Source organism: Paenibacillus sp. SER-28 (assembly GCF_052906305.1).
Genome location: NZ_JBRECM010000007.1, coordinates 57,672 through 237,070, shown reverse-complemented (window position 1 = coordinate 237,070; position 179,399 = coordinate 57,672). Strand labels below are relative to the sequence as shown.

At 46.3% G+C, this 179,399-nt stretch carries 163 protein-coding genes and 1 riboswitch; of the genes, 41 read left to right on the top strand and 122 right to left on the bottom strand.

Features of this window, described 5'->3' with window-relative positions; all coding sequences use genetic code 11:
* Nucleotides 1-485: 485 nt before the first annotated feature.
* The 15 genes from ACUYLD_RS17830 to ACUYLD_RS17760 form a co-directional block, all read right to left on the bottom strand.
* The gene (locus ACUYLD_RS17830) at nt 486-1,364 is read right to left on the bottom strand and encodes a nucleotidyltransferase-like protein (RefSeq protein WP_446675641.1); all 879 of its coding nucleotides are present in this window, start codon (nt 1,362-1,364) and stop codon (nt 486-488) included.
* A gap of 112 nt (nt 1,365-1,476) precedes the next feature.
* Nucleotides 1,477-3,195, bottom strand: a complete 1,719-nt coding sequence (locus tag ACUYLD_RS17825; RefSeq protein WP_446675640.1) for a glycosyl hydrolase family 18 protein — start codon at nt 3,193-3,195, stop codon at nt 1,477-1,479.
* Nucleotides 3,196-3,380: 185 nt separating this feature from the next.
* Nucleotides 3,381-3,812 carry a Fur family transcriptional regulator gene (locus ACUYLD_RS17820; RefSeq protein WP_013311903.1) on the bottom strand — a complete coding sequence of 144 codons (432 nt, stop codon included), beginning with the start codon at nt 3,810-3,812 and terminating at the stop codon, nt 3,381-3,383.
* Between the two features lie 108 nt (nt 3,813-3,920).
* Entirely contained in the window at nt 3,921-5,324 is a 1,404-nt protein-coding gene (locus ACUYLD_RS17815; protein WP_446675639.1) for a DUF4097 family beta strand repeat-containing protein, read from the bottom strand.
* Between the two features lie 7 nt (nt 5,325-5,331).
* Nucleotides 5,332-5,985, bottom strand: a complete 654-nt coding sequence (locus ACUYLD_RS17810) for a hypothetical protein (protein WP_254327112.1) — start codon at nt 5,983-5,985, stop codon at nt 5,332-5,334.
* 83 nt (nt 5,986-6,068) lie between these two features.
* Nucleotides 6,069-6,782: an MgtC/SapB family protein gene (locus ACUYLD_RS17805; RefSeq protein WP_023990255.1), complete on the bottom strand. Its 714-nt coding sequence runs from the start codon at nt 6,780-6,782 to the stop codon at nt 6,069-6,071.
* Between the two features lie 98 nt (nt 6,783-6,880).
* Nucleotides 6,881-7,342 carry a GNAT family N-acetyltransferase gene (locus ACUYLD_RS17800; RefSeq protein ID WP_069290371.1) on the bottom strand — a complete coding sequence of 154 codons (462 nt, stop codon included), beginning with the start codon at nt 7,340-7,342 and terminating at the stop codon, nt 6,881-6,883.
* A 132-nt stretch (nt 7,343-7,474) separates the two neighbouring features.
* Entirely contained in the window at nt 7,475-8,920 is a 1,446-nt protein-coding gene (gatB, locus tag ACUYLD_RS17795; RefSeq protein WP_013311908.1) for an Asp-tRNA(Asn)/Glu-tRNA(Gln) amidotransferase subunit GatB, read from the bottom strand.
* A 26-nt stretch (nt 8,921-8,946) separates the two neighbouring features.
* Entirely contained in the window at nt 8,947-10,404 is a 1,458-nt protein-coding gene (gatA, locus tag ACUYLD_RS17790; protein WP_023990257.1) for an Asp-tRNA(Asn)/Glu-tRNA(Gln) amidotransferase subunit GatA, read from the bottom strand.
* A 27-nt stretch (nt 10,405-10,431) separates the two neighbouring features.
* Nucleotides 10,432-10,719, bottom strand: a complete 288-nt coding sequence (gene gatC / locus ACUYLD_RS17785; RefSeq protein ID WP_010344719.1) for an Asp-tRNA(Asn)/Glu-tRNA(Gln) amidotransferase subunit GatC — start codon at nt 10,717-10,719, stop codon at nt 10,432-10,434.
* Nucleotides 10,720-11,023: 304 nt separating this feature from the next.
* A complete protein-coding gene (locus ACUYLD_RS17780) occupies nt 11,024-11,410 on the bottom strand; it encodes a hypothetical protein (protein WP_061831452.1) in 387 nt (128 codons plus the stop codon).
* A gap of 79 nt (nt 11,411-11,489) precedes the next feature.
* A complete protein-coding gene (locus ACUYLD_RS17775; RefSeq protein ID WP_061831453.1) occupies nt 11,490-11,699 on the bottom strand; it encodes a hypothetical protein in 210 nt (69 codons plus the stop codon).
* A 243-nt stretch (nt 11,700-11,942) separates the two neighbouring features.
* A complete protein-coding gene (locus tag ACUYLD_RS17770; RefSeq protein ID WP_061831454.1) occupies nt 11,943-12,572 on the bottom strand; it encodes an MBL fold metallo-hydrolase in 630 nt (209 codons plus the stop codon).
* Nucleotides 12,573-12,575: 3 nt separating this feature from the next.
* Nucleotides 12,576-13,145 carry a thioredoxin family protein gene (locus ACUYLD_RS17765; RefSeq protein ID WP_061831455.1) on the bottom strand — a complete coding sequence of 190 codons (570 nt, stop codon included), beginning with the start codon at nt 13,143-13,145 and terminating at the stop codon, nt 12,576-12,578.
* A gap of 1 nt (nt 13,146) precedes the next feature.
* Nucleotides 13,147-13,761: a DedA family protein gene (locus ACUYLD_RS17760; protein ID WP_013311915.1), complete on the bottom strand. Its 615-nt coding sequence runs from the start codon at nt 13,759-13,761 to the stop codon at nt 13,147-13,149.
* Nucleotides 13,762-13,903: 142 nt separating this feature from the next.
* Here ACUYLD_RS17760 and ACUYLD_RS17755 point away from each other — a divergent pair, with 142 nt between their 5' ends.
* Nucleotides 13,904-14,227, top strand: coding sequence for a hypothetical protein (locus ACUYLD_RS17755; protein ID WP_013311916.1), 324 nt, complete (start codon nt 13,904-13,906; stop codon nt 14,225-14,227).
* 80 nt (nt 14,228-14,307) lie between these two features.
* On the opposite strand, the gene ACUYLD_RS17750 is transcribed toward ACUYLD_RS17755, so the two are convergent.
* Nucleotides 14,308-15,522: a class I SAM-dependent methyltransferase gene (locus ACUYLD_RS17750; protein WP_025721769.1), complete on the bottom strand. Its 1,215-nt coding sequence runs from the start codon at nt 15,520-15,522 to the stop codon at nt 14,308-14,310.
* On the bottom strand, nt 15,509-16,165 hold the full coding sequence (locus ACUYLD_RS17745) for a DUF6483 family protein (RefSeq protein WP_446675638.1): 657 nt from the start codon (nt 16,163-16,165) through the stop codon (nt 15,509-15,511). The genes ACUYLD_RS17750 and ACUYLD_RS17745 overlap by 14 nt, the downstream gene beginning before the upstream one ends.
* A gap of 394 nt (nt 16,166-16,559) precedes the next feature.
* Here ACUYLD_RS17745 and ACUYLD_RS17740 point away from each other — a divergent pair, with 394 nt between their 5' ends.
* A complete protein-coding gene (locus tag ACUYLD_RS17740; RefSeq protein WP_061831457.1) occupies nt 16,560-17,126 on the top strand; it encodes a pyridoxamine 5'-phosphate oxidase family protein in 567 nt (188 codons plus the stop codon).
* A gap of 93 nt (nt 17,127-17,219) precedes the next feature.
* Here ACUYLD_RS17740 and ACUYLD_RS17735 read toward each other — a convergent pair whose 3' ends face one another.
* On the bottom strand, nt 17,220-18,014 hold the full coding sequence (locus ACUYLD_RS17735; RefSeq protein ID WP_446675637.1) for an alpha/beta fold hydrolase: 795 nt from the start codon (nt 18,012-18,014) through the stop codon (nt 17,220-17,222).
* An 88-nt stretch (nt 18,015-18,102) separates the two neighbouring features.
* Nucleotides 18,103-18,687 carry a spore protease YyaC gene (yyaC, locus tag ACUYLD_RS17730; protein ID WP_446675644.1) on the bottom strand — a complete coding sequence of 195 codons (585 nt, stop codon included), beginning with the start codon at nt 18,685-18,687 and terminating at the stop codon, nt 18,103-18,105.
* A gap of 126 nt (nt 18,688-18,813) precedes the next feature.
* Between yyaC and ACUYLD_RS17725 the strand changes: the two genes are divergently transcribed.
* Nucleotides 18,814-19,041, top strand: coding sequence for a DUF1128 domain-containing protein (locus tag ACUYLD_RS17725; RefSeq protein ID WP_013373034.1), 228 nt, complete (start codon nt 18,814-18,816; stop codon nt 19,039-19,041).
* Nucleotides 19,042-19,237: 196 nt separating this feature from the next.
* Here ACUYLD_RS17725 and ACUYLD_RS17720 read toward each other — a convergent pair whose 3' ends face one another.
* Complete coding sequence (locus ACUYLD_RS17720; RefSeq protein ID WP_254327104.1) at nt 19,238-19,957, bottom strand: pirin family protein; 720 nt, start codon at nt 19,955-19,957, stop codon at nt 19,238-19,240.
* Nucleotides 19,958-20,188: 231 nt separating this feature from the next.
* Here ACUYLD_RS17720 and ACUYLD_RS17715 point away from each other — a divergent pair, with 231 nt between their 5' ends.
* The 4 genes from ACUYLD_RS17715 (at nt 20,189) to ACUYLD_RS17700 (ending at nt 22,312) form a co-directional block, all read left to right on the top strand.
* Entirely contained in the window at nt 20,189-20,893 is a 705-nt protein-coding gene (locus ACUYLD_RS17715) for a phosphatase PAP2 family protein (RefSeq protein WP_446675636.1), read from the top strand.
* Between the two features lie 137 nt (nt 20,894-21,030).
* Complete coding sequence (locus ACUYLD_RS17710) at nt 21,031-21,288, top strand: GlsB/YeaQ/YmgE family stress response membrane protein (RefSeq protein ID WP_069011991.1); 258 nt, start codon at nt 21,031-21,033, stop codon at nt 21,286-21,288.
* 51 nt (nt 21,289-21,339) lie between these two features.
* Nucleotides 21,340-21,741 carry a YtxH domain-containing protein gene (locus ACUYLD_RS17705; RefSeq protein ID WP_446675635.1) on the top strand — a complete coding sequence of 134 codons (402 nt, stop codon included), beginning with the start codon at nt 21,340-21,342 and terminating at the stop codon, nt 21,739-21,741.
* 94 nt (nt 21,742-21,835) lie between these two features.
* The gene (locus tag ACUYLD_RS17700; RefSeq protein ID WP_165179367.1) at nt 21,836-22,312 is read left to right on the top strand and encodes a DUF5665 domain-containing protein; all 477 of its coding nucleotides are present in this window, start codon (nt 21,836-21,838) and stop codon (nt 22,310-22,312) included.
* Between the two features lie 115 nt (nt 22,313-22,427).
* Here the strand turns inward: ACUYLD_RS17700 and ACUYLD_RS17695 are convergent, their stop codons facing one another.
* The 11 genes from ACUYLD_RS17695 to ACUYLD_RS17645 form a co-directional block, all read right to left on the bottom strand.
* Nucleotides 22,428-23,387 (bottom strand): magnesium transporter CorA family protein, encoded by a 960-nt coding sequence (locus ACUYLD_RS17695; protein ID WP_061831462.1) that lies wholly within the window; start codon nt 23,385-23,387, stop codon nt 22,428-22,430.
* A 119-nt stretch (nt 23,388-23,506) separates the two neighbouring features.
* On the bottom strand, nt 23,507-24,280 hold the full coding sequence (locus ACUYLD_RS17690; protein ID WP_013311929.1) for a sigma-70 family RNA polymerase sigma factor: 774 nt from the start codon (nt 24,278-24,280) through the stop codon (nt 23,507-23,509).
* The gene (rsbW, locus tag ACUYLD_RS17685) at nt 24,277-24,729 is read right to left on the bottom strand and encodes an anti-sigma B factor RsbW (RefSeq protein ID WP_061831463.1); all 453 of its coding nucleotides are present in this window, start codon (nt 24,727-24,729) and stop codon (nt 24,277-24,279) included. Before rsbW ends, ACUYLD_RS17690 begins: the two co-directional genes overlap by 4 nt.
* Before the next feature lie 18 nt (nt 24,730-24,747).
* Nucleotides 24,748-25,086: an STAS domain-containing protein gene (locus ACUYLD_RS17680; RefSeq protein ID WP_061831464.1), complete on the bottom strand. Its 339-nt coding sequence runs from the start codon at nt 25,084-25,086 to the stop codon at nt 24,748-24,750.
* A gap of 99 nt (nt 25,087-25,185) precedes the next feature.
* Nucleotides 25,186-26,856 (bottom strand): response regulator, encoded by a 1,671-nt coding sequence (locus tag ACUYLD_RS17675; RefSeq protein ID WP_446675634.1) that lies wholly within the window; start codon nt 26,854-26,856, stop codon nt 25,186-25,188.
* Nucleotides 26,857-26,875: 19 nt separating this feature from the next.
* Complete coding sequence (locus tag ACUYLD_RS17670) at nt 26,876-27,745, bottom strand: CheR family methyltransferase (RefSeq protein WP_023990274.1); 870 nt, start codon at nt 27,743-27,745, stop codon at nt 26,876-26,878.
* A 79-nt stretch (nt 27,746-27,824) separates the two neighbouring features.
* On the bottom strand, nt 27,825-31,544 hold the full coding sequence (locus ACUYLD_RS17665; RefSeq protein ID WP_446675633.1) for a response regulator: 3,720 nt from the start codon (nt 31,542-31,544) through the stop codon (nt 27,825-27,827).
* Nucleotides 31,528-32,709, bottom strand: a complete 1,182-nt coding sequence (locus ACUYLD_RS17660; protein ID WP_028541849.1) for a PP2C family protein-serine/threonine phosphatase — start codon at nt 32,707-32,709, stop codon at nt 31,528-31,530. Before ACUYLD_RS17660 ends, ACUYLD_RS17665 begins: the two co-directional genes overlap by 17 nt.
* A 235-nt stretch (nt 32,710-32,944) precedes the next feature.
* Nucleotides 32,945-33,286 carry a general stress protein gene (locus tag ACUYLD_RS17655; RefSeq protein ID WP_023990277.1) on the bottom strand — a complete coding sequence of 114 codons (342 nt, stop codon included), beginning with the start codon at nt 33,284-33,286 and terminating at the stop codon, nt 32,945-32,947.
* A gap of 96 nt (nt 33,287-33,382) precedes the next feature.
* Nucleotides 33,383-33,901 carry a hypothetical protein gene (locus ACUYLD_RS17650; RefSeq protein WP_446675632.1) on the bottom strand — a complete coding sequence of 173 codons (519 nt, stop codon included), beginning with the start codon at nt 33,899-33,901 and terminating at the stop codon, nt 33,383-33,385.
* A 51-nt stretch (nt 33,902-33,952) separates the two neighbouring features.
* Nucleotides 33,953-34,474 carry a DUF948 domain-containing protein gene (locus ACUYLD_RS17645; protein ID WP_250266674.1) on the bottom strand — a complete coding sequence of 174 codons (522 nt, stop codon included), beginning with the start codon at nt 34,472-34,474 and terminating at the stop codon, nt 33,953-33,955.
* Between the two features lie 260 nt (nt 34,475-34,734).
* On the opposite strand from ACUYLD_RS17645, the gene ACUYLD_RS17640 reads away from it, so the two are divergent.
* Nucleotides 34,735-34,902 carry a DUF1328 domain-containing protein gene (locus tag ACUYLD_RS17640; protein WP_028541846.1) on the top strand — a complete coding sequence of 56 codons (168 nt, stop codon included), beginning with the start codon at nt 34,735-34,737 and terminating at the stop codon, nt 34,900-34,902.
* Between the two features lie 125 nt (nt 34,903-35,027).
* On the opposite strand, the gene ACUYLD_RS17635 is transcribed toward ACUYLD_RS17640, so the two are convergent.
* Together ACUYLD_RS17635 and ACUYLD_RS17630 are read right to left on the bottom strand one after the other, a co-directional pair.
* The gene (locus ACUYLD_RS17635) at nt 35,028-36,194 is read right to left on the bottom strand and encodes a C40 family peptidase (protein ID WP_348620594.1); all 1,167 of its coding nucleotides are present in this window, start codon (nt 36,192-36,194) and stop codon (nt 35,028-35,030) included.
* Nucleotides 36,195-36,385: 191 nt separating this feature from the next.
* Nucleotides 36,386-37,255, bottom strand: a complete 870-nt coding sequence (locus ACUYLD_RS17630) for a cation diffusion facilitator family transporter (RefSeq protein ID WP_061831470.1) — start codon at nt 37,253-37,255, stop codon at nt 36,386-36,388.
* Between the two features lie 410 nt (nt 37,256-37,665).
* Between ACUYLD_RS17630 and ACUYLD_RS17625 the strand changes: the two genes are divergently transcribed.
* A complete protein-coding gene (locus ACUYLD_RS17625) occupies nt 37,666-37,851 on the top strand; it encodes a hypothetical protein (RefSeq protein WP_029517162.1) in 186 nt (61 codons plus the stop codon).
* 156 nt (nt 37,852-38,007) lie between these two features.
* Here the strand turns inward: ACUYLD_RS17625 and ACUYLD_RS17620 are convergent, their stop codons facing one another.
* The 8 genes from ACUYLD_RS17620 to isdC form a co-directional block, all read right to left on the bottom strand.
* Nucleotides 38,008-39,636, bottom strand: coding sequence for an ABC-F family ATP-binding cassette domain-containing protein (locus ACUYLD_RS17620; RefSeq protein ID WP_061831472.1), 1,629 nt, complete (start codon nt 39,634-39,636; stop codon nt 38,008-38,010).
* 283 nt (nt 39,637-39,919) lie between these two features.
* Nucleotides 39,920-40,699 carry an ABC transporter ATP-binding protein gene (locus ACUYLD_RS17615; protein WP_250266677.1) on the bottom strand — a complete coding sequence of 260 codons (780 nt, stop codon included), beginning with the start codon at nt 40,697-40,699 and terminating at the stop codon, nt 39,920-39,922.
* Nucleotides 40,689-41,672, bottom strand: coding sequence for a FecCD family ABC transporter permease (locus ACUYLD_RS17610; protein ID WP_069290386.1), 984 nt, complete (start codon nt 41,670-41,672; stop codon nt 40,689-40,691). Before ACUYLD_RS17610 ends, ACUYLD_RS17615 begins: the two co-directional genes overlap by 11 nt.
* A 14-nt stretch (nt 41,673-41,686) precedes the next feature.
* Complete coding sequence (gene isdE, locus ACUYLD_RS17605) at nt 41,687-42,646, bottom strand: heme ABC transporter substrate-binding protein IsdE (RefSeq protein WP_446675631.1); 960 nt, start codon at nt 42,644-42,646, stop codon at nt 41,687-41,689.
* 158 nt (nt 42,647-42,804) lie between these two features.
* A complete protein-coding gene (locus ACUYLD_RS17600; RefSeq protein ID WP_446675630.1) occupies nt 42,805-46,797 on the bottom strand; it encodes an NEAT domain-containing protein in 3,993 nt (1,330 codons plus the stop codon).
* Between the two features lie 89 nt (nt 46,798-46,886).
* A complete protein-coding gene (locus tag ACUYLD_RS17595) occupies nt 46,887-47,384 on the bottom strand; it encodes an NEAT domain-containing protein (protein WP_446675629.1) in 498 nt (165 codons plus the stop codon).
* Between the two features lie 32 nt (nt 47,385-47,416).
* Complete coding sequence (locus ACUYLD_RS17590; RefSeq protein WP_446675628.1) at nt 47,417-47,884, bottom strand: NEAT domain-containing protein; 468 nt, start codon at nt 47,882-47,884, stop codon at nt 47,417-47,419.
* Between the two features lie 72 nt (nt 47,885-47,956).
* The gene (isdC, locus tag ACUYLD_RS17585; protein ID WP_028541839.1) at nt 47,957-48,472 is read right to left on the bottom strand and encodes a heme uptake protein IsdC; all 516 of its coding nucleotides are present in this window, start codon (nt 48,470-48,472) and stop codon (nt 47,957-47,959) included.
* A gap of 398 nt (nt 48,473-48,870) precedes the next feature.
* Between isdC and ACUYLD_RS17580 the strand changes: the two genes are divergently transcribed.
* The 4 genes from ACUYLD_RS17580 to isdG are packed head-to-tail and all read left to right on the top strand — an operon-like array spanning nt 48,871 to nt 51,999.
* On the top strand, nt 48,871-49,851 hold the full coding sequence (locus ACUYLD_RS17580; protein WP_446675627.1) for an ABC transporter substrate-binding protein: 981 nt from the start codon (nt 48,871-48,873) through the stop codon (nt 49,849-49,851).
* A gap of 9 nt (nt 49,852-49,860) precedes the next feature.
* The gene (locus ACUYLD_RS17575; RefSeq protein ID WP_446675626.1) at nt 49,861-50,859 is read left to right on the top strand and encodes a FecCD family ABC transporter permease; all 999 of its coding nucleotides are present in this window, start codon (nt 49,861-49,863) and stop codon (nt 50,857-50,859) included.
* Complete coding sequence (locus tag ACUYLD_RS17570) at nt 50,856-51,647, top strand: ABC transporter ATP-binding protein (RefSeq protein WP_061831482.1); 792 nt, start codon at nt 50,856-50,858, stop codon at nt 51,645-51,647. Before ACUYLD_RS17575 ends, ACUYLD_RS17570 begins: the two co-directional genes overlap by 4 nt.
* Before the next feature lies 1 nt (nt 51,648).
* Nucleotides 51,649-51,999: a heme oxygenase gene (isdG, locus tag ACUYLD_RS17565; RefSeq protein WP_069290392.1), complete on the top strand. Its 351-nt coding sequence runs from the start codon at nt 51,649-51,651 to the stop codon at nt 51,997-51,999.
* Between the two features lie 219 nt (nt 52,000-52,218).
* Here isdG and ACUYLD_RS17560 read toward each other — a convergent pair whose 3' ends face one another.
* The 4 genes from ACUYLD_RS17560 to ACUYLD_RS17545 all read right to left on the bottom strand — a co-directional run bounded on the left by ACUYLD_RS17560 (nt 52,219) and on the right by ACUYLD_RS17545 (nt 55,932).
* Nucleotides 52,219-53,229: an MBL fold metallo-hydrolase gene (locus tag ACUYLD_RS17560; protein ID WP_025718701.1), complete on the bottom strand. Its 1,011-nt coding sequence runs from the start codon at nt 53,227-53,229 to the stop codon at nt 52,219-52,221.
* Nucleotides 53,230-53,440: 211 nt separating this feature from the next.
* The gene (cydS, locus tag ACUYLD_RS17555; RefSeq protein ID WP_007432143.1) at nt 53,441-53,551 is read right to left on the bottom strand and encodes a cytochrome bd oxidase small subunit CydS; all 111 of its coding nucleotides are present in this window, start codon (nt 53,549-53,551) and stop codon (nt 53,441-53,443) included.
* A gap of 6 nt (nt 53,552-53,557) precedes the next feature.
* On the bottom strand, nt 53,558-54,589 hold the full coding sequence (locus ACUYLD_RS17550) for a cytochrome d ubiquinol oxidase subunit II (RefSeq protein WP_103050321.1): 1,032 nt from the start codon (nt 54,587-54,589) through the stop codon (nt 53,558-53,560).
* Nucleotides 54,586-55,932: a cytochrome ubiquinol oxidase subunit I gene (locus ACUYLD_RS17545; protein WP_446675625.1), complete on the bottom strand. Its 1,347-nt coding sequence runs from the start codon at nt 55,930-55,932 to the stop codon at nt 54,586-54,588. Before ACUYLD_RS17545 ends, ACUYLD_RS17550 begins: the two co-directional genes overlap by 4 nt.
* 416 nt (nt 55,933-56,348) lie before the next feature.
* Here ACUYLD_RS17545 and ACUYLD_RS17540 point away from each other — a divergent pair, with 416 nt between their 5' ends.
* Nucleotides 56,349-57,482: a virulence factor gene (locus ACUYLD_RS17540; RefSeq protein ID WP_250260418.1), complete on the top strand. Its 1,134-nt coding sequence runs from the start codon at nt 56,349-56,351 to the stop codon at nt 57,480-57,482.
* 121 nt (nt 57,483-57,603) lie between these two features.
* Nucleotides 57,604-57,806: riboswitch (Lysine riboswitch) on the top strand.
* Between the two features lie 134 nt (nt 57,807-57,940).
* Entirely contained in the window at nt 57,941-59,407 is a 1,467-nt protein-coding gene (locus ACUYLD_RS17535) for an amino acid permease (RefSeq protein WP_440723593.1), read from the top strand.
* A 118-nt stretch (nt 59,408-59,525) separates the two neighbouring features.
* Here the strand turns inward: ACUYLD_RS17535 and ACUYLD_RS17530 are convergent, their stop codons facing one another.
* Both ACUYLD_RS17530 and ACUYLD_RS17525 read right to left on the bottom strand, forming a co-directional pair.
* Nucleotides 59,526-60,902, bottom strand: a complete 1,377-nt coding sequence (locus ACUYLD_RS17530) for an MFS transporter (RefSeq protein ID WP_250260417.1) — start codon at nt 60,900-60,902, stop codon at nt 59,526-59,528.
* A 47-nt stretch (nt 60,903-60,949) separates the two neighbouring features.
* Complete coding sequence (locus ACUYLD_RS17525) at nt 60,950-62,077, bottom strand: transglutaminase domain-containing protein (RefSeq protein WP_250260416.1); 1,128 nt, start codon at nt 62,075-62,077, stop codon at nt 60,950-60,952.
* A gap of 280 nt (nt 62,078-62,357) precedes the next feature.
* Between ACUYLD_RS17525 and ACUYLD_RS17520 the strand changes: the two genes are divergently transcribed.
* From ACUYLD_RS17520 to ACUYLD_RS17510, 3 genes are read left to right on the top strand one after another with little or no spacing between them, the layout of a single operon-like run.
* Complete coding sequence (locus tag ACUYLD_RS17520; protein WP_016820309.1) at nt 62,358-62,603, top strand: FeoA family protein; 246 nt, start codon at nt 62,358-62,360, stop codon at nt 62,601-62,603.
* A complete protein-coding gene (gene feoB / locus ACUYLD_RS17515; RefSeq protein ID WP_250260415.1) occupies nt 62,594-64,603 on the top strand; it encodes a ferrous iron transport protein B in 2,010 nt (669 codons plus the stop codon). The genes ACUYLD_RS17520 and feoB overlap by 10 nt, the downstream gene beginning before the upstream one ends.
* Nucleotides 64,604-64,639: 36 nt before the next feature.
* Nucleotides 64,640-64,816 (top strand): FeoB-associated Cys-rich membrane protein, encoded by a 177-nt coding sequence (locus ACUYLD_RS17510; protein WP_081112420.1) that lies wholly within the window; start codon nt 64,640-64,642, stop codon nt 64,814-64,816.
* 87 nt (nt 64,817-64,903) lie between these two features.
* On the opposite strand, the gene xylB is transcribed toward ACUYLD_RS17510, so the two are convergent.
* Nucleotides 64,904-66,427 carry a xylulokinase gene (gene xylB, locus ACUYLD_RS17505; RefSeq protein ID WP_446675624.1) on the bottom strand — a complete coding sequence of 508 codons (1,524 nt, stop codon included), beginning with the start codon at nt 66,425-66,427 and terminating at the stop codon, nt 64,904-64,906.
* A gap of 57 nt (nt 66,428-66,484) precedes the next feature.
* Complete coding sequence (xylA, locus tag ACUYLD_RS17500) at nt 66,485-67,801, bottom strand: xylose isomerase (RefSeq protein ID WP_013311966.1); 1,317 nt, start codon at nt 67,799-67,801, stop codon at nt 66,485-66,487.
* Between the two features lie 134 nt (nt 67,802-67,935).
* On the opposite strand from xylA, the gene ACUYLD_RS17495 reads away from it, so the two are divergent.
* On the top strand, nt 67,936-69,108 hold the full coding sequence (locus tag ACUYLD_RS17495) for an ROK family protein (RefSeq protein ID WP_446675623.1): 1,173 nt from the start codon (nt 67,936-67,938) through the stop codon (nt 69,106-69,108).
* 70 nt (nt 69,109-69,178) lie between these two features.
* Here ACUYLD_RS17495 and ACUYLD_RS17490 read toward each other — a convergent pair whose 3' ends face one another.
* From ACUYLD_RS17490 to trxB, 5 genes are all read right to left on the bottom strand, one after another.
* On the bottom strand, nt 69,179-70,636 hold the full coding sequence (locus ACUYLD_RS17490) for a glycoside hydrolase family 1 protein (RefSeq protein WP_446675622.1): 1,458 nt from the start codon (nt 70,634-70,636) through the stop codon (nt 69,179-69,181).
* A gap of 15 nt (nt 70,637-70,651) precedes the next feature.
* Complete coding sequence (gene licT / locus ACUYLD_RS17485) at nt 70,652-71,488, bottom strand: BglG family transcription antiterminator LicT (RefSeq protein WP_446675621.1); 837 nt, start codon at nt 71,486-71,488, stop codon at nt 70,652-70,654.
* A gap of 50 nt (nt 71,489-71,538) precedes the next feature.
* Complete coding sequence (locus ACUYLD_RS17480; protein WP_446675620.1) at nt 71,539-73,422, bottom strand: beta-glucoside-specific PTS transporter subunit IIABC; 1,884 nt, start codon at nt 73,420-73,422, stop codon at nt 71,539-71,541.
* 410 nt (nt 73,423-73,832) lie between these two features.
* Nucleotides 73,833-74,063, bottom strand: a complete 231-nt coding sequence (locus tag ACUYLD_RS17475) for a glutaredoxin family protein (RefSeq protein WP_007432162.1) — start codon at nt 74,061-74,063, stop codon at nt 73,833-73,835.
* Nucleotides 74,064-74,121: 58 nt separating this feature from the next.
* Nucleotides 74,122-75,063 (bottom strand): thioredoxin-disulfide reductase, encoded by a 942-nt coding sequence (gene trxB, locus ACUYLD_RS17470; protein WP_023990316.1) that lies wholly within the window; start codon nt 75,061-75,063, stop codon nt 74,122-74,124.
* A 281-nt stretch (nt 75,064-75,344) separates the two neighbouring features.
* On the opposite strand from trxB, the gene ACUYLD_RS17465 reads away from it, so the two are divergent.
* On the top strand, nt 75,345-76,076 hold the full coding sequence (locus tag ACUYLD_RS17465) for a ZIP family metal transporter (protein ID WP_446675619.1): 732 nt from the start codon (nt 75,345-75,347) through the stop codon (nt 76,074-76,076).
* Between the two features lie 81 nt (nt 76,077-76,157).
* Here ACUYLD_RS17465 and ACUYLD_RS17460 read toward each other — a convergent pair whose 3' ends face one another.
* Nucleotides 76,158-76,619 carry a hypothetical protein gene (locus ACUYLD_RS17460; protein ID WP_446675618.1) on the bottom strand — a complete coding sequence of 154 codons (462 nt, stop codon included), beginning with the start codon at nt 76,617-76,619 and terminating at the stop codon, nt 76,158-76,160.
* A 10-nt stretch (nt 76,620-76,629) separates the two neighbouring features.
* The gene (locus tag ACUYLD_RS17455) at nt 76,630-77,184 is read right to left on the bottom strand and encodes an NAD(P)H-dependent oxidoreductase (protein WP_250260412.1); all 555 of its coding nucleotides are present in this window, start codon (nt 77,182-77,184) and stop codon (nt 76,630-76,632) included.
* Between the two features lie 132 nt (nt 77,185-77,316).
* Here ACUYLD_RS17455 and ACUYLD_RS17450 point away from each other — a divergent pair, with 132 nt between their 5' ends.
* Both ACUYLD_RS17450 and ACUYLD_RS17445 read left to right on the top strand, forming a co-directional pair.
* Nucleotides 77,317-77,952: an HlyD family secretion protein gene (locus ACUYLD_RS17450; protein WP_103050342.1), complete on the top strand. Its 636-nt coding sequence runs from the start codon at nt 77,317-77,319 to the stop codon at nt 77,950-77,952.
* Between the two features lie 9 nt (nt 77,953-77,961).
* Nucleotides 77,962-79,485, top strand: coding sequence for a DHA2 family efflux MFS transporter permease subunit (locus ACUYLD_RS17445; protein ID WP_069290403.1), 1,524 nt, complete (start codon nt 77,962-77,964; stop codon nt 79,483-79,485).
* 99 nt (nt 79,486-79,584) lie between these two features.
* Here the strand turns inward: ACUYLD_RS17445 and ACUYLD_RS17440 are convergent, their stop codons facing one another.
* The 28 genes from ACUYLD_RS17440 to ACUYLD_RS17305 form a co-directional block, all read right to left on the bottom strand.
* The gene (locus ACUYLD_RS17440; RefSeq protein ID WP_446675643.1) at nt 79,585-81,567 is read right to left on the bottom strand and encodes a heavy metal translocating P-type ATPase; all 1,983 of its coding nucleotides are present in this window, start codon (nt 81,565-81,567) and stop codon (nt 79,585-79,587) included.
* 307 nt (nt 81,568-81,874) lie between these two features.
* A complete protein-coding gene (locus tag ACUYLD_RS17435) occupies nt 81,875-83,326 on the bottom strand; it encodes a PEP-utilizing protein (protein ID WP_446675617.1) in 1,452 nt (483 codons plus the stop codon).
* Between the two features lie 308 nt (nt 83,327-83,634).
* Complete coding sequence (locus tag ACUYLD_RS17430; protein ID WP_446675616.1) at nt 83,635-86,076, bottom strand: heavy metal translocating P-type ATPase; 2,442 nt, start codon at nt 86,074-86,076, stop codon at nt 83,635-83,637.
* A gap of 186 nt (nt 86,077-86,262) precedes the next feature.
* Nucleotides 86,263-86,631 (bottom strand): ArsR/SmtB family transcription factor, encoded by a 369-nt coding sequence (locus tag ACUYLD_RS17425; protein ID WP_007432172.1) that lies wholly within the window; start codon nt 86,629-86,631, stop codon nt 86,263-86,265.
* 159 nt (nt 86,632-86,790) lie between these two features.
* The gene (locus ACUYLD_RS17420; RefSeq protein ID WP_446675615.1) at nt 86,791-87,912 is read right to left on the bottom strand and encodes an NADH:flavin oxidoreductase; all 1,122 of its coding nucleotides are present in this window, start codon (nt 87,910-87,912) and stop codon (nt 86,791-86,793) included.
* A gap of 203 nt (nt 87,913-88,115) precedes the next feature.
* Nucleotides 88,116-88,451, bottom strand: a complete 336-nt coding sequence (gene cyoD, locus ACUYLD_RS17415) for a cytochrome o ubiquinol oxidase subunit IV (RefSeq protein WP_013311980.1) — start codon at nt 88,449-88,451, stop codon at nt 88,116-88,118.
* Nucleotides 88,452-89,060: a cytochrome o ubiquinol oxidase subunit III gene (gene cyoC / locus ACUYLD_RS17410; protein WP_023990327.1), complete on the bottom strand. Its 609-nt coding sequence runs from the start codon at nt 89,058-89,060 to the stop codon at nt 88,452-88,454.
* Nucleotides 89,060-91,036 carry a cbb3-type cytochrome c oxidase subunit I gene (locus ACUYLD_RS17405; protein ID WP_235309930.1) on the bottom strand — a complete coding sequence of 659 codons (1,977 nt, stop codon included), beginning with the start codon at nt 91,034-91,036 and terminating at the stop codon, nt 89,060-89,062. The genes cyoC and ACUYLD_RS17405 overlap by 1 nt, the downstream gene beginning before the upstream one ends.
* Before the next feature lie 25 nt (nt 91,037-91,061).
* Nucleotides 91,062-92,045, bottom strand: coding sequence for a ubiquinol oxidase subunit II (gene cyoA, locus ACUYLD_RS17400; RefSeq protein ID WP_446675614.1), 984 nt, complete (start codon nt 92,043-92,045; stop codon nt 91,062-91,064).
* Nucleotides 92,046-92,391: 346 nt separating this feature from the next.
* Entirely contained in the window at nt 92,392-92,640 is a 249-nt protein-coding gene (locus ACUYLD_RS17395; protein WP_061828909.1) for a hypothetical protein, read from the bottom strand.
* A gap of 223 nt (nt 92,641-92,863) precedes the next feature.
* Nucleotides 92,864-94,210, bottom strand: a complete 1,347-nt coding sequence (locus ACUYLD_RS17390) for a GH1 family beta-glucosidase (protein ID WP_446675613.1) — start codon at nt 94,208-94,210, stop codon at nt 92,864-92,866.
* The gene (locus ACUYLD_RS17385; RefSeq protein WP_446675612.1) at nt 94,207-96,684 is read right to left on the bottom strand and encodes a glycoside hydrolase family 95 protein; all 2,478 of its coding nucleotides are present in this window, start codon (nt 96,682-96,684) and stop codon (nt 94,207-94,209) included. The genes ACUYLD_RS17390 and ACUYLD_RS17385 overlap by 4 nt, the downstream gene beginning before the upstream one ends.
* A gap of 106 nt (nt 96,685-96,790) precedes the next feature.
* On the bottom strand, nt 96,791-98,485 hold the full coding sequence (locus tag ACUYLD_RS17380) for an ABC transporter substrate-binding protein (protein ID WP_322161314.1): 1,695 nt from the start codon (nt 98,483-98,485) through the stop codon (nt 96,791-96,793).
* A gap of 74 nt (nt 98,486-98,559) precedes the next feature.
* Entirely contained in the window at nt 98,560-99,462 is a 903-nt protein-coding gene (locus ACUYLD_RS17375) for a carbohydrate ABC transporter permease (RefSeq protein ID WP_446675611.1), read from the bottom strand.
* 15 nt (nt 99,463-99,477) lie between these two features.
* Nucleotides 99,478-100,491, bottom strand: coding sequence for an ABC transporter permease (locus ACUYLD_RS17370; RefSeq protein ID WP_446675610.1), 1,014 nt, complete (start codon nt 100,489-100,491; stop codon nt 99,478-99,480).
* A gap of 444 nt (nt 100,492-100,935) precedes the next feature.
* Entirely contained in the window at nt 100,936-101,352 is a 417-nt protein-coding gene (locus tag ACUYLD_RS17365; RefSeq protein WP_254329516.1) for a cupredoxin domain-containing protein, read from the bottom strand.
* Nucleotides 101,353-101,456: 104 nt separating this feature from the next.
* Entirely contained in the window at nt 101,457-103,223 is a 1,767-nt protein-coding gene (cydC, locus tag ACUYLD_RS17360) for a thiol reductant ABC exporter subunit CydC (RefSeq protein WP_254350673.1), read from the bottom strand.
* Entirely contained in the window at nt 103,204-104,964 is a 1,761-nt protein-coding gene (gene cydD, locus ACUYLD_RS17355; RefSeq protein WP_446675609.1) for a thiol reductant ABC exporter subunit CydD, read from the bottom strand. Before cydD ends, cydC begins: the two co-directional genes overlap by 20 nt.
* Entirely contained in the window at nt 104,964-105,977 is a 1,014-nt protein-coding gene (gene cydB, locus ACUYLD_RS17350) for a cytochrome d ubiquinol oxidase subunit II (protein ID WP_254350671.1), read from the bottom strand. Before cydB ends, cydD begins: the two co-directional genes overlap by 1 nt.
* Nucleotides 105,964-107,370, bottom strand: a complete 1,407-nt coding sequence (locus ACUYLD_RS17345; protein ID WP_061828919.1) for a cytochrome ubiquinol oxidase subunit I — start codon at nt 107,368-107,370, stop codon at nt 105,964-105,966. Before ACUYLD_RS17345 ends, cydB begins: the two co-directional genes overlap by 14 nt.
* Nucleotides 107,371-107,773: 403 nt before the next feature.
* Nucleotides 107,774-109,432, bottom strand: coding sequence for a response regulator (locus ACUYLD_RS17340; RefSeq protein WP_446675608.1), 1,659 nt, complete (start codon nt 109,430-109,432; stop codon nt 107,774-107,776).
* Nucleotides 109,425-111,215 (bottom strand): cache domain-containing sensor histidine kinase, encoded by a 1,791-nt coding sequence (locus ACUYLD_RS17335; RefSeq protein WP_446675607.1) that lies wholly within the window; start codon nt 111,213-111,215, stop codon nt 109,425-109,427. Before ACUYLD_RS17335 ends, ACUYLD_RS17340 begins: the two co-directional genes overlap by 8 nt.
* Before the next feature lie 161 nt (nt 111,216-111,376).
* Nucleotides 111,377-111,958, bottom strand: coding sequence for a peptide deformylase (gene def, locus ACUYLD_RS17330; RefSeq protein ID WP_165179319.1), 582 nt, complete (start codon nt 111,956-111,958; stop codon nt 111,377-111,379).
* 299 nt (nt 111,959-112,257) lie between these two features.
* Nucleotides 112,258-113,232 (bottom strand): polysaccharide pyruvyl transferase family protein, encoded by a 975-nt coding sequence (locus ACUYLD_RS17325; protein WP_023990345.1) that lies wholly within the window; start codon nt 113,230-113,232, stop codon nt 112,258-112,260.
* The gene (locus tag ACUYLD_RS17320) at nt 113,207-114,586 is read right to left on the bottom strand and encodes a lipopolysaccharide biosynthesis protein (protein ID WP_023990346.1); all 1,380 of its coding nucleotides are present in this window, start codon (nt 114,584-114,586) and stop codon (nt 113,207-113,209) included. Before ACUYLD_RS17320 ends, ACUYLD_RS17325 begins: the two co-directional genes overlap by 26 nt.
* A 72-nt stretch (nt 114,587-114,658) precedes the next feature.
* Nucleotides 114,659-115,612 (bottom strand): glycosyltransferase family 2 protein, encoded by a 954-nt coding sequence (locus ACUYLD_RS17315; RefSeq protein WP_069290420.1) that lies wholly within the window; start codon nt 115,610-115,612, stop codon nt 114,659-114,661.
* A 39-nt stretch (nt 115,613-115,651) separates the two neighbouring features.
* Entirely contained in the window at nt 115,652-116,593 is a 942-nt protein-coding gene (locus ACUYLD_RS17310) for a glycosyltransferase family 2 protein (protein ID WP_446675606.1), read from the bottom strand.
* A 204-nt stretch (nt 116,594-116,797) separates the two neighbouring features.
* On the bottom strand, nt 116,798-117,598 hold the full coding sequence (locus ACUYLD_RS17305; protein ID WP_446675605.1) for a DUF1836 domain-containing protein: 801 nt from the start codon (nt 117,596-117,598) through the stop codon (nt 116,798-116,800).
* 224 nt (nt 117,599-117,822) lie between these two features.
* On the opposite strand from ACUYLD_RS17305, the gene ACUYLD_RS17300 reads away from it, so the two are divergent.
* The gene (locus ACUYLD_RS17300; protein ID WP_061828973.1) at nt 117,823-119,193 is read left to right on the top strand and encodes a hemolysin family protein; all 1,371 of its coding nucleotides are present in this window, start codon (nt 117,823-117,825) and stop codon (nt 119,191-119,193) included.
* 127 nt (nt 119,194-119,320) lie between these two features.
* Nucleotides 119,321-120,118, top strand: a complete 798-nt coding sequence (bacA, locus tag ACUYLD_RS17295) for an undecaprenyl-diphosphate phosphatase (RefSeq protein WP_081112421.1) — start codon at nt 119,321-119,323, stop codon at nt 120,116-120,118.
* 134 nt (nt 120,119-120,252) lie between these two features.
* Here the strand turns inward: bacA and ACUYLD_RS17290 are convergent, their stop codons facing one another.
* The 7 genes from ACUYLD_RS17290 to ACUYLD_RS17260 all read right to left on the bottom strand — a co-directional run bounded on the left by ACUYLD_RS17290 (nt 120,253) and on the right by ACUYLD_RS17260 (nt 126,274).
* Nucleotides 120,253-120,579 carry a thioredoxin family protein gene (locus tag ACUYLD_RS17290; RefSeq protein ID WP_446675604.1) on the bottom strand — a complete coding sequence of 109 codons (327 nt, stop codon included), beginning with the start codon at nt 120,577-120,579 and terminating at the stop codon, nt 120,253-120,255.
* Between the two features lie 210 nt (nt 120,580-120,789).
* Complete coding sequence (locus ACUYLD_RS17285) at nt 120,790-121,701, bottom strand: aldo/keto reductase (protein ID WP_446675603.1); 912 nt, start codon at nt 121,699-121,701, stop codon at nt 120,790-120,792.
* A gap of 157 nt (nt 121,702-121,858) precedes the next feature.
* On the bottom strand, nt 121,859-122,602 hold the full coding sequence (locus tag ACUYLD_RS17280) for an alpha/beta hydrolase (protein WP_446675602.1): 744 nt from the start codon (nt 122,600-122,602) through the stop codon (nt 121,859-121,861).
* A gap of 33 nt (nt 122,603-122,635) precedes the next feature.
* Complete coding sequence (locus tag ACUYLD_RS17275) at nt 122,636-123,616, bottom strand: siderophore ABC transporter substrate-binding protein (RefSeq protein WP_446675601.1); 981 nt, start codon at nt 123,614-123,616, stop codon at nt 122,636-122,638.
* Between the two features lie 12 nt (nt 123,617-123,628).
* Nucleotides 123,629-124,387, bottom strand: coding sequence for an iron ABC transporter ATP-binding protein (locus ACUYLD_RS17270; RefSeq protein WP_444954717.1), 759 nt, complete (start codon nt 124,385-124,387; stop codon nt 123,629-123,631).
* The gene (locus tag ACUYLD_RS17265; protein WP_235309910.1) at nt 124,381-125,331 is read right to left on the bottom strand and encodes an iron chelate uptake ABC transporter family permease subunit; all 951 of its coding nucleotides are present in this window, start codon (nt 125,329-125,331) and stop codon (nt 124,381-124,383) included. Before ACUYLD_RS17265 ends, ACUYLD_RS17270 begins: the two co-directional genes overlap by 7 nt.
* Nucleotides 125,321-126,274 (bottom strand): ABC transporter permease, encoded by a 954-nt coding sequence (locus ACUYLD_RS17260; protein WP_235309909.1) that lies wholly within the window; start codon nt 126,272-126,274, stop codon nt 125,321-125,323. The genes ACUYLD_RS17265 and ACUYLD_RS17260 overlap by 11 nt, the downstream gene beginning before the upstream one ends.
* Before the next feature lie 326 nt (nt 126,275-126,600).
* Between ACUYLD_RS17260 and ACUYLD_RS17255 the strand changes: the two genes are divergently transcribed.
* The 4 genes from ACUYLD_RS17255 (at nt 126,601) to ACUYLD_RS17240 (ending at nt 131,521) form a co-directional block, all read left to right on the top strand.
* Nucleotides 126,601-127,278 carry a response regulator transcription factor gene (locus tag ACUYLD_RS17255; RefSeq protein ID WP_446675600.1) on the top strand — a complete coding sequence of 226 codons (678 nt, stop codon included), beginning with the start codon at nt 126,601-126,603 and terminating at the stop codon, nt 127,276-127,278.
* Nucleotides 127,275-128,192: a sensor histidine kinase gene (locus tag ACUYLD_RS17250; RefSeq protein ID WP_069292026.1), complete on the top strand. Its 918-nt coding sequence runs from the start codon at nt 127,275-127,277 to the stop codon at nt 128,190-128,192. The genes ACUYLD_RS17255 and ACUYLD_RS17250 overlap by 4 nt, the downstream gene beginning before the upstream one ends.
* A gap of 108 nt (nt 128,193-128,300) precedes the next feature.
* Nucleotides 128,301-128,978, top strand: coding sequence for an ABC transporter ATP-binding protein (locus tag ACUYLD_RS17245; RefSeq protein ID WP_061828934.1), 678 nt, complete (start codon nt 128,301-128,303; stop codon nt 128,976-128,978).
* Nucleotides 128,975-131,521 carry an ABC transporter permease gene (locus ACUYLD_RS17240; protein ID WP_446675599.1) on the top strand — a complete coding sequence of 849 codons (2,547 nt, stop codon included), beginning with the start codon at nt 128,975-128,977 and terminating at the stop codon, nt 131,519-131,521. Before ACUYLD_RS17245 ends, ACUYLD_RS17240 begins: the two co-directional genes overlap by 4 nt.
* Nucleotides 131,522-131,632: 111 nt before the next feature.
* Here ACUYLD_RS17240 and ACUYLD_RS17235 read toward each other — a convergent pair whose 3' ends face one another.
* On the bottom strand, nt 131,633-132,163 hold the full coding sequence (locus ACUYLD_RS17235; RefSeq protein ID WP_446675598.1) for a GNAT family N-acetyltransferase: 531 nt from the start codon (nt 132,161-132,163) through the stop codon (nt 131,633-131,635).
* Nucleotides 132,164-132,404: 241 nt separating this feature from the next.
* Here ACUYLD_RS17235 and ACUYLD_RS17230 point away from each other — a divergent pair, with 241 nt between their 5' ends.
* Nucleotides 132,405-133,376 (top strand): ring-cleaving dioxygenase, encoded by a 972-nt coding sequence (locus ACUYLD_RS17230; protein WP_348623582.1) that lies wholly within the window; start codon nt 132,405-132,407, stop codon nt 133,374-133,376.
* 88 nt (nt 133,377-133,464) lie between these two features.
* Here the strand turns inward: ACUYLD_RS17230 and ACUYLD_RS17225 are convergent, their stop codons facing one another.
* From ACUYLD_RS17225 to ACUYLD_RS17210, 4 genes are all read right to left on the bottom strand, one after another.
* Nucleotides 133,465-135,162, bottom strand: coding sequence for a M3 family oligoendopeptidase (locus tag ACUYLD_RS17225; RefSeq protein ID WP_446675597.1), 1,698 nt, complete (start codon nt 135,160-135,162; stop codon nt 133,465-133,467).
* 237 nt (nt 135,163-135,399) lie between these two features.
* Entirely contained in the window at nt 135,400-136,209 is an 810-nt protein-coding gene (thiD, locus tag ACUYLD_RS17220) for a bifunctional hydroxymethylpyrimidine kinase/phosphomethylpyrimidine kinase (protein WP_061828938.1), read from the bottom strand.
* Nucleotides 136,210-136,406: 197 nt separating this feature from the next.
* Nucleotides 136,407-137,813, bottom strand: coding sequence for a DNA-binding protein (locus ACUYLD_RS17215; RefSeq protein WP_165179296.1), 1,407 nt, complete (start codon nt 137,811-137,813; stop codon nt 136,407-136,409).
* A gap of 246 nt (nt 137,814-138,059) precedes the next feature.
* On the bottom strand, nt 138,060-139,970 hold the full coding sequence (locus tag ACUYLD_RS17210; protein WP_446675596.1) for a bifunctional 2',3'-cyclic-nucleotide 2'-phosphodiesterase/3'-nucleotidase: 1,911 nt from the start codon (nt 139,968-139,970) through the stop codon (nt 138,060-138,062).
* A gap of 257 nt (nt 139,971-140,227) precedes the next feature.
* Between ACUYLD_RS17210 and ACUYLD_RS17205 the strand changes: the two genes are divergently transcribed.
* The 4 genes from ACUYLD_RS17205 (at nt 140,228) to phnE (ACUYLD_RS17190) (ending at nt 143,745) form a co-directional block, all read left to right on the top strand.
* Complete coding sequence (locus ACUYLD_RS17205) at nt 140,228-141,196, top strand: phosphate/phosphite/phosphonate ABC transporter substrate-binding protein (protein ID WP_446675595.1); 969 nt, start codon at nt 140,228-140,230, stop codon at nt 141,194-141,196.
* 133 nt (nt 141,197-141,329) lie between these two features.
* The gene (gene phnC, locus ACUYLD_RS17200) at nt 141,330-142,100 is read left to right on the top strand and encodes a phosphonate ABC transporter ATP-binding protein (RefSeq protein WP_039273947.1); all 771 of its coding nucleotides are present in this window, start codon (nt 141,330-141,332) and stop codon (nt 142,098-142,100) included.
* On the top strand, nt 142,097-142,951 hold the full coding sequence (gene phnE / locus ACUYLD_RS17195) for a phosphonate ABC transporter, permease protein PhnE (RefSeq protein WP_254350653.1): 855 nt from the start codon (nt 142,097-142,099) through the stop codon (nt 142,949-142,951). Before phnC ends, phnE (ACUYLD_RS17195) begins: the two co-directional genes overlap by 4 nt.
* Nucleotides 142,948-143,745, top strand: coding sequence for a phosphonate ABC transporter, permease protein PhnE (gene phnE / locus ACUYLD_RS17190; RefSeq protein ID WP_446675594.1), 798 nt, complete (start codon nt 142,948-142,950; stop codon nt 143,743-143,745). Before phnE (ACUYLD_RS17195) ends, phnE (ACUYLD_RS17190) begins: the two co-directional genes overlap by 4 nt.
* An 87-nt stretch (nt 143,746-143,832) precedes the next feature.
* Here the strand turns inward: phnE (ACUYLD_RS17190) and ACUYLD_RS17185 are convergent, their stop codons facing one another.
* The 14 genes from ACUYLD_RS17185 to ACUYLD_RS17120 form a co-directional block, all read right to left on the bottom strand.
* Nucleotides 143,833-144,963 (bottom strand): aminotransferase class V-fold PLP-dependent enzyme, encoded by a 1,131-nt coding sequence (locus ACUYLD_RS17185; protein WP_446675593.1) that lies wholly within the window; start codon nt 144,961-144,963, stop codon nt 143,833-143,835.
* A gap of 162 nt (nt 144,964-145,125) precedes the next feature.
* Complete coding sequence (cysW, locus tag ACUYLD_RS17180) at nt 145,126-146,001, bottom strand: sulfate ABC transporter permease subunit CysW (protein WP_069290433.1); 876 nt, start codon at nt 145,999-146,001, stop codon at nt 145,126-145,128.
* Nucleotides 146,002-146,093: 92 nt separating this feature from the next.
* A complete protein-coding gene (gene cysT / locus ACUYLD_RS17175) occupies nt 146,094-146,927 on the bottom strand; it encodes a sulfate ABC transporter permease subunit CysT (protein WP_235306376.1) in 834 nt (277 codons plus the stop codon).
* Nucleotides 146,928-147,005: 78 nt separating this feature from the next.
* Nucleotides 147,006-148,070, bottom strand: coding sequence for a sulfate ABC transporter substrate-binding protein (locus ACUYLD_RS17170; protein ID WP_446675592.1), 1,065 nt, complete (start codon nt 148,068-148,070; stop codon nt 147,006-147,008).
* Nucleotides 148,071-148,432: 362 nt separating this feature from the next.
* Nucleotides 148,433-149,116 (bottom strand): hypothetical protein, encoded by a 684-nt coding sequence (locus ACUYLD_RS17165; RefSeq protein WP_235306378.1) that lies wholly within the window; start codon nt 149,114-149,116, stop codon nt 148,433-148,435.
* Nucleotides 149,117-149,232: 116 nt separating this feature from the next.
* On the bottom strand, nt 149,233-149,727 hold the full coding sequence (locus ACUYLD_RS17160) for a hypothetical protein (protein ID WP_446675591.1): 495 nt from the start codon (nt 149,725-149,727) through the stop codon (nt 149,233-149,235).
* A 28-nt stretch (nt 149,728-149,755) separates the two neighbouring features.
* Entirely contained in the window at nt 149,756-150,619 is an 864-nt protein-coding gene (locus tag ACUYLD_RS17155; RefSeq protein WP_446675590.1) for a leucine-rich repeat domain-containing protein, read from the bottom strand.
* Nucleotides 150,620-150,747: 128 nt separating this feature from the next.
* Nucleotides 150,748-152,049 (bottom strand): pyrimidine-nucleoside phosphorylase, encoded by a 1,302-nt coding sequence (locus ACUYLD_RS17150; RefSeq protein ID WP_039273927.1) that lies wholly within the window; start codon nt 152,047-152,049, stop codon nt 150,748-150,750.
* A gap of 32 nt (nt 152,050-152,081) precedes the next feature.
* Nucleotides 152,082-152,789 carry a purine-nucleoside phosphorylase gene (deoD, locus tag ACUYLD_RS17145; RefSeq protein ID WP_013312036.1) on the bottom strand — a complete coding sequence of 236 codons (708 nt, stop codon included), beginning with the start codon at nt 152,787-152,789 and terminating at the stop codon, nt 152,082-152,084.
* 88 nt (nt 152,790-152,877) lie between these two features.
* On the bottom strand, nt 152,878-154,062 hold the full coding sequence (gene deoB, locus ACUYLD_RS17140) for a phosphopentomutase (protein WP_446675589.1): 1,185 nt from the start codon (nt 154,060-154,062) through the stop codon (nt 152,878-152,880).
* Nucleotides 154,063-154,091: 29 nt separating this feature from the next.
* On the bottom strand, nt 154,092-155,270 hold the full coding sequence (locus ACUYLD_RS17135; RefSeq protein WP_235306383.1) for a NupC/NupG family nucleoside CNT transporter: 1,179 nt from the start codon (nt 155,268-155,270) through the stop codon (nt 154,092-154,094).
* A 75-nt stretch (nt 155,271-155,345) separates the two neighbouring features.
* Nucleotides 155,346-155,741 (bottom strand): cytidine deaminase, encoded by a 396-nt coding sequence (locus ACUYLD_RS17130; RefSeq protein WP_029519322.1) that lies wholly within the window; start codon nt 155,739-155,741, stop codon nt 155,346-155,348.
* 31 nt (nt 155,742-155,772) lie between these two features.
* Complete coding sequence (gene deoC, locus ACUYLD_RS17125; RefSeq protein ID WP_134903747.1) at nt 155,773-156,435, bottom strand: deoxyribose-phosphate aldolase; 663 nt, start codon at nt 156,433-156,435, stop codon at nt 155,773-155,775.
* Nucleotides 156,436-156,644: 209 nt separating this feature from the next.
* On the bottom strand, nt 156,645-157,580 hold the full coding sequence (locus ACUYLD_RS17120) for a sugar-binding transcriptional regulator (protein ID WP_023990386.1): 936 nt from the start codon (nt 157,578-157,580) through the stop codon (nt 156,645-156,647).
* Between the two features lie 275 nt (nt 157,581-157,855).
* Between ACUYLD_RS17120 and ACUYLD_RS17115 the strand changes: the two genes are divergently transcribed.
* Complete coding sequence (locus ACUYLD_RS17115; RefSeq protein ID WP_039273916.1) at nt 157,856-158,269, top strand: chemotaxis protein CheW; 414 nt, start codon at nt 157,856-157,858, stop codon at nt 158,267-158,269.
* 60 nt (nt 158,270-158,329) lie between these two features.
* Here ACUYLD_RS17115 and ACUYLD_RS17110 read toward each other — a convergent pair whose 3' ends face one another.
* The 5 genes from ACUYLD_RS17110 to ACUYLD_RS17090 form a co-directional block, all read right to left on the bottom strand.
* Complete coding sequence (locus ACUYLD_RS17110; protein WP_250240428.1) at nt 158,330-159,448, bottom strand: slipin family protein; 1,119 nt, start codon at nt 159,446-159,448, stop codon at nt 158,330-158,332.
* Between the two features lie 829 nt (nt 159,449-160,277).
* On the bottom strand, nt 160,278-163,196 hold the full coding sequence (locus ACUYLD_RS17105; RefSeq protein WP_446675588.1) for a glycosyl hydrolase: 2,919 nt from the start codon (nt 163,194-163,196) through the stop codon (nt 160,278-160,280).
* Nucleotides 163,197-163,779: 583 nt separating this feature from the next.
* Nucleotides 163,780-164,880 carry a bifunctional diaminohydroxyphosphoribosylaminopyrimidine deaminase/5-amino-6-(5-phosphoribosylamino)uracil reductase RibD gene (ribD, locus tag ACUYLD_RS17100; protein ID WP_446675587.1) on the bottom strand — a complete coding sequence of 367 codons (1,101 nt, stop codon included), beginning with the start codon at nt 164,878-164,880 and terminating at the stop codon, nt 163,780-163,782.
* Nucleotides 164,877-165,641: a GTP cyclohydrolase II gene (locus tag ACUYLD_RS17095; protein WP_446675586.1), complete on the bottom strand. Its 765-nt coding sequence runs from the start codon at nt 165,639-165,641 to the stop codon at nt 164,877-164,879. Before ACUYLD_RS17095 ends, ribD begins: the two co-directional genes overlap by 4 nt.
* Before the next feature lie 83 nt (nt 165,642-165,724).
* Nucleotides 165,725-166,822, bottom strand: a complete 1,098-nt coding sequence (locus ACUYLD_RS17090; protein WP_446675585.1) for an FAD-dependent monooxygenase — start codon at nt 166,820-166,822, stop codon at nt 165,725-165,727.
* 251 nt (nt 166,823-167,073) lie between these two features.
* Here ACUYLD_RS17090 and ACUYLD_RS17085 point away from each other — a divergent pair, with 251 nt between their 5' ends.
* Nucleotides 167,074-167,409, top strand: a complete 336-nt coding sequence (locus tag ACUYLD_RS17085) for a winged helix-turn-helix transcriptional regulator (RefSeq protein ID WP_250266725.1) — start codon at nt 167,074-167,076, stop codon at nt 167,407-167,409.
* A 176-nt stretch (nt 167,410-167,585) separates the two neighbouring features.
* Here the strand turns inward: ACUYLD_RS17085 and ACUYLD_RS17080 are convergent, their stop codons facing one another.
* On the bottom strand, nt 167,586-167,978 hold the full coding sequence (locus tag ACUYLD_RS17080; protein WP_446675584.1) for a winged helix-turn-helix transcriptional regulator: 393 nt from the start codon (nt 167,976-167,978) through the stop codon (nt 167,586-167,588).
* A gap of 149 nt (nt 167,979-168,127) precedes the next feature.
* Here ACUYLD_RS17080 and ACUYLD_RS17075 point away from each other — a divergent pair, with 149 nt between their 5' ends.
* Both ACUYLD_RS17075 and ACUYLD_RS17070 read left to right on the top strand, forming a co-directional pair.
* Nucleotides 168,128-168,646, top strand: a complete 519-nt coding sequence (locus ACUYLD_RS17075; protein WP_165179278.1) for a DJ-1/PfpI family protein — start codon at nt 168,128-168,130, stop codon at nt 168,644-168,646.
* Nucleotides 168,647-168,842: 196 nt separating this feature from the next.
* Nucleotides 168,843-169,544: a YoaK family protein gene (locus ACUYLD_RS17070; RefSeq protein ID WP_446675583.1), complete on the top strand. Its 702-nt coding sequence runs from the start codon at nt 168,843-168,845 to the stop codon at nt 169,542-169,544.
* A 12-nt stretch (nt 169,545-169,556) separates the two neighbouring features.
* On the opposite strand, the gene ACUYLD_RS17065 is transcribed toward ACUYLD_RS17070, so the two are convergent.
* Nucleotides 169,557-170,732 carry an alanyl-tRNA editing protein gene (locus ACUYLD_RS17065; protein ID WP_446675582.1) on the bottom strand — a complete coding sequence of 392 codons (1,176 nt, stop codon included), beginning with the start codon at nt 170,730-170,732 and terminating at the stop codon, nt 169,557-169,559.
* Between the two features lie 238 nt (nt 170,733-170,970).
* Here ACUYLD_RS17065 and ACUYLD_RS17060 point away from each other — a divergent pair, with 238 nt between their 5' ends.
* The 3 genes from ACUYLD_RS17060 (at nt 170,971) to ACUYLD_RS17050 (ending at nt 174,196) form a co-directional block, all read left to right on the top strand.
* A complete protein-coding gene (locus ACUYLD_RS17060) occupies nt 170,971-171,504 on the top strand; it encodes a MarR family winged helix-turn-helix transcriptional regulator (RefSeq protein WP_336078213.1) in 534 nt (177 codons plus the stop codon).
* A 138-nt stretch (nt 171,505-171,642) separates the two neighbouring features.
* Entirely contained in the window at nt 171,643-172,962 is a 1,320-nt protein-coding gene (locus tag ACUYLD_RS17055) for an HlyD family secretion protein (RefSeq protein ID WP_341163059.1), read from the top strand.
* Nucleotides 172,946-174,196, top strand: a complete 1,251-nt coding sequence (locus tag ACUYLD_RS17050; RefSeq protein WP_446675581.1) for an ABC transporter permease — start codon at nt 172,946-172,948, stop codon at nt 174,194-174,196. The genes ACUYLD_RS17055 and ACUYLD_RS17050 overlap by 17 nt, the downstream gene beginning before the upstream one ends.
* Nucleotides 174,197-174,292: 96 nt before the next feature.
* Here ACUYLD_RS17050 and ACUYLD_RS17045 read toward each other — a convergent pair whose 3' ends face one another.
* Entirely contained in the window at nt 174,293-174,853 is a 561-nt protein-coding gene (locus tag ACUYLD_RS17045; protein ID WP_103048320.1) for an NAD(P)H oxidoreductase, read from the bottom strand.
* Between the two features lie 161 nt (nt 174,854-175,014).
* Here ACUYLD_RS17045 and ACUYLD_RS17040 point away from each other — a divergent pair, with 161 nt between their 5' ends.
* Nucleotides 175,015-175,410 (top strand): winged helix-turn-helix transcriptional regulator, encoded by a 396-nt coding sequence (locus tag ACUYLD_RS17040; protein WP_013373192.1) that lies wholly within the window; start codon nt 175,015-175,017, stop codon nt 175,408-175,410.
* Between the two features lie 41 nt (nt 175,411-175,451).
* Here the strand turns inward: ACUYLD_RS17040 and arsC are convergent, their stop codons facing one another.
* The 4 genes from arsC to ACUYLD_RS17020 all read right to left on the bottom strand — a co-directional run bounded on the left by arsC (nt 175,452) and on the right by ACUYLD_RS17020 (nt 179,301).
* Nucleotides 175,452-175,871 (bottom strand): arsenate reductase (thioredoxin), encoded by a 420-nt coding sequence (gene arsC, locus ACUYLD_RS17035; protein WP_061828947.1) that lies wholly within the window; start codon nt 175,869-175,871, stop codon nt 175,452-175,454.
* 25 nt (nt 175,872-175,896) lie between these two features.
* Nucleotides 175,897-177,186 carry an arsenic transporter gene (locus ACUYLD_RS17030; protein WP_302055486.1) on the bottom strand — a complete coding sequence of 430 codons (1,290 nt, stop codon included), beginning with the start codon at nt 177,184-177,186 and terminating at the stop codon, nt 175,897-175,899.
* Nucleotides 177,187-177,275: 89 nt separating this feature from the next.
* The gene (locus ACUYLD_RS17025; protein WP_446675580.1) at nt 177,276-177,629 is read right to left on the bottom strand and encodes an ArsR/SmtB family transcription factor; all 354 of its coding nucleotides are present in this window, start codon (nt 177,627-177,629) and stop codon (nt 177,276-177,278) included.
* A gap of 79 nt (nt 177,630-177,708) precedes the next feature.
* On the bottom strand, nt 177,709-179,301 hold the full coding sequence (locus ACUYLD_RS17020; protein ID WP_446675579.1) for an alkaline phosphatase family protein: 1,593 nt from the start codon (nt 179,299-179,301) through the stop codon (nt 177,709-177,711).
* Nucleotides 179,302-179,399 lie beyond the last annotated feature (98 nt).

Here is a 179,399-nt window from a genome sequence, read left to right as displayed (position 1 = left end):
TCGTCCTGAGCCAGGATCAAACTCTCCATTAAAGACCAACCGAAGTTGGTTTATAGAAAGAGCGATAAGCTCATTTTGAAACTGACGAGATAAAAATATCTCTTGTTTGATTTTGCGAACAAAATCGTTTTACTCACTCGTTGTTCAGTTTTCAAAGATCAAACTTGCATAATGTCTCACTTTGTTTCACCACCGCGTCTCAGCGGCGACTTAAATAATGTAACACATAACCTCATTTTTCGTCAAGCTTTTTTTTGAAAATTTATTTTTTCGCTTGAAGCAACACGTTTATCCTGCTTTAAACAGTTCTAAATTATTCATGCTGCTTAATGGGGCGAGTTATAACTTAGCACATATTTTATATACTCGTCAACCTAAATTAATAATTTATATTTTGTAACTATCTATAAACACTAAATCACGTACAAAAAAAGGAAGAAAAGTCGATTTAACAACCTTTCTTCCTGACAAATCAACCCTGCACATCAAATAAGGGAGTAACGCAGTTCACGATTTTGCCCACGATCCCTAAAATCCCCGGCAGCTGTTTCTCTAATAAGTGAACGATATACCAGTTTACGGAGCACGACGGTAAGATCCAATTGAAGATTCTTTAGGTCTGGATGGTTAATAAGTTCATTTATAGACCAGGGTTCCCGTCTGCTGCCTAATATACGGAATAGCGGAGATGAGCACTCCTCCATTTTTGACATAACTGAAAATTCACAAGCAAGCAATACTAGTTCAACCCGTTGTTCCAAGGTTTCTGTACTTAATGTGAGTTCGTTATACAGTTTGTCAATCGATCGATCTAGAGGCTGTACCTGAACCCATAAGTGAGTCTTTGGATAAATCCCCCGTTCAATGAGTTCAATAGATGCCCAATGATCCAATGCTTTCAGAACACTTTGATAAGCGTCAATGATCCGCCCTTCTCGCACCGCTCTTTTACCATGAACGTAATTGACCAGAAAGCGGGAGAACTCATGAAATCGCTTCTGCTCCCGTAGTGGATCGTTAAAATCAACAATTTCCTGTCTTAAAAGACGGACCCTGTCATCCCGTTCCCAGACAATACGACCTTCTAGCACATAATCTATAATGTTGGCTTGTTCACCAGCGATAATCCATTCCTTCAGACAACTGAGCGTTGCGTACAACACTTGGCATCTTAAGCCATTCATAAATAAGTGTTGAATAGAACGAACCGGCTTGGTGCCTTCTCCAATAATTAGAATGAGTTCATCAAAGTCATACAACATCGAACCGTGAAAATACTCTCCCGGCTTTCTGTACGAAATAATACCTATTGAATCTTCCCGCAACAATTCATCATACATTAGGTTTAATTTGGTTAGCTGCACTTCTCCCTCCATACCTGCAAGGCGGCTATGACCGCAAATTGGATATTTGGATACATGTGATCATTTCTACATAAATAAGAAACTTCCTTCTTCAATTGTATAAATTTTTATCTTATTCACTTATTTTTTTCAGTGTTACCCAAGCGTTTTCATCTGCAAAGGTTCGATTCCACGCCCCAATTCCTCCGAGCTTCAGCGATTTGGCAAGTTCTACTCTTGCCTTCAGAGATATCTGATCCTCTAGCCAAATCTTTTTGACCACGCCGTCTTCTGTATACTCGACATAATTCTGGCCTTCAGCAGCTCTAAACTTGGGCTTCAACTTAAATTCGGCTATGATACCGGCTGCTGACTTCATACCAAGTGATTTGGAGGTGACCTTAATCTTCCCTTCTTTGGAAGTCTCGGACCACACGCGAGTATATAATGGAATACCTAAAATCACTTTTTGAGGCGGCACTTCATCTTCCTGAATAATTCGCTTAATTGACGCTTCCGTCCATGGTAGCGAGGCGACAGAACCAGCCTTTGGACTAGCCGCCCAATGCTCATCATACGCCATTACCATGAGGTAATCTGTGATGGTGCCCAATGATTTTCGATCCAAAAAAGCTGACCACATCTCACTTTGAGATTTAGGCGTAACATCAATGGACAGTATCAAATCATGTTCCCTAGCCATCGGTTTAAGTTCCCGCAAAAATTGGGTGACATTGGGGCCATCCTTCGTATGAACATTTTCAAAATCAATATTAATACCGTCCAGATCATTTTCTAGGGCAAGTGAAATCATCTGATCAACAATCGACTTTCGACGTTCAAAGGTAGACAATGCTTCAGTTGTTAATTCGGGATTAAAGCTGTTGCTCAACAAGCCCCAAACCTCCATCCCCTTGCGATGTGCCCAGCTGACATAGGCAGGATCTGCCTTGCTTTCTACAGTGCCCTCATGATCAACGACACTGAACCACGTAGGACTCACCACATTTACTCCAGGCATAGGATCAAACTTGGAAGGATCGGGCTTACGATTATAGACGGCTTCCCAAGCGAGGTTTACTGGCCTACCCTCCCAATGTTTTTCCGAGATGGACAAATCGTCTTTAGCCGAAGGGATCACAAGCTCTTCTCCTTCAGCGATATGGTCTGACTTAATGTATCCCGCATAGCCATTGTCTAATTGAACAAAATACCAATCTCCTTGTTTGGACCAAATACGTACCTTCGTCCACTGAGATATATCTGTCAAAATGAAAGATAGGCTGGAGGCTTCTTTACGTAAGGCAATTCTAGCATCCTGTGGGCCATCCTTCTTTTCTACACTCCCCAGCCTGACCTTCTCTCCAGCTTTCATTAGGATGACAGCACCAGTTACAGGGTCTTCGTGTATAGAAACGCCGTATACTTCACGTACAGCCTCTATCGGGATATATACCTCTCCACTGATCACCTGAGGGGCTACGCTAAGCGCATATGTCTTACCATTCAGTTCCCCTTGTGCCTTCGAAACCTTCATATAGAGCAGGCTTTGTCTCGTCGCCATAATGACGGTTTGGCTATCATCCTCATAGCGAACCGTAGGATCAATTTGACTTTGCACCAATTTAAGCGGCATCAGCATGTTCTTGCCCGAGCTTTGAGCTTCATACCCAGTCAACTTGCCCTGCATAAAAATAGGACGGACACTGCCCTGCCAATCGGGTTTCTCGTGAAGGGGATTACCAAACCATACGACAGTAATTGCGCATATAATCGCTGCAAATAATAGCAGGCTTGCCGCTCCTTTGAATCGTGAACGTTTACGGCGGCGTCTGGAATGATTTCTGGCCAATATTGAACCTCCATTGTATGAACTTTGAATTATCGTATTTTGTAACCACAACAGATTACTTAAAACAAAAATAAAGTGATTTAAATAAAAAAACGCGGTAAATCCCCGCTTATGGGGAATTCCTCACGTTTCCAATCCATTACAATATATACATACCGCACAAAAAACTTCTATTCCTTGTTTCGTTACGTTTGTTTGTTACTACAAGCTTTGCATACTCCGTGTAACTCCATTCGATGTCCATGCACCTCGAAGCCTGTTTCCAACGCGGCATGGCGTTCCACATCAGCCAAATAGGGATAACTGAAATCTTCAATTTTTCCGCATTTTTCGCAAATGATGTGATAGTGCTCCGAAATATTGGCATCATAACGACTGGCGTTATCTCCATAGGTCAACTCATGTACCATACCCGCTTCTATAAACATCTTTAAGTTATTATAAACCGTAGCCACACTCATACTTGGAAACTTGGACTCAAGCGCTCGATATATTTCATCTGCAGTCGGATGCCCCATGGTTTCCATCAAATAGTTTAATATGGCATGACGCTGGGGTGTTATGCGTACACCTGTCTTCTTCAGAAGTTCCAAAGCATGCTGGACGCGTGCCGCCATATATGTCCACCGCCTTATCCCTTACTTACGATCCTATCAATTACCACGCATCTATTTACAACTTACTTCTAAACCTACTCACATTGTACGGTCTACTCAAGTTTCTTGTCAACGCGCCGTATTGTCGCCGGATGTCCCTATAGAGGTATCTGACTCAGGCGCTCCGGTTTCAGCCGGAGCGCTTTCAGATGTATCGGGCGCAGGCGTACCCCCGGAATCATCCAAGTCGGGTAACGACGGCATCAGTAACTTTTTAATCGTTAAATTGCTGTTACCCTCTACGTTGATCGCATACTTGCCTGTCCCATTCTGGCCTGAAATACTTTTACTATCTATTTTAAATGGAAAATCGGATTGAAGATTACCATAACTGCTTGAACCCTCTAACTGAAAATCTCCATTCGACGGAAGATCCAATACGATATCACCGACAGCACTGTATATTTTCCAATCTCCGCCCACCTGCTCGCTATGCACTTTGATAGAGCCATTAAGCGAATTTGCATTCAGCTTGGCTGTAGAATTCAGCACATTCATGTCACCATTCTGAGTATCTACGGTGATGTCCCCTTCCGAGCGAGCGAGTTGAATATCACCTACCATGGTGTGTAGTGTCACAGCTCCTTCAATATCTCCTGCCTGCATATCGCCACGGTTCGTGCGCACATCTACATCTCCAGAAATCCGATGCAATTTAACCTGACCGTTCAGCGTGCCTCCCTTGACATTGCCGATAGCGTCATTAACCGTGAGATTTCCATTACCGCTCTCGAGCCGAATGCTATCAATAGCATCAACTCCATTCAGGGTAATATTCCCGTTGGAGGTTCTAATCTGCACATTGAACCGCCGGTCCTCCGGCACGGTGATCAGCATGTTCACACGGGGCTGACGTTTGCTTGAAGCTCCGTATGACTGTGCCTCCGGACGAATCTGGATGGTCTTGCCGTCGGTAGAAGTCAGTGAAGAAGCTTGAGCAATCTTGTCCGCTTCGGCAGCAGGCGCTTGATCCACCCATAGAGTCCCACGTACCTCTATATTGGACACAGGCCGTCTGATCAGTGTTACATCACCATTAACCGAATCAACTACTAAATCGGACGTCTGCATAGTTACAGGTATCAGTACACCACCCATATCATACCGATTCTCTTTAGCCTGACTAAAATCCATAGAGGCTGATGTCAGATTGAGACTAACCCGGTTCCACAGATACATATAATGATTTTGCTGGGTCACGATAAAAACCGAGGCTGCCACTACCAAAGCGGACAGAATCCCCTTTAGGTCAGGTCTGAATCGCCTTCCGTTGTCAGACTTGCCTTCTTTCCGATAGTACACAGCAAAAAAAATCAGATATTCCAGTCCCCAAAGCACGAAGATTACGGGCCACCAAACGAGGAGTTGAAGCATATATTCAGTATTTTGAAACACATCTACAATAAGCAAAATGCCTACAGCCATCAACAGAAGCGAAGAGGTGTAACGCCCGACTCTTATTTTGCGGTGCACGCCAGCTTCACCCTCTTTCTTTCAACTTTTTACGCTTAAAGGACAGAAAGGCTTCCCTTAGAAAAAGGGATAAACCAATCATCATTAATAAGATGGCCAGCGTCAGGAATCCATAATCCTCAAAGAAATTGCTCAACCAGCGAGGTTTCATGCGAAACAAAATCATAAGCCCACCGCCTGCCACCATCAGCACAGCAAAAGCAAAGCCTCTCTCCCATGCATAAAAAGGACTACTTTGCTGGCCTTTAGCATCCATCCGTGCATAACGATCTGGCTTACGCCGATAACGAACCATGTAATCTGCTGACTGTAAGACATCATATACATTATAAAAATATAAAACGGGTATGAACAATCCAAGCAAAATAAGTAATGGGATGTTAATCCTCAAGCCATCAGAAGAAACATACAGCATCGCAAAAATATCTAGCAGGAGCAACACAATAAAACTAAGCCCCCTAATAAACAGCCCTAAAAAAAGATGTCCCAGTCCGGGTAACAATGCGGCCATGATAATGGCAATCACTTTGCGAAATTTAGCGTATTTTAGACGCTTCCCCTGTCTGAGTTGTTCCCGCTGTTCCGGCGCTTGTAGCTGCCCAGCCTCTCCAGACGGTAACGGTTGTTCCGAGTTCATGCCATCCTCCCCTTTGAATCCCATGCGTGGCGCCGCTGAAAAATACTTCAATGCTTACATAGTACCCCAATCGGATTTAAGAGTAACTGTTAAAAAAAGGTAGACTATTACTCAACAGAGACTGCAGCTATATCTTCCCATTGTCGTAAATCAGCTGCAATACGTACGGGATTAAAATCATGACGGGACAGCACCTCTAGGGAAACCTCCATACTCTGCCGATCTGGATGTAATTCGTGAAATGGGACATTTTCATGTTCTTTAATCATTATTTTACGTATTTCCACTTTTTCTTGCTCTAAATAAGTCGAAATCTGCTCTAGCAATCCGTGAGACGACAATCCGTACAATGTAATAAGATGACGCTTGCGTCCACGCATATACCGAAGTTCGACTTTGTTAAATACCCATAAATTTAAAAATACGAGCACTGTCGCCGCTATAGACGGGAAATAAAAGCCTGCTCCGACCCCAAGACCAATGGCAGCCACGACCCAAATGGAAGCCGCAGTCGTTAGTCCGGTAATGGATTTACCTGTGAACATAATCGTCCCTGCACCCAAAAAGCCTACGCCAGTGATTACAGCCGTAGCCAAACGAGCGGGATCTATGCGTACATTAGCTTCTTTAATAAAATCGGCAAAGCCGTAAATGGAGAGTAGCATAATCAGCGTCGAACCAAGACTGACCATAATATGAGTCCTCAAACCAGCTGCGTGATTGGAACGTTCGCGTTCAAAGCCAATGAATCCACCGAGAAGCATGGACAGCAAAAGCCGTAAAATGATATGTGAATCGTCTATAATCCACGGATTATTCATTCAAGTTACTCCTCCCGGTTATGTCGTGCTTCCCACTCCGGGTGCGCGGTTTGTGGGCTTATGTGCATTTTTAATGCCAATTTAATGATAACTCAATGCTATTCCAACTTATGCAGATGGTAGGTGGTTAATTCCACGCCTGGGGCGACCTCCGCCGCAGATACGGGGCGAAAGCCATGTTTTCGATACAATGTCACCGCAGGAGTATTTAAAGTTCCTGTAGAGACGATAAACAACGGGATATTTTGATATTCATTCAAAACATGCTTCATTAAAGAGTCTGCAATACCTTTTCGAAAATGATCTGGGTGAACCATCATACGTGTAAGGGTAAGCGAATCGGGCGACTCAGACTGCACAGCCAGTGCCCCTAGCAATTCACCTTCCTCCAGCCACCCATAAAAAGACTCTCCACAGCTTCTCAGCGTATCCAATGTATCCATCAGTGGAGGAATCTCATCAAACCCAATCAGCTCAGCTTCCAGCCTATAGGCAACGTGCTGTAGACGCCATATCTGACTGACGATATCATCATCTTCCAATGAACATAGGGTAACCATGCTGTTTTCCCTCCTAAGGAAACTCATAAAATGCCATCAGGATTTTAAAGTTTGTTCGCGCCAATCGTTCTCAGCGTCTATGCAAAAGGGGCCTGTCCCTAAAAGACAAGCCCCTGTCAAATCTCTATGCCATTAGCGGTTCAGCACTTCCGTCAGCAACTTATTAGCAAGGCCAGGGTTTGCCTTTCCCTTGCTCTCCTTCATCACTTGACCGACTAGGAAGCCGATGGCCTTTTGCTTGCCGGCTTTGTAATCTTCGACCGATTGCGGGTTAGCTGCTACAACTTGTTCGACAATGGTCAGGATTGCACCCTCATCACTGATCTGTACAAGCCCTTTTTCTTCAACAATTTGCTGTGGCAGTTTATCACTTTCCAGCATTTCCTTGAAGACCGTTTTGGCGATTTTGCTATTGATCGTTCCCTTCTCCAGCAGTCCGATCATTTCGCCCAAGCCCCGACCGGTCAATTTAACCTGCGACAGCTCTACACCGGCACTGTTCAAATAACCGAGTAGATCCCCCATAATCCAGTTGGATACTGCTTTGGCATCCTTGGTGAATTGAAGGCTATCCTCGAACAAATCGGCCAATGGCTTGGAGGACGTAATCACCTGCGCATCATACTCAGGTAATCCATATTCCGAAGTGTAGCGTGCTTTACGCTGGTCAGGCAATTCAGGAATCGAAGCACGGATGCGTTCTTTCCATTCCTCATCTATATGCAGTGTAACCAGATCCGGGTCTGGGAAATAACGATAGTCATGGGCCTGTTCCTTACCACGCATGGATAAGGTTTTACCTTGCGCCTCATCCCAACGACGTGTCTCCTGTACTATCGTTCCGCCTTCGTCCAGCGTCTGCTCCTGCCGGAACTGCTCATATTCCAGTCCGCGCTGTACGCCACGGAAGGAGTTCATGTTTTTCAGTTCCGCTTTAGTTCCCAGCTCTTTTTGTCCATGCGGACGAAGACTGATATTCGCATCGCAGCGAAGTGATCCTTCCTCCATCTTCACATCGGATACGTCACAATACTGCATAATGGCACGTATTTTTTCCAGATAGGCCTTGGCTTCTTCCGGCGAAGATATTTCCGGCTCCGAAACGATCTCGACCAATGGTGTGCCGACCCGGTTAAAATCGACCAAAGATGCGTAGCCACCATCAACATGTGTTAATTTTCCTGCGTCCTCTTCCAGATGCAGTCGGGTAATACCGATACGCTTTGTCTCACCATTCACTTCAATATCAATCCAGCCATTTTCGCCAATGGGTTGATCGTATTGTGAGATTTGGTAAGCCTTAGGTGAATCGGGGTAAAAATAGTTCTTACGGTCAAACTTGCTCACATCAGCAATGGTGCAATTCAGCGCCATTGCTGCTTTCATTGCATAATCAACGGCCTGACGGTTCAATACCGGCAACACCCCTGGATGACCGAGACAGACCGGACATGTATGAGAGTTGGGTGGTGCTCCGAAGGATGTCGAGCATCCACAAAATATTTTAGACTTCGTATGCAATTCCACGTGCACTTCAAGTCCGATGACCGTCTCATATTTGGATGTAGTTGTAGACATGAATAGGTTACCTCCTTTTTAGCAAATTACAGCTGCGGACGCTGCTTGTGAAATTCGGTATTTTGTTCAAAAGCATGAGCTACGCGTAGCACGGAAGACTCGTCAAAGGCTTTTCCGATAATTTGTAGTCCGACTGGCATTCCATCTGCAAGACCACAAGGAATGCTGATGGCTGGCACGCCAGCCAAGCTCACCGGAATCGTCAAAATGTCGTTCAAATACATTGTCAATGGATCATCCACTTGTGAGCCGATTTTGAAAGCAGTTGTCGGTGCAGTAGGTCCGATAATCACATCATATTGTTCAAACACACGATCAAAATCCTGTTTAATCAGTGTGCGCACTTTTTGAGCTTTCAAATAATAAGCATCGTAGTACCCGGAGCTGAGTGCATAGGTACCCAGCATAATCCGACGCTTCACCTCGGGACCAAAACCCTGCGTACGGGACTGATGGTAAAGATCAAGCAGGTTGTCCGGATTGTCAGAACGCACACCATAGCGTACGCCGTCAAAGCGGGCCAGATTGGACGACGCTTCGGATGAAGCCAACAGGTAGTAAGTCGCTACCGCATATTCCGTGTGCGGAAGAGATACCTCTTCCCATACCGCGCCCAATCCTTCCAGCGTTTTCAGTGCGTCGAGCACCTTTTCCTTGACCTGTGGATCTACGCCCTCACCAAGATACTCTTTAGGCACAGCGATACGAAGTCCTTTTACATCCCCGGTTAAAGCGTTCAAATAATCAGGAATGTCTACCTTTGCAGAAGTGGAGTCCTTCTGGTCATAACCTGCAATAGCTTGTAGGACATAGGCCGAATCCTGAACATTTTTAGTAATAGGTCCAATTTGGTCTAAAGAGGAGGCAAAAGCCACCAGTCCAAAACGGGATACAAGACCATAGGTTGGTTTCAGGCCAACTACACCGCAGTAAGAAGCGGGCTGGCGAATGGAACCACCTGTATCCGAACCGAGCGTGAAATAAGCCTCACCCGCTGCAACAGCCGCAGCCGAGCCGCCACTGGAACCGCCGGGAACACGTTCTAAATCCCAAGGGTTACGTGCAGGGAAAAAGCTGGAGTTCTCGTTAGAGCCGCCCATGGCGAATTCGTCCATGTTCATTTTACCGAGTGTCACAGTTTGCGCTGCGCGCAACTTGCTAACAACTGTGGCATCGTAAACAGGATCAAAATTTTTCAAAAACTGACTGCCACATGTTGTACGCAGCCCTTCTGTCACAATATTATCCTTAATACCAACCGGCAGACCAAACAACAATCCTCTTTCCTCTCCGGAAATCAGCTGATCATCCAGCTGACGTGCGGATGCACGGGCCTGTTCTTCGTCAACGGTAATATAAGCTCTGATCTTGTCTTCCCGCGCACCAATTGTCTCCAGAGCGTGTCCCACCAGATCACTCACGGAAATTTCCTTTTGATGCAGCTTGTTATGTATCTCGGGCAATGTGTTATTGAACAAGCTCAATTTGCATCCTCCTTTCAAATATGAGATCTATTCCAGAACAGCAGGAACCTTAAACTGTCCGTCTTCTTCTTCAGGTGCATTGCGCATCACTTGCTCTTGTGTCAAACTTTCACGAACTTCGTCGTCTCGCATGACATTGCTGACGTGCAGCACATGAGTGGTCGGTTTTACCTGCTCCGTATCCAGCTCATTCAGCTTCTCCGCATAATGGAGAATGGCGTTTAATTGTCCTGTCATCGTTTCTTCTTCAGCCGCGGTCAGATTCAACCTAGACAGCTTGGCTACGTGACGGACATCTTCCGTGGAAATGTTCATACAAAACCCTCCTCATGTATATGAGGATTTTGCAAAAAGTCCAATAAGCGACTGGAATCGAATTTTGCAAAATCCTGATATTAAAAAATGCTGCACCGAACTTTGAAATAACGTTTTTAATTATAGGATAGAACCCTTTACAATTCAATCTTTGACGCGGTACAGAAGCAAACTGTACATCAATGAGGGAAATGTTGCTAAAAGAATATAAAAAAAGCACCTCTCGGTGCTCTTTCGAGATAACTATAAGAGCTGAGATTGTGCCCATTATATATTTTTAAAAAGAGTCGGCAGTAGCCGACCCCTATATCCAAGCACGCAAATTGACTTGTCTGATAAAATCAGCCTGTGACAACAACTCTGCCGCGGTTTCTTCTTCTTCAGTCTCTACCGAATCAAGACCACCGTTCATTACATGCTTGAACAGTTGCTCATTATGAGTAGCAAGGGCATAATCTATCAGCGCTTCACGCTCAATCCGCTCGGCTTCTAGCTTGAGAATACTCTCCTCCAGCTCGATGTCCCCGGATGGTACAAAAAAATTGCGGTTCACCTTCGGTACGCGAATGACATAGTCAAAAGCATTGTCCGCATTACGGTCGTAAGCAATGATATAACCATGTTCGCCCACAGGAAGATTCTGCTCAAAAGCATCCGCGACGATCATAATTCTAGCTCCTAAATGATGCATCGTTAGCCCCCCGTTTGTCTGAACTTATCTGCTAAGTCTACTAAAAAAAAAGTAGCTTGTCTATATCATCTATGTATCTTCATAATCGACCGTCTCCACGTCCCAACCTGTGTTCATTCAATCTCACATGCCAGTTTTGTGAAGGGATTCCGCCCCGTCGTTTCACCTTTTTCCAAGTTATGATCTTCGGTTCGGAACCTACCACAGAATCTTCAATATCTATTATATTGGGAACACGGAAACTACCTCCAATCTCACGTTGTACCCCATATATATGTTTTCTTTTCATTCTTGCTCCCCCTTGTGATCTGACGGCCTCATGCCTCTTTATCCTCTTAATGGGCAAAAAAAAGAACGCAAACCGGGATTCATCCACAGCTTGCGTGCTTCGCGAGTTTAGTATGTAACTTTAATAAATTTATGTTAACAAAAATAAAAACCTTTGTCTATACATAATTTATAATTTGTTGTCGAAATGAGGCAAAACCTGTCACACCTTTGATTTTGCCCCTACTGAAAACGTTCATCACATTTACCGGATATACGGATTATTAGCTTTCTCATAACCGATGGACGTTTTGGGGCCGTGACCGGAATAGACTGTAACGTCATCTCCGAGCGGAAACAATTTGTTTTGAATAGAATCGTATAGATCCCGTTCCCGGCCACCCGTCAGATCCGTGCGTCCAACGCCCTGACGGAATAGCACATCCCCGGAAAAAAGATCTTTGCCACACAAAAAGCTGACACTTCCGGGTGAATGGCCCGGTGTATGGAACACCTTGAACGTGTGCCCGATCAGGTTCAATTGCTGACCTTCCGCCAAATCATATTCGGCAGGACCGGTTGAGATTGGTGGAGATGCCTCTGGCCACATCAAGGAGCCATTCAGCTTAGGAGATGTGAGCCAGTCTTGCTCCAAGGCGTGCAAATACACCGGGCATCCTTTGGCATTGCGAATCTCCTCCACCCCACCAATATGGTCAAAATGGGCATGGGTCAGCAGGATAGCTTCAATAGTCAGAGACTCAATCGCCCTTAGCAAAGGACCCGGATTCATTCCTGGATCAATAATAATGGCGCGCTGTGGATCATCCCCTTGAAGCAAATAAGCGTTCGTCTGAAGTGGACCGAGATTAAAGCTGCGAATAGATAGCACCATAAGTTAAAATCCCGAGATCAGCTCACGTAATTCCTGAACAATCACAGGATGGACCTCGGTTCCCTCCCCATATTTTTCAGCCATTTCTTTACGAGCAACTGCGATTTTTTCTTGATAATCATCAGCTTCCCGATCTGGATTTTCACGTTTGAATTCGATCATAATTTGTTGGACATGTGCAGGGCGTGGTCCCCAGTGGCCAAGTACGTGACCTCCTGTATCCGCAAAAATCACAATCGGTACAGCACGTCCGCCCATTGTCAGGAAGTCATCCATCAGCGCCTGATGGTTTTCCAAGATTAATACTTCGGTCGGAATCCCGCTATTCTCCAGTGCACGGAACACAACTGGCACATTACGTACCACATCCCCACACCAGTCGGCAGCCAAAATAAGCACGCGCAGATCATCCCGATGGTTCAGGCTTTCAAAATACTCTCGATCCTCTTCGCGATTCCACACAAACTGATCGTACCCAGAGCGGAAGGCTTCTTTGTTCTTTTCCATGCCCTCCATAAACTGTTCAGGGCTTAAGCCCTTTCCGAAGTATTGCGATACATTAGTACGGCTCATGTTATACACTTCCTTTTTTGTTTTTGGACAAAATCCATTTGATAACAAAATAAATGATCAAGAGCGCAAGGGCAACCAGCAAAATCGGTTTGATGTAAGGTGCTGCCACTTCGTCAATTTGCTCCCACTTGTCTCCTAGCAGCATACCTAAATATATAAACAAAACAGACCAAGGTATAATCGCTAGCGTTGTCAAAATAGTAAAACGCCATACGTTCATTCGAGCCAACCCGGCAGGGATTGAGATGGCATGACGCACAACAGGAATAAAGCGAGCTGTGAAAATGACCCCTGTGCCGTATTTGTTAAACCAGGCTTCAGCATGGTCGACATGACTTTTTTTGATAAGTATGTATTTCCCGTACTTATCTAATACCGGTCTGCCGCCATAGCGTCCAATCCAGTAAATGAACAACTGGGCCAGAACCCCGCCAATCGTTCCAAAAACGACTGCGCCAAAAAAATTAATATGACCCGAGGATACTAAAAAGCCACCATAAGCGAGGACAATTTCGCTTGGAATGACCTCAACCATCAAGCCTAGCATAATACCAAAATACCCAAGACTACGAATGATCTCAAACAAATAATTAATGATACTAGATATTTGGTCCAATTCTCTTCCCACTCCCTGCCTGTTTCTCTATTTTCATTAGTGTATCACAGCGGCAGAACAAGTCGCCACTTCGCCCATAGGGAGGTCAGTGACCCCGGCTCCTCTGCCCGCATAAGTTGGGAGAGAGAGGAGGGGGTACAATATGCCTCCCGGCAAATTCCCCAAACATGACAATTCACAATCCCGTTTACCCACGGCTCGTGGTATCCGCCGCGCATGTACCAAAGAGTTGTATCGAACCTGCAAACGTCTGCCTGTTCACATTGCTCCTGATCTGGTCAAGCAGGGCGAGGAGCTATACTGCCGCAAGGTCGTCGGACACCTTATCTGGATTGCGGAAAACCATAGTAATCGCAAACTACTATGCGACTGGTGGGACGAAGATGTCAGCGAGGAGCTCGCGGCATTGTGGAAGGTGGATCGCGATGTCTTGTGCACCGCTTTTAGAAGCGCCTATGGCGGATAGATGTTGGCGTACTGCAACCATGAACTGTAAACTACAAAAAAGTGGAGCCACCCCGCAGTGGCTCCACTTTTACTATATTCCTAGCTATGTGTCTGCTTCTTCCCCGCTCCTTCGGGAAGCAAATCCGCACAAGCGCGTTCCAAATAAGGATCAGCATGAATAAAATCCCGAAATGCTGTGTATTCACGCCACAAAACGGATTGTTCTCCCGCCTGCCCTTTGACGGCACGAATCAGAATATTTTTAGGTGTATGCTCCATGTCGATAAATTCCAATAGCTGTGTCCGATATCCCATCATATCCAGCAGTTTGGCCCGGATTCCATCCGTTGCCAGTGCAGAAAAACGCTCCTTTAAAATACCGTGGGAAAGCAAAGGCTCCAATACTGGATTTTCTAGTTGGCTGAACAGCTCATGCTGGCAACACGGAACCGACAAAATAACGGATGCTCCCCAGCGGACGGCCTTTTCCAGCGCCGCATCTGTTGCTGTATCACAAGCGTGCAAGGTAACAACCATATCCACCTGTTCCAGTTCGTTATAGTCTGCGATATCACCGACCAGAAACTCCAACTGTCGATATTGCAGCTTTTGAGCCAGAACATTACAGGTTTCAATGACATCTGCCTTCAAGTCCAAACCAACGATCTGCAATGGTCGCTTTTGCTGTACAGCCAAATAGTGATACAGCGCAAAGGTCAAATACGATTTGCCACAGCCAAAATCCACAATCGTCAATGGGCGGCCTACCGGAAGGCTGGGCAATACATCCTGCACCATTTCGAGAAACCGGTTAATTTGACGAAACTTATCATACTTGCGGGCCAGTACCTTACCGTCCTCATTCATAATCCCAAGCTCAATCAGGAAAGGAATTCGCTCCCCTTCTTCGAGCACATATTGCTTTTTGCGATTATGAGACAGGTCGGCTTTACTTTTGCTCGGTGACTTTGTCAGAATGGATACTTTATATTTTTTACTGATCAGCACTTGGTAGTCTGCATCCTTGGCGCATAGAAGTCCTTGGCGGAACGTGTCCTCAAACAAGGCAGTCATTCGCTCATTAGCTTCGTCAGGGGTCAGATTTTCATGAATGACTTTGTTGCTGTAATGAAAAGCAAACTGGTAATGCAGCTTGTTTTTCAATTCCACTGGTTTGATTTGTACTTTAGTAAAAGAAGCATCCTCCCGTTTGCGAAGCTGACTCAGCGTCGCTGTTATGAGGGATCCTCCCGTAGTCAATTGGTATATAAGTTCGCGCAGTGAATCCAAAAGGTACATCTCACTTTCTTTCATGTAATTGGGTGATCTCGATCAAACCCTCGGTGACTTCCTGGCGTGAAATTCCACCCAGCTCCAGCTCTGCATTGGTCTTATCCAGTAAGTGACTGTAAAACGCCTCCGCTTCGGATAGAAGCTCTGGCTGCTCCCATGCCAATCCAAACCAGACATCGGCGGCTTCGTCCAGCCTGTTTTCTCGCTCGTAATGAACAGCCAACAGTTTGCTGGTTTCAGAGGGAAGCTCATATTCACGCACCAGTTTTACGATACACGCTATTCGTTCAGGCAGGACCTGCAGATCACGAGTCGCGCCATTCGTATCGCTGTACAAATATAAATGAAGAGATTTCATCAAGATTCGTATGCCCTCGTCTGTTCTGCTGGTTTCCAGGTAAATCACGGCTTCTTCCTCTAAAATGCGAGCCACCTGCTGGAGCTTGTCCGCTTCAATTCCAGGGCCCAATCGGAAAAGCTCAATAATTTGTTCCGGCGGCAATCGTCTGAGCAGATCTGAACGAAGACGAAACTGCTTGTTGAGCAGATCATCTAACTGTTTTAGCGCTTCGACATGTTTATTTTCACGCCTTAGACCGAGCACCGATGCTACTGCGGATGTCAATTCTTCCATCATACTAAGCAAATAATCTTTTCTAAGCAAGCCGTTCCCTTCCTTTCATCCCGATGCCTAGACAACCAGAAACTCTGTCTTCTGATTGTAAGACATCCTTGTCTAAAAGCCAAATGCCCTACCATGCAGAAATACCACTTATAACCTTCACCCTCAGTTAATAACATCAATGATCAGGAAGTCAGAATGCTCACGTATGGCAGTGAATTCCTACGGTACAGCACTTTGTAGCAGATCATTTGATTAGCGAATGACGGTTTTTTTAAAATCAATATTGCTTCTTCGTTAGTGTTGTGATATTTTTGTTTCATACAAAACAAAAAATAATCAGTATATTTAAACATCCTACAAAATAATTCATAATAATTAATTTCTTTAGAAACAAAATTTATATGAATATTTTTGTGAGAAAGGATGATGGAGTTTGGGTAAACAATTTAGCTCGATATTACCGGAACATCAAGAGTTTATACAGCGACAGCACATTTTCTTTGTAGGATCAGCACCGCTATCCAAGACAGGGCACGTTAACCTTTCCCCCAAGGGATATGATTCCTTTCGTATTCTATCGGACCAAAGGGTAGCCTATCTCGACTTGGCGGGAAGCGGCAACGAGACAAGCGCCCACATTATCGAGAACGGACGGGTAACAATCATGTTTTGTGCATTTGAGGGCGCTCCCAGTGTACTAAAGCTCTATGGTACTGGTACCGTCGCGCTGCCCGATACTAAGCAATGGAATGAACTGTACCCTCTCTTCAACCCGCTTCCCGGTGCAAGACAAATCATTGTTGTGGACGTTCACATGGTGCAGAATTCATGTGGTTTTGCGGTTCCCTTTATGACATACACGAGCGAACGGGAAAAGCTGAAGGAAGTCTCGATTCAGATGGGAGAAGAAGCACTTAAAAAATATGCCTATGAGAAAAATCTGGAGAGTATTGACGGTTTGCCGACAGCGTTTGCCTTTAACAAAAGCAATATAAATTAGACACCTTACACACCTAAAAATAATTGACTACCCAAAAACCGGAACCTTCTGTTTATCACATCAGAAGGTTCCGGTTTTTGGGCTTACCTTAGTCTACCTTTTCAAGTTTTGCTCTAAAAATGTCAAGATGGTGTTCGCTAATAACTCCGGTGCCTCGAACAGGCTCATGTGACCTGCTTCCGGTAGGGTAACCTGAGTTACTCCGGCCCGATCTGTTGTAAACGTCCGCGCTGGAGGAACCGCCTGATCCTGCTCACCCGCTACTAAAAGGGCTGGCAATGCAGAAGCCGACAACACATCCCGCCGATCAGTACGCTCGCGCATAGCCAGTGATGCTCCGACGGCTCCTTGTGGTGGTGTTTTGTAGCCAATTTCTTTGACTTTAAGTAATTGGCTGGACATTGACTTCACATGATCAGGAGCAAACAGTCCCGGTACGAGTCCATCTACAAAGGTCGTAATCCCCTCCGTTTGGATGGTGGATACAGCCTTATTCCGCTTTTCTTTACCTTCATCCGTATCTGCATATGCTGTGGAATGAATCAGTCCAAAGGCTGTCAGGCGTTCTGCATGTCTCTGCACTGCCGAAAGGGCAAGATAGCCTCCTAGGGAGTGACCAAACCAGGCAGCCTGAGGAATGTCCAATTGTTCTTGAAGTTTAAGCACATCATCTGCCATTTGATCAATAGTATAGGCTCCTAGTGGAGCATCGCTGCGTCCGTGTCCACGCAAGTCTGGAACAATACAACGATAGCTTTGGGATAGCAAGGGAACAACCTCATCCCAGTAGGAAGAGCTTCCGCAAAATCCGTGCAATAGAATGATCGGATCTCCTTTTCCCTGTTCGGCATAGCAGATCGTCGTTCCTTCGCATAATACCTTTTCCATGTGGAACCCTTCCTTCTCTGTATATAATCTATTGGATCTGAATATATTAGTGAGTAGAACATGCTGATGTATATTATTAAGCAGACCATCAATATCTGAAACGGTAACCCTCTGGAAAATCTTGCGAAGCTGTTTTTAAACCAAATTCATAAGCCGCCGCATTAGCAATATGCGCAGCCATGGTCATGACCAAGTGAAGCGACGTCATTTGGAGTGTCCAATAGGGTTTGGGACTGCGCTCATTCACAATCGCTGCAACACTATAATGACCAACAGACGGCAGAGACAGCCCCACCGATCGCGCAGGAGTTAGCGGTTCACGCGCAATAAGAAACATTCCCGTTGAGCCGTGCTGTCCAAGACAAGCATCTATGGCGATCACATGATGATCTTGGGGAATGCACTCCAAGTATGAAACCAGATGATCTGCATCACAGGGCTCCGTCATTGTGCCAATCACGTACGGAAAGCCTTGCTCCTGGAGCATGGTGCCTACCAGTGGCCCGAGTGAATCACCCGATGAGCGATCTGTACCGATGCAAACAAAAGTCAACTTATCTATAGCATGCTGATGATGAATTTCTCGGAAAAACGGCGCAAGTCCATCTCGATCTGTTTTCTTTACATTATGTTCTAAGGACGAGCGACCGGGTGCGGAAGCTCGATTATACAAAGACAACTTTGTCCATCCTCCTTGATTCGGTTATATATCGGTAATCTGGCTTTCAGTACATTCTACAACAAAAACATGATACAATACAGGCAACTTCCCCTGTTATGAAAGGATGGAAAATTAACGATGGATTTGTCTGTACCGTCTCATGCCAACATTGAGTATATGATTGAGGGTATTAAAACCAAGCTCCGTATGGCGAGTGGTGCTGCTATGCAGGCATCCGCTTTCTCGCTGGAGCAATACGAGGACATCCACGATGTCTATGATATGGTGATAAGCAAGCCTAACCTGAGCATTTCAGAGGTTGAAGCTATTGTTTCTGAACTGGGTAGATTGCGTAAGTCCTCCTGAATTAGCTTATAGGAATACAGCTTAGCTGTATTACAACCTATCATCATGAACAACAGCCTTCATGATAGTGGCCCTGTCAGCGTAAATAAAGCTCGTATTCCCGCTCGTCTCAACAGACGTGCAACGGGATACGAGCTTTATTTTTTCGATTGCATATGCGCATTTTCATACACTTCTTCACTCACTCAAGGATGCTTCAAGGCAAATCCGCTAACACCAATTCAGATATATCCTCATTACCTGTAGCTCGTATCTTTAATGTACAGCTTTTTTGAATTCGCGCGGCATCGCCAGGCCCTAACTGAAAATCCCCATCCTGGCACGTAACTTCCACATGACCGTTAACTACATAGATGTGGGTGCGGCGCTCCTCTTGCTGCGGATATTCAAGCTGCTGTCCTTTTTCCAATCTGCTCAGATACAGATTTATATCCTGCGCGATGGATAACGCTCCCTCCACTTCTGAACCAGACACAACAGGCTGAAGCCGATTTAGACGTTCACTGTGCTTGAATCTTTGCACCTGATAAGAAGGCTGAATGCCAGGACTCTCGGGTAAAAACCACATTTGCAAAAAACGAACCGGTCTTTCATCCCCAGTATTTCGCTCTTCATGTTCAATTCCGGTGCCTGCACTCAGAACCTGGATCGAGCCGCTTTTCAAATCCTGCTCATGTCCTAAGCTGTCGCTATGATGCAATTGGCCTTCAATCACGTAGGTGACGATTTCCAAATCGTGATGCGGATGTCTTTTGAAGCCTTGCTGCGGTTCAAGCTCGTTATCATTATGGGCTAGCATACAGCCAAAATGGGCATTGCTCGGATCTTCATAATCGGCAAACGAAAAGCTAAACTCACTATGAATCCATCCTTTATTTGAGGTATGTCTTTCTGCCGATGTCACTATTTTAATCATCCTTAACACCTCCATGGATTACAGTTCCGTAAAGTAGCCTTGCTTCGTGATGACTATTCCACTTCCGGCCCTGGCATTACAAACGCTGTGATACGATCCCTTTACCCCGGGCTTATATGCCTCAATCAGCCTGTCTTCTCCGTCGGTTTTTGCTCTTAAGTTCATTATTAGTTAAGTTAATAGTACGAAAAATTGAATCTATTACAGCCATAAGGAGGAGATTTATTACATATGCTATCCCATGAACCCCAATCATCCCGGTTCCTACCAAGCTATTTGCGTCGTAGTCTGTATGCATCTATTATCATGATCGCTGTGTTGCTTCTCATCGCCTACTCTGTGAAGTGGATTGGCACAGCTCCTTTTCTATATTGGGATGAACGCATACAGGATGCCGTTTTTCCAGACACAGCAGCTGCTCGTTACCAACTGCTAACCATCGCTATATTCATTACATCTTTAGGTTCACTCCGCATGTCGTTGATCATCGCCCTCGGTGCTGCTACCTTGTGTTGGGTCAGCCTTCGTTCAAAAGCTTATTCCTTTGCGATCCTAAGCAGCTTTACGGCGATGTGGGTGCTAAATACGCTCATTAAGGAAATTTTGCAACGGGAACGTCCGTCACTTCAACATTTGGTTGAAGCCGGGGGTTATAGTTTTCCCAGCGGTCATGCGATGATTTCTATGGGATTTTTCGGAACGATATTTGCCATTTGGGCCATAGAACGAAAGATTCGTGGGCGTTCGCTCTTTCTTCCGTGCGCTCTGGGTGCACTACTGATTCTCTTGATTGGATTAAGCCGCGTATATCTAGGCGTTCACTTTCCTACAGATATCGTGGGTGGCTATATTGCGGGTATAATTTGGCTGGTGTTTACTGTTCCTGTGATCTATTGGCAAGCGCGCATGCAGCTTCCTTCCACCCCCCACCGATAAATGTCCGAGACGGCTTTTTGTTTCACTCCGGGTCACGACGTTTATATACGAAGTAAGCAAGGCACAGCAATATCGAAGCTCAGCATTCATCAAAAACGTTATGGTTTTGTGAACTTAGGATAAGGGAGGCGATCCTTGTGTGGGGAATTGTACTAAGTATTGTAATGGCTATTATTATCGGATTGATTGGCGATGCACTGGCTGGTCATGAAATGCCTGGCGGCATTGCGGGCTCTATGATTGCTGGATTTGTAGGAGCTTGGCTAGGTGTCATGCTATTGGGAGACTGGGGCCCGGTCATCGGAGATTTTGCAGTCATTCCAGCCATACTCGGAACCGCATTGTTCGTGTTCTTGCTCGGACTGGCGTCCAGGCTATTAAGAAGGGCTACCTAAAATTTTATATATATTTTTTATTCTTTAATTCTATAAGAGGAGTGATATAACATGAGTAACATTGACAATCAAAATATGGCAAGTACTTCAGGTTTTGCAAAAGGTTTATTTATTGGAGGTTTGATTGGTGCTGCCGCAGCCCTGCTGTTCGCGCCGAAGCCGGGTCGTGATTTGCGTAGTGATCTGTCTGATAAAATTACAGTTGTCTCTGATAAAACAAAGGACGTGGCATCTGTAGTGAGCAGCAAAGCGACAGATTTGGCCAAAACCGTTTCCACCAAAACAGCAGATGTAGCCAAAACGGTATCCGAGAGTAAAGACAACATCGTATCCAGCGTAACCAAAGCTTCTGCAGATGTCGCTAATGAAGCAGCCAAAGCGGATAAAGAAGTTATGGATGCAACGGCTCAAGCGGCCAAGAATACGCAAAAACAATTGAATGCAAATTCCTAATAGCTACACATTCTGATGGCAAAAAAATAAGCCCTAGACACTGAACAGCCAGCATGCAAGAAGCTGGCTGTTTTTAAATGATAGAAAGGCTGGGATGACAATGAACAAGCCAAATTCCTATGGAGATGATCTTACCGCGAACAACAAAAGAACCTTTCATCCCCTACAGGCTCAAGATCAGCCAGATGAAGTTTCATCCAAGCAGACTTCTTCTACTCATAATCATGTTAAAACACATGATCAGGAGAGAGACTTTGATGTAAATGAGCATCCTTTTGAGCTGCGCCATGAGGTCAAGCGGCTTAACAAACGCTTAGATCAAATAGCAGATACGCTCGAAAGAGCAGAATTCAAAGATATTCTGGAGAACTACTCCAGCACTAAAAGAAGAATTATGAGCAATCTGACCGCAGGCATTGCACGTGGTCTCGGTCTTACGCTGGGTACAGTGGTCATACTCGCCTTGCTCGCTTGGTTGCTCAGTTTCCTGGTGCAATTAAATCTTCCGGTCATCGGAGATTTCATCGCCGAATTATTAGGATATATCAAAATGAGCCAAGGTACTAAGTAATTGTCCCTATCTCATTTAAAAACGATCCATCGTAACCGGTAACGGACTCCTCAAAGAGCCTCCAGTTACGATGGATCGTTTTTTATTTGTACATTGTAACAGCTGTAGTCAGCCGCTACAATTTGTTGCGCTTGTTAGCCTTCAATAAGTCTCCTGTCCACCCCTTCATCATCAGCCAGCCGTACATTCCCGCCATACTTAGCAGTGTGGCAATAATCACGGTGGTAAAACCCCAGCCTGTTTTAATCCAAGGCAGATTTTCAAAGTTCATGCCCCATATAGCGCCCACTACGGTTGCTGGTGTAAATACGGCGGTGACAATGGTGAGCGTCTTCGTAATCTCATTCCCCCTAAATGCGGAAATGGCGTCGTCAATGGAGATCAATGTGTCGATTTCCTTTTCATAATGCAGGAAAAGTCCTTCCATCCGAGTAACACGGTAAAGTAACTGCTTAAAAAAACGATTCTCCTCCAGTTGATCCAGATATGCCTCCCGAGAAGCCGTCACCAGCTCTGAAAAAGGAATGAACATATTGCTCCAATACAATAGCTCGAAACGTGCATTCAATATAGAATCCATCAGCGTACGGGCATTCCTTTTCTCCATCTCCTCTTCCAGTCTTCTCAGGTTGATCTCGAACTTATCCATACCTGTATGAAAATAATGAAGCACGGCCCTCGCCAATACAAACATGCCGTCAGCTGCATCCTCACACTGTTCCAGCATTTTTTGGCGTTCCGCGGTGTGCATGATTTCACGGGTATTTTGATCCAGATTTAACGTCACTAACTTTTGGTTTAGAACCAGAAAATAAAACTTGTTGCAATTACGCTGACTGTCGATCTCCTCCTGAACGGAGTAAATCAACGACCCGTACATTAAGGGTTGATTGCCATCTGGAAAGCGCACAGATATAAAGCTGGATGGAATGTCCTCTACCTTGTCCAGCCATTCTGCGGCTTCTGGGAGCTTCTCCTTCAAGTGCTGTATGACCGAATCTTGCCAATTCCCAGCACTGATGTCCCACCATTCCCATCCTCCGCGAAAGGAAGAAATCTGTTCAAATGCTGTCATGGATTCCAACCTTCCTCCCAACCTCTTTGCTTTATAAAAAGGACACGCTTCCCATATCGGAATAACGTGTCCTTACGATGTGACGCCAAATATGTTAAGCCAAGAATTCCGCGGTCTTCTCATGAAATAGAGGAATTAGACATAATCTGCTTCAGCTTTTCCGTTGCCCGCTTCTGAATACGGGAAACGCTCATCTGCGATACGCCCAACGTCTGTGCAATCGCACGTTGAGATTGACCGTCCTGAAATGCCAGAAGAAGCACCTTTTGTTCCTGCTCCTTCAGTTGGCTTAAAGCCTGCTGCAAATCCATTCGTTTTTCCACAGTGTCATAATCGTTAGCATCCGAGCTAATGAGCTCGCCTAACGTAGCTGCACTCTCTTCCTGGGATAAAGGCGAGTCCAGTGAAACATAGTGATAGCACTCACGGCCAGCAAGCACCTCAATCGTTTCTTCCACGGTAAGATCCAAATAGGTCGCAATCTCGTCTACATTGGGTGAGCGTTCCAATTTAACGGTCAGTTCATCAATAGCATGTTGAACAAGCGCACCCTTTTCCTTAATACGGCGAGGAACCTGAATGTACCAGGATTTGTCGCGCAAATAATTTTTCATATGTCCCAACATACTTTTCATAGCGTACGGTTCAAATGGGATACCCAAGCTGATATCGTATTGCTGAAGCAGACGTATCAAAGCCATCTGACCGGTCTGATATAAATCCTCGTATAAATCCGGACGGTTACGGGAGATCTTCCCGGCAGCCATCTTGACCATCGGCTCATACTTGCGGATCAGCACGGTAGCAATCTCGTTATCTTTTGTTTGCTGGTACTCCCAGATTAGACCAACGGCTTCATCCATCGACTCCGGGGGAGTTACCTTTTCATTCATACTCTTTCCTCACTTCTGGTCAGGCGCTTTACCAGCACCACTTCGGTGCCTTTTCCTGTCTCATTCAAGATATGGACATCGTCCATAAGCGCCTGCATGAGATAAAAGCCTAATCCGCCTATCTGCGCATCATTCAACTCCTTGTCATGCAAGGATGCGATACGGGACGGGTCCTCCACACGTTCAAAGCTCTCCCCTTCATCTTTGACACGAATGGACAACGAAGCTTCATCAAATTCAAATGTTACTTCCACGACTCCCCCCTCATGACCATATGCATAAAGGACAGAGTTATTACAGGCTTCCGATACAGCCACTTTCATGTCTTCAATATCCTCATAAGAGAATCCCATTTTCGCGGCAATACCGTATAAATTTAATCTTACAATATCAACAAAGTCAGCAGTTGCCGGCAAATTAAGAACTACTTTTTGAATTTGAGCATTCATTTCTTTTTCTTTCCTTTCCTATTGGGAATTCTCCTGGGGGGCAAAGAATTTGGCAATACCGGTCATATCAAACAGCTTTTGAATCTGAGGCGGTACCTCTTGAACTGTAAACCGGGACTCCATCCCATGCCTTGCTTTTAAAATAGATAACAAGATACCAATACCCGTGCTGTCAATGTATTTAAGGTCTCTCAAGTTAATAATCAAATCTTGGCTGGACTCCCCCACCAAAGGCTCCATCACCAGACGAAAATCAGGTGCTACCGAAAGATCCAACTCTCCACTCAGATAAACGGTATTTACGCCATCGGTTGTTTCTGTAATTGCATTAAATTTCTCATTTTTATTTGTATTCATAGGCCTACTCTCCCGAAAAAAGATTTCCCTACATACTAACCCATTATACGAGCGTTTGAATCACGGTATAACTTTTTAAACACTACCAAATGCCACCATCTAGGCTTCATTGATTTGATCTTTACCCGGCTGCATTGGAAAATGGTCCGGAGAATGCCGTAGCAACGCCTGTTTTACACTGCTGATTTTAACGGGCTTACTAATATAATCGTTCATCCCAGCTTCAATACATCGAGGCTGAATACCCTCCATGACGTTAGCCGTCATGGCGATAATGGCAGGTTGGGATCTTCCCGCCAATTGTTTACGCATTCTACCCGTACATTCCAGACCGTCCATCACGGGCATCTGCAAGTCCATAAAGATATAGTCATAGTCCTGATTCGCCATGACCATATCAAGCGCCTGTTGCCCATCTGCTGCCACATCTGAAGCTAAACCAAGCTTATCCAGTATATTAACCATTAGCTTCTGGTTGATCGGATGGTCATCCACCACCAGTACAGGTTTACGACTTGGAGACTCCTGATGTGGAATTTCCCAATCGTGGCTGGACTCCCCCTCCAGTTCATTTTCCTCAGCAAAGCCAAGCTTCATTGTAAAATGAAACGTCACGCCTTGTTCTCCACTCGTATCTACACGAATATCTCCGCCCATCATATTCACCAAGGTTTTACAAATGGCAAGTCCTAACCCGGTACCACCATATTTACGCGTCATTGAAGAATCCAGTTGGGAAAAGGGCTGAAATAGCCTTCCGACCTTAGCCGAATCAATGCCAATGCCTGTATCCTTCACAGAAAACTCAACGGTAAGTCCATTGTCACTGTGCTCTTTGACAGATGCGAAGACATATACCCCGCCTCGGTCTGTAAATTTGACGGCATTGGATACCAGGTTAATCAATACTTGTCGCAATCGCCCCATATCTCCATATAACACCGGTGGCATCTGTTCATCGAGAAAATAAACCAGCTCCAAATTCTTTCGGTTGACTTCTACTGTAAACAGGCTGAAAACTTCCTTGATACAGGAAACCAGATCAAAAGGATATTCCTCTACCTCCATTTTGCCTGACTCCAGCTTGGTAAAGTCCAGAATATCATTAATGACCGCTACCAGCGCGTCTGCGCTACGACGGATGATATCAGCATATTCCTGCTGATCGGTCTGCAGCTCTGTCTCCATCAGCAGATCAATCATGCCAATAACACCGTTCATAGGTGTACGGATCTCATGGCTCATCATTGCCAGAAATTCCGTTTTGGCATTGGCAGCAATCTCTGCTGCCTCCTTGGCGGCAATCAGTTCGCTGTTCATCTTCTCAAGCTCCTGCGTCTTGTGGTGAAGCAGCATGGATTGTGTCTTCAAGCGTTTGTTTGTCAGATACATTTGCACGAAGCCTTCAATTTTGGACTTGAGAATTTGAGGGATGAACGGCTTCACCATATAATCAATACCACCGGCCGAATATCCCGCAAACAAATGCTCAGCTTCCTTGCTGTTAGCTGAAATAAAGATGATCGGAATATCCTTTGTTTTCTCTCTGGCCTTGATTAACTTTGCAGTCTCAATTCCATCCATACCCGGCATCTGCACATCAAGGACTACAAGTGCGAATTCATCTTTTAATAGACATCGCAGCGCTTCTTCCCCGGATGTGGCTTTTACCAGATTATATTGTTCACTCTCCAGCACCGCCTCAAGAGCGAGCAGGTTCTCAGGTCTGTCATCTACCAGCAATATATGAATCGGTTCATGAAGCCCCATGGAATCCTCCTAAGCATCTCTATTTAATCTTCCGGTATATTTTTTCTATCCGGTCCAGCGGCTCGTAGGAATCACTATAATCGGTAAAATGTATGGATTCCTTGGCCCCAAGCACCAACACACCAAAATGACTTAAGCTATCATAAAACAACCCATGTACATGGTTGCGAAGTTCGTCGTTAAAATAGATCATGACATTCCGGCAAAAAATCACATTGAACTCGTTAAAGGACCGGTCTGTCGCTAAGTTGTGCTCCGCAAAAATAATATTCTTCCGTAAAAAAGGATGAAACATCACTGAATCATACTTGGCTGTATAATATTCAGAGAACGATTGTGTGCCCCCGGACTCCAAATAATTTTTGGTATACAGCTTCATTCGGTCGATCCCGTATACGCCTTCCTTCGCCTGCTGTAAAGACAGGTTATTCATATCCGTCGCATAAATGCGAGCCTTATCATATAAGCCTTCTTCATGCAGCAAGATCGCCATAGAATATACTTCCTCACCAGTGGAACAACCTGCATGCCAGATTCGAATGTACGGATACGTTCGCAAAATAGGAATGATTTTCTGCCTGAAATTTAGAAACAGCTCCGGGTCACGGAACATCTCGGTCACCGGAATGGAAAGGCTTTGTACCAGTCTATCGAAGGCGCTGCGATCATGCAGCACCTTCTCCTGAAGTCCTGATATCGTGCTTACGTTCTCGGACTGCGCATGATAATAAACACGCCGCTTAATCGAAGGCAGAGCATAGTTACGAAAATCGTAGCCGTACAGCCGATGTATACCTTCCAGCAACAGCTCAATCTCAATCAATTCCCGCTCAGTATCATTCGATTTCACTTCATTAGCAGCATTATCCGCCATATCCTTAGATGTCATAATCTCTCTCCAATTCCTAAATAGGTTTTGCCTATGCCGCTCCAATCATGTGTCGATTTATATTACCCATTTTTTTGGGTTACGAATACAACCAAACCCGCATTAATGATAAAAGCTGTTCGGTTTGAATCGGTTTTTTCACATAATCGGAAGCGCCTGCCTCAATACACTTGGAACGATCATCCTTCATGGCCTTGGCTGTCAGGGCAATAATAGGCATCTTCTCGAATTGTGGCATTAGCCGGATACGTCGCATCGCTTCATATCCATCCATTTCCGGCATCATCATATCCATCAGCACCAGATCAAAATCAGGTGTCTGTTCCAGCAGTTCCAGTGCTTCTCTTCCATTTTCCGCAAAGGTAACCTCCATACGATAGCTTTCCAGCACACTGGACAGAGCAAATACATTGCGAATATCATCGTCTACCAACAATATTTTTTTACCTTCAAACAGTTCTTCCTTGTTGTATAGCTTCTGCAAAATTTTGCGTTTGTCCTCAGGAAGGTTCGCCTCTACACGATGCAAGAACAACGTTGTTTCGTCCAAAAGCCGTTCCGGCGATTTAACATCCTTAATAATAATAGACTCTGCATATTTACGAAGTTGCGTTTCTTCTTTGCTATCCAGATCTTTGCCTGTATAAATAATGATCGGCAGATCAGTTAGCTGCTCATTCTCTCGAATACGATCCAGCAGTTCAAAACCAGTCATATCGCTCAGCATCAGATCCAGTACCATGCAGTCATACCGCTGGGTAGCCAGCTCATTTAGTGCTTCCTGACCTGTCGATACCGCCGTAATGGCAACATCATCATGATCGATCAGCTCAATAATGGATTTACGCTGATTATCATCATCTTCAACCACAAGAAGACGTTTGACCATCTGGTCCGTATACGATTTGATATGTGAAAATGCTTTATCCAGACTTTCCTTCGAAGATGGCTTTTTGAGATAGGCAATCGCGCCCATCATCAAGCCCTGCTTCACATCATCTATGACCGAAATAACATGCACTGGAATATGACGTGTCGATGAATTTCCTTTTAGCTCGCCCAAAATGGACCAGCCATCCATCACAGGTAATTGAATATCTAATATAATAGCGTCCGGCAAATAAGACTGAGCCATGTTGAGCCCATCGTCTCCTTGGAGAGCGATCAGGGCCTTAAAGCCCCGACTACGGGCCATATCGTACAAAATATTAGCAAAATTAATATCATCCTCAATAATCAGCAGCACTTTATCCTGTGAGGTAATCTCGTTTCGGTCGTCCCCCGGATGAATAATGTCCGCTGCTTTGTTTTTCGAAGGCATCTGATATAATGGCAACCGTTTAGCAGGCATAATCATGGGAAGATCCGTTTCTGCCGAGGCTGCGACATTCTCAACATCCGAATTCACAACCCTACCGTTAAATTCCTCTCTCGAATGAGAATCCATATCCTCAGCCGTTGGCGTTTGTTCCGGCAAATACAATGTGAAGCAACTGCCCTGTCCCTGCTCGGATTCCACCGTAATAACGCCGCCCAACAATCTGGAAAGCTCGCGGCTGATCGACAGACCTAGTCCTGTCCCCCCGTATTTCCGACTGGTTGTACCGTCTACCTGCTGGAAGGCTTCGAAGATCAGATCCGTTTTATCGGAAGCAATCCCAATGCCCGTATCGCGCACAGATAGAGCCAAATAGGATCTCCGTGGATTTAGCAGACTAGGAAGCTGCTCTCCGTTTGCCCGAGATACACTGAAACGAATAGAACCTTCTGTGGTGAACTTGAACGCATTGGACAGCAAATTACGTAAAATTTGTTTGAGACGATAACCGTCACTGATAATGGCATCTGGCAAGTTCTCTTCGATTTCGGTATGCAGTTGAAGCTCACGTTGGGCTGCGACCGGAGCAAAATTCTGCTCCACAAACAGTTCCAGTTCCTTCAAGTGGACCGCTTCATGGTTAATATCCATTTTTCCAGCGTCCACTTTGGATAAATCCAGAATTTCATCAATCATTTTCAACAAATCCGCGCCTGACATATAAATGGTTTGTGCATATTCCACCTGCTTTGGCTTGAGATTGCCTTCCTTGTTCTCAGACAAGAGCTGAGATAGAATAAGCAAGCTATTTAGCGGAGTACGCAGCTCATGAGACATATTGGCCAAAAACTCGGATTTGTATTTGCTTGTGATTCCTAGCTGCATGGCCTGTTGCTCCAACTGAGCTCGTGCATGTTCAATCTCGTCGTTCTTTTCTTCCACTTCTCGAACTTGTTCTTCCAGAGCTCTCGTTTTGGCAATCAGTTCAGTATTAAAATGCTCCAATTCTTCTTGTTGACGTTGTAACAATTCCTCTGAACGCTTGAGTTCTTCTGTTTGCTCCTCCAAATTTTCGTTGGAGCGCTTGAGTTCCTCTTGCTGAGTTTGTAGTTCCTCGGATTGGCATTGCAATTCCTCAGTAAGTGCCTGAGATTCGCGCAGCAATTGCTCTACACGCATTCGTCCCTTGATATTGTTCAGAATGATCCCCAAGCTCTCTACTAATTGAGCAAACAGCTTCGTTTCCAGATCACTGAAGCGATCCAGTGACGCTATTTCTACAGCACCGATGCACTCATCCTCAAACAAAATAGGGAAAATCATAATTCCCACCGGCTTACTTTCTCCTAAGGCAGAGCCTATGGACAAATATCCGTCAGGAGCCTCTGTAATCAAGATCGGCTTACGATCCAGAACACATTGTCCGAGTAAGCCTTCGCCCACATGGATAACGTCCCTAATCGAATTTTCGCCAGTCACCTTTGCATAGGAGCCGTATAACTTAAAACGGTTATCTTCTACCTCTTTCCCTTGCAAATAGATGGCTCCATAGCTGCCTCCCAAGATGGGCGTAAACTCACTAATGAACATCTGAGCAACCTGCTCCAGTGAATTCACACCGCGGAACAACTCAGTCACCCGAGCAGTATTGGCATTAAGCCAAGTTTGGTCCTTCTGCGTTTGAAGGACGGAATGTTCAAATTTCCGCTTTTCTTCCAAGTCTCCGGCCATTTGTTGAAATACACGAGCGACTTCCCCGATTTCATCCTTGGAAGAAACACTCATTCGGCTAATGGCCCTGTATTTTCCCTTGCCAAAACCATTAATCATGAGATTCACGACATTTAGACCTTTGGCAATGCTTGGGAGCACCCACAAAATAACCAGTAAGCCCATGATTAGGCCGGCGGCCATCAGAATTGTGGTAATCTGCACAGATTCTTCATACGCCAAATTGGCCTGCTTCATGTCGCTATCAATTTCCCGATCCTGAAAAACGGCAAGGGCATTAATACTATCCATCGCCTCTTCTTGGGCAGGCAAACCAGTACTATTGCGGAAAGCGTTAGCCTCATCAATACGATCTTGCCCCAACAAAGAAACCAGTCTTTGTTCGTAACTTAAAAATTCATTCCACGCGACGGCTACCCGATCAACCTGCTGTTGCTCTTCACTGGTGCCGGAATTCGTTTGCAGACTAGCCAGCACTTTCGTCCCAGTAGCCGAAATATCGTCCAGCTCGCGTTTGGCCTCACTAACGGAGGAACCTGGATTCAAGATCAGATTGGCCATCACTTTGGCCATATCATTCACCTGCCCGCGAATAGCTGTTGTTTTCCGGACCTTCATATATCGATCCTGATAAACCTGGTTTAGCTGTTCATTCAGGCTCCCCATCCGGTCATAGCTGATTAGCGTCAGCACAAGGAGGATCGCCATAAGCGATCCAAAGCCGATCAGCAGTTTATTTCTGATTTTCATGCAAGCTCTCTCCCTCTTTCAATGAAATCCAGATCAGGCACTTATCATCATCGCGATCCTGTGGCGTCTCATTACGAAAAAATGCATCCAGCATCGCTTCTTCGTTCCATTCCTCATACTTACGTAGACACTCAGTCAGATACTCCAACTGCTCCTCATATTCACCTTCCACCGCTTCCAGCAAGCCATCCGTATACAAAGCGATATGTCCAGTTCCTTCATAATGAATCGTGTGCATTTCTGCATCAATCTTATCAAACAAACCAACCGGGCTACATGCACGGTCAAATTTGGTAATGCTGCCATCCTGGTTGAACAGCAAACCGGGAGGATGTCCCGCATTTACATAGTCAATTCGCCGTGAACGGGTATCAATCACCATATAAATCGCCGTAAAATAATACTGTACCAGCTGCTTGCCCAGATCCAGTTGATTAAAACGACGATTCAGCTCTTGTATGACTTTCTCAGGCTCCACATATGTGGTCACCGTATCCTTAAGTACAGACGCAATGAACATGCAGAACAACGAGGAAGAAATGCCATGCCCCATCATATCAAGCAAAATGATGGCATATCGCCCCTCCCCTAACGGATACCATGAATATAAATCCCCTGCCAGTTCAAAGGAAGGCTGATAGAGCGCATTCACTTGCAGCACTGGGTCATGGATGGCAGGACTAAGCACCGCCTGCTGCACCATCGCGGCCAGCTTCAACTCATCCTGAATTCGCTGATCCCGATCCTTATGCCAGTCCTTCTCCTGTTTGAGACGCAAAGCAGACCGGATTCGCGCCATGAGCTCTACCTTGTTGATCGGCTTCGTGACGTAATCGACGGCTCCCACATCTAGAGCTTCGGCCAATTTTTTGGAATCTCCTACCGCCGTTACCATAATAATCGGGATATCTTTTAAATGCTCATATTCCTGCACAATACTGCAAGCTTCAATGCCGTCCATTTCAGGCATCATCATATCCAACAGCACCAGATCAATATCGGAAGGACGGGGCCTGAGACTAATGGTACGGTCGCCGATTCCCAGATGCTCCAACATTTCTGCGGCCGAACTAGCAGAGATCACATCCCGATAATTTTCTTTTTTCAGTATTTCACGAATAATAATGACATTCGTCGGGTTATCGTCAACAATTAGAATTCTCATTGGCCTCTCCTTATCTGTAACTCATGTATTATACTATACCTACTTAAACGGCAACACCCTTGTTGATTAGAAGTAGTGTTTCCGTAAGAAGGCATTCCAAAAACATAGATAAGGAATGAGGCTAAAACCCCATTCCTTATCTATGTTTTTGGAGAACCCGCGAAACACTTGTGCTGCGGTCAACATCCTCTTTTTCGAATCTAATGTCACTCTGCTTTTATGTTGAACAGCAATATCACGCTTTTTTAGCAATGACCAGCACTTTACCCTGATCCAGTTCTTTTTCATAAAAGTCAGCTTCGGTATCTGTAAATCCCAAAGAAGTAATTTTAGCGCGAAGCTCATCGCCACGGGAACGGAACAAGTTGGCTAATGAATCGAAAACGCCCTCTTCCTTAATCCCGATTTCCTTGGCATCCACCGTATCGGCAATACGATCTGTCCGATCCTGATCATGAGCGAGCACGAACACATCCTCATAACGATAGCCCGTGTTACGCAACTCATTTACTGCTTCAACGGCTTGTACACCGTTATCTACCACTTTGGCATAAGATTTATGATTGGTCTGATTCATGTTTCTCACGCTCCTTTAAGGATTGACTTCTCTGACTATTACACTTCACATATCCATTTGAAACTTCCATGTTATGTCACGCCTCGTAAAAATCGATTACCACTCCGTTTCATCAAAAAACTCAACATACTTAGGTTTATCAGACGTCTCATCCATAAACACTTTGATTGCACGTTGTCCGCGTACATAGACCTCTCCGTCTTCCGCCGTGAATTGCGAGCCACCCAGCGCCTGATCCAGCGTTTTCCGTTGCAGCGGCAGCCACTTATCATTTACCTTGATTCGACCAGCAGCAGGATCTACATGCACATAAGAAACGACGTCCTCACGCATACCTACGACAACATCTGGATATTGGTATTCTGTAGAAAGCAGCAGCGTATCCTTTTTGATTCGTTGTGGCTTGCCTAGCTTCTTCAACACATCCGCACGGGTGTCATCCAAAGATATGCCATTTAAGGTATGAAAATCTGCTGGTACAGCATGTGGAGCGGGTATCGTCTGCACAGTCCTAACCATATGCCCCGCTGTTTGCGGGGAAACGGTTTGCTGAACCGTATCCTGTCCGGAAAAGGGAGTGAGCAAACCAGCAGCTAGTAATAACGTCTTCATCATAAATCTCACCCTTTCAATGAATTTCCTGTAGTTTACGGTTCAGCCACTATGCTACTGACGCATTTTCTGCCACACCCCAGCAGCGATGTCTACATAACCCAACCAGTTTTTACCCGGTTTGGCCGCAGGTTCCTCATACGTCGCATTGTAGCTCTGAACCGTCCGCTCCGTTGCGGTCAAAGGTCTATTCGGTGTCGTTGCCTTGATCGCGTGATCCGTTCTGGAGGTATTACTCGTAGCGCTATGCGATTTCTGAAACCGTGTCATTAACGCTGTTGAAGCCTGCTTGGCAGCCAGCGTCACTTCGCTGAGTACCTCTCCCAAGTTTCTAACCGATTCCATCACTGGCTCCACTTGCTTCAATTTATGATCAACGTCTGCGGTGATGTCATTCGCATGTCGAACCGTTTGTTTTACTTCATAACTCAGTTCATCTATTGTTTTTTGTACATCCTGCAAGGTTTGAGTCACCTTATCCAGAGAGCCTTGTGCTGCTTTTAACGTTTTGATGAGGAAAATAACGAGAACTGCAAATGCGATAGCAATAATAAAAATGCTGACCTGTGTTAACATAGCGTAACCTCTCTTTCGTCTTTCACGATGATGTTTATGATTACTGCATAGTTACCCTTTAGATTCAGACACGAAACAACGTCCAGGCTGGCTTCTTCTCCGCTCCAAACGTTATGATTCACGGACTCTCGCACCGTTTAAAACACCATATAACGATGGCACAGCCACGAATAATCTATAGAAGTCATTGTCATCTGCAACCACGCTCTATCGGAGCGTGAGTATGCCACATTATATACAATTAAAGGAGGATACAGAACATGCTAAAATGGTCCGCTTTATTCTTAATTTTTGCTGTGATCGCCGGGATCTTAGGTTTTTTTGGTATCGTCGTGTCCATAGCTGCTACAATCGCTAAAATATTATTTGTTATATTTCTGGTGTTGTTCGTCATTTCACTCTTTACCGGAAGAAAACGGGTTTCATAGTTATCGGATGCTAGCTGCACAAGAGCAATATTCTAAATGTTTATCAAAAAAGGATGTTCCCACCCTGGTTAACAGGGCTGTGGAACATCCTTTTTTGATGCAGCTTTTTAACAGTTAGCAGGGCTTTATTGAATCACGCTGCCCCCAAACAGGAAACGATCCTGCCAAGGCTTGCTGAAATCCGTAACTTTTACACCGCCACCCGCTACAGAAAACGTATGGAGAAGCTTGTTGTCTCCCAAATATACAGCTACGTGTGTAATCGTTTGGGAGGAATTATCCAAGGACGTGTACGCCCCGGAAGATGCATTATAATTTGTAAAGAAGAGCAAATCGCCACGCTTCAGTGTAGTCATGTCCGTATTCGGCTGACTGTTTTGCTTGATCCACTCACCCTGTGAACGAGAATCTGCCGGAAGCTGGATACCTACAGCCTGACGGAAAATTTGACGGGTAAATGCCGAGCAATCAAAAGTAGCCGTACTGTTACGATCTGAACCATATTCATATGGTGTTCCGAGATAAGTCATCCCCGTGTTAATAACCTGCTCTATTGCAGCCGCTGCATCACCGGAAAACATGTTCATAGTTGACGCAGGAGAGGCTGTCACAGGTATTGCGGTAGTATCAGGAGTGGTTGTCACCGGAGCAGACACAGGTTGCTGCACAACAACGCCCTCACCAATACGAATATACTGTGGAGACGAGCTGACGTAGCCCACCGTACCATCAGCATTGGTAACCTTGAACCAATAAGCATTACTTGGGTCGGTAATCGTAACGACATCCCCTGCATTCAAATAGCCCAAAACCTCGGAAGAAGTGGATGCCTCCGCCCGCAAACGAACGGACGTTTGAATCGTGGCTTTCGTTTGACCGGCAGAACTATTCACTGAGGCGACTGCCTCTTTAGCTGAAACATTTTTAACTGACTCTGTGGCTTCCGATTTACGAGTGGTAGACGGGGTGACAGCAGCAGCGACGCTGGTAGCGCCAATTTTTATGTACTTGTCGGAGCTGCTAGTGTATCCGGTTACTCCATCAGAAGTCTTGATCTTATACCAATAGCTGTTCGTTTTCTCCAATACCGTTACGGCCTCTCCCTGCTTCATAAAGCTGACTACATCCCCTGTAGTCGAAGGACCGGATCTAAGCTTTACAGCCGCCTGAATAACCGCCTTCTGTCCTGTGGATGCTGTTGGTGCCGCTGCGTCAACCTGACCCGGCGCCACATGAATTGCTGCCAACAGCGCGGCTGACGTCATGAGCATTCCCATCACGCGTCTTCTCAATGTTGCACCTCCTGGCTGTTTTTACGAATTTGAAGAGCATATCCAATTCCGACGAATATAGCCGGACATGCCTTCATTATAGTAAAAGCAGCAGGAAGAGAGATATAATCCAAACGTCACAAAAGGAAGCGTATACGGCTTTTGCATATAGGTCTAAAGTCACTTTTAATACTAACTATTTAATAATTAATCTATAATTTGGGTTCTACATGAACATGGACATGCATTGTATTATGAACCTCTTGCAGGCGTTCCTCAATCCGGTCGCTGATCCGATGCCCTTCAATCAGGCTGAGTTGCGGATCCACCTCAATGACCACATCCACCAGCGCATGATTGCCGTGTACACGTGCCTTAACGTCCCGAATCCCCTCTACTCCAGGTATACAGGCAATCGTACTCCGTAAGTCAGACAGCTCTTGCTCATCAAATCCATCGGTCAAGCTGTGCGTGGAATCCTTAAAAATATCCCACGCTGTTTTACATATGATGAATCCTACCGCGATCGCAGCTACAGTATCCAGCCAGGGTAGCCCGAACTGTGCGCCGATAATGCCAACTGCTGCCCCAACACTGACAAGTGCATCCGATAGATTATCCTTGGCCGCTGCCAGCAAAGCCTTATTGTTAATTTGCCGTGCCAGTCTGTTATTGTAAAGGTACACTCCCAGCATAATCACTGCACAAATCACAGCTACACCCGCGGAGGTGATATCCGGTATTTGCTTTCCGCCCTTAAAAATGCTCCCGATCCCATCAATAAGCACCTGCAAACCGACGACAGCCATAATAAAGGACGCCAGCAGCGCCGCGATCGTTTCTGCCCGAAAATGTCCATAGGCATGGTCAGAGTCCGGTGGTTTTTGGGAAATTCTCAGCCCCACCAGTACAGCAACCGACACTACAATATCGGTGACATTATTGAAGCCATCCGCCCGCAACGCGCTAGAAGCAAATATATATCCGCTAATCAGCTTAAAGGCGGACAGCAAGAGATAAGCAGCAATGCTCACCCACGCCCCACGCTCACCTTTTCGTATTTCTTCATAGACATTTACCACAACGTAGGACACTCCTTCAAATATATAGTTTCCAGCAGAACGATCTCACCGGGCCCAAAATAAAAATAGCAGCATCGCTGTCCTGAATAATAACAATTTGTCTTGGGTTAACTGTTATTTTCAGGATAGCAGACGAACTTTGTGTGGGTCTAGAGAAACAGTCTTTCCGCTCTGCATCGCTGTAGTAACAACGAAAAAGTATTGCCAGACCCCATTCCTGTAGGTTACACAAAACATTTTTTCCTTCACACAAAAAACAGACGTTTTCTCTTCCACCCCACCTAAGATGTGTGTTATCATTGTTGCCCTTGTCCCTTCTTTTAAAAACGTATAAAATGAGGACACAGCCGCGTTTTTCTTCAATCCAGCATGATTGACATGAATCTGGCGGCAACAGGAGGAATTTATTCATGAGCGATGCCAATGAACCACGTAAAGTTAATCTCGCAGATGCCATTCGGGAAAAGCTGGCACAAAAAAAACAGCAGTCCGGCGCTTCACAGCAGGGCGGCTTTCAAGGCGGTTCCACCAAAACACTGAAAAGCCAAAATACGAAGAAGCCGAACAACCAACGCCGTCGTACAGGCGGATCATAATCCACCTCATAGCCTTAATAGGGTATCAAAGGTCTGGCGTACCTCACTGCCAGAACCAAGTAAGCTATGGGCATGGTACAAAAACGAAAAAGAGGAGTCTCCCTGCCATCTTAATGGCCTGAAGGAGCTCCTCTTTCGTTTATCTAGTTGCTGAAGTTAGCCGATTTCTACCGGATACATACGTTCACGCAACTTTGTGATTTCTTCATTTTCCAAGTACTCATCATAGCTCATCGTACGGTCGATTACGCCGTTTGGTGTAATTTCCACGATGCGGTTCGCGATCGTTTGAATAAACTGGTGGTCATGCGATGTGAACAATATAGTACCATCAAAATCAATCAGACCATTGTTCAGCGCTGTGATGGACTCCAGATCCAAGTGGTTGGTCGGTTCTTCCAGCAGCAACACATTGGCACCGTTCAGCATCATTTTCGCCAGCATACAGCGAACCTTTTCGCCCCCGGACAGCACACTTGCTTTCTTAAGCGCTTCTTCTCCAGAGAAAAGCATACGTCCCAAGAAGCCGCGCAGGAACGTTTCGTCCTGATCCTTGGAATATTGACGGAGCCATTCCACAAGATTCATGTCCACACCTTCAAAATAGGTGGAATTATCTTTCGGGAAATAAGCCTGGCTAGTTGTAATCCCCCAAGAAAATTCTCCGCTGTCTGCTTCAATCTCGTTCATCAACACCTGGAAGAGCGTCGTTTTAGGCAAACCGTTCGGACCCACAAACGCGATTTTATCGCCCTTGTTCACAACCAGACTGAACTCGTTCAACACTTGCTCGCCTTCAACGGTTTTACTGAGACTGTCTACGGTCAGCAGTTGTTTGCCCGCTTCACGCTCAGGCTTGAAGTTAATGAACGGATATTTACGGTTTGAAGGACGGATATCGTCCAGCGTAATTTTATCCAGTTGCTTTTTACGTGAAGTTGCCTGTTTGGACTTGGAAGCATTCGCGGAAAAGCGCTGAATAAAGGCTTGCAGTTCCTTGATCTTTTCTTCCTTCTTCTTGTTCGCATCACGAGTCAATGCAAGCGCAAGCTGGCTGGACTCGTACCAGAAGTCATAGTTGCCGACGTACATCTGGATTTTACCAAAATCGATATCCGCAATATGCGTACATACCTTGTTCAGGAAGTGACGGTCATGGGATACAACGATGACGGTGCCTTCATAGTCCATCAAGAAATTTTCCAGCCATTGAATGGATTCGAGATCCAAATGGTTGGTAGGCTCATCAAGCAGCAGATTGTTCGGACGACCAAACAACGCTTGAGCCAAGAGAACGCGTACCTTGTCGTTCCCGCTCATCTCAGACATATTTTTATCATGTAGGTCACGCGGAATACCAAGACCGATCAGCAATGCAGCTGCATCCGGCTCGGCATCCCAACCGTTCAGCTCTGCAAATTCGCCTTCCAGTTCACCGGCACGCAAACCGTCTGCTTCGGAAAACTCCGTTTTAGCGTACAGCGCATCCTTTTCCTTCATGATTTCATACAGACGCGTGTGACCCATAATAACGGTTTCCAGAACCGGGAATTCATCGTATTCATAATGGTTCTGCTTGAGGACTGCCATCCGTTCGCCCGGTGTCATGTGAACCTCACCAGAATTGGCTTCGATTTCACCGGAAAGAATTTTCAAAAAGGTGGATTTACCCGCGCCATTCGCCCCAATCAGGCCGTAGCAGTTCCCAGGAGTAAATTTGATATTTACGTCTTCAAAAAGTGGGCGTTTACCATAACGAAGCGTTACGCCGCTTGTACTGATCATATAAGCATACCATCCTTATCATTAGTAAAGTGCTAAACACAAAATTACCGACGGCAATAGTATAACACACAAAAGATCGGATTCGAACCGTAGTATAAGCATAACCGCCCCTGAATCTCATCCAATATCTTATAAATAAAATAAAAAATGCTTCTGTCTCCACGATTGTCACCTGACAAACACATGGATCAGAACCATTTTCATGTTTTAAATTCGTTGAGATGCCGTGAGGACAGACGCGTTATTCAGTCGCAGCATTGATTGTTCTGTGCGCTGGTAAACGTCAGGAAACCCCAACACCTATCGGAATGAGGTACATGCCCGCTTCATCATCCTGTTTGATTACGACCTCCACGTCATAGACCGCCTGGATCAGCTCAGATGTAACGACCTCTGTAGGTGGGCCGTTCGCTATAATACGCCCTTCCTTCATGGCAATCATCACATCGCTATACCGAATAGCCTGATTGATATCATGCAGCACCATCACGATGGTCAGTCCATGTTCCTGGTTTAACTGCCGAATGAGCTCTAAAATTTCAAGCTGGTAGTACATATCCAAATAGGTGGTCGGCTCATCCAAAAATAAAATTGGCGTCCGCTGTGCCAAGGCCATTGCAATCCATACACGCTGCCGTTCTCCTCCTGAGAGCTGATCCAACGTGCGAGTTCTACGTTCGTCCAGGTTAGTGCAGGCTATTGCCCACTCGATCGCCTCCTCATCCTCATCACGTCTCGCTGTGAACATGTTCTTATGCGGCAACCTTCCGAAGCTGACGAGCTTTTCTACAGTCAAGTCGGAAGGTGCCTCATTCTGCTGATGGACTACTGCCAGTTGACGGGCCAGCTCCTTGGGCTTGTAGTGGGCTATCTCCTTGCCGTCCAGAATCACCTGGCCCAAGCGGGGAACAGCATTGTTGGACATCACGCTGAGCAGCGTCGATTTGCCGCATCCGTTGGGACCAATTATGGTCGTAATCCGTCCCGACTCAATAACAGCATTAATAGCGTGCAGACGATCCGTTTTCCGATCATATGAGAAGGTTATATCCTTAATGTCCATAGGTGCGATCCGCCTTTCTGATCAGGAATATCAGGAACGGCCCGCCAATGACGGCCATAATAATAGAAGCCGGGATTTCATTGGGAGCAAGCACTGTCCGCCCCAGTGTATCCGCGAGCAGCAACAGCAAGCCGCCGCATAATGCGGAAAATGGAATCAGCCACTTATGATCCGAGCCAACCAGGTAGCGGGCACAATGCGGAACGAGCAGGCCGATAAAGGCAATTACTCCTGCGATGGCTGTAGCCGTTGCTGCAAGCAGCACTGCAATCACAGAAATCAAAAGTCGTGCGCGCGTTACATTGAATCCTAGATTTTTAGCTGTTTTATCTTGAAGGGACAAGAAATTGCACCAAGAGAACACGAGCATGGCTAAAATTAGCCCAATCCCGCCATAGGTCACAATAACCTCGACATCTACCCATTTTTTCATAGACAAGGTTGATGTAGTGACCTGGTTAATGCTGGTGACCGCATAACTGCCTCGATAGTTAAACGACTGACCTAGACCGGAAAAAATAGCGTTCACAGCTACCCCGATCAGAATGAGACGAATCGGATGCAAGCCAGATTTCCACGAAAACCCATAAACCATTAGGCAGGCTAACGCACCGCCAATAAACGAAAAGAACGGCATCCAGAAATAAAGCGCCGGAAAGACCGTCACCGCAATCAGCGAGATCAATGCCGCTCCCGAAGAAATGCCGATAACCCCAGCATCCGCCAGCGGATTTTTCATGACGGCTTGCAGTAAAACACCCGCTACTGCAAGGGCTGCACCTGCCATTACGGACACGAAAATTCTCGGTAGTCTCAGGTCCTTGACCACATTCACCTGATCATCTGTACCTGTCCACAATCCGGTCACCAACTGACTCAAATCCACCTTGAGACTGCCTGTCATCGCTGAATACAGCATGACGCCAACGAGCAAGACAATTACAACAATAAGGCTCCAACCTTTTTTGGACATGTCATCAGCTTCCTTTAATTCGAAGGATACAGCATTTTCATCAGCTCATCCAGCGCCGAGTTTGCCGCTAAGTTCCCTGTTGTGCCAAACAACGGTTCAGGCAGATCATAGACATGCCCATTTTTCACAGCGTTGAAATGCTTCCAGATATCGTTAGTTTTGAACTCTTCATCGAACATTTTCACTACTTCATCCGGCATCCCGTGTGCAGCGCGCAAAATGATATCGGGGTTGGATTGCTGCAAGGCTTCGGTATTGTGGGCAATGAACTCCACCTTCTCGCCCTGAACCACATTGGTTCCGCCTGCAATTTTAACCAGATCCCCAATATAGGAATGCTCGGTAGCCACCAGATAGCTTCCCGGTACCCCCAGCAAAATCAATACTTTAGGGGATTTCTTCCCTTTGATCTTTTGTTGAATCTCGGCTACTTTCGCATCCAAAGCTCCATTAATCTCTTTGGCCTTATCGGCTTTGCCAAACGTGTCTCCCAGCTTTTGAATTTCTTTTTGCATATTCGCGAGACTTTCAAAATTCAAAAATTCGGCATTGATTTTCAAATCTTTAAATTTAGGCTCCAGATCATATTTCAGTGTCGTCACCGACAGTACGTCCGTCGGCTTCAATGACATCACTTTTTCCATATCAGGACTCATCGGATTACCCACATCAGGCACATCCTTGTAACGGTCAGGCAGCACTTTCGTGCTTGTCGGCTTGCCTGCCAAATCCAGGCCCAGTGCATCCGTGATTTCCGCAATGGCTACCGTAGTCGCCACAATACGAGGAGCTTGAGCTTTACCGTCAGACGACTTTCCGGTTGCATTAGATGTTGCCGCTGATTTCGAACCATCGCTCTGATTCTGCCCGGCCTGTGCCCCTCCCGAACATCCAGCCAGCAACAAGATCACGCTGCCGATTAACATATACAAACCAAACGTTCTTCCTTGAGCCAATGCTATATACCGTTTCATGGAAATCCAGTCACCTCAATTCAAAATATAGAAAAACAGTAGGAGCCCCAACTTTTCGGGTATGTAAATGCTGACAAGTCTTGATGCCGGGGCACCAAGACTTGCTCGCATACAAACTTTGCTGTTATTCAGACTTCATTGATTATCACAACCTGAGGCTACTTCGCTTTTAGGCTTTCTTCATCAAATTGGAACTGAACTGTATACCAGTGATCATACGGCACTCCGCCAAGGACCAAACCAGGCACAATGACGTGTGTGTAAGCACCCATTTTCTGAGACAAGTCCCCTACCTCGAATTGAACGACACGTGTATCGCCGGATGTCGAGATTACTTCCACATCTTTCAGGGTACCGTTTTGCTCTACTTGGAGAGCTGGCATCCAGGAGCTATTTTTCAAAGTAATTTGAATATAGCGTTTGTCTCCCTTTTCAATCAGTGTAGCTGGCTTGTCGAGATAACCGTCCATAACGGAAGCTTCACTCGTTTTATCTTTAAATACGTTGTAATTAATCGTGTATTGCTTCTCGGAAGCCGTTTGAACCGGTTGCTCAACTACTGGTTTTGTTTCAGCCACAGATGCAGTTGTTTCTGCTGCCTTGTCCGTAGAAGCTGCTGTTGGTTCGGTTGCGGTTGCAGTTGTAGCTGCATTGACTCCCTCACCTTTAAGCGATGCACGGTCAAATTGAATCTGTCCGCCGAATTTCTCATTTAGAATGTATTTCTCAGGCAGATATACCTGTGTGTACACACTCAACTTTTTATCCAGATCAGGCACTTCAAACGCAATAGTGTGCGTGTCACCTTTTGTGTCGGAAGCCACAATCGTTGGATTAGCATAGCGGCCTTCAAAATCAGTTTGGAATAGCTTCAAAGCCTGATTGTCCGTTACGGTTACATGGGCCTGTACCTTACCATTTTTTACAATCAACTTCGCCAGACTCTGTACAAATGGAGCCACCAAAGAATCCTTATCCGTTCCGTTTGCAAGCACACGGAAGTTCGCAGTGTACTCTCCATCGGCTAAGTTATTTTTCCCCTGTTCTACTTCGTCTGCTTTGGTTTCGTTGTGATAAGATACATTACTGGTATCGAATTTAAATTCAAAATCGTATACCTTCTCTACCCGATCCTCAGCCTTAAAGACCATCGGAGTGGCACTTGCCACTTTAGGGGCTTCGTAGACAACTAGTTGGCCTTTTACATTGTTTTTAAAGTCATTTACGCTAAAACGAACGTGCTTCGTATTGCTTGCTGCATCTTCCTGAGCCACTTCTGCGTCTCGGTAGTCCCCGCTTGAGTTGTCCCAAATGCGCAACGCCTTCACTTCATTACTGTTTTGCAGCTTCAGACCTACAAACCGTTTGTCGCCTTCCACGACCAATTGCGCCGATTCGTCAGTGATGAAGCGTTGAACCGGAGAATCCACTGCTGTTGAGCCATCTGACAATACGATACTGAATTTCAAAGCATATTTGCCATTGACAAGCTTGTCAAAATCCAATTTGACGATAGGATCTGTAGCTCCTGTAGAGGAAGGCTCGACAAAGCTGCGAATAGTAGCAGGCTCGAATTGAAATTGCACATCATATACGTGATCATATGGGATGCCACCCAAATCCAATCCAGGTACGATCACATGTGTATTCACTGTCACTTTATCCGAGAGATTTGGCACTTCAAATTGTACTGTTCGTGTATCTGCGGAGGTCGATTGCTCAACCACCGGAGCTTCTGCACCATTTACTTTAAAGGTTTTGATCCAGCTGCTCTTGTCCATTTTGATCTGAATCACATTTTTACCGGACTGTCTTAGCAGCGTGGCTGGTTTTTGCATATAGCCATCCATCACAGATATTTCATTGCTTCCATTTTTGAGGACGGAGAAATCAATGCTGTATCTGCCGTTTTCAGTCACGGGAGTTGTGCCGCCGTCTGTTCCTTTTACCGCAATGCTGCTGCGGTCAAATTGCAGACGAAGCTTATGATCCATCTCATAAACCCCACCTGGATAGGTCGTGCTCACATGTACTTGTGCATTCAGAATAGCATCCAGATCCGCTACCTTAAATTTCACAACACGTGTATTAGCATTCTTGTCCTCACTTACGATATCTGCATCTGTCAACGTTCCGTTTTGTTCTGTTTTGAACTCCGTCACTGTGGCGCTGTCTTTGATGGTAAAGGAGGCTTCATACTTGCCTTTCAATGCCGTCAGTGTCGCTGGAGATAATAAATATTGCGCCATTCCCGATTTTTGATCCTTTGTTGCGTGCAATGCATCGAAATGGATTGAATACGTTCCATCAGCTAAAACCTTCCCGGGCGTACCTGGCGTCCCAGGATCAACCGGGGATGTTGCCGTTCCTAATTGGAGATCGACATTATATGTTTCCACATAATTTAACTCAGGCCAGTTGATGCTTACCCATGCGTTCAGCTTGGCAGGCACTTCTTTAACCTCAAATTCGATAACACGTGTATTCGCCGTTTGATTTTCGCTTACTACGGCCGTATTGGTCAATACTCCATTTTGTTCTACTTTAAAGCCGTCAATCTGTTTGCTCTTTTTCAAAGTAAACTGTACATATTTCTTGCCCTTACGTTCAACCAGGGTACCCGGTTTTTCTGTATATCCATCCATCATGGACTTTTCACTTGAACCGTCTTTTAACAGCGTAAAGTCTAGATTTGACGTTACTGGAGTTGAACCGTTGTCCGTTCCTGGCTGGTCAAATTTAAGACGGATTTTGTGGTCTGCACTATACGTACCCATGAGAATATGGACTTGTGCGTTCAAAACTGTATCCAGATTCGCTACCTTGAATTTCACCACACGGGTATTGGCTGTTTTGTCCTCACTTACAATATCCGCATCCGTCAACGTTCCATTTTGTTCTGTTTTGAATTCCGTTACTGTGGTGCTATCTTTAATGGTGAAGGAAACTTCTTTTTGCCCCTTCAATACCGTCAAAGTCCCTGGAGACACCAGATATTGCGCCATTCTCGATGCTTGATCTTTTGTTGCATCCAGCACATTAAAGTTAATAGAGTACGTTCCATCCGCCAAGGTCGGTGGTGCACTAGGGTCAGGTGTAATACTTGTGTCAAACTTGATTTGAACATGATACCAATGATCGTATGGTACTCCTCCCAGTTCCAAGCCAGGCACAATCACATGAGTGTAAGCATTCAATTTATTGGATAAGTTGCTTACTTCAAACTCAACCGTACGCTGATTAGCGTCACTAACCTCTGAAATAGTTGCTGCTTCTACAAATTTACCGTTTTGCTCTGTTTGAAATGAAGGAATCCAGCTACTGTTATTAAACGTCAGTTGAATATACCATTTATCTCCTTTTTGAACGAGCTTTGCAGGCTTTGAGGCGTAACCGTCCATTACAGAAACTTCTTCTGATTTATCCTTCAGTATTGTGAAATTAAGGACACCCGGTTTCAAGGGAACTTCCGGCTCAGGTGAAGGGGTAGGGGGAGTTACGGGTCCCTCTTTTACAGCTATAGTTGATGGATCAAATTCAATCCAGTTTTGTCTGAGTCTATTATTTAAATTGTAATTCACATCAATTTTCTGTTCCAAATTATACACATCAAATGTTACTGTTCGTGGTTCATACGTCTTTTCCCCTTTTACTAAATCTGAAATATGGGCAGGAACGGTTTCTCCGTTTTGTCTAAATTCGATATCTGTAAAGGGAGTATTAGGATTGTCGAGAATTAAAGAAATATGATACGTAGCCTGCCCTACAGTAGAACTCTGTTCAACCGTCAACGTAGCTGGCTTTAGGAACATATCATTATAAGGGGAAGTCACTACCCCTGACACCTTGCTTTCACTTTTAACAACGTAGCTAATAGAATATTCATTAGTATCCTTCACAGTGCTGGAACTCTGTGAGTCTGCGGCTGCTACTGTGTACGCACTTGCCACATCTACTGTTGGAACCACTTCTTCTGGACTTGGCTCTATCGGATATACATCTTGCGTCACAGAGGGCTCGGATACACCAGATTCAGTTGATGAGCTTGTCTCATCAGAAGCAGATACGGTCGGAGCAAATGGGAAAACAACTGAGAGCAGCATAACAATAGCTGCAAACGTCATTAAGTATTTTTTTAATTGCCTTTTCAAGTGTATTAATCCCCCTACTTAAAATATACTCATTTGGAGCTCAATAGAATTCCAAATGAGTATAAGATCAATGTATAATTACTCCACTATTAGATGGAATCTTCGTCAAATAAAAATTGAACAGTGTAATCGTGATCATATGGAATGCCGCCAGTGTATTCTTTAGGCACACTTACATGCAACTTAACATTCAATTTTTGGGAAAAACTACTTACAGGGAACTCTACTATTCTTGTATCACCTGAGGTACTTACCACAGTCGCATTCACATACTGGCCGTTTTGTTGCGTTTTGAATTCAGTGACCCAAGCACTTTTAGTAATAGCTACTCTAACTTTGTATTGACCATTATTAGCGATTAATGTAGCGGGTTTGGCGACATAACCGTTTGAGTCCATGTATGAGGTTTCATTGGTACCATCTTTGTACACTGTATAATCAACGTTATACGTTCCATTAGGCAAAGCCGCATTCGCTCTATTGGCAGAAAATGGAGCTAGCACCACAAAAACAAGCGCTGCCATCAGTACAGTAAGCATTACTTTTTTCAAAGACAATTTTTCCATACGATTCATAATCATGTTCATGTTCTTAATCTCCTTTTACGTTTTATTTTGGATTAGATTTCGTCGAATTGCAGTTGTACATCGTACTTGCCTGTGTAGCCGATTACTGGAATTGTGATTTCAGCGTAAGCATTCACTTTTGCATTCAGATCAGCAACTTCGAATTCCACTACACGAGTGTTGTTCGCAGTATCTGTGCTTACCACAGTCGCATCTTGCAGTACGCCATTTTGCTCTACTTTGAACGTTGTAATCAGATTGCTGCTTTTCACAGTCAGACGAACGACATTTTTGCCATTAGCTACCGTAACCTGAGCAGGCTTCGTCAGGTAGCTATCCAATCGAGAAGTTTCATTGGTTTGATCCTTCAGAACGGTATAGTCTACGTTATACGTGCCGTCGGCTGCTGCCGCTTTAGCTGAGAATGGAGCAACGAGTGCAAAAACAAGCGCTGTCATGATCAATGCTACAAATACCTTCTTAAAAGAAAATTGCTCAAAGCGATTCATTACTATATTCATATCTACACACACTCCTCCATTTTTTATGCTTCAATTTGTGTTGATTTTATGAACGATAAAGATGGCTTGAATTTACTTCTTGGAAGATTTAGTTGATTTCGCTGACTGGACGGCTGCTATTTTTTTGACGCTTTTGGAATCAAAAGCGAAGCGGATCGTATAGTCATGATCGTAGTTATACGCAGGGACAGTAACATGGATTTTAGAGATTAACGGGCTGTTCACACTCGTAATTGGAAATTGTACGGTGCGGGTATCAGTTTTGGCATCTTTATGGATGACCTTTGTATCGATGATTTTGCCTTTGTAATCTACTTTAAACCCAGTTGTCCATTCGCTATGATTCAGCTTAATTTGCATGGTCATTTGACCTTTTTTTACATACAACTTAGCTGGTTTTTCAAAATAATCATTAGCCATGGACACCGAATCATTTTCTGCCTTGAGGATATTGTATTTGAGCGTGTATGTACCATCCGCCAATTTTGGAGAAGCCGCAGCGGCTACTACAGATGACGAAGTTGGCCAAAAGCTCAGCACACTCACCAGCAGAAACACAGCAATAATTGCAGAATACCCCTTCTTCATTTTGACAGCAGTCCCTCCCCACGAGAATAAACTAATTGATTATCATTCTCAATTGATAAGTAAAAAAAATAGCTCTTTTTGAGCCGTGTCTTCCCACCTTTCTATTCCAGAATTTCGCAAAATCAAGTAAACCCATCACCAATATATCTTACATTTTTCGAAAATGTCAATATGTATTTGCATGTACATAAACCCTTGATATATGCAATTTTTTAAGAAAAATTTGTAGTTCCTTCTTCTATAATTCGAATATAGCCCTTTTATTTTTAGTTCAAAATTTATTTAAAAATTTGCTTTTTTCAATTGACAATCCTCAGTGATATTCATTATCATTCTCTTATACATAAATGAAAATGATTATCATTATTGTTTAACTTGAAAATTGCAGGAGGAATAACATGAAATCTTATGTGTTGTGGTCATCCGCAGCGCTTTTATTGGCAGTTACCGGATGTAGTAATGGTGCCTTGACCGCAGATCACAAACCAACCAGTGCATCCGTATCTGCCACTTCTGGCACAACAAGCGGTGCGGCGATTCAAGTTACTGATTTTTCAAAACGGACGTTAGCGTTTCAAAAGGTCCCTCAACATATCATTGCGCTTAGCAATGGCGATCTGGATATTATATACGCATTGGGTGGAACTGCCGTGGGCAGGCCCAACTCCAATGGACCAGCCGTCGTAGCTGCTGCTGAGAACGTTCAGCAAGTAGGCTCCACTCACGAAGTTGATCTGGAGAAAATTACGATGCTCAAACCGGATGTCGTGCTAGGCAATTATCCTATGAATGAAAAAGACATTCCAGCCATTGAAGGAGTCGGTTCACAGCTGCTGCTGACGGGAGCCAATTCAGTTCACGATATTCAGTCGCAAATTACGCTGTTCGGACAATTACTGCAAAAGCAGGCTCAGGCCGTGAAGCTGAACCAGCAAATTGACCAACAAGTAGCTAAGCTGCAAAAGGAAACCGCTTCTGCCTCCAAACCGAAGGTGTTGCTGGTCTACGGAGCCCCGTCTACGTATATGGCGGCACTGCCAAATTCACTAAGTGGAAACATTCTGGAAGCTGCGGGTGGCTCGAACATCGCCGCTGATTTTCCGGGCCTGCAAAATTTCCCGCAATATGCGCAGCTGAACACAGAACGCATCATCGAGGCTGACCCTGACTACATCTTCATCATGACCCACGGCAATACGGAAGATGTTAAAGCCGCATTTATAAAAGAAATGCAGGAAAATGCAGCTTGGAACGGAATCCGAGCAGTCAAAAACAATCAGGTCGAGGTTTTACCTTCAGATCTGTTCGGTACGAATCCAGGCACACGTGTCACTAAAGCGCTGGATTTGATGCATCAAAAGCTGTATCCAGCGAAATAGGCGATGGAGATGAACAAACTACAGCGCGCCAGAAGACGCACCATCGCCTGGATTACCCTTCCGATTCTACTGCTGGCCGTCTCTGTGTACGGTCTGGCCTACGGTTCGGTGTCGATTCCACTTCAAGAAATCTATCATGTTTTGCTACATAATGATGAATCTACATATCGCACGATCCTGATGGATCTCCGGCTACCTAGAGTATTAGTAGGTTTACTGGTGGGAGCTTGTCTTGCAGCTTCCGGAGCACTTCTTCAAGGTGTGATGAAAAATCCATTGGCTGACCCTGGCATTATTGGTGTATCGGCTGGAGGTGGACTTGCCGCCGTCATTACGATGGTGATGCTTCCACAGCTCAGCTACCTTCTTCCGATAACCGCCTTTTTGGGAGCCTTTCTGAGCGCAATCGTCATTTATCTGCTGGCTTGGGACCGAGGGGCATCGCCTGTCAAAATTGTGCTCGCTGGCGTTGCGATCAACGCGCTGCTGGGCGCACTCACCAACGGCGTAATGGTCATGTACAGCGACCGCGTACAGGCCGTTCTTCCTTGGCTATCCGGCGGATTAAACGGAAGAAGCTGGCATCATCTAGAGTTCATGGTGCCTTACGCCATCATTGGATTAATCGCCTCTTTCTTTGCAATTAAACCTGCTAATTTACTGCTGCTGGGCGACGATTCAGCACAGCTGCTGGGTCAGCGAGTAGAGCTTCAACGTATGCTCATTATCCTGCTGTCTGCCCTGCTCGCCGGTACAGCGGTCAGTGTAGCCGGGCTAATCGGCTTTGTAGGGCTGGTCGTTCCCCATGTCATACGGCTGCTAATCGGGGAAGATTATCGTTTCCTCCTCCCCCTTTCCATTGTAGGCGGTGGAACGCTGGTTGTCCTCGCAGATACAGTGGCACGATCCTGGTTTGACCCGATTGAACTGCCTGTAGGTATTTTGTTAGCCGTCATCGGGGCACCGTTCTTCTTAATCCTGCTCAAGAAACGGGGGAGTTTCGGATGACAGCCATTCAGAGTGAGCATATCTCCTTACAACGTGGGTATTTCCAGCTGGACGATGTGAATATCACCTTGCCTGCTGGTCAGCTCACCGCGATCGTCGGACCGAACGGTTCAGGCAAGTCCACGCTTTTGCGGATTATGACCCGGTTGCTCAAGCAGGATCAGGGTCAGGTTTCCGTGCTGGGCAAACCCGTGCAGGAGTACAAGCGGCGTGATTTTGCCCAGACGATTACAATGCTGCCGCAAATGAAGGATATGCTGCCGTTATTGACGGTCCGCGAGCTGGTCGCTTACGGGAGATCTCCTCATGCCAAAGGCTTGAGGGTACGCCATACCGGACAGGACCAGCAAATCGTGGACCATGTCATGAAGATCACGGGCATCCAGCCCTATGCAGATCGAATGTTCCATACTCTATCAGGAGGTGAACAACAAAAAGCGCGAATTGCAATGGCTTTGGCCCAACAAACAGGTATTCTTTTGCTCGATGAACCGACCACTTTTCTGGATATCGCCCACCAATTTGAAGTTATGGATATGCTGCGGCGTATCAATCACGAGTCCGGCTTGACGATTGTTATGGTACTGCATGATTTGCAGCAAGCTGCGGCCTATTGTCATCATATGATTGCACTTAAAAAGGGACGAATCGCCGTTGCCGGCGAACCCCGTGAGATTTTGACGTCTGCTTTTCTTCGCGACATTTATGAAATGAACGCTACCATCAAATTTGAGGATGGCTATCCGGTTATTATACCGACCATACCACATCATTCAGGAGGAATTTAATATGGTTATCGTTACAAATACATCTAAAATCACACCGGGCAATGCACATTTACTCATCGAAAGATTTAACAAAGAAGGAAAAGTTGAAAAAATGGAGGGCTTTCTCGGTCTGGAAGTACTGCTGACTGAAAACACGAAAGATTATGAGGAAGTAACCATCAGTACACGCTGGAAAGAAAAAGAGAACTTCCAAGGCTGGACGAAAAGCAAAGCATTCCGCGAATCCCATAGCCATCGTCAAATTCCGGACTATATTATTGAAAATAAAATCACGTTCTATGAAGTTAAAATCGTTCGTCATCCCATCGCCAACAGCGATTCCTCTTTGGCAAGTGATTCCGAAGCAGTTTAATCCTGCATTATAGCTAAAAACCAAAAAAAGCGGCTCGGCAGGCAAAATTAATTGTCCGCCGAGCCGCTTTTTTTATCAGGATTTTGCAAAATTTGATTCCAGTCGCTCCGAAGTACAAGATATAGACGAACTAAAACATTTCGATCTATATCTTATTCATTGGAAGTCGCTTATTGGATTTTTGCAAAATCCTCTTATATAAGGATTATGTCGAATTCCTCAGATTGTAGTTGAGCAGCGACGTCCAATTTTCAGCGTCTCTCCGTGCCCAAGAACATGAATGCGTTCCTTCGCAATACCCATACGCTCACGCTCCGCTTCGAGCCGGTCCAGCGCCTCTCTTGGCGTATCATCCGCCAGCTTGAAGGCTCCGTAGTGCATCGGAATCATCTGATCTGCGCCACAATCTACAAACCCTTGCAATGCCTCCTCCGGTGTCACGTGCTGCGAGGTCATGAACCATTCCGGTTCGTACGCGCCAATCGGCATAAAGGTCAGATCAATGGCAAAGCGCTCGCCAATCTCCTTAAACCCACGAAAATATCCGGTGTCTCCCACAAAATACAACGTTGGTGCATCCTCTGAGTCTGCACTAGAATGAGGATTGGATTCCGTGACGGACGTGGCAGAGCCAATCACCTGCTGTTCACTTTGCAGAACGTATCCACCCCAATGCGAAGTATTGGTATCAAACGGCGTGCGTCGTGTCCAATGCTGGGCTGGAACAAACGTAAATCGTACCCCTCCTACCGTAAAATGCTCCCACCATTGCAGCTCATGACAGTTACGAAAACCTTTGCGGATCATTTTCGCCTTTAACCCCGAGGGGACAAGCATCAACGTATCTGCACGATATAATTTCCGCAACGATTCTAAATGTAAATGATCATAATGGGAATGAGACAGCAGAATGATGTCCAGTGGTGGTACATCCTGAATACGAATGCCGGGCGGAGCCAACCTTTTATCAAAAGCCATACGCTCTGCCCATACCGGATCGGTGACGATATTCAGCCCAAGATACTGGATGAAAAAGGTGGAATGTCCCACCCAGGTGGCTGTCGCCATCTCCCGATTGCTATGCAGAAATTCCAGCTCCGGGGGATGGTTTGGCACAACGAACGTATAATCCTTTATTTTGCTGCGTCGCTCCTGCCGCCATTGTCTGAATTGCTTGATTGTTTTATCGGTATTTACATGATCCATATTGTTAAAACGTACTTTGGGCATGATGCAGCTCCCTCCCTGATGAACCCGTTCTCCAAAAAACACAGCGGTTCAATTTAACTATATATTGTCACTTGAGTGTGAACATGAAATGATGCAACATCCTGATATATGTAAAGTATAATTCAATCACGTCTGTAAAGGAAATTCTGCGATAATACAGCAAAAACAGACCTCCCGTATCAATCAGGAAGGCCTGTTCCACCTGTAGTTGTCAGTCCTGTGGATTTTTAAAGCGTGCCGAATAAATAAACAAAAACACAATCGCCACGACAATAATGATAGGTGACTCGTACATAATCGTAAAATGCTCGAAAGCAGCCACTCTAACTCACCCTTTCTTCCCTTCATGTCCGCGCACATATTTTGCATCGAATAGAAACAATCTTAATATCAGAATCAGCGAAGGGATCAGCACCAGCAGACCCGCAACAAACGCCGTAATCAACGCATACGCCATCGTAGAATTTGTAAAGCTGTCGTAGACATTAATGTAGGGATACAGAACATACGGGAGATGCGAGCGGCCGTAGCCATACCAGGCAAATGCAAATTGCAGCATCACCAATATGAATGAAACCCCCAGATGCCGCCGCTGCCATACCAGATAAACTGCTCCTGCAAAGCATATGAAGGATGCAACAAACATCCAGGCTATGTTCAGCATATTGGTAAAATGATCTGGATTTTGTTTGTTAATCTGAAAGAATGCGAGCAGACTCGCAACAATCGTTGGACCGCTCCAAAGCAGCGCATATCCCCGTACGATTTCAAAAGCGACCTTGTCTCCCGCCCTTTTGGCATAATAGGCCAAAAACATCGCCGAAATATACAGCACGCTCACCAGCGCCAGAATAATAACCGCCCACGTGTAGGGATTACTTAATAGCTGACCCCATTGCAGGTGTACACCTGTACTGTTTTCTACAATAATGCCGCCCTCCGAAATAGCGAGAACTGTGGACAGTGCCGCCGGAATCAGCAACCCTGTCGCACCGTACAACGCCATGTAGACGATATTATTTTTACCGGAATGCCCATACGTATTGTATGCATAATACACTCCCCGGATGGCGAGAAGCACAATCGCAATACTGCCGGGAACGAGTAACGCCGTACCATAGTAATATGCTGCATCCGGGAAGAACCCGTTTAATCCCACCACAAAAAAGATGAGAAATACGTTTGTTACCTCCCACACTGGGGATAGATACCGTTGAATGATATTGTGGATTTTGTTCTGGTGGCCTGTTAACACACTGTAAAAGCTGAAAAAACCTGCACCAAAATCAATGGATGCCACAAGCAAATATCCGAATAGGAACGTCCACAAAATGGCGATACCTACAATTTCATAGCTCACCTGCCTTCAGCCCCTTCCAGGCCCAGCTGCCTTATCTCTTCCACCGCATCCTTATTGCGGAATAGCTTGCTGAGTACCTTAATGGCCGAGAAACACAACACCAGATACAAAATAACAAACAACACCAGCATCCACCCGACACTCGTAGAAGTGGTCGCTGCTTCGGACACCTTCATATATCCGCGTAAAATCCACGGCTGTCTACCGACCTCCGCAAACATCCATCCGAGCTCAATAGCTACCATCGCCATCGGCCCGACCAGAATGAGCGCCAACAGCAGCCATCTGGGGTACGGTTTGCGGCCTGGCAGGCGCTTACGGATCAGATACAGCAGTGGGATGACGAGAATCAGCACTCCTGTGGTGATTTTGAGGTCAAACATATAATGAATAGACAGCGGCGGACGCTCCTCCACCGGATAGTCATTTAATCCCTTAACCTCCGTACTGGGCAAATTACCAGCCAACACACTAAGTGCATAAGGCACTTTCAAGGCATATTTGATTTCACCGTTTTTATCCATGTATCCGCCATATACAAAGGGGGCGTGCGTCATCGTATCAAAATGCCATTCGGCGGCAGCCAGCTTCTCCGGCTGATATTTGGCCAGAAATTTACCGGATGCGTCTCCGATCATCACGGTGCTGATGGCAAACACAATGGTACATGTGGCAGTCAGCTTTAGCGCCTTTTTAAAATAAGGGTGATTACGCCCTCGCAGCATGCTGTAAGCAGCCAGCCCCATCAGCACACCAGCGCTCAATGTATACGAAGAAGCCAATACATGGGACACTTTGGTTGGCGTAGCCGGATTTAGCATAGCCTCGATGGGATGAATATTTGTCATGACTCCATTTTTGAGTGTAAAGCCTTGAGGTTGGTTCATGAACGAGTTCACAGTCGTAATAAAAACCGCTGAGGCAGACGAGGCAATCGCTACCGGGATGAGCAGCATCAGGTGAAAATATTTGCTTTTAAACCGATCCCAGGTATACAAGTAGATGCCCAGGAATATAGCTTCGATGAAAAAAGCAAACGTCTCCAAAAACAGGGGCAGCGCAATCGCTTGTCCAGCCACCCGCATAAAGGTGGGCCAAAGCAAGCTGAGTTGCAGACCAATCGAGGTGCCTGTAACGACACCCACGGCAACGGTAATGACAAACCCTCGCGCCCACCGTCGGGCCAGCAGTGTATAATGCGGATCACCAGTTCGCAGCCCGCGCCATTCTGCTAGTGCAATCATTAAGGGTACGCCGACGCCGATGGATGCAAATACGATATGAACAAACAGGGTAATTCCGGTCAGCATCCGGCTTAGCAATACAGGGTCCAGTGAAGACAAATGGGTTTCACTCCTTCATTTCACATTTTAAACATCGCAGATCACTCTGGATTACCAACTAAGGAGTCAAGCGAGCTATGCTTTTAATTACGGCATATAGCATGATGGCCGCAATTACTATACATACAATAATGAGCGTTCTTTCCTGCTTGCGGAACATAGGAACGCCTCCTTCACTTATCTATTGGCGCATTTTGGTAACCTATTCACAGTTTGGTTCATTCTATCGAGTTTTAACCCTGCTTCTGCATTGAATGTAGCAGTATTTCTTTTTAGTGTTTACCTGAATTAGTGTGAGATATGTCATTGTGTTTTTCCTGTATACGCGAACTTATCTTTGGAGACATTCGCAGAATGAGTTACAATACAGATAAGCTATATATGGAGAACTTTTGAACAGGAGGCTGTACTGAGCTATGAAAATAACATCTATCGAGCCTACTCCCAGTCCGAACACCATGATGCTGCATCTGGATGAGCGACTGGAAGCGGGTATCCGCAGAACATATACACGGGACAATGAGCGTTCCGCTCCCCCATTTATCCGGCGCATGCTGGGCATTGAAGGGGTCAAAAGCGTGTTTCATACGACTGACTTTGTAGCCCTTGACCGCAAAGGGAATGCAGATTGGTCCACCATTCTGGGTCAAGTCCGGGATCGGCTAGGCGAGGAAGGCGCTGACGCCAATTGGGATTTGCCAGAGGAAACCTCTGGAGAAGCATTTGGCGAAGCACAGGTCTTTGTGCAATTTTTTCGTGGTATTCCAATGCAAATCCGAGTCAAGGCGGGGCAGCAGGAGGAGCGAATTTCCTTGTCCGACCGCTTCGTGCAGGCCGTTACCCGTGTAGCGAGTGCAACGCTGATCAAGGAACGCAAGCTGAGTGATTACGGCGTCCGCTACGGTGAACTGCCGGACATTGCACGCGAGGTCGAGCAGGAATTGGAGGCAGCCTTTCCGCAAGAGCGGCTGGAGCAGATTATCCAACAGGCGATTGCCCACGGCGCAAACAACAGCGAATTCGTAGAGGAACGCCGCGAATGGAGCGATGCCGAGCTGGAGAAGGCCCTGCAGCACGAGGATTGGCGCACACGCTACGCTGCGCTGGATCGGCTGGAGCCGACGCCTGAGCATTTGCCGCTTATCCGGCAAGCGCTGCATGATGACAAAATGCAGCTACGGCGGCTGGGCGTCGTCTATCTGGGCGATATTCGCTCACCGGAGGCGATGGATCTGCTAGCCGAGGCGCTGCGCGATCCTTCGGCGGCAGTACGCCGCACCGCAGGCGACACGTTGTCAGACATCGGCGACCCGGTCGCTACCAGCGCAATGATCGGAGCCCTGTCGGATAGCAGCAAGTTGGTGCGCTGGCGAGCGGCACGTTTTTTATACGAGGTTGGAACCGAGGATGCACGTGATGCGCTGGAGAAGGCTGTCGATGATCCCGAATTCGAGGTTAGTCTGCAGGCTAAAATGGCGCTGGAACGCATCGAATCAGGCGAACAAGCCGCGGGCACAGTTTGGCAGCAGATGGCCAAGCGGAACTCTTAATTTAAGATTCTACGAGTGATTTTCAAAAAATTGTCGATTGTCAGAAGATGTACAGGTACGATATACTGTAGTTCGCTATACAATAAAATATCATGTCATACACCTCATCAACCCTGTTTTATGATGAGGTAGAGGTCGCGGATGTAATCAGTACACCGGAGGAGACGATAAGAGCCGTCTGAGATTCCAGTGGAAAGGTACACCCGCCGAAGTATGCGGAGCTAACTCTTTGTAAATACTCCGAATGCTGGGGCTGCTAACCGAAAGGAGCAGAACTGTCACACGCTGTCCTAACACAGACACGTGTGTTGAGCTATCTTGTTATAGAAGAAGGTATGGTGCGGAATGCATAGACAAAACCGCAGGCGTATTCCCTGCGGTTTTTTGATTTATATACTCCCCCTCCTTCTGGCTCTTGCCCTGACATGAAATACAATTTCATGAAGGAGTGTTTGAACGTGCAACACAAAGCAACATCTGATGCAACCTTGCGTAAAAGTCTCAAAGCCCGCCATATGACGATGATCGCCCTCGGCGGCTCTATCGGTACGGGCCTGTTCCTCGCCAGCGGAGGCGCGGTTGCCGAAGCTGGACCCGGCGGTGCGCTGCTGGCTTATGCAGCAGTTGGCCTCATGGTCTACTTCCTTATGACCAGCCTCGGTGAGTTGGCTACATTTATGCCTGAATCCGGCTCTTTTAACACCTATGCAGGTCGCTTCGTCGATCCGGCTTTTGGTTTCGCCATGGGCTGGAACTTCTGGTACAACTGGGCGGTGACGATTGCTGCCGAATTAGCAGCAGCGACCGTGCTCATCAAATATTGGTTCCCGGAAAGCCACTCTGCCTGGTGGAGTCTGTTATTCCTAGCCGTAATCTTCGCGTTGAACGCATTGACAGTCAAAGGCTACGGTGAGTCTGAATACTGGTTCGCCATGATTAAAATTGTGACCGTGGTCATCTTTTTGACCGTAGGTGTGCTGATGATCTTCGGCATTATGGGTGGTCCTGCGGTCGGCTTTGCCAACTTCACGGTAGGAGATGCCCCGTTCCATGGCGGATTCTTTGCTGTACTGGGTGTATTCATGGCAGCGGGCTTTTCCTTTCAGGGAACGGAGCTGATTGGGGTAGCCGCTGGAGAGAGCGAAAATCCGCGTGAAAATGTGCCGCGCGCCATCCGTCAAATCTTTTGGCGCATCCTGTTCTTTTATATTCTCGCGATTCTCGTGATTGGATTGATCATTCCATACACCAATCCAAATTTGCTGCGGGGAGATATCAGTGACATCGGGGTCAGCCCGTTCACGCTCGTATTTGAAAAAGCAGGGCTTGCGATTGCTGCTTCTGTTATGAACGCCGTTATTTTGACTTCCGTATTGTCGGCAGGTAACTCGGGTATGTACGCGGCAACTCGGGTACTATACGCTTTGGCACGGGAAGGTAAAGCCCCGCGTTTCCTCGGACGTATCAATAGACGCGGCATTCCTATGAACGCGCTGCTGATCACGACCGCTGTCGGTATGCTAGCCTTTCTCGCCTCCCTGTATGGAGACGGTGTAGTCTATAACTGGCTGCTGAATGCCTCTGGAATGTGCGGATTTATTACGTGGGTCGGGATTGCAGTCAGCCATTATCGTTTCCGCCGTGCCTTTACTGCACAGGGTCACAGTCTGAGTGAGCTTCCATACAAAGCCCGCTGGTTCCCATTTGGGCCGTTGTTCGCCTTCGCTCTGTGTATCATTGTCATTATCGGGCAAGGGGCGGATGCCTTCACCGGACAGGAGATTGACTGGAAAACAATGATCGCTACGTATATGAGTGTGCCGCTGTTCCTTCTGCTGTGGCTCGGCTACAAATGGATCAAACGTACTAAAATCGTTCCGTTAAAAGAATGTGATTTGAGTCCAGATGCTTCTTCGGATAAATAATAGAAAACAGTAAAAAAAGCCCGTCTCCACATATCAGGGAAAACACGCTGGTAAGCCTGGTCCAAGACCATTTATCCGCATTTTCACCTGTATATGCCCGGAGACGGGCTTTTTCTGTTTATTTGGAGGAAGGTTCCAATGAAGCTGACAAAGACATGGATAAGGCACGACGACTAAAAACACCATATATAACAGCAATCAGCGTCAGCACTGCAGAAAACAAGTACAAATTAACGATGCCTAGATGATCTGCAATCCAGCCCATTAACAGGAGCGAAATACAAAAGGTCAAACTTGTCAGTGTGGCCTGGGCAGACAGCACCTTGGGCAAATCATGTACAGACACACTCATCTGCATCATCGTGCGGCGGGATACGACAGACATTTCCGCAGGTAGTCCCATCAACAACACGATAAGCAGCGTCAGCGGCGGTAATGTGTTCAGTGCGTACCATGCTGTCAGCAGCCCATAACCTGCCATCCCCGCCAACATGGCGGGCAGCAGCCTGCGCTGCAAATGCTTGACGCAGGCGAGGACAACGATGCCGCCGCCAATCGCTCCTGCAAAATACGCTGCATTGATGTATCCCCACCATGCTTCGCTCTTGTGCAAAACCTGCTGGGCGAAAGCAAGCGTGAACGCGCCTACCCAAACCGAACCCCCTAGAAGGTCAATCATATCCATAAAAATAAGAGCTTTCAGTCTGCGACTGGCTCCGATAAGGCTCCAGCCCTCACGAAGTATTTCCTTTTTACGTTTGGGAGGTAGTGCGGGGCTCTCTGATTCCGGGCCATACAGTGTATCTTCCAACTGTGAAGGGGGCAAGTCATGATGCCCTTGCCCGGGCTCAGTACCAGTTTCGGAAACCGAAACATCTCCACCTCGTACCCTTGTTCCAGGTTGCAGCAAATAATGGGCTTTGCCCTCTAGTGGATCTCGAATCAAGCTGGTGAAGATCATTGCTACCATATAGAGTCCGCCAGCCACTAGCAGTGTTTTTTCCGAGCCTAGCATGGCTACGAGCACACCACTAAGCCCCCACCCCGCTAATTGCACCGTCTGATCGCTGACCGACACCAGACTGTTTGCCCGCATGAGTCCTTCCCCGGACGCAAGGCGGGGAATCAGCGCATTACGTGCAGGCGTGGTCCAGCCGTCCAGAAAGGACATGGCTGCCACCAACGTAAACACAATCACCCATATCGGCTCCGTACCCGCTGACCACAAGTGGCCCAGCAGAATAGCGAAGAAAACCAGCTGTCCGAACTGAGAAACGAATAAAATAAAAGGAAGCTGGAATCGGGCCAAAATGAGCGGTGCTAAAAAGCCGCTGATCATCTGTGCTCCCATTCGCAGCAATGGAACGAGCACCGAAGAGAAGATGGAGTCCGTTTCATGAAAAACCAGAGACACAAGTGCCATAATGTAAAGAATGTCGGCCGCATTAGACATGGTCTGCGTGCCAAGCAAATAGGTAAAGGAACGCTTGTGCATATAAATAAAATACTCCTTTGTTAATGTAGCTTTTTACAGCAAGATGATTAGGTCCATTTCAGGGTTACACGAAGATTGCCGGTACTTCCTAGATCCGTAATCTGATAGGAAATGGATTTCAAACCGAGTTGATATAAGGATTGTAAATCCTCCTTGAGACTTCGCTCCGTTCCCTGATAGGCAAAGGTAAGTGTCGTCCCTCCCTTATTTACAATCTTACGTACCTGTTCCTTAATGTCGGCAGATGATTTAACCAGACCCTTGCCGTCTTGCAGCGGATATTCGAGGGTATTGTACAGTTTTTGATACACAACAGCCTTTGATCCTCCGGCAGTTACCAGTGCTGACAAGGTTTCCCGATACGATGTATTCGCTTGAGGATACGGCTTAACCCATGAGTGATCCCGCCGCATTTCGGTATCCGTTAGCAGATAATATGAAGTGCTTACCTCGTTCGCGCGATCCGGGGTTGGATCATCCCATGTCGTATCCATGTGATACCATCGACCATCTAATAAAACCAGATTCCATGCATGCAGCTGGCCCCCTGCTCTTCCTTCCACAATCCGGTTCGTAATGCCTGCACGTTCCAGCATTTTATAGGCCAGCAGTGAATAACCCTGACAGACCGTGCTTCCCGTTTTCAGGCCATCATAGGCTGTGTACTTTTGCTGTGCTTCATCATACTTCAGGCGAACGACGATCCAATCATGAATGGCCTTTACCTTCTCATGATCCGTCATTCCCTTCGTAATAATATCCCCCAGCACCGCTTTAACTGTGCTATCCACATATGCTGTCTGTTCCTTCGTCTCCCGGTAGCTTAGACGAATCGTAACCTGAGCGGAGGTCGTTGTGCCTGTATAGCTGAATGCGTAACTTTTGATCGTATAATTTACATACGGATCGCTCTCCATGGCCTGTTGGATGGCCGTCTGTAATTGCTGCTTGAGACCGTTCACTCGCCCTTGATATGTAAAGGTCAGCGTTTCACTCCGCGTAGCCATTGCCTGTAAAAGCTTGTTCTGAAGCTGCTGCGATGATACGGATGGAGCCGGCTTAACCGACGTCGCATACACATTGCTGCCCCACTCCACAGCCTGCGGCAGCAACACAGCCAGCGCTGCACCCGCAACCAGACATTTTACAAGCCTAACCCCGATTTTTCTGTTCATACAGAGCGTTCCTGCCCTTCTTAGCATAGTTGTAAACAGCTATATCTTACCATAAAAACAGTTGCCCCAAACGCTCTAGTTTTGTCGGTTGCAGACGAGTAAGGGTGCAGTTCAAGACAGGTTGTGACATCATACTCGGCTATATAACAGATCGGATAATGAGCAAACATGTCGTTCGTAGAGAGTTTTATCACAGCAATCTAGATTTCCTCATGATATGGTACTGGCATCGGAAGTAAATGATATTGATTCTCATTCTAGATCAGAAAGGCTGAGCACCATGCCAGAATGTATCTCACTCCTTCGTACGCCACTGGGTCAGACTGTGCGTTTGCAATCTCTTGCCCCTCTTCATCCCTCATTGCGCCGCCGTTTAACAGACATGGGCATTAACGAAGGTTCCATCATACGGTTAAAAAAAATCAGTTTATTGGGCGGTCCTATTGTCATTGAATGCAACGGCCAGCTGGTCGGCCTTCGCCAAAATCAGGTGAAACAACTGGAGGTTGTTCCAACATGGACATGATCGCTCTATTCGGTAATCCCAACACAGGAAAAACCTCATTATTTAACAAGCTGACTCGTACGTATGCAGAAGTAGGAAACTGGTCCGGCGTCACAGTGGAAAAGAAAACAGGAATCCTGCGTGACAAGTCTGCCGTATTGGTGGATTTGCCGGGCGCCTACTCTTTACTCCCTCTTTCGCTGGATGAAGGTGTCGCAACTCGATATTTGCTGGAAGAACCTCCTACGGCCCTGATCAACATTGTGGATGCCTCCCAGCTCCAGCGTAATCTCTATCTGACCGTACAACTACTGGAGTATGGCCGTCCGCTTGTACTTGGCTTAAACATGACTGACGTAGCCGATGCCACGGGTCTTCGTGTAAACAAGGAATTGTTAGCCGATCAATTGAACGTTCCCATCATTCCTATGGTGGCGCGTACAGGCAGTGGAAGTAAGCAAATGCTCGCTTCTCTTCGGGAGGTAAGACGTACATCCAATGCTTTTCAATTGGACTACGGCCCTGCCGTTGAAGCTGCTATTACCGATATTTGCGACTTGCTGCCAAATGCACCTGTGCCGCAACTGCGGTGGGCCGCACTGCAATGTCTGGAAGGCAATCCTGTCGTCATGGAATGGATGACGAATGAGGTACAGCGTGAACAAGTAACTGCACGCATCCACCGTTGTGAGGAAGAACTTCTCGGTGAAGGCCATGCCATCACCCCTGCTCAGCGTATTCGTTCTGTACGAACAGCATGGATTGCTGATTTGTGCACCAAGGCACTCGACACCTCCAAACTCAGACCGCACAGCCTGACGGATAGACTGGATGCACTATTAACTCACCGGTATCTGGGGATTCCGATCTTTTTGCTGCTGATGTACGCTACCTTCAAGTTCACCTTCGATTGGGCGGGTACGATCCTTTCAGATATGCTGGATGGATTTTTTTCAGGGACACTCAGCACTTGGATTTCTGAGTTACTCGTTCACTTGAACGCGTCTGCTTTTACGCAAAGTCTAGTCGTGGACGGCATCGTGGCTGGAGTCGGGGGTGTGCTTGTTTTTCTGCCTCAAATTGCTATTTTATTTCTGATAATTTCAGTGATCGAAGACTCTGGTTATATGGCACGGGTCACGATACTCATGGATCGCCTGATGCAAGCCGTTGGCTTGAACGGGAAAAGCTTCATTCCCTTCATCATCGGATTTGGCTGCAATGTCCCTGCGATCATGGCGGCACGCACCATTGAACAGCCCAGAGAACGTCTCATTACCACGTTGCTGGTGCCCTTTATGTCGTGTTCAGCCCGCCTGCCGGTATATGCGTTGTTTGCGGGTGTGTTTTTCCCAACACATGCGGCAAGCATTATCATGCTGATGTATGTGTTAGGAATCATCGTTTCACTTATACTTGCCAAAATTTTTTCCAAAGTATCCATTTTGTCGGGTGAGCCCTCCCTCTTTATCGTGGAACTTCCTCCCTATCGAGTGCCGCAGGCTCTTACACTATTCCGCAGCACATGGGAGAAGGTCAAAGGCTTCGTCCGTAAAGCCGGAACCATTATTCTTGCAGGTTCCGTTGGCATCTGGCTCTTGTCCAATTTCGGTCCGCAGGGCTTCGGGGCAGAAATGAATGACAGCCTGCTTGCCACCGTTGGAGGTTGGTTCGCTCCATTACTGGCCCCTCTCGGTTTTGGCACCTGGCAAGCAGGAGCTTCCCTGCTCACAGGCTTTATGGCCAAGGAAGTTGTCGTATCAACGATGAATATTATTTACCACGTTCCCGATATGCAGGGACTTGAACTACAAGTCAGACAGGCCTTTACACCGCTTGCCTCTTTTAGCTTTATGGTGTTCATTCTGCTGTATGTTCCGTGTCTGGCTACGGTAGCGGTCATTCGTAAAGAAACCCTTTCGTGGCGTTGGACCGCATTTTCTGTGATCTATCCTTTGACCGTCGCATATATCATCGCCGTTTTGATCTATCAATGTGGCAGATTATTAGGCTGGGGTTAAGTCAGGCCCTATAGTAAATAAAAGGAAGTGAATTCCATGATCAATATCATCATTTTATTGGCGATCCTCGGTTATAGTGCATGGGTGCTGGTACGATTTTTGCGAAAAAGCCGTCAAGGCGCCTGTGCGGGGTGTTCGTCGAGCAAGTCATGTCCTGGCTGTGCCGTAAGTTCTATGAATGAAGATCATGCGAAAATCAAGAAAAGTATTTAATTCATGCTCATCATCACATGAAAAAGCGGCTCCGGGGGTTTCTTACACCCGGAGCCGCTTCTTATTTACGCTTAAAGCTCACCGTATTCACCGATATACTGCCAAATGCTCACTTAGCTCTCGCGTGTGCAAGTAAACTTCACGGTACAGCTCGTATAGGCCTTCATACTGTGCCACACGTTCCGGGTTAGGGGAATATCTCGCTGCTTCGCGCAGAAAAGCTTCAGCGCACGCTTGCAGAGATTCAAACCAGCCGCTACCATAAGCAGCCAGCATGGCCGCCCCCAAGGCAGGCCCCTGCTCGCTTTCCAGCTTGATGATATCCGCGTTAAAAATATCTGCCTGCATTTGCAGCCACGCCTCATTACGCGCACCGCCGCCGATGGAAATCACTTCATTCACCGTTTTGCCCGTTCCTCTGAGAATATCAATGGATTCCTTGAGCGAAAACGTTATTCCTTCCAGCACCGCCCGTGTAAAATGCGCAAGCTTATGCCCCGCATCCATCCCGATAAAGCTACCTCGAATGGTTGCATCTGGATGAGGTGTACGCTCGCCGACGATATAAGGCGTGAACAGCAGCCCTCGGCTGCCTGGTTCAATAGAGTTCACATCTGCCAACAGTGCATCAAAAGAATGCTCTGGTGCAAAGGTATCCTTAAACCAGGTCAAGCTGTATCCGGCCGCGAGCGTAACCCCCATAATATAATAAGCATCCTGCTCACTATGATTAAAAAAATGTGCCCGTCCCTGCACATCAATATCCTTGCGTTCCTCATAGGAAAGTACAACCCCTGAGGTGCCGATGCTGCACAGGGTGCGGCCTTCGCTCAAAATGCCAGCGCCAATCGCGCCACATGCGTTGTCGGCACCACCTGCAAAGACCTTCGTTTCAGGCGAAAGCCCGCTCTGCTCCGCAATCTCCGGCAACAGTGTACCCGTCTGATCAAAGGATTCCACCAACGGCGGGAACAGCGACAACGGTAGGTCAAACGCGGCAGCGATCTCTTCGCTCCACTGCTTGTTCGCAATATCCAGCAGCAGCGTGCCCGCCGCATCCGAATACTCCGTCGCCAGCTCTCCTGTCAGATAGTAGCGCACATAATCCTTGGGCAGCATAAAATGTGCCGCACGGGCCAGCACATCTGGCTCATGCTCCTGCACCCACAGCAGCTTGGGTAGCGTGAAGCCTTCCAGCGCGCGATTACGTGCGATGCTCAGCAGCTCCGACCCGAGCTTTTCTTCAATACGACGGCATTGTGCTGTTGTACGCGTGTCATTCCACAGAATAGCCGGACGAAGCACTTGGCCTTCCTTGTCAGTCAGCACAAGCCCATGCATCTGTCCCGAAAAGCTAATACCGTCCACAGCATCTGTGCCGCCGATTCCAGCCTTCTCCACAAGCTGTTTCAGTGATGCTAACGTGCCACTGACCCAGTCCTCAGGGTGCTGTTCGCTATATCCTGCCTTCGGCTGATGGAGCGGATAAGACTGGGAGGTTTCATAGGCCACCTGCCCTTTGCGGTTAACCAGCACCGTTTTGACCGCGCTGGTACCCAAATCTACGCCAATGACATAGCGTTCCTGCTCCTGATTTAGCTTCTCCTGCATTGGAGTTCCTCCTTCCTTGTCATCGTGCAGCCGTTGTTTCATATATAAGTCCTGGTATTAGTCAGCCAAAATGTATTGATTTAATGTTGCTTTCAGATATTCCTGACGCCCGGATACGTTTTTACGTGGTGTTTCGTTCGCCAAAGCATATTCAGCTAGAGAAGCAAGCGTTGCTTTTCCAGATACGATGTCTGCTCCAATACCTTCTTTAAAGCTGCTGTAGCGCTTCTCAATAAAGTCCTCAAATACACGATCCTCGATCAGTTTGGCAGCTACCTTCAACCCCTTCGCATACGTATCCATACCTGCGATGTGCGCGAGGAACAAGTCTTCCGGCTCAAATGATGCTCTGCGCACCTTGGCATCAAAGTTGATACCGCCACGGCCCAAGCCTTCATTTTGCAGCACTTCATACATGGTTAGTGTGGCATCATACAGATCCACCGGGAATTCGTCCGTATCCCAGCCCAGCAGCAAATCTCCCTGATTTGCATCCAGTGATCCCAGCATGCCGTTAATCCGTGCTACACGTACTTCATGATCAAAAGTATGACCCGCCAAAGTTGCATGATTAGCTTCCAGATTAAGCTTGAAATGCTGATCCAGATCATATTTTTGCAGGAAGGCAATCGTCGTCGCCGCATCAAAATCATACTGATGCTTCGTTGGCTCCTTCGGTTTTGGCTCAATCAGAAACTGAGCATCAAAGCCGATTTCACGCGCATAGTCTACGGCCATATGGAACATACGTCCCAAATTGTCCTGCTCCAGCTTCAAATCCGTGTTCAGCAGTGTTTCGTAGCCTTCACGGCCTCCCCAGAAAACATAGTTATCTGCGCCCAGACGTTTGCCCACTTCCAGTCCTTTTTTAATCTGAGCAGCTGCGTGTGCGTATACATCTGCATTGCAAGTCGACGCAGCCCCATGCAAATAACGTGGATGGCTAAACATGTTTGCCGTGTTCCACAGCAGTTTTTTCCCTGTAGCTTTCATATGTTCCTCAATCAAGTCCACGATGGTATCCAGATTGCTGTAAAATTCCTTCAATGACGCGCCTTCTGGTGCAATATCCACATCATGAAAAGCAAAATAAGGTAAATTCAGCTTATCCAGCAGCTCAAAGGCAGCCTCCACACGTGCCTTTGCCAAATCCAGCCCGGTAAACTTGGACCATGGACGTTCCGCTGTTTCTACACCAAAAGGATCGGAGCCGCCTGCAACCAGTGTATGCCAATAGGCCATGCTAAAACGCAAATGCTCCTCCATCGTTTTTCCCGCTACAATTTCCTGTGGATTATAAAATTTGAACGCAAAAGGATTGTCGGATTGCTTGCCCTCAAAGTTAATTTTAGATACCTGTTCGAAATAAGCCATTATAAGTTCCTCCTTTGTAGTAAACGTTTACAAAAACGATTCTAGCACAGCCGAAAGACTTTGTCTATTGCTTAAACTAAGTTTGTTTTTATGATATAATATTAGGAATTACACCAACAGGAAGTGAATTAACCATGAATGTCACTGGCGATCAGGCGCTTGTCAAAAAGCTAAATAAATCCATTGTGCTGGAGCGTATTCGCCTTCATGCTCCGCTATCCCGGGCACAGTTATCCAGTCAAACTGGATTAAACAAGGCTACCGTTTCCAATCTGGTGGCAGAGCTCATCACCGATGGACTTGTATATGAGACGGGATTAGGGGAATCCAGCGGCGGGCGTAAGCCTTTAATGCTGCTATTCAACAGCCGTGCAGGCTTTGTACTCGGTATTGAGGTGAGCGTACAGTACATCAAGGGCGCTCTGACTGATCTGGCAGGTACCATTGAAATTGAGCTTACCCTTTCCCTTACTCAGCATGATCCCGCCTTTGTTATGGAACAGATTCGAAAGCTCGTTCAGGAGCTCATGCAGGCCACTCCTCCCTCCCCTCACGGTATTGTCGGCATTGGGCTGGGGGTGCCGGGTATGGTGGATGAAACCGGAACCGTTTTGTTCGCACCCAATCTGGGCTGGGAAGAGGTTCCGCTGCGGCAGCAACTTGAGACCGAGCTAGGTCTGCCCGTCGTAGTGGATAACGAAGCTAACGTCGGCGCACAGGGCGAGTTGTACTATGGTATGGACGGCGATCACAGACAGCTGGTGCGGGATCTGGTCTACATCAGTGCAGGGTCCGGTATCGGGGCCGGGATTATCATTGATGGCAAACCGTATCAAGGAGCTTGGGGGTACGCCGGAGAGACGGGTCATATGACCATTGATTGGAACGGACGACTCTGCTCCTGCGGTAGTCGCGGCTGCTGGGAACTCTATGCTTCAGAGAAGGCGTATGTAGCATCCACATTGAAACTACCTGCACATAATACAGCGGAATTACTGCCGTTTGCTCAGCAAGGTGAAGCAAGTACATTAAGCGTCCTTGATGATATTGGGCGATATTTGGGTGTGGGTATTACCAACATTGTGAACAGCCTCAACCCCGGAATGCTTATCATCGGCGGTCCACTGGCGGAAGCCAGACCTTGGTTGGAGCAAAGTATGCGTGATGTGATTGACGAGCGTGCCCTGCCCTATCACCGTCGGCAACTACAGATTCGTTTCTCCACGCTTGGCAGTCGTTCGACGATGCTAGGTGCCGCCTATGCGGCAACCGCTCCTTTTCTCGGGCGTGTACGCGTGTCTTTATAAGAAAGAAGCGTACGGGAACATTCAGGTTCCTGTACGCCCACTTTTCTTGGGATTTTGCAAAATCCTCTTCTTACAACCCGTTATTGGAAATAACATCTTTGTACCAGTAGAAGCTCTTTTTTCGTCTTCTTTCAAGCGTTCCATTTCCGTCATTATCTTTGTCCACATATATAAATCCGTATCTTTTTTCCATTTCAGATGAGGAATAACTAACCAAGTCGATCGCTCCCCAGCTGGTGTAACCCATCAGTTCAACCCCGTCCAGAATGGCTTCATGCATTTGTTCAAAATGAGTACGGAAGTAATCAATACGGTAATCATCCTGTATACTACCGTCTTCCTCCACCTTGTCATAAGCTCCTAAACCATTTTCTACAATGAACAATGGCACTTCATAGCGGCTGTACAGCTCATTCAGAGAAAGTCTCAAGCCAACCGGGTCCACCTGCCATCCCCAATCGCTCGTTTCCAGATATGGATTTTTAACGCCGCCAATCGTATTCCCACTGACTTTTTCCATGCCTTCACTATCCGCACTAGCAACCAATGACATATAGTAACTAAAGGAAATGAAATCCACCGGATGAGTTTTCAAAATTTCATCGTCACCCTCCAGCTTCTCAATCACAATTTCCTTTTCATGGAAGAAGCGTTTCATATAATGGGGATACGCTCCGCGAACCTGTACATCCGTGAAAAAATAGTTAAACTGGTTATCTTTAAACGCTGCCAGAATATCCTGCGGATTACAGGTATGCGGATATGTTGTTAGTCGGGTTAACATACAGCCGATTTTTGAGTTTGGAATGATTTCGTGACAGTATTTCACGGCCAGAGCACTAGCTATAAATTGATGATGCAAAGCCTGATAAACCGCCTGCTCTACATTTTCAAAGCGTTCCGGTAAAATACCGCCGCTCGTAAACGGATGGCGTACGATACTATCTATTTCATTAAATGTGATCCAGTATTTCACTTTATTTTGGTATCTATTAAATACAGTCTTACAAAAATGGATAAAGAAATCTACCACCTTCCGTTGGCTCCAACCCCCGTAATGATTCACAAGGTACATCGGCATTTCGTAGTGGGACAGGGTGACAAGCGGCTCTATCCCATTTTTATGCATCTCATCAAACAACCGATCATAAAATTGTAATCCAGCCTCGTTGGGCTTGTCCTCATCTCCGTTTGGAAAAATACGCGTCCATGCAATGGAAACTCGCAGCGTTTTAAATCCCATTTCACCAAACAATGCTAAATCTTCGGGGTAACGGTGATAGAAATCAATTCCCTGACGTTTGGGATAATCATGATCCGACGTGTCCTTCATCGCCTTTTGGATATGTTCTTCGGTCATTGAATTGTGTTTTTTATAATCACTTTTGCTCACATTCTTTTTGTAAATAGCCATATCTGCTGTAGATATCCCTTTGCCATCGACATTCCAGGCGCCCTCCACCTGATTTGCGGCTACTGCTCCTCCCCATAAAAACCCTTTCGGAAATGTTCTTTTCATCTCTCTCATCTCTAGCTCCTCCTCTTAGTTTCTACTTATGACCCGTTTTAAGTGAATGATCAGATACATGAGTTCTTCATCCGGAATCGAAAGGTCGAATTTGGCTTCAATATATTGTTGAATGGATAGCGCACATTTTTCTTCTTCCGAATACTTGTTCACAATTTGGCTCATAAGTTCTGGATCTTGAGAATCCAACATTTTATGTTCGAGTAATCTCTGAACAAAAAATTGAAGGTGCGTTAAAAATCGTGAATAGTTGATGCTGTGCGTATCCAGTTCGATTTGATAATGCAATTTAATGATGTTCAATATGTCCTTGACTGTATTGGTCATCAATAAAACCTGGTTCATATTGTTATCGGTCTGTTGAGCATTAACCAGATGAAAGGCGATATTAGCCGCTTCCTCTTCAGGCAGATTTAGACCGATGCGCTTCTCAATCAAAGTGAGCGCATACAGGCCGATACCGAACTCTATCGGATAAAACTTTTTGACCTCCCACAGCATGCGATTCTGAATCGTCATGTTATCTTTAAACCGTTTCGTTGCCATATACAAGTGGTCCGTCAGGGATACATATAGGTGCTCATTCAAGTGACTGGAAAGTTTGTTTTTGGCATAAGATATGATTTCATCTGCCAGAATCAAATACTCTTTGGGCGTTTCCTTCATTAAAGTTGTCAGATCAGAAGACATGCTTTCATTTTCAAGAACATATATCTTTTCAATCTCGTTCTCATCGACGAAATCGCCAGGTTTACTTTTAAAGCCAATACCTTTCCCCATCACGATAACTTCTTTGTGGTCCTCACGTTTGGCAAGAACAATACTCGTATTGAGAACTTTAATTACTTCCATATCCAACGACCTCTCACTTTCCAGGCTTGATTCCCCCAACAAACACACTGTTAAAGTACAGTAATCAGAGGCTTCTCTGGCCCTGTCTTTTCTGAACTTTCATGACCCATGATTTCCAGATAGTCCGCTGTATTGGTCACAATAATCGGAGTTATCGTATCATATCCCGCCCTCTGTATGGTTTCAATTTCAAACTCAATAAGAAGCTGGCCATGCTTAATTTCGTCCCCTTCCTGCACATGTACAGTAAAATGCTGGCCCTTCAGCTTAACAGTATCCAAACCAATATGAATGAGCAGCTCTACGCCTTCAACCGATTTTAAGGCTATGGAATGCTTGGTGCGAAATACGTTGACTACCGTGCCGTCAAAAGGTGCAACCACTTTTCCGCTACTTGGTTGAATCGCTATGCCTTTGCCCATGGCCTCTTGCGAGAATGCTTCATCATTGACCTGCTGTAAAGGAATCACAGTGCCCTCCATAGGAGCGAAAATAACCGTTTTGGATTTGAAGCTTTTGCTTTGCGTTTGAGCAGGCTCGGGACGAGCTTCTGTTTTAGTCGGTTCGATAACCGTATCTGTAAAGCCGATTACATAAACAGCAATAAACGTCACAATGATCGAAATAGCCATCGTTATGAGTGCATACACCAGATTGGAGTGATCTTCGCTGATAAACATCGGCAGTGATGCAAAACCAGGGCCTACAGCTGCATAAGCTTTTAAATTCATAAGACCGGCAAACAATCCGGCAACCCCGGCTCCAATCATACAGGCGAACAGTGTTTTTTTCAGGCGTAAATGCACACCGTACAAAGCGGGTTCCGTAATGCCGAATACCCCCGAAATACCTGCGGACAGAGCAATTTGCTTGAACTTGGGATCTTTCGTTTTGAGCGAGACAGCAAATGCACCTGCACCTTGGGCCATATTGGAGGCCAACATGGCAACCAGTACCAATGTTTCATATCCTGGCGAAGCTAGTGAAGCAAAGATAATGGGATAAAATACTTTGTGCATGCCGAACATGACGATTAGCGGCATCACAATTGACATCAATACGACTGTAAGCCAGCCGATTCGTTCCTGAATCCAGAATACACCGTTGGACATGCCCAAGCCTAAATACGTACCCAGTGGTCCTAGGGCAATGAGAGAAACAGGCGCGACAATCAAAATAACGATCAATGGTTTTAGAAAAATTTTCACGGGTCCGGGAGAGATTTTATCAGCAAATTTCTCAATGTATGACATGAGCCATATGGTCAAAATAATAGGAATAACGGAGGTCGCGTATTGTACGGATGCTACGGGCAGACCCGCAAATGTGACTGCCTTCTCCCCTCCTAGCAAACTGATTAAGTTCGGATGGAGTAGGACGCCCCCAAGAAGTACCGATACGAATGGATTGGTCTTGAACTTCTGTGCACTGGAGAAAGCCAAGAGCATAGGCAGAAAATAAAATGCCGCATCCGAGATGACGCTTAGGATCATATATGTTTGGCTTTCCTTGCTCATAATTCCGGTTACTGTACATAGCAAGAGCAGTGCCTTTAGCATCCCTGAAGCGGCAATCGCCGGAATAATAGGTTGGAAAATACCTGCGATCATGCTCGCAAAGCTATTGAACAATCCCTTCAAACTTCGATCCGCCTTTACTTTTTCGGCTTCATCCGAAGACGATTTATTCGGGTCTAGCAATTTGACCAGCTCATTGTAGACATAACCTACATCATTCCCAATAATGACCTGATATTGTCCACCGCTATTTACGGCTCCCATAATACCGTCCAGAGCTTTAATTTCATCTGTTTGTGCCAATTCCGGCTTACGAAGCGTCATTCGCAATCGAGTAGAGCAATGTATGACGCTGTTAATATTATCGTTCCCACCGACTTTATTAAAAATAGCTTGTGCGATCTCTTTATAATTCATCAGTTACACCTTCCTTCTTAAAATACGGAACAAAAAAAGACCTAAAAAGGGTAGGGAACAATATCCTACCCAATCTAGGTCTTGCCTGCCGAACAGTAACACGCCTGTATTGGATGTGTATTATTTAGTTGATTAAAATTTCATAATTGATTGTGCATTGATTAATTGTTACCTAAAGGAACCCGGGTTCTTAAGCGCTTACAATTAGAATATAGCACCGATTATCTATAGATGCAACACTTTTCGACAAAATTCTCTCTTAGGGAAAGATTAAGAGCTCCGGCTTCTTTACAACTCATCATTTATTGCCCCAGCCTAGTAAGCAGGCCCCCACCGCAGTATATAACTGCAATGGGGGCCCTGATTTGAACTATATGACGATCACAGGAACGCCGATTGTGTAAGTTGGATTAAGCGTTCAACACTTTTTCAAACTTGGTTTTGTTCATACCGGAAATACGTTCTTCTCCGATCAAAGTCAATGGAACGGCACGAATGCCCATATCCCAAACCTCTTGAGCAAAAGCTTCATTGGTTTCAATGTTGCGTTCTTCGTACTCCACGCCTTTTTCACTCAAATAGCTTTTTACTTGACGGCAATGCGGGCAGTTTGTAGATGTGTATACTATTGCTTTTTCCATGAATATCACCTCATCATTTATTTTGTTACAACATATTTATTCATATTTCCAAGGATCATTACAGGGCCAGTGCGCTGTGCTCCAGGCTTTCGATGTACTTCTCGCTGTCCATAGCAGCCATGCAGCCACTACCTGCTGCGGTAATCGCTTGTCTGTAGCGAGTATCCTGTACGTCACCACAAGCGAATACGCCAGGCACGTTTGTTTCGGAAGTACCCGGATTTACGACGATATAACCGTTCGCATCCGTTGTAATTTGTCCCTCAAGGAAGCCTGTATTCGGATGATGACCAATCGCCACGAATACGCCGCTAACTGTAATGATTTCCTCTTCACCTGTTGCATTATTCAGTACTTTCAAGCCAGTGACTCCATTCTCATCCGCAATCACTTCTACAGGAGTACGATTAAGCGCCCATTCAATTTTGTTGTTCGCACGAGCACGATCCTGCATAATTTTGGAGGCGCGCATTTCTTCACGACGATGCACCAATGTCACTTTGGAGGCAAATCGAGTCAGGAAATTGGCTTCTTCCAATGCAGAGTCTCCACCGCCGATGACAACAATTTCTTTGCCACGGAAAAAGAAGCCGTCGCATGTTGCGCAAGTGCTTACACCACGTCCGATATTATCCTGTTCACCGGGAATACCCAGATATTTGGCAGTCGCCCCTGTGGAAATAATCAGCGTATCAGTAACCAGTTCACCCAAACCTTCTACATCCAATGTAAATGGACGAGCCGTTGTGTCTACTTTGTTTACCCAGCCTGTGCGGAATTCAGCGCCAAAACGCTCCGCTTGCTTACGCATATTATCCATCAAATCGGGTCCCATGATTCCTTCAGGAAAGCCTGGAAAATTTTCAACTTCCGTAGTCGTAGTTAATTGTCCGCCTGGCTGTGGTCCTTCGATCACCAGTGGGCTCATGTTAGCACGTGCCAGATAAATTGCAGCGGTCAAACCGGCAGGGCCGGTACCTATAATAATGGACTTGTACATATCTTGGTTCCTCCTAAAATATCATAAGTATTATATAACGAGTTTTCGGCACCGGGCGCTGGGCAGCTGCATATACTCTAAAAGTAATTCCACCAGAAGCTTATCCCAAAATGTGGACACCCGGATATTGCAAAAACGAATCACTTGTTTTGTAGCTTCTTATGACTTAGACTGATTCTAAATCCTAATTTCATTATGCGGAAATAGCTGTAAACAGTCAAATGAAGTTTTCATGAAGCGAAGTATAAAGATAAATCAGGTATGGAGGGATTATCCCGATTATGAATGACGTTTTTTTAGGTAGCTTTATTTCTGCCCTGTCCACTGGACTCGGCGCCATGCCCATACTGTTTATGCGCAATATCACACATCGGCTTCGCGATGTTCTGTTGGCTTATGCCGCAGGAATTATGACCTCTGCATCCGTGTATAACCTCATTCCCGAAGCAATCCAGCATTCCAATTGGTTCGTGCTGACTGCGGGAATCCTGCTCGGCTGTCTCGTATTACTGGTGATGGAAATGTACATTCCCCATGCGGATTTGGAGGACCCAGACTCCAAGACCTTTCAACTGGAGTCCAAATCTTTTCTCATTATCGCAGCTATTACATTGCACAATTTGCCAGAAGGACTCTCTGTTGGGGTCAGCTATGCAAGTGAAACTCAAAATCTCGGCAATCTGATCGCCTTCTCTATCGGCCTGCAAAATGCCCCGGAAGGCTTTATCGTAGCGTTGTTCCTTGTGAATCAAAATATCGGCCGTTTCAAGGCCTTGGGCATTGCTACCCTCACCGGAGCCGTGGAAATCATTACGAGTCTGATCGGGTTTTATTTGAGCAGCTGGGTGAACGGACTGGTACCTTACGGCCTTGCTTTTGCCGCCGGAGCCATGATGTTTATTGTCTACAAGGAATTGATTCCCGAGAGTCACGGGGATGGCAACCAGCGGATTGCCACATTCTCTTTTATTCTCGGCTTAATTACGATGATTGGGCTAACCGAATGGCTATAGCCGAGCAACACAAAAAGGCTGCCTTCTGCCTGTAATTCAGACAGATAAGCAGCCTTTTTAGTATGTTCACATGGAGATACCTCATTTTTTTTGGTTCATGGAGCGCAGTGCTTCACGATACTGCTCGTCCTCACTTTTGTGAGTCTCCTTCTCTCCATTGGATATTTGGGAACGTCTATCCTTTTCTTCGTCCTTTTTGGCAAAACCACGTAAAGCCGCACGATAATCCTGATCTCCGTAAGCATCCTTGATGTTCTCGCGATCCTTTTCTACCTTCTTATCCGTCTGGATATCAGGCACCTTGTGTTGTTCCTCCGCATGACGTTCTTCGACGTCGATATCCTTATGCGGCATCTCTCGCGTAGAATCTATCCTTTCACGTGCCTCGGGTTCCACCTGTACAGGATAAGGACGTTTGCTTCTTTGACGTGACTCCTCTTCCGTGGGGCGAGTTTTGGGAGAGGATTTGCGCGTCATCTTTGTATTAAATACCAGCAAAAAAATAAAGGCAACCGCAGCTACTACGATAAAAGCAATGGTCATCGGTAGCCTCCTATTCTCTTTCAGCGCTACGGTACCGTCCCGCTATCTCAGCGACCCGTTTGCCCAAAGAACGACCTAGTGCAAGATCATCACCCGTTGGAAGATTAGGCGGACCATTGGGGTCTGTCTCCACTGGACATGTTACCCCTACGCCGTAATAGGAGCCGTATAATGCATTTTCCGTAATATTAGCGGGCAGTCCTACAATAATCATGCCTTGATGAAGCATCGGAGTAATCAAATTCAGAAGCGTAGATTCCAATCCACCATGAACGGTAGCTGTTGTGCAAAACACAGCGCCGATTTTATCTACCAGCTTGCCCTGCGCCCACAGATACCCCAGCTTATCAATCCAGCTTTTCAGACCGCTGCTGATGGTACCAAAATGGCCCGGGCAACCCCATATAATGGCATCCACACTCACTAGCTCATTCACATCGGCCTCATTAACATGCTTTAACAACACTTCCGTATGCACAAGGTGTGCTCCTTCTGCGATCGAGCGAGCGAGACGTTCGGTATGCCCATTTTCACTGTCATATACAATCATGATTCTGGTCGTCATTATGCGCATCATCCTTTGTCAGCAAAATCATCTTTTTCGCATGCGCTCTTAACCTTGCCCAAAACCCATCTGAATATTATGAATCATTTGACGCATACTTTGAAAATCCAAGAACTAGGGAGGCATGTAAACATGAATTCACGCGCCATATTAGTCAACCTGCTAGTTATTATCATTATTCTGGCAGGTGGTGGAGCCGCCGCCTATTACTACAATCAATCCGCCAACTACATAAAAACCGATAATGCCCAAGTGAGCGGACAAGCAGTTACCGTTGCCTCTCCAGGCGCTGGCAAACTCACTGGCTGGAATGCTGAAGTTGGTAAGACCTACACCGCTGGAAGCACGCTTGGTAGTGTAGAAGGAGGCGGAAGCCGAATTAGCGTTACGATTCCAACCGATGGTACCATCGTACAGCAATCTGCAGTCAACAACTCGATTGTTGGGGCAGGCACACCCTTAGCGAAGGCTTTTGATCTAAACAATTTATGGATTACCGCCAATATTGACGAAACGGCTGTACAAGATCTTCAAGTAGGACAGACGGTAGATGTATATATTGATGCTTACCCAGATACGTCCCTGAGCGGTAAACTCGAAAAGATCGGCCTGGCGACCGCATCAACTTTTTCACTACTGCCCACTTCTAACACCACTGCCAACTATACCAAGGTGACACAGGTCGTGCCTGTCAATATTTCCATTCAAGGTTACAAGGGGCTGGGTATTATCCCGGGAATGAGTGCGACCATCAGAGTTCACAAGTAGGAGGCTGTCATGGATCAAAAAATGTCCGTCGGACGTATTCTGTCCGTGCTGCTGCTAGGCGCCTTCATTTCGATTTTGAATCAAACGCTGCTCAACGTGGCCATTCCACATTTGATGAATGATTTTAATGTATCTGCAACAACCGTTCAATGGCTATCCACCGGATATATGCTAACCAACGGGATTTTGATTCCTATCACTGCTTTTCTGATTGAGTCATTCGGAACACGTGCGCTATTCATCTCCGCGATGGGGTTATTTACGGCCGGGTCTGTCGTCTGTGCTACCAGTACCGGCTTTGCGCCTATGCTGGTTGGACGCGTTATTCAGGCCAGCGGAGCGGGCATTATCATGCCTGTGGTCATGAACGTGTTCCTGACTGTGTTTCCCCCCGAAAAACGAGGCGCTGCTATGGGGACCATGGGGATTGCCATGATGTTTGCCCCGGCGGTTGGACCGACTTTATCCGGTTGGATTGTGGAGCACTATAGTTGGAGACTGCTATTTTTGCTGGTGATTCCGTTGGCAATCATTGATATTCTGTTTGCCATACGCTGGCTCAAAAATGTATCCAAGCTAACGAAACCGAACTTTGATCTGTTGGGAACCATCTTTTCCACACTGGGCTTTGGCTTCCTACTGTATGGCTTTAGTTCAGCTGGAGACAAGGGCTGGGACAGCAATACGGTAATACTTACACTCGCTGCCGGGGTTGTGTTTATTGTAATGTTTATCGTGCGCGAGCTGAATATGGTACAGCCGATGCTGGAGTTCCGTGTGTTTAAATATGATATTTTTACCGTATCGACCTTAGTCGGGGCTACCGTCAACATGACGATGTTTGGCGGGATGCTGCTGCTACCGATCTATTTGCAAAATATACGTGGCTTTACGCCGCTGCAATCCGGTCTGCTGCTGTTGCCGGGTGCACTGCTGATGGGTGTGATGTCACCGATATCAGGGGCAGTATTTGACCGTATAGGCGCAAGGCCATTGGCGATCATTGGACTGATTATTACAGCAGTCACAACCTGGGAATTCAGTCTGCTGACCGATGCCACCACCTACGGACATATTATGATCATCTATACGATTCGCAGCTTCGGAATGTCATTGCTGATGATGTCCGTCCAGACGGAAGGGCTAAACCAGCTACCTGCCCATCTCGGTAGCCACGGTACAGCCATGTCCAACACAGTACGGCAAATTGCCGGGTCTATCGGTACCGCTTGGCTCATTACTGTAATGAGCAGCCGAACGACAATTCATGTAGCGGATTATGCGAATGTCGCTACCACCGCCAATGTTCCTTTAACCGAAGGGGTAGCACAGTTGGGACAAACCCTCGCGCAAACGGCGGGCATTTCAACAGAAAGTGGTTCATCGTTGGCGCTACAACAGGTGTACCGAAGTGCCGTTACAGAATCAACGATCCATGGCATTAATGATGCCTTCATCATTGCTACAGGGATTGCACTAGCGGGGCTATTGTTTTCCTTGTTCTTACGACGATCTACGCCGCGCCGAAGATAGACGTACAGCGTTGCGAGGCTGCAAAAGAAGGAGCATTCACCCCCTTGGATTTTAAGAGGTATGAATGCTCCTTCCTGTTTGTCATCTTGTAATTTAGTCCTATGACCGCAATAAGCGCAGGCCATTCAAAATGACCAGTATTGTGCTGCCTTCATGCCCAATAACCCCAAATGGCAAGGCTATATCCTGCACAAAGTTGCTGATCACAAGCAGCAAAATGACACTTACCGCGAAGACCATATTTTGTTTGACCACCCGCTGCGCCTTGCGCGCCAGCGCTATCGTCGGAGCGATCTCCTCGATTCCATCGTTCATCAGTACCACGTCTGCGACCTCTAGCGCTGCTCCGCTGCCATGCATCCCCATGCCTAGCCCTACGGTTGCTGCTGTCAACGCAGGAGCGTCGTTCACACCGTCGCCGACCATGACGACATGCCCGTACTGCTCCCGCAGCATGCGAATATGGCTGACTTTGTCCTCCGGCATTAAGCCAGCATATACAGCGTCGACTCCGGCCTGCTCCGCGATCACAGCGGCCGTTTCTGGACGGTCTCCGGTTAACATGACAACCCGGATACCCTGCGCTTGCAGGCGTTTCACGGACTCTTGAGCCTGCGGACGCAGCTCATCGCGTAGTGCCAGCATTCCAGCAATCCGATCATCCGCGAGGATGATGGATACGGTTTTGCCCTCAGCTTCCAGCCGGGCCCGACTCTCCATCCACTCTGGCTCTGCCAGAGGACTAGGTCCATCCAGCACATCTGTGCGACCGATTTTCCATTTCACCCCGCCTATGATGCCTTCCATTCCCCATCCGGTGAGTGCCTGCACTTGCTCGGTTGGGAGAGGATCTCTCTGTCCCAATTTAGCTTCGGCTTTGGCTACAATCGCTCGCGCCAGCGGATGCAAAGAATAACTTTCAATTGTGGCGACAATGTGCAATAGCTCATCGGCATCGTATTCTGCGGCGGTAATCCAATCCGTGACGACAGGTGACCCCATCGTTAACGTACCTGTTTTGTCAAAAGCAACAACAGAAGTCAATGCCATATTCTCTACATGTGCTCCACCTTTGAACAGAATGCCCCGTCGGGCACGGTTGGAGATGGCAGATAGCATCACTGGCATAATGGATGACACGAGCGCACAGGGTGAGGCCACGACGAGGAACACCATAGCCTTATAGAACGCTGCTGCCCACGTCCAGCCTAATGCGATGGGTGCACCGACAATGACGATCAGCGTGACAGCAACAACAATTCGAGCGTACACCGATTCGAACGTTTTAATAAACCGCTGGGAATCAGGAACTTCGGTCTGAGCCTCTTCCACCATACGAATGATTTTTGAAAATAAAGTGTCCTCCGAGGACTGACTAACCTCTACATATAGCACGCCTTCTCCATTAATGGTGCCCGCATATACTTCGTCACCTTCCACCTTATTTACCGGAACAGACTCCCCGGTAATCGATGCCTGATTCACTGCCGAAACGCCCTTGGAGATTCGGCCGTCCGCCGGAATCAGTTCGCCCGGCTTCACCAGCAGCAGGTCGCCTGGCAACAGTTGCTCAATGCCGACTGTTTCCGTCCCCTCGCGAGACAAGCGCAAAGCCGTTTCCGGCTTCAACGCCATAAGCTCAGAAATATCCTTACTACTACGCTCGGTGGTATAGCTCTCCAGCGCACCGCTGAGTGCAAAAATAAAGATCAGCATGGCTCCTTCATTCCAATAGCCAATGGCCGCAGCTCCTAGGGAGGCAGCGATCATGAGCAGATTAACATCCAGATCATGTTCTCGGATCAGTGTTTCGACCCCTTCTCTGGCTTTGGACCAGCCCCCAAGGGCATAGGACACTACATACAGAATGACCGATAGCCATTGCCACCAATGGGAGACTCCCCATGCCATCAGCATCAGCAATCCACTACCTAGAGCAGCTTGCATCTCCTTATTTTTCAGCATGCTTTTAAGCTGAAATTGCGGCTTGCGATTCGGACCGGGTCGTCCGCTGCCACTGTTTTTTGAAAGGGTTCGGTTAGAGGGAGACAATGTATCTTGTAATCGTTGAGCAGCTTGCATCATGTCACGTTCCTTTCCATATTTTGTCCTTGTACTAGCATTTCATTGAGAATGATATCCATTGTTAAGTGCCCTAAAATAGCACATGCTGCTTCGGGAAGTCCGAAGCAGCATGTTTGACAATGAGAATGATAATCATTTTTGCATCTATACAATTATTTTGGATTAGAGAAACTTTTGTTTTATTATATACCTTTTCTTTTCCACTTGTAAACCAGCAATGGCCTAAATAAAAAAAGATACCCGCGCAAACACCGCAGGTATCCTCCATATTTAAAGCATCCTATTCCAAGAATTCCGGTTATCTTCAGGCTAAAGGAAACTTCCACGCATGATTGTGTGCAGTTCCTGAAGTGTGCTGACGATCTGCGGGCTGTTGCAGTCCCAGACGCGCAGCCGCAAGGCGTACAGTGGGAACCGCTGTGTCCGGGCAAATGACCCCCGTCAGCTCATTCTCCCAGATCGAAATCCTATCCAGAGAATGGTTAATTTCATCTATTGCTACCCATAAAGGAAGCTCAGACTTTACACGTCGAACAGCCTCCATTATGCATTTTATCGTATCACTATTGTTCACATGACCATCGACACCGGATGGAATCAACTGCTCCTCAGCCCTAATGTCATCGGATGGAGTTGGTATGACTTCTAAAATGACCGTATCGGCAAAACGTGCCAGATCTGCAGCTTGAGCCACCTGCTTGATCTGTCGTGCGCTCACTTCGGACATGTTATTGGAATTGGCTGACTCCCCCGACCGTGCGGCTTGCCTGTTCCCTGTTTGGCTTACGTTAGACACCAAAGACGGGTCAACTGTCAAAAGCACGCCTACCCGATATGGAATGCACCGAAGACGCCCGCATAAAGTCTGCTCTGCAACGCCGTCAATCCAGTCTCGCGCTGCCCGGAATTCGTCGACGTCAGCCGGATTGCGCACTATAATCTCCAGCTTGGGTTCTCCCCCCTGCCGCACGCTCCGCAACGCCGCACGCAGCAATGCCTCCAGCTGCATATCTTGCAAGCTTCCAATACCCACTGCATTGTTCTGCTCAATTAGGGCTATAGTGAGTGGTGATCCGTTCAAAGACTCGAATAAGCTTTCATATTCTGTTTCCAGCAAACTGATAATTCGGCGGGACAAATGCTCACACAATCCAGGCAGGCCAGATGCCTGGTTAAAGGTTTTGTACGTGTCAGATGCACGTGAACCGGGAATAAGGATGGGATCGGGCTCCCCGTCAGGGGCATGAATCGTCTGTCCAGACTCTGCTACGTCCAGATAGGCATAGCATAGTTTCCCTACACGGCCAGATGCCTGTGACAAGGGACCATGCAGAAGACTATAACCGTCATAACTGCCTATTTCTGATGCTGTCTCTGTGCTTATACGACTCAAACTTGCAGGAGCATCGGCATAAATCCGTATGGAGGTGCGCCTGTATTCATCGCTCCATTTTAGGAGTGTGCCCATTGCTTGCCCAATATCGTTGCCGTTATTCAGCATCGTTTCCCCAAGTAATTCCGGATTCGCAGCCATCAAAGCCTCTGATCGACTGATTACGCCCTGCTCAGCTAAACCAACCAGCCAGCCCAACGGATCTTCCTCCTGCGTAGCAGATACTTCATGGCTGCCTGCCTTTAGCGTCTCCATAGCCAACCTCTGTGCAGCAGCCTCCATACCCGGCTCTGGAACTTTGAGATCCCGGCTATTTTTGCCACCCAACAGCTCTGCGAATACATGCATCAGTTTAGCCTCCATGCTATTAATCCATCCTTTCTTCCGTCAGCAAGTTGGCACACACGAATTCGAGTACCCCTCCAAACAAAGAAAACGCTTACCCATAATGGAGCAACCGAATCTTACATGGGCCTTACTTGTAAAGCCCCTACCTTAACGTATTAGGCACGCCACACATTTATACATTTCGGCACAACTACCCTACATCCCAAAATAAATCTCTATCCTGCTGGTACAAGATCACTCGAAAAAGGAACCTATAAAATAAACACCCCCGGTTTTCACAGGATGCCTATACATCCGATGCTAACCCAGAGGTGTCTATTTTTTTACTCGTAAGAACGAACCTTCAATACACGCATCACATTCAATACAGCTAGCAATGTTACACCTACATCGGAAAATACAGCCTCCCACATCGTAGCAATACCGAATGCTCCCAGTGTAAGAAACACAACTTTGACACCTAGCGCAAATATAATGTTTTGCCATACGATACGACGCGTGCGCTTGGCGATATGGATCGCCGTAACCAGCCTTGAAGGCTCGTCGTTCATGATTACGATATCTGCCGCCTCAATCGCAGCATCCGATCCCAAACCGCCCATCGCTACACCGACATCTGCCAGCGCCAGTACGGGTGTATCATTAATTCCATCGCCTACGAACAAAATTTTGTCGCTCGTTTTTTTACTTACAGACAACTGCTCGATGGCTTCGGCTTTGTGCTGAGGTAACAGCTCTGCCCTTACTTCATCCAAACCCAGCTGTCGTCCTACGGCCTCGGCAACTGTCCGATTGTCACCCGTCAGCATGATGGTTTTCACCACACCCAACTTTTTCAGTGAAGCAACCGTTTGGGCTGCGTCTTCCTTAACCTCATCTGAAATCAGAATGCACCCGGCATACGTTCCGTCTACAGCCACATGTACGACCGTTCCTTCATCCAGCGTCCCTGCTTGCTGCGCCACGTTAAAAGCCACATGCTCCCGCTCCATCAGCTTGGCGTTCCCGGCTGATACCAGACGACCGTCAATTTGTGCCTGAATCCCGTGACCGGATATTTCACTATATTGCTGAACCCGTTCTGCTCTGAGTTCTTTACCGTAGGATTCACGCAGAGAAGCAGCAATAGGATGTGTGGAATGCAGCTCGGCCAAAGCGGCGGTTTCGAGCAAGGTTTCGTTTGTAAAATCTCCGGCAGGATAAATCCCTGTTACACGGAAAACACCTTTGGTGAGTGTGCCTGTTTTATCAAAAACAGCGTATTTCACATGATTCAGAGCTTCAAGATAGTTCCCGCCCTTGATCAGGACACCTGAACGGGAGGCTGCCCCAATTCCCCCAAAGAAGCCTAGTGGAATGGATACTACCAGCGCACAAGGACAAGAAATAACGAGGAAAACAAGCGCACGGTATATCCAATCTGCAAAATGTGCACCCGGCACAACAAGCGGTGGAACAACCGCCAACAACAGCGCTACAATAACCACTACTGGAGTATAGTATCTGGAAAATTTCGTGATAAACTTTTCAGTCGGCGCTTTTTTGGCACTCGCATTTTGCACTAATTCCAAAATTTTCGAGACCGCCGATTCACTAAATTCTTTGCTAACCTCTACCGTTAGAAGTCCGTTCGTATTGATAAATCCACTCAACACGTTGCTTCCCGGCTCTACGGTACGAGGCACGGATTCACCAGTCAACGCAGAGGTATCCACATGCGATTTACCATCTATAACCTTACCATCCAGCGGGATCTTCTCGCCCGGCTTAATTACAATCAAATCCCCAATGCGAACGTCTTCTGGGGACACTCTCCGTACGGACTCAGCCGTCTTCAGGTTGGCATAGTCCGGTCTAATATCCATCAGATCACTGATGGATTTACGTGAACGGTTAACTGCAATGCCTTGAAACAGTTCTCCGATTTGATAAAAGAACATGACAGCTACGCCTTCCGGGTATTCCCCAATCGCAAATGCACCAACAGTAGCCAGCGTCATCAGGAAGTATTCGTCAAAGGCCATTCCACGTACCAAACTGCGTGCAGCCTGCAAGACAACATCACCGCCAACGATGATATATGCCAGTAAAAATAGGGCCAACTTGCCTACACCTTCGACAGGTAACCACCAGGCAACAGCCGCAACGACCGCACCAATAGCCAAACGCGCAATCATGCGGCGCATACCGTCCGTACCGTGATCATGCGTATGCCCAGCGTGGCTATCCTCTCCATGCGAATGTGAATGAGTGTGGGTAGCTTCACCATGTTCGTGCTCTGCATGGTGGTTGTGATGCTCGTGTGCATGATCCCCGTGGTCGTGTCCATCGTGCGTATGGGCTTGCTTGCCATGTGCTCCATGATGATGACCAGCGTGGCTGTGAGAAGCATGTTGCCCGACCTCGTGTGTATGCCCTTCACCTTCACTATGATGCTCATGACCGCATGCACAACCATCTGTGCAGTCTGGCTGTACTGCACCAGCATTGCTTCGGCTGTCTTCATGCAGGCGGCCACGGGCACTTTTTACCACCATCCGAACATGTGGCTCAAGTCTGTGAACCTTCCGTTCGGCTTGACGAAATATCTCTTCTTTTTGATCCGAACTTGTGGTCATCGTCAACGTTTTCGTAACAAAATTGACCGAGCAATCCATGACCCCTTCTATTTTACTGACTCCATTTTCAATCTTGAGAGCACAGTTGGCGCAATCCAAACCTTCCAAAATCCATTCATGCCGTTCCGTTCTTTTTAGAGCATCCATAGTCATTGGCCTCCAATTAACTATATATGAGCAACTGTTCATATATTATTTGTTAAGGCCATTATATTCAGGATCAGGGTCAAAAGTCAATGACTCTAGCCCTTTTTAACAAAAAAATCGACTTCAACAGACGAACGCCAAAAGAGCGCCAATCGCTTGGCGCCCTCTGTTGTTTTATCCCAAAAATTATTGATGTGATATGTGCTGATGGGTTTGCAAAAAGATCTGCTCCACATGATTATCATCCAGTGAATAAAACACCGTCTTGCCTTCTTTGCGTCGTTTGACAATACGCAGGTTGCGCAAATAACGAAGCTGGTGGGATACCGCAGATTGTCCCATGTTCAACACCTGGGTCAGATCATGAACACACAGTTCTTTTTGTGCCAGGGCATAAATCAGCTTGATTCGTGTCGGGTCACCCAGTGCTTTGAACAGCTCCGACATTTTGTATGCGATGGAATCCTCAACAAGGGAAGATTTTATGCGCTCAATTTCCTGATCTGAACCGTGACAAGCCGGCTCGCAATCCAAAGCTTCCGTTTCAGAATTCATCCTTTTCACCCCGTGTATTTCGACTTGATGCTCCTATTATAGCAAATTCGTAGAGTTTACGAATAGCTTATATTACAGCTTGCCCTGTAACAGAAAACTTCCAAGTCTCAATGCTTGCCTAACACTATAGCTTTACACTACTTAGAGCTTAATTAAAGCTTAATTCAACGTTTTTAACACTTCATCACTGTAAGGAATAATTTCATTTATTTGTTGATCACGTAACTTCACCGCAAACGCTGGATCAACCAGCAAAGCACGCCCAACCGCAACCAGATCAGCTTCCTCTCGTTCTACTTGCCCCACGAGTTGTTCTAATCTTGCCTCTACATTACTGGATTGATCGGTTTGACGATTATTATTTTCAAAATCACTCAAAAAGGCCTTCTCTAAACCAATCGAGCCCACAGTAATCACTGGCTTGCCTGTTATCTTTTTGGTCCAAGCTGCCAAATTTAGATCAGACCCTTCAAATTCCGGTTCCCAAAAACGGCGGCTTGAGCAATGGAATACATCCACCCCGGCCTTCACTAATGGAGTGAGAAACTGTTCAAGTTCCTGTGGTGTTTCGGCCAGCTTTTCTTCATAATGGTACATCTTCCACTGGGAGAATCGCAATACAATTGGGAAATTCGGCCCTACTGCACGACGACAAGCCTCAATGACCTCCACCGCAAACCGAGTACGCTGGACCAAGTTGCCTCCGTATTGGTCGGTGCGCTTATTGGTTTTGTCCCAGAAAAATTGATCGATTAAATAGCCATGTGCTCCATGAAGCTCAATACCGTCAAAACCCACTCGCTGGGCATCGGCAGCGGCCTGTGCATAAGCTGAAATAATATCCGCAATCTCAGCCTCCGTCAATGGCTCAACCACCTTTTCGCCGGCGGGAGAGATACCGGATGGACCGACAGGCAATGCCTCGGGATTCGGTTGATTATCTGCACCTATTTTACGGGCCGTACCCACATGCCAGAGCTGCGGTATAATCTTGCCACCTACCGCATGAACCTCCTCAACTACCTTGGCCCACCCCTTTAATCCCTCACCATAAAAATTAGGAATGCTTGTGTGCTCCACAGCTGCGGGATGATTAATAGCAGTTCCCTCTGTAATAATCAATCCAACTGCATTTTCGGCACGGCGACGATAATACGCGGCCACGTCAGGCCCTGGAATACCTTGAGGAGAAAAATTCCGTGTCATTGGCGCCATAACAATCCGATTGGGAAGAGATAAATTACCTAACTTAAAAGGTTTAAACAGTAATTCTGTGTTCATTACTTTTTCCTCCGCTCTCCACTAGTATTATCGTTTTCACTCTACTGTTATACAATTCCATTTTACACATATGTAAACTTGAGTTCAAGAAGCCACAGTTTTTATTTTAATAAGCTACACAAAAAAAGAAGAAGCGGCTCTAAGTCCGCTTCTTCTTTCCTAATTCGCTTATACTTGAGTGATTTTGCAAAAATCCTGACTTATTAGTGTGCTACCATGTTGTATTCCATAATCCATACAGAACCACCAACAACGGTCAACAGGATAACTACCCCGAAAATCAAAGTCATGACATTCCAGCGTGGTCCATTGCTTTCACGAATGTGCATGAAGAAGAAAAGCTGAACCAGAAATTGCAGCACTGCCGCGGCTAAAATAACAACCATGGTCGAAGTGCGGCTCAACATATGATTCATAACCACACCAAGAGGAATGATGGTCAGTACGATGGACAGAATAAACCCGATAACATAGGATTTCACTGAACCGTGAGAATCATCATGACCATGCGAACCCGCTCCTGTTTGATGCTGTGCCATCTACATCACCCCCATCAAATAGACGACTGTCAGCAAGAAGATCCAGACAGCGTCCAAAAAGTGCCAGTACAAGCTCAATGCCGAAACTTTCCCCTTCGTCTCTGGTGTAAGCCCGCGTTTTTTCAACTGGAACATGAGTCCAATCATCCAAACCAGACCTAACGAAACGTGAAGTCCGTGCGTTCCGACTAAAGTGAAGAATGCCGACAAGAACGCACTAGTTCCAAAATTGGCTCCTTCGTGTACCAACTCAACAAACTCGTAAACCTCAAAACCGATAAAGCCAAGACCCAGGATCGCCGTCACGATTAACCAGTTAATTAATCCCTTCATGCTTCCTTTGTTCATGGCCAACACAGCCAGACCACTTGTGAAGCTGCTCGTGAGCAAGAGGAACGTTTCAATAATAACGCCCGTCATGTTAAACAGCTCTGCGCCACCCGGTCCTCCGGCTGTGTTGTTCCGAAGGACGACGAAGGTTGCGAACAAGGTACTGAACAGGATTACGTCCGTTACGAGGAAGATCCAAAAACCAAGCATCTTCAATTCTTGCGGATCGTGATGCCCGTGGTCATGATCATGGCTTTGGTGTGCTGCTGCTTGTGCCATTATACAGACCCCCTTATTGCCGCTTCCGTGCGTTTTACTTCATCCGCAGGGATATAGTAGTCGCCATCATAGGAGAAGAACGAACGGCAAATCATACAAATTGCCACACCGATCAGTCCTGGAATATAGAAGAACGACCATCCGAATACGAACCCGAAACCTGCAATGAAAAAGAATACCGACATAATGAATGGAATCGCCGAGTTCTTCGGCATATGAATCGCTTCAATTGGCGGTTGCTTTCTGAAAATACCTTTTGCACGTTGATCTTTTTCTGCCCACCAGTCATCACGTTCTTCTACTTGTGGAATGGTAGCAAAATTGTACTCCGGTGCAGGTGAAGGAATCGACCATTCCAACGTATGGCCACCCCAAGGATCGCCTGTTGTATCCTTCAGCTTACGGTAATTCTTGATGCCCAGAAGAATTTGAAGAACCTGGAACAAGAAACCAATCCCCATCAAGAATGCCCCAACGGTCGAAACAAGGTTAAGCGGCTGCCAGCCGGTATCCCAGCCGTAAGTGCTCAGACGACGCGTCATACCCATCAGACCGAGAGAATATTGCGGAATAAAACATACATAGAAACCGATGTTCCAGAACCAGAAAGCCCATTTACCAGGCGTTTCAGGCAATGTGAAACCGAACATTTTAGGCCACCAATAGTACAGACCTGCCAAGTAACCGAACACTACGCCACCAATCAGAGCGGAGTGAAAGTGAGCGATCAGGAAGTAACTGTTATGGAACTGGAAGTCAGCAGGCGCTACAGACAACATGACGCCCGTCAAACCAGCAATCAAGAAGTTCGGAATAAAAGCAATTGACCACATCATAGGAGTCTTGAATGTAATCTTACCCCGATACATCGTGAACAGCCAGTTAAATACTTTAACCCCTGTCGGTATTGCGATAACCATCGTCGAAATCGCAAAGAATGCATTAACATCTGCGCCTGATCCCATCGTGAAGAAGTGATGCGCCCAGGTGAAGAAGGACAAGATCGCAATAATGAACATGGCGTAAACCATGGACTTGTATCCAAACAATTTCTTTTTGGAGAATACGCTGATAACCTCGGAATAAATACCGAAGGCAGGCAAAACTACAATGTATACCTCAGGGTGACCCCACATCCAGATCAAGTTGATATACATCATTGGGTTACCGCCGAAATCAAGCGTAAAGAAGTGTCCTCCTCCGAAGCGGTCAAGGAACAGCAATGCCAAAGTAACCGTCAGAATCGGGAATGCGAAAATGATAATAACACATGACGAAAATACGGACCACGTAAAGACAGGCATTTTCATCCAAGTCATACCAGGTGCACGCATTTTAATAATAGTAACAATAAAGTTGATACCCGTAGCCAATGAACCTATACCCGAAATCTGAATACCCCAGATATAGAAGTTCTGACCGACGCCAGGACTAAATTGCAGTTCTGAAAGCGGTGGATAACTCAACCAACCTGCGTCTGGCGAACCACCGATAACGAAGGACAGGTTGAACAACATCGCTCCCATAAAGAAAAGCCAGAAGCTCAATGCGTTCAGGAAAGGAAACGCAACGTCACGCGCACCAATTTGAAGGGGTACGGCGATATTAAACAAACCAAACATCAACGGCATCGCCATAAACAGGATCATGATCGTGCCATGTGTTGTGAAAATCTGGTTGTAATGCTCAGGATGCAGTAGTGTAACATCCGGTGTAGCCAGTTGAACACGCATCAATAATGCATCCACGCCTCCGCGGAATAACATCAAGATGGCCGCAAGAATATACATAATACCGACTTTTTTATGGTCAACAGTAGTCAACCAGTTTTTCCAAAGCCAGCCCCATTTTTTGAAATAAGTGAGCACAAACACGATCCCGATCGTCGCTAATGCGATGGAGACGTCCGCTCCATAGATCATTGGGTCTCCAGTAACGAAGAAAGTGGATGCAAACTCTTTTATTTTGTCAAGCATTGGGGGCCTCCTTCCCTATAATCATTTAATTGTGTCCGCTCATATTCATATGACTCATATCCATTGCCGCATGATCTTCTGTGCCGGACTGAGAAGAACCTTCTGGGGATGTAGCTTCACCATGTCCAGCATGTGGGTTAGAAGCACCCTCCACTACATACTTGTTAACAATGTCTTTGAACAAGCCATCTGGAATCGAAGAATACTCATCAGGCTGGGACAAACCTGGTTTTGCAAGCGCCAAATAGCCGTCTTTCGTCAGCGGCTTAGACTGCTTTTTGATGTCAGCGACCCAGTTTTTATACTCTTCATCCGACTGGACTTCTACATCAAAACGCATTTGTCCAAAATGCTCACCGCTAAAGTTTGCACCCGAACCAAAGTAAGTTCCTTCGTGATCGGCCTGCAAATGCAGTTTCATAGCCATGCCTGACATGGTGTAGATTTGTCCGCCCAATTGCGGAATCCAGAATGAGTTCATCGGGGCGTCAGCAGTCAGTTCAAAACGGACTGGAACACCTTTAGGAATGTGAACTTGGTTAACTGTAGCTATACCTTCCTCTGGGTACATAAAGAGCCATTTCCAGTCCAGTGAAGTCACTTGAATGGTTACTGGCTTTTGCGTACTTGCCAACGGCTTGGAAGGCTCCAGCAAGTAGGTATATCTTGCAGTAATGACAGCAATAATACAGATAACGATAATTGGAATAGCCCACCATGTGGTCTCCAGCTTTTTGCTGTCATCCCAGTGGGGTTGATACTTCACCTTGTTTGTCGGTGTATCACGATACCGCCAAATGATGAAGAAAGTCAAAATCATGACCGGTACAATTATTAGCGCAGACAATGCCGTTGTAAGAATGATCAGCTCTTTTTGTGCTTGCCCAACGGGTCCTTTCGGATCGAAAACAACGTATTTTCCGCCAGCATAAAAACACGTCCAAATGAGCAATGCTACCGTGAGCACGGTCAAAACCAACGCAATAATCGCTTTTGGTTTTTTGTTCATGTTGTTCCCCTCTCCTTAAATAATAAATTACTCAAAACTTTACGAACTCCTGTAATGTTGCCCCTATATAAGATAGCAGAAAAGTGGCCACTTTTTTTATTGTTAACAGAATTGTCGATTATTTGTCCGTTTTTTGTGAAAAACATCTCTAAAAATAAAATTTCTCTTGCAAATTCAAAATTTCTTATTAATACAAAGATGACATAATAAAAACGTTATTTGTGTATCTTAAAGAAGTTATATTAAAGAAAAAAGCGGGACTCCTTACAGTTATCATCCTACACTGCTCGAAGCCCCACATTGTTGTTTTCGGCATATATTTGCTTTAAATCATTTTTAAATTGTATTAACTGCGGCCGTTTTCCTGGTCTTCCTTCTTGCGTGCAATGACAAATGATTTCCCAACTAGAAAAATAAAAATCCCGGCAACAACGCAGCCAATGCCTGTCATTAAATATATATTCCGATCAGTTAAATTACCTATATCAAGCAAAATAAGGATAATACCTGCAATACAGGCGATCCAAGCGATAACAGATACCGTCCGGCTCATTTGCCCGTCAGTTGATCCTGATTTCCTAAAATTTGCAGCCATACCCTCCACTCCCTTCGGTCTAAAATAATTTTTAACGCCCTCGTCTGGTATTTTTGTCAGTATGCACATATCTTGCTTCTTTATTCCCTTGGTCTCTACATACCTGAAACAACCCTCTGCATATCTTGACTATTATTACCCCGGAAGACCCAGTGTTCAAACAAAAGGGAGCAGAGACAGGCCTAAATCTGCCTTATTTTGAAAACATCTTTTCGTTTATCGTTTAACGTCTGGTCTCCAACCAGTTATTACTTACTACATTTCGATACCAATAGTAACTTTCCTTCGGGGTGCGGACCTGTGTGCGGAAATCAACATGAATCATGCCAAATCTCATATTATATCCCTCTGCCCACTCAAAATTGTCCATAAGTGACCATGCCATATATCCTTTGACATGAAGACCGTCATGAATAGCCCGGTGTACCTGCACCAAATGCTGCTGCATATACGAAATGCGACGCTCATCCTGAACCTTGCCATTCACGACATCATCGTTGATACAAGCCCCATTCTCTGTGATATAAATATCGAGGTTACCGTATTTTTGCAAATAATGCAGTACCTCGTACAGCCCACGCGACTCCACTGGCCAACCGATATCCGTTACAGGTAGCCCCATATTGATTTCTTCAGATTGAAGAAACCCGGCTTCAGGATTAAAACGATTAACTGACATAGCATAGTAATTGATACCGATCATATCAATAGGCTCGCCGATAATATCCATATCCCCATCCTGAATAGGCACGGTGGCTCCCTGCTCCGCAAACCAGTCTACCAAAAACTGAGGATACGAGCCTTGATAAATAGGTTGAAGAAACCAGTCACTATGCAGGGAAATAGTGCGCGCACAAGCGGCTTTATCTTCCTCAGATGTGCTGTAAGGAACAGCCCAGGAGACATTGGGAGCGATACCGATCTGGCCACTGGTGCCCAGCTCGCGGAAACGGCGCACAGAAAGACCATGCGCAACTAGCAAATGATGTCCTACATCAATGGCTGTCTGAAGATTTGTCAGACCCGGGGCATGAACACCCAGCATATTAGATAAAAAGGCGATGCACCATGGTTCATTGAATGTTAGCCAATGGTGTATTTTACCGTGAAACTCGCGGAACATCGTTTCTGCAAACTGGACAAACGCTTGAATCGTGCGACGATTCTCCCATCCTCCAGCATCCTGAAGCGCTTGAGGCAGATCCCAATGGTACAGTGTACAAAACGGTTCAATCCCATTTTCGTTCAACAAATCGACTACGCGATGATAATAGTCCAATCCTTCTTGATTGACTTCACCGTCACCATTGGGAAATATACGCGGCCAGGACACTGAAAAACGGTATGTACGAATGCCCAGTTCCTTCATTAGGCGGATATCTTCCTCGTAGCGATGATAGCTGTCACAAGCTACATTGCCGTTATCACCGTTGAATATTTTGCCAGGTGTATGGGCAAAGGTATCCCAGATCGACAAACCTCTCCCATCCTCCTCATAAGCTCCCTCGATTTGATAGGCTGCCGTCGCGGTCCCCCACATAAAGTCCTGCGGAAATTGAAAAATGGTCATATTGTCTCTTCCTCTCCTTCAATTATAATCGTATGTTGGTTCGTTATTTCCTGCTCTTTGGTAAAAATCCATGACAAAATAAATCCTCCATGCTCAGGATCAGGCAGAGCCTGACGAGCATCTGCGCTAAACGGATGTGAATAGCGAATCGTGCAGCTTCCCATCTGGACAGACGCGGTCAATTCAGCACGGACGAGCCTGGAACCAGACCATTCCATGCCGACCGTCATCCCGCCATGTCCCTTCAATCCACTGACCCTTCCCTCCGACCATGCCGTTGGCAAGGCAGGCAGTAACGTCAGCTCTCCCGGACGGCTTTGTAACAGCATTTCTGCAATCCCCGCCGTCGCACCAAAATTACCGTCGATCTGAAAAGGCGGGTGAGCGTCGAATAAATTAGGATAGGTCGATCGCGACAGCAACGTGCTAACATACCGATGTGCGGCGTCGCCATCTTCCAGCCGAGCGTACAGGTTAATCAACCAGGCACAGCTCCATCCGGTATGCCCACCACCGTGATCAAGCCGTCGACGCAGCGATATGCGGGCTGCCTCAGCCAGCTCCGGGGTATCACGGATGTGAATTTGTCGACCGGGATATAACCCATATAGATGCGAAACATGTCGATGCCCAGGCTCCGCTTCCTCAAAATCGACAAACCATTCCTGTAACTGACCGTGACGGCCAATTTGATAGGGCATCAACCTGTCCCGTGTCTCCTCGCAGCGGGTGCGGAACTCATCGTCTAATTCCAGCAGGTCCGCAGCTTGAATGCAGTTATCCAACAGCTCCCGAATCAGCGTCATATCCATGGTGGAGCCCATAGAGATACTGCAATCCTCGCCGTCCAGCGTTTTGAATTTATTTTCAGGTGATGTAGATGGACATGTCACAAGCCGACCCTCCGGGCCTTCCACGAGCCAGTCCATGCAAAAGGCTGCCGCCCCCTTCATGAGTGGATAAGCTTGTTCTGCCAGATAGGCTGTATCCAGGGTAAACAGATAGCGCTCCCATAGGTGAGCAGTGAGCCATACACCCCCAAGCGGCCAAAACGCCCAACTGGCATGGCCTCCTGAAGGTCCGGCGTATCTCCACACATCTACATTGTGATGAGCTGCCCACCCTTGAGCACCATAATGGATGGAGGCTACCCTCCGTCCCGTACGAGCCACTTCTCCAATCATGTGCAGCAATGGTTCATGGCACTCGGCAAGATTGCATACCTCTGCGGGCCAATAGTTCATCTGCGTATTGATATTGGTTGTATAATTACTGTTCCACGGCGGATGCACCCGGTCATTCCAGATGCCCTGAAGATTGGCGGGCTGACTCCCCGGACGCGAGCTGCCCATGAGCAAATAGCGGCCATACTGAAATAACAGCACCTCCAGCCCCAGGTCGGCCTGACCTTTCTGATAACGTTCCAATCGCAGATCTGTCGGTAGAACGGAGTCGTCGGTTAGAGTATCACCTCCCAGTTCTAATGCAACGCGGTCAAACAACTTTCGATGATCCTGTTCATGGCGTTGCCGTACCTGCTCACTTCCCAGCGAAATTGCTCCGTCTAAAATGACTTGACATGCTTCTACTGATTCCGTTGCATCACTATTCGGCATAGCGTGAAATCCCTGAAATCCGGTAGCTGCTGCCAAATACACCGTGATTTTATCCGCGCCCGAGATGATCAGTGCTCCATCAGCACCCTTCGTCAAGGTTCCTCCCTCAGGAATAATCCTCGCCTGAACTGCAAAAGCCATCCCCAAATCATTTTCATAAACGACAGCCTGTGGATGATCGCCGTGATAATTAGATTCCACATGACTGGGCGCTCGCCCAGTCAACGTAATAAAGTCCCTGATCGGCTCATCGGATGGATCGCCATTATCGCTATCCCATTTGGATGAATCACCAAAATGTGCATCCTCTCCAACCTCGTCTTCACAAGGATGGGGGGAAGTGATGCGCACAGATGCATGGATCTTCCCAAGTTTATTCGCAGTCAGTGACACCATCATGATTCCATCTGGCGCACTGGCGATAACTTCACGGGTATAGCGGACTCCATCACTTTGAAAAGTGACCGCTGCCGTTCCGGTCAGCAAATCCAGTTCTCGCTCATAATGCACAATTTCCCCTAGGCCCTCCTGCGTAATCCACAAATCTCCCAAAGGCTGATAGGCTTCCGTATCGCGACCTAGCATATTCGCATTAATCAGTTGTTCCGCTTCCTTGTATTTTCCATCTGCAATCAGTTTTCTGACAGGCTGCAAATATCGCAAAGCATCATACTGAACGCCGTCTCTGGGAAACCCGGACCAGAGCGTATCCTCGTTTAATTGCAAATGCTCCTCTCTGATTCCGCCAAATACCATAGCTCCCAGTCTTCCATTGCCGACTGGCAATGCTTCCTCCCATACCTCAGCAGGCTGGCGATACCATAAACGCAGGGACTGTGGTCTTTTGCCTTTCGTCACATCAAACCCTCCCTCATCAAGATGAAACAAAGCGCTAATCCCGTATGGACCATAAGGACAAGCGCTCTGTCATTCCGGCATTCAAAATTTCGTTAAAAGCAGTCAGCTATTTAGAAGCCTTACCGCTCCATAACTCCACTCTGTCCTTTACCAGTTGCGTGTATTGCTGTTCCATTTGGACAGCTCCGGCGGCATCCAGTTCTTTAATCATGTTGTCGTATACCGTATCAAAATTGGAAGCTGGTGCTAAAATAGCTTCAGGTATACGTTTGCGGATAATGTCTGTTGTTTTTTTAAATGTAACGTTATAGTTGGATTCATTGTCTGTTGTCAGGTTATAGGCTGCGCCCCAAGGCTTTACATCAAATTCTTTCTTGTCCGGGAACAAATCTTTCCACGTTTTTACGCCATACGCTTTAAGCGATTCTTTCTCTGGCTTCGAATAAGCCGCGATAATTTGCTCCGGGAATTTGGCAGTATAGTAGTTGCCTGTAGGGTCCTTCACGCCGTCACCATAGTGTCCGCTCATAAGCGTGTACAAATCTATACCCGTGGTTTTGTTGAAGTTGGTTGTATTGTTCGTTTTTTGCTCCAGTACATCAGCCGGAATGACGCGTTTGCCGTCTTTGATCTCATAATGCTTGCCCTCGATCCCCCAGTTCACTAGCACCTGTCCTTCATCGGAAGCTAAATAATCAAGGAATTTAATAGCCCGCACCGGGTCCTTGCAATTTTCCGTAATCCCTACACCATAACCGGACGCGAAGCCCGTATCCTGAAAGGAGCTATCCTTGTATTTCTCCGAAAGTGTAACTGGAAAATGCGCGTAGCTGGAATCGGCTTTGCCTGAAGCTTTTAACGCATTTTCGGCATCCTGATACCCCCACTCCTGATCAATCAGACCGAGGACACGGCCGCTGGCAATTTTGGATTTGTATTGATCACTTTTTTGCACAAACGAATCTTTATCGAGCAGCCCTTCATTGTACATGTGGTTCAACCAACGGAAATATTCCTTTTCTTCAGGACGTTTGTAATGAAGCTTCGCTTCAAATGTTTTGGGATCAATAAAATATTCACCATCATCTGGCGCTCCAGTCGTCTGGAAGGCAGGATTCGTTACGGTAATCATAATTCTCCAGTCGTCTGCATCCAGCGTGAGTGGGATCGTTTTTTTGCCATTGATCGTTGGGTGCTTGGCTGTATAGGTTTTGAGTACGTTTTCATAATCCTGTAGCGTTCTTACCTTTGGATATCCTAACTCCTTGAGCACCTTATGCTGAATTTCAAATCCGCCTGTCGCGTCAAAACTCTCCTGTCCCACACCTGCATACGTAGGAAGGACATAGATGGATTGATCTTTATTACTGTATTTCAAACGATCCATATAGGGTCCATATAGCTTTTTGAGATTGGGTGCGTGATCGTTGATCAGATCTGTCAGATCAATCATGGCCCCCGCATCCACAAGCTTGTTAATATTCGCTTTAGGAGAAACCAAGTCCGGGTATTCTCCACTTGCTGCCATCAAAGCAATTCGGTCATCTCCACCTCCACCGCTGACATCAAATTCCGCATTCAAGGTTACACCTGTTTTCTTGGTGATTTCCTTGCCTATTTCATCCTTCATTCCATTCCATTGCGGGCTTGTATCTGCTCCGAAGAAGCTAAACGTAATCGGGTCTGTGCCGCTGGACGTGCCTTCCTTCGCTGCTTTATCGCTTCCTCCACAACCTGCGAGTGCGGTAAGAGACACCGCGAGCAAGGGAATCAGTGCAAATCTGGACCAGTGTTTGTTCATGTATAAATCCTCCTATATTCCTATGATGAATTCTCCTGCAAATAACTTCTATTTCACTACCGGTATCCCGATTTTTATGATTTCACTGCCCCCAGCGTCATACCGCCTACAAAATATTTTTGCAAGAACGGATACACCATCAGGATGGGGAGCGTAACCATAATCGTGATTGCCATTTTAATCGACTCTGGTGAAATTTGAGCCATTTGCTTAGCCATATCGTTACTATTCGTCATACTGGAGCCGCCTTGCTGCGTACTTTGCAGTATCTTCATCAGCTCATACTGTAGCGTCGTCCATTGCGGCGCCCCACCATTATACAAATACGTATCAAACCAAGCATTCCACTGACCTACTGCCAGAAAAAGAGCAATCGTTGCCAATACTGGTTTGCACAGCGGCAAAATAATCTTCCAGTAAATCGTAAAATCATTCGCCCCATCGAGTTTGGCAGACTCCTGCAGCGCATACGGCAAACCGTCCATAAAGGAACGAATAACAAACACGTTAAATGCGCTAATTAAGCCTGGAAAAATGTACACCCAAAACGAACCCAGCAGATGCAGATCACGCATCAAAATAAACACGGGCACCATCCCGCCGGAAAAATACATCGTCAACGCCAAAAACGTAGAAATAAACTTACGAGCGCGAAACTCGACCCGACTCAATGTAAAAGCAAGCATAGACGCGCAGATCAATCCGAGTACCGTCCCAACCAAAGTACGAAGAATAGATATTTGCAGTCCCTGAAGAAGGCCATCGTACTGGAAAATCGTTTTGTAATTTTCGAGCGTAAATTGGCGGGGCCATATATAAATACCGCCGCGAACCGTGTCCGTTGAATTGTTCAGGGAAATCGCAAGTACGTTCAGAAACGGGTACAGCGTCAACACCACGATCAGAGCCATGAGGATATAGTTGAACAGATCAAACAGCTTCTCAGATCGGGTAGCATTAAATGCCTTATTCGTCATTTCGCCTCTCCCTCCCTACATAATGCTTTCTTTAGTTAGTTTTTTGAATATACCGTTCGCCGTAAACAACAGCAGAATGCTAACCAGCGAGTTGAAAATACCAATTGCCGTCCCATAAGAGAAGCGACCCAAATTAATCCCATAATTGAGCGCGTACAGATCCAGCACCTCGGAATAATCCGTCACGAGACTATTGCCAAGCAAGAATTGCTTTTCAAAACCGTTGCTCACCAGATGTCCAATCGCCATAATGAACAGAACGGCAATCGTCGAGCGGATACCCGGCAGTGTTATATGCCACATCTGTCTCCAGCGGCCCGCTCCATCCACGCGTGATGCTTCATACTGTTCCTGATCAATTCCGGTGATTGCAGCTAAATAAATAATCGTATTCCAGCCCGTCTCTTTCCAGATGTCGGAAGCGGTTACAATGTACCAGAACCAGCTCCCCTTTGCCATGAACTGAATCGGTTCATCCACAATATGAAGCGCTACCAATATATCGTTGACAATGCCTCCGTCAATGGACAGCATCTTGGTGACCAAACCGGCTACAACTACCCAGGATACAAAATGCGGAAGGTAGGATATTGTCTGCACAAACCGTTTGAACAGCATACCACGCAGCTCATTTAACAGAATTGCAAAGAAGATCGGTACGACAAAACCAAATATAATCCCCATCAGGCTCATCGCTAGCGTATTGCGTAATACCAGATAAAATCGTTCATCCTGAAATAGCTCAATAAAGTTATTCAGCCCTACCCATTTCTGGTCCGAAAAAGATTTGGCTGGCTTATAATTTTGAAACGCCATCGTCCAGCCCCAGAGCGGAAGATAGCTGAAAACAAACACCCATATGACGAAAGGAATAGACATAAAATAAAGATACTTTTGCTGCTTTACACTGTCCCACAAGCCTTTTCTACCACGTTCAGGCTTCGGGCCGCGAGCCTTGCGCGGTCTTCCCCGGTTGGATTCAGGAATCACAGCTCCATTACTGGAAGCGGTTTCAGTTGAAGATCCCATAACAAGCTCCTCCTCATCTCTAGATACTATTATCATACTTTGCTGGCTTGAAAGCGGGTACCCGACGAATTAGGAGAAAAATCAGTTCAAAATTAGATATATGGGATGAAAAAAATTACATTCGTACCACTACGCATGCGGATGGTGCTTCCCTCGCTGTTGTCCCCGGATTTCTTGAATAAGCAACCAAAGGTAGAAATCCGGGGACAAAGGCGACCGCTTCGCTTGTCCAGCACCATTCCGCCTGCTCCGTTCTCATGTAAATTTTCTGAGAGAAGTCTTGTAAAAAACAAAAGATCAGCAATGTAAGCTGATCAGAGGTAAAGGATAATGCATATTGCACCACAGGTGGATGATGGTATATACAGACTGTCGCAATTAGCCTAATTGATTAAAGGAAAAAAATAGCTTTCTAGCATCAATGTGCTAGAAAGCTATTTTGATTTATTTTACTGTGATCGTCCCAAAGTACATGTACATGCCACAATTATACTCATATACCCCCGGCTTCAAGTCCTTGACGGTAAAATAATTATTTTCGTGATCCAGGTAAACGTCCATTCCGATCTTCAACGACTGCACTTCATCAATGCAAGTAAAGGATGTCATTTTCTTGAAATTGATTTTGGTTGGAACGCCAGCTTTCACTTCAATATTTTTAGGATAGAAACCGTCCCCTTTTACACCCACTGTAACAATCTCATATTTGGTCTTGTCTGGCTCTTCCTGAGCTTGTTTAGGTTGACTGGCCGGAAACGACGACACGCTCCCCTGAAAATAAAACAAGACAAACCCGCCCATACTCAGGGCTACAAAACCAATCAGCATCAAATGCCAATGCTTAGAGATAAGTGCTTTCATTCATATCAGCCCCTCCAGTTGAGTGTCTACAGTTGAGTGTCTACATGTGACGCATCAACTCTAACCAGTATATAAAAGTTAATCAAAATTTTAAATACCTCATTTCACAGGCTCGGATGATCCAGCTCATACAGGCTGCGGTATCGGGACTGCTCCTGCCACAGCTGTTCATGGCTTCCTCGCATGGAAATGACCCCTTTTTCCATAAAGATCACCTCGTCCATATGCTCCATTCCTGTGAGATGATGCGTGATCCAGATGAGCGTTTTACCCTCCAGCACACGAAACATCGTCTGCATGAGCTCATGCTCTGTCAGCGGGTCAAGCCCCACTGTCGGCTCATCCAGTAAAACAATCGGGTGATTTTGCAGCAAAATCCGCGCCAGTGCAATTCGCTGTTTTTCTCCACCGGAAAAACGAAGACCTGTCTCCTGCATTCGGGTATCGTAGCCCTCCGGCAAAGAATCAATTAGGGCTCCAAGCCCTACCTGCTCTGTTACTGCACGAACCTCATCCAGCGTAGCATCGGGTCGTCCCAGCCGAATATTGTTCGCTACCGTTGTATCGAATAAATACGGCTGTTGGTTTAGCACTGCAAATAGACTGGAGTATGCTCCACCTGTATATACGGGAATCCCTGCGACAGTGACGCTACCTTCATCAGGCTGCAATGCTCCCTGAATCAGGTTCAGTAGCGTGGACTTGCCCGCACCACTGCGACCAAGCAATGCAACCTTCCCCCCCTGTGGTACGTGCAAAGAGATATCACGAACGCTCCATTCCTGCGTTGTCGCATAGCGGTAGCTTACGTTGTTCAGCAGCAGGTCTCCTCCGTGGCCCAATCGCATAGCGGTAGCCTGTTCCTCTAGAATATCTGCTGTTCCGCCTGCTCCAGGTGTAGGTGTGTCTTTCTCCGAATCCTTTAACCGTCGAAGTGAATCCTGATACTCCGGCGCATGAACCACCGCTTCTCCAGCGCGAACGAAGGCATCCAGCAATGGAAAAGCCACAAGGGCAAAGGATGCCAGCCATGTGGCTTCTATACGATTCTGTGCTACCAGTCCTCCAGCCCACACAGTCATAATCACAACCCCGCCACCTACAACGCATTGTGCGATCCAATGAGAACGCCACTCGCTCCGGCGAAGTGAATTTTCCATTACGGCAGCCCTATTGTGTCGTTGTGTAAAGGTGCTCAGGAAATGCCCAGTCCGTCCGCTCAGCACCAGATCACTCATGCCAAACAGAGCATCCGTTAGCTCCTGATAGGCTTTACTCCGTTCCTGCTTGAACACTCGCCGTTTGGCGAGTGAGGTCCATAGTGAGATAGCCGGGGCAATAAAAAGCAAAAATCCGCCATATAACGCCATGAGCAAGGCAAAGGTTCCGTCCATCCGTCCAAGCGCCCAGATGCCTGCTGCATAAATCAGCAAAGCCGATAGCGCAGGCAAAACTAGCTTCAAATAGATGTTTTGAAGCTGCTCAATATCCTCTGCCAGCAGTCCCAAGAGGTCCCCTGTACGGAATTTGCTGCGAATCATCAGCGCCTGCGGTTCCACTGCCCGATATAAGCGTACCCGCATACGGGACACAAGGCGCAGTGCGGCATCATGTCCTACCAAGCGCTCCAGGTACTGAATAACCGCTTTACTAAAGCCAAATGTTCGCACAAGCACAATTGGAACATACACCATTAATATATTTTCCGGTTTTAAGGCCGAACGGGTAATCAGATGACCGGACGTAAAGAGCAACGCGCCCGCACATCCAATGGCCAATGCACCCAAAAGAGCAGCTACCAGAAAAGCCCAAAAATATTGTCTCAGATACGTCACAAACCAGCCTTGTCTGCTATTGTCCGTTACTCTCATATCGTCCGTTCCCTCCTTCCGACATCCCCGTCAGCAATCGGTAATATGCCCCCTTACGGGCAATCAATTGTTGATGGGAACCTACTTCTTCCAGACGACCTTGATTCATCATCCAGACACAGTCCATATCTGGCATCCAATGTAGCCGGTGGGTGGCAAGAAACACTCTTTTGTGTTTCAAAACCGATAAAATCGTCTGTTTTAGCTCCCACTCTGTCTCAATATCCAGATGCGCCGTAGGCTCATCCAATAAAATGACCGGACGGTTACTGAGCAATGCCCGTGCCAATGCAATCCGCTGCGCCTGCCCTCCGCTCAGTGTCCTACCCGCTTCACCAATGGGCTCATTCATTCCACCCGGAAGACCGTCTACCAGTTCACGCAGTCCAACCGCGTCAATCGCCCACTCTACCTGCTGGTTGGATGCCTCAGGTTCATAAAAGCGGATATTATCTGCCAAAGAAGAGCTAAACAGGTAAGGATGCTGTGGAATATAGGCAATATGCCGTTGCCATTCAGTTTTGGCTTCCCCAGCCAATCCGCATCCATTCAGGAGTAGCTCGCCTGAAGTCGGATCAGCAAAGCCGCCAAGCAGACTAAGCAGCGTCGTTTTACCTGCACCGCTAGCTCCAACGATGCCGATCATGTTCATGTGCGGTTCAACATGTGCAGACACATGTTCAAGCCGAGCCGAACCGTCTTCATTAAGGAGGCACACATCAGACAGCTCAAGAATGTCCTGTCCCGTGATGTCCAATCCTTTATCGTTAGCTGCCTGTTTATCCGGCTTGGTCGCATCATCTTCTGTACTGAGAATGGAGCGTATTGCTCCCCAAGCCTCCTTACCATCCAGTGAAGCATGATAGTCTGATCCCAACTGGCGTATAGGCATAAAATATTCTGGCGCCAAAATAAGCACCGCCAGCGCTGCCTCCAAACCCACCGAGCCACTAATCAGGCGCAACCCCAAGCCTACCGCGACAAAAGCGACCGATAGCATACTAAAAAAATCAAGGGCAAATGAGGAAAGAAACGCTACCCGCAGCGTGCGCATCGTTGTCGTGCGGTATTGGTCGCTGACCTTCCCAACCGTTTCCCCATGCTCTTGGCTACGACCCAAAAACCTTAGTGTCTGAAGTCCACGCAGCGAATCCGTGAAATGGTGAGATAACAGACGATAGGAACGCCACTGCTTGTCTGCCTGCTTCCGCGCCGCCAAGCCGAGCAAAATAAAAAAGCCTACCAGGATCGGCATCGTAGTCGTCAAAATCACACCTGAAATGACATCCAATGTGAAAACATACACAAGCACAAGTATAGTTACAGCCATCATGTCAATCATACGAGGAATGGACAGTTCCAAATACGTGCGAAAACGATCCATGCCGTCCAGCGCTAGCGTCACCAATTTGCCGCTACCTTCCTGCGCTGCAAACCCCGGCCCCCGTTCGAACAAACGTGCAAGCAGACGCTCCCGTAAGGAAGCGCCTGAAGCTTCAGCAAAACGGCCTGCTGTCCGGCGTTGCAGCCAGATCGCCGTATGCCTCGTTGCAAAAGCTGCGAAAAACAACGCCAGCGACGGCCAAGCCATCACCAGCGGATTTTTATCAAATAAAATCGTAATAGCCTTTGCCAAGAAGACTGCTTGTGCAATCACTGCGGCCCCCTGGAGCAGGGAAAGGGCAGCCAGTAGCAGCATCACTGGCCGAATGCCCTTTAATTCAAACCATGCCTTATCCATTAGTATTCCAAATGATCCTTCTCACTGAGACGCTTATGGAAAACAAAATAGCTCCATGCCTGATAAGCCAACACAAAGGGTAAAAGCGTTGCTGCAACAATCGTCATGGCTTTCAGTGTGTAATGACTGGAGCTTGCATTATAAATCGTTAAATCAAAAGCACTGTTAATCGAGCTCACCATAAATCTTGGGAACAAACCGACGAATAACGATACGAAGGTCAGTAAAATCACTGCACCTGTCATCCCGAAGGCCCATCCTTCACGGCGCTGCTTCAGGAAGTACCCTGTCAGCACATAGGCGACAATTCCCACCGCAACCGCAGCATACATAAAGGGACCGCGACGTGCGAATAAATCCGTTGCAAAATAAGTCCATACCACCATGCCCGCGAGTAAAATGCCCAATACCGGAAGAAACTTGGACGCGATCACACGCGCGCGATCCCGTACTTCTCCAATCGTCCGCAGGGAAATAAACGTCAGTCCGTGCATTAGACACATTCCGACCACTGTCAGTCCAATCCATACGGTGTATCCATTGAATACATCGGAAAATCCAGCTTTCAAATCCATGTTTTGCTGAATAGGTACACCTTTCACCAAAGCCGCAAAAGCCATACCGAACAGCATCGGCGGTAGAAAGCTGCCAATCAGAATGCAGGCATCCCACGTACCTGTCCACCATTTCCCTTCAGCCTTGCCGCGGAACTCAAAAGAAACTCCACGCAAGATCAAACCTAGCAAAATAAAGACAAATACCAGATAATATCCGCTGAACATGGTTGCATAAAAATGTGGGAAAGCGGCAAACATCGCACCTGCTGCTGTAATCAGCCACACTTCGTTGGCATCCCAGAATGGACCAATCGTATTGATCATCAAACGTTTTTGTTGGTCATTACGCGGCACCAATCCTGTGGCCATTCCTACGCCAAAATCAAAGCCTTCCAGAAAAAAGAAGCCAGTAAACAGCACAGCAATCAATAGGAACCATAAATCATTTAGCGACAATGGTGTCACCCCCTTGAGCAAAAGGATCATGAATTACCGTTTGTTGATACGGCTCAATATCTGGACCTTTGCGAGCCGTACGGTAAAACAAAAACGCCAGCACACCTGTTAAAATTAAATACAATGTGGTAAATGAGATGAACGAGAACAACACTTCTCCAGCCACAACAGTAGGCGAAACAGAATCTTTCGTTTGAAGCAGACCAAATACAGTCCACGGTTGGCGACCTATTTCAGTCATGATCCAACCTGAAGTATTCCCAATGAATGGAAGGGATATCCCCCATATCATAAGACGGAAGAACCAGCGATGTGAACCTTCCAACTTTTTACGGAACGTCAGGTAAGCTCCGTATAAAGCGAGTGCAATCATGCCACATCCCGCCGCAATCATAATGCGGAAGCTCCAGAACGTGGTTCTTACTGGCGGGATATAATCTCCCGGACCATAGGTTTTCTCATATTCTGCCTGAAGCTCATTCATACCAGGCACAGAGCCGGTAAATTTACTATAGGATAGAAAACTCAAAGCAAAAGGAACTTTAATCTCAAAGGTATTTTCCTTTTTTCCAGGATCAATCCATGCGATAACTGTCCAAGGAGCGGGGTCACCGCTGTTCTCCCATAAGCCCTCACTGGCAGCCATCTTCATCGGTTGTGTTTTCACTAAATATTGAGCCTGACCATGACCAAACAAAGGAATAGCTATGGCGCTGATTAAGGCAACAATAATGCTCAATTTGAAAGAAGGTTTAAAAAAGTCCATATTCTTTTTTTGCATCAGCTTCCATGCACTGATACCCGCGATCAGAAATGCTCCTGTCGCAAAAGCAGCAAACAGCGTATGCGGAAATTCCCATAGCAGTTGTTCGTTCGTTAGCAGAGCGGCAAAATCTTTCATTTCTGCACGTCCATTTTGAATCTCATATCCTACGGGACGCTGCATGAATGAATTAGCAGCTAGAATCCACAATGCCGATAACATCGTACCGATAGATACCAACCACATACAGATTAAATGGACCGTTTTGGACAATCTTTCCCAACCGAATACCCATAATCCGATAAACGTCGATTCCAGGAAAAATGCAAGCAATGCTTCAATCGCCAGCGGCGTACCGAATACATCACCGACAAAACGGGAAAAGTCCGACCAGTTCATCCCGAACTGGAATTCTTGCAAAATCCCGGTGACGACGCCCAGTGCAAAGTTAATCAGCAGAAACGTTCCCCAGAATTGCGCCATTTTTTTGTACAAGTCATTTTTCTTGATAACATACATCGTCTCCATAATTGCCACTAATAACGACAATCCAATAGAGATCGGCACATAAACAAAGTGAAGAATCGTTGTGGTTGCAAACTGCAACCGTGCCAAATCCAATACGTCCATGATGTTGCTCCCCCCTGCACTTCTCTTAACAATGATTTATAGTATTTATAATCTGAAGTCTTCTCCATTTGTGATAGTATTCACATTCTTACATATGCAGCGGTCACTTTTTAGAAAATGACTCACTCCATACCTTCACCATGGTTGTCATGATCCGGCTTCAGATTTATCCCCATTATATAGAATAAATTTAAATGAAATAGAATCGAAAATGTGAACATCGTGTCAAAGCTGTGTCATAATGGTGGCGATTTGATGAAAACGCCCTAAACTACATAATAAATGTGACATTTTCGATTGATCTATCCATTTTTTCACCATAAAAAAAGAGCCTCTCTTCGTTCGAAGGTTATACCTCCGACATCTGCAAGAGAGACTTCATAGCGTTAAATCTAGGAATCTATCAACAACCATCTGTTCCTCCATTCTTTTGAACCCGATTACGGTAGGAGGAAGGTGACATTCCAGCATACTTTTTAAATTTACTATGAAAATAATCTGCATTCGCATATCCCACGCGTTCCGCCACCTGGTGTACCTTAATTCCTTGTGCAAGCAATTCCCTTGCTCGCTCAATCCTCACCTTATCCAGGTAGGCATTAAAGGCCTCGCCAGTATGACTTTTGAACAGTTTGCCCAAATAGCCACTATTGTAATTAAACATATCTGCCAGTAACTCCAGTCGCAAATTTTCATCATAATGACTATGTATAAAGTCAATCATTTGTTTCATGATGATGCCCTTGCCACCAGATTCAGTCTGGCCAATCCATTGCAACACATGCTCCAACGAGTGATCTACCAGCTCGCCCAATGTGGAATAAGCATATACATCGGTTATAAAACTGGAGTGCTCCTCCAGCACGGTTCTGCTGTGATCCTGTCCGGCTGCATACTTGTTCAACGCCAGTGTGAATGTTTGGGCGAACGCTGCCTTGATTGCAGATTCTGTGCGATAAATCCGTGGAAATTGGTCTTCCATTTCCTTAATGACACGGGTTGCAGCTTCACTATTAGCCATATCTAGCGCATAGTACAGCTTTTCTGCATAACGTAGGGGATCATTTGTAGCACGATCAGACGCTCCACTCATTTCAGTCTCAACTATCTCCAATTCGTATAGGTCTCCGGAAAGCATGACTCTTTCTGCCCGGAACAAAAACGTACGTTCTAACAATCGTAGTGCCTGCTCAAAAGATCTGGGAATGTCGTTAAGAATGGATACAGGATCACCGGCAGCCACATAAATTTCCGTTGCCCACGGCTTTAGCTCCTGTCGCCAAGCAGCCAGTAATTGAACAGCATCTTTCTCCGTTTTTAACGTGGCGGGAAGCAAAAGACCCATATATATTCCAGCCTCAAACATGATACCTCTGCCCTGCTCATGGCACAATTCCGTTAGCCGCTGCTTTGCTGCCGACTGCCGAGCTTGTCGATCCCAGTCAGGAATACGTAAATCCAGCAGAATAACCTGATAGCTACTCCAGTCCAAGGCTGGTAACGCGGGCTGTTGTCCATGTTTTCCGTTACCGCTTTGATGTTCAGCTTGCTCGGATGCTTTGTGCAGAGAATCGCTGCCTTCTACGGCCTTACGAGCATGCTCTCGATGAACCGGAAACAATAATGCTTCGATCCAATTACGCTCATGGGAAGGCGTACTTCCCCATTTGCCGTCTTCTTTCTCGTCCTCAATGTTTTGCCATACCCGTTTCAACTCTGTCGTCATTTCTTCCTCATCAACTGGCTTCAGTAGATAGCCATCTACCCCGAAGCCCAAGGCTTGCCGTGCATAATCAAAGTCTGCATATCCGCTTAATATGAGAAAATGAAACGGCTCTCCGTTCTTTTCACGTATGCTTCGTATGACCTCCAGTCCACTCATCCCGGGCATACGAATATCTACAATGACCAACTCCGGCCGATGCTCTCCGAACTTATCCAGAGCCTCGCGTCCGTTCCCTGCCGTATCGACAATACGGAAGCCACAATTCCCCCAGTCAATAATAGAGGACAATCCTTCACGAATCGCAGGCTCATCATCTACAATCATTGCTTTATACATTTGACTCTTCCTCCCTTGGTATGGAAAAGTATACGGTTGTTCCTACTTGTAATGCGCTTTCAATATGCAGTCCATAACGTTCGCCGTACATCAATGTCAGACGTTGATGTACATTACGCAGGCCAATACTGCTCCCTTCCGGCTCATCCGCCCCCCTGATCCGATCTAGCAGACGGGTCAGTTGCCCAGCTTCCATGCCGATCCCGTCATCTTCTACTTTAATTTTCAACTCTCTTTGTTCTATTGTAATATCTACCTTCACGGTAACTGGCTCTTCCTTATTTTCCAGGCCATGAATGACTGCATTTTCCACCAGCGGTTGTATGATTAAGGGAGGAATCGACATGTCCGTCGCGCTTTCTTCCAAATTCACTTCATAGATCAAACGATTTCCAAATCTGAACTGCTGAATTTGCAAATAGGATCGCACCATATCCAGCTCCTGTAGTACCGTCGTTTTACCACTGCCAATCTCCAGATTCCGGCGCATCAGCCTGCCAAGCAAACGCACCGTCGTTGCAATTTCCGCTTCCCCATTCAGATGTGCTTTCATTCGAATGGACTCTAACGCATTAAACAGAAAGTGCGGATTAATTTGGCTGGCCATCATTTTTAGCTTGATATCCTTTTGTGCCAATTCCAGCCTGTTGTTGTGCTCACTCGTCTCATAGACCTGCGCCATGAGTTGGCGAATACTACTCACCATATAGTTGAAACGGCGGGATAAATCCCCGATCTCGTCCCTTCCCTCCACACTCGATACCACATGAAAATCGCCCGCGGCTACCTTACCCAGCTCATAGCTCAACCGCTGTAGTCGTTTGGTAATCAGCCAGGAAATGATGGTGATTAGAATCAGTGCCATAACCAGCACTGCAAGAACACATAAAGCACCAATCAGGCTGATTCGGTTGGCTCCCTGTACAATATGCTCCGTCGAAAACACTGAAATAATCGTAAATCCGCTCACACTGGAGGCGGGCAGCAGCTCATCCACGATGATGTTGGAGGGCACTCCGTTGATTTTCGCTTCATATATCCCCTTACCCGCACGCTGGACGTCAAAGCCCAAATGTAAATCGCTCAACGTTTGGCCCACCGACTGTGGATGAGTAGCTGCGACCACAATCCCGTTACGATCTGTAATCAATGTTTCAAAAGGCTCCTTGCTCAGCATATGATTCAACTCGGTCTGGCTCAGCGATATCATCAGAACTCCCTTGGTACTGTATTCGGGAAATGGAATTTGCCGTACCAGGCTCAGGCGATTAACCGGGTTATCTTCCTTATCCTGAATGTAAAACCAGTTAATCGCCGTCCCCTTCAAAGCCGTCTGGAACCACGGCTGCCGCTCAATGTTAGAGTCCACTGGAATAAACTCCAGATTATTGACAAGCGTCGGATTGTACGAATAGAACCGGATGGTAGCAACTTCTCTATATTGCTGAGTATACTCATTAAAATCCTTGTATTGATGATACGCATTCATCAGCTCTACCATACCCGGATATCGTCGGTTCGCCATCTCCCTCAGCCTTTTATCGAACATGAGCCCATTTGAAATATCCGTTGGCACACGCAGTAAATTTGCCGTCTGGCTCTTGATCTTTTCCACATTGTTTACCGTCTGGGCAATTGCACTATTCAATGCCTGCTCTCGCAAATAAAAAGTAACGCAACCGCCCACCACCAGCACCGGGATCATGACAATCAGTACGTAGGAGAACAGCAGCTTATTCCGCATACGCATATTATTCATCAAAAGCCGTACTCCACGATTCATGCCATCCCTCCCATAAGATAAGCGCTTACATTTTTATGTATTTTCACATTCTCTATCTCGCCCTATATGTATCCAGTTTAATGCTTCGTAACCTCTATATCTATATTTTTCAAAATTTAAAAATGTGGCGAACAGAGTCACCACACTTTACAATTCCTAAACTATTTACGTACAAAAGGTTCGATATGCACTCCCTGCGGCAGCTTATGCGGATCTTCCGGGTTGATACGGTCATAGAACATAATGCCGTCCAAATGGTCCATTTCATGCTGCACGACAACCGCTGCATAACCTTTGAAAGTCAATAGCTCCTGTGTTCCGTCTGGTAAAGTGGCCTTAATACGAATTTTTTCGTAACGCGGTACATATCCGGCTACGTACCGATCTACAGACAAGCACCCCTCTCCCTGTTCCAAATAAATCATGGACGTGGAGTGACTGACCAGCTTCGGATTAAACAATGCATACTCTACCGTTTTGTCCCCATCTTCATAATAAATAGCGCACATTCTTTTGTTCAGACCTACCTGATTCGCGGATAGCCCCACACCCGGGCGTAGATCATAGCGAGTGGCCAGCTCTTCATTTTGGCTATTTTTCAGATAATCCAGCATCCATTGCATCTGTTGCAGGTCCTCTTCAGACAGCGGCAGGCATACCGGCTCAACCTTTGTGCGCAAAATCGGTTCCCCTTCACGCACGATATCCTTCGTGAGAAGCATGTCCATCGATTGATTACTCATTCGTCAGCCTCGATTCATTTAAATAAATATACTTTCATGTTATTCTGCAAAAGTTAGGGAGTTCCCAATATTCCTACAAGTTTTATCCCATAAATTATATCTATTCATGAAATGAATTGTCAAAATGAAGCGGTATTTAAGCCATTAAATATTCATTGCCTTAATGGTTTATCTAATTAACAATTATACTGATGCTCTATATATCCTTAAACGAAAAACCCCCTTAACCAATGAAGTGGTCAGGAGATTTTTTGCCGTTATCATACCTTTGAAATTAATCTACGTATCTTTTCTTACTATTAAGATGGCTGCTCCAACGCACTTGGAGCTTCACTAAACAGCTGCGCCTTTGGATTCGGCTGTGTCCAGGTATTATAATATTGCGAGTTCTTGCCATAGGAATTGTCAATGACAACATGCGGCATATCAAGCAGACAGGCCAGAATGTGACCATGCAGCCGTGAAGTGCGAACCTCTCGGTAAGAGCTGAACAGCGTAACCGCTTTGTTCATGAGATGGTCTGTATACTTGTACCAGAATGTACGCGTAGGCAACGGGCCACCAATTTTCTTATCCAGTCGATAAAACTTCTGGAAATAGACAATTCCCTTCACTTCCAGCGGAGTGAACAAAGTATCCCAGTCCAGCCGGTGAGCGGCATCTGCCTCGTCATCGAACTTCTTTTGTCCACCCACCGTTTCAATATCAGTCCGCAGGAAATACAATACATCCTTCACGGTTTCCGTAGTCGGCTTCAATGGCCAGAGCTGGTGTGCCATATCAGGACATAGTGTGATACTGCACTGGTTCAGCTTGTCCTTAGCCCACTGATAAGAGCGTGTATCCCGCACAAACATATGTAGATCCGGATGAGCATTGAACAAGGCAGCGACTTCATTAGCCTTCTGTTCAGATTGAAAGTGGATCGTCTGCGGCATAATCACAATTCGGTGGTTAGGGAAATCGCGAACGATGCGTTCTCGCAAATTTTGGTGATTTGAATAGAGATCGCCGAAGTTGCCGCCGCCGTGGCACACGATAATCCAGTCACCCGGAATTTGAAGCCGATCGGGAATATCCATAGCGCTATAACGGGCACGGACACGGATGCCATTATCCTTGAAGAACGCTTCGGTGCCTTTCATGATGAGTACATCCCCACCGTTATTATAGACGGGATAATCGACATAAATGATATTCGAACCTTGGGGGACTACGTCGAGAATGACGCTCAGCTTATTTTTCAGTTTAGCCATGGGATGCAAATTCGGCATCTTTCAGTTCTCCCTTCCTGCGCTTCTTTTGTATAGTCTGAATAACAAATGTAATATCACTTTTATCAAAAATGATCCGTGATAGCGGAACATTGAAAAACATCGGGAATGAGAACAGTGAGAACGCCAATCGTACACAAGCGCCTACAAGCAAAGCAATCGCAATGCCATCCAGACCGAAGATCGGTGTACAAATAAAAAATAGACCGACGGTGATCGCATAGGCTACAATTTGCCGGAACAATACCAGTCCCGGACGTCCCAGCGCGTTAAAGGCCGAAGCCAGAATCCATGAGCCGCCACCAATGATACATTCCAGTGACAGCAGGTAGAACGTTAGCGATGCTTCCAGGAAAGCGGGGCCGTACAGCAAACCCAGCATGTATCGTCCAATGAAGAGAGCAGGCACAATGACGATTAGCATCGCAGCCATAGAGATGCGAAAAGCACGTCCTACCGTTTCGACAATCTTGCTGTGCTCCATCCCCGTCACCTTTGGAAAGGTAACGTTAGTGACGGCATTTTGCACCACATTGAACACACGAGACAAGGCGTAGACGACAGAGTACAGGCCGAATGCTTTGGGTGATAGCAGCGCCACAATAACGATTTTGTCCGTTTGTGTGGACAGCGTCCCCATCAGCTCCATCCCGTAAACCCTCGCTCCATAGCTATAATAAGGACGAAGCACTTGGCGGCTGGTAAATGGGCGGAAAGCACGCACATTCATATACTTGCGCAAACGGAGGAACGCCCACACTAGTGCAAGGAAACTCGCGGCAAAATTCACTGCTCCTGCCAGCTGCACATTGAGCAGGCCCATCAGCCACAGTGTCACCAGACCGATGAAATTCAGTAACGGGTAGTAAAACAACAGACCATTATATACGCTAAACCGATCCAGTCCTTGCGACAATGCTGTCGTCAGCGCTGTAAGCACTGCCAGTGGTATGGCTGCCGCACAATAAAGCTGGGACAGTTGGATGATGTCCGCACCATAACCATTCAGCCACAGCGGCATGCATATCCAGGCCACAGCCCCTGCCAACAAGCTGGCAGGCAACTGAATCCAGAGCGACAACGCCAGCAGTTCTTCCGTCGTGCCTGTTTTCTTCTTGATGTTGTAAATTAACGACGTTGGTAATCCGAAGCTCAACACACTGCCGATCAGTGTAGGCCAGAACAGAACTGCCGCCAGTTCTCCTTTCCCCTCTACTCCGAGCATACGTGCGGTCAGGATGGAAGTCAGGGTCGTGACGATTAGCACAAAAAAATTGTTAAAGCTCGTGCGCATGATCGTTTTAGCGAGACTGTCACCCGTGAATACTTTCCTTGCTGCTGTCCATGTGCTCATGTTACGTCCAACTCCTGTTCCTTATTAAGCCTCTCGTCTCTATGCTCGCATCGCGTCTTTTGACGCACCTCATCAGCCTACCGTTTTTTTGGAATTACGTTCAGGCAACTGTCCCCCGCCAACAGGCTCCTTCGGACTTGAAAAGATCGCTTTCAGCGCTCTTCTATAGCCTTGAATGGCAGTATGATTTTTCTTGGGCTTTTCTCTCAAAATCTGATACAACGTCGTCCAGTATAGTGCTGCATAACCGATCGGCCCAGATCCCTCTTCACGCAGGAGATGAATATGATTCATCACCCGCATATAAGTAACCTGCTCCATATTGTCGCGTGAGGACGGCGATTCGTGATGAAGCAGCGTAAGCGCCGGGTTAATGTACAATGGGCCGCTTTTCATCGCGATGCGCGAAAGTAACAAATCCTCGCCTACGCTATAGCTTTGCAACCAAGATACCGGCTCCAGACCGCGAATCGCTTCACGACGAAATGACATATTACAGCCATGGAAAAACTGGGTTCTAAACGTCTTCTTGGCCTTATGCCAGTTATACATCGAGCCGGACTGACCGCTGAGGGATAGCCTTCCTTTGGACAAAGACTGCTGGAATGACAGCAAGCATCGAATTGTTCCCATGAAGCTGTTACTCATTCCCTGTGCGATACCGCCGACACCAGCGGCCTGCGGGTAAGCCTCATAGGTACGCATCAACTCATTCAAGTAGTTGCTCGGCAGCTCAACGTCATCGTCAAGGAACAAAATGATGTCACCCTGCGCAAGTTCAGCTGTCTTTACACGAGATAACCATAATCCCGGCTGCTCCTTGCGATGATATCGGTAGGTAATTCCCGCTCTGCCCAACTGACGCTCATAACGTTCCAGCACATGTTTCGGCAGTTCTCCGTCGTCAATAATCCATAGCTCGGTTTCACATGCCTCCGGTGCTCCCCCAATGGCAATTGAATTGATGCATCGGGTCAGATCATCAACTCGATTTCGGGTGCACAGAGCAATGGACAAGCTTAACATCATACTCCCCCTTTATCCTGTCAATGTGTATAAAACGGATTACTGAACCGCCGGGCCTAAATATTCGTTATATTTTTGCTTGCGCGGGTTCAGAATGAACAACACCCCCTGCTTGTATCCATCTGCGGCATTAAAATTGCGACGCAGCGTTTCTTTGAGCATCAAGTAGGATAAGGTCCATAAAAGGGCTCCATACTGAATCACTCCAGCCTTTTTCAAGGCAAGAAAATAATAGTGGTTAATCGCTGTAGCCTTGGCTACTTTGCCCGCCTTATCGCGCGAGCTTGGGGATTCATGATGAATGATGGTTAAGTCAGGATTGATAACCAATTTGCCGTAACGGCTCGCCAACTGGCACATGTACAAATCGTCAGCCACGGCATAACTGGTCATCCACGGATACGGCTTCATGTCCCGAAGCGCATCCCTCCGAAATGACATATTGCAGCCATGGAAAAATTCTGTATCGAAAACCTCAGTTGCTTCGCCCCAACGCAGCAAAGAACCTGCCAGACTACTAGGCGAGAGCTTGCCGAGGGATGAAGACATCTGAAATGTCAAAACGCCCAGCAGCTTTCCTGCCCGGCTCGAATGTAATCCCTTTGCAATCCCTCCAACACCCACAATCGTTTCATCCTGATCATAGGTATCGAGCAAGCGCCGGATATAGAGTTTATCGTCCAGTTCTGCATCATCGTCAAAATACAGCACAATATCATACCGCACAAGAGACAAGGCCTCATAGCGGGATAACCAAACGCCGGGACGACTTTTTTTATAATATTTCAAAACGCTTTGAGGCAATCCGGATACCATGTGACGGTACTGCTCGATCTGTTGGTTAGAAATATCGCCGTCATCAACAATTAGCAGTTCTACAGCCGTATGCTCCAATTGCTGCTGTACTGCAATAGATTGTATACAGCGTGTCAGGTCTTCGATCCGGTTGCGGGTACAAATGATGATGGAGACATCGGACATGCCATTACCTCCTGTGTGTGTATCCAGATGCTTTGGAAGAGATATTCAAAGTTTTTCCAATTGCTGGATTATATATGTTTATTGTATCTTTGACAGCGTTTTAGTGTATATACCTCTTTTGTATACTTTTTCAGTCTCCAAAAGGGTAGACAATCCTCTAAAAAGAGAAAAAAAATAGGATTGGCTTCTACTGCCAATCCTGATTTACCCTTGGAAGTCCAGAAACAACGTCGCATTCACATACCGACGTGCCATGGACAAAAAATAACTATTTTGTACCGCTACTGCTGCCACCAGCAAAGTATTACGCACCGCTTCACACTGGTTAGGGGTCAAATGCTGTAAACGCCTGGTGTATTGATCAGCCGCCTGAACCAGCAACTCCTCTGTCGCACTTTCTTGACGCTGCTGTCCTGTAACGGAAATTCCGTTGTCTTTTGCAAAGCCTGCTACTGCCACATCAAGCAGTTGGTCTCCGTTCGCATCCAGCTCCTCAAACAAAGTTGAATAGGCGGCGTACAAATCGACCGGCTGAATCAGATCGTCCGTATCATCTTCGGGTTGTTGGAACAGGATATGAAATAGCTGACGGATGGATTCAAAATCAAGACATGATTTTAAATCTTCTACAATGAGCAATATAGCTGCCTGGTTGACCGAGTATTTTTTGCCGATCTTCGGAGCGCCGAGAAATTCCTTGAAGTCGCGTTTGACCCAATTTTGCATAGAGGCCAGTGAGACATGGCTGTATTCGACCAGTTGACCCAGGGAAACGATCTCCTGTAGCGAAAAGGCTGCGCTGTGCTTACCCTTGATAATTTTATCTAGCACAGGTGTCACGTCGGTGTATAAAAATGTCGGCATCGTGCTCCCGGAGCGGGCAAGATGGCTATGAGTGCGCCTCCAGGCGTCCTGCAGAACGGCCAAAGGCTGCAATTCGCGGCGACCTTCCATGGCCAGCAGCAAATGGGCCATATCACGACGAGTAAGGGTAAAAGACTCCATCTGCTTTCCTCCCTTTCTTACATTTCAAGTTCATTTGAACTCATCATACGCCCTCAAACTAGGCTTGTAAAGCGAAGCAATGAGCCGTGCGGGTTCTATTATGCCTTATTTTCCGTGTAAATTGGAGGTAGGTGACCTGCTACGATTCCATATGAACCTTGTATATTTTCTTTTAAGTTCTTAAAATAAGTTCAAGTGAACTTAAAATGGAGTTCCTTAAAAAATTGAACGAAAAAGGGATGAGTGAAAATTATATGGGTATAGGTGTCAGTCTATTTTTGTTTGCGGTGTTGATTTTATTTAGTGCTTTCTTCGTGGCTACCGAGTTTGCGATTATTAAAATCCGTTCCAGCCGGGTCGATCAGCTGGTCGTGGAGAACCGTAAAAACGCACTGGCGCTACAAAAAGTCGTCAATAATCTGGACGGCTACCTGTCCGCCTGTCAGCTTGGTATTACGATTACAGCGTTGGGACTCGGCTGGCTCGGTGAACCGACCGTAGTCAAATTGCTGGAGCCTCTCTTTCAACAGCTCAACATCAATGGGGATTTTTCACATATCCTGGCCTTTATTATTTCATTCGTCATTGTAACTTACCTGCACGTGGTAATCGGTGAACTGGCTCCCAAAACATTGGCAATCCGCAAGGCGGAAGCTGTCAGTCTGTTAACCTCTCCAGTTATCGTGTGGTTTAACCGGATTATGTATCCGTTTATTTGGCTCCTTAACGGCTCGGCCAATCGTCTGGTTCGTCTGTTTGGTCTTCAGCCGGCTAGTGAGCATGAAGAAGCACACTCTCAGGAAGAAATTCAGATCATTTTGTCCGAAAGCGTGGAAAGTGGTAAGATCAATAACACCGAATATGGCTACGTAAATCGTATCTTTGCTTTTGACGAGACCGTTGCCAAAGAAATTATGGTGCCACGTACAGATATGGTATGCTTGTTTACGAATCGCTCGCTACAAGAAAACATGCTGACTATTCACGAAGAGCAGTATACCCGTTTTCCGGTGGCGACAGATAGCAAGGATCAGATCATTGGTATGATTAATACCAAACAGCTATTCCTTGAGTATGATCGCAATCCCGAGCTTGTTTTCGACAGCCTGATTCAACCGATCTTGACCGTTCCAGAAGTTATCCCCGTCAACACGCTGCTGAAACGTATGCAGAAGGAGCAGGTTCATATTGCTCTCCTGGTCGATGAATACGGTGGAACCTCCGGCCTCATCACCATTGAGGACATTTTGGAGGAGATTGTTGGCGAAATTCGGGACGAATTTGATAAGGATGAACGGAAGGAAATCGAGAAACTGACGGAGAACAGTTATTTGATGGATGGTAAAGTGATGCTTTCCGATCTGAGTGATCTGACTGGCTTGACATTGGATAATGAAGACGTGGATACTGTCGGAGGGTGGGTGTATAGCCGGGTTCCGGAACCTAGACAGGGCAAGGAATTCATAGAAGATGATGTGAAATTTATCATTCGTGAAATGGGTAAAAATCGTATTCGTCGGGTGGAGATTATTTTACACCACACATCCCCCGCATCTGAATTGGAAGCAGAATCGGACACTTCTTCCCGGGAGTGAACCGTGTGACCTGAGCGTTTATCTTTGCACTTGTGACACTTGCGTTCACTCCTACTGAAATGACATATTCCCAGGGCAGACGACTTAGGTCGTTTGCCCTGCACGCGTGTAAGGAGGAGCTAGTAAAGTGGATATTTTATCTTCTATTATTATGGGAATTATTGAAGGACTGACAGAGTTTTTGCCGGTCTCTTCGACGGGTCACATGATCCTCACGGCTAATCTTCTAGGATTAAACACAGAGAATGATACGGTCAAAACGTTTGAGGTTATCGTGCAATTAGGTGCTGTGCTGGCGGTCGTCGTATTATACTGGCGCAGATTCCTGAGTCTGTTTGATTTCAGACGCAAAATCTCAAGTCAGCCACGTCTAAACCTGTTACATATTATTTTAGCCATGATCCCTGCGGGCCTGATTGGCGTACTGTTCCGTGATGTAATCAAGCAATACCTGTTTGGTCCTGAAACGGTTTTATATAGTTTGGTGATCGGGGGCCTGCTCATGATCGCGGCTGAGAAATTTCATCCGCCTATTAGATCACATACGCTGGATGAGATCACGTACAAACAAGCATTTACCATCGGTGTGTTCCAAGTCCTAGCTCTGTGGCCAGGCTTCTCCCGTTCAGGCTCAACCATGTCTGGGGGCCTATTCGCACGTGTAAGTCATACGGCAGCCGCGGAATTTACATTCCTCGTATCGGTTCCGATCATGCTGGGTGCATCGGGCATTGATATGATCAAAAGTATGGATCATCTGTCTATGAGTGATTTCCCAGTGTTCGCGGCCGGCTTTATTACGGCCTTTATCGTCGGGATGCTGGCGATCAAAACATTCCTTGGTCTGCTCAAACGCTTGAGCCTGACTACGTTCGCCATTTACCGCTTCGTGCTGGCGGCTGTGTTCTTTTTCATTATTTTATAAGCCATTGTTTGGTACCCATAACCAATAACTAAAAAGGGATATCCATAGGGTCTGAATGATCAGTCTTGGATATCCCTTTTACTATTTTGCAGAAAGGATAGATCTTACTGAACTATCCCTATCATGCGTTCTGATTATTGTTTGGATTCTAGCGTAGTCAAATATTCCGAAATTTGAGCTGGCGTTTTAGCGTATTTGCTGTGCAAATGAGCAATTTTTTCGCCATTACGGAACACGAGCAGACTCGGAATGCCGCGCACTTGATTTTCGTCGGCAATCGGCTGAAATTTCTCTGCATCAAGCGCATAGAAACGCTTATCCGCGTTTTCCTCAATAATACCGTCCATAAATTTATCCAGTGTCTTGCAATCCGGACACCAGGTTGTATCAAATTTCACGACAGTCAGACCGTCACCGTTAATTAAATCCTGATATTGCTGCTGAGATTCGATGCGTTCCATTCGTTGGTCCCTCCTAGAGTGTATTTATAACGTCTCCATATTCACATATGAATAATAAACCGAAGCTTATTCTTATATTGTAATGATTCTTTTATAAATTGCAACTGGGATAGGTACATGTTCAAGCGTGTACTTCGGTTATAGACTGAAATGTAGCGTTTATAGCTAGGAGCAACAGATGAACACGCTTTTGTACCATCATTGCCCTTATCAGCGGTATTGCGCATCATAACGATTGGCTCGGCTGATTTGCTGTAGCGTCTGCCGCTCTTGTTGAGTTAGTGGTGCAATATCCGCAGCAGAAATATTATGCTCCAATTGTCCCAAAGAGCTTGCACCCGGGATCACAGCGGCGACAGTCGGATGTGAAAGGCTATAACGAATCGCTGTCTGCCCCATACTGCGCTCTGATCCTGCAAAAGCCTTTAATTGCTTACGCACATCCAGCAGCTCTGTTTCTTCGTAGTCCAGATATCCCTTGGCTGCCTTTCCTTCTCCTTTGTCGGCCAATACGCCGCTAGCCACAGGCCCACGTGCAATCACGCTAATTCCCCGCTCCTGAAGCAAAGACAGTACCTCCTCCTCTGCACGCCGATCCAGTAAACTATACTGATTCATAACACTAACGATATTCGAACGTTCAACATATTCACGGATGACATGAGGGCGAATGGAGGAAATACCATAGTAACGAATAACGCCCTCCCGCTGTAGTTGCTCAAAAGCCTCTATGGTTTCGTCCATCGGATCGTCAATCGTCCCTCCGTGCAGCTGATACAGGTCGATGTAGTCCGTTCCAAGGCGACGCAGGCTCTCTTTAACAGCAGACAGAATATATTTCTTGGATGGGTCCCATCCCCAGTCCTCCTGCCCCGGTAGACGCCGATTGCCGACCTTGGTCGCCAGGATGACCTCCTGCCGCCGTCCACGGATCGCTGCACCTACGATTTCTTCATTGCGTCCGTGCTGGTACAAATCTGCCGTATCCAACAGGTTTACGCCCCTGTCTAGCGCTTCATGAATCAAGTAAACACCTTGCTGCTCCTCCGTACCGACCGACATACATCCCAAACCAATCTCACCTACCAGCAAATCGGATGATCCCAGGCGGTTTTTTTTCATTTATGCTCCCCTCACTTCCAACAACGTATAACTTTAAATTTTTAATATTCCTCTATTATACGAAAAAAATATACAAAAAAAACAACCCCAAAGACATAGAGACTCCACGCTCTCCAATCCTTTGAGGCTGTTGTATGAGATCCGTATTCCATTCATGCTATCCGAACAGCCATTGGACGGCCTTAGGAAATTGACGTTGAAAACAATCCACACGATGCACCGCATCCTGATCCAGCTCAAGAAGCACATCTTTTGCATCCAGTCCCTGTGTCCGCAGCACCTCGTGTGCCTGGAGGGTCAGCGGAACCATATCTTTTTGTACATTCGTCTTCCCTTCACCTTCACGGGTCCCGACAGATATATACAAGCGATGTGTCCCATCCCTCACAGTTGCACAAGATGCAGATTGCATATAATCAATCATACCCGGATACCAATACGAGCCTGAGATGGAACCGATGCGTCCGAATACGTCCTTATACTTGAATACGGCATACATGGAAATTAATCCGCCCAATGAGGCGCCAATGATCCCCGTATGCTCCGATCCAGTGCGCACTGGATATCTTGCCTCGACGTATGGCATTACTTTTGTAACCACAAACGCCAAATAGGCATCTCCGCCACCGCCAAAAGCAGGTCTTCCTTCTACTAAAGCCGCTGCCTTCCAAGGCGTATAATCATCCAGTCGATTTACAGGCTGAATCCCTACCAGCACGACACGGGGCAGCTCTCCCGTAGAAAAACCTCTTTCCAGCTCATCCAACCTGCTTAGAAATAAAGAGCTGCCATCCTGCACATATAGCACAGGATACAGCTCATTATGATTCATGGAGACGGGAGGTGTATAGACGTGCACAAGGTACCCATCTAATAGAATTTCATCTATATGACCTTTCATCCTACACAATCCTCCATGATGTGAATGTATTCATTACAGTGCAGCATCCATTTCCTTGATCATTTCAGATACGGATTCCAGACCATTACCTGACAGGTACCAGTAGTTAGGATCAAGGTATACAATATGACCGTTTTTAAATGCATTGGTTTTCTTCACCAGTTCATTCTCCATGGTTTGTTTGCCTGTAACCTGTTCCTTGCCTTCTTCGACCACCACAGCCCCACGGTCAACGACAAAAATATAATCCGGATTTTTTTGCTGTACATATTCAAAAGAAACCTTTTGACCATGAGTGGATACTTTAATGCCAGGATCTACAGGGGTTACGCCAAAAGCATCATGAATGATACCGAAGCGAGATTGTGAGCCATATGCGCTCAGGCTTCCTTCATTCGTCAGCACGATCAGTCCTTTAGCTTTGCTCGCTACAGCCTTGTCATGTACGGCTTTGATGGAGCTATCAATCGCAGCCAGTTCCTGCTTGGCAGCATCTTCTTTGTCGAAGATTTGACCCAGTGTTTCAACGTTTTTCTTAAAGGAATTGATATAATCCTTGGTGTCTACAGCCATCGAAATGGTCGGTGCAATTTTACTCAACTCTTTATATGCATCAGCTTGTCTGCCACCGATGATGATCAGCTCAGGAGACAGATCACTGATTTTCTCGTAATCCGGTTCAAACAGCGTGCCCGCACTTGCATATTTGGAATCTTTAAATTTGCTCAAATACGTAGGAAGATCCTGCTGCGCTACTGCCGCAACGTCAACACCCAGCTTATCCAGCGTATCCAATGAACCGAAATCAAAGACAACGACATTTTTGGGATTAACTTTGACTTGGACCGGGTTTTCATCCAATGCGTGTTTGACCGAGATGGTTTTGGATTCCGTTGTTGCAGCAGAGGAGCCGTTTCCAGTCGCTTCCGGTGTTGCCGGAGCTGCTGTGCCACAGGCCGACACAATCAGTCCCCATGCAAGCATTAGCGTTAAAAACATCATATTTTTCTTCATTTAACATTCCCCCTAAGTGAAATAAACGCAAATTTTATGGTCACCGATCTGTTGAATCGGAATATCCATATCGTACAAATCCTTTAATACCTGACTATCAATCATCTCGTCAGCGGTTCCTTGTTTTAGCAACCTGCCATCCTTCATCCCTACAATATAGTCTGAATAGCAGGAGGCAAAATTAATGTCGTGCAACACAACCAGAATCGTTTTGCCGAGATCATTCACCAAACCGCGCAGCGTCTTCATAATCTGAACCGAATGCTTCATATCCAGATTGTTCAGCGGCTCATCCAGCAGGATGTATTCCGTGTCCTGTGCCAGAATCATAGCAATAAAAGCCCGCTGTCGTTGTCCCCCACTAAGCAAATCAATATGCTTATCTTTCATATCCTCCAGTCCCATGTAGGCCATAGACTGCTCCACCATTTTGCGATCCTCGCTGTTCAATCTGCCCTTGGAATACGGAAAACGGCCGAAGCTAACCAGCTCCTTCACAGTTAAGCGAATATTGACATCGTTGGTCTGTTTTAAAATAGATATCTTCCGGGCTAGCTCCTCGCTTTTCGTCAGGCTCACGGCCTGCCCGTCAATGAGGATTTCTCCCTCATCACTGTCAGTCAGGCGACTGATCATCGACAACAAAGTGCTTTTTCCAGCGCCGTTAGGTCCAATAAAGGAGGTAATCGTGCCTTTAGGTACAGTGACGGATACCTGATCCACCACATTTTTATTCCCATAGCGTTTGGATACGTTTTTGACTTCTACCATGATTTATTCTCCCGCAGCAAAAGGTACAGGAAGTACACCCCCCCGATAAAGTTAATAATGACGCTGACCGTTGTCGATAAGTCGAATACTCTTTCTGCCAGCAGTTGGCATCCTGCCAACGCAATGACACTGACACAGATAGAGGCCGGAATAATATAACGATGCTGATAGGTTTTTATCACCTGATAAGCCACATTGGCCACAATCAATCCGAGAAACGTAATCGGCCCGACAAGCGCTGTAGAAATGGAAATGAGAATCGCTACAATTACCAGCAGCCTTTTAATGATAAAACCATAAGGAAGACCCAGGTTAATCGCATGCTCCCGTCCCAGCGACAGCACGTCCAGATACTTGATGAATCTCCACGCATAAGCGAATACGAGAACAAGAATGAATACAGAAAGCCACAATAGCTCGGTATTTACGTTACTGAAGCTAGCAAAGCTCTTGTCCTGGATTTTCGCAAATTCGTTTGGATCAATCAGTACCTCCATAAAGGTAGATAAACTGTTAAACAGCGTGCCGAACACCAGACCAATCAGCAAAAGTACATAAATCCCGCGTCCATCTTTGCGGAAAATTAATTTGTATAGCAGTCCTGCGAACAGCACCATCAGCCCCACCGACAGCAAAAAGTTCAATTCTTTGCTGGTCGAAATGAAAGGGACGGAACCAAATGCAAAAATAATCGTCGTCTGAATCAGCATATACAGTGAATCCAGCCCGATAATACCTGGAGTCAAAATTTTATTATTCGTAACCGTCTGGAAAATAACGGTTGCAAAAGCAATGGAGCCACCTGTCAGAATGAAGGCTGCGATCTTTTTTAATCGTCGTGGCAGCGCGTAATGCCAGGTATGCGGAAGATCTATAAACACGAAAGCAGCAATCAACACAAGCGCGGCAGCGGCTAATATTCCGATTTTTAATTTAGGATTCATAAGCCCTTCTCCTCAGCAGCAAATACAAGAACAACGCGCTCCCGATCACACCAACCGTAAGCCCTACAGAAATTTCATACGGATAAATGATCACCCGTCCCAAAATATCACAAAACAGCACAAAGACGGCGCCCAAGATCGCTGTATGGGCCAGGCTTTTTTTTAGATTATCCCCCATATACATACTGACCAGATTGGGTACAACCAGCCCCAAAAAGGGAATCGTCCCAACCGTTAAGATGACAACAGAGGAAACCAAAGCCACGATCACCAAACCGACATTGACAGTGCGCTTGTAATGTACACCCAAGTTGGCCGCAAAATCCTCACCCATGCCTGCAATTGTGAAACGATTCGCATATATGTACGCCAATGCAACCAAAGGAACACTAAGATATAGCATCTCGTAGCGACCACTCATGATTAGAGAAAAATCCCCCTGCATCCACGAAGAAATGCCCTGGATCAGATTGTATTTGTAAGCAAAAAAGGTCGTTACCGAATTTAAAATGCCTCCAAACATCAAACCGACAAGCGGGATAAATACCGGGTCCTTGAAACGGATTTTATCCAGTATTTTCATGAAAATCAGTGTTCCCCCTAGAGCAAATCCGAAAGCCGTCAGCATCTTCGTCCAGAATCCCGCCGCTCCAAACACCATAATAGCCATCAGCACACCCAATCGTGCCGCATCCATCGTCCCTGCGGTGGTGGGCGATACAAATCGGTTTCGGGTAAGCTGCTGCATGATCAATCCACAGATACTCATACTCGCCCCTGCGATAATGATACTGATCAATCGTGGGAATCTGCTAATCAGGAGCACCTGCGCCTGATCGTTGGTTAAGTGGAACAAATCAAGTGGAGTTACATCATGAACACCAATAAACACCGAGGCGAAAGCCAGTATCAGAAAAACCAGTATTAAATAACGCAATTTCATCTCTAACTAAGGGAGCCTGTCCAATAACCTGTACCAAGCTTCGGCCCTGTCCTCCCCTCCAATAATGATAATCATTATCAAAAATCAACTAGCATAAATTATATCAGTCATCTCTTATCTGTCAAATTTTTTGCAATGAATAAACCATGTCAAAAAAGGTGTTAGCAAAACCTGAATAGTCTGAAGAGCGAATGAGCAAATAAGAGCAATATCCTGTAAAATAGAGGTGGAAGATTTAGGATTACCCTTTTCTCATTTTTACTGTAAGCAATTCTTGGAATTCGGGATTCATTAACTTGATGAATCAAAAAAATAGGAGGAGAATGATGAATCACATATTAATCGTCGAGGATGATATCGCCTTGAGTAACGGTATTGTTCTTGCTCTCAAAGATCCTAACAACGTATTTGTGCAAACGTATGACATAGCTGCTGCAAAAGAGCAATTGAACGTCACTCCCTTTGACCTAGTGATTCTTGATGTAAACTTGCCGGATGGGAATGGACTCGACCTCTTAACCCATATACGTAAAACAAAAGCTTTACCAGTCATTGTTCTGACTGCAAATGATATGGAAACAGATATTGTCACTGGTCTTGAGCTGGGTGCTGATGACTACATCACCAAGCCTTTCAGTCTGATGGTACTGAGAGCAAGAGTTGGTGTTCAGCTTAAGAAATCCAGATACTCGCTTGCAGACTCCATTCAGCTAGGCGATTTTTCCTTCTCATTCGAGAGGATGGAATTTAATAAGAATGATATACCGATTGAACTAAGTAAAACGGAGCAAAAATTGTTGCGCATCCTAATCAACAATCGAGGAAATACCGTTTCGCGTGATCATTTGATAGACAGCATCTGGACTGACGGGGCTGAATATGTAGGTGAAAATGCCTTGTCAGTTACGATAAAAAGGCTACGTGACAAGCTCGAGGATCATCCTTCCTCCCCACAATATATTAAAACGGTTTATGGGCTGGGCTACACATGGGCGTTGAAATGACAACACTCCACTATATATGTATTGGAATTGCCGTTGTTGCTGTATGCACCGCTGTGGGTGCTATTATGCTGTATCGCAGGAGCATCCATAAAACAATGAAAACCATTGAGAACATGCTGGATGCCGCGATAAATGGCAGCTTCTCAGAGGATGTCTTTGATGAATCCGTTCTCTCTGCAATAGAAGCTAAATTTGCGAAATTTCTTTCCATTTGTTCCGTGTCCTCCAAAAATCTGCTTGCCGAAAAGAATAAAATAAATGAGCTGATTTCCGATATTTCACACCAAACGAAAACACCATTGGCCAACATCCTGCTTTATTCCCAACTACTTAGCGAATACGAACTATCACAGGATACCTCCACTTGTGTGAAAGCTCTATCTGCACAGGCCGAAAAGCTTAACTTCCTGATCCATGCATTAGTGAAAACTTCGCGGCTTGAAACGGGGATTATCACGGTATCGCCAAGGCGGGAATCTGTTCAAAAGCTCCTTGATGCTGCACTGGAGCAAATGATGCCAAAAGCAGACGCCAAAGGGATTTCTGTTGTTATGGAGGACACCGTTATTCATGCTTATTTTGACCTAAAGTGGACGAGTGAAGCTGTCTATAACATTATGGATAACGCCATAAAATATACAGAGACAGGCGGAAGCATGATTATAAAAGTGATGGCATACGATTTGTTTTGTCGAATTGATATTACCGATAGCGGCATAGGCATTGCAGAAGGAGAACAAGGTAAAATCTTTACCCGCTTCTATCGCTCCCCCACTGTTAACTCGCAAGAGGGTGTAGGTATTGGACTGTTTTTAGCTAGAGAAATTATCGCTGCGGAGGGTGGTTACATCAAGGTAAGGTCATGCTACGGCAGTGGCTCCACCTTCTCGATTTTTCTTTCTATGGATACTTAATTCTTTCAACACTGTTAGATTTCAGAAAGATTGTGGAAAGATTAGTGTGTTAATGTCTGTACTGTAGATGATTACGATCCAGACATTTTTTTGTGAAGGAGAACGTATATGGCTCTATTAAAAACTCAAGCACTAAAGAAGCATTATGGTAATGGAGATACTGCTGTTCATGCCTTAGACGGTGTGAATCTGGAGGTGGAAAGCGGTGAATTTGTCGCTATTGTTGGTACGTCCGGGAGCGGCAAATCTACCCTTCTCCATATGCTGGGTGGACTTGATCGTCCGACAAGTGGAAACGTTACGATTGACGGCAAAGATATTTCTACATTAAAAGACGAAGAATTGACTATTTTTCGCAGACGAAAGATTGGCTTTGTTTTTCAAAATTACAACCTGGTACCTGTCTTGAATGTCTACGAGAATATTGTGCTTCCTATTGAACTGGATGGTAAAGAGCCAGACAAAACCCACATAGATAAAATAGTACATACCTTGGGCCTTGACCACAAAATGAATAACCTGCCAAACAATCTTTCCGGTGGACAACAGCAACGTGTAGCTATTGCCAGAGCACTGGCAGCCAAGCCCGCCATTATCTTGGCAGATGAACCCACCGGAAATCTGGACAGTAAAACGAGTCTGGATGTGATGGGATTGATCAAAGTATCCAGCCAGCAGTTCCGCCAAACGATGGTAATGATTACTCATAACGAGGAAATTGCGCAAATGGCAGACCGCATCATCCGCATTGAGGACGGTAAAATAGTAGGTGGTGCGACTAGATGATCAAGGTAAAGAACAAAAAAGTAATCCGCAAGCTGGCAGATAAGAGCTTCAAAGTAAACAAAACCCGTAACCTCTTTGCTATTGTTGCCATAGCTCTCACTTCATTGTTATTTACAATACTGTTCACTATGGGGATTGGCGCTGTGGAAAGCTTACAACGGGCGACCATGCGACAGGTCGGTGGAGATGGACATGCCGTACTTAAATATATAACGGATGACGAATTTAATCATGTCAAGGATCATCCATTGATCAAGGAAATAGCTTATAACCGTATATTAAGCGACCGAGTTATAAACGATAAATTCCTAAAACGCCATACGGAGTTCTGGTATTACGATGATGTAGGGTTGAAGCTAGGTTTTATTGAGCTTAAAGAGGGGCACAAGCCTGTCGCAGAAAATGAAGTGATTGCAGACTCCAAGACGTTGCAGCTATTGGATGTTCCACCGAAGATTGGAGCACCTTTGAAATTAAAGCTTAACATACGAGATAAAGAAGTACAGCGGGATTTTGTCCTCTCTGGCTGGTGGAAAAGTGATCCTGTATTTAACGTAGGACAAATATTCGCTTCTAAAGCCTATGTCGATGCTCATGCCAAGGAATTACAAAGCAACTATAAAAAGGATCACTTCCATACTGGAACGATTAGTGCATCTATGATGTTCGACAATAGTTTTGATTTGCGAGGAAAGCTCAATAAAGTGATTACCGAAAGCGGTTATTCACTTGACGAAGATGCACCAAACTATATCGCGAATAATGTAAATTGGGCATACATCTCAACCAATTTTAGTTTAGATACAGAGACAATCATAGCGTTAACTTCTGCCCTGTTACTGATCATGTTTACCGGTTATTTGATTATTTATAATATTTTCCAAATATCGGTGATGCGAGATATTCGTTTTTACGGTCTTTTAAAGACGATCGGTACAAGCGGTAAACAAATTCGCAGAATTATTCGTAGACAGGCGCTGATTCTATCAGTGTTAGGAACCCCGGTAGGATTAATAGCAGGTTTTTTTATCGGTAAATCGCTCGTGCCTTTTATTATAAATATGAGTGTATATAACGGTACCGAGATATCGGTATCCCCTAACCCATGGATTTTTGTCGGATCGGCTTTGTTCGCACTCATTACCGTAATGATCAGCACTTTCAAGCCAGGCAGAATTGCGGCAGCTGTTTCGCCAGTTGAGGCAGTAAGATACACAGATGGAAATACCAAGGGCAGCCGTAAGCTGAAAAAGTCCACTGAAGGCGCTAAAATGATTCACATGGCTCGTTCCAACCTGGGGCGTAATAAAAAACGTACTATTTTAGTGGTGATCAGTCTTTCTTTAAGCTTGGTGCTTCTAAATACAGTATTCACGCTGTCTCAGAGTTTTGATATGGATAAATTTTTAGCCAAATTTAATGATACCGATTTTCTCATTGCTCATGCTGGATATTTCCAGGTTCCGAGTAGTTTTAGTGGGCATGAAAATGAAACCACTGAAAGTTTTATTAAGGCTGTACAGGCACAACCAGGCTTCGAAGAAGGCGGCCGATTATACGGTGACCCAACAGCTTTCACGGCTGAAAATACAAAGGGAATTACGGATGATACCCAGAACACTGACGCTCACGGCAACTTCCTTGTAGACGTGTATGGGCTGGAAGATTTGCCCCTGCATCGGCTGCAGTTGATTGATGGTGAGCTTGATTTTAAGAAAATGGCCTCAGGTAAGTATATTCTGGAGGGAGTCGAACTGAACGACAACGACAAGCCTTACATGGAAAGCATTCATCATAAAGTGGGCGAGAACGTTACTTTGCATAGTTATGTGAGAACAGCAAATGATGCTCCATTGGGTAGAGAGTATTTAACACAAAAGTTTACAGTGCTTGGCCATGTGGGTATCAAATCCACCAATTCAAATCGCATTTCGAGCTATAATAGCTTTTACCTCCCGGCGGAAATATACAAATCACTTGTAAAAGAGCCTGCTATGATGAGCTATGCCTTTAATGTATCTTCAAATCAGGAAACGTCCATGCAGAGCTTTTTGAAGCGATACACAGAAACAATTGAACCAATGATGAGCTATGAATCCAAGATTACATCCAGAAACGCTTTATCAGGTATGCAAACTACTGTTATAATGATCGGCGGCCTGCTCAGCTTGATTATTGGCTTGATTGGTATCCTGAACTTTATTAATGCGATTTTAACCAGCATATTGACCCGCCGCAATGAATTCGCTATGCTGCAAAGTATCGGCATGACCAAAAAGCAATTGCGCGGAATGCTGATTTATGAAGGACTATATTATGTTGGGGCTACTAGCCTAACCTCTATTCTATTGGCAATCTTATTTTCTCTTTTGATTGTGAAACCGTTATGTAGCCTGCTATGGCTTTTAAGCTATCACTTTATAATTTGGCCACTGTTTGTCTCATTGCCTTTACTGTTATTGCTTGGGATACTTATTCCAGTAGCAGTCTATTCTATGAACAACAAACAAAGTATTGTGGAGCGACTTCGAGAATCAGAGTAGATGCACCTAAAAATAAGAAAGTAAAATACCCATACGCGTCAAAAAAGATGACTTCTAATCCATTCAGAGGTCATCTTTTTATGCTTAGAAAGGTTTTTAGTTGCAGAACAACTATAACCTCCACTCTTCCCGTAAAAGCCCCATTCGGATCGAATCATAATACTCTCCATTATAATATCTGCACTTGCGAAGCCTGGCTTCTAGGGTCATGCCCAGCTTCTCCCCAACCTTCATCATCCGATGGTTTCCTGACCAGGTTGTAAAGCCCACTCTCACTAGAGGTAATGTATTAAACAAATGCGTGATCCACAGTCGAAGTGCCCTCGTACCATACCCACCGCTCCAATACTGCGAATCAAAGATACCTATCCCCATTTCCAGCCATTGTGAAGGCTGATGCTCCCAATAATAGCTCACTGATCCAATGACCTTGCCTTCCACTTCAATGATCCAAAAGTCATCTTGTCCGATTCGTTTTTCCTTCTCTTTTAAATAATCATCAAAAGAAAGTGGCTTATGTTCATAGTAGGGTGCATCCCACTGCTTCCATTCCGGTGCTTCTTCTTTAAAAGTTAACGTCCAAAGAGCCGGCAGGTCTTCTTCTGTAACAGGCCTAATCGTTAAATCCTTATCCGTATACATTGAGTAAACTCCTTTAATAATAAAATTCATTCTATCTATATTGGGCTTTATTGTATCTGCTTTTGCATTATTTCGAATTTCTATTTTTGTCCGTCTTTGGAGCCAGTGCAAATTCAAGTTGACAAACAATCAAAAAACATATATCTTAATATCAAGATAATAAATATAAAGAAAAATTTACGACGACGGTTTATTTTGTTTAGAAAAACCTAATCATATAAAAACCAAGGAGGATAATGACATGAAACTATTAGGATTGCATCACGTTTCGGCGATTACAGCGGCAGCGGCTAAAAATGTTGATTTTTATACTCAGGTAATGGGACTTCGGTTGATCAAGAAAACGGTGAACCAAGATGATGTTAGTGTGTATCACCTTTTTTACGGAGATGAGCGTGGAACTGCGGGTACAGAAGTCACTTTCTTTGAAATTCCACATGCGGGACAAACTCGTACAGGAAATAACAGCATTTCAGCTCTCTCCCTACGGGTACCGAATGACAAGGCACTGGATTACTGGAAAAACCGCTTCGAGCAGCTGGATGTAAAACATGGTGAAATTACGGATCAAGCGGGACGCTTGGCACTTTCGTTCGAGGATTTTGAAGGACAACGCTTCTTCCTCGTTTCAGATGAGCATGATCACGGAATGCGCGGCGGCACGCCTTGGGAGAAAAGCCCTGTCCCTGCCGAATACGGCATTGTAGGACTTGGACCGGTTCATCTGACTATTCCCAAAGCGGAGAATACCATTCTTATTCTTGAACAGGTTATGGGCTTCCGCAAAAAGGGCTCCTATCCTTCTCCTGTTGCTGGACAACCGGATGTGGTCATCTATGAAACGGGTGAAGGCGGTACAGGAACCGAAGTTCATCTGGAAGAGCGCAACGATCTGCCACAAGAGCGACCAGGACGCGGCAGTGTGCATCACGTAGCCTTCCGTGTTGAAACTGAGGAAGAGCTCAAACAGTGGGTAGACCGTATTGGGCAGCTGCAAATTTCCAACTCAGGCTTTGTAGATCGCTTTTACTTCCGTTCATTGTATTTCCGTGAGCCGAACGGCATTCTGTTTGAATTAGCAACCGATGGGCCCGGCTTTGATACGGATGAAGAACTGGAGTTTCTGGGTGAATCGCTGGCATTGCCTCCATTCTTAGAGCCGCGCCGCGCATCTATTGAAGCCAATCTCAAACCGCTTAACACCAAACATTAATTGAAGTTTCATTTACACAAAAGGGCATTCCGCTATCTGCAAGCTTTTTAGCTTTGACAGGTAAGCGAAATGCCCTTTTTAGTTATGCTTACAGCTTTTTATCATCCACACTGTTCAGCCATGCTTCGATTTCTCCAATTACAGAGGCGATACAGCCATCTTGGAACGGCGAGATGAGTCCAGCCAACTCAACCAATCCGGTAAAAGATCGACTTCCTCCGGCACGGCATAGCTTCAAATAATCTTCCCACGCAGCTGTCCGGTCGATACTCATGCGTTTCCAGAATTGGAACGCGCACAGTTGCGCGAGTGTATAGTCAATATAGTAGAACGGGGATTGAAAAATATGACCCTGTTTGTGCCAAAATCCGCCCTGCTCCAGATACTCGTTGCCTTCATAATCCAGATGCGGTTTATACTTACGTTCAATGGAGCGCCATGCGGTTTTACGTTCGGCTGGGGTCCAGTCTGGATGTTCGTATACGGCATGCTGGAATTCGTCCACGGCTACGCCGTAAGGCACGAACAGCAACGATGAGGATAGATGTTCAAAATGATATTTGTCCGTATCTTTTTCGAAGAACAGATTCATCCAAGGCCATGCGAAAAACTCCATGCTCATAGAGTGGATCTCAGCCGCCTCCATGGTTGGCCAATGGTACTCAGGAATTTCAAAATGTCGGCTTTCATAGACCTGGAAGGCATGACCTGCTTCATGCGTCAATACGTCGATATCACCGGATGTACCATTGAAATTAGAGAAAATAAACGGCGTGCCATATTCACTCAAAAATGTACAATAGCCTCCGCTTTGCTTGCCCTTTTTGCTGATCAAATCCATCAATCCACGTTCGATCATAAAGCTAAAAAATTCATGTGTTTCCGCTGAAAGTTCCTCATACATACGTGCTCCATTACGAATGATCCACTCCGGGTCACCTTTAGGCGTAGGATTGCCTGACAGGAAGTTGAAGCCCTCGTCATAATAGCGAAGCTGATCTACTCCGATCCGTTCGCGCTGCCGCTCCTTCAGCTTGGTTGCCAGAGGAACGATGTGCTTCAGCACCTGCTCGCGGAAATTGGCTACCATTTCGGCATTGTAATCTGTACGTCCCAAGCGGGCATAGCCCAATTCTACGAAGTTGTCATAGCCCAACTTGTGTGCCATGCGCGTACGTACCTTCACCAGTTCATCATAAATCCGGTCCAGCTCGTCCTCATGCTCACTCATAAATTGATATTTAGCCTCGGAGGCCTGTTTGCGCGTCTCCCGGTTGGTAGCCATTTCAAAAGGCAGGAGCTGCGACAATGTGCGTTCTTCTCCCTCGAACGGGATCTTCGCTGAAGCAATCAATTGAGCATATTCCGAGGTTAGCTTATTTTCCTGCTGTAAATCCTCAATAATATCCGGATGGAACGACTTGAGTGCTACCTCGGCAATACTGAAAAGCTGGCTGCCCCATTGACTCTCCAACTCGTTTCGGAATGGAGAATCCACCAATGCCCGGTAGTAATCGGTTACATACTCCTGAATAACCGGCATGAAATCATCAGCATATTCTTGCTCCGCTTTGTAAAAGGTATCCTCCGTATTAATGGAGTGCCGAACTTCCACCAATTGCAATTGTGTTTCCACATTACTGCGCAGCTTGTTAATCGCATGAATCACTTCATTTTGACGTTCTACGCTGTCTGCTTCACGAAACTGCTGCAACAGCGTTTTAAACCGCTGTTCAATTTCAGGTTGCTCTGGTCGACTGTAAGCCATTTGGCTGAATAATGTCATTGCTTCGGTTCCTCCTTAAATGTAATAAATCTGATGCCTATTATACAGTACGATTAGACCAAACTGGAAGCTGCAATTCCAAAAAAATACAACCTTAAAAGCCGCAATACTATGTATTGCGGCTTTTAAGCCTCATCTAACTCTATATATCAAAAAAGTCATGATCTAAAACAATCTAATATATATTCAGCCTGATGGAGATTTATAAGTCTTTCTAAGATCGCAGACCTTCATGCTTTATTGATTTTGCAAACGATGTGCCGCATGCAGGGTCGGACCGACGAATTCATTCAGCTTGAAGCTACCTTCAATGGCCTGTGTAATAAATCTCTTGGCCTGATCCACTGCTTCACGTACAGTCAGCCCTTGTGCCAAACCAGCCGTTACCGCTGCCGAAGTGGTGCAGCCTGCACCGTGGGTAAAGTTTGTTTTTACAACATCGGCTTCAAACCAGTCAAAAGTGATTCCGTCATATAGCAGATCCATCGCTTTACCTGCGCGAATTTTGCCACGGTCCTTGATCAGTACATGCTTAGCTCCACGCTCATGGATAATCGAAGCCGCTTCCTGCATCTGCTCCAGTGTCGTGATCGGTCCATTCTTCGCCAGTTGCGAAGCCTCGAACAAGTTCGGTGTTACCAGGTCAGCGCCAGGAATCAACAATTCCAGCATCGCCTCTGTATTTTCCGGCTGAAGCACTTCATCCGTGCCTTTGCAGACCATAACCGGGTCAATTACGATCCGCTTCAGATCATGCTTTTTCAAATGGCTGGCTACCAGCTCGATAATTTCAACGGAACCAAGCATACCGGTTTTCATCGCATCAAAACCGATACCTTCCAATACAGTACGCAGCTGCGCTTCTACCACATCCAACGCAACAGGATATACAAGATGATCCCAGGTTTTAGGACCCATCGCTACTACGGTTGTCAATACGGTCATACCATATACGCCAAGCTCCTGAAAGGTTTTCAGGTCTGCCTGAATACCCGCTCCACCGCTTGTGTCGGAGCCGGCTATCGTTAATGTTTTGGGAATCGTCATTTGTACATGCTCTCCTTCACTTTCTGTGCTGCATTTATCCTAATCCCGCTTGCGAAACTTGTCAACGCGCAAAACGGTCCTCTCTATGTTAAAAGTCACAAGCGACAGAAGCAGCTAAAAAACGAGAACATCCCCTTTTGAAACAGGAACATCCTCGCAATAACGTGTTATATGAAGAATTCGAATGAAATCTGGAATTATAAATATCCACCGGTACTGTGATCATAGGCATGATTCTTTTCATTTGCACGTACGCCCAGACACAGACTCTGATACAGCTGCTGCTGTTCCGGTGTAGCAAAATTCCGATGCTGCTCAAATAAAGCCATACAACCAATGATATGTTCGGTATAGCTATTATCGACAGACAGTTGCAAGCAATGCAGTATTTGTCCCACTCCCTCGGGGTAATCGCCTTTTCGGAAATAATATTCCGCATACACCTTACAAAAGGATGCAAAGCGAAATGCATTAAAGTGCTTGCGATAATGAGTGTCCCATCGTTCCGGTGCAAGCTCCCAGAAGCTCTTGAGTTGCTGACTAAACAGTCCCAGTTCGGCATCCACGAAATAACCGAACCGGTTCGCCGATTCGAGCAAGGTGTTCAAGCCTTCCAGTGTCTCATCCGGATGCTCACGCAGGTAAGTAATATATTCATAGATTGCAGAAGTGTTGCCCATTTTAATTTCAATACAAAGTCGGTTGCCCTGTGCATATACACGATGTAGGTTGACCACTTTCCAGCCTTCTTCGTCTAAACCCTCAAACCAGCTCAAATCTGCATAACCCTCAATCCATTGCTTGGATTCCTCATATCTGCCCTGAAACTCATAGCAGCTGGCCTTGAGCAGATGCCCCTGAGCATAGTAATAAACGAGCGGCTTAAGCAGCTCCAGGTGCTCATCTCCAAAACGGTTCCGATTGCGATACAATGCCTGCGCCAGCTCTCTTAGCTCGTCCGCATACATTTCCATCTCGGACCATTGCATTTTTAAAGCAAACACTTGAGATAGCATATGTAAGCCTTCCAGTGCGTAAATTTCCGGTAGACGACTACGATACAAATGGAATTGTACAGCAGCCTTCAAGTTCCGTTGGTTATCCTTAATCTGAATCTGGAATATACGGAAATAGCTGATCGCCAACCGTTCAGAGTGGGTATACTTCTCACTCTCGATGACACAATCATACAGAAGCATGGCGGCTTCATGTCTGCCATCCTCAAACATCGCTTCTGCGGTCTCAAAAATAGCAGGAACGTTCGATAAATCGTCCATCAAATAGCCAAGTACACTGCGTATACACTCCAGCTTATTCAACTCTGAGCAACGCAGGAGAAACGGACGCAACCTCCTCCAGTGTGGTAAGGAATGAATAAAACATTCATCCACATACATCTCGAACAAAGATCCTTCTTCCAATCCCATGGCCTCGGTAATCAGATCAAGCTGATTGACTGAGATAGGCCGTGGTGGGTTCCGATTAAGTATACCGCTAAGTGTACCCGGATTTACCTTTGAAGCATCTGCAAAACATTGCATTGAAATGCCTTCACTTTGAATATACTTTTCTATTTCTGCGCGGATCGTGGTGTTTTTTTCCAAAGGGACACCCCCTCAAACGAATGATGGTGACTTTTTCATTACCTTTTAAACCAAAATTTGTTTAATCAAAGTATATGTCTATTTATACGAGAGGTCAATAACTTTAAACACGACTCAGGACATATAAAATCACGAATTTTGTACGATTTTAAAACTGTTTTATGAAAAAAGACCGTCCTCTGCGGGACAGTCTATTTCTATTATTTTGATGCTGTGGACTTATAGGACAAAAACAAGTTAGCAGTTCTACCGTGAACGTCCGAAATCGATGGCAAACTTAGCGTATCCCTCTACCGTTAACCCTTCATAAAGCAACTCCGAACAGGCATTAGCGGCATCCGTTGCTTGCGGCGAGGTCAGGAACGTCACATGCGGACGACCTGACCATGGGGCGAGGGACCAATGGCCGTCAGCTTTTGGCGTCAACGTCTCCATATGCCGCACGTATTCGGTCAGCACATGACGGTTCTCATCCGGTGAAGCAAGTATAATTCGCTCTCCACCCGGATTGACCAGCGCAGAGGAAAACGCGCGATAGTTATTCGTAATAACCAGATAATTTTGCTGCATATCCATCGGTTCGCCATCAAAAGACATCTGGATGATTCTGTGTGCATCTGGGTCCTTTAGGCCCCCGTCAGCATCATATCTGGCTGGCTGTGTTACATCAATCTGATACCTGATGCCGTCGATGATATCAAAATTAAAGCTTGGAAAATCAGAATTAATCAGCTCTTGCTCTTGTTCTGCTGAAGGATCAATTTGCCGGAATTGTCCAGCAGACCACTCTAGCCATTCCCGGATTTCCGTTCCGGTCAGTCGAACGACATGCAGCGTATTCGGAAAATTGTACAGATCGGCGATATGCTTGATCGCCAACGTCCCCGCCGGAATATGGGTATAGTATGATGGGCCATATCTGCCGCCTGTTTTAAAAGGAGCTGCTGCCGACAGAACGGGCAATCCTTCGTACTCGCTCCCTTGCATCTGCTGCTTCACATACCACATTTGCGCATCATTCACCAGCTGAACCGAAGCATCATCCATCACCTGAGCAAAAAAGCTGTTCACCGCCATCGTCGTCTGACCTACAGGTGCACGAATATACTCCAATGTTCCGGCGTGCTCTTCTGCTACCGCCAACTGAATGGCAGTATCCGGTTGTACCAGCGCCTCCTTGCGTACCGGATCATACACCGGGCGTACCTCGGCAGCAGATGCAGCCACTTGCCACTTCCCTCCACTAAAGGTCAGCTCCAGATCAATGATCCCCAGATGATCCCCCCAAAAGCCCGGCTCCACTGCTGGAATATCGTGGATGGTACCTCGCTCTAGATCAACACCTGTTTTCCCCATAAACGAAGGTCCAGGAAATACTTTATGTGCATGACCAAACACAATGGCATCGATCCCTTCCACCCTGCTCAGATGCAGCACTGCATTTTCCATATCAAGCGTTTCGGGAATATCCTCTAAGCCTGCATGGGGCATAGCAATGATCAGATCGGCTCCCGCTGCCTTCATTTCTGGAATAAACCGTCTTGCCGTTTCCAGCATATCTTTGACAATGATTTTTCCCTCCAGCCACGCCTTGTCCCATTGCATAATTTGCGGAGGGACAAAGCCGATGACCCCCACCTTCAACAGATGCTTACCGCCTGCTTCATCCTCTACCGTCTTATCCAGCAATAGATAAGGTGTAAAGTAATTTCGTTCTTGTTCTCCTGCTATATAGATGTTGGCATTCACATAAGGAAATTGCGCTCCTTGAAGGCAAGTCTGCAAGTATTCCAGTCCGTAGTTAAATTCATGATTCCCGATATTGCCTGCCTCATATCCAAGCAGATTCATGGCTTTATAGGCGGGATGCACCGCGCTTGGGTCCTGTTGGATTCGCTGTACAGCATAATCTCCCATTGGATTCCCCTGAATCACATCTCCGTTATCCAGCAGCAGGTGATTGGGCACCTCCGCCCGGGCTATTTGAATCAAGCTGGCTGTTTGCGCCAGACCGTAATGCAGCGTTTCCTGATCCGTATAATAATCGTAATTCCACAAACTGACATGCAAATCGGTTGTAACCATAATGCGGAATTTCACTCTCACAAGGCTTACATTGTCTTGGTCTGCCTTTTCGTTAATATCCAAAATATCCAATCTTGTTCTCTCCCTCAGCTTCGGTCATAGAGCTTGAACAAGTCTAACAGAGCACTGTTAAGAGAATGTTAAAATAAACATTTCGCATAAATCCAGAAAATGGTTTTTACCATACAATAAATTTTACATCATTTTTACCAAAGTCAGGAGTGGTTTTTACCCTAGCTGTGGGACTAGCTGTTAAGATTTGGTTTGTCACAGCATTTACAGGTTTTTAATTTTATTTTCGTTATCACTATGTTTAGGGGGAAATTATTTTGTTCAAAAAAGCACTGACCTTGTGCATGACCTTCACACTGGCAGCGAGTCTAGCCGCTTGTGGCTCCAATGCAAGCAATAACAACAGCGCGTCCACTCCGGGTACAGATGGCTCTAAAAACGAAAGCACAGCCTATGTTCCTAAGGAGTTAAAGGTACAGTTCGTTCCTTCTCAAAATGCAGATACGCTCGAAGCCAAAGCCAAACCGCTCGAAAATCTACTCGGTGACAAGCTTGGAATCCCGGTGAAAGTAACGGTATCTCCTGACTACAATACAATTGTGGAAGCCATGTCTTCCAAGCAGGTAGATGTAGGATTCCTTCCGCCGAATGCTTATGTACTGGCCCACGATAACCGTAAAGCAGCCGATTTGCTGTTGCAAGCTCAACGCTACGGCATTGAAGATGCTACAGGCAAGGACACGACTGAAAAAGTAAACTTTTATAAAGCAATGATCGTGGTGAAAAAGGATTCTCCGATTCAAAGTCTGGCTGATCTGAAAGGCAAGAAGGTTGGCTGGCAAAATGTAACCTCCTCCGCAGGCTACGTGTACCCTGCAGCAGAGCTGAAAAAAGCTGGCGTGGACCCGGACACGGATGTGCAGGGTGTGACAATCAAAGGCCACGATGCTGCTATTCTGGCGTTGCTGAACGGTCAAGTTGATGCGGTAGCTGTTTTCCAGGATGCACGTAACACGGTGAAGAAGGAAATCCCGGATGTATTTGAAAAAACTCGCGTCATTCATTACACAGCTAAAATTCCAAATGACACCGTCAGCGTACGTTCTGATATGGATCAAGCGTGGAGAGACAAGATCAGCCAAGCCTTTATTGACATTGCCAAAGACCCTGCAGGCGGCGAGATCATTAAAGAAATTTACACCCATGTAGGTTATGAAAAGGGCGACGATAAAAACTTCGACTCCGTGCGTGAATACGCCGAAGCCGTTGGTCAAGCGGTTAAGTAATCGGAGCAAACAAGGTACTGTAATGAAGTAACAGCTACGAAACAGGCTTTACGAATGACAGGGCAGCACCGTCCATGTATTCATGGCGGTGTTGTTTTCATTCCACCCCATCGGGGGAGAAAGTTGGGAGCATATGATCGAATTCCGTAACGTATCGAAAACATACCCGAACGGCACCAAAGGGTTGAACCATATTAATTTGACGATTCAGGAGGGAGAAATGGTCGTCATCGTCGGCTTATCCGGTGCAGGTAAGTCTACCCTGCTGCGTTCCATTAACCGACTGCATGACATTACGTCCGGCGACATTGTCGTGGGTGGCAGGTCCGTCACGTCTGCTGGAAGCAGCGAGTTGCGGCGCATTCGCCGTGATATCGGCATGATCTTTCAAAGCTTCAATCTGGTTAAGCGTTCGACAGTGCTCCGCAATGTACTTTCCGGCCGCGTCGGCTATCATTCGACGCTGCGGACCATTCTCGGTCTCTTCCCGAAGGAGGATATCGAACTGGCACTAACAGCGCTGGAGCGCGTGAACATCCGCGAAAAAGCTTACAGCCGGGCAGATGAACTGTCCGGTGGCCAACAGCAGCGCGTATCCATCGCCCGCGCCCTGGCGCAGGAGGCTAAAATCATTCTGGCGGACGAGCCTGTCGCATCGCTGGACCCGCTGACCACCCGCCAGGTCATGGATGACCTCCAGCGCATCAACCGTGAAATGCAGATTACGACCATCGTCAATCTGCATTTCATTGATCTCGCGCGCGAATATGCAACGCGGATCATCGGATTGCGCGCCGGGGAAGTGGTCTTTGACGGCACACCGGAGGAAGCTACGGATGAGGCCTTTGCGGAGATCTACGGCCGGGCCATCAAGCATGATGAGCTGCTGGGAGTGGGATCATGAAGCCCGGCTCTACTGCCCAGCCGCTCTCTACGACGCAACCGTCACCGCATGCTGGACCGCCACAGCCAAGCAAGCCGCCCGCAGGGCCACCTTTGCCAGGACGTTACAAGCGTTATGCCACCTGGATGATTTTTATCGTGGTGCTGGTAGCCTGCTCCATTCATACGGATGCCACACCTTACCAGTTGATCGTCGGCTTGCCGGAGATGGGCAAATTGTTGGGCGAAATGTTTCCACCCGACTGGAGCTATCTGCCTACCATCTGGAAACCCATGCTGGAAACGATCCAGATCGCCATTGTTGGCACGACACTGGGAGCCATATTGGCGATCCCTGTCGCGTTGCTGTGTGCCTATAATGTGATGCCGCGCAAACTGATTTCGCTGCCAATGCGCACGATCCTGAACCTAGTACGGACAATTCCTGATTTGCTGTTTGCCTCAATCTTTGTGGCGGTGTTCGGCATCGGGCCGTTTGCAGGGATGCTCGCCCTGCTCTTCTTCTCCTTTGGCATCATAGCCAAGCTGACCTTTGAGGCGATTGAAGCCATTGATCCCGGGCCGCTGGAAGCCATGACCGCTGTTGGCGCGAGCCGCATTCAAGTCATCGCCTTTGGTGTGGTTCCGCAGGCTCTTCCTTATTTTGTGTCGTACTTACTGTATACCTTTGAGGTTAATGTGCGCGCGGCTTCCGTTCTGGGCCTGGTCGGGGCTGGCGGTATCGGTCTGTTGCTTGACCGTTCTCTGGGGCTGTTCCGATATGATCGGGCAAGCATCATTATTCTACTGACCCTCGTCATCGTCCTTGCGATTGATTACGGCAGTAACCTGCTACGGAGGAAATTATTATGAATGATCCTACGCTTCGCAGACCTATTGGCTCCCGCCTACGCCTATGGGCGATAGCTATTCTGCTAATCATCATTTATATTTGGGCTTTTCGCGGGATGCAGTTTGAAGGATTACAGGGAACGGCCAAAAGTGTCTCTATCGCTATATTGGACGGCTTCCTTCATCCCGACTGGTCGTTCGTCTACATCCCTGAGGGAGAGGATTTACTGCGCGGGTTGCTGGATACGCTGGTCATTTCAGTGCTCGGAACCTTCGTGTCCGCATTTGTCTGCCTTCCGTTCGCCTTTTGGGCGTCCAGCAATATGACCCGTCTACGTCCCTTATCGGGTAGCGGGAAATTTGTGCTTAGTGTCATCCGGGTTTTTCCAGAAATGATCGTCGCCATCCTATTTATCAAAGCCGTTGGCCCCGGTTCGTTTGCGGGTGTGCTTGCCCTCGGCATTCATTCCATCGGCATGCTAGCGAAGCTTTTCTCGGAAACGATCGAAAGTGTCGATCACGGGCCTCAAGAGGCTTTGATCGCGTGCGGTGCCAACCGTTGGCAGGTGATTTTCTTCGCCGTGCTACCGCAGGTGATTCCACAGTTTCTTTCGTATTCGCTTTACCGTTTTGAAATTAATATCCGTTCTGCTACCACGCTCGGTCTGGTCGGTGCAGGTGGTATCGGTACTCCGCTACTGTTTGCACTCCAAATGCGCAACTGGAACCGTGTAGGCGTTATCTTGCTCGGCATTGTGGTCCTGATCATTTTGACGGATCTGATTTCCGGCTGGCTGCGCAAACGGATCGTATAATTAGAATTCTAAACGTCCAAAAAGCCTCTCCTGTGTAAAAAGGGATGTTATACTCCCATTCACTCGGAAGAGGCTTTTGCCGTTCGTTCACCATCGCCCTGCCAATTCATCTATGACCCGTCGGACTTCCTCAGCCGTATTGTAAAAATGCGGAGCCACACGGATAACATCCTTTCGTGCTGAAACGATCATATTTTGGCTTCTCAAATTCCTTTCCACAGCCGATACGTCGGCTACTTCAACAGCGAGTAGGCTTGGTAATGTGCCTCCCCTGTAAGGTACACGTATGTGTAACCCTTTGCGCCGTCCATATTCAACGGAAAAATCCAACAACTCACTCATATAGGCCTGAATATTCGTGACTCCAATCTCCAGCAGCAGATTTAAGGCCGCATTGGCGGCAAAAATGCTAATGAAAGAAGGCAATCCCGTCTCAAAGCGTCGGGCTCCCGCCGCCGGAACCGGGTGAGCAATATCATACCGGGAAGCGGGCTCCTGCCCAAGCCAGCCTGTAAGACGGGGCTTGAAGCGGTCTATTCGGTCCTTGCTTACATAAAGAAAAGCCACGCCCGGAATTCCAAGCATATATTTGCGTGCTCCCGCGACCAAAATATCTACGCCCATTGCCTTTACATCCACTGGAACGATCCCTGCAGACTGATAAGCATCCACAAACAGCAACGCCTGATTTCGGTGAGCTATGTCTGCAATGGATTTTAAATCCTGCTGAAATCCGTTGGTATAGTTCACTTGTGACACCATAACGAGCGCAGTTTTCTCCGTAACATGCTCCTCATACTGCTCTATCGTCACTTCTCCCTCGATGGAGGGGATACAGCAGATGTGATCCCGGAACATCTCCTGTGCCTGCCAGATGTGTCCCACCGTCGGAAAGTCGGTGTCCGCATACACAATGCCTTCTTTTCCCGGTACATAAGGAAGGGCTGTGGCCACCCCGGCAATCGCCTCAGAGGCTGAGGACAGGACCGCAATTTCGTCAGGCTCCGCCCCAATGAGCTTGGCAAAATGCCCTCTAGCCTCCTCCAAACGTGCCATAGACAGATTGCCGTTATGACCGTGTTGCAGCAAACTTCGCTGGTATTCCTCAATGGCAGCGGAAACCGGCCTTGATACGGCCCCCTGGGAACAACTCCCTACATGGATATGTGAGGACAGCACTGGAAACAGCTGACGGTAGGACTGAAACGGATGTTTCATTTTTCCCTTCGCTCCTCCTGGGGACACCAACGTGCCTTGATATGATCATTTTATTATCCATATTAGCCACCTTAGAACAAGGGCCTCTCTTCCCATCTTCTCGCCGTTAACAGACGATAGACGCAAAGAGAGGCCCTGAGGGATCATATACAAAATCATAAATTAATGCACGCGTTTGCGTCCAAACCAGCTTTTAAGCACCAAAGTAGCCAGAGCTAGTAACAATAACAACGAGGCCACCGCAAAAGATGCCGAGAACTGATATTCGTTATACAAAATTTCTACATGCAGCGGCAGTGTATTTGTCTCTCCCCGGATATGTCCAGAGACGACGGACACTGCACCGAACTCACCCATGGCTCGCGCATTACACAAAATGATGCCATACAGCAGACCCCACTTGATATTCGGCAGCGTCACTTTCCAGAAAATGCGCCAGCCGCGCGCGCCCAATGTGACCGCCGCTTCTTCCTCCTGCTGTCCCTGATCTTCCATCATTGGAATGAGTTCTCGCGCCACAAATGGAAAGGTGATGAACAGCGTCGCTAAAATAATACCAGGCAGAGCAAATATAATTTTAATATCATGCTCGTCCAACCACGGTCCAAGCCAGCCCTGTGCGCCGAACACTAATACATACATCAGCCCTCCGACGACAGGAGAGATGGCAAAAGGTAAATCAATCAAGGTGACCAGCAAGCCTTTGCCGCGAAATTGAAATTTCGTGATCAGCCAAGCGGCAGCTACACCAAATACCGTATTCAGCGGTACCGTTATCGCTGCCACCAGCAGCGTCAACCGCAATGCAGACATGGCATCTGGGTCCCGTAACGCTTCGACGTAGACGCCCCATCCTTGCTTGAGCGCTTCGGTAAGCACGACGATTAGCGGCAATACCAGCACCCAGAGCAAAGCTAAAAAAGCAGCACCAATCAGCGTCCACTTCACCCAAGTGGCCTCGGTTGTGACCCTGTTGGGCGGTGCGGATGAAGGCACTGGTGCAGAAGCAAGCTCCTGCCCAGTTATTGCTTGTGACATGGTGTATCCCTCCTTAGAATGCGGGTATCATGCGCAGCCCTGCATGTTAACGTTAGATAATTACATTAGACAGTTGCGTTTAGGCAGTTACGTTAAACTGCACGGCGCCGTGACCAGCGCTGAATGCTGTTAATCACGAGTAACAGCACGAATGAAATCACCAACAGCATCAACGCTACCGCCGTAGCTCCTGCATAGTCATTTTGCTCCAGCTTGGACATGATGAGCAATGGAGCAATTTCCGTTTTCATCGGCATATTGCCAGAGATGAAGACGACAGAACCGTACTCGCCAATACCACGGGCAAAGGCGAGCGCAAAACCCGTCAGCAGCGGTGGCACCAGCTCCGGCACAATAACGCTGCAGAAGATACGCCATCTGCCAGCTCCCAGCGTAGCAGCGACCTCCTCCTCATCCTTATCCAGCTCCTCCAAAACCGGCTGAACTGTCCGTACGACGAACGGAATGCCAATAAACATCAATGCTAGCGTAATTCCCGTCTGTGAGTATGCCAGCCTCCATCCAAGTGGTTCAAACAATGAACCGATCCAGCCGTTCTGCGCATACAGAGCAGTCAAAGCAACCCCCGCTACGGCAGTAGGCAAAGCAAAGGGCAGATCAATCACCGCATCAAAAATTCGTTTCCCCGGAAACTCATAACGCACCAGCACCCAGGCTATCAATAAACCGAGAAACAGGTCGATCAGCGCCGCAGCCGCGGCACACAAAAAGCTTACCTTGTAGGAAGCCAGCACCCTGACATCAGTCGCCACGTCCCAAAATTTTTCCCACGTCAGTCCAGTTGAATTCAGAAGCAGTGCCGATAAAGGCACCAGCACCACCAGACTGAGATACAGCACACTATAACCCATTGTTAACCCGAACCCGGGAAGTACGCGTTTTCGGGTGGCTTGCACTTGACTCATGTTCTGTTCATCCCTCTCTGAATCCATTCACTATGACACTCGCGGCTACCGATCAATCGCCTACACAGTCCACCTATTTTATGAACTGCCGGGTACATAAATCTGGTCAAAAATGCCTTTGTCGCTGAAATGCTTCTGCTGCGTCTCCTTCCATGTCCCGAATACATCCTTCAAGGTTACGAGCTCCAAATTAGGAAATTGATCCTTGAACTTTGCCGTCACACTCTCCAGTGTTGGGCGATAATAATTTTCGGCAGCAATGGTCTGCCCTTCTTCACTGTACAAATATTTCAGGTACGCGTCTGCCACCTCGCGTGTACCTTTTTTATCTACGACCTTATCGACTACTGCTACCGGAGGTTCAGCCAATATACTGATCGATGGATATACGATATCGAATTTATCCGCACCCAGCTCCTTCACGGAGAGCAATGCTTCATTTTCCCATGCAATCAGCACATCGCCAATTCCACGCTCTACGAAAGTCGTTGTGGCTCCACGTGCTCCGCTATCCAGTACGGGCACATGCTTATACAGGTCCTGTACAAACTGCTGGGCTTTAGCTTCATCGTTATTGTTCTTCTTGAGTGCATAGGCCCAGGCTGCAAGATAGTTCCAACGTGCTCCGCCCGAAGTTTTAGGATTCGGTGTAATAACTTGCACATCGCCACGGATTAAATCGTCCCAGTCCTTGATCCCTTTCGGGTTCCCTTTGCGCACCAGTAACACGATGGTTGAAGTGTACGGGGCGCTGTTATGCTCATATTTACTTTGCCACCCCTCTTTAACAAGTCCTTTTTCCTGTAGCGCATCAATATCGTAGCCCAGGGCCAGAGTTACCACGTCCGCATCCAGCCCGTCCTGCACAGAACGACTTTGCTTGCCAGATCCTCCGTGAGATTGCTTGATCGTAACCTTCTGCCCTTTCTCCTTCTCCCAATGGGCGGCAAACGCTTTATTATATGCCTCATACAGCTCACGGGTCGGATCATAAGAAACATTGAGCAACTCCACTTCCTTGGAACCGGCAGCAGAGCTACCATCCGCCTGCGTCCCTCCCTTGCTTGCCCCGCAAGCGCTCAGCATAATCGTTAAAACCAAAGATAGTCCGAGAATAAGTCCACTTTTCCATTGCTTCTTCATCAAGACACCCCGAATTCTATGTAATTTGTATTCATTTACGCCTGTTATTTACAGACATAATCAAAAAAAGAGCGGAGAATTCCCTGATGCAGCTCTGATAGGTCAAACCTGTCGCGTGGACAGTGTCTGCCTGCTGTTCCTAGAGGTTCTCCGCCAAAATGGCGAGATCATACTTTAATACTTTAATTCTTTAATTCCTACCTGTTTAATGAGTTATATGGATATAATACGAGAGTTTAGGAGTGATGTCAAACCTTTTTTTGGTATGTATCATCTGTACTTTTCTTTCTTTAAAGGGGGGCAGTCAGAAACATGATATATGTTTCCGACCGTTTAGAGGTCATTTACACACGGAGGACGACTTAGTTGGCAACCGTTTCAAGATTAATCGAAAAGACTCCAAAAAGCTTCGGATTGTCCGTAGCTCTTCTCAACCACAGTTCACCCGAACCCACCATGACTCCCTGATAATTAACAAACAAATCATCTGTCTTTTGATTCACCAGCGCCTCGCGAATTGCGTCCGTAAAAATCTGATCATACTTGGCCATAAAATCTTTCTTATTCGGAATCGTTAGCGACTTTTCACTATCATTAACACGCAGAGGGTACAAAATATAATCGGCCACTTTCTCCTTGTCATTGTCGGCAACTGCCTTCTGCAGCGCTTTGAACGTGTTCAAAAACGCTTTAGGATCTTGAATACCTGCTACCTCAAATGGATTTTGCGATGGATTGGAGACTGCCGGAGAAGAAGATGTATCCGATGAAGCAGCTGGAGCCGAAGGAGCTGACTTTTGTGCATCCGTACCGCTGTTTTCTGCACTCTCGCTCTCTTTCGCTGCTTTGTCACTTTGGGCTGAACCGCTACGATTACCACCGGCTCCGTTCTCGATCACGCTTGTACTGCTTCCAGTATCAATGGTTTCAGCATTCTTATCCTGACCACAGCCAGTAAGTGCTACAAAAGTAAGTGTAAGTAAAATGGCTGTGAGTGACAGCCTCCGTGACATCTTTTGATTACCGAATTCATGGTTTTTGGGCACAACGGGTCATCCTTTCTGCTTTCTGCTCTGACCTATTCTGTTCATTAAGTCTTCAACCGTTCTATTGTAACATAAGTAGACTAATGACCGCATGTCGCACCCTTTCTGGAAGGAGCTTACAGTGTAATATATGCGAAGGTTTTAACGCTTCCTTGCGATCCATCGTCCGTACTTACTTTCAAGATCATCTCTTTCAAGGAGTCATTTGCAGCTTCATCCTGCCCCTCTGGCTTTACAAACAGCAGATCGTGGCGTTCTCCCGGCTGCAACGTTTGGCTGGAAAACCCGCTCGTTGACCCTTGCAAGTCTAATCCATTTGCACTATTGAGCTTGTATTGTACGGGTTGCTTGCCTGTATTCTTAATACTGATGTACAACTTGCGCCCCTCTTCAAATCTAAAGCTCGTTTGTCCTTGTCCTCCAAATTGCATCTCCTGGTCATGTACAATGCGTTTCGCTGCACTTCCTTGCTTACTCTGCATACTAAGCGGAACAGTCGAATGACTCTGATTTACTTCTGTAATAGTTGATGACGGGACGCTCATATTGGCAAAAGCGACATAACCCACAATTGCCCCTGCAACCCCCATCCAAACCCATTTCTCCATCATTTGATTCCCTCCTTTTCTTATCTATCCTTCAGTCGTCACCGTGATTGCACAGATGGAACGGCTTATCTTCTATAAGGAAGCGATCAAGCCAAGTCATTTTATATATAAAGTCGGGTGCCGGGCGATCATAGCATCCACAGCTGATCCTCAGGCTTTTGAGCCGGGTCAGCTTGGCAATATCAGCCGGTAGCTCTTCCAAATCCGCTACTTGTATCGTTAGTGACTCCAACGATTCCAATTCGAACAAAGCATGCGGTAGTGTTCGTATATCCTGCTCGAAAATGGTCAGATGCTTCAGAGAATGCAGTTCTCTAATCCGTTCCGGTATCTCCCTCAAGCCAAACGACATAAGCTCCACTCGATCCGGTTGATTCCGAATAGCATCGTTCAGAAAAACATCTATATTCTGATGATATTCAGGTTTGTGAATAAACACACCGGGGATAAGCTTCTCCAATTCATCCGCTTCTTCTGTAGCCATGTTTAGTCTACCTATTCGTTCGTGAGCTATGTTAATGATCCAATCCTCTCCATCCGCATTCTGGAAGCACAAATCTTCAGGCAATTGGGGATGTACCCAGGAAAACAGACTGGACGCCGCCTGCTTTAATAATCCCCCTGCCTCGGGCGCACACTGGTATCGGTAAAATGTTCCTTGTGTGTAGGCAATGGAATGGATGCCCCTAATTTCCTCATAAGAGTGTGTGGACAGCATAAAAGGATTCAATTGCTGTAACAATTCCTTGAACAGGACATCCTGGTCGATCACTCCATTCTCATCCTCTGTCGCCCATTTATGTATGCCTAGCATAAACGTGTCTGCCCGTTCCATAGCATAATCAATCAGTCTTTCATAGGCTGCTCCCCGGACATCGCTGTATAATCTGAACATGTTCTCCCCCTCTGTGCCCTCGGCCTTACAATAAAAAAAGCCGAACTCATATCTATTATGAGTCCGGCTGTCATATTTTTCAAACTTGATCAAAGACACCCAATACAACTTTCTGAATAGGTTACCGCTTACTCTGTCACCGTTCCGTAGATCAGCACTGGTGCTTCCGCATGATCCGCAATACGGATGTTCGCGTAGATTTTCTCCAGCACTTGGGCTACATCTTCACGGTTCGCATGGATAGTAACTAGCGAATCGCCTTTTTGAACAGCATCCCCGACCTTTTTGTTCAGCATCAAGCCGACAGCCAGATCAATCTCGGATTCTTTGGTCGCACGTCCTGCTCCAAGCAACATCGCTGCGGTACCGATTTCGTCAGCCACGATTTCAGCTACCACACCATCCTGCTTCGCAGGCACCTCAATAAGATACTGTGCTTGTGGCAAGCGTTCAGGATGATCCACCACAGAAGCGTCACCGCCCTGATTCGCAATAAACTCTTTGAATTTCTCTAGTGCTTTGCCATTGCGAATGACTTCTCTGAGCTTCTCTTCGGCGTTTTCAAGGGATTCTGCTTTCCCTGCCAAAAATACCATCTGACTGCCCAAAGCCATACACAGCTCTTCCAGATCTTTCGGTCCTTCGCCACGCAGCGTATCAATCGCTTCTTTTACTTCCAGCGAGTTACCGATGGCCAGACCCAGCGGTTGACTCATATCGGAAATGACTGCCATCGTTTTGCGACCCACATTGTTACCGATGCTTACCATGGCATGTGCCAGTGCTTTGGCATCATCTACGGTTTTCATAAATGCGCCTGCACCTGTTTTTACATCAAGCACAATGGCATCGGAGCCGGCAGCGATTTTCTTACTCATAATCGAGCTGGCAATCAGCGGAATCGAGTTGACCGTCGCCGTAACGTCACGCAAGGCATACAGCTTTTTGTCCGCAGGTGTCAGGTTACCGCTTTGTCCGATGACCGCAATTTTGCTGCGATTCACCAAATCCACAAATTCGTCCTTGCTGATTTCGACGTGGAAGCCTGCAATAGCCTCCAACTTGTCGATTGTTCCTCCGGTATGTCCGAGGCCGCGGCCTGACATTTTGGCTACCGGAATGTCCAAGGCCGCTACGAGCGGAGCCAGTACCAGCGTTGTTGTATCACCCACACCGCCAGTGGAATGCTTATCGACCTTTACACCTTCAATCGCGGACAGATCAATGGTATCACCCGAATGAACCATCGCCATCGTCAGATCAGCGCGTTCGCGTTCAGTCATATCTTTGAAGAAAATGGACATCGCCAATGCACTGACTTGATAATCGGGAATTTCACCCTGAGTGTAGCCTTGGATAATAAAATTAATTTCCTCCGTACTCAGTTCTTTTCCGTCACGTTTTTTCTCAATCAAGTCTACCATTCTCATATGTCATTTCTCCTCACTGTGCGTATGATCGTTTACAGAGATACTGCTGTATCCAGTGCAACTTCCATCATTTCTTTAAAGGTTGTTTGTCGTTCTTCTGCGGTCGTTTCTTCCCCCGTCAGCAAATGATCGCTTACCGTCAGAATCGTCAGTGCGTTTACGCCAAACTTGGCTGCCAACGTATATAAAGCCGAAGTTTCCATCTCTACGCCCAGCACGCCGTATTCCATCAGCTTTTGTACCACTGATTTGTCATCACGGTAGAAGCTGTCTGAGCTGAATACATTACCGACATGCATATTTAGGCCTTTGGCAACACCACGATCATAAGCGCCCTTCAATAGATCGAAGCTGGCAATCGGCGAGTAGTCGTAGCCGCCAAAGATATGGCGGTTCATGCCGGAATCCGTACAGGATGCTTGTGCCAAAATGACGTCACGAACGTGCACATGCTCCTTCATTCCGCCGCATGTACCTACGCGGAACAGGTTTTTCACACCGTATTCGCTAATCAGTTCGTTGACATAAATACTGATGGAAGGCAGCCCCATCCCAGTTCCCTGCACAGATAGGCGTTTGCCTTGGTACGTACCCGTGAATCCGAGCATTCCGCGAACCTCGTTGTAACAGGTCACGTCCTCCAGATACGTTTCAGCAATAAATTTTGCCCGTAGCGGGTCTCCTGGCAGCAAAATCGTTTCTGCAATTTCTCCGGGTTTGGCTCCAATGTGTACACTCATATTTTTTATTCCTCCGTCCCATTTGTCCATGCTTGTATCGTTATTTATATCGTTACTAGTAATCTTGCTTACTCTTGCTGGTCCTTGATTACTGAAGCTCTGCCAAAAAGCTCGTTCCGTGTTCAGGCAGTTTTACACCAAAGTTATCTGCTACAGTCGCTCCAATATCAGCAAAGGTTTTACGAACCGCAAGCTCCTTGCCCCCAGCTGTAAAACGCGGGGAATATGCCAGCAAAGGTACATATTCGCGGGTGTGATCCGTTCCACGATACGTCGGGTCATTCCCATGATCTGCAGTGATGATCAGCAGATCGTCATCGGTCATTTTGGCAAAAACCTCTGGCAAACGCGCATCGTAATCGTCCAAAGCTTGACCATATCCCTGCGGATCACGACGGTGACCGTATACAGCGTCAAAGTCCACCAAATTCAGAAAGCTTAATCCGGTGAAATTCTCATCGAGCGTAGCCACCAGCTTATCCATGCCGTCCATATTGGACACCGTACGCACCGCCTTCGTCACACCCTCACCGTCATAAATGTCAGAGATTTTACCCAAGGCGATCACATCCAGACCTGCATCCTTCAGCTCGTTCATGGTGGTGCGACCAAACGGCTTGAGCGCATAATCATGTCGATTGGAGGTACGGGAGAAGTTCCCTGCCTCGCCTACGAACGGACGTGCAATAATGCGACCCAGCATGTACGGATCTTCCAGCGTGATTTTACGGCAGAACTCGCAAATCTCATAGAGCTCCTTCAAAGGTACAACTTTCTCGTGCGCCGCAATTTGTAGCACAGAGTCCGCCGAGGTATAGATGATGAGCGCTCCAGTTTTCACGTGTTCTTCGCCCAGCTCATCAATGATTTCCGTTCCGCTAGCAGGCTTATTGCCAATAACTTTGCGACCTGTGTGCTCCTCAATGCGTTGAATCAGCTCATCCGGGAACCCGTCAGGAAATACACGGAAAGGAACCGCAATGTTCAAGCCCATGATTTCCCAATGGCCCGTCATCGTATCCTTGCCATTGGACGCTTCCTGCATCTTAGTGTAATACGCGAGCGGCTTGTCGGCCGCTGCTACCCCTTCTATGGAACGAATATTGGACAGACCGAGCTTACCCATATTCGGCATCTTCAGGCCACCGCATTCGCGGGCAATATGACCGAGTGTATCTACATCGTAATCATCAAACTGTGCAGCATCCGGCGCTTCGCCGATACCAACCGAGTCCATAACCACCAAGTGAATCCGTTTGAATTTAGACATCATAAAAATCCTTTCCTGACTCGCTGTTTTTTTTACAAAAACAACCCTGCAATCGTTGCCGACAGCACGCTAACCAGCGTTGCTCCGTACAACAGCTTCAGACCAAAGCGGGCCACCACATTTCCCTGTTTTTCATGCAGACCCTTCACAGCCCCGGAAATGATACCGATGGATGAGAAGTTAGCAAAGGATACGAGGAATACCGATACGATCCCGACCGTGCGCTCCGACAAGCCTGTTTGCTTGGTCAGATCCAGCATGGCCACGAATTCGTTGGATACGAGTTTGGTAGCCATAATGCTGCCTGCCTGAACGGCTTCGTTCCACGGAATACCCATGACAAAAGCGAAAGGCGCAAACACATATCCAAGCAGCGCCTGAAAGCTGATTCCAAACAACCAGGAGAAAATCCCGTTAACCATGGCAATCAGCGCCACAAAACCGATCAGCATTGCAGCTACCGTAATAGCAACCTTGAAACCGTCCATAATATATTCCCCGAGCATTTCGAAGAAGGACTGCTTCTCTTCCTCCTGAACCTCCAGTAAATCGTCTTCCTTCTCAATCTTGTACGGATTAATAATGGAAGCGATAATAAAGCCGCCGAACAGGTTCAATACCAAAGCTGTGACCACATATTTGGGATTTAACATTTGCATGTAAGCTCCCACAATCGACATGGACACCGTAGACATCGCAGACGCACACAGCGTATACAACCGATGTTTTGGCAGCAGACCAATTTGCTTCTTAACGGAAATAAACACCTCGGATTGACCCAAGATAGCCGAAGCTACAGCGTTGTAGGATTCCAGTTTACCCATTCCGTTTACTTTGCTCAAGACAAGCCCGATATATTTAATAATAAAAGGTAACACTTTTACATATTGCAAAATACCAATCAGTGCGGATATGAACACGATTGGCAGCAGTACACCGATAAAGAACGGTGCTGCTCCTTCATTCGCAATTCCGCCAAAAACGAAGTTAATCCCTTCGGTTGCATATGCCAAAAGACTATTAAAACCTTCTGCAAAGCCTTTGACCAAAAATTCGCCAATTCCTGTATGCAGTAATACGAAAGCAAGCGCTGCTTGCAGAACAACCATAACTATCAGCGGACGATACCTGATTTTACGCTTGTCACTGCTGGCAACGTAAGTAAGTGCAAATACAACGAGCAGTCCCACCAGAGCGATTACATATTTCATTTAATTTCCCCCTCATTACATTAAGCGCTTACATTCCCTATAAAAAGAATGCGCTCCAAAGAGGCATTCTTTTTTTTATTTGCCCAGATCCGCAGGTCGAAAAGCACCCGGCAGTAATTGATCCACCGTCCACTCTTCCGTGTTGCCATGAAGGTTTGTCAGATAAATTTTGGTATCTTGATGAGCAAATTCTGAAATGACCTGACGACAAGCCCCACATGGAGACACAGGCCCTTCCGTATCAGCTACAACCGCAATCGAATCAATTTTACGGCAGCCCTCGGATACCATTTTAAAAATCGCTGTCCGCTCTGCACAATTGCATAAGCCGTAGGAGGCATTTTCCACATTACATCCGTGATAAATCGTGCCATCGCTTCCAAGAACCGCAGCACCCACCTGAAAATTCGAATACGGAACATATGCCTGTTTACGCGCCTCAAGCGCTTTCTGAATCAATTGATCCTTCATCGCGAATCCCTCCATGACTTTAAAATGAAACTTAGTAGGAAGATGTAGACTGCTCGCCCTCGATGATCTTCACACCGGAACTTGCACCAATCCGACTTGCGCCAGCTTCTACTAATTTTTGCACGTCTTCCAGACTGCGTACACCGCCTGAAGCCTTAACACCAATCTCAGGTCCTACCGTTTTGCGCATCAAAGCCACATCTTCCGCAGTAGCTCCACCTGTTGAGAAGCCTGTCGAGGTTTTCACAAAATTCGCTCCCGCTTTGACGGACAGTTCACATGCCAGTACCTTCTCTTCATCTGTCAGCAAGCAAGTTTCGATAATCACTTTTACCAGTGTACCGGCAGCTGCCTCCACGACCGCACGGATGTCCTGCTCGACGAGCTGTACATCACGTGCCTTCAAAGCGCCTATGTTAATAACCATATCAATTTCAGTCGCGCCGTTAGCAATAGCATCTTTCGTTTCAAATGCTTTCGTTGCCGACGTGCTCGCTCCCAGCGGGAAACCGATAACTGTACAGATGGCTACACCTGTGCCTGCGAGCTGTTCTGCTGCATAAGCTACCCACGCCGGGTTCACACATACAGAAGCAAACTGATATTTTTTGGCTTCGGCAGTCAATTTCGTAATTTCATCCTTCGTCGCATCTGCACGCAACAATGTATGGTCGATTAATGCTGCAATGTTCATATCTAAAAGCTCCTTCATTAGAATAAATAGTGTGAAGACAAAAGTCATTTATTTCTCTGTGATGAGACCATCATAGCACGGCTTTGAACATATGTAAAACACATTTTGAAATTATGTTCAAGCTTATGCACAAGACGTCACCTACAATTCATATTACCCTGTAGGTACGCGCCATAACCGTACATTTTGCTGGGTTGAGACGACTTGCTCTATTGTAAAAGTGCTTGAGCCGTAAACTGATCCGTCACCAAAATATTCGCATACTTGCCACGCAGCGATGCTCGAATGGCCTCCACTTTACGCTGGCCTCCAGCGACGAGAATGGACTTCTCCTTCTTTCGCAAATCAGGCAAATCAATCCCGACGGTACGGCTATTGATTTCCTGACTGCATATATTGCCCTCAGCGTCAAAAAAGCGCGAGCAAATATCGCCCTTGCCAATTCTTTGCAGTAGCTTCTGCTCTTCCCCGTTAAAATAGCCCAATCGGAACAGCAACGCATCCTCCTTGACCGTCCCCACCGTAAACACAGCGATGTTCGCCTGCTTCCCAAGTTCGATGATGCGCTGGATATGCCGATCCTCCTCGACCATTTTCTTAACTGCGTGACTGTCAAAAATCACAGGCAGCGGCAAATACCTTGCTATGGTATGAAAGGCTTCTGCGAACAAATTCACGGTTTCCACGGCATATGTGTTGACATGCGAATGGCTCACGCCTCCTTTGAGCTGAACCACCTCAACACCCTTGACCTGCTTTTGTTGGAGATGAAGCGCCACGGCATGCATTGTTGTTCCCCATGTCACTCCAATAATATCAGCATCCTGTACCGTTTCATGCAAATAATCGGCTGCTTTTTTGCTAATATGCTTCTTAATCTCCTGATATTCATTTAACGGCGAATAACAGACTAACACAGTATCCAGTCCGTACTTCTTCTTCACCTGCTCTCCGAGCGCGTCCATATCCTCCATCGGGTCCACAATACTGATCCGCACGTATCCCTGTTCCTTGGCAGCCTGAAGTAACCGCGATACCGTAGGACGCGAAACCCCGAGTCTGACCGCGATATCTTGCTGACTGTAGTCGTTTAGATAGTATAATCTGGCTGCCTCGATACTTAATCGCTGCTTTTCATGATCCATTCTACCTCAACCCGCTTATCTTAAAATGTAGTGCCAGCGGACACAGCTTTAGTCCCAAACATTATATATGAAGGGAAACTTGAAGCCACGCCTTGGCCGTATGATTGTTAATTTGGAAGATTTAACTGCTCGTTTGTGATATTCTGTGATTAACTACAACTATTTTACCGCATCCTCAACTTTATCGTTCCATCTGTCAAAACGCAATAGCTAACCCATTTTACCGCTCATTCACAACCTGTGATGGCTTATCTGAATATGTAAGGAGAATTGCTATGTCTGAATTTATTGTGTGCAGTCTGGCGGACAAAAAGTTCGCTTTAAACTTTCTGGAAGTAGAAGAAGTCATGAATGCCAAAAAAGGGACCCCACTTCCCTTTTCCGAAGCGTGGCATGAAGGAATGGTGACTATCCGCGGTGGTGTCTTTACAATCCTTAATTTACGCAAAAAACTGCTTCTTCCTGCATCAAGCGATTCCTCCGAGGACAAAATGATTTTGCTCAGCCGTGCGAAGATTGCTCTGCTTGTCGATCAGGTAGAGGATACGGCTTCTGCCGAGGACAGTCAGCTACAAAGCAATGAGGAAGAATGGCAGCGCGAGTTGTTCCCTACTGTGATGGAGCATCAGGGTACCCTCATTCCGGTGATCGATATGGACGCTTTTCTTGCATCCACCAAGACGAACTAAAACGCAAAATACTCCCGAACCTTGAGCTGGCTTGCACTCATCGTTCGGGAGTATTTTCAGTTATTGGAGTCCCTGCCCCTCTTTCATGTGAACCAGCGTGTTCAGCTGCTCCAGCAACGTATTCCCGCCAGTCAGCGAAATCGTGCCAATCTTCTCGCAGATTTTTTCCATGAATTCCAGTTCTTTAAGACGATAGAGGGTGGCATTCTCGTCCATCAGTTTGGCCGTATTGAGCAAACTACGAGTGGATGCCGTCTCTTCACGTCGTGTGATAAGGTTGGCCTGTGCCTTCTTCTCTGCCAACAGCACGGTATTCAGAATATCCTTGATATCCCCTGGTAAAATAATATCCTTCACCCCTGCTGACGTAAAAGTCACTCCATATTCGCCGCTCTGTTCATTTAGTCGAGTCAAAACATATTCCGCAATCTCCTGCTTCATTTTCAGCAAATCATCCAGCTTCATCGTGCCAACGTACTCGCGCAGCAGCAGTTGAAGCATAATGTACATTTGTTCCTCGTATGCTCGGAATTCCAACGCCCGCAACGGGTCGATGATACGGTACTGACAGACAAAGTTGAGGCGCAGCGTGATTTTGTCCTCTGTCATGATTTCCTGTCCCATCAGGTCCAACTGCTGCTGTCGCATATCTATCGTTTTGATCTCTGTATTCACTGTGGACATCCAGAAATAATATTTGCCCGGTTTCAGCTCACCCTGCAACACATTATCGTAATACAAAAAGCCCATTTCATAGCTGGCCACCTGAAGTGCCTTCCAGAAGCCCGGTGTCTTGGACAAGAATGCTTGCCCCAATGCTTTATCAATTGCAGGCTGCCGAGTATCTGCACGAACAAAACGATGCTCCTTGAGCATGTTCCAAAAAGCATATTTCCCAGCCGTCAGAAGCTCCACAAACCGATTATCCTCATAATGCAACACATATTCATGGTCCTCTACATCAATGACATTCAATTGTTCAAGCAATAGGGGATCTGTCAAAAACAAACGAATATCATGATCCGGTACAAAAAATGGTTCGGCTACATTCAAAATTTCAACTGCTTCCTGCTGAAATGTCTTCAATAGGTAAGTTCCTGGGTGCAACAACTTGTGGTAGCTTCCTTTTTTGAACAGCAGCCCGCGCTCATCAGATTTAATCGTTATCTTCTTAAACATCGTATCACTCCTAGTATTTAAAATCCTCCACTTAAAAGTATGCTTCTTTCTATGTGTGGCGGCTCCGCGGTCCATTTGATCTTCCGATCGCTGTTGCCACTGAATTTTTAGAATGGATGAACCCGTTATAGGGTTAAAATTCAGTGGCAAAGGCGAACGCTTCGCTTCTCCAGATTCAAATGGGTCGCTCCGCTGCTATCCGCCTTAAAATCAACACACTTTTAAAATGAGGATTTTTTATTTTTATTCGTTGTAGTAGGGGTAGGACCCTTGCAGAGCATTCCTTCGGGGTAGATGGCGGAGCCGAGCTTGAGGAAAAAGGAAGATACCGCCTGTTTCCGTGTTCTAAGGATGGGATTCATCAACCCAACATCGACTGTGAATCTGTATCCCCGAAGCCTCGAAACCTGTAGGCGCTTGCTCTCTCCGGTATCCACTGGCCGCATAGCCATCGCCCCGATATCTGTCATCGAGACCAGACATGGGATGCTCTCATCCGGGTCTTTTCATTGTTTTTATTCGATCATTCGAATACTCTACCAGAAGTCGCGTGGAGGGCGATTGGGAATTGAACCCTAATTGTTGGTGGATACATCAGATTTACAGGATACCTGACCCAATCAGGGTAGGCACTGCGGGACCTTTGGAAATCCACGCCTCGGTAATATCTTTCTGTATCAGCCTTTATCATTATCGCGCAACCTGGAACTCACGAACATGGTGAAAGTATTACGACCCTATAAAAAAAGACACAGGAGAAGCGTATGTGCTTCCCCTGTGTCTTTCTTTCTATAGTTAACTGTCGCGTTCGTATCTTAGGTTTGATCCACTAGGATGTTTTTTCGAAAACGGGATCAACACTCGGTAGTGGAAGTTGTGGAACGTCTGTTGTTGTAGAAGAAGTCTGCTGGTGTGTATAGCTGAATGAAGGGGTCTCGTATTGCAATCCCGCCTTTTCATAGGTAAACCAATAGCTGACAGCCTTCCCGATATCGAGGTCTGTAACCCGCTGCTCCCAGACACCGCCGTTGTTTGTCATCCGGTAATTGAGCTGTTGTCCACCCGTTAAAGTATAATGCACGTCAACATAGGCTGAGGCTGTTTTGGGTGTAAATTGAAGCAATGCTTCACGATCGCTGACAAAGCGAGCTCCTACTTTATAATCTTCCGTTTCTCCGCCACCCTCATTACCACCAGATGCTGGCTCTGTCGTTACCCCTACCGCATTGCTTGCTGCAGATAGGTTACCAGCTGCATCTCGAGCCTTAACGGTAAAGCTGTAAGTGGAAGCTGCACTCAGCCCTGTAATTGAAGCGGAAGTACCGCTTATCTCTGCTGCCTGAGCCCCGTCCTTATAAACGATATAACCCGTAACGCCAACATTGTCTGTAGCTGCATCCCACTCCAGAGTGACCGCCGAAGCCGTTTTGGTCGTAGCTCGAACATTCGCCGGGATGGATGGAGCCTCCGTATCAGGCTGCGGATTGCCACCGTTGCTTCCATTTCCGGTATTAAAGCTATTCGGCTGCACAGTAATACTATGCCCATCTGAGAAGGTTACTGTTTTGACCTGGTTTGTAAAATTGTAGGCCACATAAGTTTTTACACCGTTTTTATGAAATACGGCATAAATAGGTGAATTAGCGGTGATGCTGCGGTCGATGTTGCCTAAAGCATCCAAATTGTAGATCCAGTGGTAGGCATTCGCCTTGGAATTCCCCGCTTCCGGTGTCATGGCCGCTACGCGTGCACTGAATTTGGCCTTGGCATCGGACGGGTTCGAGATTGCTCTGTACATATACACAATATCTTCCCATGGACTGAAATTCCCACCGCTTTTTCGCAGGAGATCGTTATAGTTCTTAGCCGCATACTCCGAATATTGCGTCAGATACAAGGAGGCCGAGGTAATCGGGAGCCAGTTGATACCATGCACCTCTGTGGCATTATCGGTCCACCATGTTGCATTCCCTACCGTTTTACCACCCCAGATCATGCTTGCCGTCGCGCTTTGCATCCCTGCAGGGGTGTTTGTGCCATGCACATCAAACCAGTATTCGTTAATGGCGTTCATTTCCGTTGTGTATAGATAGATGCCGAGATCACGAGTTTGAGTATTTCCCGTCGCCTCGCCCCATAAAATAAGACCGGCCCAAGCATTCATCGCTTCCGAGGAGGATTCGTTGTTGTTGCCGTCGCCAAATTTGGCATGGCCGGAAGCCCAGGTATGCCCGGCATAGGGATCAAAATTACGCAAATACGGAAATTTTGAATCAGACCTGTCGGTATTGGCAATGTCGCGAATGAGCAGCTGCACCATTTGTCCCCATTGGGAATCGGATGCCCAGTTCTTGTCCACACGTGCAATTTCGGCTGCGGCCTTGATAAAGTATCCATAATGGAAGTGATGGTCATTTAATTCTAACGCACTACCAAAGCTGTCAGGATAACCGATCAATGTCCCCCAATGGTTGTTATACACAAATAGACTGGAGCTTTTCAGATTCCCCGAGTTGTCACTAGCCTTAAACCAGTCCTGCAGCCGGCTTTTGATCTCATTGCGGAACTGGGTCGCTGCTGAGGTATTGCCAGCCTGGTCGGCAATCGGCGCCAGTGCTGCCAGCTTGCCCAGACGTTTTCCAGTCCAGTACGTATCTCTATCGCCGGAGTAGACTTCTGCTTTCGCTTCGTTTATATAATTGTTGAGCGTATTTTTATCGTAGGACCCCAAGTCGGGCAGGGAAGGCAGTACCCCTGTAAATTTCATTTTCGTTTGAAAAGAAGCACCCTCCGCTGTTTTCATCAGACCACGTACAGAATTGTACGTATAGCCTAGCAGGGGTTGTGATGAATTTTTCCACTGATGCGGGTATAAGGCAAAAATAGTGCCGCTTTGTGTGCCTTCTTTCGCTGTGGTTGCAACGTTAAAGGTGGTCGTTACCTCGGAAGAGGCTTCGTTATAGCTGTACTGTGCTTTGGAGTTTGTAACGAAAGAATAAGCGTATTGCTGAAACTTGTCCAATGTCGCTTTTGTTTTGTCAGGCAAAGCCGCCACTGTAAAATAGTTTTTCCCGTTCAATTGATTGATCAGAGTACTCGTTCCGAGGCCAGACCAAGTGCTGCCTGAAGGAGCAAACAGACCATAGTGTGAGCCATTAACCGTAATTCCAAGCACAGGGGAACTAGCTGACCCAGACCAAACCTCTGGCACCCCATTAAATGAAAGCTTGGGATTGCCACCGCCAAACTCAAAAAAAACATAGGGGGAGCCGTGTCCATAGGTAGCACTCATTTTATTGCTGCCGCTTTGAAATAATGATTTGACAAACCAGTCGCTGAAACCGTCCACCTTGGCATCAGGAAATGAAGCGCTTACAGAATGACCGACGGTAAAATCGTTCACATCATCCATCCAGCCTGCGATGTATCCCGGATTTACCGTAATTTTCCCACTCGGGTTAAAGATGCGTAAACCGTTTTGCTGATTTTTCAAGGCAAGGGGATGCGGATATTGAGCCTCCGAGTACGGTACCCACGCCAGACTGCTCCACCAGTCATTGGTAGGCATTGGGCTGGTTACATTCGCTGTTTTGTAAATCTCGTTTTGCGGTGTTGCTGCTCCGGTAGGTAGTGTGGTTGAATATGAGCCAGCGCCTTGTGTGACCTCACCCGAAAAGGCTTTAGTAGAAACTGGTGCAGCTAAAAATATCAGACTGGCACTTAACAAGCATAATATCGTTTTTTTCACAACCTACATCCTCCTTTGATTTCTCTAATCCCTTTCACTGCAAGGCTTTTCCCTTCTCTCTTCCAAGTTGAATTCAACTTCATTGTGCTCGATCTCAATTTCTAGGTCAATCCTTTTATTTCTATATTCTAACTAAACGAGGCGAAAGTCTCTAAAAATACATAAGAAACCAGGACGAAAAACCCAAGCATGCGTAATTATGATATCTCGACTTCACCCCATAAGACATTCACCCTATGAGTTATTCATCCCATTAACCATTCACCCTAATAAACGTTTAGCATATAAAAAAAGAATCCTCCAGGCCTTTTAGCCCTTCAGATTCTCTGTTCTTTTAAGTATATGAGCTTTTGAGTATTTAAGTCCTTTTGCCCTTCCTATACTCTACACCACTTCGGAAAACGAGTGACTTTGCCGTAGGCAGTAGCGGAGCGAAGGGGTTGAATCTGGAGAAGCGTAAGCGTTCGCCTTTGCCGTGGGATTCTTACCTTTAAATATCTTATACAATCCGAAGAATCCCACTGCAACAGCGATCGGAAGATCAACCCCTTCGCGGAGCGCCTTCTTCACCCGCAAACAACACTCATTTTTCCCGCTCAAAATAGCCTTCTATTTTCCAGTCTACGCCCACCTGCGTTACGCTCAAATCCTGCAATGCCACCGCATCGCTCATCGCAGACACGCCCTCTCCCCCGAGTAAGCCCGGGGCTGCGCGCCCTCCAACCAGCTTTGGTGCAATGTACAGCACCAGCTTGTCTGCCAGCCCTTGCTGCACGAACGAAGCGTTCACCTCGGCTCCGCCTTCCACGAACACCGATGATACCTCCGCCGCACCCAGAATATCCAGCATATGCGGCAGGTTCACCCGATCGCTGTTTTCATCCTGTGTCGGATATATCCTCACACCAAGCTGTTCCAACTGGCTTCGCTTGCTTTCATCATAAGTGCGTCCTGTGAATATCCAGGTAGGTGCCTCCCCATCTGTAATGACACGGGCATCCAATGGAATTCGAAGCTTGCTATCCAAAATGATACGAATCGGATTCCGTCCTTCCGGTAGACGAGTCGTAAGCTGAGGATTATCGTGAATCACCGTCTGTACACCGACCAGGATTCCCACATGCTCGTTACGAAGACGATGCACATCCTCCCGTGCAGCCTCAGATGTAATCCACTTGCTTTCCGAGGTCCGGGTCGCAATTTTACCGTCCAGCGTTACTGCCGATTTGATCGTAATAAAAGGACGCTTGCTCACGATATATTGATTGAACACTTCATTCATGCGGATGGATTCCTGCTCACATACTCCGACAATGACCTCAATGCCCGCATCTTTCAAAATCTGTACCCCTCTGCCGGAAACCAGCGGGTTCGGGTCCAGCGCTGCAATCACCACTCGACGAATGCCAGCCTTCACAATCGCTTCCGCGCACGGGCCTGTCCGGCCGTGATGGGAACACGGCTCCAGCGTTACGTAAATCGTCGCTCCCTGAGCGTGTTCACCCGCCATACGCAACGCATGAATCTCGGCATGTGGCTCGCCGGGCTTCAGATGAGCGCCGATCCCAACAATACGACCGTTGTTGACAATGACTGATCCGACGAGCGGATTAGGTTCTGTTTGCCCTTTAGCACTTCTGGCATTTTCCAGTGCCAGGCGCATATATTTTTCGTGAGTGGTCATAGAACCTCCCTGAGATCGGAATCCCGCAAATGGCCGGATCGTTCCACTTTTGTATTCAAATACCGTTCATTATATTGCGACACATCGCCCCAGAGCGGCATGCGACCCGCCACATTCATACCCGACTTCTTCAAGGCATCCATTTTTTTAGGATTATTTGTAATCAAAGTTACCGGTTTTTGTCTCAGGTGACGGAGCACACTAATGGCATCCGCATAGTTGCGTGTATCATCTTCAAAACCCAATTGATGATTGGCTTCGACAGTATCCATGCCTTCTTCCTGCAGAATATAAGCCATTGCTTTACTAAACAAACCGATTCCGCGGCCTTCATGGTTAGCCAGATAGAACAATGCACCCGTTCCATGCTCCACGATCATTTTCATGGACTGGTGGAGTTGAAATCCGCAATCACAACGCTTGCTACCAAAAATATCTCCAGTATGACAAATACTATGCATGCGAACTAATGCATTTTCCGACTGTTGAAGATCACCGTACACCAAAACGCTTGACTGTTGTCCCTCTGCCAAATCCAGTGTGGACAATCGCTTCACAATCGTTTCAGCGGTGGCATTCAGTAAGTCCTGACGATCTTCCTCATCCCGTACAGGCAACCAGCAGTACCACTGAAAAACAACCGTTTCTCCTTCCATATTAACTGGCAGCTTGATCGGTCCTACCAAAATCGTCGAAGATTGCTCTCCACGAACGGTTTGAATTTTATCGTTAAGTAGCGTAGCTACATCTTTTTGGTTCATCTATCTGCACCATCCTTTATATGAGCTCTATATAGAAAAATGCCTAATTCTTCAAAGGCTAATCGTTATTGTCAGGGTATAAATCATTGAACTATGTGTAAGAAATGTTCATGAAACGTGGATTCCATCGTCAGCTGCCGTTCCTGAAGCTCGGTGACAGCCTGTCGTCGTCCGTCTTGGAACGCCTTTAGGTCTCCTGCGGTATAGCTCTTCTGTCGTAAACGAAGAAGCTCACTGGCTAGCACATCGGCATCCTTCAAAGCTGCATTCAAGCCAAAAGCTCCGGTAGGTGTCATGGTATGCGCCGCATCTCCAATAAGGACCAGTCCGTTCTGTGTCCAGGTGTCACTGCGGCTGCTGAAAATATCCAACGGTACGAAGTCCTTCCATGAACGAATGTGATCATGCACACTATGCTTCAAATCTGGAAAAGCCTCGGTAAACAGTTGTATAAATGGTTCAAAGGATTGCTTAAACAGGGTTGAAAAGCTACCTTCCTCCACATTCCAGCCAATTTGAATATAGCCCTCAGCCTGCGAGAATAAAGCCAACTGCCCTCCGTTGACTCGTGCCAGACGAGTGACGGGCTCCCACCCAGCAGGTGCTGTGATTTTCGCCCATAGCAGGTCATAGCCGTGTCGAATGTTCGTCACAGGCATCTGGGCCAGCTTGCGCACAGTCGAATAGCGACCGTCTGCCCCTACAATCAACGAACTGTCAATCGTGATCTCATGACCGTTCTTATTGCGGGCGATCAAGCCCGTGTACCCCTGCTCACTATTACCTTCCAACGCAGTCACCGTTGTACCCGCCAGGTAACGGAAGGACTCGTAGGTTGACGCCTGCTTGAGCAGAGCCTCCAAAAATCGAGGTTGTGGAATGTGCACTCCCACATTACCATGGTTTGAAGCTGGCTCGACCGTTTTGACCTGCTGCTGATGCTGCCAATACTCGATTCTTGTGGAGGCGAGAATATAATCCTCATGAATTTGTTCGAGCAGCTTATGCTTTTGGATCACTTCCTGACCCTCATCATTTAAAATTTCACCGCGGAAAGCCTTTCCGGGCAAGCTCTGCCGCTCAACCAATATCGTGGAAACACCCTGCTCCGCCAGTAAACAGGATAACAAAGTCCCTGCGGGTCCTCCCCCAACTACACACACTTCACATTCCAGCTTCATCCGACTTCCCCCTGCGCCCAAACCATAACCACAACGATTCGTTCGTACCTGTTCATTTTATCATTAATCATATCAAAACAAGTTCAATTTTTAAGTATTCACATATAAGGCTCCGTATCAAATCCAACAAGTTACTTTATGTAACAAAGTATATTTATATCATTCAATTTCGTCAAGTAATAAATTTATGTAAAGTAAAATCATTTACTTTTAACAGTGAATCGTTAATAATAAGAGCATGAGGTGATCACATGAACATTCCGCAGATGTGCCCACGGTTTGAAAAAGCTATGGAGCTACTAAGCAAACGTTGGACGGTGTTGATCGTATTTCAACTAACGAATGGACCGCAACGTTTCGTCGCTATTGAGAATTCAATTCCTAATTTAAGTGGAAAGGTCCTTTCGGACCGTTTGAAAGAGCTGGAGGAAGAAGGAATCATACAACGTACGGTTTACCCTGAGAAGCCCGTGCGGATTGAATACTCACTTACGGATAAGGGACGCGATTTAGCTCCTTTATTTGACCATATCGGTACCTGGGCTACACGCTGGATTGAGGTTTTACCCGTACTTGAACAGCAATGATTCATATTGAAGCAATACACGGCTACCGCTATTTTTCCTAGACTAATATGTTAAAAACAGACTGCTAACATGCCAAAGAACGCCTTTGCTCTAAGTACAATTGTACTCTTAGCGCAAGGCGTTCTTTTTTTCATATGACAAAGCGATAATGTCCACCTTAGATCGCATCCAAGATTTTAAACGTTCCCCTCACCGCTGCGTTGCATTACCTCACGAATGGATTGCACCCGTTTTTTCCCCCAGTCATACATCATCTCCACAATGGGTAAAATCGTCATTCCCAGCTCGGTCATCGAATACTCCACCTTTGGAGGTACCTCGGGATACACTTCCCGGTGCACAATACCGTCCTCCATCAACTCCCGCAACTGATTGGTCAGCACTTTATGCGACAGCTTCGGAAACAGCCTTTGCAGGTCACTGAAACGGTGCGCTCCTTCCACACCCAGATGCCATAAAATGACGACCTTCCATTTTCCGCTTAACACTGACAAGGTTAGTTCCTTTTCGCAGTTATAGTCTCCGTTAACGATCTTTTCCCGTATTTCTTCTCTCAGCGTATCAGTCATATATCAACTAACTCCTTCTAAACCATCATGGTCTTGCACTCTAATAGTAACCTGCAGGTAACCTCCGTACTTGAAAGTGCATTCTTCACAGCCTGACGAGTCCACCCTACAATAGTAGATAACGTTACACATTCAAGGAGGAATAAAGTATGAGTAAAAAAGCTCTTTTTATTATACCCCCAGAGCGCTTTAATGAGGATGAATTGTTTAAACCAAAGGAAGCACTGGAGCAAGCAGGTGTTACTGTGACGCTAGCTAGTACAAAAACAGGCGAAATCACGGGTGACTACAACGGTAAAGCGACAGCTGATCTTGTTTTTACAGACGCTGTGCTGGCTGATTATGATGTAGTATCTGTGATCGGCGGATCAGGTACGAATGACCATCTGTGGAATAACGCGGATCTCCAAGCTCTGCTAAAACAAACTCATGAGCAAAAGACTTTATTGGCTGGCATCTGCGCAGGCTCTGTAGCCGTGGCTCAAACCGGACTACTCTCTGGTAGAACGGCTACATGCTATCCAGTGGATGTACAAAAAGATCAGCTCCAATCGCATCAAGCCGAATATGTGGCGCAGCATGTCGTTGCGCATAGCGACATTATTACGGCCGACGGTCCAGATGGCGCACAGGCATTTGGCGAGGCGCTCGTTCAAGCCCTGCGATAAGCACCCTTTAAAGTCCCGTGTGGGGACTAAAAACGAGCATCCCCAAAGAAGCCGCATCACGTCCTTTCTATTGTATGGGACCTGATGTGGCTTCTTTGTGTCATTTTCATGCTTAAGTGATTAATTTAATTGTATGGTCCTGGATTTTCGTGTTAGCTTTAAACAATCGACGTTTAGCATAGGAGGCTTATATGCCGTGTTTATGAAAGGTAAAATACATTTACATCAGGTAACGTCCGAATCGTTGCGACTGGGGGCCTTACTATCATTAGTAGGGGGCTTTTTGGACACATATACCTTTGTTGGAAGAGGCGGTGTTTTCGCCAACGCACAGACAGGCAATATCGTGCTGCTGGCTGTCAAAGTCATTCAGGGGCACTGGATTCAGGCGTTATCCTATATCCCACCCCTGATCGCCTTTTCACTGGGCGTTTTTGTTGCTGAAGGGATTAAACGAAAATCAACCCACCGTCTAACTCCGGACTGGACCCGCGCAATTATTTTATTGGAAATTGCAATTTTTTTCATCGTGGGACTGATTCCGCAAGAAGTTCCCAATACGGTAGTGGTGGTGATCGTCTCGTTCGTCGCTTCCGTGCAAATGACTTCCTTCCGCAAGCTCATTGATGTGCCGTACACCTCCACGGTCAGCACCGGCAACCTCCGATCAGCTATCGAGGCTGTGTATATCGCCATAACGACCAAGGACACGAACGCTGCCATTCGAGCGATGCGTTATGGTGTCATCTTGGCAGCCTTCTTGGTAGGGGCTTTGCTGGGGGGATTTCTGACTTTGACGATTGGAGATAAAGCCGTTTGGGGTGCTGTTGTTGTACTTATTTTTTCTTTTATTTTATTTACAGAAAAGGAAAATTGGAAGCTTCCCTTACGCCACTAATCCTCCATTACATCAGCCCTGAATGAACTGCCCCTGGGCCGTTTCAAAGAAATTCAAAAGGTCTTCGCGGGACGAGAATGCTGCCTGAGCAGATTGGTTGCTACCGCCCCCCTTACCGTGAAACGCGCCCAGATTTTCCTTTAAAAACGCTCCGCAGCTAATGGATTGGGTACCGTTGTGTGCCAGAATGATTTTGTTTTCTGCTGTTGTGGCAAATAAAACAAGCAGATCATGCTCAGCTGTCAGCTTGGTAGCCAATTGCTGCATCTCCTGAAAGGATTTCTGTTCGAATACACGAGCAAGAACATGCCCCTGTACAGCAGATAGCAACTCTTTCGCCTGGTACGAAGCATTTTCCTCTTGTAGGATCTCCACTTGCGCCTTAAGCTGCCTATGCTCCTGCTCCCACTTTTCGAATCGGGTCAAAATATCCTTCCGCCCGGTATTGAATTTCGTAGATAACACGTCCAATATCTGAACACTATCGTTAAAATCCTGGAGTGCGCGAACGCCACATTTGAAATGGATTCTTGCCATCCCCTTCTGCTTCTCCCATTTTAAGCATTTAATGATCCCAATTTCCCCGGTCTGAGCTACATGTGTGCCGCCGCAAGCGTTATATTCAATGCCCTCGATCTCGACAATCCGAATATTTTCTGTCACTTTGGGCGTTTTCACCAGCGGAATATCCTTCAATTGCTCACTGGTTACAAAAAAACTTTTTATGCTGCGATTACTATAGATTTGCTGATTTACTTCCTGCTCGATTGCCGATAGCTGCGCAGGCGTTACATCCGAACAGTTCACATCAATCGTGGCATATTCTTGTCCCAGATGAAAGCTTTCAGTACGCGCACCCAACAACTCTAGACAAACCGCTGACAGCAAGTGCTGCCCGCTATGCTGCTGCATATGATCAAATCTGCGCTCCCAATCCAATCGGCAGGCTACTTTCCTATCCTCCGGCAAACGCTCTACCTGATGCCAAATATCCCCATCCTCAAGAACAACATCTAATACACGGATGCCCTGAATTGTTCCTGTATCACAAGGCTGACCTCCACCTTGCGGATAAAATGCCGTTTCCTCCAGCATAACCAAATATTTTCCGTCTCTTTCCATGCTCTGTGTAATATGAGTGTCCCACTCCGTAAGATTTGGAGCAGTGTAGTATAATTTTGTCGTCATTCCAGGTTCCTCACTTTTGAGTTTTTGGTCTCGTACGATATCCACTTATTATCAAACACTTCATTGTAAATATCAATGTAGGGAAAAGCTTGAACCATTGCACGAACAACCTCTATATGGTGAAAAATCGCATGACGATTAACAAAATTTAGCTTGAAATTCATTTTTGAATAGATTAAGATTAGTCGGCTAACTAATTTGTCGATTGGAACATACTGTAAAAAGAAAGGAGAACCTTATGGATTTTGATTTACGGGACTTGCCCACTCGTGAGGCGCTACAAGAATTTTCTAAGCGTATCCCCGAGATTGATGTAAGAGCGACGGAAGCGATGTTATTTTTTATGCGAGTATCTTCCAGTGTTTTTAAAGTCAGCTTTGAGGGCTTTGAGAAATTCGGTATATCTCATGGTAAATTTTCGATATTAATTCTTCTGTACCGCAACATCCATACAGGATTGCTGGCTACAGAGCTTGCGGAGAAAGTAGGGGTTAGCAAGCCTACCGTTACCGGTCTGCTTGACCGCCTGGAACGCGATGGGCTTATTATTCGATCTGTTCATCCTTCCGACCGCCGCATGAGCATTGTTAAACTGACCGATCAAGGAACAGAAATGATGGAAAGACTGCTGCCTATACATTTTACAAGCACTTCCACACTGATGAGCTACCTGTCCACCGATGAAAAAGAGCTGCTCCTGACTTTACTGCAAAAAATAGAAAGCGGCATCCCTCAAGCAAAAGAGATATATAAAGCAGCAAAACCAGAATAAGTTTTAATTTTGCGTTTTAGTTAGCCGACTAACTTTTAAAATATTAAATAAAAGAATAAATAAAATGTACATATCAGGATATTTATTTATTCGAGTCTCTGTTTAACTCATTTTATGAATTTAAGGAGCGTATTACTCATGAATCGCACACAAGTCACCAGCCTCATCATCCCTCTCATTTCTATCGCCTGTCTTATCGGCGGGGGGTTCCTACTCCAGACCAACGGACAAGATCAAGTCAATGCTTCTCGATCCGTTAAAGGCACAACACTAAATGCGGATAGCATTCATGTATCGTTTGAACAAGTAGGAGGCAAAATCCTGAACATCCCGGTAACAGAAGAAACTAAGGTAAAAAAAGGAACTGTCCTTATGACTTTGGATTCCACAGATGTGGATTTGCAAATTGAGCAGCTGCGGACACAAATCGCCCAGTTCAATACGCAAATCAGCCAACAACAACAATCCATCCATTTAGGGTATACACGAGCAGCAACTCAGGAAAAACAGGCACAGCTAGATATCGCGCAAGCTCAAGTGACTGAGCGTAAAAGTCAGGCGGCATTGCAGCGGGCACAAGCGGCTGAGCGTCAAGCCACTGCTGCGGAACAACAGGTCAATAACGGGGCTCGGGCTGAAGATGTTCAGCAGCAACGAATTGCCGTAGCCTCCGCTACCAAAAACGTTCAGACGGCGCAAACCAACTATAAGCGTAATAAAGCACTCTATGATGCAGGAAGTGCATCCAAAGCAGCGTTGGATGATGCCGAATCCTCTTTGACTTTAGCGACAAATCAGTTGAGCCAGCAAAAAGAGTCTCTTCAAAAACTACTTCATGGTGCCACTTCCGAAGAACGTATGCAGGCCAGTGAACAGACGACACAAGCAGCCGTTTCGGTAAAACAAGCCGAGGAAGAAATTCGCGGTGCCCAATTGTCCGTCGATCGTTCCAAGACCCAGCTAGAAACCATTCAGCAGAGTCGTCAACAGTTGGCAGATCAGAAGCTGGCTATTGACCTCTTAAAGCAACAAAAAGACACACAGGAAGTTCAGCTTAAAACGTTGCTGCTCAAAAAAGAACGCCTGGTGTTAAAAGCACCACAGGATGGCAAGGTTACTTCGATTAGTACCAAAGTCGGCGAAAATGTGGCGCAAGGGGCTCCTGTGATTACCCTGGAAACCAATGATTTATATTACGATCTCTATGTGAATGAAGAACAAGCGGGGAAATTCAAGGCCAATCAAGAAATTAAAACTCATATCTCTGGTCTCAATAAGGACCTGAAAGGTACGGTACGCTATGTAACTGCTGCACCACAATTCGCTAATGTGAAGATGTCCCGTGAAAAAGGAGAAGCAGATACCGCTACATTCCAGGTACGTGTATATGTAACAAGAGAAGCAGCTTTGCTACCAGGCATGACAGTTGAGGTGAATACAAATGAAATCTCTTCGTGATGAATGGTCGTATCTGGTTCACTCCAAGTATCCGATCATAGCTATTATCTTCCCGTTGATTGCCGTACTGGGGTATTCACTGTTGCTCCCAAGCAGCCAAATTAACGACGCTAACGTGGTAGTAGTGGATCAAGATAACACAGCTTACAGCCGTGAGTTCATTCAGAAAATAGATGCTTCCCCGTATATGAACGTAGCTGAGATTGTTTCGTATACGGACAACCCTGAACAGTATTTTTATCACGAGCAATATTTGGCTGTTATTTCCTTGCCGCATGGTTTAGAGGATAATCACAATCGCTCCCTTTCCAGCCGCGTGGGTCTCATTCTCGATAATACCAATGTTCAATCTATTACTTCGATTCGTACAGCTATGCAGGAAATTAGCGTTTCCGAGAATATGGAATTGTCTGTTCCAGCTATGTTGAAAACCGGGATGAACGCAGAACAGGCTCAAGGGGCCCTCAATGGTATCGCCTTGGAAGTGCGTTCCCTGTTTAATCCAACTAATGACTATCAGAATACGACGATACTTGCATTCACTTGTATGTTCTCTTTTATGATACTCAATATCAATAGCTTACCTCTGGTCGCCAGACTCCGGGTTTCCAAAAGGCTGGCTGCTGAGCTGCAAAATCCATTCAACATCCTGCTGCGTATGCTTCCTTATACGCTGTTTTCGACGGCTGGCTTAATCTTCTCTCTCGGGATGCTTAAAGTGTTTGGGGGAGGCCGTTTCGAGGCCAATCCAATTCTCTTTATAATTCCGGTTGTCCTGTATGTATTCGGTACCGTTTGTATCAATGTCCTGGTTGCATGGGGCGCTGCACATCCGGGAATAGCCATTGGCAGAATGGTGATGATACTCATGCCTGCTTTTGTTCTATCGGGGGCTGTTCTTTCCAGATCACTGTTTCCACCTTTAGCGATTCAAATCGGTGATTTCTTCCCCTTTGTATGGATGTATAAATTCCTGCGCACCATGGGTCTGCGTGGTGCACCCTTGCAAGAGATGCTTCCCGAACTCGGTTCTCTGTTACTATATGTGGGTGTACTCTCCATGCTGGTGATCGCCAGAGCCCTATGGGAGAAACAGAAGCTGGCCAAGCAGACTGCGGGTTCTGCTTCTGAAAAGGGCTCACCACATCCCGTTGTTCCAGCAAGCACAACTGGCGGCGGGTTATCTATGCAAGGGGCACCGTCAGCACCTCTGCACGAGCCTATAAAAGGATAGAGTCTCGTCTGTAAAATAAAAAAGGGTTAAGTGCCGTCTAACGAGCCTTAACCCTTTTTCAATAATATTAAATTATCATTGTTATCAGAATAAAATTTACTTATATGCCCGACCTAATTGATAAGCGTGCTCCAGTAAACCTTCAATGTATTCTTTCGACTCGGACAAAGTATCATAGAAGAACTCCACCTTGGACTCTCTTACTCTTGCGTAACCAGCAATGGCTTTATTCAAATAATTCGTAACCAAATCGTGATATTCATACTTGATCAGATGTTCTTTCGTCCCTCCTGCCAAGCACATCCACAAAACCTGCTTCGTCGTAAATTCCTGAAGTAAACCTTTGTTCCAGACTTTATCCAGGTACCCTTTTAGCATGGAAGGCACACTGTACCACCATAGTGGAAACACAAAGACCAGAGCATCCGCAGCTGCAATTCTATCCATTTCTTTCCGCGTTTCAGGAGCATATTGTTTATGGGTCGTATTCCAATCCAGCTCATCTGCAGCGCTGTACACCGGATTGTATCCATCCCGATCCAAGTCCAAAATATCTACCTCGTGCTTATTCTCTTTCAATCCCTCTACAAAACGATTCATGACCGCAAGGGTAAGTGAATCTTCTCTAGGATGCGTGACGACCAATAGAACTTTCATGTATCCGTAACCTTCTTTCTCCTCATAATTGTTGAATCCTGTCTACAGATGCTATTATGGATGTTATACATTAGAGTGTGAAGTACGCACTTCAATGTACTGTAGGTACTTTAAGGTTCCTTAGTGCCTTTTGTACTACAGATCGGAGAGGGGGAAAGTCTATGGAAGACAAAGCCAAAACCTATATGCTCGGGATCGAGGCAACTTTGGAGGTCATCAGTGGAAAGTGGAAAGGCATCATCCTACATCATTTAACCAGCGGCAGAAAACGTACATACGAACTTCGTCAACTCATTCCGAAAATCACCCAAAAAGTGCTTACCCAACAGCTTAGAGAGCTTGAAAAGGATGGAATCATCCACCGCATCATTTATAACCAGGTTCCACCCAAAGTGGAGTACGAGCTTAGTGAATATGGATGGGATTTTAAAGATCTGCTTGATCGTTTTTGTTTATGGGGAGAAGATCATTTGGATAGGATCTATGGAGATAAAACAAAGGTGCTGGAAGAGTATTCTGTGAAGGAAAAAAACGCCAAACAAGCACCACCTCTTTAAGGAGGCGTGCTTGTTTGAAATACTATAGCTGTGCACCTTGTTTATTCACCAGTCTCCGCAAATTTCCGAATACGAGCCCCGACTTCATCCCGTACACGCTGGAACACGCTCCATTTCTCTTCTTCTGTTCCTTGTGCTTTAGCCGGATCATCAAATCCCCAATGTTCACGACGAACGTGCGGAGGTGTGATAGGACATTTATCTGCAGCATCTCCGCACAAGGTCACAACCAAATCCGCGCTGTTCAGCAAAGCAGGATCTATAATATCTGAAGTTTGACCGGAGATATCGATCCCTATTTCATTCATCGCTTGCACCGCTTTAGGGTTAAGGCCGTGTGCCTCAATGCCCGCACTGTATACATTCCAACGGTCTCCCAAGTATTTTTTGGCCCAGCCTTCTGCCATTTGACTGCGACAAGAATTACCAGTGCATAAAAAGTAAATTGTCTTCTTTTCCATCATTACCGTCTCCTTCAATGTTCAATTATGAAATGATTAACCATAGATATAAGCCCAGTAGGGTCATAAAAAGTGTAGGAATGGTTAAGACAATGCCTGTCTTAAAATAAGTCCCCCAAGAAATTTTTACGTTTTTCGAACGAAGCACATGCAGCCACAACAACGTGGCTAATGAACCGATCGGAGTTATTTTCGGCCCCAGATCAGAACCAATGACGTTAGCATAAATCAACGCCTCTTTGACCATACCGGTTGTATGGGTGGCATCAATGGCAAGCGCATTAATCATGACCGTAGGCATGTTATTCATGACCGACGAAATAATCGCCGCAATAAAACCCATGCCCATGGTGGCCACAAACATACCTTGATCGGCAGCCGCTTGAATCACATGGGCCAGTAGATCCGTCAAACCGGCATTACGTAGACCATACACCACAACATACATCCCGATAGAGAAAAATACGATGGCCCATGGAGCGCCCTTGATGACTTCTTTCATCGGCACTGCAGGGCTTCTACGCGCCATCAATAAGAAAAAGATAGCAATAATACCGGCCACCACCGAAACGGGAATGTTAAAAAATTCGCATGCAAAGTAGCCAACGAACAAAACCGCGAGAACGATCCAAGACATACGGAACATTTTTGGATCTTTAATCGCTTCCGCAGGCGTGATTAATTGTGCCGTATCAAACGTTTTCGGAATTCTTTTGCGGAAAAAAAGATACAGTACTCCTATACTGGCTGCTAAAGAAAATAAATTAGGTACAATCATGCGACTCGCATATTCCATAAAGGTGATCCCAAAGAAATCGGCTGACACAATGTTGACCAAATTGCTGACCACAAGCGGAAGCGACGTCGTGTCTGAAATAAAACCGCTCGCTATGATAAAAGGAAAAATCATTTTCTCATCCAATTTAAGTGCCCGAACCATCGCCAGTACAATCGGTGTCAGTATTAAGGCCGCACCGTCATTCGCAAAAAAAGCAGCAACAACGGCGCCAAGAAGGGTCACATAAACAAACATCCGGGTTCCGCTTCCTCGTGCAGCTCGTGCCATGTGAAGCGCCGCCCATTCGAAGAAGCCGATTTTATCAAGCACCAACGAAATCAGAATAATGGCTACAAAAGCCAGTGTCGCATTCCAGACAATATGAGTAACTTCCCAAACATCATGCAAATCGACGACACCCACCAGCAAGGCGAGTATGGCACCTCCGCAAGCAGACCAGCCGATAGACAGATTTCTAGGCTGCCAGATCACCAGCACTAAAGTGGCTAAAAATATAATGCATGCCAACAAAATCAATGTTTTAAACCTCCATCACATTACCTTATAAACATATAATTATGTTAAAAAACACCGTCTATCCCCCAAGGAGATAAACGGAACAGCCTTTAGGATGAGCAGCAAGCCGATGAATCCGGTGCACAAGATGCTATCGGCTCCTCTTTATTCAGCCATTTTAAAATCTGCTTGGAGTCTGGCATACGCTCAAGAACGGCTTGAATTTGCGGCTTGTCGTCTACATTTAAGGAATAGTATACCCACTGACTTCGTCGTTCTTCTTTTACAATTCCTTGCGACTTTAATTTTCTCAAATGTTGGCTAATTGCTGGCTGCGACATATCAAAGATATCTACAAATTCGCAAACACACCATTCTCTTTCTCTTAGCAGGGAAAGCATAGCCAAGCGGGTCTTATCCCCCAGTAGCTTTAAATGATCGGCTACATAACCAAGTTGCTCCAATGTGTAACCTCCTTTCATTTATATAACTGTATGCTTATATACTAATGGAGTACGTTTTTAATATCAAGAACGATAATACTTATCCATTCACCAATTGCATAATCCAGTCTTTTATATCAACGATTCGCAGTGTTTTGGGGCGTGTATTCGTTCCGGAAATAATTAATGGGACAAGGGAATCTTTTTCATGCAGCGATCCATGAGCTCCCCCTCCGATGTGGGTGGGAGAACTTTCACCGACGAGTTCATATCCGGGTTGTACCGTGACGACAATATATCTTCCTTCATGTGAATACATAGCTCCGTGCAGCCTCGCCAAAACGTCTGGATATTTTCCATATTTGATCCGGTTGTTATTTATCGTAATATCCACAAGCTCTTCTTCGCCCGATAATGTCCACGATTGTCCATATTCATCGGTGTATTTTCCACCAGGATGATAAGAAAACAGCTTACCCTTTTTCCCCTTTGTAACATGAATATTGTTTTTACCATCTTTCATAGCGATAATGTCGAGCTTGTCCTCATTTTGTAAAAACTTCACCACATTCGATAACTCCACATCATCGTTTATGGCATAGATATAAGCCATCCGTTCATTAGCAGAAATCACGATTTGGTCATCGTTTCTTATTGGTTGATTTAATTTTGCAATCCGGTAATGATTCAAAAGCGACTTTAAATCAACCGTTGCTACCTGTCGATCATTATAAATAGCGCTTTGCGCACTGTCACCCATGACAATCCATGTCGCATTGTTTACAGCCTGTTCCCACGAACCATATGCATTCAACACTGTTTGCAGTGCTTGATCCGCTTTTTCGATTCCCTCCAGTTGAGTCGGGCCCTTTCTATGCGCCAAATTATCATTCTCTGGAAAGTATGTGATGGTTACGTCTGGAAGTTTCTTCTGACTTATTAGAAAAGCGGTATCTTTTGCGGAAAATTCGTCGTTCATCCCAAATTTTTTCCACAAAGGAGTATTCCAGCTATTTTTCGGATTCAATTGTGCCAGAGCTGCATAAGATAACCATTTAGGTCCTGTTACTATCATTTTTTCTGGCACCCTGTTGCTATTCGCTATGAAGTCAGGCACCTTTAAGGCATGTTTCGTTTTCCCTCTGAAGACAACAGCATTGATGGACGCGGATTCTTTACCTTTGTCAGCCAATTCCTCATGTATGGTTTTCGTTTTTTTGTTCAAATGAACTTGGTTTAATTGGTAAATTGCGTCTAAGAATACTTGCAGTTGGTCTATCTTCAAGGCTTCTTTGGCACCATTGCCGTAGAGAATCATGCGTTTCTTTTGGTCGCTGTACCAAACAAGTCCAGGCACATGATGTTGGTCTGCATACGTTCCCGTTAATAATGTACTGTCGATTGTCACAGACATCGTGGGAAATGAACTCACTACCTGCGGAAGATATTGCCCATGTTTCAGGAGATATTGCATTGCCGGTGCGCGGCCTGCTTGAATCGCGTCTTGCAAAGGCTTATCCATTAACGAATCAATCAAGATCACAATGACAGGTTTTTTGCTCATTTGATTTACTGTAATAGGTGGTTTCACACTCTGTTGTTTTAGTTGTTGACTGGAGTCCGCTCTACAGCCCAAGATCAACAACAATAAACTTAGCACTACTGCAATGGTAACTTTATTTTTCATGCCCATGTATGTGTCCCTTTCTTAGAAAAACTTGATCTTCTTATTTTTTTCTTGTACTTAAAATATTATTCCTGCATTGGATCATCGGGACAAAGGTATCTCAT

Coding starts and splice junctions, on each gene's coding strand:
- ACUYLD_RS17820 (WP_013311903.1), bottom strand. CDS start 3,812: ATGGCGGCACGCGTCCAGCATGCTTTGGAACTTCTGAAGAAGACAGGT.
- ACUYLD_RS17810 (WP_254327112.1), bottom strand. CDS start 5,985: ATGGGATTCAAAGGGGAGGATGGCATGAACTCGGAACAACCGTTACCG.
- ACUYLD_RS17805 (WP_023990255.1), bottom strand. CDS start 6,782: ATGAATAATCCGTGGATTATAGACGATTCACATATCATTTTACGGCTT.
- ACUYLD_RS17800 (WP_069290371.1), bottom strand. CDS start 7,342: ATGGTTACCCTATGTTCATTGGAAGATGATGATATCGTCAGTCAGATA.
- gatB (WP_013311908.1), bottom strand. CDS start 8,920: ATGTCTACAACTACATCCAAATATGAGACGGTCATCGGACTTGAAGTG.
- gatC (WP_010344719.1), bottom strand. CDS start 10,719: ATGAACATTTCCACGGAAGATGTCCGTCACGTAGCCAAGCTGTCTAGG.
- ACUYLD_RS17780 (WP_061831452.1), bottom strand. CDS start 11,410: ATGCATCATTTAGGAGCTAGAATTATGATCGTCGCGGATGCTTTTGAG.
- ACUYLD_RS17775 (WP_061831453.1), bottom strand. CDS start 11,699: ATGAAAAGAAAACATATATATGGGGTACAACGTGAGATTGGAGGTAGT.
- ACUYLD_RS17770 (WP_061831454.1), bottom strand. CDS start 12,572: ATGGTGCTATCTATTCGCAGCTTTAATCTCGGTCCACTTCAGACGAAC.
- ACUYLD_RS17765 (WP_061831455.1), bottom strand. CDS start 13,145: ATGAGCCGTACTAATGTATCGCAATACTTCGGAAAGGGCTTAAGCCCT.
- ACUYLD_RS17755 (WP_013311916.1), top strand. CDS start 13,904: ATGCCTCCCGGCAAATTCCCCAAACATGACAATTCACAATCCCGTTTA.
- ACUYLD_RS17750 (WP_025721769.1), bottom strand. CDS start 15,522: ATGAAAGAAAGTGAGATGTACCTTTTGGATTCACTGCGCGAACTTATA.
- ACUYLD_RS17735 (WP_446675637.1), bottom strand. CDS start 18,014: ATGGAAAAGGTATTATGCGAAGGAACGACGATCTGCTATGCCGAACAG.
- ACUYLD_RS17725 (WP_013373034.1), top strand. CDS start 18,814: ATGGATTTGTCTGTACCGTCTCATGCCAACATTGAGTATATGATTGAG.
- ACUYLD_RS17720 (WP_254327104.1), bottom strand. CDS start 19,957: ATGATTAAAATAGTGACATCGGCAGAAAGACATACCTCAAATAAAGGA.
- ACUYLD_RS17715 (WP_446675636.1), top strand. CDS start 20,189: ATGCTATCCCATGAACCCCAATCATCCCGGTTCCTACCAAGCTATTTG.
- ACUYLD_RS17705 (WP_446675635.1), top strand. CDS start 21,340: ATGAGTAACATTGACAATCAAAATATGGCAAGTACTTCAGGTTTTGCA.
- ACUYLD_RS17700 (WP_165179367.1), top strand. CDS start 21,836: ATGACAATGAACAAGCCAAATTCCTATGGAGATGATCTTACCGCGAAC.
- ACUYLD_RS17695 (WP_061831462.1), bottom strand. CDS start 23,387: ATGACAGCATTTGAACAGATTTCTTCCTTTCGCGGAGGATGGGAATGG.
- ACUYLD_RS17690 (WP_013311929.1), bottom strand. CDS start 24,280: ATGAATGAAAAGGTAACTCCCCCGGAGTCGATGGATGAAGCCGTTGGT.
- rsbW (WP_061831463.1), bottom strand. CDS start 24,729: ATGAATGCTCAAATTCAAAAAGTAGTTCTTAATTTGCCGGCAACTGCT.
- ACUYLD_RS17680 (WP_061831464.1), bottom strand. CDS start 25,086: ATGAATACAAATAAAAATGAGAAATTTAATGCAATTACAGAAACAACC.
- ACUYLD_RS17675 (WP_446675634.1), bottom strand. CDS start 26,856: ATGGGGCTTCATGAACCGATTCATATATTGCTGGTAGATGACAGACCT.
- ACUYLD_RS17670 (WP_023990274.1), bottom strand. CDS start 27,745: ATGACATCTAAGGATATGGCGGATAATGCTGCTAATGAAGTGAAATCG.
- ACUYLD_RS17665 (WP_446675633.1), bottom strand. CDS start 31,544: ATGAAAATCAGAAATAAACTGCTGATCGGCTTTGGATCGCTTATGGCG.
- ACUYLD_RS17660 (WP_028541849.1), bottom strand. CDS start 32,709: ATGAGAATTCTAATTGTTGACGATAACCCGACGAATGTCATTATTATT.
- ACUYLD_RS17655 (WP_023990277.1), bottom strand. CDS start 33,286: ATGAATCAGACCAATCATAAATCTTATGCCAAAGTGGTAGATAACGGT.
- ACUYLD_RS17650 (WP_446675632.1), bottom strand. CDS start 33,901: ATGATGAAGACGTTATTACTAGCTGCTGGTTTGCTCACTCCCTTTTCC.
- ACUYLD_RS17645 (WP_250266674.1), bottom strand. CDS start 34,474: ATGTTAACACAGGTCAGCATTTTTATTATTGCTATCGCATTTGCAGTT.
- ACUYLD_RS17640 (WP_028541846.1), top strand. CDS start 34,735: ATGCTAAAATGGTCCGCTTTATTCTTAATTTTTGCTGTGATCGCCGGG.
- ACUYLD_RS17625 (WP_029517162.1), top strand. CDS start 37,666: ATGAGCGATGCCAATGAACCACGTAAAGTTAATCTCGCAGATGCCATT.
- ACUYLD_RS17620 (WP_061831472.1), bottom strand. CDS start 39,636: ATGATCAGTACAAGCGGCGTAACGCTTCGTTATGGTAAACGCCCACTT.
- ACUYLD_RS17615 (WP_250266677.1), bottom strand. CDS start 40,699: ATGGACATTAAGGATATAACCTTCTCATATGATCGGAAAACGGATCGT.
- ACUYLD_RS17610 (WP_069290386.1), bottom strand. CDS start 41,672: ATGTCCAAAAAAGGTTGGAGCCTTATTGTTGTAATTGTCTTGCTCGTT.
- isdE (WP_446675631.1), bottom strand. CDS start 42,646: ATGAAACGGTATATAGCATTGGCTCAAGGAAGAACGTTTGGTTTGTAT.
- ACUYLD_RS17595 (WP_446675629.1), bottom strand. CDS start 47,384: ATGAACATGATTATGAATCGTATGGAAAAATTGTCTTTGAAAAAAGTA.
- ACUYLD_RS17590 (WP_446675628.1), bottom strand. CDS start 47,884: ATGAATATAGTAATGAATCGCTTTGAGCAATTTTCTTTTAAGAAGGTA.
- isdC (WP_028541839.1), bottom strand. CDS start 48,472: ATGAAGAAGGGGTATTCTGCAATTATTGCTGTGTTTCTGCTGGTGAGT.
- ACUYLD_RS17580 (WP_446675627.1), top strand. CDS start 48,871: ATGAAATCTTATGTGTTGTGGTCATCCGCAGCGCTTTTATTGGCAGTT.
- ACUYLD_RS17575 (WP_446675626.1), top strand. CDS start 49,861: ATGAACAAACTACAGCGCGCCAGAAGACGCACCATCGCCTGGATTACC.
- ACUYLD_RS17570 (WP_061831482.1), top strand. CDS start 50,856: ATGACAGCCATTCAGAGTGAGCATATCTCCTTACAACGTGGGTATTTC.
- isdG (WP_069290392.1), top strand. CDS start 51,649: ATGGTTATCGTTACAAATACATCTAAAATCACACCGGGCAATGCACAT.
- ACUYLD_RS17560 (WP_025718701.1), bottom strand. CDS start 53,229: ATGCCCAAAGTACGTTTTAACAATATGGATCATGTAAATACCGATAAA.
- ACUYLD_RS17540 (WP_250260418.1), top strand. CDS start 56,349: ATGAAAATAACATCTATCGAGCCTACTCCCAGTCCGAACACCATGATG.
- ACUYLD_RS17530 (WP_250260417.1), bottom strand. CDS start 60,902: ATGCACAAGCGTTCCTTTACCTATTTGCTTGGCACGCAGACCATGTCT.
- ACUYLD_RS17525 (WP_250260416.1), bottom strand. CDS start 62,077: ATGAACAGAAAAATCGGGGTTAGGCTTGTAAAATGTCTGGTTGCGGGT.
- ACUYLD_RS17520 (WP_016820309.1), top strand. CDS start 62,358: ATGCCAGAATGTATCTCACTCCTTCGTACGCCACTGGGTCAGACTGTG.
- feoB (WP_250260415.1), top strand. CDS start 62,594: ATGGACATGATCGCTCTATTCGGTAATCCCAACACAGGAAAAACCTCA.
- ACUYLD_RS17510 (WP_081112420.1), top strand. CDS start 64,640: ATGATCAATATCATCATTTTATTGGCGATCCTCGGTTATAGTGCATGG.
- xylB (WP_446675624.1), bottom strand. CDS start 66,427: ATGCAGGAGAAGCTAAATCAGGAGCAGGAACGCTATGTCATTGGCGTA.
- xylA (WP_013311966.1), bottom strand. CDS start 67,801: ATGGCTTATTTCGAACAGGTATCTAAAATTAACTTTGAGGGCAAGCAA.
- ACUYLD_RS17495 (WP_446675623.1), top strand. CDS start 67,936: ATGAATGTCACTGGCGATCAGGCGCTTGTCAAAAAGCTAAATAAATCC.
- ACUYLD_RS17490 (WP_446675622.1), bottom strand. CDS start 70,636: ATGAGAGAGATGAAAAGAACATTTCCGAAAGGGTTTTTATGGGGAGGA.
- licT (WP_446675621.1), bottom strand. CDS start 71,488: ATGGAAGTAATTAAAGTTCTCAATACGAGTATTGTTCTTGCCAAACGT.
- ACUYLD_RS17480 (WP_446675620.1), bottom strand. CDS start 73,422: ATGAATTATAAAGAGATCGCACAAGCTATTTTTAATAAAGTCGGTGGG.
- ACUYLD_RS17475 (WP_007432162.1), bottom strand. CDS start 74,063: ATGGAAAAAGCAATAGTATACACATCTACAAACTGCCCGCATTGCCGT.
- trxB (WP_023990316.1), bottom strand. CDS start 75,063: ATGTACAAGTCCATTATTATAGGTACCGGCCCTGCCGGTTTGACCGCT.
- ACUYLD_RS17465 (WP_446675619.1), top strand. CDS start 75,345: ATGAATGACGTTTTTTTAGGTAGCTTTATTTCTGCCCTGTCCACTGGA.
- ACUYLD_RS17460 (WP_446675618.1), bottom strand. CDS start 76,619: ATGACCATTGCTTTTATCGTAGTAGCTGCGGTTGCCTTTATTTTTTTG.
- ACUYLD_RS17455 (WP_250260412.1), bottom strand. CDS start 77,184: ATGACGACCAGAATCATGATTGTATATGACAGTGAAAATGGGCATACC.
- ACUYLD_RS17450 (WP_103050342.1), top strand. CDS start 77,317: ATGAATTCACGCGCCATATTAGTCAACCTGCTAGTTATTATCATTATT.
- ACUYLD_RS17445 (WP_069290403.1), top strand. CDS start 77,962: ATGGATCAAAAAATGTCCGTCGGACGTATTCTGTCCGTGCTGCTGCTA.
- ACUYLD_RS17440 (WP_446675643.1), bottom strand. CDS start 81,567: ATGCAAGCTGCTCAACGATTACAAGATACATTGTCTCCCTCTAACCGA.
- ACUYLD_RS17435 (WP_446675617.1), bottom strand. CDS start 83,326: ATGGAGGCTAAACTGATGCATGTATTCGCAGAGCTGTTGGGTGGCAAA.
- ACUYLD_RS17430 (WP_446675616.1), bottom strand. CDS start 86,076: ATGGATGCTCTAAAAAGAACGGAACGGCATGAATGGATTTTGGAAGGT.
- ACUYLD_RS17425 (WP_007432172.1), bottom strand. CDS start 86,631: ATGAATTCTGAAACGGAAGCTTTGGATTGCGAGCCGGCTTGTCACGGT.
- ACUYLD_RS17420 (WP_446675615.1), bottom strand. CDS start 87,912: ATGAACACAGAATTACTGTTTAAACCTTTTAAGTTAGGTAATTTATCT.
- cyoD (WP_013311980.1), bottom strand. CDS start 88,451: ATGGCACAGCATCAAACAGGAGCGGGTTCGCATGGTCATGATGATTCT.
- cyoC (WP_023990327.1), bottom strand. CDS start 89,060: ATGGCACAAGCAGCAGCACACCAAAGCCATGATCATGACCACGGGCAT.
- ACUYLD_RS17405 (WP_235309930.1), bottom strand. CDS start 91,036: ATGCTTGACAAAATAAAAGAGTTTGCATCCACTTTCTTCGTTACTGGA.
- cyoA (WP_446675614.1), bottom strand. CDS start 92,045: ATGAACAAAAAACCAAAAGCGATTATTGCGTTGGTTTTGACCGTGCTC.
- ACUYLD_RS17395 (WP_061828909.1), bottom strand. CDS start 92,640: ATGGCTGCAAATTTTAGGAAATCAGGATCAACTGACGGGCAAATGAGC.
- ACUYLD_RS17390 (WP_446675613.1), bottom strand. CDS start 94,210: ATGACCATTTTTCAATTTCCGCAGGACTTTATGTGGGGGACCGCGACG.
- ACUYLD_RS17380 (WP_322161314.1), bottom strand. CDS start 98,485: ATGAACAAACACTGGTCCAGATTTGCACTGATTCCCTTGCTCGCGGTG.
- ACUYLD_RS17375 (WP_446675611.1), bottom strand. CDS start 99,462: ATGACGAATAAGGCATTTAATGCTACCCGATCTGAGAAGCTGTTTGAT.
- ACUYLD_RS17370 (WP_446675610.1), bottom strand. CDS start 100,491: ATGGGATCTTCAACTGAAACCGCTTCCAGTAATGGAGCTGTGATTCCT.
- ACUYLD_RS17365 (WP_254329516.1), bottom strand. CDS start 101,352: ATGAAAGCACTTATCTCTAAGCATTGGCATTTGATGCTGATTGGTTTT.
- cydC (WP_254350673.1), bottom strand. CDS start 103,223: ATGAGAGTAACGGACAATAGCAGACAAGGCTGGTTTGTGACGTATCTG.
- cydD (WP_446675609.1), bottom strand. CDS start 104,964: ATGGATAAGGCATGGTTTGAATTAAAGGGCATTCGGCCAGTGATGCTG.
- ACUYLD_RS17345 (WP_061828919.1), bottom strand. CDS start 107,370: ATGGACGTATTGGATTTGGCACGGTTGCAGTTTGCAACCACAACGATT.
- ACUYLD_RS17340 (WP_446675608.1), bottom strand. CDS start 109,432: ATGTATAAAGCAATGATTGTAGATGATGAGCCTGCGATTCGTGAAGGA.
- ACUYLD_RS17335 (WP_446675607.1), bottom strand. CDS start 111,215: ATGAATCGTGGAGTACGGCTTTTGATGAATAATATGCGTATGCGGAAT.
- def (WP_165179319.1), bottom strand. CDS start 111,958: ATGAGTAATCAATCGATGGACATGCTTCTCACGAAGGATATCGTGCGT.
- ACUYLD_RS17325 (WP_023990345.1), bottom strand. CDS start 113,232: ATGCCGAATTTGCATCCCATGGCTAAACTGAAAAATAAGCTGAGCGTC.
- ACUYLD_RS17320 (WP_023990346.1), bottom strand. CDS start 114,586: ATGAGCACATGGACAGCAGCAAGGAAAGTATTCACGGGTGACAGTCTC.
- ACUYLD_RS17315 (WP_069290420.1), bottom strand. CDS start 115,612: ATGTTAAGCTTGTCCATTGCTCTGTGCACCCGAAATCGAGTTGATGAT.
- ACUYLD_RS17310 (WP_446675606.1), bottom strand. CDS start 116,593: ATGTCCGATGTCTCCATCATCATTTGTACCCGCAACCGGATCGAAGAC.
- ACUYLD_RS17305 (WP_446675605.1), bottom strand. CDS start 117,598: ATGGAGTCTTTTACCCTTACTCGTCGTGATATGGCCCATTTGCTGCTG.
- ACUYLD_RS17290 (WP_446675604.1), bottom strand. CDS start 120,579: ATGGAACGCATCGAATCTCAGCAGCAATATCAGGATTTAATTAACGGT.
- ACUYLD_RS17285 (WP_446675603.1), bottom strand. CDS start 121,701: ATGAAAAAAAACCGCCTGGGATCATCCGATTTGCTGGTAGGTGAGATT.
- ACUYLD_RS17280 (WP_446675602.1), bottom strand. CDS start 122,602: ATGAAAGGTCATATAGATGAAATTCTATTAGATGGGTACCTTGTGCAC.
- ACUYLD_RS17275 (WP_446675601.1), bottom strand. CDS start 123,616: ATGAAGAAAAATATGATGTTTTTAACGCTAATGCTTGCATGGGGACTG.
- ACUYLD_RS17270 (WP_444954717.1), bottom strand. CDS start 124,387: ATGGTAGAAGTCAAAAACGTATCCAAACGCTATGGGAATAAAAATGTG.
- ACUYLD_RS17265 (WP_235309910.1), bottom strand. CDS start 125,331: ATGAATCCTAAATTAAAAATCGGAATATTAGCCGCTGCCGCGCTTGTG.
- ACUYLD_RS17260 (WP_235309909.1), bottom strand. CDS start 126,274: ATGAAATTGCGTTATTTAATACTGGTTTTTCTGATACTGGCTTTCGCC.
- ACUYLD_RS17255 (WP_446675600.1), top strand. CDS start 126,601: ATGAATCACATATTAATCGTCGAGGATGATATCGCCTTGAGTAACGGT.
- ACUYLD_RS17250 (WP_069292026.1), top strand. CDS start 127,275: ATGACAACACTCCACTATATATGTATTGGAATTGCCGTTGTTGCTGTA.
- ACUYLD_RS17245 (WP_061828934.1), top strand. CDS start 128,301: ATGGCTCTATTAAAAACTCAAGCACTAAAGAAGCATTATGGTAATGGA.
- ACUYLD_RS17240 (WP_446675599.1), top strand. CDS start 128,975: ATGATCAAGGTAAAGAACAAAAAAGTAATCCGCAAGCTGGCAGATAAG.
- ACUYLD_RS17235 (WP_446675598.1), bottom strand. CDS start 132,163: ATGTATACGGATAAGGATTTAACGATTAGGCCTGTTACAGAAGAAGAC.
- ACUYLD_RS17230 (WP_348623582.1), top strand. CDS start 132,405: ATGAAACTATTAGGATTGCATCACGTTTCGGCGATTACAGCGGCAGCG.
- ACUYLD_RS17225 (WP_446675597.1), bottom strand. CDS start 135,162: ATGACATTATTCAGCCAAATGGCTTACAGTCGACCAGAGCAACCTGAA.
- thiD (WP_061828938.1), bottom strand. CDS start 136,209: ATGACGATTCCCAAAACATTAACGATAGCCGGCTCCGACACAAGCGGT.
- phnC (WP_039273947.1), top strand. CDS start 141,330: ATGATCGAATTCCGTAACGTATCGAAAACATACCCGAACGGCACCAAA.
- phnE (WP_254350653.1), top strand. CDS start 142,097: ATGAAGCCCGGCTCTACTGCCCAGCCGCTCTCTACGACGCAACCGTCA.
- phnE (WP_446675594.1), top strand. CDS start 142,948: ATGAATGATCCTACGCTTCGCAGACCTATTGGCTCCCGCCTACGCCTA.
- ACUYLD_RS17185 (WP_446675593.1), bottom strand. CDS start 144,963: ATGAAACATCCGTTTCAGTCCTACCGTCAGCTGTTTCCAGTGCTGTCC.
- cysW (WP_069290433.1), bottom strand. CDS start 146,001: ATGTCACAAGCAATAACTGGGCAGGAGCTTGCTTCTGCACCAGTGCCT.
- cysT (WP_235306376.1), bottom strand. CDS start 146,927: ATGAGTCAAGTGCAAGCCACCCGAAAACGCGTACTTCCCGGGTTCGGG.
- ACUYLD_RS17170 (WP_446675592.1), bottom strand. CDS start 148,070: ATGAAGAAGCAATGGAAAAGTGGACTTATTCTCGGACTATCTTTGGTT.
- ACUYLD_RS17160 (WP_446675591.1), bottom strand. CDS start 149,727: ATGATGGAGAAATGGGTTTGGATGGGGGTTGCAGGGGCAATTGTGGGT.
- ACUYLD_RS17155 (WP_446675590.1), bottom strand. CDS start 150,619: ATGTTCAGATTATACAGCGATGTCCGGGGAGCAGCCTATGAAAGACTG.
- ACUYLD_RS17150 (WP_039273927.1), bottom strand. CDS start 152,049: ATGAGAATGGTAGACTTGATTGAGAAAAAACGTGACGGAAAAGAACTG.
- deoD (WP_013312036.1), bottom strand. CDS start 152,789: ATGAGTGTACACATTGGAGCCAAACCCGGAGAAATTGCAGAAACGATT.
- deoB (WP_446675589.1), bottom strand. CDS start 154,062: ATGATGTCTAAATTCAAACGGATTCACTTGGTGGTTATGGACTCGGTT.
- ACUYLD_RS17135 (WP_235306383.1), bottom strand. CDS start 155,270: ATGAAATATGTAATCGCTCTGGTGGGACTGCTCGTTGTATTTGCACTT.
- ACUYLD_RS17130 (WP_029519322.1), bottom strand. CDS start 155,741: ATGAAGGATCAATTGATTCAGAAAGCGCTTGAGGCGCGTAAACAGGCA.
- deoC (WP_134903747.1), bottom strand. CDS start 156,435: ATGAACATTGCAGCATTAATCGACCATACATTGTTGCGTGCAGATGCG.
- ACUYLD_RS17120 (WP_023990386.1), bottom strand. CDS start 157,580: ATGGATCATGAAAAGCAGCGATTAAGTATCGAGGCAGCCAGATTATAC.
- ACUYLD_RS17115 (WP_039273916.1), top strand. CDS start 157,856: ATGTCTGAATTTATTGTGTGCAGTCTGGCGGACAAAAAGTTCGCTTTA.
- ACUYLD_RS17110 (WP_250240428.1), bottom strand. CDS start 159,448: ATGTTTAAGAAGATAACGATTAAATCTGATGAGCGCGGGCTGCTGTTC.
- ribD (WP_446675587.1), bottom strand. CDS start 164,880: ATGACCACTCACGAAAAATATATGCGCCTGGCACTGGAAAATGCCAGA.
- ACUYLD_RS17095 (WP_446675586.1), bottom strand. CDS start 165,641: ATGAACCAAAAAGATGTAGCTACGCTACTTAACGATAAAATTCAAACC.
- ACUYLD_RS17090 (WP_446675585.1), bottom strand. CDS start 166,822: ATGAAGCTGGAATGTGAAGTGTGTGTAGTTGGGGGAGGACCCGCAGGG.
- ACUYLD_RS17085 (WP_250266725.1), top strand. CDS start 167,074: ATGAACATTCCGCAGATGTGCCCACGGTTTGAAAAAGCTATGGAGCTA.
- ACUYLD_RS17080 (WP_446675584.1), bottom strand. CDS start 167,978: ATGACTGATACGCTGAGAGAAGAAATACGGGAAAAGATCGTTAACGGA.
- ACUYLD_RS17075 (WP_165179278.1), top strand. CDS start 168,128: ATGAGTAAAAAAGCTCTTTTTATTATACCCCCAGAGCGCTTTAATGAG.
- ACUYLD_RS17065 (WP_446675582.1), bottom strand. CDS start 170,732: ATGACGACAAAATTATACTACACTGCTCCAAATCTTACGGAGTGGGAC.
- ACUYLD_RS17060 (WP_336078213.1), top strand. CDS start 170,971: ATGGATTTTGATTTACGGGACTTGCCCACTCGTGAGGCGCTACAAGAA.
- ACUYLD_RS17055 (WP_341163059.1), top strand. CDS start 171,643: ATGAATCGCACACAAGTCACCAGCCTCATCATCCCTCTCATTTCTATC.
- ACUYLD_RS17050 (WP_446675581.1), top strand. CDS start 172,946: ATGAAATCTCTTCGTGATGAATGGTCGTATCTGGTTCACTCCAAGTAT.
- ACUYLD_RS17045 (WP_103048320.1), bottom strand. CDS start 174,853: ATGAAAGTTCTATTGGTCGTCACGCATCCTAGAGAAGATTCACTTACC.
- ACUYLD_RS17040 (WP_013373192.1), top strand. CDS start 175,015: ATGGAAGACAAAGCCAAAACCTATATGCTCGGGATCGAGGCAACTTTG.
- arsC (WP_061828947.1), bottom strand. CDS start 175,871: ATGGAAAAGAAGACAATTTACTTTTTATGCACTGGTAATTCTTGTCGC.
- ACUYLD_RS17020 (WP_446675579.1), bottom strand. CDS start 179,301: ATGGGCATGAAAAATAAAGTTACCATTGCAGTAGTGCTAAGTTTATTG.